The sequence below is a fragment of the Rhodoblastus acidophilus genome (assembly GCF_009720655.1).
Taxonomy (GTDB): domain Bacteria; phylum Pseudomonadota; class Alphaproteobacteria; order Rhizobiales; family Beijerinckiaceae; genus Rhodoblastus; species Rhodoblastus acidophilus_A.
Window position 1 is genome coordinate 169,231 of sequence record NZ_WNKS01000003.1, and the last position, 222,849, is coordinate 392,079.

Annotated in this window: 220 protein-coding genes, 3 tRNA genes and 1 pseudogene (1 of these 224 only partly in view); 108 read left to right on the forward strand and 116 right to left on the reverse strand. The window is 65.0% G+C overall.

Going from position 1 to position 222,849, the window contains the following annotated elements:
* Together gltA and gltX are read right to left on the reverse strand one after the other, a co-directional pair.
* Positions 1–450 carry the 5' portion of a citrate synthase gene (gene gltA / locus GJ654_RS05110; protein ID WP_155445030.1) on the reverse strand. It extends 840 nt beyond the left edge of the window, so 450 of the gene's 1,290 nt are visible here — the first part of the coding sequence; it begins with the start codon at positions 448–450; its stop codon lies off the left edge, out of view.
* 189 nt (positions 451–639) lie between these two features.
* Complete coding sequence (gene gltX, locus GJ654_RS05115) at positions 640–2,073, reverse strand: glutamate--tRNA ligase (protein ID WP_155445031.1); 1,434 nt, start codon at positions 2,071–2,073, stop codon at positions 640–642.
* An 89-nt stretch (positions 2,074–2,162) separates the two neighbouring features.
* On the opposite strand from gltX, the gene GJ654_RS05120 reads away from it, so the two are divergent.
* From GJ654_RS05120 to GJ654_RS05130, 3 genes are all read left to right on the forward strand, one after another.
* On the forward strand, positions 2,163–4,391 hold the full coding sequence (locus GJ654_RS05120) for a ComEC/Rec2 family competence protein (RefSeq protein WP_155445032.1): 2,229 nt from the start codon (positions 2,163–2,165) through the stop codon (positions 4,389–4,391).
* A gap of 66 nt (positions 4,392–4,457) precedes the next feature.
* The gene (locus GJ654_RS05125; RefSeq protein ID WP_155445033.1) at positions 4,458–4,871 is read left to right on the forward strand and encodes a hypothetical protein; all 414 of its coding nucleotides are present in this window, start codon (positions 4,458–4,460) and stop codon (positions 4,869–4,871) included.
* An 83-nt stretch (positions 4,872–4,954) separates the two neighbouring features.
* Entirely contained in the window at positions 4,955–5,251 is a 297-nt protein-coding gene (locus GJ654_RS05130) for a hypothetical protein (RefSeq protein WP_155445034.1), read from the forward strand.
* 189 nt (positions 5,252–5,440) lie between these two features.
* Here the strand turns inward: GJ654_RS05130 and lexA are convergent, their stop codons facing one another.
* On the reverse strand, positions 5,441–6,139 hold the full coding sequence (lexA, locus tag GJ654_RS05135) for a transcriptional repressor LexA (protein ID WP_155445035.1): 699 nt from the start codon (positions 6,137–6,139) through the stop codon (positions 5,441–5,443).
* 271 nt (positions 6,140–6,410) lie between these two features.
* Between lexA and GJ654_RS05140 the strand changes: the two genes are divergently transcribed.
* Entirely contained in the window at positions 6,411–6,737 is a 327-nt protein-coding gene (locus GJ654_RS05140) for a hypothetical protein (protein WP_155445036.1), read from the forward strand.
* A gap of 16 nt (positions 6,738–6,753) precedes the next feature.
* Here GJ654_RS05140 and GJ654_RS05145 read toward each other — a convergent pair whose 3' ends face one another.
* Positions 6,754–7,617 (reverse strand): ATP-binding protein, encoded by an 864-nt coding sequence (locus GJ654_RS05145; RefSeq protein WP_155445037.1) that lies wholly within the window; start codon positions 7,615–7,617, stop codon positions 6,754–6,756.
* 9 nt (positions 7,618–7,626) lie between these two features.
* Here GJ654_RS05145 and GJ654_RS05150 point away from each other — a divergent pair, with 9 nt between their 5' ends.
* Entirely contained in the window at positions 7,627–8,619 is a 993-nt protein-coding gene (locus tag GJ654_RS05150; RefSeq protein ID WP_155445038.1) for a hypothetical protein, read from the forward strand.
* 75 nt (positions 8,620–8,694) lie between these two features.
* Here GJ654_RS05150 and GJ654_RS05155 read toward each other — a convergent pair whose 3' ends face one another.
* Positions 8,695–9,804 carry an Mrp/NBP35 family ATP-binding protein gene (locus GJ654_RS05155; protein WP_155445039.1) on the reverse strand — a complete coding sequence of 370 codons (1,110 nt, stop codon included), beginning with the start codon at positions 9,802–9,804 and terminating at the stop codon, positions 8,695–8,697.
* Between the two features lie 214 nt (positions 9,805–10,018).
* On the opposite strand from GJ654_RS05155, the gene GJ654_RS05160 reads away from it, so the two are divergent.
* The gene (locus GJ654_RS05160) at positions 10,019–11,368 is read left to right on the forward strand and encodes a (Fe-S)-binding protein (RefSeq protein WP_155445040.1); all 1,350 of its coding nucleotides are present in this window, start codon (positions 10,019–10,021) and stop codon (positions 11,366–11,368) included.
* A gap of 94 nt (positions 11,369–11,462) precedes the next feature.
* Positions 11,463–11,648, forward strand: coding sequence for a hypothetical protein (locus GJ654_RS05165; RefSeq protein WP_155445041.1), 186 nt, complete (start codon positions 11,463–11,465; stop codon positions 11,646–11,648).
* Positions 11,649–11,663: 15 nt separating this feature from the next.
* On the opposite strand, the gene fabI is transcribed toward GJ654_RS05165, so the two are convergent.
* The 8 genes from fabI to GJ654_RS05205 all read right to left on the reverse strand — a co-directional run bounded on the left by fabI (position 11,664) and on the right by GJ654_RS05205 (position 16,943).
* Complete coding sequence (gene fabI / locus GJ654_RS05170; RefSeq protein ID WP_155445042.1) at positions 11,664–12,491, reverse strand: enoyl-ACP reductase FabI; 828 nt, start codon at positions 12,489–12,491, stop codon at positions 11,664–11,666.
* Positions 12,492–12,558: 67 nt separating this feature from the next.
* Positions 12,559–13,212, reverse strand: coding sequence for a 3-oxoacid CoA-transferase subunit B (locus GJ654_RS05175; protein WP_155445043.1), 654 nt, complete (start codon positions 13,210–13,212; stop codon positions 12,559–12,561).
* The gene (locus GJ654_RS05180) at positions 13,202–13,867 is read right to left on the reverse strand and encodes a CoA transferase subunit A (RefSeq protein WP_155445044.1); all 666 of its coding nucleotides are present in this window, start codon (positions 13,865–13,867) and stop codon (positions 13,202–13,204) included. Before GJ654_RS05180 ends, GJ654_RS05175 begins: the two co-directional genes overlap by 11 nt.
* Before the next feature lie 65 nt (positions 13,868–13,932).
* A complete protein-coding gene (chrA, locus tag GJ654_RS05185; protein ID WP_155445045.1) occupies positions 13,933–15,126 on the reverse strand; it encodes a chromate efflux transporter in 1,194 nt (397 codons plus the stop codon).
* A complete protein-coding gene (locus tag GJ654_RS05190; protein ID WP_155445046.1) occupies positions 15,069–15,707 on the reverse strand; it encodes a glutathione S-transferase family protein in 639 nt (212 codons plus the stop codon). Before GJ654_RS05190 ends, chrA begins: the two co-directional genes overlap by 58 nt.
* 229 nt (positions 15,708–15,936) lie before the next feature.
* A complete protein-coding gene (locus GJ654_RS05195) occupies positions 15,937–16,347 on the reverse strand; it encodes a rhodanese-like domain-containing protein (protein ID WP_155445047.1) in 411 nt (136 codons plus the stop codon).
* 57 nt (positions 16,348–16,404) lie between these two features.
* Positions 16,405–16,614 (reverse strand): hypothetical protein, encoded by a 210-nt coding sequence (locus GJ654_RS05200; RefSeq protein ID WP_155445048.1) that lies wholly within the window; start codon positions 16,612–16,614, stop codon positions 16,405–16,407.
* Positions 16,611–16,943, reverse strand: a complete 333-nt coding sequence (locus GJ654_RS05205) for a YbjQ family protein (protein WP_155445049.1) — start codon at positions 16,941–16,943, stop codon at positions 16,611–16,613. Before GJ654_RS05205 ends, GJ654_RS05200 begins: the two co-directional genes overlap by 4 nt.
* 108 nt (positions 16,944–17,051) lie before the next feature.
* On the opposite strand from GJ654_RS05205, the gene GJ654_RS05210 reads away from it, so the two are divergent.
* Positions 17,052–17,315 (forward strand): DUF3253 domain-containing protein, encoded by a 264-nt coding sequence (locus tag GJ654_RS05210; protein WP_155445050.1) that lies wholly within the window; start codon positions 17,052–17,054, stop codon positions 17,313–17,315.
* Positions 17,315–18,115 (forward strand): YdcF family protein, encoded by an 801-nt coding sequence (locus GJ654_RS05215; protein WP_155445051.1) that lies wholly within the window; start codon positions 17,315–17,317, stop codon positions 18,113–18,115. Before GJ654_RS05210 ends, GJ654_RS05215 begins: the two co-directional genes overlap by 1 nt.
* On the opposite strand, the gene GJ654_RS05220 is transcribed toward GJ654_RS05215, so the two are convergent.
* From GJ654_RS05220 to GJ654_RS05230, 3 genes are all read right to left on the reverse strand, one after another.
* The gene (locus GJ654_RS05220) at positions 18,100–18,531 is read right to left on the reverse strand and encodes a nitrogen fixation protein (RefSeq protein ID WP_155445052.1); all 432 of its coding nucleotides are present in this window, start codon (positions 18,529–18,531) and stop codon (positions 18,100–18,102) included. The genes GJ654_RS05215 and GJ654_RS05220 overlap by 16 nt on opposite strands.
* A 10-nt stretch (positions 18,532–18,541) precedes the next feature.
* Positions 18,542–18,802 carry a hypothetical protein gene (locus GJ654_RS05225; RefSeq protein WP_155445053.1) on the reverse strand — a complete coding sequence of 87 codons (261 nt, stop codon included), beginning with the start codon at positions 18,800–18,802 and terminating at the stop codon, positions 18,542–18,544.
* 114 nt (positions 18,803–18,916) lie between these two features.
* Positions 18,917–19,723 carry a glycoside hydrolase family 25 protein gene (locus GJ654_RS05230; RefSeq protein ID WP_246664609.1) on the reverse strand — a complete coding sequence of 269 codons (807 nt, stop codon included), beginning with the start codon at positions 19,721–19,723 and terminating at the stop codon, positions 18,917–18,919.
* Positions 19,724–19,905: 182 nt separating this feature from the next.
* On the opposite strand from GJ654_RS05230, the gene GJ654_RS05235 reads away from it, so the two are divergent.
* Positions 19,906–20,754: a polysaccharide deacetylase family protein gene (locus GJ654_RS05235; protein WP_246664610.1), complete on the forward strand. Its 849-nt coding sequence runs from the start codon at positions 19,906–19,908 to the stop codon at positions 20,752–20,754.
* Between the two features lie 237 nt (positions 20,755–20,991).
* Here GJ654_RS05235 and GJ654_RS05240 read toward each other — a convergent pair.
* A tRNA-Leu gene (locus tag GJ654_RS05240) sits at positions 20,992–21,078 on the reverse strand.
* A gap of 267 nt (positions 21,079–21,345) precedes the next feature.
* On the opposite strand from GJ654_RS05240, the gene lipB reads away from it, so the two are divergent.
* From lipB to GJ654_RS05260, 4 genes and pseudogenes are all read left to right on the forward strand, one after another.
* Positions 21,346–22,083 carry a lipoyl(octanoyl) transferase LipB gene (gene lipB / locus GJ654_RS05245; protein ID WP_155445056.1) on the forward strand — a complete coding sequence of 246 codons (738 nt, stop codon included), beginning with the start codon at positions 21,346–21,348 and terminating at the stop codon, positions 22,081–22,083.
* A gap of 44 nt (positions 22,084–22,127) precedes the next feature.
* Positions 22,128–22,469 (forward strand): hypothetical protein, encoded by a 342-nt coding sequence (locus tag GJ654_RS05250; RefSeq protein ID WP_155445057.1) that lies wholly within the window; start codon positions 22,128–22,130, stop codon positions 22,467–22,469.
* Positions 22,470–22,603: 134 nt separating this feature from the next.
* Positions 22,604–22,679: transfer RNA gene (locus GJ654_RS05255), tRNA-Lys, on the forward strand.
* Between the two features lie 499 nt (positions 22,680–23,178).
* Positions 23,179–24,344, forward strand: a pseudogene (locus GJ654_RS05260) (IS256 family transposase).
* Positions 24,345–24,814: 470 nt separating this feature from the next.
* Here the strand turns inward: GJ654_RS05260 and sohB are convergent.
* From sohB to GJ654_RS05275, 3 genes are all read right to left on the reverse strand, one after another.
* Complete coding sequence (sohB, locus tag GJ654_RS05265) at positions 24,815–25,831, reverse strand: protease SohB (RefSeq protein ID WP_155445058.1); 1,017 nt, start codon at positions 25,829–25,831, stop codon at positions 24,815–24,817.
* A 104-nt stretch (positions 25,832–25,935) separates the two neighbouring features.
* Entirely contained in the window at positions 25,936–26,100 is a 165-nt protein-coding gene (locus GJ654_RS05270) for a Flp family type IVb pilin (RefSeq protein WP_264586134.1), read from the reverse strand.
* An 11-nt stretch (positions 26,101–26,111) separates the two neighbouring features.
* Positions 26,112–26,753: a hypothetical protein gene (locus GJ654_RS05275; RefSeq protein WP_155445060.1), complete on the reverse strand. Its 642-nt coding sequence runs from the start codon at positions 26,751–26,753 to the stop codon at positions 26,112–26,114.
* Between the two features lie 70 nt (positions 26,754–26,823).
* Here GJ654_RS05275 and GJ654_RS05280 point away from each other — a divergent pair, with 70 nt between their 5' ends.
* Positions 26,824–27,354 carry a gamma carbonic anhydrase family protein gene (locus GJ654_RS05280; RefSeq protein WP_155445061.1) on the forward strand — a complete coding sequence of 177 codons (531 nt, stop codon included), beginning with the start codon at positions 26,824–26,826 and terminating at the stop codon, positions 27,352–27,354.
* Positions 27,355–27,407: 53 nt separating this feature from the next.
* Here the strand turns inward: GJ654_RS05280 and GJ654_RS05285 are convergent, their stop codons facing one another.
* Complete coding sequence (locus GJ654_RS05285) at positions 27,408–28,136, reverse strand: CpsD/CapB family tyrosine-protein kinase (RefSeq protein WP_155445062.1); 729 nt, start codon at positions 28,134–28,136, stop codon at positions 27,408–27,410.
* A 161-nt stretch (positions 28,137–28,297) separates the two neighbouring features.
* Here GJ654_RS05285 and GJ654_RS05290 point away from each other — a divergent pair, with 161 nt between their 5' ends.
* The 6 genes from GJ654_RS05290 (at position 28,298) to GJ654_RS05315 (ending at position 34,498) form a co-directional block, all read left to right on the forward strand.
* Positions 28,298–29,002, forward strand: a complete 705-nt coding sequence (locus tag GJ654_RS05290) for an exopolysaccharide biosynthesis polyprenyl glycosylphosphotransferase (protein ID WP_155445276.1) — start codon at positions 28,298–28,300, stop codon at positions 29,000–29,002.
* Positions 29,003–29,017: 15 nt separating this feature from the next.
* On the forward strand, positions 29,018–29,548 hold the full coding sequence (locus GJ654_RS21405; protein WP_319802121.1) for an acyltransferase: 531 nt from the start codon (positions 29,018–29,020) through the stop codon (positions 29,546–29,548).
* Entirely contained in the window at positions 29,545–30,966 is a 1,422-nt protein-coding gene (locus GJ654_RS05300) for a right-handed parallel beta-helix repeat-containing protein (protein WP_196305440.1), read from the forward strand. The genes GJ654_RS21405 and GJ654_RS05300 overlap by 4 nt, the downstream gene beginning before the upstream one ends.
* Complete coding sequence (locus GJ654_RS05305; RefSeq protein WP_155445064.1) at positions 30,963–32,345, forward strand: oligosaccharide flippase family protein; 1,383 nt, start codon at positions 30,963–30,965, stop codon at positions 32,343–32,345. The genes GJ654_RS05300 and GJ654_RS05305 overlap by 4 nt, the downstream gene beginning before the upstream one ends.
* Positions 32,342–33,835, forward strand: coding sequence for an O-antigen ligase family protein (locus GJ654_RS05310; protein ID WP_155445065.1), 1,494 nt, complete (start codon positions 32,342–32,344; stop codon positions 33,833–33,835). The genes GJ654_RS05305 and GJ654_RS05310 overlap by 4 nt, the downstream gene beginning before the upstream one ends.
* 189 nt (positions 33,836–34,024) lie before the next feature.
* Positions 34,025–34,498 carry a PadR family transcriptional regulator gene (locus tag GJ654_RS05315; RefSeq protein ID WP_155445066.1) on the forward strand — a complete coding sequence of 158 codons (474 nt, stop codon included), beginning with the start codon at positions 34,025–34,027 and terminating at the stop codon, positions 34,496–34,498.
* 321 nt (positions 34,499–34,819) lie between these two features.
* Here the strand turns inward: GJ654_RS05315 and GJ654_RS05320 are convergent, their stop codons facing one another.
* The 3 genes from GJ654_RS05320 to GJ654_RS05330 are packed head-to-tail and all read right to left on the reverse strand — an operon-like array spanning position 34,820 to position 37,148.
* Entirely contained in the window at positions 34,820–36,163 is a 1,344-nt protein-coding gene (locus GJ654_RS05320) for an ATP-binding protein (protein WP_155445067.1), read from the reverse strand.
* Positions 36,160–36,840, reverse strand: a complete 681-nt coding sequence (locus tag GJ654_RS05325; protein ID WP_155445068.1) for a response regulator transcription factor — start codon at positions 36,838–36,840, stop codon at positions 36,160–36,162. Before GJ654_RS05325 ends, GJ654_RS05320 begins: the two co-directional genes overlap by 4 nt.
* A gap of 11 nt (positions 36,841–36,851) precedes the next feature.
* Positions 36,852–37,148 (reverse strand): PepSY domain-containing protein, encoded by a 297-nt coding sequence (locus tag GJ654_RS05330; protein ID WP_155445069.1) that lies wholly within the window; start codon positions 37,146–37,148, stop codon positions 36,852–36,854.
* Between the two features lie 129 nt (positions 37,149–37,277).
* Here GJ654_RS05330 and GJ654_RS05335 point away from each other — a divergent pair, with 129 nt between their 5' ends.
* From GJ654_RS05335 to mazG, 4 genes are all read left to right on the forward strand, one after another.
* On the forward strand, positions 37,278–37,559 hold the full coding sequence (locus GJ654_RS05335; protein ID WP_155445070.1) for a hypothetical protein: 282 nt from the start codon (positions 37,278–37,280) through the stop codon (positions 37,557–37,559).
* Complete coding sequence (locus GJ654_RS05340; protein ID WP_155445071.1) at positions 37,534–37,800, forward strand: hypothetical protein; 267 nt, start codon at positions 37,534–37,536, stop codon at positions 37,798–37,800. Before GJ654_RS05335 ends, GJ654_RS05340 begins: the two co-directional genes overlap by 26 nt.
* A 437-nt stretch (positions 37,801–38,237) precedes the next feature.
* Complete coding sequence (locus tag GJ654_RS05345; protein WP_155445072.1) at positions 38,238–38,912, forward strand: cold-shock protein; 675 nt, start codon at positions 38,238–38,240, stop codon at positions 38,910–38,912.
* A 69-nt stretch (positions 38,913–38,981) separates the two neighbouring features.
* Entirely contained in the window at positions 38,982–39,803 is an 822-nt protein-coding gene (gene mazG / locus GJ654_RS05350) for a nucleoside triphosphate pyrophosphohydrolase (RefSeq protein ID WP_155445073.1), read from the forward strand.
* A gap of 289 nt (positions 39,804–40,092) precedes the next feature.
* Here mazG and GJ654_RS05355 read toward each other — a convergent pair whose 3' ends face one another.
* From GJ654_RS05355 to GJ654_RS05405, 11 genes are all read right to left on the reverse strand, one after another.
* Positions 40,093–40,806 (reverse strand): class I SAM-dependent methyltransferase, encoded by a 714-nt coding sequence (locus GJ654_RS05355; protein WP_246664612.1) that lies wholly within the window; start codon positions 40,804–40,806, stop codon positions 40,093–40,095.
* Complete coding sequence (locus GJ654_RS05360; protein ID WP_264586120.1) at positions 40,803–41,993, reverse strand: D-alanyl-D-alanine carboxypeptidase family protein; 1,191 nt, start codon at positions 41,991–41,993, stop codon at positions 40,803–40,805. The genes GJ654_RS05355 and GJ654_RS05360 overlap by 4 nt, the downstream gene beginning before the upstream one ends.
* Before the next feature lie 105 nt (positions 41,994–42,098).
* Entirely contained in the window at positions 42,099–43,040 is a 942-nt protein-coding gene (locus GJ654_RS05365; protein WP_155445074.1) for a septal ring lytic transglycosylase RlpA family protein, read from the reverse strand.
* 212 nt (positions 43,041–43,252) lie between these two features.
* On the reverse strand, positions 43,253–43,708 hold the full coding sequence (locus tag GJ654_RS05370; protein ID WP_155445075.1) for a DNA polymerase III subunit chi: 456 nt from the start codon (positions 43,706–43,708) through the stop codon (positions 43,253–43,255).
* Positions 43,709–43,809: 101 nt separating this feature from the next.
* Positions 43,810–45,336: a leucyl aminopeptidase gene (locus GJ654_RS05375; protein WP_155445076.1), complete on the reverse strand. Its 1,527-nt coding sequence runs from the start codon at positions 45,334–45,336 to the stop codon at positions 43,810–43,812.
* A gap of 120 nt (positions 45,337–45,456) precedes the next feature.
* Positions 45,457–45,687, reverse strand: coding sequence for a DUF6429 family protein (locus GJ654_RS05380; protein ID WP_155445077.1), 231 nt, complete (start codon positions 45,685–45,687; stop codon positions 45,457–45,459).
* A 15-nt stretch (positions 45,688–45,702) separates the two neighbouring features.
* Positions 45,703–47,325 (reverse strand): ABC-F family ATP-binding cassette domain-containing protein, encoded by a 1,623-nt coding sequence (locus GJ654_RS05385; protein ID WP_155445078.1) that lies wholly within the window; start codon positions 47,323–47,325, stop codon positions 45,703–45,705.
* 123 nt (positions 47,326–47,448) lie between these two features.
* A complete protein-coding gene (locus GJ654_RS05390) occupies positions 47,449–47,880 on the reverse strand; it encodes a hypothetical protein (RefSeq protein ID WP_196305441.1) in 432 nt (143 codons plus the stop codon).
* 233 nt (positions 47,881–48,113) lie between these two features.
* Positions 48,114–48,623, reverse strand: a complete 510-nt coding sequence (ssb, locus tag GJ654_RS05395; protein ID WP_155445079.1) for a single-stranded DNA-binding protein — start codon at positions 48,621–48,623, stop codon at positions 48,114–48,116.
* Positions 48,624–48,733: 110 nt separating this feature from the next.
* The gene (locus GJ654_RS05400; protein ID WP_155445080.1) at positions 48,734–49,552 is read right to left on the reverse strand and encodes an ATP12 family chaperone protein; all 819 of its coding nucleotides are present in this window, start codon (positions 49,550–49,552) and stop codon (positions 48,734–48,736) included.
* Positions 49,521–50,195, reverse strand: a complete 675-nt coding sequence (locus GJ654_RS05405; protein WP_155445081.1) for an HAD-IA family hydrolase — start codon at positions 50,193–50,195, stop codon at positions 49,521–49,523. Before GJ654_RS05405 ends, GJ654_RS05400 begins: the two co-directional genes overlap by 32 nt.
* A gap of 208 nt (positions 50,196–50,403) precedes the next feature.
* Here GJ654_RS05405 and GJ654_RS05410 point away from each other — a divergent pair, with 208 nt between their 5' ends.
* Positions 50,404–52,491 carry a carbon starvation CstA family protein gene (locus GJ654_RS05410; RefSeq protein ID WP_155445082.1) on the forward strand — a complete coding sequence of 696 codons (2,088 nt, stop codon included), beginning with the start codon at positions 50,404–50,406 and terminating at the stop codon, positions 52,489–52,491.
* Positions 52,463–52,678, forward strand: coding sequence for a YbdD/YjiX family protein (locus tag GJ654_RS05415; protein ID WP_155445083.1), 216 nt, complete (start codon positions 52,463–52,465; stop codon positions 52,676–52,678). The genes GJ654_RS05410 and GJ654_RS05415 overlap by 29 nt, the downstream gene beginning before the upstream one ends.
* Before the next feature lie 29 nt (positions 52,679–52,707).
* Here GJ654_RS05415 and GJ654_RS05420 read toward each other — a convergent pair whose 3' ends face one another.
* The gene (locus GJ654_RS05420) at positions 52,708–52,857 is read right to left on the reverse strand and encodes a hypothetical protein (RefSeq protein WP_155445084.1); all 150 of its coding nucleotides are present in this window, start codon (positions 52,855–52,857) and stop codon (positions 52,708–52,710) included.
* 456 nt (positions 52,858–53,313) lie between these two features.
* Between GJ654_RS05420 and trmFO the strand changes: the two genes are divergently transcribed.
* Both trmFO and GJ654_RS05430 read left to right on the forward strand, forming a co-directional pair.
* Positions 53,314–54,723: a methylenetetrahydrofolate--tRNA-(uracil(54)-C(5))-methyltransferase (FADH(2)-oxidizing) TrmFO gene (gene trmFO / locus GJ654_RS05425; RefSeq protein WP_155445085.1), complete on the forward strand. Its 1,410-nt coding sequence runs from the start codon at positions 53,314–53,316 to the stop codon at positions 54,721–54,723.
* Positions 54,724–55,119: 396 nt separating this feature from the next.
* Positions 55,120–55,359, forward strand: coding sequence for a hypothetical protein (locus tag GJ654_RS05430; RefSeq protein WP_246664613.1), 240 nt, complete (start codon positions 55,120–55,122; stop codon positions 55,357–55,359).
* A gap of 8 nt (positions 55,360–55,367) precedes the next feature.
* Here GJ654_RS05430 and GJ654_RS05435 read toward each other — a convergent pair whose 3' ends face one another.
* From GJ654_RS05435 to GJ654_RS05490, 12 genes are all read right to left on the reverse strand, one after another.
* On the reverse strand, positions 55,368–56,177 hold the full coding sequence (locus GJ654_RS05435; RefSeq protein ID WP_155445087.1) for a phytoene/squalene synthase family protein: 810 nt from the start codon (positions 56,175–56,177) through the stop codon (positions 55,368–55,370).
* Between the two features lie 204 nt (positions 56,178–56,381).
* A complete protein-coding gene (locus tag GJ654_RS21670) occupies positions 56,382–56,525 on the reverse strand; it encodes a DUF559 domain-containing protein (RefSeq protein WP_425540373.1) in 144 nt (47 codons plus the stop codon).
* A gap of 82 nt (positions 56,526–56,607) precedes the next feature.
* Positions 56,608–56,997 carry an Mth938-like domain-containing protein gene (locus GJ654_RS05445; RefSeq protein WP_155445089.1) on the reverse strand — a complete coding sequence of 130 codons (390 nt, stop codon included), beginning with the start codon at positions 56,995–56,997 and terminating at the stop codon, positions 56,608–56,610.
* The gene (gene secF / locus GJ654_RS05450) at positions 56,994–57,947 is read right to left on the reverse strand and encodes a protein translocase subunit SecF (RefSeq protein WP_155445090.1); all 954 of its coding nucleotides are present in this window, start codon (positions 57,945–57,947) and stop codon (positions 56,994–56,996) included. Before secF ends, GJ654_RS05445 begins: the two co-directional genes overlap by 4 nt.
* 12 nt (positions 57,948–57,959) lie before the next feature.
* Positions 57,960–59,537 carry a protein translocase subunit SecD gene (gene secD, locus GJ654_RS05455; protein WP_155445091.1) on the reverse strand — a complete coding sequence of 526 codons (1,578 nt, stop codon included), beginning with the start codon at positions 59,535–59,537 and terminating at the stop codon, positions 57,960–57,962.
* A gap of 15 nt (positions 59,538–59,552) precedes the next feature.
* Positions 59,553–60,014, reverse strand: a complete 462-nt coding sequence (gene yajC / locus GJ654_RS05460) for a preprotein translocase subunit YajC (protein ID WP_155445092.1) — start codon at positions 60,012–60,014, stop codon at positions 59,553–59,555.
* Positions 60,015–60,223: 209 nt separating this feature from the next.
* Entirely contained in the window at positions 60,224–60,928 is a 705-nt protein-coding gene (gene rpe / locus GJ654_RS05465; RefSeq protein ID WP_155445093.1) for a ribulose-phosphate 3-epimerase, read from the reverse strand.
* Between the two features lie 163 nt (positions 60,929–61,091).
* On the reverse strand, positions 61,092–62,477 hold the full coding sequence (locus GJ654_RS05470) for a ribulose-bisphosphate carboxylase (protein ID WP_155445094.1): 1,386 nt from the start codon (positions 62,475–62,477) through the stop codon (positions 61,092–61,094).
* A gap of 25 nt (positions 62,478–62,502) precedes the next feature.
* Positions 62,503–63,585: a class II fructose-bisphosphate aldolase gene (fba, locus tag GJ654_RS05475; protein ID WP_155445095.1), complete on the reverse strand. Its 1,083-nt coding sequence runs from the start codon at positions 63,583–63,585 to the stop codon at positions 62,503–62,505.
* Between the two features lie 359 nt (positions 63,586–63,944).
* Complete coding sequence (gene tkt / locus GJ654_RS05480) at positions 63,945–65,942, reverse strand: transketolase (protein ID WP_155445096.1); 1,998 nt, start codon at positions 65,940–65,942, stop codon at positions 63,945–63,947.
* Positions 65,943–65,985: 43 nt separating this feature from the next.
* On the reverse strand, positions 65,986–66,861 hold the full coding sequence (locus GJ654_RS05485; protein WP_155445097.1) for a phosphoribulokinase: 876 nt from the start codon (positions 66,859–66,861) through the stop codon (positions 65,986–65,988).
* Between the two features lie 15 nt (positions 66,862–66,876).
* Positions 66,877–67,941, reverse strand: a complete 1,065-nt coding sequence (locus tag GJ654_RS05490) for a class 1 fructose-bisphosphatase (protein ID WP_155445098.1) — start codon at positions 67,939–67,941, stop codon at positions 66,877–66,879.
* 162 nt (positions 67,942–68,103) lie between these two features.
* Between GJ654_RS05490 and GJ654_RS05495 the strand changes: the two genes are divergently transcribed.
* The gene (locus tag GJ654_RS05495) at positions 68,104–69,027 is read left to right on the forward strand and encodes a LysR family transcriptional regulator (RefSeq protein WP_155445099.1); all 924 of its coding nucleotides are present in this window, start codon (positions 68,104–68,106) and stop codon (positions 69,025–69,027) included.
* A gap of 563 nt (positions 69,028–69,590) precedes the next feature.
* On the opposite strand, the gene tsf is transcribed toward GJ654_RS05495, so the two are convergent.
* The 5 genes from tsf to GJ654_RS05520 form a co-directional block, all read right to left on the reverse strand.
* Entirely contained in the window at positions 69,591–70,517 is a 927-nt protein-coding gene (tsf, locus tag GJ654_RS05500) for a translation elongation factor Ts (RefSeq protein WP_155445100.1), read from the reverse strand.
* Between the two features lie 159 nt (positions 70,518–70,676).
* Positions 70,677–71,678 carry a 30S ribosomal protein S2 gene (locus GJ654_RS05505; RefSeq protein ID WP_155445101.1) on the reverse strand — a complete coding sequence of 334 codons (1,002 nt, stop codon included), beginning with the start codon at positions 71,676–71,678 and terminating at the stop codon, positions 70,677–70,679.
* A 271-nt stretch (positions 71,679–71,949) separates the two neighbouring features.
* Positions 71,950–75,414, reverse strand: coding sequence for a DNA polymerase III subunit alpha (gene dnaE, locus GJ654_RS05510; RefSeq protein WP_155445280.1), 3,465 nt, complete (start codon positions 75,412–75,414; stop codon positions 71,950–71,952).
* Between the two features lie 335 nt (positions 75,415–75,749).
* Positions 75,750–76,439, reverse strand: a complete 690-nt coding sequence (locus GJ654_RS05515; RefSeq protein WP_155445102.1) for an ABC transporter ATP-binding protein — start codon at positions 76,437–76,439, stop codon at positions 75,750–75,752.
* Positions 76,432–77,715, reverse strand: a complete 1,284-nt coding sequence (locus GJ654_RS05520) for a lipoprotein-releasing ABC transporter permease subunit (protein ID WP_155445103.1) — start codon at positions 77,713–77,715, stop codon at positions 76,432–76,434. Before GJ654_RS05520 ends, GJ654_RS05515 begins: the two co-directional genes overlap by 8 nt.
* A gap of 195 nt (positions 77,716–77,910) precedes the next feature.
* Between GJ654_RS05520 and GJ654_RS05525 the strand changes: the two genes are divergently transcribed.
* Positions 77,911–78,786, forward strand: a complete 876-nt coding sequence (locus GJ654_RS05525) for a hypothetical protein (protein ID WP_155445104.1) — start codon at positions 77,911–77,913, stop codon at positions 78,784–78,786.
* 144 nt (positions 78,787–78,930) lie between these two features.
* Here GJ654_RS05525 and GJ654_RS05530 read toward each other — a convergent pair whose 3' ends face one another.
* Positions 78,931–80,226 (reverse strand): RsmB/NOP family class I SAM-dependent RNA methyltransferase, encoded by a 1,296-nt coding sequence (locus GJ654_RS05530; RefSeq protein ID WP_155445105.1) that lies wholly within the window; start codon positions 80,224–80,226, stop codon positions 78,931–78,933.
* 216 nt (positions 80,227–80,442) lie between these two features.
* Here GJ654_RS05530 and GJ654_RS05535 point away from each other — a divergent pair, with 216 nt between their 5' ends.
* Complete coding sequence (locus tag GJ654_RS05535) at positions 80,443–80,751, forward strand: hypothetical protein (RefSeq protein ID WP_155445106.1); 309 nt, start codon at positions 80,443–80,445, stop codon at positions 80,749–80,751.
* A 74-nt stretch (positions 80,752–80,825) separates the two neighbouring features.
* Here the strand turns inward: GJ654_RS05535 and GJ654_RS05540 are convergent, their stop codons facing one another.
* Positions 80,826–81,818, reverse strand: coding sequence for a glycosyltransferase (locus tag GJ654_RS05540; protein ID WP_155445107.1), 993 nt, complete (start codon positions 81,816–81,818; stop codon positions 80,826–80,828).
* 244 nt (positions 81,819–82,062) lie between these two features.
* Positions 82,063–83,547: an IMP dehydrogenase gene (gene guaB, locus GJ654_RS05545; protein WP_264586119.1), complete on the reverse strand. Its 1,485-nt coding sequence runs from the start codon at positions 83,545–83,547 to the stop codon at positions 82,063–82,065.
* Between the two features lie 206 nt (positions 83,548–83,753).
* On the opposite strand from guaB, the gene GJ654_RS05550 reads away from it, so the two are divergent.
* From GJ654_RS05550 to GJ654_RS05570, 5 genes are all read left to right on the forward strand, one after another.
* Positions 83,754–84,011, forward strand: a complete 258-nt coding sequence (locus GJ654_RS05550; protein WP_210350807.1) for a CopG family ribbon-helix-helix protein — start codon at positions 83,754–83,756, stop codon at positions 84,009–84,011.
* Between the two features lie 6 nt (positions 84,012–84,017).
* A complete protein-coding gene (locus GJ654_RS05555; RefSeq protein WP_155445110.1) occupies positions 84,018–84,347 on the forward strand; it encodes a type II toxin-antitoxin system RelE/ParE family toxin in 330 nt (109 codons plus the stop codon).
* 139 nt (positions 84,348–84,486) lie between these two features.
* Positions 84,487–85,887: a DHA2 family efflux MFS transporter permease subunit gene (locus GJ654_RS05560; protein ID WP_155445111.1), complete on the forward strand. Its 1,401-nt coding sequence runs from the start codon at positions 84,487–84,489 to the stop codon at positions 85,885–85,887.
* A 139-nt stretch (positions 85,888–86,026) separates the two neighbouring features.
* Positions 86,027–86,773 (forward strand): outer membrane protein, encoded by a 747-nt coding sequence (locus GJ654_RS05565; RefSeq protein ID WP_196305442.1) that lies wholly within the window; start codon positions 86,027–86,029, stop codon positions 86,771–86,773.
* A 227-nt stretch (positions 86,774–87,000) separates the two neighbouring features.
* Positions 87,001–87,684 carry an outer membrane protein gene (locus GJ654_RS05570; RefSeq protein WP_155445113.1) on the forward strand — a complete coding sequence of 228 codons (684 nt, stop codon included), beginning with the start codon at positions 87,001–87,003 and terminating at the stop codon, positions 87,682–87,684.
* 156 nt (positions 87,685–87,840) lie between these two features.
* Here GJ654_RS05570 and GJ654_RS05575 read toward each other — a convergent pair whose 3' ends face one another.
* A complete protein-coding gene (locus GJ654_RS05575) occupies positions 87,841–88,545 on the reverse strand; it encodes an RlmE family RNA methyltransferase (protein ID WP_155445114.1) in 705 nt (234 codons plus the stop codon).
* A gap of 12 nt (positions 88,546–88,557) precedes the next feature.
* A complete protein-coding gene (locus GJ654_RS05580) occupies positions 88,558–89,586 on the reverse strand; it encodes a Ppx/GppA phosphatase family protein (RefSeq protein ID WP_264586132.1) in 1,029 nt (342 codons plus the stop codon).
* Between the two features lie 228 nt (positions 89,587–89,814).
* Between GJ654_RS05580 and GJ654_RS05585 the strand changes: the two genes are divergently transcribed.
* Positions 89,815–89,967, forward strand: a complete 153-nt coding sequence (locus tag GJ654_RS05585; RefSeq protein WP_155445115.1) for a DUF378 domain-containing protein — start codon at positions 89,815–89,817, stop codon at positions 89,965–89,967.
* Between the two features lie 101 nt (positions 89,968–90,068).
* Here the strand turns inward: GJ654_RS05585 and GJ654_RS05590 are convergent, their stop codons facing one another.
* The 3 genes from GJ654_RS05590 to GJ654_RS05600 form a co-directional block, all read right to left on the reverse strand.
* Positions 90,069–91,436, reverse strand: a complete 1,368-nt coding sequence (locus tag GJ654_RS05590; protein ID WP_155445116.1) for a sigma-54-dependent transcriptional regulator — start codon at positions 91,434–91,436, stop codon at positions 90,069–90,071.
* A complete protein-coding gene (locus GJ654_RS05595; RefSeq protein ID WP_155445117.1) occupies positions 91,426–93,633 on the reverse strand; it encodes a sensor histidine kinase NtrY-like in 2,208 nt (735 codons plus the stop codon). The genes GJ654_RS05590 and GJ654_RS05595 overlap by 11 nt, the downstream gene beginning before the upstream one ends.
* A gap of 105 nt (positions 93,634–93,738) precedes the next feature.
* The gene (locus tag GJ654_RS05600) at positions 93,739–94,950 is read right to left on the reverse strand and encodes an NAD(P)/FAD-dependent oxidoreductase (RefSeq protein WP_155445118.1); all 1,212 of its coding nucleotides are present in this window, start codon (positions 94,948–94,950) and stop codon (positions 93,739–93,741) included.
* Positions 94,951–95,221: 271 nt separating this feature from the next.
* Here GJ654_RS05600 and GJ654_RS05605 point away from each other — a divergent pair, with 271 nt between their 5' ends.
* Positions 95,222–96,175 carry a D-2-hydroxyacid dehydrogenase gene (locus GJ654_RS05605; RefSeq protein ID WP_155445119.1) on the forward strand — a complete coding sequence of 318 codons (954 nt, stop codon included), beginning with the start codon at positions 95,222–95,224 and terminating at the stop codon, positions 96,173–96,175.
* Positions 96,176–96,302: 127 nt separating this feature from the next.
* On the forward strand, positions 96,303–97,736 hold the full coding sequence (hpnJ, locus tag GJ654_RS05610; RefSeq protein ID WP_155445120.1) for a hopanoid biosynthesis associated radical SAM protein HpnJ: 1,434 nt from the start codon (positions 96,303–96,305) through the stop codon (positions 97,734–97,736).
* Positions 97,737–97,739: 3 nt separating this feature from the next.
* On the opposite strand, the gene GJ654_RS05615 is transcribed toward hpnJ, so the two are convergent.
* Together GJ654_RS05615 and GJ654_RS05620 are read right to left on the reverse strand one after the other, a co-directional pair.
* Positions 97,740–98,135, reverse strand: a complete 396-nt coding sequence (locus tag GJ654_RS05615; protein WP_155445121.1) for a hypothetical protein — start codon at positions 98,133–98,135, stop codon at positions 97,740–97,742.
* A gap of 35 nt (positions 98,136–98,170) precedes the next feature.
* Positions 98,171–98,890 carry a helix-turn-helix transcriptional regulator gene (locus GJ654_RS05620; RefSeq protein ID WP_155445122.1) on the reverse strand — a complete coding sequence of 240 codons (720 nt, stop codon included), beginning with the start codon at positions 98,888–98,890 and terminating at the stop codon, positions 98,171–98,173.
* Positions 98,891–98,996: 106 nt separating this feature from the next.
* On the opposite strand from GJ654_RS05620, the gene GJ654_RS05625 reads away from it, so the two are divergent.
* Positions 98,997–99,542, forward strand: coding sequence for an invasion associated locus B family protein (locus GJ654_RS05625; RefSeq protein WP_155445123.1), 546 nt, complete (start codon positions 98,997–98,999; stop codon positions 99,540–99,542).
* Positions 99,543–99,766: 224 nt separating this feature from the next.
* The gene (locus tag GJ654_RS05630) at positions 99,767–100,555 is read left to right on the forward strand and encodes a hypothetical protein (protein ID WP_155445124.1); all 789 of its coding nucleotides are present in this window, start codon (positions 99,767–99,769) and stop codon (positions 100,553–100,555) included.
* Positions 100,556–100,643: 88 nt separating this feature from the next.
* Here the strand turns inward: GJ654_RS05630 and GJ654_RS05635 are convergent, their stop codons facing one another.
* Positions 100,644–103,736, reverse strand: a complete 3,093-nt coding sequence (locus GJ654_RS05635; RefSeq protein ID WP_155445125.1) for an Rne/Rng family ribonuclease — start codon at positions 103,734–103,736, stop codon at positions 100,644–100,646.
* An 817-nt stretch (positions 103,737–104,553) separates the two neighbouring features.
* On the opposite strand from GJ654_RS05635, the gene GJ654_RS05640 reads away from it, so the two are divergent.
* The 5 genes from GJ654_RS05640 to GJ654_RS05660 all read left to right on the forward strand — a co-directional run bounded on the left by GJ654_RS05640 (position 104,554) and on the right by GJ654_RS05660 (position 111,895).
* Positions 104,554–105,879: an N-acetylmuramoyl-L-alanine amidase gene (locus GJ654_RS05640; RefSeq protein ID WP_155445126.1), complete on the forward strand. Its 1,326-nt coding sequence runs from the start codon at positions 104,554–104,556 to the stop codon at positions 105,877–105,879.
* A 198-nt stretch (positions 105,880–106,077) separates the two neighbouring features.
* On the forward strand, positions 106,078–108,474 hold the full coding sequence (locus GJ654_RS05645) for a penicillin-binding protein 1A (protein ID WP_155445127.1): 2,397 nt from the start codon (positions 106,078–106,080) through the stop codon (positions 108,472–108,474).
* Positions 108,475–108,633: 159 nt separating this feature from the next.
* Positions 108,634–109,890 carry a methyl-accepting chemotaxis protein gene (locus tag GJ654_RS05650; RefSeq protein WP_155445128.1) on the forward strand — a complete coding sequence of 419 codons (1,257 nt, stop codon included), beginning with the start codon at positions 108,634–108,636 and terminating at the stop codon, positions 109,888–109,890.
* A gap of 244 nt (positions 109,891–110,134) precedes the next feature.
* Positions 110,135–111,266, forward strand: a protein-coding gene (prfB, locus tag GJ654_RS05655; protein WP_155445129.1) for a peptide chain release factor 2 whose coding sequence is annotated in 2 segments (ribosomal slippage) — positions 110,135–110,203 and positions 110,205–111,266 — 1,131 coding nt in all. Because the reading frame shifts where the segments join, the coding sequence is not laid out codon by codon here.
* A 2-nt stretch (positions 111,267–111,268) separates the two neighbouring features.
* Positions 111,269–111,895, forward strand: coding sequence for a lysozyme inhibitor LprI family protein (locus GJ654_RS05660; protein WP_155445130.1), 627 nt, complete (start codon positions 111,269–111,271; stop codon positions 111,893–111,895).
* A 43-nt stretch (positions 111,896–111,938) separates the two neighbouring features.
* On the opposite strand, the gene bioD is transcribed toward GJ654_RS05660, so the two are convergent.
* Positions 111,939–112,583, reverse strand: coding sequence for a dethiobiotin synthase (gene bioD, locus GJ654_RS05665; RefSeq protein ID WP_342394931.1), 645 nt, complete (start codon positions 112,581–112,583; stop codon positions 111,939–111,941).
* Between the two features lie 26 nt (positions 112,584–112,609).
* On the opposite strand from bioD, the gene GJ654_RS05670 reads away from it, so the two are divergent.
* On the forward strand, positions 112,610–113,851 hold the full coding sequence (locus tag GJ654_RS05670; RefSeq protein WP_155445132.1) for an adenosylmethionine--8-amino-7-oxononanoate transaminase: 1,242 nt from the start codon (positions 112,610–112,612) through the stop codon (positions 113,849–113,851).
* On the opposite strand, the gene bioB is transcribed toward GJ654_RS05670, so the two are convergent.
* A complete protein-coding gene (bioB, locus tag GJ654_RS05675; protein ID WP_155445133.1) occupies positions 113,800–114,849 on the reverse strand; it encodes a biotin synthase BioB in 1,050 nt (349 codons plus the stop codon). The genes GJ654_RS05670 and bioB overlap by 52 nt on opposite strands.
* Before the next feature lie 77 nt (positions 114,850–114,926).
* On the opposite strand from bioB, the gene GJ654_RS05680 reads away from it, so the two are divergent.
* From GJ654_RS05680 to GJ654_RS05690, 3 genes are read left to right on the forward strand one after another with little or no spacing between them, the layout of a single operon-like run.
* Positions 114,927–116,099 (forward strand): aminotransferase class I/II-fold pyridoxal phosphate-dependent enzyme, encoded by a 1,173-nt coding sequence (locus GJ654_RS05680; protein ID WP_155445134.1) that lies wholly within the window; start codon positions 114,927–114,929, stop codon positions 116,097–116,099.
* Positions 116,096–116,818 (forward strand): alpha/beta fold hydrolase, encoded by a 723-nt coding sequence (locus GJ654_RS05685; RefSeq protein ID WP_155445135.1) that lies wholly within the window; start codon positions 116,096–116,098, stop codon positions 116,816–116,818. Before GJ654_RS05680 ends, GJ654_RS05685 begins: the two co-directional genes overlap by 4 nt.
* Positions 116,808–117,518 (forward strand): methyltransferase domain-containing protein, encoded by a 711-nt coding sequence (locus GJ654_RS05690; RefSeq protein ID WP_155445136.1) that lies wholly within the window; start codon positions 116,808–116,810, stop codon positions 117,516–117,518. Before GJ654_RS05685 ends, GJ654_RS05690 begins: the two co-directional genes overlap by 11 nt.
* Here GJ654_RS05690 and GJ654_RS05695 read toward each other — a convergent pair.
* From GJ654_RS05695 to GJ654_RS05715, 5 genes are all read right to left on the reverse strand, one after another.
* Positions 117,508–118,719: a molybdopterin molybdotransferase MoeA gene (locus tag GJ654_RS05695; protein WP_155445137.1), complete on the reverse strand. Its 1,212-nt coding sequence runs from the start codon at positions 118,717–118,719 to the stop codon at positions 117,508–117,510. The two genes, GJ654_RS05690 and GJ654_RS05695, sit on opposite strands and share 11 nt — an antisense overlap.
* A 141-nt stretch (positions 118,720–118,860) precedes the next feature.
* Positions 118,861–119,343: a cyclic pyranopterin monophosphate synthase MoaC gene (gene moaC / locus GJ654_RS05700; RefSeq protein ID WP_155445138.1), complete on the reverse strand. Its 483-nt coding sequence runs from the start codon at positions 119,341–119,343 to the stop codon at positions 118,861–118,863.
* Positions 119,340–120,149, reverse strand: coding sequence for an indole-3-glycerol phosphate synthase TrpC (trpC, locus tag GJ654_RS05705; RefSeq protein ID WP_155445139.1), 810 nt, complete (start codon positions 120,147–120,149; stop codon positions 119,340–119,342). Before trpC ends, moaC begins: the two co-directional genes overlap by 4 nt.
* A 26-nt stretch (positions 120,150–120,175) precedes the next feature.
* A complete protein-coding gene (gene trpD / locus GJ654_RS05710) occupies positions 120,176–121,210 on the reverse strand; it encodes an anthranilate phosphoribosyltransferase (RefSeq protein ID WP_155445140.1) in 1,035 nt (344 codons plus the stop codon).
* Entirely contained in the window at positions 121,210–121,818 is a 609-nt protein-coding gene (locus GJ654_RS05715) for an anthranilate synthase component II (protein WP_155445141.1), read from the reverse strand. The genes trpD and GJ654_RS05715 overlap by 1 nt, the downstream gene beginning before the upstream one ends.
* A 168-nt stretch (positions 121,819–121,986) precedes the next feature.
* On the opposite strand from GJ654_RS05715, the gene GJ654_RS05720 reads away from it, so the two are divergent.
* Positions 121,987–122,358, forward strand: coding sequence for a HesB/IscA family protein (locus GJ654_RS05720; RefSeq protein WP_155445143.1), 372 nt, complete (start codon positions 121,987–121,989; stop codon positions 122,356–122,358).
* 10 nt (positions 122,359–122,368) lie between these two features.
* On the opposite strand, the gene GJ654_RS05725 is transcribed toward GJ654_RS05720, so the two are convergent.
* On the reverse strand, positions 122,369–122,560 hold the full coding sequence (locus GJ654_RS05725; RefSeq protein ID WP_155445145.1) for a hypothetical protein: 192 nt from the start codon (positions 122,558–122,560) through the stop codon (positions 122,369–122,371).
* 194 nt (positions 122,561–122,754) lie between these two features.
* Between GJ654_RS05725 and GJ654_RS05730 the strand changes: the two genes are divergently transcribed.
* Positions 122,755–123,078 (forward strand): hypothetical protein, encoded by a 324-nt coding sequence (locus GJ654_RS05730; protein ID WP_155445146.1) that lies wholly within the window; start codon positions 122,755–122,757, stop codon positions 123,076–123,078.
* A gap of 173 nt (positions 123,079–123,251) precedes the next feature.
* Here GJ654_RS05730 and GJ654_RS05735 read toward each other — a convergent pair whose 3' ends face one another.
* Both GJ654_RS05735 and GJ654_RS05740 read right to left on the reverse strand, forming a co-directional pair.
* Positions 123,252–123,668: a response regulator gene (locus tag GJ654_RS05735; RefSeq protein WP_155445148.1), complete on the reverse strand. Its 417-nt coding sequence runs from the start codon at positions 123,666–123,668 to the stop codon at positions 123,252–123,254.
* 98 nt (positions 123,669–123,766) lie between these two features.
* Positions 123,767–124,675, reverse strand: coding sequence for a LysR family transcriptional regulator (locus GJ654_RS05740; RefSeq protein ID WP_155445149.1), 909 nt, complete (start codon positions 124,673–124,675; stop codon positions 123,767–123,769).
* Positions 124,676–124,773: 98 nt separating this feature from the next.
* Here GJ654_RS05740 and GJ654_RS05745 point away from each other — a divergent pair, with 98 nt between their 5' ends.
* The 3 genes from GJ654_RS05745 (at position 124,774) to cbbX (ending at position 127,821) form a co-directional block, all read left to right on the forward strand.
* A complete protein-coding gene (locus GJ654_RS05745; RefSeq protein ID WP_155445151.1) occupies positions 124,774–126,234 on the forward strand; it encodes a form I ribulose bisphosphate carboxylase large subunit in 1,461 nt (486 codons plus the stop codon).
* A 211-nt stretch (positions 126,235–126,445) separates the two neighbouring features.
* Positions 126,446–126,838, forward strand: a complete 393-nt coding sequence (locus tag GJ654_RS05750; protein ID WP_155445153.1) for a ribulose bisphosphate carboxylase small subunit — start codon at positions 126,446–126,448, stop codon at positions 126,836–126,838.
* Between the two features lie 56 nt (positions 126,839–126,894).
* On the forward strand, positions 126,895–127,821 hold the full coding sequence (gene cbbX / locus GJ654_RS05755) for a CbbX protein (protein WP_155445155.1): 927 nt from the start codon (positions 126,895–126,897) through the stop codon (positions 127,819–127,821).
* A 45-nt stretch (positions 127,822–127,866) separates the two neighbouring features.
* Here the strand turns inward: cbbX and GJ654_RS05760 are convergent, their stop codons facing one another.
* Positions 127,867–128,259: a hypothetical protein gene (locus GJ654_RS05760; protein ID WP_155445157.1), complete on the reverse strand. Its 393-nt coding sequence runs from the start codon at positions 128,257–128,259 to the stop codon at positions 127,867–127,869.
* Positions 128,260–128,706: 447 nt separating this feature from the next.
* Between GJ654_RS05760 and GJ654_RS05765 the strand changes: the two genes are divergently transcribed.
* The 3 genes from GJ654_RS05765 to GJ654_RS05775 all read left to right on the forward strand — a co-directional run bounded on the left by GJ654_RS05765 (position 128,707) and on the right by GJ654_RS05775 (position 130,681).
* Positions 128,707–129,948, forward strand: a complete 1,242-nt coding sequence (locus GJ654_RS05765) for a NupC/NupG family nucleoside CNT transporter (RefSeq protein ID WP_155445159.1) — start codon at positions 128,707–128,709, stop codon at positions 129,946–129,948.
* Between the two features lie 57 nt (positions 129,949–130,005).
* Entirely contained in the window at positions 130,006–130,221 is a 216-nt protein-coding gene (locus GJ654_RS05770) for a hypothetical protein (protein ID WP_155445161.1), read from the forward strand.
* 145 nt (positions 130,222–130,366) lie between these two features.
* Entirely contained in the window at positions 130,367–130,681 is a 315-nt protein-coding gene (locus GJ654_RS05775; protein WP_155445162.1) for a GCG_CRPN prefix-to-repeats domain-containing protein, read from the forward strand.
* An 8-nt stretch (positions 130,682–130,689) separates the two neighbouring features.
* Here GJ654_RS05775 and GJ654_RS05780 read toward each other — a convergent pair whose 3' ends face one another.
* Complete coding sequence (locus tag GJ654_RS05780; protein WP_155445164.1) at positions 130,690–131,931, reverse strand: NAD(P)/FAD-dependent oxidoreductase; 1,242 nt, start codon at positions 131,929–131,931, stop codon at positions 130,690–130,692.
* A 98-nt stretch (positions 131,932–132,029) separates the two neighbouring features.
* Between GJ654_RS05780 and rpe (GJ654_RS05785) the strand changes: the two genes are divergently transcribed.
* The 3 genes from rpe (GJ654_RS05785) (at position 132,030) to GJ654_RS05795 (ending at position 133,245) form a co-directional block, all read left to right on the forward strand.
* Positions 132,030–132,710 carry a ribulose-phosphate 3-epimerase gene (rpe, locus tag GJ654_RS05785; RefSeq protein ID WP_155445166.1) on the forward strand — a complete coding sequence of 227 codons (681 nt, stop codon included), beginning with the start codon at positions 132,030–132,032 and terminating at the stop codon, positions 132,708–132,710.
* Positions 132,711–132,797: 87 nt separating this feature from the next.
* Positions 132,798–133,040 carry a BrnT family toxin gene (locus GJ654_RS05790; RefSeq protein ID WP_246664632.1) on the forward strand — a complete coding sequence of 81 codons (243 nt, stop codon included), beginning with the start codon at positions 132,798–132,800 and terminating at the stop codon, positions 133,038–133,040.
* The gene (locus GJ654_RS05795; RefSeq protein WP_155445170.1) at positions 132,997–133,245 is read left to right on the forward strand and encodes a BrnA antitoxin family protein; all 249 of its coding nucleotides are present in this window, start codon (positions 132,997–132,999) and stop codon (positions 133,243–133,245) included. Before GJ654_RS05790 ends, GJ654_RS05795 begins: the two co-directional genes overlap by 44 nt.
* Before the next feature lie 12 nt (positions 133,246–133,257).
* On the opposite strand, the gene GJ654_RS05800 is transcribed toward GJ654_RS05795, so the two are convergent.
* A complete protein-coding gene (locus GJ654_RS05800; RefSeq protein ID WP_155445171.1) occupies positions 133,258–134,259 on the reverse strand; it encodes a cysteine synthase A in 1,002 nt (333 codons plus the stop codon).
* 245 nt (positions 134,260–134,504) lie between these two features.
* On the opposite strand from GJ654_RS05800, the gene gyrA reads away from it, so the two are divergent.
* Positions 134,505–137,231, forward strand: coding sequence for a DNA gyrase subunit A (gyrA, locus tag GJ654_RS05805; protein WP_264586117.1), 2,727 nt, complete (start codon positions 134,505–134,507; stop codon positions 137,229–137,231).
* 510 nt (positions 137,232–137,741) lie between these two features.
* Positions 137,742–140,192 (forward strand): tetratricopeptide repeat protein, encoded by a 2,451-nt coding sequence (locus tag GJ654_RS05810; protein ID WP_246664615.1) that lies wholly within the window; start codon positions 137,742–137,744, stop codon positions 140,190–140,192.
* A gap of 88 nt (positions 140,193–140,280) precedes the next feature.
* On the opposite strand, the gene queA is transcribed toward GJ654_RS05810, so the two are convergent.
* From queA to GJ654_RS05825, 3 genes are all read right to left on the reverse strand, one after another.
* The gene (gene queA, locus GJ654_RS05815) at positions 140,281–141,315 is read right to left on the reverse strand and encodes a tRNA preQ1(34) S-adenosylmethionine ribosyltransferase-isomerase QueA (protein WP_155445173.1); all 1,035 of its coding nucleotides are present in this window, start codon (positions 141,313–141,315) and stop codon (positions 140,281–140,283) included.
* A gap of 87 nt (positions 141,316–141,402) precedes the next feature.
* Entirely contained in the window at positions 141,403–141,984 is a 582-nt protein-coding gene (locus GJ654_RS05820; RefSeq protein ID WP_155445174.1) for a hypothetical protein, read from the reverse strand.
* Positions 141,985–142,140: 156 nt separating this feature from the next.
* Positions 142,141–142,761, reverse strand: a complete 621-nt coding sequence (locus GJ654_RS05825; protein WP_155445175.1) for a transglutaminase-like cysteine peptidase — start codon at positions 142,759–142,761, stop codon at positions 142,141–142,143.
* A gap of 373 nt (positions 142,762–143,134) precedes the next feature.
* Between GJ654_RS05825 and GJ654_RS05830 the strand changes: the two genes are divergently transcribed.
* Positions 143,135–143,971, forward strand: a complete 837-nt coding sequence (locus GJ654_RS05830; RefSeq protein WP_155445176.1) for an EcsC family protein — start codon at positions 143,135–143,137, stop codon at positions 143,969–143,971.
* A 59-nt stretch (positions 143,972–144,030) separates the two neighbouring features.
* Here GJ654_RS05830 and GJ654_RS05835 read toward each other — a convergent pair whose 3' ends face one another.
* The 3 genes from GJ654_RS05835 to GJ654_RS20975 form a co-directional block, all read right to left on the reverse strand.
* Positions 144,031–144,237, reverse strand: coding sequence for a TOBE domain-containing protein (locus GJ654_RS05835; RefSeq protein ID WP_184428028.1), 207 nt, complete (start codon positions 144,235–144,237; stop codon positions 144,031–144,033).
* Between the two features lie 141 nt (positions 144,238–144,378).
* Positions 144,379–145,107: a YkgJ family cysteine cluster protein gene (locus GJ654_RS05840; RefSeq protein ID WP_155445177.1), complete on the reverse strand. Its 729-nt coding sequence runs from the start codon at positions 145,105–145,107 to the stop codon at positions 144,379–144,381.
* Complete coding sequence (locus tag GJ654_RS20975) at positions 145,104–145,883, reverse strand: group III truncated hemoglobin (protein ID WP_210350808.1); 780 nt, start codon at positions 145,881–145,883, stop codon at positions 145,104–145,106. The genes GJ654_RS05840 and GJ654_RS20975 overlap by 4 nt, the downstream gene beginning before the upstream one ends.
* Before the next feature lie 356 nt (positions 145,884–146,239).
* On the opposite strand from GJ654_RS20975, the gene GJ654_RS05850 reads away from it, so the two are divergent.
* Together GJ654_RS05850 and GJ654_RS05855 are read left to right on the forward strand one after the other, a co-directional pair.
* Positions 146,240–146,614, forward strand: coding sequence for a hypothetical protein (locus GJ654_RS05850; protein WP_155445178.1), 375 nt, complete (start codon positions 146,240–146,242; stop codon positions 146,612–146,614).
* Positions 146,615–146,735: 121 nt separating this feature from the next.
* A complete protein-coding gene (locus tag GJ654_RS05855; protein ID WP_155445179.1) occupies positions 146,736–147,125 on the forward strand; it encodes a hypothetical protein in 390 nt (129 codons plus the stop codon).
* On the opposite strand, the gene GJ654_RS05860 is transcribed toward GJ654_RS05855, so the two are convergent.
* Positions 147,119–147,415, reverse strand: coding sequence for a hypothetical protein (locus GJ654_RS05860; RefSeq protein ID WP_155445180.1), 297 nt, complete (start codon positions 147,413–147,415; stop codon positions 147,119–147,121). The two genes, GJ654_RS05855 and GJ654_RS05860, sit on opposite strands and share 7 nt — an antisense overlap.
* A 275-nt stretch (positions 147,416–147,690) precedes the next feature.
* On the opposite strand from GJ654_RS05860, the gene GJ654_RS05865 reads away from it, so the two are divergent.
* The 3 genes from GJ654_RS05865 (at position 147,691) to GJ654_RS05875 (ending at position 150,421) form a co-directional block, all read left to right on the forward strand.
* Positions 147,691–148,677, forward strand: a complete 987-nt coding sequence (locus tag GJ654_RS05865) for an MBL fold metallo-hydrolase (protein WP_246664616.1) — start codon at positions 147,691–147,693, stop codon at positions 148,675–148,677.
* Between the two features lie 53 nt (positions 148,678–148,730).
* Entirely contained in the window at positions 148,731–149,543 is an 813-nt protein-coding gene (locus GJ654_RS05870) for an AraC family transcriptional regulator (RefSeq protein WP_155445182.1), read from the forward strand.
* 68 nt (positions 149,544–149,611) lie between these two features.
* Positions 149,612–150,421, forward strand: coding sequence for a class I SAM-dependent methyltransferase (locus GJ654_RS05875; RefSeq protein WP_155445184.1), 810 nt, complete (start codon positions 149,612–149,614; stop codon positions 150,419–150,421).
* A 152-nt stretch (positions 150,422–150,573) separates the two neighbouring features.
* On the opposite strand, the gene GJ654_RS05880 is transcribed toward GJ654_RS05875, so the two are convergent.
* The 3 genes from GJ654_RS05880 to tgt form a co-directional block, all read right to left on the reverse strand.
* Positions 150,574–150,765, reverse strand: coding sequence for a YqaE/Pmp3 family membrane protein (locus GJ654_RS05880; protein WP_155445186.1), 192 nt, complete (start codon positions 150,763–150,765; stop codon positions 150,574–150,576).
* Between the two features lie 94 nt (positions 150,766–150,859).
* On the reverse strand, positions 150,860–152,452 hold the full coding sequence (gene guaA / locus GJ654_RS05885; protein WP_155445188.1) for a glutamine-hydrolyzing GMP synthase: 1,593 nt from the start codon (positions 152,450–152,452) through the stop codon (positions 150,860–150,862).
* 499 nt (positions 152,453–152,951) lie between these two features.
* Positions 152,952–154,079, reverse strand: a complete 1,128-nt coding sequence (gene tgt, locus GJ654_RS05890) for a tRNA guanosine(34) transglycosylase Tgt (protein ID WP_155445189.1) — start codon at positions 154,077–154,079, stop codon at positions 152,952–152,954.
* Between the two features lie 558 nt (positions 154,080–154,637).
* Here tgt and GJ654_RS05895 point away from each other — a divergent pair.
* Together GJ654_RS05895 and GJ654_RS05900 are read left to right on the forward strand one after the other, a co-directional pair.
* The gene (locus GJ654_RS05895) at positions 154,638–155,138 is read left to right on the forward strand and encodes a hypothetical protein (RefSeq protein WP_155445191.1); all 501 of its coding nucleotides are present in this window, start codon (positions 154,638–154,640) and stop codon (positions 155,136–155,138) included.
* Between the two features lie 77 nt (positions 155,139–155,215).
* Positions 155,216–155,488 carry a hypothetical protein gene (locus GJ654_RS05900; RefSeq protein ID WP_246664617.1) on the forward strand — a complete coding sequence of 91 codons (273 nt, stop codon included), beginning with the start codon at positions 155,216–155,218 and terminating at the stop codon, positions 155,486–155,488.
* Between the two features lies 1 nt (position 155,489).
* On the opposite strand, the gene der is transcribed toward GJ654_RS05900, so the two are convergent.
* The 5 genes from der to GJ654_RS05925 form a co-directional block, all read right to left on the reverse strand.
* Positions 155,490–156,896, reverse strand: coding sequence for a ribosome biogenesis GTPase Der (der, locus tag GJ654_RS05905; RefSeq protein ID WP_155445193.1), 1,407 nt, complete (start codon positions 156,894–156,896; stop codon positions 155,490–155,492).
* Between the two features lie 153 nt (positions 156,897–157,049).
* On the reverse strand, positions 157,050–157,712 hold the full coding sequence (locus GJ654_RS05910; protein ID WP_155445195.1) for a hypothetical protein: 663 nt from the start codon (positions 157,710–157,712) through the stop codon (positions 157,050–157,052).
* Between the two features lie 332 nt (positions 157,713–158,044).
* Positions 158,045–158,425, reverse strand: a complete 381-nt coding sequence (locus GJ654_RS05915) for a hypothetical protein (protein ID WP_155445196.1) — start codon at positions 158,423–158,425, stop codon at positions 158,045–158,047.
* 60 nt (positions 158,426–158,485) lie between these two features.
* The gene (locus GJ654_RS05920; protein ID WP_155445199.1) at positions 158,486–159,094 is read right to left on the reverse strand and encodes a response regulator transcription factor; all 609 of its coding nucleotides are present in this window, start codon (positions 159,092–159,094) and stop codon (positions 158,486–158,488) included.
* Between the two features lie 13 nt (positions 159,095–159,107).
* A complete protein-coding gene (locus GJ654_RS05925) occupies positions 159,108–160,097 on the reverse strand; it encodes a P1 family peptidase (protein WP_155445200.1) in 990 nt (329 codons plus the stop codon).
* A 76-nt stretch (positions 160,098–160,173) separates the two neighbouring features.
* Between GJ654_RS05925 and GJ654_RS05930 the strand changes: the two genes are divergently transcribed.
* Both GJ654_RS05930 and GJ654_RS05935 read left to right on the forward strand, forming a co-directional pair.
* Complete coding sequence (locus GJ654_RS05930; RefSeq protein WP_155445202.1) at positions 160,174–160,905, forward strand: cytochrome c biogenesis CcdA family protein; 732 nt, start codon at positions 160,174–160,176, stop codon at positions 160,903–160,905.
* 253 nt (positions 160,906–161,158) lie between these two features.
* A complete protein-coding gene (locus tag GJ654_RS05935) occupies positions 161,159–161,599 on the forward strand; it encodes a low molecular weight phosphatase family protein (RefSeq protein ID WP_155445204.1) in 441 nt (146 codons plus the stop codon).
* A 2-nt stretch (positions 161,600–161,601) separates the two neighbouring features.
* On the opposite strand, the gene GJ654_RS05940 is transcribed toward GJ654_RS05935, so the two are convergent.
* On the reverse strand, positions 161,602–161,916 hold the full coding sequence (locus tag GJ654_RS05940; RefSeq protein WP_155445205.1) for a rhodanese-like domain-containing protein: 315 nt from the start codon (positions 161,914–161,916) through the stop codon (positions 161,602–161,604).
* Positions 161,917–162,125: 209 nt separating this feature from the next.
* Here GJ654_RS05940 and GJ654_RS05945 point away from each other — a divergent pair, with 209 nt between their 5' ends.
* The 4 genes from GJ654_RS05945 to GJ654_RS05960 all read left to right on the forward strand — a co-directional run bounded on the left by GJ654_RS05945 (position 162,126) and on the right by GJ654_RS05960 (position 168,325).
* A complete protein-coding gene (locus tag GJ654_RS05945; RefSeq protein ID WP_155445207.1) occupies positions 162,126–164,423 on the forward strand; it encodes an NADP-dependent malic enzyme in 2,298 nt (765 codons plus the stop codon).
* 127 nt (positions 164,424–164,550) lie between these two features.
* Positions 164,551–165,942, forward strand: a complete 1,392-nt coding sequence (locus tag GJ654_RS05950; protein WP_196305443.1) for a porin — start codon at positions 164,551–164,553, stop codon at positions 165,940–165,942.
* 92 nt (positions 165,943–166,034) lie between these two features.
* The gene (locus GJ654_RS05955) at positions 166,035–167,429 is read left to right on the forward strand and encodes a PAS domain-containing sensor histidine kinase (protein WP_196305444.1); all 1,395 of its coding nucleotides are present in this window, start codon (positions 166,035–166,037) and stop codon (positions 167,427–167,429) included.
* 230 nt (positions 167,430–167,659) lie between these two features.
* Complete coding sequence (locus GJ654_RS05960; protein ID WP_155445212.1) at positions 167,660–168,325, forward strand: response regulator; 666 nt, start codon at positions 167,660–167,662, stop codon at positions 168,323–168,325.
* A gap of 4 nt (positions 168,326–168,329) precedes the next feature.
* On the opposite strand, the gene GJ654_RS05965 is transcribed toward GJ654_RS05960, so the two are convergent.
* Both GJ654_RS05965 and GJ654_RS05970 read right to left on the reverse strand, forming a co-directional pair.
* Entirely contained in the window at positions 168,330–169,211 is an 882-nt protein-coding gene (locus GJ654_RS05965; RefSeq protein WP_155445213.1) for an ion channel, read from the reverse strand.
* 31 nt (positions 169,212–169,242) lie between these two features.
* Positions 169,243–169,644 carry a hypothetical protein gene (locus GJ654_RS05970; RefSeq protein ID WP_155445214.1) on the reverse strand — a complete coding sequence of 134 codons (402 nt, stop codon included), beginning with the start codon at positions 169,642–169,644 and terminating at the stop codon, positions 169,243–169,245.
* A 122-nt stretch (positions 169,645–169,766) separates the two neighbouring features.
* On the opposite strand from GJ654_RS05970, the gene GJ654_RS05975 reads away from it, so the two are divergent.
* A complete protein-coding gene (locus GJ654_RS05975) occupies positions 169,767–169,997 on the forward strand; it encodes a hypothetical protein (protein ID WP_155445215.1) in 231 nt (76 codons plus the stop codon).
* 180 nt (positions 169,998–170,177) lie between these two features.
* A complete protein-coding gene (locus tag GJ654_RS05980) occupies positions 170,178–171,110 on the forward strand; it encodes a glycosyltransferase family 2 protein (protein WP_264586130.1) in 933 nt (310 codons plus the stop codon).
* 132 nt (positions 171,111–171,242) lie between these two features.
* Here GJ654_RS05980 and GJ654_RS05985 read toward each other — a convergent pair whose 3' ends face one another.
* Positions 171,243–172,319: a helix-turn-helix domain-containing protein gene (locus tag GJ654_RS05985; protein ID WP_196305445.1), complete on the reverse strand. Its 1,077-nt coding sequence runs from the start codon at positions 172,317–172,319 to the stop codon at positions 171,243–171,245.
* A 341-nt stretch (positions 172,320–172,660) separates the two neighbouring features.
* On the opposite strand from GJ654_RS05985, the gene GJ654_RS05990 reads away from it, so the two are divergent.
* The 4 genes from GJ654_RS05990 (at position 172,661) to GJ654_RS06005 (ending at position 175,461) form a co-directional block, all read left to right on the forward strand.
* Entirely contained in the window at positions 172,661–172,846 is a 186-nt protein-coding gene (locus GJ654_RS05990) for a hypothetical protein (protein WP_155445218.1), read from the forward strand.
* A 248-nt stretch (positions 172,847–173,094) separates the two neighbouring features.
* A complete protein-coding gene (locus GJ654_RS05995; RefSeq protein WP_264586116.1) occupies positions 173,095–174,519 on the forward strand; it encodes a DUF1254 domain-containing protein in 1,425 nt (474 codons plus the stop codon).
* Between the two features lie 31 nt (positions 174,520–174,550).
* Complete coding sequence (locus tag GJ654_RS06000) at positions 174,551–174,904, forward strand: HdeA/HdeB family chaperone (RefSeq protein ID WP_155445219.1); 354 nt, start codon at positions 174,551–174,553, stop codon at positions 174,902–174,904.
* Between the two features lie 131 nt (positions 174,905–175,035).
* Positions 175,036–175,461: a DUF2721 domain-containing protein gene (locus GJ654_RS06005; protein ID WP_196305446.1), complete on the forward strand. Its 426-nt coding sequence runs from the start codon at positions 175,036–175,038 to the stop codon at positions 175,459–175,461.
* A 538-nt stretch (positions 175,462–175,999) separates the two neighbouring features.
* On the opposite strand, the gene GJ654_RS06010 is transcribed toward GJ654_RS06005, so the two are convergent.
* The 3 genes from GJ654_RS06010 to GJ654_RS06020 form a co-directional block, all read right to left on the reverse strand.
* On the reverse strand, positions 176,000–178,663 hold the full coding sequence (locus GJ654_RS06010; RefSeq protein WP_155445288.1) for an arylsulfatase: 2,664 nt from the start codon (positions 178,661–178,663) through the stop codon (positions 176,000–176,002).
* A 607-nt stretch (positions 178,664–179,270) separates the two neighbouring features.
* On the reverse strand, positions 179,271–180,599 hold the full coding sequence (locus tag GJ654_RS06015; protein ID WP_155445221.1) for a DEAD/DEAH box helicase: 1,329 nt from the start codon (positions 180,597–180,599) through the stop codon (positions 179,271–179,273).
* 218 nt (positions 180,600–180,817) lie between these two features.
* Positions 180,818–181,027 carry a cold-shock protein gene (locus GJ654_RS06020; RefSeq protein ID WP_155445222.1) on the reverse strand — a complete coding sequence of 70 codons (210 nt, stop codon included), beginning with the start codon at positions 181,025–181,027 and terminating at the stop codon, positions 180,818–180,820.
* A gap of 281 nt (positions 181,028–181,308) precedes the next feature.
* Here GJ654_RS06020 and GJ654_RS06025 point away from each other — a divergent pair, with 281 nt between their 5' ends.
* The 5 genes from GJ654_RS06025 to GJ654_RS06045 all read left to right on the forward strand — a co-directional run bounded on the left by GJ654_RS06025 (position 181,309) and on the right by GJ654_RS06045 (position 186,441).
* Entirely contained in the window at positions 181,309–181,887 is a 579-nt protein-coding gene (locus GJ654_RS06025; RefSeq protein ID WP_264586115.1) for a 2-oxoacid:acceptor oxidoreductase family protein, read from the forward strand.
* Positions 181,888–181,900: 13 nt separating this feature from the next.
* A complete protein-coding gene (locus tag GJ654_RS06030; protein WP_155445223.1) occupies positions 181,901–183,163 on the forward strand; it encodes a transketolase C-terminal domain-containing protein in 1,263 nt (420 codons plus the stop codon).
* Between the two features lie 6 nt (positions 183,164–183,169).
* Positions 183,170–184,189 (forward strand): thiamine pyrophosphate-dependent enzyme, encoded by a 1,020-nt coding sequence (locus tag GJ654_RS06035; protein WP_155445224.1) that lies wholly within the window; start codon positions 183,170–183,172, stop codon positions 184,187–184,189.
* Positions 184,190–184,198: 9 nt separating this feature from the next.
* The gene (locus GJ654_RS06040; RefSeq protein ID WP_155445225.1) at positions 184,199–185,824 is read left to right on the forward strand and encodes an NAD(P)-binding protein; all 1,626 of its coding nucleotides are present in this window, start codon (positions 184,199–184,201) and stop codon (positions 185,822–185,824) included.
* 140 nt (positions 185,825–185,964) lie between these two features.
* On the forward strand, positions 185,965–186,441 hold the full coding sequence (locus GJ654_RS06045; RefSeq protein WP_155445226.1) for a cache domain-containing protein: 477 nt from the start codon (positions 185,965–185,967) through the stop codon (positions 186,439–186,441).
* A 264-nt stretch (positions 186,442–186,705) separates the two neighbouring features.
* Here the strand turns inward: GJ654_RS06045 and GJ654_RS06050 are convergent, their stop codons facing one another.
* Positions 186,706–187,101, reverse strand: a complete 396-nt coding sequence (locus tag GJ654_RS06050) for a hypothetical protein (RefSeq protein ID WP_155445227.1) — start codon at positions 187,099–187,101, stop codon at positions 186,706–186,708.
* Positions 187,102–187,571: 470 nt separating this feature from the next.
* On the opposite strand from GJ654_RS06050, the gene purB reads away from it, so the two are divergent.
* Positions 187,572–188,879 (forward strand): adenylosuccinate lyase, encoded by a 1,308-nt coding sequence (gene purB, locus GJ654_RS06055; protein ID WP_155445228.1) that lies wholly within the window; start codon positions 187,572–187,574, stop codon positions 188,877–188,879.
* A 586-nt stretch (positions 188,880–189,465) separates the two neighbouring features.
* Complete coding sequence (locus tag GJ654_RS06060; protein WP_155445229.1) at positions 189,466–190,035, forward strand: hypothetical protein; 570 nt, start codon at positions 189,466–189,468, stop codon at positions 190,033–190,035.
* Positions 190,036–190,044: 9 nt separating this feature from the next.
* On the opposite strand, the gene GJ654_RS06065 is transcribed toward GJ654_RS06060, so the two are convergent.
* Positions 190,045–191,256 (reverse strand): alpha/beta hydrolase, encoded by a 1,212-nt coding sequence (locus tag GJ654_RS06065; protein ID WP_246664619.1) that lies wholly within the window; start codon positions 191,254–191,256, stop codon positions 190,045–190,047.
* Positions 191,257–191,381: 125 nt separating this feature from the next.
* On the opposite strand from GJ654_RS06065, the gene GJ654_RS06070 reads away from it, so the two are divergent.
* Positions 191,382–192,131 (forward strand): carbonic anhydrase, encoded by a 750-nt coding sequence (locus GJ654_RS06070; protein WP_155445231.1) that lies wholly within the window; start codon positions 191,382–191,384, stop codon positions 192,129–192,131.
* Between the two features lie 102 nt (positions 192,132–192,233).
* Here the strand turns inward: GJ654_RS06070 and kdsA are convergent, their stop codons facing one another.
* Together kdsA and GJ654_RS06080 are read right to left on the reverse strand one after the other, a co-directional pair.
* The gene (gene kdsA / locus GJ654_RS06075) at positions 192,234–193,079 is read right to left on the reverse strand and encodes a 3-deoxy-8-phosphooctulonate synthase (protein WP_155445232.1); all 846 of its coding nucleotides are present in this window, start codon (positions 193,077–193,079) and stop codon (positions 192,234–192,236) included.
* Positions 193,080–193,087: 8 nt separating this feature from the next.
* A complete protein-coding gene (locus tag GJ654_RS06080) occupies positions 193,088–193,651 on the reverse strand; it encodes a hypothetical protein (protein WP_155445233.1) in 564 nt (187 codons plus the stop codon).
* A gap of 363 nt (positions 193,652–194,014) precedes the next feature.
* On the opposite strand from GJ654_RS06080, the gene GJ654_RS06085 reads away from it, so the two are divergent.
* Both GJ654_RS06085 and GJ654_RS06090 read left to right on the forward strand, forming a co-directional pair.
* Complete coding sequence (locus tag GJ654_RS06085; protein ID WP_155445234.1) at positions 194,015–194,680, forward strand: L,D-transpeptidase; 666 nt, start codon at positions 194,015–194,017, stop codon at positions 194,678–194,680.
* 353 nt (positions 194,681–195,033) lie between these two features.
* On the forward strand, positions 195,034–195,567 hold the full coding sequence (locus GJ654_RS06090; RefSeq protein WP_155445235.1) for a hypothetical protein: 534 nt from the start codon (positions 195,034–195,036) through the stop codon (positions 195,565–195,567).
* Between the two features lie 31 nt (positions 195,568–195,598).
* On the opposite strand, the gene GJ654_RS06095 is transcribed toward GJ654_RS06090, so the two are convergent.
* From GJ654_RS06095 to tpiA, 3 genes are all read right to left on the reverse strand, one after another.
* Positions 195,599–197,227, reverse strand: a complete 1,629-nt coding sequence (locus GJ654_RS06095; protein ID WP_155445236.1) for a CTP synthase — start codon at positions 197,225–197,227, stop codon at positions 195,599–195,601.
* Positions 197,228–197,373: 146 nt separating this feature from the next.
* A complete protein-coding gene (gene secG / locus GJ654_RS06100) occupies positions 197,374–197,751 on the reverse strand; it encodes a preprotein translocase subunit SecG (RefSeq protein WP_155445237.1) in 378 nt (125 codons plus the stop codon).
* Between the two features lie 92 nt (positions 197,752–197,843).
* Positions 197,844–198,593 (reverse strand): triose-phosphate isomerase, encoded by a 750-nt coding sequence (tpiA, locus tag GJ654_RS06105; RefSeq protein WP_155445238.1) that lies wholly within the window; start codon positions 198,591–198,593, stop codon positions 197,844–197,846.
* 328 nt (positions 198,594–198,921) lie between these two features.
* On the opposite strand from tpiA, the gene GJ654_RS06110 reads away from it, so the two are divergent.
* The 4 genes from GJ654_RS06110 to GJ654_RS06125 all read left to right on the forward strand — a co-directional run bounded on the left by GJ654_RS06110 (position 198,922) and on the right by GJ654_RS06125 (position 204,881).
* The gene (locus tag GJ654_RS06110) at positions 198,922–199,443 is read left to right on the forward strand and encodes a hypothetical protein (RefSeq protein WP_155445239.1); all 522 of its coding nucleotides are present in this window, start codon (positions 198,922–198,924) and stop codon (positions 199,441–199,443) included.
* Between the two features lie 123 nt (positions 199,444–199,566).
* Positions 199,567–201,456 (forward strand): SurA N-terminal domain-containing protein, encoded by a 1,890-nt coding sequence (locus GJ654_RS06115; RefSeq protein WP_155445240.1) that lies wholly within the window; start codon positions 199,567–199,569, stop codon positions 201,454–201,456.
* Positions 201,457–201,458: 2 nt separating this feature from the next.
* Positions 201,459–202,979, forward strand: coding sequence for an anthranilate synthase component I (trpE, locus tag GJ654_RS06120; protein WP_155445241.1), 1,521 nt, complete (start codon positions 201,459–201,461; stop codon positions 202,977–202,979).
* Between the two features lie 210 nt (positions 202,980–203,189).
* Complete coding sequence (locus GJ654_RS06125; RefSeq protein WP_264586114.1) at positions 203,190–204,881, forward strand: DEAD/DEAH box helicase; 1,692 nt, start codon at positions 203,190–203,192, stop codon at positions 204,879–204,881.
* Positions 204,882–205,012: 131 nt separating this feature from the next.
* Here GJ654_RS06125 and GJ654_RS06130 read toward each other — a convergent pair whose 3' ends face one another.
* The 3 genes from GJ654_RS06130 to GJ654_RS06140 all read right to left on the reverse strand — a co-directional run bounded on the left by GJ654_RS06130 (position 205,013) and on the right by GJ654_RS06140 (position 208,678).
* Positions 205,013–206,776, reverse strand: a complete 1,764-nt coding sequence (locus GJ654_RS06130) for a methyl-accepting chemotaxis protein (protein WP_155445242.1) — start codon at positions 206,774–206,776, stop codon at positions 205,013–205,015.
* Positions 206,777–207,065: 289 nt separating this feature from the next.
* Complete coding sequence (gene scpB, locus GJ654_RS06135; protein ID WP_155445243.1) at positions 207,066–207,788, reverse strand: SMC-Scp complex subunit ScpB; 723 nt, start codon at positions 207,786–207,788, stop codon at positions 207,066–207,068.
* A gap of 86 nt (positions 207,789–207,874) precedes the next feature.
* Entirely contained in the window at positions 207,875–208,678 is an 804-nt protein-coding gene (locus tag GJ654_RS06140) for a segregation and condensation protein A (protein ID WP_155445244.1), read from the reverse strand.
* A 78-nt stretch (positions 208,679–208,756) separates the two neighbouring features.
* On the opposite strand from GJ654_RS06140, the gene GJ654_RS06145 reads away from it, so the two are divergent.
* The 5 genes from GJ654_RS06145 to GJ654_RS06165 all read left to right on the forward strand — a co-directional run bounded on the left by GJ654_RS06145 (position 208,757) and on the right by GJ654_RS06165 (position 213,336).
* Positions 208,757–209,530, forward strand: coding sequence for an NUDIX hydrolase (locus tag GJ654_RS06145; protein ID WP_196305447.1), 774 nt, complete (start codon positions 208,757–208,759; stop codon positions 209,528–209,530).
* A gap of 27 nt (positions 209,531–209,557) precedes the next feature.
* The gene (locus GJ654_RS06150; RefSeq protein ID WP_155445246.1) at positions 209,558–210,712 is read left to right on the forward strand and encodes an MFS transporter; all 1,155 of its coding nucleotides are present in this window, start codon (positions 209,558–209,560) and stop codon (positions 210,710–210,712) included.
* Between the two features lie 135 nt (positions 210,713–210,847).
* Positions 210,848–211,015, forward strand: coding sequence for a 50S ribosomal protein L33 (gene rpmG, locus GJ654_RS06155; protein WP_104506871.1), 168 nt, complete (start codon positions 210,848–210,850; stop codon positions 211,013–211,015).
* 503 nt (positions 211,016–211,518) lie between these two features.
* Positions 211,519–212,448, forward strand: coding sequence for a transglutaminase family protein (locus GJ654_RS06160; protein ID WP_155445247.1), 930 nt, complete (start codon positions 211,519–211,521; stop codon positions 212,446–212,448).
* 54 nt (positions 212,449–212,502) lie between these two features.
* Positions 212,503–213,336: a transglutaminase-like domain-containing protein gene (locus GJ654_RS06165; RefSeq protein WP_155445248.1), complete on the forward strand. Its 834-nt coding sequence runs from the start codon at positions 212,503–212,505 to the stop codon at positions 213,334–213,336.
* Here GJ654_RS06165 and GJ654_RS06170 read toward each other — a convergent pair.
* On the reverse strand, positions 213,320–213,508 hold the full coding sequence (locus GJ654_RS06170) for a hypothetical protein (protein WP_155445249.1): 189 nt from the start codon (positions 213,506–213,508) through the stop codon (positions 213,320–213,322). The genes GJ654_RS06165 and GJ654_RS06170 overlap by 17 nt on opposite strands.
* A gap of 82 nt (positions 213,509–213,590) precedes the next feature.
* Between GJ654_RS06170 and GJ654_RS06175 the strand changes: the two genes are divergently transcribed.
* The 4 genes from GJ654_RS06175 to GJ654_RS06190 all read left to right on the forward strand — a co-directional run bounded on the left by GJ654_RS06175 (position 213,591) and on the right by GJ654_RS06190 (position 217,896).
* Positions 213,591–214,342 (forward strand): IS5 family transposase gene (locus tag GJ654_RS06175; protein WP_425540372.1). Its coding sequence is split into 2 segments (ribosomal slippage): positions 213,591–213,924 and positions 213,924–214,342, totalling 753 coding nucleotides; the frame shifts between segments, so codons are not numbered across the junction.
* Positions 214,343–214,427: 85 nt separating this feature from the next.
* Positions 214,428–216,302, forward strand: a complete 1,875-nt coding sequence (locus GJ654_RS06180) for an ABC-F family ATP-binding cassette domain-containing protein (protein ID WP_155445251.1) — start codon at positions 214,428–214,430, stop codon at positions 216,300–216,302.
* Between the two features lie 111 nt (positions 216,303–216,413).
* Complete coding sequence (locus GJ654_RS06185; RefSeq protein WP_155445252.1) at positions 216,414–217,100, forward strand: cation transporter; 687 nt, start codon at positions 216,414–216,416, stop codon at positions 217,098–217,100.
* Positions 217,101–217,131: 31 nt separating this feature from the next.
* Positions 217,132–217,896, forward strand: coding sequence for a phosphatase PAP2 family protein (locus tag GJ654_RS06190; protein WP_196305448.1), 765 nt, complete (start codon positions 217,132–217,134; stop codon positions 217,894–217,896).
* Here the strand turns inward: GJ654_RS06190 and GJ654_RS06195 are convergent.
* From GJ654_RS06195 to GJ654_RS06220, 6 genes are all read right to left on the reverse strand, one after another.
* Positions 217,785–218,075: a TIGR02300 family protein gene (locus GJ654_RS06195; protein WP_155445254.1), complete on the reverse strand. Its 291-nt coding sequence runs from the start codon at positions 218,073–218,075 to the stop codon at positions 217,785–217,787. The genes GJ654_RS06190 and GJ654_RS06195 overlap by 112 nt on opposite strands.
* A gap of 104 nt (positions 218,076–218,179) precedes the next feature.
* On the reverse strand, positions 218,180–219,544 hold the full coding sequence (gene hflX, locus GJ654_RS06200; protein WP_155445255.1) for a GTPase HflX: 1,365 nt from the start codon (positions 219,542–219,544) through the stop codon (positions 218,180–218,182).
* Between the two features lie 9 nt (positions 219,545–219,553).
* Positions 219,554–219,805, reverse strand: coding sequence for an RNA chaperone Hfq (gene hfq / locus GJ654_RS06205; protein WP_155445256.1), 252 nt, complete (start codon positions 219,803–219,805; stop codon positions 219,554–219,556).
* A 155-nt stretch (positions 219,806–219,960) separates the two neighbouring features.
* Positions 219,961–220,821, reverse strand: coding sequence for a D-amino-acid transaminase (locus GJ654_RS06210; protein ID WP_155445257.1), 861 nt, complete (start codon positions 220,819–220,821; stop codon positions 219,961–219,963).
* A 10-nt stretch (positions 220,822–220,831) separates the two neighbouring features.
* Positions 220,832–221,368 (reverse strand): chromate transporter, encoded by a 537-nt coding sequence (locus GJ654_RS06215; RefSeq protein WP_155445258.1) that lies wholly within the window; start codon positions 221,366–221,368, stop codon positions 220,832–220,834.
* A complete protein-coding gene (locus GJ654_RS06220) occupies positions 221,365–221,886 on the reverse strand; it encodes a chromate transporter (RefSeq protein ID WP_264586113.1) in 522 nt (173 codons plus the stop codon). The genes GJ654_RS06215 and GJ654_RS06220 overlap by 4 nt, the downstream gene beginning before the upstream one ends.
* A 236-nt stretch (positions 221,887–222,122) precedes the next feature.
* Here GJ654_RS06220 and GJ654_RS06225 point away from each other — a divergent pair.
* Positions 222,123–222,196: transfer RNA gene (locus GJ654_RS06225), tRNA-Gln, on the forward strand.
* Positions 222,197–222,849: the final 653 nt, after the last annotated feature.

Here is a 222,849-nt window from a genome sequence, read left to right on the forward strand (position 1 = left end):
GTCGATGGAGTCGTGATAGAAGGCCGAGAGCGCGCCGATACACGCGACCATGACCGCCATAGGGTGCGCGTCGCGGCGGAAACCCTGGTAGAACCGGGCCATCTGCTCGTGCACCATGGTGTGGCGCGAGATGCGGTAGTCGAACTCGGCCTTTTGCGCGGCGTTCGGCAGCTCGCCGTTCAGCAGCAGGTAGCAGGTCTCCAGGAAGTCGCCGCCTTCGGCGAGCTGTTCGATCGGATAGCCGCGATAGAGCAAAACGCCGGCGTCGCCGTCGATATAGGTGATCTTCGACTCGCAGGACGCGGTCGAGGTGAAGCCCGGATCATAGGTGAACATTCCGGTCTGCGCGTAAAGCTTGCCGATATCGGCCACGGCCGGTCCGACCGACCCGTGCGAGACCGGCATGTCTACAACTTTTTCGCCGATCGTGAATTTTGCTGATTCGCCCATGACATCGCCCCTTTGCAGTCATCCAAGTCGCGTCTGCCGTTCGGGGAGCGCCCCGGGCGAGCCTTGTTCCCCATCATCGGGAGGGCTGGACGGTAGAGCCGCGTCAATTGTGCGCCGCTCTGACTAGCTTAGTTGCGGGCCTGGGGCAAGATGACGCGCCTTAGACCAATGGGCGCCGCGAGGCGGCGCTCAGGCCGCCGCGTCCGCGATCCGGCCGAGCGCCTCGTCGCGGCCCAGCACTTCGATGACGTCGAAAATGCCCGGCGAAGTCCCGCGCCCGGTGAGCGCCGCCCGCAGCGGCTGGGCGACCTGTCCGAGCTTTGCCCCCGTTTCCGCGACATAGGCGCGCACGACGTCTTCCGTGGCCGCCGCCGTCCAGTCCGCCAGCGCCGCGAATCGTGGAGCCAGCGCGGCGAGATGCGCCTTGGCCTCCGGTTTCAGAATTTCCGTCGCCTTGGCGTCATAGGTCAAGGGGCGCTGCGCGAACAGAAACTGCGCCCCGTCCGCCAATTCGACCAGGGTTTTCGCGCGCTCCTTGAGCCCGGCCATCGAGCGCAGCAGCTGCGCCGTCTTGGTCTCGTCGACCTGCGCCGAAAGGGTTTCGCCGTTCGGCAGATAGGGCAGGGTCTCCAAAAAGACCGCCAGCAGCGCCTCGTCCGGGGTCGCGCGCATGTAGTGGCCGTTCATGTTTTCGAGCTTGGCGTAGTCGAACCGCGCCGGCGAGCGGTGCACCTGGTCGAGCGAAAACGCCTCGATGAGGTCGGGGGTCGAAAAGAATTCGCGGTCGCCCTGGCTCCAGCCGAGCCGCGCCAGATAGTTTCGCAGCGCTTCCGGCAGATAGCCCATGGCGCGATAGGCGTCGACGCCCAGCGCTCCGTGCCGCTTGGACAGTTTGGCCCCGTCCGCCCCGTGGATCAGCGGGATATGGGCGAAGGCCGGAACATCCCACCCCATCGCCTGATAGATGTGGGTCTGCCGCGCGGCGTTGGTGAGGTGATCGTCGCCGCGGATGATCTGCGTCACGCCCATGTCATGGTCGTCCACCACCACGGCCAGCATATAGGTCGGGGTTCCGTCCGAGCGCAGCAAAATCAGGTCGTCGAGGTCCTTGTTGGGGAAGCGGACCTCGCCCTGCACCTTGTCCTGGATCACGGTCTCGCCCTCGCGCGGCGCCTTCAGCCGCACCACCGGCTTGCGCCCCTCGGCGATGGCGTCGGCCTCCGCCTGCGTCCCGCCAAGCTCGCGCCAGCGGCCGTCATAGCGCGGCGGACGCCCTTCCTTGCGCGCGAGATCGCGCATCGCCTCCAGTTCCTGGGCGCTGGCGTAGCATTTGTAGGCCGCGCCCTTGGCGAGCATGGCCTCGGCGACCTCGCGGTGGCGGTCGGCGCGGGCGAACTGGTAGATGGTGTCGCCGTCCCAGGTCAGGCCCAGCCATTGCATGCCGTCGATGATCGCGGCGATCGCCGCGTCGGTCGAGCGTTCCCGATCGGTGTCCTCGATGCGCAGAAGCATCTTGCCGCCCTGCTGGCGCGCCAGCAGCCAATTGAACAGGGCGGTGCGCGCGCCGCCGATGTGCAGATAGCCGGTGGGCGAGGGGGCGAAGCGCGTGATCATCTCGGACATTTCGAAAACCTTCAGTTTCGCGCGGCCGGTTGGTGTCGCTCCGCGCGCGCCCCTCCTAGCATGGCGCAAACGCGCAAAAAAAGGGGCTGATGACGAGCGTATCGGGAGACTTTTCCGCGCGCACGCCTCCCGGCCGCGCGCCAGTGTTTTCCGCGCCGGCATTCGCCGCGCGTTTTGGGGCGCGGATCGTTGCGGCCTTCGAGGAGGAATGGAGCGAGCGGCGCTTTTTCCTCTGGCTGCCGGTCTGCGCCGGCGCGGGGGCGATCACCCATATTCTCGCGCCGACCGAGCCTCGCCTTTGGCTTATCGCGACGCTCGCCGCCGCTTTCGGTCTTTTTGCGGCGCTCGCTCGCGCCCACCGCGCCTTGCTGTTGCCCCTGGTCGCGCTGGCCGCCTTTTTCGCCGGCCAGCTTTCTGCAGGCTGGCGCGTGGCGCGGGTGGACGCGCCGGTCCTGCAGAGAACGTTTATCGGCGAGGTCGCCGGCTTCGTCGAGGAAGTGGACGCTAGACCGCAAAGGGCGTCGAAAGACGCCCGTCTCCCCCCGGGCTATGGCGCGCGAATCCTGCTGCGCGTCGCCGAAATGGAGGGGGTGAGCCCCGGCGCGACCCCGTTCCGCCTGCGCCTGAGCACACGCGGCCCGCCCGGCTTCGCTGCGGGCGATTTCGTCGCCGCCAAAATCCGGGCGCTGCCGCCCCCAAAAGCTTCGCTGCCGGGCGGCTACGATTTCGCCCGCGACGCCTTTTTCGCGCGCATCGGCGGCGTCGGCAATATGTTGGGCGCGCCGGAAAAAATCGACCCGCCGCCCGCTCCGGCGCCGCGGAGCCTACGCTTCTTCGCCGCCATAGATCGCGCGCGCAACGTGCTGGCCCAGCGGGTGTTTCAGGCGGTCGGCGGCGACAACGGCGCCATCGCCGTCGCGATGGTGACGGGCAAGCGCGATCTTTTGTCCGAAGAGGCGCGCGAAACCATCCGCCGCGCCGGCATTTTTCATATCATCACCATTTCCGGTGTGCAGATGACGCTTGTCGCCGGCATTTTCTTTGTCGGATTTCGCGCGCTGCTCGCCCGGATTCCCCACCTCGCCTTGAACTATCCCATAAAAAAATGGGCGGCGGCGCTCGCCATGGTTTCAGCCTGCGGCTACGCGCTGTTCACGGGCTCGCGGGTCGGCTCGGAGCGCGCGCTCTACATGACGCTGATCCTGCTCGGCGCCGTGCTCGCCGACCGGCCGGCGTTGACCATGCGCAACCTCGCGCTCGCCGCCCTTCTTGTGGTGATCACCGAGCCCGAAGCCCTGCTCGGCGCGAGTTTTCAACTGTCCTTCGCGGCTGTGGCGGCGCTGGTCGCCGTTTATGAAGCGCGCATGCGCTCCCGGCCACCGCCGGGCGAGGCGGAAGGCTGGCGCGCGGCGCTGAACTCGGGCGCGGGCGGCGCGCTGGTCGCCACTTTTTGCGCCACCTCCGCCACGGCCTCGTTCATGGCCTATGATTTCCACGAACTCAGCCCCTACGTGCTGATCGGCAACCCGCTGACGCTGGCGGTCATAGAATTTTTTGCCGTGCCGGCGGCGCTGCTGGGCTCGGCCCTCTACCTCGTCGGATTGGATGGCCCAGTCTGGGCTTGGCTGAGCCTGGGCATCGAGGCGATCATGCGCGTCGCCCGCTGGATCGGCTCATCGCCGGCGTCGAATGTGGCGCTGCCGGCTTTCGCGCCCTGGTCCATCGTATTCTTGGCCCTGGCCGTGCTCTCCGCGCTGCTCTGGCGCAGCCGCCTGCTGCGGTTGACGGCGGTCCCCTTGCTGGGCGTCGGCCTCGTCGGCGCCGCGAGTTCCGAAAAATTCGACATCGCCGTTCCTCCGACGGGCGACACCGCCGCCCTGCGCGACGCCAGCGGCGCCTTGAGAACGCTCGGGCGCCAAAACCCGTTCGCGTCCGAGCAATGGCTGCGCGCTGACGGCGACGACAGACAAAAGCCAGAGGCGGCGGGCCGCTGCGACAAGCTCGGCTGCGCGGCGCTTGCGCGCAACGGCGCGGCGGTGGCCTTGGTGCTGGAGGCCGAAGCGTTTCACGAGGACTGCGCCCGGGCGAAAATCGTTATTTCGCCGCTCTTCGCACCGGATTATTGCGTCGCGCCCATTGTGCTCGACCGCGCAAGGCTCGCGCAAACCGGGGCGGTCACACTGCGATTGGACGGCGAGACCATCGCGTGGCGCACGGCCCGAGCGCCGGGCGAGGACCGGCCGTGGTCGCGAGCGCCGAAACCGCGCTGGAGCGCGCGGCGCAGTCTTTCGCACGGCGCTCCGGAAGAGGCGTTTTGAAGCCAAGCTTGCCGGGGCGATCACATTTCTGTTATCACTGCTGTGGAACTCAAACAAAGGACGCCAATGCCGGGCCGAAACGGAATCGTTCACCTCGCCGATTACATCCTCGACGACATCAGGATGATTCCGCGAGCCTGCGACCTGCTCGACCGCATCAGCGCCAACGCCGACGCCTTCTTCGTCGAGAGGGAAACGCTGCCGCCGGCTCTCGGCTGCGCCTGGGAGCCGCTGGTCCGCGCGGCTGTCGATTTCTGCGAGCGTCTGGCCGCGCGCTACGACGGCGTCGTGCTCGAAGACGATTTCCAGGATCTCGACCTGCTCGATGTCGTCTTCGACGACGAGGACATCGCGGTTCTAAAAATTTTCGCGCGAGATCCCGCCTGCGTCCGCGTCGCCCCGGAGGCGCTGGACATCGTGCGCCAGTGCCGCCACATCCAGGCGTTGCTGCACGCGGAAAACGCCCGCGCCGCCGCCTAACGACTTATTTTTGCGCGATTTCGGCGATCGCGGATTGACGGGCGCGCTTCGCCATGGCCTCATGGCGCAATGAGGGCTTTTCGATGACGAGCAGCAGGCAGTTGCGGGAACGTGTGCGAAAGGTCGAGGCGCTTCGGCGCGGGGCCGTCACCGATGGCGAGCGCGAGGCGGCGGAAGCGGCGCTGGCGCGGCTGAAAGCCAAGCTCGCCGAACCGCGCCACCCGGATCGGCCCGGAGCGACCCTGCATTTCAGCATGTCGAGCCACATGCCCGTGGGCTTCCCCGGCTCCTGGCCGGTTCAGATTTTCATGTCGCTGTGTGTCGTCGCCATGGCGTCCGGGCTCGCAGTCATGCGCGCTAGCGCGTCCCGCCGCCCCTGACGGCCGGTTAGGGGAATAATAGCCACACGTGCGTGAGCATCCCGCAGGCAAAATAAGCTCGTGTCGTCATGGCCGGGCGTGTTCAGGCCCTCCAAGCGGCGCCTCTGCGGGAAGCGTCGCGGAATATCCTCGCGGCGGAAGGCCCGCCGCGTCTGGCGCCGACCTTGGCCGCGCCGACCCGCCGCAGCCTCAATATTTCCGCACCAGTGAAACCAACCTGCCCTGGATAGCGACGCGATCCGGCCCGAAAATGCGCGTTTCGTAGGCCGGATTTGCGGCCTCGAGCGCAATGGACGCCCCGCGCTTGCGCAGGCGCTTCAGCGTGGCCTCCTCTTCGTCGATCAGGGCGACGACGATGTCGCCGGATTCCGCAGTATCCTGCCGCTTGATGACGACGGTGTCGCCATCGAGAATGCCGGCCTCGATCATCGAATCGCCGCGCACCTCCAGGGCGTAATGTTCGCCATTGCCGAGCAGGTCAGGCGGCAGCGAAATCGAATGCGAACGCGTCTGCAATGCGGAAATCGGCGTCCCCGCCGCGATGCGGCCCATCACGGGAATGGCGACATTGTTCCGCTCAGCCTCCTCACCGGCTTGGATCGGCCGCACTTTCCCCAGATTGCCGGGGATGACGCTCGGCTCGAATTTCGCGCGGGGCGTCGAGGGCGTCGAGGATTCCGGCAGGCGCAGCACCTCCAGCGCGCGCGCCCGGTTGGGCAAGCGGCGAATGAAGCCGCGCTCCTCCAGCGCCATGATCAGCCTGTGAATTCCGGATTTGGAGCGCAGGTCGAGCGCGTCCTTCATTTCGTCGAAGGACGGCGGCACGCCGCTTTCCTTGAGGCGCTGGTTGATGAAGCGCAACAACTCGCTTTGTTTCTTGGTGAGCATGAACGACCTCAAGCAGCGACTACGCGAACCTTCCCGTCGACTTCCTATTCTGTCAGCGGTGGGAATCGCTTAAACAAATCATGAACGAACATTATATGTTCCCTCTTAGTTCCGCAAGAAGAATATTGATCTCAGGTAAAAGCCGACTCGTCTTTCGTCAATCTTGGTAACGCATCCCTAACAATGGTTACGTAACGTTATTGCCGAAAGGGCGCGATTGACATTTTCCCGATTCGAGTTCGCGTATGGGTACCGGGTACAGATGCGGAGATTGGGCGAAACGCCGCTCACTGGCGCGCAGAAGCAGAAACGCCACCGCGAGAAGGTCAAGGCGCGGCTGGCGGAGGCCGATTCACTGAAGGCGCGGGAAAAAACCTCCCCGGGCGATATTCCGGGCCTGACGGGCTTCTATCGGGACTTGCTGCGGGAACTCGGCGCGAGCCCGGAAGAGGCGGAGCAAATTGCTGGAGGCGCCGGTTTCCAGGACGACATCGTCGCCTTGCTGCGCAAGCGCGGGAAGGCGGCGCTTGCGGCGCTGCGCCGGCCGAGGAAACCAGCGGGGGCGAGCCTGTTGGAGCGGTTGCAGGGCGCCCGGTGAATCCCCGCCCCGCCGTTCAGTCCAGCGTCTTGCCCAGGCGACCCGCAAGATCCTGAATATACTGGAAGGCGGCGCGGCCCGAGCGTGAGGCGCGGGTGATCGCCCATTCCAGCGCCTCCGCGCGGATTTGTTCGGCCGGCGCCTCCAGGCCGTAACGCGCGACATAGCCGAACACCATCTCCAAAAATTCGTCCTGGTTGCACTTGTGGAAGCCGAGCCACAGGCCGAACCGGTCCGACAGCGACACTTTTTCTTCGGTCGCCTCACCCGGATTGATGGCGGTGGAGCGCTCGTTCTCCATCATCTCTCGCGGCAGCAGGTGGCGCCGGTTGGAGGTGGCGTAGAACAACACATTGTCCGGACGTCCCTCGATGCCGCCCTCCAGCGCCGCCTTCAGCGATTTATAGGAGGCGTCGCCGCTGTCGAACGACAGGTCGTCGCAAAACACGATGAAACGATGCGCGTCCTCGCGCAGCAAACCCATCAGCAGGGGCAGCGATTCGATGTCCTCGCGGTGAATTTCGATCAGCTTCAGGCCGCGACAGTTCTTCGTCCCTGCCAGCCGCGCGTCCACCTCGGCGTGCGCCGCCTTGACCAGCGAAGATTTGCCCATGCCGCGCGCGCCCCACAACAAAACGTTGTTCGCTGGAAGTCCGCGCGCAAAACGCTCGGTGTTGCCCAGGAGCTGGTCGCGGGCGAGATCGACGCCGCGCAGCAGCGACAGTTCGACCCGGCTGACCTTTTTCACCGGCGACAGGGTTTGGCTCTCGGCGCGCCAGACAAAGGCCTGCGCGGCGTCGAAAGAGGGTTTTTTCGGCGGCGGCGGCGACAGCCGTTCAAGGGCCTCGGCGATGCGCTGGAGCAAATAGGTGTCGGTCATGACGGTTCTATGCCCGCTTTGCCGCGCGATCTCAACATTTTCGCGAGTCTGGCTTATCATGGCGCCATGAGCGCTCCGTCGATCGATCGCCGCCTCCTGCTGCTGCTGCTCGGGGGGCTTGCCGCCCCGGCCTTTGCAGCCCCGTCCCCGAAAAAGGCGGAAATCGCCTTTCAGGTGGACGACGCGCGCTTGCGCGCCCTGTTCGCCCGCCGTCTCCGCGAGGGTTTGGAGCGCATTCTCGGCGGGACGTTTTTCACGGAGGTTTCCGCCGACACGGCGGGGGTGAGGGTGAAATTGCGCCGCCCCGAGGATTTCGAAAAACTCGAGGCCGCATTGCCTCGCCTCGCCGGTGAGCAGAAGCTGGGCGAACTCAAGGGCGATACAACCCGGATCGACTGGAGCCCGGCCGCGCTCGACGCGCAGGCGCGGATTTGGCGCGACCGGGCGAAAAAAATGCTGGAAAAGGCGCTCAGTCTCCGAAAACCCAGTTTCGCCGACAAGGATGACCGGAATTTCGTTCTGTCCGTCGAGGGCATGGACCGCGCGCAATGGCTGGCCTGGATCGGCGGGCGAATCGACCTGTTCTTCCCCGCGCCGTTTTCGATGGCGCCGGTCGTCCCCGCAGGTCCGACGACTTTTTCGCCGCGCCCGTTTCCGCGCGCCAATCTGAGCGCGGCGGTTGCGGTGGACCCCGCCAAATCGCTTGGCAACGAGGACGACATTTTTGTCGCGCGCGCCGAGGGCGACAAACTCGTGCTTGAGCTGACGCGTTCGGGGGCAGAACTCTTCGCGTCAAAAAACTTGCCCGCCGCCGACAAGACGGCCTACGCACTGATGTTTGACAAAGCTCTGGCAGCGCTCTGCGTGTTCGATGGTCCCGCGCACGACGGCCAGATGAAGTTTAGGATCGAGCGTGGGCTTGGCGCGGCGGAGCTGGCCGAGTTGATCTTGATCGGCGGCTCCGCGCCGATGGTGAAGCAGGTCGACGCCCGCTTCGGTTAGCATTGATCAAAAAAGCAGCCCTCACCCTGAGGAGGTGCGTCAGCGCCGTCTCGAAGGGCGAGGGCGGTCCAGGCATCACCCGATGGTGATTTTCGGTCCCTTCGGCGCTTCGGCGGCGACGGCGTCGCGCACTTTTTCCGCCAGCGCCATATAGGGCGCCGCCTGCGGCGAGTCCGGCGCCGTCGCCACAACCGGGCGACCGTCATCGGAGCCTTCACGGATCGCCATGTCCAGCGGCGCCTCGCCGAGGAAGGGCACGCCGGCTTTTTCGGCTGCCGCCCGCGCCCCGCCATGGGCGAAGATTTCCGAGCGCCCGCCGCAATGCGGGCACAGGAAATAGGACATGTTTTCGAACACCCCGAGAATCGGCACGTTCACCTGGTTGAACATGGAAATGCCGCGCCGCGCGTCGATCAGCGCGAGGTCCTGGGGGGTCGAGACAACAATGGCCCCCGACAGTTGCGCGTTCTGGGCGAGGCTGAGCTGCACGTCGCCGGTGCCGGGCGGCATGTCCACGACGAGAATGTCCAGTTCCCCCCAGGCGACGTCGCGCAGCAGTTGTGAAATCGCCGACATCACCATGGGACCGCGCCACACCACCGCCTGATCCTGCGCGATGAGGAAGCCGATTGACATTAATTGCACGCCGTATTTTTCCAGGGGTATCATGCCCTTGCCGTCCGGTGTGGTCTCGGGCCGCTGGTCGAGCGCGAACAGTTTTGGCACGGAGGGCCCGAACACGTCGGCGTCGAGCAGGCCGACCTTCAGCCCGAGCCGCGCCAGACCAACGGCGAGATTCGCCGCCGTGGTCGATTTTCCCACGCCGCCTTTGCCGGAGGACACGGCGATCACCCGCTTCACCCCCTCCTGTCCCGAACCTTTCGAAGCGGGATGCGCGGGCTGGCGGGGGGCTGGGGCTGAACCAGATGCGCTTCCCGGCGCGCGTTCGGCGGTGAGCACGACACTGGCGCCGGCGACGCCGGGCAGGCGCCGCAGCGCGGCCTCGGCGGCGGCCCGCATCGGCTCGGCGCCGCGCGCCTGGGCCGGCTCCACCGCGATCGACACGAACACCTTGCCGTCGCGGATTGAAATGCCGGAAATTGCTCCGGTTTCCGGCAAGGGCGTACGCCCGTCCGGTCCCGCCACGCCCCTCAAAACCGCAATCACATCGTCATTGTTGAACATTTCGCCGCCCTGCCGTCGCCAATCCTGTCTGCATCTGAGGAGGACGCGCGTCCCTGTCAACCCGTACTCCAGAAGCGCGGCCGCCGCATGCTCGCGATTTTGCGGGCCTGGACCGGGTAGCCGTGCGGAGGTGTGCGCGCAAAAGGAGCGTGGGGTGCGCGCAAATGGGTCGGCGCGCAAAGCTTGGCGGGTTTCTTGCTTGGCCGGGAGCGCAATGAAAACGCATCTGGACTGGTCGGGCTACGACACCTACGGCATTGGCGACGCCTATTCGGGCATACCCACACGCGGCGGCAATTACGCCAAGGCGGTGGCGGTATGCATGCACAGTCGCGAATGCCAGCGCGAGGGCAGGGGGGTGATGTGCCCCTCCTACCGGATCACCCACGACGCCGCGCATTCGACGGAAGCCCGCGTCGCCGCCTTCAAGGCCGCGCTCAACGGAGACTACGGCGAAAACGCTTTTGCGGCTCCGGAGCTCAGCCTCGCCATGGATCTGTGCGTGTCCTGCAAGGCCTGCAAGAAGGAATGTCCCAGCGCCGTGGACATGGTCCTGATCAAGACCGAATTTTTGGCGCAGCGCAACGAGATCGCCGGCATTCCCTTTCGCAATCGTCTGATGGGCGGTTTGCCGGAATGGCTGGCCCGCTGGCGCGGCGCGCTAAGGGTTTTGGCGCTGGCGCGCAACGCTTTCCCGCCGCTCGCCTGGGCCGGGGAAAAGCTCTTGGGGCTCACCGCCAAGAGGCCGCTGCCGCCGCCGTCAAAAAAGCCTTTTGAAGACCCCGGCCCCCAGGGCTCGGGCGAGCGCGGCGAGGTCGTGCTGCTGGTCGACACTTTTGCCCGACATTTCGATCCGCTGGTCGCGGAAAGCGCCATAAAAGTGCTGACGGCCGGCGGCTATCGTGTGTCCATTGCAAAGCCCGCGCCCGACGATCCCGAGCCGAATCGCGGCCTGTGCTGCGGGCGCACCTATCTGTCGATGGGCATGGTTTCGAAAGCGCGGTTCGAGGCTGAGCGCATCCTGAAAGCGCTGGCGCCGGCCATGGACAGGGGGCTGCCGGTGATCGGACTCGAGCCGTCCTGCCTGCTTTCGATGCGCGACGAGTTTTTCAGCCTGGGCCTGGGCGCGGATGTCAGCCGGCTCAACAAGAATCTTTATCTGTTCGAGGAATTTCTGGCGCGCGAGGCGCAGCGCAAGGGACTCAAGCTGCCGCTGAGAAAGCGTGACGGCAGAATTGTCGTTCACGGCCATTGCCACCAAAAGGCGTTTGGCGTGATGAAGACGCTGAAAAAAACCCTTGCCCTGATCGAGGGCCAGGAGGTCGAAATTTTGGAGACCGGATGCTGCGGCGGCGCCGGCGCCTTCGGTTACGAAGCCGAACATTTCGAGCCCGCGCGCAAAATGGCGGAGCTCGCCCTGCTGCCGGCGGTGCGCGCGGCGGCGCCCGAGGACGAAGTCGTGGCCGATGGTTTTTCGTGCCGCCACCAGATCGCCGACGGCGCCGGAAGGAAGCCGGTCCACATGGCGGTGCTGCTCGCTTCCCTGCTTGTGGAAAACACCTAGAGAAAATTCATTCCCTTGCCTGCACGCGCGTGCTTCCCTGAGCTTGGCCGAAAGAGCCGATTTTCAATAACAACAAAAATCCGGGGAGGCGCACATGATTGACGCCGAATTCGCGTTGCGGGAAATCGCGGCGATCAATCTTCGTTTTGCGCTTGCCGACATCATGATCGGAGGCGGCAAGCAGGCCGTCGTTCGAGCGCTCGAACACGTGCGGGAGGCCGAGACCTTCCTGCAAATCCTCCTCATGGCGATGGGCGATCTCGCCAGGGAGCCGACCTGAGGGGTCGCCACGCCTTTACGCCATGATATGCAAGCCGGCGTCGACATAGATGGTGTCGCCGGTCATGCCGGAAGATGCGCCGCCGACCAGGAAAGCCGCCACCCGGCCGATTTCCGCTATATCCACCAAACGCTTGCCGGGGCTGCGCGATTCCGCCATGTCGACGAGATCGTCGAACCCCGCGATGCCGCTCGCGGCGCGGGTGCGGATCGGTCCGGGCGACAGGGCGAAGACCCGAATGTCCTTGGGCGCGAGTTCCGCCGCGAGATAGCGGGTGGAGGATTCCAGCGCCGCCTTGACCGGGCCCATCATGTTGTAATGGTGGACGACTTTTTCCGCGCCGTAATAGCTCATGGTCAGGAGCACGCCGCCGTCCGTCATCAGCGGCTCGGCGAGGCGGGCCATTTCGATGAACGAATGGACCGAAATGCGCATGGCCTGCTCGAATCCCTCGCGCGAGGAATCGACCAGTCGGCCGTGCAGGTCGCCTTTCGGCGCGAAAGCGATGGAATGCAGCACGAAGTCGAGCTTGCCCCACTCCCTCTCAATCGTCTCGAACACCCTTTCGAGCTGGCCCGGCTGTTCAACGTCAAGCGGGAGCAGCATCTTCGCCTCGATCTGCTCCGCGAGCGGCAGCACGTGATGCTTGCCCTTCTCGTGGGCGAAGGTCAGCGCCAGTTCGGCGCCGAAGCCCCTGAACTTCGCCGCGCAGCCATAGGCGATGGAGTTTTCGTTGGCGACTCCGACAACCAGCCCGCGCTTGCCCTTGAGCATGTCGCCGATGCGGTCTTCGGGGTCCCACACCTTGTGCAGCGGATCGATCTTGCGCTGATGTGCGTCCATGCCTGCCTCGCCGGAGATGAAAGCGAACGCGGCAAATTCTGGCGCCGAATTGTGACCGCCGTAAAACTCAGCCCAAATCCATTTCCGGAACATGGTCCGGAACGGTCAGCTTCGCGGATGTCGCCGCGACAATGTCGGCAACCGCCACGCCCGGCGCGCGCTCGCGCAGGACAAGTCCCGTCTCTGTCGGTTCAATCACCGCGAGATCGGTGACGATGAGCGTGACTCGGCGGTTTGCGGTCAAAGGAAGCGTGCACTCCGGCACGATCTTGGGCCGCCCCTTGGCGGTGTGCTGCATGGCGATGATCACGCGTCGGGCGCCGGCCACCAAGTCCATCGCGCCGCCCATGCCCGGCACCATTTTTCCCGGCACCACCCAATTGGCGAGATGGCCCTTTTCGTCCACCTCAAGCCCGCCGAGCACGGTGACGTCCAGATGGCCGCCGCGGATCAGCCCGAAGGACAGGGTCGAGTCCACGGTGGCAGCGCCGGGAACGGCGGTGATGAAGGCTCCGCCGGCGTCGGTCAGCTCCTCGTCCTCCATGCCTTCCGGCGGGCGCGAGCCCATGCCGACGATGCCGTTTTCCGACTGAAAGAGGATGCCGCGTTCGGGCTGGATAAATTTGGCGACGCCGGTCGGCAGGCCTATGCCGAGATTGACCAGCGTGCCCGGCCGCAGTTCGCTCGCGACGCGGCGCTGGATGATTTCCTCAGGCGACATGATGAGCCTCCCGACGGATGAGAAAATTGACGAGAACGCCGGGCGTGTTGACGTTGTCGGGGGAAATGAGACCGACGGGGACGATTTCGCGCGGTTCCGCGATGACGGTCGCGCCCGCCGTGGCCATCACCGGATTGAAATTGGTCGCCGTCAGCTCATAGACGAGATTGCCGACGAAATCGGCGCGGTCGGCGTGGAGCAGAGCGAAATCCGCCTTGAGCGGCGACGCCAGCAGCCAGTCCTCACCGTCGATCTCGATCACCCTCTGGCTCTTGGCGGCGATGGTGTTCAAGCCTGTCCTGGTCAGCACGCCGCCCAGCCCGTAACCGCCGGCGCGGATGCGCTCGGCGAGCGTGCCCTGGGGAACGAGGTCCACCTCTATGCGTCCCTCGATCATGCCCTTCTGGGTTTCCGGATTGGTGCCGATATGCGAGGCGATGACCTTCCTCAGCGCATTCGCGCGCACGAGGCGCCCGATGCCGTAATCCGGGCGGCCCGTATCATTGGCGATGACGGTCAGATCTTTTCGGCCGGCGTCCACCAAAGCGTCGATGATGCGATGAGGGCTTCCCACGCCCATGAAACCGCCGATCATCAGGACGGCGCCGTCCGGAATCATTTCCGCCGCCTGTTGCGGCGAAATAGCCTGTTTCATGCCGCGCTCCTCCCTTTTTTGTGTAGCGGGCAATCCTGAGGCGCGAGTGTATCGGGCGGATGTCGTCAGGGCAACGCCTGAGCCATTAGCGCGCCCAAGAGCACGACCAGCCAGGGAGGCGCCTTGGCGAAAACGAGCAAGGCGAAGGCGCACGCGGCCAACAGCGCGTCGCGCAACGAAAAAATCGCCGAGGTCCAAATCGGCGCGCAAAAGGTGGCGAACAGCAGCCCGACCACGGCGGCGTTGACCCCCGCGAGCGCGGCGGACGCTCCCGGAAGGGCGCGGACCTGCGCCCAGAACGGCAGCACCGCGAACAACAGCAGCACGCCAGGCAGGTAAATCGCGGCAAGCGCCAGCAGGCCGCCGCCGAAACCATCCATGACCGCGCCGAGATAGGCGGCGAAAGCAAACAGCGGCCCCGGTAAAGCCTGCGCCGCGCCATAGCCGTCGATGAAGGCGGAATCGTCGATGAAACCGGGGACGACCAGCCCCTCGCGCAACAGCGGCAGCACCACATGGCCGCCGCCGAACACCAGCGCGCCGGCCCGGTAGATGGCGGCGAGTTTTTCGCCCCCCGCCGGCAGATTCAGCGCCAATGGACTCAGCAACAGCAGGAGATAGACGGCGCCGGCAAGAAAACCGACGCGGCGGCCAACGAAAATATCGAGGGCGGCGGGCGCGGCTTGGGGCGGCAGCGCGGCCCATCCAATCGCCGCCGCCGCAACGAGCGCGCCGATCTGTCCGGGCGCGTCGGGCAGGGCCAGCGCCAGCGTGGCGGAGGCCAGCGCCAAGGCGAGGCGCAAAAAATCGGGGCAGAATTGGCGCGCCATGGCCCAGACCGCCTGCGCCACCACGGCGACGGCGACGATTTTCAGCCCATGCAAAAACGGTCTTGAGTCCAGCAGGTTGAGGCCAAGGCCAAAACCGATCATCAGCGCCGCCGAGGGCGCCGTAAAACCGGTCCAGGCCGCAAGAGCGCCCCAATAACCGGCGCGGCGCAGGCCGAGGCAGACGCCGACCTGGCTCGACGCCGGTCCCGGAAGGAACTGGCACAGGGCGACAATGTCGCCAAAAGTCTTTTCGTCAAGCCAGCGCCGCCGCGCGACGCATTCGGAATGAAAATAGCCGAGATGCGCGACCGGGCCGCCGAAGGATGTGAGCCCGAGGCGCAAAAACGTGAAAAAAACCTCGCGGACGTCGTTCAGAGGTTCTCCCAGCGCTCGATCACCCAGTCTTCCGCCCGCGCGCCCTCCCGCCATCCCTCATACGCGGGATGCGCCAGCAATTCTTGCGCATAGGCCTGCGCCCCGGCCGAGATCGGCAGACGGTAGATGTGCAGCCGCGTCGCGACCGGCGTGAAAAAGGCGTCGGCTGCGCTGTAGTCCCCGAACAGGAAGGGCCCCTCGGCCTGCGAAAAAATCGCGTCAATGCGCGAAAGATTTTCGCGCGCGGCCTCGTCGAGTTCGAGCGGTTTTTCGCGCGGGTCGCGGCGAAAGTTCGTCGGGCAGGCCTGCCGCAGCGCCTGAAACCCGGAATGCATTTCCGCACAGAGCGAGCGGGCGCGGGCGCGTTTTTGCGCATCGGCCGGCCACACGTTTTTTTCCGGAAAACGTTCATGCAGGAATTCGACGATGGCGAGCGAATCCCAGGCCGCAAAACCATCGTTGATGAGCACCGGAACCTTTCCGGTCGGCGCGACGGCAAGCGCCTTTTCGCGCGATCCCTCCGCATAGAGCGGGATGACTTTTTCGGCGAAGGGAATGTCGAGCGCGGTCATCAGCAGCCAGGGCCGCGCCGACCAGGAGGAGTATGCCTTGTTGCCGATGAGAAGGGTTGTCATGCGCGCCCTCCGGTCATCGCTCTCACCAAGCCAATGACGTCATGCCCGGGCTTGTCCCGGGCATCCACGCCGCGCCGCGACGGACACTTCTGCGACGGTTCGCATTGCGACGCCGCGTGGATGGCCGGGACGACGCCCTGCCATGACGACATAGCGTTGCGTGGTCCGTTGGATTTTCTCGTCATTGTGGAATCCTTGCATTCCCCCGGGAGCTTCGGCTTCGGCGTCCTCAAACCTTCTCGCTCTTCCCGCCCTCGACCGGCGCCCCGGATTTCTTCCACGAGGAGAACCCGCCGTCGATATGTGCCACCGGATCAAGCCCCATGCGTTGCGCCAAATAGGTCGACAGAGCGGAGCGCCAGCCGGCGGCGCAGAAGAACACAAAGGTCTTGTCCTCCTGGAACTGCGGCTTGGCATAGGGGCTCGCGGGGTCGATCCAGAATTCCAGCATGCCGCGCGGACAATGGAAGGCGCCGGGAATGCGGCCCTCGCGCTCGAGTTCGCGCGGGTCGCGCAGATCGACGAACAGCACGTCCTCGCGTCCGAAAAGCGCGCGCGCTTCATCGACGCTCAGGGTCTTGATCGCCGCAAGCGCCTCGTCGAGCATCTGCTGATAGCCAAGAGTGATTTGCGACGCCATTTGAGCCCCTCCGCTCCAATGGAAGCGCAGGCGCGCGCCTTGGTCAACCTGAGCAATTCATTCCCGTCGTTCGGGATCGCGCAATTTGGCGCTCTCGCGGTTTTCGCGCTGAACAAAACCCCAGATCAGCACCAGGGCGAGCACAATCCCGAGCGTCACCAGGGTCTTGGCAAAAATCTCGGGCCGCAGGATCTCGAACCAGATTTGCGCGATGAAAACGCCTGCGCCGAGCACGAGCAGGCCGAAAGCCGCGCGGGAAAAACTCACGGCAGGGCCTCCGCGATCACCGCTGTTCCATAGCAAATCACCTCGGTGACGCCGCCCATCACCTCGGTGGCGTCATAGCGCATGCCCAGGATGGCGTTGGCGCCGAGCGCGTCGGCCTGTTCGCACATCATGCGATAGGCCTCGGTGCGGGTGTGTTCGCACAGGTTGGTGTAGACGGAAATCTGCCCGCCGAACAGAATCTGGAACGCGCCCGCGACATTGCCCAGCACGGAACGCGAGCGCACGGTGATGCCGCGCACGAGGCCGAGGCCGCGCACAATGCGATGGCCGGGCAGATCGAAGGCGGTGGTGACCATTTCGGGCTTCATGAGCTTTCTCCGCGCGCGGATCATAGACGCCGCGCATTGACCAAACGTTATGTGATTGCCTCGAATGCGGGCGCTTGACCGTGGCGCTCCGCATGATCCAATGCCCGGATGAGCGACTTGTCCGAAACGATTCTCGATCTATGCCGCGCCGTCGGCCCGGAAAAAACCATCTGCCCGACTGACGCGGCGAAAAGCTTCGCGGAAAAGCGCGGCGAGGATGACCTCGGCTGGCGCAACCATCTTGTTCAGGTGCGTCGCGCGGCGGTGGCGCTGGCGCTGGAGGGGCGGCTGGTGATTTATCGCAAGGGCAAACCCGTCGACCCCGAGGATTTTAGAGGCGTCTATCGCCTCGGCGTCCCGCGCGCCGACTGATGTTTTTCGCCGCCTCCAAAATCTTCTGGTTCGTGGCGTCGCCGCTGCATTTGGGCCTGTTCGCCATCGCCTTCGGGCTGTGGCGGGTGGTGAGAAAACGGGGCGGCGCCGGTTTCATCGGCTTCGGCCTCGCCCTGATCGCCGCCATGACTTTCCTACCGGTCGGCGCCGCGCTGCTGCGGCCGCTCGAAGACCGCTTCCCCGTCCAGACCCTCGACATGCCCGCGCCGGTTGGCGTCATCGTCCTGGGCGGCGCCGTGGACGAGCGCGTCGGCGCGGCGCGCAGGCAGCCGCAACTCAACGATTCCGGCGAGCGCATGACGGCGGGCGTCGCGCTCGCCCGCGCTTTCCCCAAGGCGAAGCTGGTGTTTTCCGGCGGCTCGGGCTCGCTGTTGCCCCAGGATGAAACCGAGGCGGACGCCGCGCGAAAATTCTGGCGCGAACTCGGCGTCCCCGACAGCCAGATGATGTTCGAGGACAAGTCGCGCAACACGTGGGAAAACGCGCTGTTCACTCAAAAACTGGTCCATCCCGGAGCGGGGGAGCGCTGGCTGCTGGTGACCTCGGCCTGGCACATGCCGCGCGCCATGGGGGTTTTTCGCGCGCTGGGGATGAACCCGGTCGCCTTTCCCGTTGATTTCCGCACGTTCGGGACCGACGAGGACGCAAAACCGCCCGGCGACGGCGCGACGGCCGTGCGCAACGCCGAAATGGCGATCCGCGAATGGATCGGCCTCATCGCCTATTGGCTCACCGGCAAGACGGACGCGCTGCTGCCGGGAGATCACTCGCGCGCGTAAGGACGCGCCGCTTCCCGCAGGCTGGCCTCGGGATGGTCCTCATAGGTGGCGATCTGCGAACAGCGTTCGCAGGCCCGCAGGCCTTCCTGCCAGAACCAGCGGCAATCCCCGCGAATGGCGCAGGGAAACTGTTCATGGGCGACCGGGGGCAGGGCGGCGACCAGCCGTCCCACCAACCGGCAATCGACGCCGTCGAAATGGGCGCAGAAGGACTCCTGGCATTTCGCGGCGAACCTGAGCACCTGCGCCGGCGGCGTGTCGCCGGTCAGCGCCAGGATTTCGGGCGTCACAGGGGTGGGAGCTTCCAGCCAGTCCACCTTCGGTCGTCCGGCGACGCGCGAAACCACGCCGAACAAGACGGCGCCTTCGGTCTCGGGCGTCACACTGGGGCAGAGGAGGTCGCCATCGCCTGACATGACCTGCTCCTCAAGCGTTGCCGCGCCAACCCTCGAACGATGATGTCGCCTTGGGCGCCGCCTTGGACAGGCTCGCTCTGGGCGCGGTCACGCCGTCGCGCCATTTCGGCGGCACTGTCGGACGCGCCCCGGCGAAGGTCGCCGCCGCTTGCGGCCAAGGTCGCGCTGGCGGCGCCAATCCGATGACGACCGGTTCCGGCCTCTGTTTGGCGGAGGCGACGGCCGCTGACACGGCGGCCGCGAGATCGGCGAGGCCGATCGTCTTGGGCATAGGTTTCTCCCCGTTAACTATTTGTTATCGTTTAATAATTTTCAAAGCGCTTTCCTTGGGCGAAGCGCCTTTTAAAACAGTAACATCAATGATCGCTTGCGCAAGTTGCGGCTACTACCGAGCGGCGGCGAAAGTGTTGTTTTGCAGCCAGTTCCGCCAATCCTTCTCATCGCCGTAGAAAGCGTTGCGGTCGACTCGGGTGGGGATGCCGTGCACCCAGGCGTCCGACTGGTACTGCCAGAAATGCCAGGGACGGTTGCCATATCTCACGGCGGGATGATGTTTTGTCGAGCGGATCCACATCGGGTATTCCGACATCTCGCCGTCCGAGAACATGGCCTCGTAGAAATCGACCGTGGTGTAGATGATCGGCTTCTTGCCGTAAAAGCGCTCCATCTCGACCAGCATGGCCTTGATCTCGCGCAGCGTCGGCTCCTTTTCCAGCCGGCGGGGGCAGGTGGTCGAGGTGGGCGTGGCCTCGACATCGAGCACGGGGGGCAGGGCGTCCGGCTCGCGCGGCACGTGCTGCTCGAACCAGGACATGTTTTCGTGCCAGGGCCGGCACCAATAGACGAAATGGTAGGCCCCGCGCGGCAGGCCCGCGGCCTTGGCGCCGTGCCAGTTTCGGAAGAATTTCGGGTCGAGCCGATCGCCGCCCTCGGTGGCCTTGATATAGGCGAAATTCACGCCGCCATTGGCGACCGCCATCCAGTCGACATCGCCCTGGTATTTGGAGACGTCGACGCCGTGCACCGGGAGATCCTTGGCGATCTTGATCGCCTCGGACTCCTTGAAGTGACCGGGCCGCTGCCCCGAGAGCCGGCCGGAGTCCGGCATGATGGAGGGGCCGGGGCCACCGCAGCCCGCGAGGAGGAGCGCGGCGAGCCCGAGAAATCCAAGAGTTTTCGACCGATTGTTCATGCGGGCAGAATATCCCTGGAAGAGCAAAAAGTCGTTAAAGGGCATTAACCATGCAGGCCCGCAATAGAAACCAGATTTTCACCCTTGTCCAGCGCAACGCTTGATTTCGCGGGCCATTTGCGCCATTTGCGACAGGCGATCCCCCGCGTCAGGCGCCGATGAGACCGTACGGAATTTCATCTATGACGGTCAACAAATGGTTAATCTTCGGCCTGTTGCTGGCGAGCATGCCGGCGCCCGCCCAAGCCTGCGGTCCGGACGCGCTCGGGGTCTCGCGCGAGATCGCGGTCGGCGGCGCGCCGCAGATCGGCCTCAAAACCTACCCGCGAACGCTCTCCCTTGCCGACCATGAGGTTGTGCTGACCTTTGACGACGGTCCCTCGCCGGCGACGCGAAAGGTGTTGGACGCGCTCGCCGCCCAATGCGCCAAGGCCACCTTCTTCCTCATCGGCCGCAATGCGCAGGCCATGCCGGAGCTGGTGCGGCGCGAGATCGCGGAAGGGCACACGGTGGGCAGCCATTCCTGGTCGCATCCGTCGAAAAGCCTGCGCGCGCTGGACCTCGCCGACGGGATCGCGGAGATCGAGCGCGGCGACAAGGCCGTGGCGGCGGCCTCCGGCGGCACGGCCTCGCACTTTTTTCGCTTCCCCGGTTTCGGCGATTCGCCAGCGCTGCTGGAGGCGGCGGCGATGCGAAAAATGCCGGTGTTCGGAACCGACCTGTGGGCCTCCGACTGGAACCCGATGACGTCGGAGCGCGAGCTGAACCTGCTGATGACGCGGCTGCGCAAGGCGGGTAGGGGCATGATCCTGCTGCACGACATTCACCGGCAAACCGCCGACATGATTCCGTCGCTGCTGCGCACGTTACATGCGGAAGGTTTTAAGCTCGTCCACCTCGTCCCCGGCCCGGACGCCCCCGAGTTGCGCGCCGCGCCGGACGGCTGGACCTCCGAGACCGAAGCTTTTTACAGAAAAATGTTTGGCGAACTCGCGCGTCCGACGCCGCGGCCGCAGCAGTCGACGAATTGACCCTCCAGGGCGGCTGCTCGAAAGGAGGTCATACCGACGTCAGCGCCATGGTCATGGAGATTTTCGCCGCGCTCGCATCCAGGCGGGTGATGAGACGACTCACACGAGCGTCATCACCTTAAGTTCGGGGGACAACATCACACCGTCCACAGGCTGTCCGCGCGGCGTCCGCAGGGCTTCATTCAAGATGACAGACTCGCGTTTGGCGACGCGAGTTTTTCCAATCGTCTTGTCGATTGGTGCGGCCAAGAGGACTCGAACCTCCACCCCGGTTAAAGGACTAGCACCTCAAGCTAGCGCGTCTACCAATTCCGCCATGGCCGCGAAATCATTGCGTTGCAGGAGCGACGCAATCGGTAGCGGTCGTCTAACAAATCGGTTCCGCGCTGGCAAGCGTTCCTGAGCGAAAATTTCATCGAGGCGATTGTTCTGGACCGAAAGACGCGATTTCAGGCAAGAAGGCCGCGACCCTCTCCCTCTGCCCGCGTGCGGGGAGAGGGTTGGGGTGAGGGGCAGGGGCGTTGGCTTCAGAGTCCTCTGAAAATTTTCGGAATCGCCCGAGCCTTCCACTCCAGCCGAAACGCGGCCCCGATGTCCGAATCTCGCGAAACCCTTTCGAAAAATTTTCTGCCGACCCCCGCTTCGCCACCGGTTGACTGGATCGTGGCGGAGGGGCTGACCGACTACGCCTTGGCCTGCAAGCGCATGGAGGACTGGGCCGGACGAATCGCCGACGGAAGCGAATCGGAAAAGGTCTGGCTGGTGGAGCACCCGCCGCTTTACACGGCGGGAACCTCCGCCAAGCCGCAAGATCTGCTCACCAAAGACCTCCCGGTGTTCGACGCGGGGCGGGGCGGCCAGTACACCTATCACGGGCCGGGCCAGCGGGTGGCTTACGTCCTTCTCGACCTGTCGCGCCGCCGCCGCGACGTGCGCGCCTTTGTCGGCGCATTGGAGGCCTGGCTGATCGCCGCGCTCGCCCTGTTCAACATCAAGGGTTTTACGCGCGAGGACCGCGTCGGCGTGTGGACGGCGCGCCCGGACAAGCCGCCGGGTCCGAACGGCGAACCGGCGGAGGACAAGATCGCGGCGATCGGCGTGCGGCTGCGCCGTTGGGTGTCGTTCCACGGCATATCGATCAACGTCGAGCCGGACTTGCGTCATTTCGCCGGCATCGTTCCCTGCGGCATTTTCGAAAGCCATCTGGGCGTGACCAGCCTGGTCGATCTCGGCCTGCCCGTGACCATGCCGGAGGTCGATATGGCGCTACGTCAAGCGTTTGAGCCGATTTTCGGCGCGACCCGGTCGGCGTCGGGCGCCGATTCTTAACCATTCGCACGCAAGTTTTGCCGAGCTTCCGCAGGACTTGATCGATGATCCGCCGCGCCGCCCTTTTCGCGATTCTGTTGGCCACTCCCGCCACGGCGCAGGAATGGCGGTTCTGCGTCGGCGTGGCGCCCGCGAGCCATGAGTCGGTGATATCCGACATTTTCACCAGCGGCGCCGAACCTGCTCGACTGGAGCAGCGGCTTCAGGCCTGGTACCGCGCCCATCGCGGTCGCACCCTCACCTTTCAATGCCCGCGGGGCGGCGACCGCTTGGCGGCGCTCAACGGCCAGACGGCGGCGCTGCAATACAACCGCACCATGGGCTATGCGGTGAACGGCCTGCCCTCGAACGAGGTGATCACGGCGCTGGGAGAAGACGTGTTTTAGCAAAAAGTGCAAAAAGCGGTTTCGGGGGCTGGACAGGGCGGAAAGGCTTTGCTACATCCCCACTCGTTCGGCGGCGAGCACAACTGGCCGCTGAATTTTCGTCTCAGAAACAATGTTCTGCGACAAATTTCGATGGGCGCATAGCTCAGTTGGTAGAGCAGCTGACTCTTAATCAGCGGGTCCAAGGTTCGAGCCCTTGTGCGCCCACCATCGAAATCAGGGACTTAGCGAGAATTTCGCTCGTCGTTGCTTCCATCAATTCCGAAAATGGAAGCACCCTGGGAGCACCGTCGCAAAAATCGCGCTGGTTCGCTGCTTCAATGCGCTCGCATGTCATGAGCCTGGCGCGTCACACCTGCCATATCTCCTGTCGCCTAATCTCGAGGCGTAATTCGGCGCTGACGTCGTTCAGCTTTCCCACACGCTGCCGCCCAACGAATGCGACGCCAGCGGCTGCCCCGCCCCGCCAATCCGCCCCGTCCGGATTGCTCGGAAGGAACTCCTAGGCCCCGCCGCCCCGGGGGGAGAGGGGGGATTGAGAATGAGCGGGTGGATCGTGTCCCAGGCCGTGGTGTAGGACGACGGGAGCAAGCCGCTTGCGAAGCGCGCTCCCCATAGCGCCGTAGCGAGCGAGCGGCTTTCGGCGGCCACCGGCGATTCTCCGGTTAAGTTCAGGTTGCGACACACCAACGCAACCGAGGAACCATCGATGACCGATGAGATGATGAACCTTCGCGCGCTCGTGGAAAAGGTCCCCGACGCCGATATCCTGCGGGAGATGATCGGCTTTGCCGCCAAGCGGCTGATGGAGATGGAGGTCGCCGGGCTGACCGGCGCCGACTATGGCGAGAAGAGCGCCGAGCGTCTCGCCCAAAGCGCGCCGGATGGCCGAGAAGGCGCTGACCGCCGTCATCCAGGAAGCCTATATCCAGGGCGTTTCGACGCGCAAGGTCGACGATCTCGTGCAGGCGATGGGCATGTCCGGCATCTCGAAAAGCCAAGTCTCGAAGCTCTGCGAGGACATCGACGCGCGGGTGAACTCGTTCCTCGACCGCAAGCTCGAAGGCGAGTGGCCGTATCTCTGGCTCGACGCGACCTATCTGAAAGCGCACGAGAACGGACGGATCGTCTCGGTCGCCGCAATAATCGCCACGGCGGTAAACGGCGAAGGGCGGCGTGAGATCATTGGGCTCGGGCTGGGACCGTCCGAGGCGGCGGTGTCCTGGCTCGGCTTCCTTCGTTCTCTGGAAAGCCGCGGCCTCAAGGGCGTCAAGCTCGTCATCTCCGACGCGCACGAAGGTCTGAAGGCGGCGATCGCCCAGGTCTTCAAGGCGAGTTGGCAGAGATGCCGGGTCCAATTCGCTTCGTTTCACTTCGCGGCCCCTTCGGGTCATGCGCAATGCGCTCGCCCATGTCCACAAAACGCATCACGCCATGGTGTCGGCGGCAATCCGCTCGGCCTTCGCCCAGGAGGACCAAGCCGCCGCATCGCGGACCTGGCGCCAGGTCGCCGACCAATTGAGGGCGCGATTTGCGAGGCTGGCCGACGTGCTGGACGCCGCTGAGGCCGAAGTGCTGGCCTACATGGCCTTTCCCAAGGAGCATTGGGCCAAGTTGCACTCCACAAATCCAATCGAGCGTCTCAACAAGGAGGTGAAACGGCGCGCCGACGTGGTCGGCATTTTCCCCAACGAAGTTTCGATCAGGCGGCTCGTCGGCGCCATCCTGCTCGAACAGAACGACGAATGGCAATTACAGCACCGCTACATGAGCTTGGAGACGATGGCCGGTCTTGCCGACGAAGCCGCCGCGCCGCCAAAAATCGCAGCCCGAAGTAGAGGCGCTACGATCGCCCCACAATTTCCACCACCTTGACGGACGCGATCTTGGATTCGCATAATCAACATTATGGAACTCTTCAAGTTGCCGTTTCCAGCGTAATCGCAGTTGCGCACGTCACGGTAAAGGCGCGAGAGCATTCGGCGGCATGCTCACATCATCCACAAGTTCACCATGCGCGTCATTGAAGTGACCGCCATCCCTTTGGCCTTAAATTGTGCAAACGCCGCTTCCGCGGCCCTTACCGCGTACGCATCCGGAGACAAAACGCACCAATTTTGCACAACCGTCCCCGGAGCTGACGGCGAGTGTGTTCATTCGCAACTCTTGCCGGTCACACGCTTCTCGAACGACGCGGGGCAGGGACGCAGCGACGCTGGTTGAAGCTCCCCTACCCTCGGCTTCAACGCCGCGCTTCGCCGCTCCTCGAAATCACCCCGGCGCCTCGAGCGCCAACTCTGGGCGATCATGGGATTCACAGCGGCAACGCTATTGGTCCGCGTTCCTCAGATCAACGAACTTGCTCTGATCGCCCCGAGCGGGCCAAACGCCGATGCGCCCTCGAACCCCAAGCGGCCGAGCACTTGTTGCAAGAGAGTTCTGCGCGCTGCGGTCTTGACCTCAAACAAACGGGCCTCGTCCTTCAAGCGGAACAGAAGTTCGTCGCTCGTCGACAAGGCGTCGACAAGACCCAAGCCGAGCGCCTCGGTCGCGAGCCAGACGTCGCCGTTTGCGACCTTGGCGAGGTCGACGCCCGTGCGGCGCTCGGCGACAAAGGTCTTGAAGACCGCATGGGTGTCTTCGATCTTGCCGAGAAAATGCTCGCGGCCGGCCGGCGTGATCTCGCCGAGCATCGAAACGGAGCGCTTGAATTCGCCGGCCGTCAATTCCTCGTAATCGATGTCGTTTTTCTTGAGCAGCCGGTGGAGATTGGGGACCTGCGCCACGACGCCGATCGAGCCGATGAGGGCGAAAGGCGCGGCGACGATGGCGTCGCCCGCGCAAGCCATCATGTAGCCGCCGCTCGCCGCCACCTGGTCGACGGAAACCGTGACCTTGATCTTGCGATCGAGAAGCCGCGAGAGTTCAGCCGCCCCGAGTCCGTAGCCGGTGACCGTGCCTCCGGGGCTGTGAAGCCGCAACACCACCTCGTCCTGCTCCGGACGAGCGACGGTAAGCACGGCGTCGATCTCGCGCGCCAGGTTCTTGACGGTCGACGCCATGACATCGCCCTTGAAGCCGAGGACGAAGATGCGTTTGCCGGGTTCGCCGCCCGTCCGCGCCTTGGCCTCACGTTTGCGCGCCTTGGCGAGCGCCCGGCGCTGTTTCTTGTCGAGGATTTCTGCGTCGAGTTCGTCGCGCATCTGTTCGTAGCGCTCATTGAGCGAGCGCACCTCGATTTCGCGCGCACTGCCGCTGTCGCGACGGGTGAGGCGCGCCATGAGCGCCGCCAGGGCGCCGACCGCCACCACGATGAGCGTGGCCTTCAGAGCGAAGGCGGCGATATCCAACCAGAATCCCATGCTGAGACATTCCTCCGCCCGCGTCTTTTCACGCCTGCGGGCGCAACGCAAGTGAGGGAGTCACGCGATGAGGCAAGGCGTCAATTGATGGCGTTGCTGATGAACTAGAAATGGGAGTTAACCTTCGAGCCGAGCGTGTGGACGCTGGCGATCGCCGCCACCGAGAGTAAGGCGGCGATTTGCGCGTATTCGATCGCGGTCATGCCTGCGCGCGCCTGGAGGAAGTCAAGCGAGCTGTGCTGAGATTCGCTTGACTTGAGATTGTCTATTCACGTCGATCTCACGGCGCCAGCGCGCCGCGGGTCAGCAGCAGCGCATTGGCGCGCAGGCTGGCCCAGTGTGGCAGCCAGCGCGGATCAAATCGCAGCGCGACATCGAGCCCTTCAACCGCGAAATGGGCGAGACAGACTTCAGGCAGCCCGTCGGCCGGGATCTTCGGGCGCTGGCAGCGGGCTGCGAAATCCTGTCCGTCAGGGGCGGCGTAATAAAAATCTTCACCCGCGAACGGCGACTTGTCGTCGAAGCGGCGCATCAGCAGCCCGCCGTCGCTGACCAGAACCTCGGGCGCCAGATAGGGAGCGCGCTGGTCGGCCGGCGCGGTTCGGTTCGATCCGCCTGCGTCAGGGGTCAAGGTGATGAAAATCTGGGCGGCCCCGGCCTTTTCGTTTTCGCCGGCGCCCGGAAGTCGGCGCGGCTCGGCGGCCGCCGGCGCGAAATCGGGCGCGAGCACCACCAGATCCACACGATTGGCTTCCAGCGGCCCCTCGCGCAGATAGGCCGAGGTGAAATGCAGCCGCTTCGACCCGATGGCGACTTCGACGGTTTGCGGCGGCTGCGGCGACGGCCAGAACCGCCATGCCGCGGCCCCGCCAAGCACCAGCAGGATGGGAGCGAAGCCGAGAAGGAGAAGCAGGCGGCGCATGGGACCCGAAAGGACGAAATGGCGGAATGGCTTTGAGCCGATTATTGTGGCGTCCGCAAGGGAGAAAAGCATGAGTCTCTATTCGCTCGACGGCGTGTCGCCGGAGCTGCCCGAACACGGAAAATATTTCGTCGCGCCCGACGCCAATCTGATCGGCCGGGTGCGGCTGCGCGAGGACGCCAATGTCTGGTTCGGCGCGACGCTGCGCGGCGACAACGAATGGATCGAGGTCGGCGCGCGCACGAATATCCAGGACGGCTCCGTCCTGCACACCGACATGGGCTGTCCTCTGACCATCGGCGCCGACGTCACCGTCGGCCATTGCGTGATCCTGCACGGCTGCACAATCGGCGAAGGCAGTCTGATCGGCATGGGCGCGACGATCATGAACAATGCGAAAATCGGCAAGTTCTGCATCGTCGGCGCCAACGCGCTCGTCACCGAGGGCGCTGAGTTCCCCGACTATTCCTTGATCGTCGGCGCGCCGGCCAAGCTGAGGAAGACGCTCGATCCGTCGTCGGCGGAGGGGTTGCTCGGCAGCGCCCGCCACTATGTCGAAAACGCTCACCGCTATCTGTCCGGCCTCAAGCGGATCGATTGAGGCGAAGCAGAGGCGGGGCCGGGCCTGAGTTCGTGGTGGGAGAGCGAACGAACTCAGGCCCGCGCCCAGCGCACGCCGACCACGCCGGCGATGGCGCAGCCATGGGCGCGCAAGCCCGCGCTGACGCGGCGCACGTCGTCGAAGCGCGCTTCGTCGAGACGCGCCGCGATCACCGCCGAACCCGCGCGGGCCGCGATCACCGCGGCGTCCGCGCTGTCGAGCGCCGCGGGCGCGTCATAGATCACAAGATCGAAGTCCCGCGCCCATTTCGCCGCCAGGCGCACAAACATTTTGGATGCGACGAGATCCTGGGGATTGGACGGCGCCGCGCCGGCGGGCGCGATCGCGAGATGCGGGGCGACCTCTCGGACGATGGGCGCGTCGCCCTGTCCGCGCGTCAGCGATTCGGCCAGCCCGCCCGGCCGCGTCGGCAGGCCAAACAGGTGAGCAAGGCCGGGGCGGCGCAGATTGGCGTCGACCAGCAGCGTCTTCAGTTCCAGCTGCGCAAAGGCGAGGGCAAGATTGCCCGCCAGCACGCTCGCCCCCTGCCCGTTCCGCGCCGCGACCAGCGCGAAACTCCCGCCGCGCGCGAAACCGGCGGCCATCAGCGACGCGCGAATGGAGCGAATCGATTCGGCGGCTTCCCCCGCTGGCGCGCGCGCGACGCCGAGCAGAGGCGACAGGCGGTTGTCCTCCGCGCGAACGCGGCGGGCGTCGACAGACGCCTTCCTGATGCCGGGACGCGCTCTGGCGCGCGGCCCCAAATCGAGAACTTCGGTCATCTCCGGCCCCTTCGACGCAACGGCAAGATGAATTTATCGGCTCACCCTGCTCCAGAATGGAACAATTGCGACAATCCGCAACGGAAGGTTGAATTAATTTAATCTTAACAACCTGAGCATGCCCAACAACCCGAGGACGCCGGGAGCCAGCCGTGGAAAACATGTCCGGGACCGCCGCAAGCGCATACGATGAAGAATCGTTCGACGTGCTGGGGGACGCGGAACCCGCACGGGCCCGCCGCGAGCCTCAAGGAGAGGCGGAAGCGCTCAGCCGCGAGGCGCGCGCGGCCAAGAGAACCTTCGACATTCTCGTGGCCGGCGCGGCTCTTGTGACGCTCGCTCCGCTGATGGCGGCGATCGCATTGGCGATCCGACTGGACAGTCCTGGCCCCCCGCTGTTCCGGCAGACGCGCGGCGGGCGGCGCGGCCGTCCCTTCCGCATGTTCAAGTTCCGCACGATGTATCGGACCGAGGACGGGGTGGAGGTCGAACAGGCCCGTCCCGGAGATCGCCGCATCACCCGCGTCGGCGCGTTCCTGCGCCGGACCAGCCTGGACGAGTTGCCGCAACTGCTCAATGTCCTGCGCGGAGACATGTCCTTGGTCGGCCCGCGTCCCCACGCTCTGAAGCACGACCGCGACTTCGCCGCGCAGGTCGAGGATTACGCCCTTCGCCAGCAGGTCGCGGCGGGTGTGACCGGCTGGGCGCAGGTCCATGGCGCGCGCGGGCCGACGCAAACCGAGGACCAGATCCGCCGCAGGGTCGAGCTTGACCTTTGGTACGTGCGCAACTGGAGCCTGGGACTCGACATTACCATCCTGCTGCGCACGACGGCGGTGGTGATCCAGGGCCATAACGCCATTTGAAACGGGACGGGGCCGGTGAGCCTGAACACAGAAATCGCGGCGGGCCCGAGATCAGCGCGCAGGAACGGCGCCCCGCCCTCTCCCTTCAAGCGGCTGATGCTGGCGTTTCGCCGGATCGTGATCGCGGCTCGGCTCGGCCTGCTGCGCCGCGCCGGCATGGAGATCGGACGCGATTGCCTGATCTCGCTGCGCGCACGGCTCGATCCGACCAACCCGCGCGGCATCCACATCGGCGACGGCGTCTTGATCGCCTTCGACGCCGTGATCTTCTCTCATGACCTTTCGCGCCATTTCCACGCGGACACCCATATCGGCGACAATTGCTTCATCGGCGCGCGCGCCATCGTCATGGCAGGGGTGCGGATCGGCGACAATTGCATTGTCGGCGCCGGAGCGGTGGTCACGCGGGACGCGCCCGCCGGCAGCGTCCTCGCCGGCAATCCCGCGCGCATCCTGCGCTCCGGCGTGATCACGCGCAAATGGGGCATCTTGGCCGAGGCCTACGAAGAGGCGCTGGCCCGCGAAAATTTTGGGGCGGCGCCATGAAGCGAATGGCTATGTTCGTGGCTCTGGCGCTCGCCGTCCTCCCGGGCGTCGTCGTCGCGTGCGACGCGCCAAAGGATCTTGGCGGACGGGTGTTCCATGTCGATCCCTCACGCGGATCGCCCGAGGGCGACGGATCGTTTCGAAAACCTTGGCGCAGCCTCGCGGAGGTCCTCGATCCCGCGCGAGGGCTGATCGCCTCCCCGCGCCTGCGCCGCCAGCCGGACGGCGGTTTTGCCACCGAACCGGCGGAGGGCGGCCTGATCCGCGCCGGCGACGCGATCGAACTCGCCGATGGCGACTACGGCGACATCACGCTCATCGGCTACGCCAATGCAGATTTCATCACGATCGCAGCGGCGCCGGGGGCCAAGCCTGTCGCGCACGGCCTGTTCATCGCCGGCGCCTCGCACTGGCTGCTGCGCGGGCTGACCTTTACGGCCGCATCCGGCGAGAGCGGGCCCGCGGGCGCCATCGTCGAGGCCGGCTCTCCCGCGCTCGGCCCCAGCGACCACATCGCCTTCGTCCAAAACCGTTATTTCACGGCTGCGACCGTCGCCGACTGGCGCGAGGACGACTGGGTGAACAGGCCGAAAATGTATGGTCTGGTGACGCGGGCGCGCTGCGCGCTGGTGCGCGGCAATGAATTTTTTCATCTGCGCAACGCGCTCGACATCGGCGGCGACGACTCCCTTGTCGAGGACAATTTTTTCCACGATTTCGGCAATGACGCCATGGATTTCCACGCCAGCGGCGTAACGATCCGGCGCAATCAGGTCTCGGCAAGCCGGCACCCGCCCGCGGAAAAGCTGCATCCCGACGGGGCGCAAGGCTGGGCGCTCGACGGCGCCGTCCACCGCGACATCCTCATCGACGGCAACATCATCGCCAACCTCAATCCGTCTGAAGACAATTACATGCAGGGCATTTCGATCTTCACCGGCCGCTTCGAAAACGTCACCATTCAAAACAATGTCGTGGCCACCAACACCTGGCATGGAATCACGCTCTACGGCGTGAAGAACGCCAAAGTTCTCAACAATACCGTGGTCGCGACCCGCCCAGGTCAAAAGGACAGCTGGATTCTGATCCACGATTCGACCGACCACGCCACGCGCAGTGACGCGCTGGTGCGCAACAACATCGCCACCGCCATCGTGGTCGAGAACGCCGACGTCACCCTCGACCACAATCTGACCGCGCTCCCGATCCGCGCGCAAAAGCAGGCGCGGATCGTCGAAGGCGGCGGCAACCGCGTCGCGCCGCTCGCGCCGCTGTTTCGCGCTTTGTCGCCTCAAACCGGCGTGCTCGACCTGCATCTCGTCGCGCCTGTCGCCGGCGCGGCCGATGGCGCGCCGGAAAGCGACGCCGAGGGTCGCAAGCGCAGCGCCGGCGCCGACCTTGGCGCCTATGCGCGATGAGAACGCCGCGCGCTTGGCGGAACGGCGCCGCGCTCTCCGGAAGCGCGGCGCTGGAGATCGCCCTGCCCTTCACGCGGATGCTGCTGCTCAGCCGTGCGCTGTCCCTGAGCGAACTCGGCTTCGCCTCGGCTCTGGCGACGGCCTACGCCCTCTATGATCAGATCACTGACATGGCTCTGCACCGCTCGGTCTACGCGGAACGCCGGGAAGATTTCGCCGCCGCACTGGCCGGGGCCCATGGTCTGCTGGCCTTGCGCGGGGTTTTGCTGGCGGCGCTGGCGCTGGCGCTCGCGCCCTTCGCCGCAGCGCTGTTCGGCCTTTCCGGCGACGTCGGCGCGTTCGGCGCGCTTGCCGGGCCGCTGTTCATACGAGGTTTCGAGCATCTGGCGCCTAAAGTGGCGGAGCGGGACTCCAATTACGGCGCGCAATTGCGCGTCGCCATCAGCGGCGCAACGTTTTCCCTGCTCGCCCTCGCCGCGACCCTGGCGCTGGGGGGCGGTCACAATGCCCTGACCGCCTCGCTGTACGGGCTGGCGCTGGGGCAGACGATCGCGAGCCACGCCTTCGCCGCCATCCCGTACCGGCTGTCGTTCGGCGCGGAGTTTCGCAAGGCGCTGCGGTTCGGCGCGCCGCTGATGGCGAACGGATTGGGCCTCGCCGTCGCCGCGCAGGGGGATCGGCTGCTGGTCGGCGCGCTGCTCGGCCCCGAGGCGCTTGGGCTTTACGTCGTCGCCATGCTGGCGGTGCTGGTTCCGGTCACGTTGGCGCAGCGGATGATGGGCGCGCTGGCCGGCGCCACGCTCTACAATTCCGGCGCCGAGCGCGCCGAAACGATCCGCCGCATCGCCCGCGCTGCGCCAGCGGCCGGCGCCTTTTACGCCTGCGGTGCGCTCGCTTGCGCCAACATTCTGGTGTCGCTGGTGTTCGGCCCGCGCTTTGTCCTGCCGCCGCTCGGTCTCGCCCTGCTTTGCGCCGCCGCCCTGCTCCGCATCGCCCGCGCCGAACCGTTCACGTCCCTGCTGTTGCTCGACCGGCGCACCAAGGAGGCGGCGCTCGGCAATCTTTCGGCGATGGGGGCTTTGCTTGTGTCCGCCGGGTTGATGCTGGCGACTCCAAGCGTTGGATCGGCGCTGGTCGGCCGGGCGCTGGGCGAAGCGATCGCGCTGGTCGTCACCTTTTCGCTGACGCGCCGGATGCTCGGCACGGCTGCCGCCGATTATTTGAAAGCGCTCGCCTTCGCCTGCGCACTGACGCTTGTCGCAAGCCTGCCCATGTTCGGCGGACCGACCGCGCTTGTCTGCGCGGCGCTGGCCGCCGCGGCTCTGACGCGCATCCTTTTGCGGGGCGACGGCGCCGTTCGCGCCGGAGCCGCGCCATGATCGCCGCCGCCGGGCGTCTCCCCCTGCTGGGGCTGCTGGCCTATGCGCTGGCGGCGGGCGGGGTCGCCGCGCTCGGCTCGCCGCTTGCAAGCGTCGCCATGCTACTCCCCCTGGGCGGACTGCTCCTGTTGCTGTTGCCCGACCAGGAGCTGGTTTCGCCGCGCCTCGTCGCCGCCGCCTTCGTCGGCATGGTCGCGGCGCACCTTTGCCTGCCCACCTATTACATGGTCCAGACGCAGGGGCTGCCGTGGATTTCGCTGCGCCGGCTGACCTTGCTGATCCTGCTCGCGCTGGCGCTGCCGCATCTGGCCACCTCGGCTCGGTCTCGCAAGCAAATGCTTTCGGCGCTGAGCGCCGCCCCGGCGCTGCTGGCGCTGAACATCGGCTTTGACCTGATGGCCGGGCTCTCCGTGGTTTTTTCGGTCGATCCCGCCGCTTCGGCTCAGGCTTATGCCGAAGCGGCCTTCTCCTGGCGCCTGCCCTTTCTCGCTTGCCTGATTGTCGTTGCGGACGAGGCCGCCGGGGTCCGGCTGGTTCGGCTGATCGGCGTGCTGTGCCTGCCGGTCGCGGCGCTGGGGATCTCCGACTTTGTCGCCGAGCACAATTTTGCCCTGGACATCCTGCCGAAAGGGCTGCTCGCCCGCATGACGGAGAGTAATCCCGGCATCAGACTGCTGATGGAGTTCAATCCTTGGCGAAACGGGTTTTTCCGCGCGGTGTCGATCTACAACACGCCGCTTTCCCTGGGCGAATTCGCGGCCATGTGCGCGCCGCTTGGCCTCTTTCTACTGTTGCACGGAGGCGCGCGCAACGACCGGGCGCTCGGGCTTTCGGTGATCGTCGCCGCGCTGGCCTGCCTGTTCGTCAGCGGGTCGCGCGGCGGTTCGGTCGCTTTCCTGGTCGCCATGCCACTGCTCGGGCTGTGCTGGGCTGTCCGCCTCTGGCGCACGCGCGAAAGTCTCGCTGGTCCCATCGCGTCCATCGCCGTCGCCATGACCGGCGCGGCCGCGCTCGCCGTCGTTCTCACCTGGAAACGCCTGTTCAACATCGTGTTCGGCGGCGGCGATTCCGTCGGCAGCACCGCCTCGCGCGCCGAACAGGCGGCGGCGGCCTGGCCGTTCGTTCTGGACGAGCCGGTCTTTGGTCATGGAATGGGGTTGGCCGCGACCGTGCTGGACTGGCGGTCCGCGCCCGGGGCGCCGACCAGCGTCGATTCCTACCTGATTTCGGCTCTGATCGAGACCGGTTTTCCCGGGGCCTTTTGCTATTTCGGCGCCATCGCGCTCGCCGCGTGCGCTTGTCTTACGATATATCTGCGTGATCGCGACGCGCGGGCGGCGCTGGCGGGACCGCTGGGGTGTTCGCTGATCGCCTACGGCATCTATCGGCTGGCGCTGTCGCAGAAAGAGAATCAAACTCTGCTGTTCATCCTGCTGGCGCTGGCTTTCGTCTGCATCCGCGAGGCGAAGAGCCGCCGGCTCGCCCGATAGGGATATATCTTGTGCGATTGCATCGAAAGAGCTATCCAAAGTTATATCTAACCAGGAGCGCGGGCTTTGGAACAGAATTGCGCATCGGGCGGCCCAGGCTGCGGGGGCAAAGGGCGCGGCTTCGGCTGGAGGGGTGGACGCGGCCCCGGTCGAGGCGGCGGCGGCGGCGGCGAATTCCGGATCGGACGCATGCTCGCTCAAGGCGATCTGAAGCTGATCGCACTGGCGCTGATCGAACAGCAACCGCGCCACGGCTACGACATCATCAAGGCGCTCGAAGAGAGAACCGCCGGTCTCTACGCACCGAGCCCCGGCGTGGTTTATCCGACCCTCACCTATCTCGAGGAGGTCGGCCATGTGACCTCGCAAGCTGAGGGCGTGAAGAGACTTTACACGATTACGCCGGAAGGCGGCGTCTTCCTCGATGAAAACCGCGCCTTCGCCGAGGCCGTTCTGGACCGCCTCTCCGCCCTGGGGGCGCGCGCGGCAATGATGGAAGCGCAGCGGAGCGAAGCCCCCTTCCCTGGCCTGCCGCCCCTGGTCGAAGCGGCGCTGGTCAATCTGCGCGCCGTCGCCGCGAAAAAGTTGGAGGGCGACGCCGACGCCGAGGCCGAAGTGGTCGCGCTTCTCGCGCGCGCCGCCGGCGACATCCGAAAGGCTTGATGCCGCCGCGGGAAGTGAAGCGGATCGAGTTGCCGGACAGGCTGGCGAGAAGCAGGCCGCAACCGGCCCATCCCAGCGTCGGCGCAATCGCCGAACGACCGGATTTTCGCCTGATGCTCAATCCTCTCCTTGGGCGACATGAGCATCCAGCCGCGCGTGTCGCCCTCGTCCGCGCGCCAGGGGCCGCCGGGCCTCCGCGGCGGCGCCAAGCGTGAAAAGGACAGCCAGTCCCGCTGCTCCTGCTTGCACCTGAGCCCAGCTCCCTTTCATCGTCGCCACCGCGAACGCCAAGGTCATCACATCAAGGAACGCCGCCGGCCGTCACAGCCGGACTTCGGCGCGCAAGCCTCCGAATTCGCTCTTCCCGATCACAAACTGGCCTTGGTGAAGCTGGGCCAGGTCCGTGACGATCCCCAGGCCTATGCCCGTCCCCGGCGCATCCTCGGCCAGACGCGCGCCCCTGGTCATGACGTCATCGATCCGGTCGTCGGGAACGCCAGGACCATCGTCGTCCACGGCGACGACGATCCTGCCGTTCTCGCGCCGGGCCGACGCCCTGACGCGGCTGCGCGCCCATTTCCGCGCGTTGTCCAGCAGGTTGCCGGCGAGTTCCTCCATGTCGCGCTGGTCGATCGACAGTTCGAGGTTTTCCGGAGCGACCTCGACCTCCCAGCTCAGTTCGTCGCCGCGCGGCAGTCGCGTCATCACGCCGACCACACGTGTCAGCAGCGGCTGCGCCAGCGTGTGCGAGGCGACGGGGCTCCTGGGCCCCACGGCGCGTGCAGCAGCGAGCGTGCGGGTCACATGCGCGTTCATCAGGCCGATTTCGCCATCGAGGCTGTCGGCCACGCCGGTCTCGCCGCGCGCGCGCAAGGCGCGGGCCTCCGTCGAGAGCACGGCGAGCGGGGTCTTCAGCCCATGCGCCAGTTTCGCCGCATTGGCGCGCGACCGCTCGATCGCCTGCGCCTGCGCTTCCATGAGCGCGTTGAGATCGCCCACCAAACCCTCGAGTTCGCGCGGAAACGGTCCGTTCAGTCGTTCGCTCTCTCCGGCGCGGAAAGCCTCAAGCTGGCGCCGCAAGCCGCCAAGCGGCGCCAGCCCCATGCGCACTTGCCCCCATGACGCCAGGATCAGCAGGCCAGCCAATATCGCCAGCGAAGGCGCCACCACACGAACAAAATCCTTGCGCGCCTCGTTGACGACGCATTGCTCCCCCGCGACGGCGACCTGAAAGCGGCGGTCCCCGTCGGGTCCGGGCAGGACGACCGTGCGCTCGACCACGATGAGCCATTTGTTTCTCGGGCCGCGCAATTCGCGCACCTGGGGCGTTCCCACGCCGACCTCGTCCCGGGCGGAAGGGATGGACTCGTCCCAGAGAGACCGCGACCGCAGGAGGATGGCGCCCCTTTCCGACACCTGCCAATAGAGGCCCGACAGTGGGCGTTGGAACAGGGGGTCGGAGAGTTCGCCCGAGAGCGACGCCTTTCCCTCCGCCTGCGGCGTCAGGAGGGAGACGGCTTGAAGCAGGTGGTCGTCCAGCTCCTTGATGAAGCGCCCGCGCACATGGCTGTCAAAGGCGGAAACGATGACGAAGCCGGCGATCGCCAGGGCGGCGGCGATGCCGAGCGTGGCCGCGGCGAGGAGACGCAGACGCAGCGACGTCATGGCTTGCCCTCGCCCTCGTCCAGTTCGCCGACGTAATAGCCGTAGCCGCGTCGGGTTTTGATGAAATCGTCGCCGAGCTTGCGCCTGATCCGCGCCACCAGCACTTCGATGGCGTTGGCGTTGCGTTCGAAATCCTGAGCGTAGATGTGCTCCGTGAGTTCGATCTGCGGGGCGGCGCGGCCGACATGGTGCATGAGGTAGTGGACAAGCCGATATTCCATCGGCGAAAGATCCACGGGCATGCCGCCCATCAGCACGCGTGAAATCCGCGTGTCGACGACGACATCTCCGAGCGAGAGCTTCGCGCTGACGTGTCCGGTCGCCCGCCGCAGCAGCGCCCGCACGCGCGCCATGAATTCCTCGATGCGGAAGGGTTTGACCAGATAGTCGTCAGCGCCGGCGTCGATGCATTCGACCTTCTCCGACCAGCCGTCGCGCGCGGTGAGGATGAGAACGGGCATGGTCCGGCCGTTGGCGCGCCAGCGTTTCAGCACCTGGACCCCGTCGAGCCTGGGCAGGCCGAGATCGAGCACCGCGAGGTCAAAATCCTCGGTGTCGCCAAGAAACCAGGCGGTCTCGCCGTCGCGGGCCTGCTCCACCACATGGCCCGCCGATTCCAGAGCGCGACGCAACTCCTCGCCGACCTTCCTTTCGTCTTCGACCACCAGGATTCGCATCGCGCCCATCCTCATGGACCGTCGCCGGAGGCGCTGGCCTTCGCATTCGCGCGATGGTCACGATAGCGCCCGTCCCTCCCCAGAACCTTGATCCTGTACAAATATCCATCCTTCTCGCGTTCCAGGAAAGCCTCGACGATTTCCCCGTCTGGGACCGGCCGGAGGCGGCTCAGGGCGTCTCGAAGCGGCAGGATGTCGCCTCGGCGAACGAGGTCCCGGGCGCTTTCGAGCGACACGGGCTCCGCCGGCGCCGGCGACGCGCCGATGATCGCGCCGGCGGCGACAACGACGAGCAGCGATCTGGTCATGCTCCGCCCTTTCGCGTTGCGAGCAACATGCGCGTTTCAAGCTTGCAAATCGCTGTCGGCGGTCGTCAGCCAATTGTCATGCGCGCTGTGTCAGGGTCCGCGACAGTCGTTTTCGACAAGGAGCGTGTCATGAAAATCAAGATACTGGCTCTGATCGCCGCCGCAATTCTCGCATCGCCTCCGCTGGCGTTCGCCCAGCGCGGCCCCGTCGCCAGCGCCTGCGCCAGCGACATCGAGACCTATTGCAAGGGCCTGCCGCATGTGAACCGGGCGGTGCGCAAATGCCTCGAGCAGAACAAGGACAAGGTCGGAACCTCCTGCCGCGAGGCGCTGAACGCCACGGGCTGGGGCTATCGGCATGGATACGGCTGCGGAGGCGGGGCATGTGGACGCGGAAACCAGCCCCAGTAGACGGGGCGTTGGCGACCTGACGTTCATCATGAAGGCTCGCGTCATTCCGGGCGGCGCCGGTCGCGCCTCGCAGCGCCGGCCAAAGCCGCGGCAACGTCTCGGCGAATTCGGCCGGCGCTCCGGCGGCGCCGGCCGCATCGGCAAATCCATCCATGTTCATGACCTTGAAGGGCAAGGGCGGCTGAGCTTTCGGGAAAATCGCGCAGGCGGCGCTTGGCGCGCACAGCCGTTCGGAATGTGAGTCGTTTTCGAGAATCAGGTCGCCCGGAGTCGGGGTCGGAAGCGCGCGCCGAATCCATTCGCTTGGCCATCAAGCCGGTTCATGGCCTCGCAACCGCCTTCGGTCGAGGTCCCACAATCATCCCTCGCGCCGACAGGCTTGGCCGCTTTTTCCTGCTATTTCCGACGCCAAAACGGCAGCGTCACGGATTGGCAGGGTTTCCGTAACGGTAATTCCGAACGGGCGAAATTTCGCCATGAAACGGTGCGATTCCGCGAAATTACCCATAGCCAGAACTGGCCATTTGCTGCTAAATAATGAACGCGCGGGCTTTGGACTTGAAAATAATCACAGAACCATCTGCTGGCGGTTCCCTGGGCCTGTGCGCTGCGGGGCCAATAGGCGTAGGCGAGCGTCCCGCGCCATTTTGAAATGAGGCGGAGTTAAATAGAGCGGACATGAGCAAAGGTAAAGATTTCCGGGGCCCCAGGAAGCGCGGTTTCGATGACGATGGGCCCTCATTCGACAGCCCGCGGCAGTTTCGCCAACCCCGCCAGACCTTCGACCGTCAGCCCATGGGCGGCGGTTTCGGCGATTTCGCTCCTCCGCCTTCGCCCGCCCCCGTCGGCAATTCCGTCGACGCCGTGGTGAAGTGGTTCAAGGGCGACAAGGGCTTCGGCTTCGTCGAACTCTCGAACGGCGCAGGCGACGCCTTCCTCCACATCGGCGCGCTGCAGCAGGCCGGATATGAAAACGTCCCCCCGGGCGCAAAGCTCAAGGTGCTCGTCGCCAATGGCGTCAAGGGCCAGCAGGTCACCCGCGTGATCGAGGTGGACACCGCCGGCGCCGCCGAGCGCGCGCCGCAGCGTCCGTCCTTCGGCGATTCGCCGCGCCCGCCGCGCCGCCAGCCCGACATGTCCAACGCCGTGGAAGTCCAGGGCGCGGTCAAGTGGTTCGACGGCGCCAAGGGTTTTGGCTTCGTCCAGGCCAGCGATGGCGGCAAGGACGTGTTCGTCCATATCTCCATCCTCGGATCCGCCGGCATTTCCGGCCTCGCCGAGGGACAGCCGGTCACCATGAAGGTGGTGGACACGCAGAAGGGCCGCGAAGCGGTCGCCATCTCGCTCTCCTGAGCCTGACGGTTCCAACATTTTCCCAGAGCAGGGCGGTCGACCGCCCTGCTCTTTTCGTTTGAGGCCAGCATGGAACCGACCCGCGATATCTCCCGCCTGCTCGAAATCATGGCGCGCCTGCGCACGCCGGAAATCGGCTGCGCCTGGGACCTCGCGCAGGATTTCCACTCTCTCGCCCCCTATGCGATCGAGGAGGCCTGCGAAGTCGCCGACGCCATCGCGCGCGAGGATTTTGTCGACCTCTGCGATGAACTTGGCGACCTGCTGTTGCAGGTCGTGTTCCAGGCCCGGCTGGCCGAGGAGCGCGGCCTGTTCGACTTCGGCGCTGTCGTGCAGGCGATCAATGAAAAGATGATTCGCCGTCACCCCCATGTGTTCGGCTCGCCGCAAGCGCGCACGCCGGAGGCGGTGGAAGGGGTCTGGGCCGAAATCAAGGCGCGCGAGAAGGCGGAAAAGGCGGAAAGACGTCGCGCCGCCGGCCTGCCCGATCAGGCGCGAAGCGGGTTGCTCGCCGATGTGCCGGCCGTCCTGCCCGCGCTCGCCCGCGCCGTCAAATTGCAGGACAAGGCGTCGAAGGTCGGTTTCGATTGGAACGACGCGCGGCTGGTGCTGGCGAAGATTCGCGAGGAATGCGACGAGGTCGAGGAGGCGCTTGCCCGCGGCGACAAGGCCCATGTGGCGGAAGAGATCGGCGACGTGCTGTTCGCCGTGGCGAATCTCGCCCGTCACCTCAGGGCCGATCCCGACGCCGCCCTGCGCGCCACCAACCAAAAATTCGAGCGGCGTTTTGGATATATAGAACAAGCCATCGAAAAGCAGGGGCGGAAGCTTGGTGAAGTCGATCTGGAGGCGATGGACGCGCTTTGGAACGAGGCTAAGGCGACGGAATAATCCTTGCCGCCCCGACCCCGAAACATTCAACGAAATGGCCAAGGGGTTCCTTCCGGACCATCTCGGTTTGACCGTCACGGATGTGGCGCCGGGCGCGGACGCGCCCCAGAGCTTTTTCACGCGAACCGGCATCCACTTCGCTTGAATACTCTAGCCCTGGTCGGTTGTACGCAGATGATTCTCTATCCCCGCTGACGAATCCCCACGAAAAGATCGGCGATGCCATGAATTGCACTGCGCGTCTTGCAATGAATTGCATTGCGCCGCCAGCCGCTCGCCGGCAAAATCTTCAGGCCTTGCGAAAGTGCGCCCGCCAGTGACGATTTGGAGTTGCGCCCGGGGGAATGTCCTCAAGCGTCTCCAACAGCAGTCCGCACGATTCGAACGCCAGCAGATCGGCGCGGGTCAGCGGCCAGGGTGGGCCGTCGATCGCCTGGTCCTCGTCGCGGGCGCGCGCGATGACCAGTAGCTGTCCGCCCGGCTTGAGGAAACCGGCGAGCGCCGCGCGCGCCTGCGGCAGGAGTTCGGCCGGCAGCGCCTGCAAAGTATAGATCTCGTTGACGAAATCAAATCTTTCGGCCCATTCGGGCGGCGCGGCGAACAGGTCGGCCGTGTGAAAGGCGATGTGGGGAAAGCGCTGTCTCGCCCAGTCCACAGCGGCGGCGACAAGGTCGAAGCCGGTGACCTCAGCCCCCTGCCCCGCCAGCGCGGCGGCGTTGTCGCCAAGACCACTGGCTATGTCCAATGCGCGCATGCCGTCCAGTCGCGTGTTCGCCAGCCAGCCGGCGAGATGCGGATGGGGGCTGAGATTGCCCCAGGGCACTTTGGCGGCGTCGCCTTCAGCCAGCGCATAGACCGCGTGAAACCAGTCCCGACGAAACCGATCGTCGCCATGCCCCTGTCTGGCGGGATCGATCGCGTCGAGTTTTTCGCGCGCTTCCGCCCGGCGCCGGGCGAAATCCTCATCCGCGATGACCTCATGAATGGGTTTTTCGGCCATCATTGCGTTGCGTTCGTTGCGGCCTTCTTGGCGCTCTTGAATCCGGACGAAAGGGTTTTGTGGAAAATTTGCAAACCGAGTTCGAACGCGGCGTCCTTGGCGCGCTGGCTGAGGTCGCCAAGCTCCACCGCCTCGCCGGTCTTCAGCGGAACGTCCATCGCCAGGGTGGAGCCGCTGAAAATCTTCAGGCGGGCCACCACGGTTCCCGCCGCCACCGGCGCAAGCAGCGGGCCCGTATAGACGATCCGGCCGGTGATCTTGTCGGTCGAACCGCGCGACGCCATCAGCCGCACCGGCGCCGTGGTGAGCAGCGGCGCTTCCGACTTGGCTCCGCCATAGACCTTGGCGACGCCCACCTGTTCATCCGAAGCGAGCAGCTCCTTCACCTCAAAGCCGCGAAACCCCCAATTGAACAGTTTCCGCGCTTCCTCGGCGCGGTCCTTGGCGGTCTTGGCGTCGAGCACGACAACGATCAACCGCCGGTCGCCATTGACCGCGGAGCCTACGAGATTGAAACCGCCGTCGGGCAGATTGCCGACCTTCAGCCCGTCGCCATTCACCTCATTGAACAGGATGGGATTGCGATTGACCTGGCGAATCTTGCTCCAGGTGAACTCCTTCTCGCCGAAGAAATGATAATATTCCGGATAGGTCTTGATGACGTGCTCGGCCAGCCGGGCGAGGTCGCGCGCGCTGACCGTTTGGGCGGGGTTGGCCGCGCCCCAGGAATCGACGAAATGCGAGCGGCTCATGCCCAGTTCGGCCGCCCGCTTGTTCATCATGCCCGCAAAGCTTTCCTCGGAGCCGCCGAGGCCTTCCGCAAGCGCCACCGCCGCATCGGCGCCCGACTGCACGATCATGCCGCGCAACAAATCCTCGACGCGGATGTTCGCGCCGAGCCGCGCGAACATGGAGGCGCCGCCCCGCGCCGTTTTCCAGGCGTGTTCGGAGATGGGGAATTGGGTGTCGAGCGTGATCTTGCCGCTCTTGAGATCGCGAAAAACCAGCTCCGCCGTCATCAGCTTGACCACGGAGGCCGGCGCGGTCGGCTCGTCCGCCGCCTTGTCGAACAGCACGGCGCCCGTACCCACGTCCATCACCAGCGCGCGGGGCGCCGTGGTCGTAACTGTTTGAGCCCATGCGCCCGAAGCGGCGCCCAGGATAATGAACAGGACGGCGAAACGTCTCACACGACCCTCGATTCCGGCAATGCTTGGACCCTCGGCAATAGGACGCGCGGAGGCCGAGCCAGTTTCTATGCGATTACCGGGGGGATGCCAAGGCGCGGAAAATCCTCAGCGTCGGGAAACCCGGATCGGCGTGTCCGCGCCGGGGATCGTGCCGAGATCGAACGGCCGTTGTGGTGGCGCGGGGGGATGTTCCGGAAGTTGCGCGACGGGCCCGGTCGCCGGCGCGAGCTCCTCCGGCTTCAGCGGCGGCGCGGGCGCCGGGCGTTTCGGCGGCGGCGGCTGGTTCACCGCCACGTAATCCGTGCGGGGCGGGGCTTGCGGCGCGCTCTCCGGCTGGATCATGGCGACGCGCTCGATGTCGCGCACGGCCTGGGTGGGCGCCGGCCGCTCCTCGGGAAGTTCGCGGCGCTCCGCCACCATGGTCGGCGACAACGAGAAATCGTCGAGTTGCGCCGGCCTGCCGTCGACGCGCAGCGTCGCCAGCAACTTGTTGTCGTCGGAGCCGCCGAGCGAGGCGTTTCCGACATATTCGACCTTGACCCTGGCGGTGCCGATGTGGCGATAGCCCAGCGCCTCGGCGGCGCGGGAGGACAGGTCCATGATGCGGCCGTCGTGATAGGGGCCGCGATCGTTGACGCGCACGATGATCGAATGATGATTGCGCAGGTTGGTGACGCGCGCATAACTCGGCAGCGGCATGGTCGGATGCGCGCCGCTGACGGAGTCCTTGTCATAGACTTCGCCGTTCGCGGTGCGCCGGCCGTGGAAGGCGTCGCCATACCAGGACGCGAGGCCGGTTCCGGCAAACTTGCGCTCGCTCGGCACATAGGTATGTCCCGCGACCGAATAGGGTTTTCCCACCAGATACTGGCCGCCGCCCTTCGGCACTTCCTCGCCTTCGGCGACGACGCGCGGGCTGGCGCGGCCATATTTCGACTCGGGGAAATATTCCTTGCCGTGGGAGCGCATGGAGGTTTGCTGCCGCTGGGCGCAGCCGCCGAGGCCAAGAGCGGCGATCAACAGGCCGAGAGTGACGAGACGTTTCATCAGAGATCTGACATCCTCGTTGCGCCGCGCCGCCCATAGCGCGGGATTTTATTCAAATCTTTCAGGCCCGACCATGCGTCCCGAAAGTTGCCAAATGGTTACCGACCCTCAGGCTTGCGCCGCGCGCCAAAGATCACGGTTTCGTGATGGTGAAGGGTGGTCAAGGAATGGGGCGGAAATACGGCATGATCCTGGCGACTGAAATCGCGCGGTCACGCCTGCTTTTGCCAACCTCCCTCGTCCGTCTCAGCCCAATAGGCGAGCGTCGCGTTGATTTGGCGCAGTTTTTTCCACTGCACGCGCGCCGCCGTGAGAAAATCCTCGTCGCGGCCGTCGAACAGGACAATGAGTCGCTGGTAACTATGATCGACGAAATGTGTAGCCTCGACCCCTTCGAGCAGGAACCGGGTCTGGGCGCCATTGGCGTTATCGTCGCCCAGCGTCAGCCAGACCGGCTGCATGTCTGGATCGCCGTCCTTGCCCCCGCCATGCGGCAGAAACGAGTCCTCGGCGTAGGTCCACAGCAAGTCATCGAGCGTCGCGAGCCGCTCCGGCGTCGCCGCATGGATCACGGCGCGCCAGCCGCGCTGCAACACGCGTTCGACCAGACTTGGCAAGACCTGCTCCAGCCTGCGGCGCTGAAGCTGATAGAACCAGACTTCCGTCATCGGGGGAGGCGGCCCTTCCTGACGACGCCGAGGCTTATGCCCCGGCCCCTCACCCCTGCCCTCTCCCCGCATGCCGGGAGAGGAGGCGATTTCATCACCTGCTATTCCTCATAAAAGTCGCGGACGAGTCGGTCGAGCAGGCGCACGCCCCAGCCCGAACCCCAGCTCTGGTTGAGATCGCTCGCCGGCGAACCCATCGCCGTGCCGGCGATGTCGAGATGCGCCCAGGGAACGTCGTTGACGAAATGCTGGAGGAAATGCGCGGCGGTGATCGAGCCGGCGAAGCGCCCGCCGGTGTTCTTGATGTCGGCGAACTTGGACTCGATCATCTTTTCATAGGGCGCGCCCATGGGCATGCGCCAGACCTTTTCGCCGCTGGCCTCGCCGGCCTTTTTCAGATTCTCCGAGAGGTCGTCATTGTTGGAGAACAGCCCGGCGTATTCCTGACCGAGCGACACCAGAATGGCCCCGGTCAGCGTCGCCAGATCGATCATGAACGCCGGCTTGTAGGCGTCTTGCACGTACCAGAGCACGTCGGCGAGCACCAGGCGTCCCTCGGCGTCGGTGTTGATGATTTCGATTGTCGCTCCCGACATGGCGGTGACGATGTCGGACGGGCGCTGCGCTCCGCCGTCGGGCATGTTTTCGACGAGACCGATGGCGCCGACCACATTCGCCTTCGCTTTTCGGATCGCCAGCGCGCGCAAAAGGCCGGTGACGGCGGCGGCGCCGCCCATATCGCCCTTCATGTCCTCCATGCCGGCGCCCGGCTTGATCGACACGCCGCCGGAATCGAAACAGACCCCCTTGCCGATGAAGGCGAGCGGGGCTTCGCCTTCCTTGCCGCCGTTCCAGCGCATGATCACCACGCGGCTCGGACGCGCCGAGCCCTGGCCGACGCCGAGCAGCGCCCGCATGCCGAGCTTTTCCATGGCCGGCACGTCAAGGATTTCGACCTCGACGCCGAGTTTTTCCAGCTCCTTGGCTTCCGCGGCAAAGCTCTCGGGATAGAGCAGGTTCGGCGGCAGGTTGACGAGTCGGCGCGCCAGATCAACGGAGTCGGCGAGGCCCGACGTGTCGGCGATCGCTTGGCCAATCACGCCCGCGTCGGTTCCGGCGAGGGAAATCTCGACGGGATCGTCGTTGTCCTTTTCCGCCTCGTCCTTCTTGGCCTTTTTCGTCTTGAACTGATCGAATTTGTAAGCGCGCAACCGCAGGCCCAGGGCGAAATCCCCGGCTGCCGCGACAAAATCCTCCGGCGCGGCGGCAAAATCGAAAAGGACGCGGGCGAGCTTGGATTTTCCCAGTTTCGCGGCGGCGACGCCGCCCAGGCGCAGGTAGTCGAGCTTTTCGCCGTCCTTGTCCGGCGTGGTTCCCAGCACGATCAGTTTCTGCGCGGCGAGGCCGGCGGGCGCCAGAAACTCAAGCGCCGAGCCGATCTTGCCTTTGAACCCCGCGAATTCGGCCGATGAGCCGATCAAACCGACGGCATCACCGAGGATTTTCGTCGTCTCGGCGCCGAGCGCCAGATCCTTGCCGGCGAAGGCGATCACGGTCAGGGCGCCCTTTTCCGGCGCGGTCAAAACCTCGGACAGGGGCAAGGCGCCGATCGAGACGGTCGCGGACATGGTAACCTCTTGGCTGGCCGGCCAGGGAGCCGGAATCGGACAACGCGCCGAAGCGCCTGACGGCACTATGCGACGGCGCCGCGAAGAGGGTCAATCCGCAACCTCAATGGCCTCCCGGCGTCAAGAGGGCTGCGTGAACAACTCCTTGAACAGCGCCTCGGCGCGATGCAGGCCTTCGTCGGTGAGGACCACCGCCTTGGCCTTGTTCTGGGGATCGTCGATCAATCCCTTCTTGTGCAGGCGGTCGAGCGCATTCCAATCAAAACCCTTCCAGGCGCGGCGCTCGTCGTGCAGCGTCAACCAAAGCAGCGCGAGGACCGCGTCGTCGATCTTATCGGGAATGACCTTCATGGTTGCTCCTCGGGTTCAGTGGCGCAGCCCCGGCGCCTCCTGTCCGGTGGACGCCACATATTCGCTGTAGCCGCCGGGATATTGATGCACCCCCTCCGGGGTCAGCTCGAACACCCGGTTCGATAGCGCCGCCAAAAAATGTCGGTCGTGCGAGACGAACAGCATCGCGCCCTCAAACGCTGACAGGGCCTTGATCAGCATTTCCTTGGTGGCGATATCCAAATGGTTGGTCGGCTCGTCGAGCACCAGAAAATTCGGCGGGTCGAACAGCATTTTCGCCATCACCAGCCGCGCCTTTTCGCCTCCCGACAGCACGCGGCATTTCTTCTCGACATCGTCGCCGGAAAAGCCGAAGCAGCCGGCGAGCGTCATCAGCGCCCCCCTGCCCGCCTGCGGAAACGTCGCCTCGAGGTCCTCGAAAATCGTCGCCTCGCCGTCGAGCAACTCCATGGCGTGCTGGGCGAAATAGCCCATTTTTGTGGCGGAGCCGATGGTCACAGCGCCCGCATCCGGCTCGGCCGCGCCCGCCACCAGTTTCAGCAGGGTCGATTTGCCCGCGCCGTTCACCCCCATCACCGCCCAGCGCTCGCGCCGGCGCACCTGGAAGTCGAGGCCCTCATAGATGCGCTTGGAGCCATAGGCTTTTTCCACGCCTTTCAGCGTCGCCACGTCCTCGCCGGAGCGCGGCGCCGGCGGGAAGTCGAACAGCACGGTCTGACGGCGGCGCGGCGGCTCGATCTTCTCGATCTTGTCGAGTTTTTTCACGCGGCTCTGCACCTGCGCGGCATGGGAGGCGCGCGCCTTGAACCGCTCGATGAACTTGATTTCCTTGGCGAGCATGGCCTGCTGGCGCTCAAACTGCGCCTGCTGCTGCTTTTCGTTAAGCGCGCGCTGCTGCTCGTAAAACTCGTAATCGCCGGAATAGGAGTTCAGCGATCCCCCGTCGATCTCGACGATCTTGTTGACGATCCGGTTCATGAAGGCGCGGTCGTGCGAGGTCATCAGCAGCGCGCCCTCGTAGCCCTTCAAAAAATCCTCCAGCCAGATCAGGCTTTCCAGGTCGAGATGGTTGCTCGGTTCGTCCAGGAGCATGGCGTCGGGGCGCATGAGCAGGATGCGGGCGAGCGCCACGCGCATCTTCCAGCCGCCGGACAATTTGCCGACATCGCCGTCCATCATTTCTTCCGAAAAATTCAGGCCGGCCAAGACCTCTCTCGCGCGGCCCTCCAGCGCATAGCCGTCGAGTTCCTCGAATCGCGCCTGGACCTCGCCATAGCGGTGGACGATCTCGTCCATGCGATCCATGGCGTCGGGGTCGGCCATTTCGGCCTCAAGGGCCTTCAGCTCTTCGGCGACCTCGCTCACGGGTCCGGCGCCGTTCATCGTCTCGACGACGGCGCTGTGGCCGGACATTTCGCCGACATCTTGGTTGAAATAGCCGATGGTGACGCCGCGATCGGTCGAGACTTGCCCCTCGTCCGGGTTTTCCCGGCCTGCGATAAGACGGAACAGGGTTGTTTTGCCCGCGCCGTTAGGGCCGACCAGTCCGACCTTTTCCCCGCGCAAAAGGGCGGCGGAGGCCTCGATGAAGATGAGGTGGGTGCCGTTCTGCTTGCTGATATTATCGAGTCGGATCATGTCTCGCCCTTTCGTCGCGCCTTGTACGGCGCCGTCTCGGGCGAGGGAAGTTCTAAGCGCTTATCCAACGAAACGGAGCGGCCTCTTGCGACGCCGCCCCAAAAGTCTCGCGGGTTCAGCCAATCACATCGACAGGCTCAAGCCGCTCAGGCCGGCGGCGGCCTGGAAGCCGATCTGATTGCCGTGCAACTCAAGAATCACGCCGTTCTGGTTCTGCATGCGCACCACGCGCGCGCCGGCCGCCACGGCGACGCCGGCGCCAATGGCAGTATAGGTGCCGACAATGTCGGTCGGCTGGCGCAGGTTAAGCGCGCGGCCGACCAGGGTGCCGCCGGCGGCGCCGATCACGCCGATGCTGAGACCGCCAATGCTCAGCGGATAGGTCCGGCCACGGAAGGTCAAGGTGCCCGAGCCGCCGCCGACGCCGATGATGAAGCCGCCGCTGGCGAATCTCAGGCGGACCTTGCCGGAATCCGCAAACGCCGGAGCGGCCGCGATGCAGAGAGCCGCCGCCGCGGCGGCGGCGGTCTTAAAGATATGACGACGATTGATCACTCAAACCTCCGTTTTATTGCGCGACGCCGAAAAAAATGCGGCGTGATGCACCTGTCGATCAAGTTCAGACAAAGTACGGCTACCGACATTGCTGTATTCCGTTGTCATGCGCAAACCAATCCTGTTCGTGGCAAATGGTTTATGGACATGACCCGCCGCAACGTCCTGCCGCTGCTCTCGGACCCGGCGGCGACCGTTGCAGTCGCGGCAAGCGGGGCGATGGCGCGGGACGTTCAGAACGGAATGTCGTCGTCGAGCGCGTCCGAGGACCGGCCGCCACCCGAGGCGCCGCCGCCAAAACCGCCGCCCTGCCCGCCGGAGGGGCCGCGCTGCATCGGCGACGAGCGGCCAAAGCTTTCTCCGCCGTATGAGCCCTCTTCGCCGCCGCGTCCCCGGCTGTCGAGCAGGGTCAGTTCGCCGCGGAAGCGCTGCAGCACCACTTCCGTGGTCTTGCGCTGGGCGCCTTCCTTGTCGGTGAATTCGCGGGTCTGCAACTGGCCCTCGATGTAGATCTTCGCGCCCTTCTTGCAGTACTGCTCGGCGATCTTGCCCAGGTTCTCATTGAAGATCACGACATTGTGCCATTCGGTGCGGTCGCGGCGCTCACCCGTCGCCTTGTCGCGCCAGCTCTCCGTGGTGGCGAGCGAAAAGGTCACCACGGGATCGCCATTGGCGGTGCGGCGCACCTCGGGATCGCGGCCAAGATTGCCGATGAGAATGACCTTGTTGACGCTACCCGACATGTTGTTCCCCTCATTCGCGAGCCGCGCATCTTATAAGGTTTGCGCCGTTGACGCGCGTCCGCCGTCGCATTGTCCACAAGGGTTTCGCGTCCCCGCGGCCGGGAAAGCGGTCACCCCAGCGCCGCATACATTTCGTAGGCCGCGCGCATGTCGCGCAGTCGGACTTCGCGTCGCGCCTGCGCCTCCGCGTCGGCGCCCCAGACGCGAATCTGGTGGTCCTCGTCCACATGCGCAGCCGCCCAGCCCTGCTCGAATTTCTTCGCGCCTTGCGCCAGGGCCAGCGCGATCAGCACCGAGCCGGTCAGCGCCGTCATCTCGTACAGCGCGGTGAGCCGAAACGCGCCGTCAGGCCTGGTCGCCTCCGTCTCGATCGCCCGCGCCACCGCCGCAACCGATTCCTCCGGCTGCGCCACGAACATCACGCCCTCCGCCAGATTGAAGCGCGCCCCGAGAAAATCGCGGGCGAAATCGAGCACGGGCGTCCACGCGGCGTTCTGCGCGGCGACCAGGGCGTCAGGCTCGCCGGCGCGATAGCAAACCAGGTCCGAGCCGGCGAATTTGGCGATCTCCCCCGCCACTTGCTCCATCTGCGCGGCGACGCCGTCGAGCGCGGTGTTCGCCATGCGCGTCAGCGGCATGGTCGCGGGATTGATGTGTTCCCCCTGCCCCCGCCATTCCGAGGCGACCGCTTCGGCGAGCGCCACGGTCGGCAGGGCCAGTTTTTGTCGCGCGGGCGTGCGAACGGGCTTGCCGTCCAGCGCCAAGCCGAACGCGTCCTCGACCGGAACGACCGCCACATCCGCATAAAACCGCTTCGGCAGCGGACGCTTCATCTCGCGCTGCGCCGCCTTGACGGGATCGCGCTCCTCGTCGGCGACGAACAGCGCGGAAAGGTCGTCACGGATTGACGGATTGTCGGAAGAACTCATCCAGCCTCGTCTCCAGTTCGTCCACGCTGTGGACGAGCACATTTGCGCCCGCGACTTTCAGCTTGTCGTGGCAGTGATAGCCCCAGCACACGCCGATGCAATAGGCGCCGGCGCGGTGGCCCATGGTGATATCGAACGTGGTGTCGCCGACCATGCAGGCGTCTTTCACGTCAATGCCGGTCTCGCGCAGGCCGCGCTCGAACATTTCGGTCGCGGGTTTTGAAATGGCGTCATCCGCCGTCTGCACCGTGGCGAACAGCTCGCCCCAGTTCTGCCGCGCGAACAGTTTGGTCACGCCCACCCGGCTCTTGCCCGTGGCGATGCCGAGCTTGCAATCGGGCCGCGCCGCGAGACGCCGCAGCAACGCGTCGATTCCCGGATAGATCCTGTCCTCGTCGGGCGTGGCGTGGGCGCGCAATTCGCTGTAGGCGGCCTTGTAGGAGGCGGCGAGCGTCTCCACCGGCCCCTGGCCGTCGGTCAGCTCGACAAAGGCCTCGCGCAGCGACAGGCCGACCACGGACAGCGCGCGTTCGCGGCTCGGCGCAGGCTGATTGTGGGCGGCGAACGCGCGCCGCTGCGCTTCGACGATGAAATTCTGGCTGTCCAACAGCGTGCCGTCGATATCGAACATGACGAGCTTCATCGCGTCCTCCCAAACGATTCCGGCCGGACTATAGACCTGCTGCAACGGTCCGCCAATTCGAACATAAGCGCAGAAACGCGCGGGCGCGCTCAGGCGTTGTACCGGGAGAACCTTGACGGACCCTTCTTGACGGACCCTTGGGGACGAGTCATCCCTACAGGTCTGGACCGCCATAAAAAAGCCGCCCTCGAGCGGCGGAGGAAACGGAATGACGAGCCTAGCGGAGCCCCGCAAGACGGGGGTTGTGTCGTATCTTGCCTGGATCGCCGTCGCGGCGCTCGGCGCCTTCGCGCTGGGATGGATCGCCCTGCACCGCGGCGAAACCATCAACGCGCTTTGGGTGGTGACCGCCGCCATCTGCGTCTATCTGATCGCCTACCGTTTCTACAGCCTGGTGATCGCGCGCCGCGCCCTGCGCCTCGACGATTCGCGAAGAACCCCCGCCGTGCGCCGCAATGACGGGCTCGATTACGTCCCGACCGACAAATACGTGCTGTTTGGCCACCATTTCGCCGCCATCGCCGGCGCCGGCCCGCTGGTCGGTCCGGTGCTCGCGGCGCAGATGGGCTATCTGCCCGGCACGCTCTGGCTTCTGGTCGGCGTCGTCTTCGCCGGCGCGGTCCAGGACTTCACCGTCCTCTTCCTCTCCACCCGCCGCGACGGGCGCTCGCTCGGCGACATGATCAAGACGGAAATGGGGGTCACGGCCGGCCTGATCGCCCAGTTCGGCGTGCTCGCCATCATGGTGATCCTGCTCGCCGTGCTGGCGCTGGTGGTGGTCAAGGCGCTTCAGGGCAGCCCCTGGGGCACGTTCACGGTGTTCTCCACCCTGCCCACCGCCATTCTCATGGGCGTTTACAACCGCTTCATCCGCCCCGGCCGCATCATGGAAATGTCGATCCTCGGCTTCGTTCTGCTGATGGCCGGCATCGTCTTCGGCCAGACCGTGTCCGAGAGCCCGACGCTCGCGCCGCTGTTCACCTTCAAGGGCGAGCACCTGGCGCTGATGCTGATCGGCTATGGCTTTGTGGCGTCCGTGCTTCCGGTCTGGCTGCTGCTGGCGCCGCGCGACTATCTGTCGACCTTCCTCAAGATCGGCACGATTTTTGGCTTGGCGATCGGCATCGCCGTCGTCATGCCGGCGATGAAAATGCCGGCGGTGACCCAGTTCATCGACGGCACGGGCCCGGTGTTCAAGGGGGCGCTGTTCCCCTTCCTGTTCATCACCATCGCCTGCGGCGCCGTCTCCGGTTTTCACGCGCTCATTTCCTCCGGCACCACGCCGAAAATGGTCAGCTCCGAATCGGAGCTGCGCTTCATCGGCTATGGCGCCATGCTCATGGAAAGTTTTGTGGGCATCATGGCGCTGATCGCCGCTTCGGCGCTGGAGCCGGGCGTCTATTTCGCCATGAACGCGCCGGCGGGCGTGATCGGAACCGACGCCGTGAAGGCGGCTTCGGTCATCTCCGGCTGGGGCTTTGCGGTCACGCCTGACATGCTGACGCAAGCCGCGGCCGACGTCGGCGAAAAGACCATCCTGTCGCGCGCCGGCGGCGCGCCGACGCTCGCCGTCGGCATGGCCGAAATTTTGTCCGGCTTCCTGGGCGGCCCTACCATGAAGGCGTTCTGGTACCATTTCGCCATCCTGTTCGAGGCGCTGTTCATCCTGACCACGGTCGACGCCGGCACCCGCGTCGCCCGCTTCATGATCCAGGACCTCACCGGCCATTTCGTCCCGGTCATGGGGCGCACCCGCAACTGGGCGGCCAATCTGGTCGCCACCGCGCTGGCGGTGTCGATGTGGGGCTATTTCCTCTATCAGGGCGTGGTCGATCCGCTGGGCGGCATCAACACCTTGTGGCCGCTGTTCGGCATCGCCAACCAGATGCTGGCGGCGATCGCGCTGATCCTGTGCACGGCGGCCTTGTTCAAGATGAAGCGCGACCGCTACGCCTGGGTGACCATCGTGCCGATGGTGTGGCTGCTGGTGTGCACGCTGACCGCCGGCTGGCAAAAGCTGTTCGACGCCAACCCGGCGATCGGCTTCCTGGCTCAGGCCAACAAATACGCGGCGGCCGCCGCCGAGGGCAAGATGCTCGCCCCCGCCAAGACCGCCGAGGACATGGCGCGCGTGGTGCAAAACGCCTATGTCGACGCCGGCCTGACCGCCATCTTCATGGCGGTGGTCGTGACCATGGTCGGGTTCGGCCTGGCGACGATCCTGAAAGCGCGGCGCAATCCCAATGTGTCCACCAGGGAGATCGGCGATGCCGGTGTGCTGCCCTCAGGGGCTTAAGAATTTTGGCCGGACTTTAAGTCAGACGGCCGCGCTGATGTGCGGCCAGCCCGACTACGAGGCCTATGTCGCCCATGTGGCCCGGACACATCCGGGCCAGCCTCCGATGACGCGCACGGAATTTTTCCGCAACCGCGAGGATCGTCGGTTTGGGGTGGGCAACAACGCCGGATTCAGGTGCTGCTGAAAAACAGCGGACAGGATCGAATTGCGACGTCAGGCGCAATTCTCCTGTCCTCGCCCCGCCGTCATGCCGTTCATGCCGTTCATGCCGGGGCCTTTCGCGGCATCCACGCCGACCCGCAAGACCGAAGCGCTGGGCGTTTCCAAACCGCCCACGCCGTCATTGCGAGCGAAGCGAAGCAATCCATGGCTCTTGCGAGCGGCGAGCCCCGCGTCCTTGCGGCCAACAGCAAGCCAAAACCGCCAATTTGTAAAAAGTGAAAACGATTTTCCCGCGCTTGACAAACGCGCGAAATTTGTTCCCGTTATGTTCCACGTGAAACCTTTTCTCGCAAGCCGCTGAAATTCTACACTTTTATTTACTCCGCCCGAGGCAGGCCCGAGCGTCGCCCGCGCAACAACCTCGGAGTTGCACATACGAAAATAAACGGTTTTTGCGCGGTTTTTTGCACAAAATGCATGAAAACGCGCGATTTGTGATCACATTTCGCGAATCGTTTTCAACCCAAGATTGAAATTTCGCAAATTCGCAGCCTCACCGCCAGGGTCAACCGTGCCAAAAAGGCGCCAAGTCCATGGCCCGCCCCGCTTCCCTCCCCCGCCCGTCCGCGCTAAAAGCGCGCTCCCGACGGAGCACCCATGGCCAATCCCGCATTCGACATCGATCCCATCCACGTCATTGGCGGCGGTCTCGCCGGGGCCGAAGCCGCGTGGCAGATCGCCCGCGCCGGCGTGCCGGTGATCCTGCATGAAATGCGCCCGACCCGCCCGACCGACGCCCACAAGACGGATTCGCTCGCCGAACTGGTCTGCTCCAACTCGTTCCGCTCCGACGAGGCCTCCACCAATGCGGTCGGCGTGCTGCACCGGGAAATGCGGGCGATGAACTCGCTGATCATGGGCTGCGCCGACGCCCATCAGGTGCCCGCCGGCGGCGCCCTGGCCGTCGACCGCGACGGGTTCGCCGCCGCCGTCACCCATGCGCTGGAAAGCGACCGCACCATCTGGGTGCGCCGCGAGGAAATTGACGAGCTGCCCTCGGAAAAGTGGGACAATGTCATCATCGCCACGGGGCCGCTGACCTCGCCCACCCTCGCCGAAGCCATCAAACAAAAAACCGGCGAGCAGGAGCTGGCCTTTTTCGACGCCATCGCCCCCATCGTCCATAAAGATTCGATCGACATGGACAAGGCGTGGTTCCAGTCGCGCTATGACAAGACGGGACCGGGCGGCACGGGCGCCGACTACATCAATTGCCCGCTCGACCGCGAGCAATACGAGGCGTTCATCGACGCCCTGCTGGAAGGCGAAAAGGTCGCGTTCAAGGAGTGGGAAAAAACGCCCTATTTCGATGCCTGCCTGCCCATCGAGGTGATGGCGGAGCGCGGCCGCGAGACCCTTCGCCACGGTCCCCTCAAACCCGTCGGACTCACCAATCCGCACAATCCCACGCAAAAGCCTTGCGCGATCATCCAGTTGCGCCAGGACAACGCGCTGGGCACGCTCTACAACATGGTGGGTTTTCAAACCAAGCTCACCTATGGCGCGCAACAAAAGATTTTCCGCACCATTCCCGGGCTGGAAAACGCCGAGTTTGCGCGTCTGGGCGGTCTGCACCGCAACACGTTTTTGAACTCCCCGCGCGTGCTCGACGCGCGCCTGCGGCTGAAGGCCGATCCGCGCCTGCGGTTCGCGGGCCAGATCACAGGGTGCGAAGGCTATGTCGAGAGCGCGGCGGTGGGGCTGATCGCGGGACGCATGGCCGCCGCCGAGCGCCTGGGCTTGATCCTGCAGCCGCCGCCGCCGACCACGGCGATCGGGGCGCTGCTCAACCACATCACCGGCGGCCATATCGACACGATCGACAACGGCCCGCAAAGCTTTCAGCCGATGAACGTCAATTTCGGCCTGTTCCCCCCGCTCGCCGAGACGCCGAAAGCGCCCGACGGCAAGAAACTTCGCGGCCCGGAAAAAGCGCTCGCGAGAAAACGCGCCCTGTCCGCCCGCGCCGAGGCCGATCTGAAGGCGTGGCTGACGACTGCGGCTTAAACGCAGTCATCACGCCTTCATGCGCCTGGCCTAAAGAAACCAACCGAAATACCTGCAGCAAATCCGGCGCCGGATAAGCGCCACGATACTCTGGCGCGGCGCCTCCCTTCTCCCCATCGCCCGTCTTCAGACGGGCGTTCTGACGAACGCCCTGCGGCGGGAGAAGGTGTCGAGCGCAAGCGCGACGGATGAGGGGTTCGTCCCTTGTGTTGCGGACGATTCATACGGTTTCCGCAAGATCGCTTCGCGATCCGCGAAAACGAAATCGCGCGGAAATCTTCCAGGCGAAGGGCGAATTTCCGCGCGAGTGGAATACGATTTCCGAACTGATCGTTCGGAAATCGTATCATTCATTTCGCCGCGTCGCCTAAGCGTGATGAAGTCAGGAGGATGACCATGAGCGACGTCCAGGACTATCCCGAACTCGACACGCTGCAGACCGCCTACAAGGCGGCGCTGGAGCAGTGGATCTCCGCCATTCGGACGGAAGAGGCGCTGGTCTGCGTCAATCACACCCTCGCCGAAGTCGACCGCTGGGAGCAGGCGCATTTCGACGAGGAGGACGCGCGCGAAAGGGCCAAGGAAGCCAAGCAGGACTACGAGAACGCGCTGCGCGAAAAATTCTTCGATTTCTAAATTCAACTCTAAACTTTTGCGCGCAGCAGCGCCCATTGCCGGCGCCATTGCGGGATTTCCGGCAGCGGGTGCAGGGGATCGCCGGCTTCGTCCATCTGGGCGAGGTAGAGTTTCGGCAGCGCCAGCGGCCGATAGGCCGGGCGCTCCTGAGCCGGCGTCCGCTCCAGCGCCGCGCGGGTCTGCGCCAGATTTTCGCGGGCGTGGGCGCGCAACGCCTCCAGCGCGGCGCGCAAGGCCGGCGCGTTCTGCATGGCCCTGACCCCATGGCGCGCCGCGATGTCGGCGGGAACGAGCGATTTATGCTCCGCCGCCAGCCAAGGCAGCGCGCGCAACAGGCCGGTGAGGGCGTAGGCGCGGCCTGCGGGCGCGGCGGCGAGTCCCGTGGCGGATGGATCGACAATCTGGCCGGCGAGGCGGAACAGGGCGCCGCATGTGAGATCGCAATAGTGATCGAAGGCGTCGAGGTCAGGATGCGGCTCATTGTAAAGATCGAACAGCCGCGCCTCCAGCAACTCCAGCAGCGGCTCGCGGTGCAGGCGGCAGGCGTCGAGTGTGGCGAGAAGGGCGTCGGCGACGGGATTGCGGACGTCGCCCGCCGAGCCCCCGCCGAGGAGATCGGTCCAGAACTGCAGGCGCATTTCGCCGAGCAGCGGCTGCGTCACCTGCGCGGCGATGCGCGACACCTCCAGATTGAAGGCGTAGAGCGCGTGCAGATGCGGGCGCTTGTCGGCGGGCGCGAACATGCAGGCGAGCCAACGGTCCTTGTCGCCCTCGCGCAAGACGGCTTCGCAATGGGCGTAGCAGTCGGGGAAGCTCATGCGAAAAACCCCTCATCCAAAAGTGCACGCTCGTCGTTGCGGAAGACATGAAGCGCCGCAGCATCGCAGAATGGGCTCGGCCTTCTCCCCTTGCGGGAGAAGGTGGCTCGCGCCAAAGGGCGTCGAAAGACGCCCGTCTTTCGACGGGCTTTGGCGCGAGACGGATGAGGGGGCGACTTCCACGAATCTAGACATGCCAACTCCTCACCACGGCAACCCGCAACGCGCAAGTATGGTATTTTCCACAGCCTCGCGCGCATGCAAGATTTCGTGATTCCAGAACCGCAGTATCGTGAATCCCGGCGTCCCAGACAGGCGCCCCGCGGAATTTCCGCATACTCGAAACATATGCAATCAACAAGATCGGGCGGAAGGGGCGCTTGCCGCCGGACCGTCAACCCTCTGAGACGCCGTCCGCGCCGGCCTCGCTCTAAGCCACCGCGATCAACAGCGCGCCGACGCGGCGTTTTTCGCCGAGCAAAATGCTGTAGGTCTGCGCGGCATTGCCGGTGCTCATGGGATCGCAGCGCACCCCGGCGTCGAGCAGGCGCCGGCGCAAAGCCGCCGAAACCGGCTGCAGCGACGGTCCGCAGCCAAACAGCAGCAGGTCCACGTCGCCGCGCGGCAGGGCGAACAGCGGCGCCAGCACGGCTTCGTCCACGTCGGAAAAACGCGTCGCCGCGATGGCGCGCACGCCATCGGGAAGCAGCAGCAGCGAGCCGACATGCGACACGCCGCCGAACGCGAAAGCGCCCTGCCCGATCGCCTCGATCCGATGGGCGCCGGGCAGAAAACCGTCGTATTTCCGGCCTTCGCTCAAAGCTTCCCGCTCGACAGAGGCTTGGCGCCGGCCGTCGTCTCATCCCGCGCGCTGCGCTCGTTGCGCAGGCCGAGATAGATCAGCGTCGGCGAGCAGATGAAGATCGACGAATAGGTGGCGACAAAAATGCCCCACATCATCGCGAGCGAGAACGAGCGGATCACGTTGCCGCCGAACACCACCAGCGACAGCAACGCCAGAAACACCGTGGTCGCGGTCATCAAGGTGCGCGGCAAAACCGCGTTGACCGACATGTCGATCAGCTGGTCCGTCGGCATCCTCTTGTATTTGCGCATCATTTCGCGGATGCGGTCCAGCACCACCACGGTTTCGTTGAGCGAATAGCCGACAATGGTCAGAATCGCCGCAATGGACGTGGTGTTGAACTCAAGCTGGGTGATCGAGAAGAAACCGACGGTGAGCAACAGGTCGTGCATGGTGGCGATGATCGCGCCGATGGCGAACTGCCATTCAAACCGGAACCACAGATAGGCGAGCACGGCGAAGATCGAGATGACCACGCCGAGCGTGCCCTGCTGCACCAGTTCGCCGGAGACGCGCGGCCCCACCGTCTCGACGCGACGGAACTCGTAGGCGTCGCCGAGCGCCTTCCTGACCTTCTCGACCGCCACCTGCTGGGCGGCGTCGCCCCCGGGCTGCATGCCGAAGCGGATCGAGGCGTCGGCGGGCGTGCCAAAACCCTGCACTTCGAGGTCGCCGAGGTTCAGGTGCTCGGAGAGATCGCGAATGTAGGACAGGTCGGCCTTGCCCGACTTCGCCTGGACTTCCAGCAGCGTGCCGCCGGAAAAGTCGATGCCGAAATTCATCCCGACGAACAGGAACAGCAGCACCGACACGATGGAGAGCACGGCCGAGAACGGATAGGACACGCGCCGGAAGCGCATGAACGGGAATTTGGTGTTTTCGGGCGCAAGCCGCAGCAGTTTCATCTTCGGAACCCGTTAAATCGGCAGCTTGGTCGGACGGCGGTACTTGTACCACAGCGCGATCATCATGCGCGTCATGGTCACGGCGGTGACGATGGTCGTCAAAATGCCGAGCGCCAGCGAGACGGCGAATCCGCGCACCGGACCGGAGCCGAGGAAGTAGAGGATCGCCGCGACCACGAACATGGTGACGTTGGAATCGACAATGGTTGCGAAGGCGCGATTAAAACCGGCGTCGAGCGCCGAAATGATCGAGCGGCCCGCATGCGATTCCTCGCGGATGCGTTCGTAGATCAGCACGTTGGAATCCACCGCCATGCCGATCGTCAGCACGATGCCGGCGATGCCGGGCAGCGTGAGCGTCGCCCGCAGCAGCACCAGCATGGCGAAGATCATGGAAATATGGATCAGCAGGGCGAGATTGGCGAACACGCCGAACGTGCCATAGGTGATCAGCATATAGGTGACGACCAGCCCGGCGGCCCAATAGGCGGCGCGCTTGCCGGCGTCGATCGAATCCTGGCCCAGACCCGGACCAACGGTGCGCTCTTCGACAATGGTGAGCTTGGCCGGCAGCGCGCCGGCGCGCAGCAGGATCGAAAGATTGTTGGCCTGTTCGACGGTGAACCGGCCGGAAATCTGGCCGGAGCCGCCGGTGATCGGCCCCAGGATGCGGGGCGCGGAAATCACCTTGTTGTCGAGCACGATGGCGAAGGGGCGCCCGACATTGGCGGAGGTCACCTGGCCAAACTTCTGGCCGCCCCGGATGTTGAAGCGAAAATTGACGACGGGCTCATTGGTGCGCGAGTCAAACCCGGGCTGGGCGTCGGTGAGGTCCTCGCCCTCCACCATCACCTGCTTTTCCACCGGCAGTTTGCCCGGCTGATCCGTCTGGTCGAGCTGTTCGACATCGCCGGGAGGGGCGCCGGGCTCGCCGACAAGGCGGAATTCCAGCTTGGCGGTGGTGCCGACGATTTCCTTGAGGCGGTTGGTGTCCTGCAAGCCCGGCACTTCGACCAGCACGCGGTCGGCGCCCTGGCGCTGGATGTTCGGCTCGGTGGTGCCCAAACCGTTGACGCGGCGGTTCAGCACCTCGATGGTCTGCTCCACCGCGCGCTTCACCTTGTTATCGATGGCGGCGTCGGTGATGGTCAGCCGCACCAGCCCGTCGTCATTGCTGACGTCCAGCCCCGAGCCCGGCGCATTGGCGGCGAGCGGCACGAGCTGCGACAGTTTTGTCTGGATGCGGGCGAAATCCTTGGGGTCGGCGAGACGAACCTGCACGCCGCGCGCGGTGACGCCGACGCCGCCGGACACCCCGACCTTTTCTTCGCGCAGCAACCGGCGCAGGTCGTCGCGCAGGTTCTGCGTCATGGTTTTCACGACATCGGCGCGATCCACCTCATAGAGGAGATGCGCGCCGCCCTGCAGGTCGAGGCCGAGCACGATGCTTTGCGGCTGCAACCACGACGGCAGGACCGCGGCGAGTTTCGCCCGGTTTTCCGGCCCGATCATGCTGGGAACGCAGATCGCAATGGCGATCAGCGTCGCGGCGAGGGTGAGGATGGTTTTCCAGAGGGGGAACCGCAGCATGATCGGCTAGAACTTTCAGGCTTGGTCCTTGGGCGCATCCTTGGCGGGCTCATCGTTGGCCGGCTCCACCTTGGGCGGCTCGGCCTTGGCGGGCCCCTTGCCCTTTTGCAGCTGCTTGGCGGGCAGCTCCTTCTTCGCGGGCTCGTCCTTCACCGGCTCGCCCTTGGAGCGCACTTCGGCGACGCCGGCGCGTAGCTGGCGAATGCGCACGTTCGGCGCGATTTCGATCTCGATTTCCGAATCGTCGGCGACGCGCGACACGCGACCGATCAGGCCGCTGTTGGTGACGACGGTGTCGCCGCGGCGAATGTTCTTCACCATGGTCTCGTGTTCCTTGGCGCGCTTCTGCTGCGGCCTGAGGATGAGCACGTACATGATGAGCAGGATGATGCCGAACGGCGCCATCTGGACGAGAATGTCGGTCCCGCTCGCGGCGGCGCCGGCGGCCTGGGCATAGGCGGGCGTGACAAAGAACATGGAAAGCCTCTTCACCTTGGGATTTTCGGCGCGGACTATAACGCGCGGCAAAACGAAAGCAAGGTGATGCGGCGCCGCGACGGCAGTCATGTTCCCGTTGGTTCGAGACGCGCGCCGACGCGCCCTCACACATAGTAGCCCTCATGGTGAGGAGGAGGCGAAGCCTCCGTCTCGAACCACGAGGGCGGTCCATGACTGTATCGGCGGTGTTACGCCGCCGACTTGACGCGCGCCGCCTCGGCCGCCGCGCGGATGGCGGCGATGTTGCGGCCATAGACTTCGGGGTTATCCACGGAACCGCCCTTGAACACGGCGGAGCCGGCGACCAGCGCGTCGGCGCCGGCGGCCACCACCAGCGGCGCGGTTTCCGGCGTAATGCCGCCGTCGATCTCGATATGGATGGGCCGCTCGCCGATCATGGCGCGGATTTGCCGCACCTTTTCGACCTGCGATTCGATAAAGCTCTGGCCGCCGAAGCCGGGGTTGACCGTCATCACCAGCACGAGGTCGATGCGGTCGAGCACGAATTCAATCGCGCTCGCAGGGGTCGAGGGATTGAGCGACACGCCGGCCTTCTTGCCGCAGGCGCGGATCAATTGCAGCGAGCGGTCGAGATGCGGTCCGGCCTCAGCGTGGACGGTGAGGAAATCGGCGCCCGCGTTACAAAACGCCTCGATGTAGGGATCGACCGGGGCGATCATCAGGTGGACGTCCATCACGCCCTTGATGTGCTTGCGAATCGCCGCGCAGGTGGCGGGCCCGAAGGTGATGTTGGGGACGAAATGACCGTCCATCACATCGACATGGACCCAGTCGCAGCCTTGCGCCTCGATGGCGCGGCATTCGGCGCCGAAATTGGCGAAATCGGCGGAAAGGATGGAGGGCGCGATCTTGATGCTGCGATCGAAGGACATGGGCGACTCTCTCTGACCTTCCCTCCGTCATTGCGAGGAGCCGAAGGCGACGAAGCAATCCAGCTTGCGTGCAAGACGCAGCGTGGATTGCTTCGCTGCGCTCGCAATGACGGTTGAAGAGCTGGCGGCCAACCGGAACCCGCGTTCCGGTTGGCCCTTTTCATTACGCCGCGGCGTGGCCGAGCTTCTCGCGCCAGCCTGGATAGAGCTTGTCGGCGTCGCCCGGGAAGCTGTGGAAGGCGCGGGCGAGTTCGATGTGGTCCTTGGCGTAGTCCACGGGATCGGCGCCGGCGCGCCAGCACTGCTCCGCCTGGCGCAGCGAGACCGCGCCCTTGGCGCCGCCGTCGATGTGGCCGAAGGCGCCGCCGCCGGCCGTCATGATCAGGTTGGAATGGCCGAGGTTGTCGAAGAAGCCCGGCATGCGTAGCGCGTTCATGCCGCCGGAGATGATCGGCGTGGTCGGGTTCATACCGAGCCATTCCTGATGGTAGAACGGGCCGTCGGCTGAGTCCTGCACCAGCATGAACGCCTGGTTCTTGTCGGAGGCGTCGCCTTCCATCTTGCCATAGCCCATCGTGCCCGTGTGGATGCCGGACGCGCCGATCAGGCGGGCCATTTTCGACAGCACGAAGGCGGTGTAGCCGCGATCGGACTGCGGCGAGGTCACGGCGCCGTGGCCGGCGCGGTGATAGTGCAGGTATTGCTTCGGGAACCTGCGGCGCGCGGTGGTCACGGCGGCGGGGCCGGCGACATAGCCGTCGACCAGGAAGGCGACATGGTCGGCGTTGGGACCGAAGGTCTCGAGGATGTATTCGCCGCGCGCGACCATCTCGTGATGGTCGTCGGCGGTGATGTTGAACGAGAACAGTTTGGCCTGGCCGGTCTTGTCCTGGGCGCGGATCATGGCGTCATTGACGAGGCGCACCGATTCCTTGAACGGCGCGAACACCTGGTTGCCCTGGGGCTCGTCGTTCTTGATGAAGTCGCCGCCCAGCCAGAAGTCATAGCAGGCCTTGGCGAAGGGCTCGGGACGCAGGCCGAGCTTCGGCTTGATGATGGTGCCAACAATGAAACCGCCGTCGACCACGGGACGGCCGAGCACGCGCCACAGATCCTTGATGCCGGTCGACGGGCCGTCGAACAGGCGCAAATAGGCCGGCGGCACGTAAAAATCGTGCATCTTGCCGTATTCGATGTCGCCCATGCCCTGATTGTTGCCGATGGTCAGGGTGAGGAAGGACGCGATCATGGCGCGGCCGTCGATGATGTTGCGGTCGAACAGGTCGACAGGATAGGCGATCTTCATGATCTCCTTGGCTTCGTCGATCTCATAGACCAGCGCATCGACGCCGCGGGTGAAATCGTCGGTGGTGGAAACCTCGACATTGGTGCCGGTCGAGGATTCCGCGGCGAAGTGGGCGGCGGCCTGGAGATAGCTGCCGTGGCCGGGCTTGGGCTTCATCGTGTAGGCGACCAGCACGTGCTTGCCCGCGGCGATGAGGTCGGCTTCCTTCAAGTTCAGATTGGCGTAACGGTCTGACTGGTCCATTTTGATCTCCCTAATGCAATTAACTTCACTCGGCGGCGGCTTGGGCCGGGATCACGGGATCGAGCTTGCCGCTGGCATAGGCCTTGGCCATTTCCGCCATCGGTTTCACCTTGATATGGTGCGCCTGTCCCGCGCAGCCGAACGCTTCAAAACGGTCACGGCAGACCTTGCTCATGGCGTCCATGGCGGGTTTCAGGAATTTTCGGGGGTCGAACTCGGACTTGTTCTTGGTCGCGACGCGGCGAAACTCCGCGGCGGCGGCAAGCCGCAGGTCGGTGTCGATGTTCACCTTTCGCACGCCAAACTTGATGCCGCGCACGATTTCCTCGACCGGCACGCCATAGGTCTCGCGCATCTCGCCGCCGTTCTCGTTGAACAGGTTGCGATATTCTTCGGGCACCGAGGACGAGCCGTGCATCACCAGATGGGTGTTGGGGATCTTCGCATGGATTTCGGCGATGCGGTCGATGGCGAGCACGTCGCTGGTCGGTTTTTTCGTGAACTTGTAGGCGCCGTGCGAGGTGCCGATGGCGACCGCGAGGGCGTCCACCTTGGTGGCGGCGACAAAACGCTGGGCCTCCTCGGGATCGGTGAGCAGGTCTTTCTTGTCGAGCTTGCCCTCGAAACCATGGCCGTCCTCGGCCTCGCCATGGCCGGTTTCGAGCGAGCCGAGGCAGCCGAGTTCGCCTTCGACGGAGGCGCCGACCATATGGGCGAGCCGGGCGACTTCCGAGGTGATGGCGACGTTATAGTCGTAATCGGCCGGCGATTTGCCGTCCTCCTTGAGCGAGCCGTCCATCATCACGGAGGTAAAGCCGTTCTGAATCGCGGAAAGACAGGTGGCGACGCGCTCGCCGTGATCCTGGTGGATGCACAGCGGAATTTCCGGATACATCAGCTCCAGCGCTTCCATCATCTTGGCGAACATGATGTCGCCGGCATAGGCGCGGGCGCCGCGGCTGGCCTGGATGATGACGGGGGCGTTGGTCGCCCGCGCCGCCTCCATGATGGCGAGCGCCTGCTCCATATTGTTGACGTTGAACGCGGGGACGCCATAGGACCGCTCGGCGGCGGCGTCGAGAAGCTGTCTGAGCGTAATGCGGGCCATGGTTCCTCCGGTTGTCGATGCGCGCACGGGCGCCTTCCTTCTCCCCTTGCGGGAGAAGGTGGCTCGCGGCCTAAGGCCGCGAGACGGATGAGGGGTTCTTAACTTGCGTCGGGAGTGAGGGCGGAACCCCTCATCCGGCGCGAAAAGTTCGTCGTTTCCACGATCTGGCTCCTTCTCCCCGCGAGCGGGGAGAAGGCGGGGGATGAGGGGAACTCTGGGATTAGCTTCGCTCTCGCCAGCGGCGTTCCTTATGGCCGGAAGCTAACGCCGGAGTCCCCCTCACCCTAACCCTCTCCCCTGCATAGGGCGTCCGCTAGGACGCCCGTCTTTCGACGGGCTATGCGGGGAGAGGGGACTAATTAGCCGATCAGCTTTTTCGCCGCCTCAGCCACGGCTTCGGCCGTGATGCCAAAGTGCTTGTAGAGTTCCGGCGCGGGCGCGGAGGCGCCAAAGCCGGCCATGCCGACAAAGGCCCCATTGTCGCCGATCCAGCGGTCCCAGCCGAAGCGCAGCGCCGCTTCCACGCCGACTCGCGGCGCCGAACCCAGCACGGACTTGCGGTATTCCGGGCTCTGCGCCTCAAAAAGCTCCCAGCAGGGCATGGAGACGACAGCCGCCTTCTTGCCTTGCGCCGCGAGCAGATCGGCGGCGGCCAGGGCGATTTCGACTTCCGAGCCGGTCGCCAGCAGGGTCACGTCGCGTCCGCCTTCCGGCTCGCGCAAAACATAAGCCCCCTTGGCGGTCAGATTCTCGCTCGGAGTCACCCGCAGCGGCTGCAGCGCCTGACGGGTCAGGGCCATAACCGAGGGGGTGTGGAGGCTGTCGAGCGCCACCGCCCAGGCTTCCGCCGTCTCCACCGCATCGGCGGGACGGAACACCAGCAGGTTCGGGATGGCGCGCAACGACGCGACGGTCTCCACCGGCTGGTGGGTCGGGCCGTCCTCGCCGAGGCCGATGGAATCATGGGTGAGCACGTAGATCACCCGCACGCCCATCAGCGCGGACAGGCGAATGGCGCCGCGCATATAGTCGGAGAACACCAAAAAGGTGCCGCCGTAGGGAACAAAGCCGCCATGCAGCGCCACGCCGTTCATGGCCGCAGCCATGCCGTGCTCGCGGATGCCGTAGTGCATGTAGCGGCCGCCGAACGAACCGGGCTTCACCGACTCCATCCCCTTGGTGATGGTCAGGTTGGAGTGGGTCAGGTCGGCGGAGCCGCCGAGCGTCAGCTCCGTCGCGCCATTGATGGCGGCGAGCGCCACTTCCGACGCTTTTCGCGTCGCAAGCTTGGGCTTTTCGGCGACATGCTGCGCGATCAGCGCCTTCAGCGCCTCCTGCGCCTCCGGCACAGCGCCCGACATCTGCTTGTCGAATTTTTTGGCCAAAGCCGAGGCGTCGTGACGTTTGCTCCATTCGGCATGGGCGCTGGCCCCTTTTCGCGAGACCTCACGCCATTGCGACAGAATCGGCTCGGGGATAACAAAAGGTTCATGCGCCCAGCCGAGCTTTTGCCGCGCGCCGGCGATTTCTTCGGCGCCGAGCGCCTCGCCATGCGCCTTGGCGGTGCCGGCGCGGGTCGGGGCGCCAAAACCGATCACGGTCTTGCAGGCGATCAGCCACGGCTTGTCCGAATGCGCGCGAGCCTTTTCGATGGCGGCGGTCAGTTCGGCCTCGTTGTGGCCGTCGACCCGAGCGACATTCCAGCCGGCGGCTTCAAAGCGCTTGAGCTGGTCCATCGAGGTCGAGAGGCTGGTGGCGCCGTCGATCGAGATGGAATTGTCGTCCCACAAAACGATCAGCTTGCCCAGCTTGAGATGCCCGGCGAGATCGATGGCCTCATGCGAAATACCTTCCTGGAGGCAGCCGTCGCCGGCGATCACATAGGTGTAGTGGTCGACGAGATCGTCGCCAAAGCGGGCGTTGAGCAGGCGCTCGGCCAGCGCCATGCCGACGGCGGTGGAAATGCCCTGCCCCAGCGGTCCCGTGGTGGTCTCGATGCCCTTGGCGTGGCCATATTCCGGGTGGCCGGCGGTGCGCGAGCCGAGCTGGCGGAAATTCTTGAGCTGCTCGATGGGCATGTCGTCATAGCCGAGCAAATAATGCAGGGCGTAGATCAGCATGGAGCCATGGCCGGCCGACAGCACGAAGCGGTCGCGATCGGGCCAGGCCGGGTCGGCCGGGTCGATCCTCATGAATTTGGTGAACAGCACGGCGGCTGCGTCGGCCATGCCCATGGGCATGCCGGGATGGCCCGATTTGGCTTTTTCCACCCCATCCATCGCCAGGGCGCGGATGGCGTTGGCCATGTCCTTGAAGGGAACGGCGGTCGCCTTTTCGGCAGTAACGGCCTGGTTCATGAATTTGTCCTTTCGATCCGTCGCTTGGCTCGGCGTTTCGCGCTCAATTGGCTCTGCGGCCACGTTCGACCAGCCGGGTGATCAGTGGGGTTAGGATGAGTTGCAGGGCGAGATCAAGCTTGTCCGCCGGTATAACGATGGAATTCGCCCGGCTCATCCAGGAATCGTGGATCATGGCGGTGAGATAGGGGAAATCGATTCCGCGCGGATTGCGGAAGCGGATCACCACCAAGGACTCGCCGGCGGTCGGGATCCAGCGCGCGATGAACGGGTTGGACGTATCCACCACCGGCACGCGCTGAAAATTGATGTCGGTCTGGGTGAACTGCGGGCAGATGACATGCACATAGGCGTGCATGCGGCGCAGGATCGTGTCGGTGACGGCTTCGGTGGTGTAGCCGCGATGCGAGCGGTCGCGGTGGATCTTTTGAATCCACTCGAGATTGATCACCGGGACCACGCCGATCTTCAGGTCGGCGTGCTTGGCGATATCCACCCCGTCCGCCTTCACCGCGCCATGCAGGCCCTCGTAGAACAGCAGGTCGGAGCCGTCGCCGATATCGCGCCAGTCGGTGAAATGGCCCGGCTGCACGCCATGCAACTCGGCCTCGCGGTCATCATGCACATAGGTGCGCGACTTGCATTTGCCGGTTTCGCCATAGGTCTTCAGCGAACCCTCGAGTTCGGCGAGCAGGTTGGCCTCGACGGAGAAATGGCTGAAGGTGGCGTCGCCCGCCGCCTTGCGATTGGCCATTTCGGCCTTCATGTCGGCGCGGTTGAAGCGGTGGAAGGCGTCGCCCTCGATGGAGGCGGCGGCGTAGCCCTCGCGGCGGAAGATGCCGTCGAACGTGTGCTTGACGGTGGAGGTGCCCGCGCCCGAGGAGCCGACGACGGAAATGATGGGGTGCTGGATCGACATTTGTTATTCCGATTCTCAGGCGTGAAACAGGCCGCGCTGGCCGAACAGGGGTGAAGGCGTGCTCTCGAAGTGGACGTTGGTGTAATAGGAGGTGATGCGGTTGACCTTCTCCAGCGAGCCGAAGATCAGCGGCGTGCGCTGGTGCAGGGTGGACGCCTGCTTGTCGAGGATGCGATTGAAGCCGTCGGTGGCGCCGCCGCCGGCCTGCTCGACCAGGAAGGCGATCGGGTTGGCCTCGTAGAGCAGCCGCAGGCGGCCCTGCTCATAACCCCGGCGCTGGTCGGCCGGGTAAAGGAACACGCCGCCGCGGACAAAAATGCGGTGGGTTTCGGCGACCAGAGACGCCACCCAGCGCATATTGAAATCCTTGCCATGCGGCCCCTGGGCGCCTTCGACGCAATCGTCAATAAAAGTGCGGATCGGCGGAATCCAGTGGCGGTAGTTCGAGGCGTTGATGGCGTATTCGCGGGTGCTCGGCGTGATCTTGACGCCATCGGCGACCAGCTTGAAGGTCTCGTCGATGGGATCGAAGACGAAATGGGCGACACCCTCGCCCAGCGTGAACACCAAAGCCACATGCGGGCCATAGACGACGTATCCGCCGGCAAGCTGCTCATGGCCGGGACGAAAGAAGCTGGCGGTCGCGCCGGCCGGGCTCGCCGGGAACACGGAGAAAATCGTGCCGACCGAAATGTTGGCGTCGATGTTGGAGGAGCCGTCGAGCGGATCGACCGCCACCGCCAGCGCGCCGCGCGGGTTGAGCGTCAGGATCGCTTCTTCTTCCTCGGAGGCGTAATAGGCGACATCCGCCGTCTTCAGCCCCGCGACGATCTTCTGGTCGGCGAGCACGTCGAGCGCGCGCTGCTTGTCGCCATCGGCGTTGGCGGCGCCGATCTCGACGCCCAGGCTGCCCTCGAGCGGGCCGCGCACCACGGCTTCGGTGATGGCCGCGCCGGCGTCGGCCAGCGCCGCGATGCATTTGGCCAGCGTGGCGCGGCTTGCGTCGCCGCCCGCCCAGGCTGTCAGATAGGCGTCGAGGCTCTCGCCCACGTGGTGCGCCGGCGCATGATGTGCGGTCATTGTCGTCTCCGCCCGGCTCCTGGCCGGTCTATGGTCCCCTTGGCGGGGGTTCGCGCCCCCCGTTTCGTTGGGCGACGGGCCCTAGTAACGCCCTCGGCGTAGAAAAATAAATTTTAAAAAATGGAAATCTGATTTAGATTATCTAAAACGAGGGGGAGAGAGATGCCGGATTTTCGCGGACTGACCCGCCGGCAATTGCGCGCATTCTCGGCGACGGTGGAGCGCGGTTCGGTCAGCGGCGCCGCGCTGACCCTCGGCGTCACCCCGCCCGCCATTTCCACGCAGTTGAAACTTTTGGAGGATATGGTCGGGGCGCCCTTGTTCCACCGCGACAGCTCCAAACCCTTTTCGCCCACCGAAATCGGCGCCGAAGTGCTCAACCTCGCCCTGGATTTCGAGCGGCTGGCGGCGCGCACCGCCGAACGGGTCGATGCGCTGATTTCCGGCGCCACGGGCTCCGTGGCGTTCGGCGTGGTCTCCACCGGCAAATATCTCGCCCCCTATTTCGTCGCCGCCTTCAACCGCGCCTTCCCCGACATCCGCGTGACCCTGGAAATCGGCAACCGCGAGGAAATCATCGCCGGGCTGGAGCGCGACGAATTCGACGTGGCCTTGATGGGCCGCCCGCCCGCGCATCTGCGCGTCGAAACGTTTACGCTGGGCGATCACCCGCACATCCTGATCGCGCCGCCGGGCCACCGGCTCGAAACCGACAACGAGATTCTCGCGGAAGATCTGGTCGAGGAGCGTTTTTTGGCGCGTGAGCCCGGCTCCGGCACCCGCCTGCTGATGGAGCGCTTTCTGGCCCGCCTCGGCGGGGGGCGCCCGTTCAACGTGGTGGAAATGGGCACCAACGAAACCATCAAGCAATCGGTGATGGCGGGGCTCGGCCTGGCGATCATTTCGGCGCACACCTGCCGCATGGAGCTGGCCGACCGTCACCTGATCGCCCTGCCGGTGACGGGCCTGCCCCTGGTGCGGCAATGGTTTTTGTTGACCCGAATCGCGCCCGCCCCGAGCCGCGCCGGGCTGAAATTCCGCGATTTCTTCATCGCCAACCGCGCGCGCCTCTGGCCGAAGGTTTGAGCGCGGCGACACGGCTCAGAATCGCTCACCCGACCATAGACACAAGCTTAACGCGCTGGATCATACGCGCCTTGCGACCAATGCGTCGCAGCCGCTCCGGGAGTTGTCACGACTCGACGGAGCGCCTCCCTTCTCCCCATCGCCCGTCTTTAGACGGGCGATCTGACGAACGCCCTGCGGCGGGAGAAGGTGTCGCGCGCAAGCGCGACGGATGAGGGGTTCGTCCCTCGCGGCGCGGTTGATTCACCTCTTTCGCCGCATCGCCTATTCGCGCGCCGAAGTCATGCGAACCCATCACGACGGATGCGCTGGATGATCCGCCAAAGCTCACGCCGCAACGGCCCGAGACCACAAGTAAAGATCAAGCGACTTGATTTAATTGAAAAAAGTTTCCGCCAAGCGGCGGGGACGGGTGTCGCGCCCCAGCAAAATCCGCTAACATGCCACTGCTGTCGCGGGCGCGGCGGCGTTCAGGACCCGTCCCAGCGCCGCTACACGCTGGGGCGGGTTTTCTCTTGCCGGGCCAGGCCCAGCGCAAGGCCGGGCGTGGCGCACGGAAAAAATTATGCGCCCGAGGCGGCCGCCGCGACTTCCGCCGCGAAATCGGCTTCCTGCTTCTCGATGCCCTCGCCGAGGCCGTAACGGACAAAACCCTTCAGCGCGACGGGCGCGCCGACGACCTTCGCCGCTTCTGCGACGGCCTGGGCCACCGTCTTGGCGCCGTCGTGGATGTACGCCTGCTCGACCAGCGTCACTTCCTTGAAATAGGTCTTCAGGCCGGACTCGACGATCTTTTCCAGCACATGGGCCGGCTTGCCGGCGTTCTTCTCGCGCAGCACGTTCTTCTCGCGCTCCAGCGTGGCCGGATCGACGCCGGTCGCATCCAGCGCCACCGGATTGGTCGCGGCGACATGCATGGCGATCTTGCGGCCGAGATCCGCAAGCGCGGACTTGTCGCCGGTCGATTCCAGCGCCACGAGCACGCCGATCTTGCCGAGGCCCTCGCCGATGGCGTTGTGCAGGTAATGGCCGACCACGCCGTCGCTCACCGACAGCATGGCGGCGCGGCGCAGCGTCATGTTCTCGCCGATGGTGGCGATGGCATTCGAAATGGCGTCGGCCACCGTGCCAGCGGCGCCCGGATAGTGCTGGCCCTTCAGCGTCTCGACGTCGACTTCGCCCTTCTCGGCGGCGACCAGCGCAATCGTCTTCACCAGCGCCTGGAACTCTTCGTTGCGGGCGACGAAGTCGGTTTCCGAGTTCACCTCCACCACCACGCCGGTCGTCCCGGACACGGCGATGCCGACCAGACCCTCGGCGGCGACGCGGTCGGATTTCTTCGCGGCCTTGGACAGGCCCTTCTTGCGCAGCCAGTCGATGGCGGCTTCGATGTCGCCGTCGACTTCATTGAGCGCCTGCTTGCAGTCCATCATGCCGGCGCCGGTCTTCTCGCGGAGATCCTTCACCAGGGCGGCGGTGATCGTGGCCATGAACGTCATCCTCTTGGGCTTGGCCTGCGAATCGCTCAAGCGTTCGCGGCCTATGGAAACGGGAGTTCGCAACAGTTCGGCGACAGAGCGCCTATCAAACAGACGGCGCGCCAGTTCGGGCGCGCCGCGAAAAACTTCGTCAGGGACGATCAGGAGGCCTCAGGCGGCGACCAGTTCGCGCGCCTGCTGCACCCAACCGGCGACGCGGCCGTTGAGCTTGAGGTCGGCGTCAACCTTGGCGGCGTCGGCTTCCGTCATGGCCGCGAACTGCCAATAGTGGTAGAGGCCGGCGTCGGCGAGCTTCTTCTCGACCTGCGGGCCGACGCCCGCGAGCTTCGACAGATCGTCCGGGGCGCCGCGCGGGGCGGACAGCAGCTCGAACACGTCGGCGGTTGACGCGATTTCGGCGTCGGCCGGCAGCTCCACGGCGACCGGGGCCTCGGCGGCGCCGATATCAAAACCGAGCGAGCCCTGGCTGCGGGAAATGCCGTCGAGCGCGGCGCGGGCGATCAGGTCGCAATAGAGCGCGATGGCGCGGCCGGCGTCGTCATTGCCCGGGATCGGATAGGTGATGCCGTCCGGATCGCAATTGGTGTCGAGGATGGCCGCGACCGGGATGTTGAGGCGCGCCGCTTCCTTGATCGCCAGCTGCTCCTTGTTGGTGTCGATGACGAAGATCAGGTCCGGGACGCCGCCCATGTCCTTGATGCCGCCGAGAGCCTTTTCCAGCTTGTCGCGCTCGCGCGACATCATCAGGCGCTCTTTCTTGGTGAGGCCGGAGGCGCCGGAGTTGAGCTGGTCGTCGATTTTCCGCAGACGCGCAATGGAAGCCGAGATGGTTTTCCAGTTGGTCAGCATGCCGCCGAGCCAGCGGGCGTTGATGTAGTACTGGGCGGAGCGCTTGGCGGCGTCGGCGATCTGCTCCTGGGCCTGGCGCTTGGTGCCGACGAACAGCACGCGGCCGCCCTTGGCGACGGTGTCGGAGACCGCCTTCAGCGCCTGGTGCAGCAGCGGCACGGTCTGGGCGAGGTCGATGACGTGGATGTTGTTACGCACGCCGAAAATGAAGGGGGCCATTTTCGGGTTCCAGCGGTGAGCCTGGTGGCCGAAATGAGCGCCGGACTCGAGCAGGCCGCGCATGGTGAAATCGGGAAGCGCCATGACAAAATTCTCCGGTTGAGCCGCCGCGAAGTTTTGGCTTCAGTTTTTGTTGAAGCCACCGGAGCGAACCTTGGAACAGGCCGCCGTCCTTCGCGTGTGGATTGGAGGGGCCGCTTTATATCAGGGCGGAAGACTTGGCAAGCCCGTCGCGCAAGCGGCCGGCCTGCCCGGCGCGAGCGACCGCGCCATTTGGTCCATGCGCGCTGCGCCAAGGCGACGATCGACGCCGGCGCGAAACGCATCGGTCCGCCAGCCGGAGGCCGCCTGAAAGCTAAACCAGCTCCACCTCGGCCACGCCGGGCAAGCTCTTGATCGCGTTGGAAACCGCCGGGTTGATCGGATATTTGCCCGGCAGCTTGACCTCCACCTCCCGCTCATCCTCGTCGAGCCGCAGCAGCAACGTAACTTCGCCTTCCGGCTTGCCCTTCAGCCGCTCCGCCAGAATCGGCAGCGCCGCGCCGTCGCGCAAAGCGATTCGCAACCCCTTCTGAATCCGCGCCGCCGCCTCGTCGAGTTTTTCCACCAGGGTGATGCGCGCGCGCACATCCTCGCCTTCAAGCCGCGCATCCAGCGTCACCAGCACACACGCCCCTTTTTCCAAGAGTTCGCGGAACTGGTTCAAACCCTCCTGGAACATGATGGCCTCGTACTGGCCGGAGGCGTCGGACAGGGTGACGATGCCCATCTTGTTGCCGGATTTTGTCCTGCGCTCGGTGCGGTCGAGCACGGTGGCGGCGAGTCGGTCCGCCGACGCCCCCTGCTTCACCGCGCGGGCAAAACTCGCCCAGTTGCGCACCCGCAGTTTTTGCAACACCGCCTGATAGGAATCGAGCGGGTGGCCCGAGAGAAAAAAGCCGATCGAATCGAACTCGCGTTTCAGCCGTTCTTCCGCCGACCAATTGTCCCACTTGCCCAGACGCAGCGGCTCCGGCTCGCCGCCGCCGAACAGAGCGTTCTGCCCTGCCCGCGCCTCGTCCTGCGCCAGATTGGCGTGCGCAAGCACCTTTTCCATCGACACGAACGCCTTTGAGCGGTCGCGCTCCAGCTCATCGTAAGCCCCCGCCGCCGCCAGGCTCTCCAAGACTTTCTTGTTGACCTCGCGCGGGTTCAGCCGCTGCGCCATTTCCGCGAGGCTGACGAATCGTTTCGCTCCCCGCGCGGCGACAAGCGCCCCCGCCTGCCCCTCGCCCACGCCTTTCACGGCGGACAAGGCATAGCGAATCGTCAGCGCCCCCTCCGAATCGGCATGAACCTCGAAATCGACCCCGGAGTCGTTGATCGACGGCGGCTCGACCTTGACGCCAAGCCTCAGACACTCATTGCGAAATTCCGCGAGCTTGTCGGTGTTGCTCTTGTCGAGCGTCATCGACGCCGCCATGAATTCGACGGGGTAATTGGCCTTGCACCAAGCGGTCTGGTAGGCGACCAGCGCATAAGCCGCCGCATGGCTCTTGTTGAACCCGTAGTCGGCGAATTTCGCCAGCAAATCAAAAATCTCGTCGGCCTTGGCCTTGTCCAGCCCGCCCGCGACCGCGCCGTCGACAAAACGTTCGCGCTGCTTGTCCATCTCCGCCTTGATCTTCTTGCCCATGGCGCGGCGGAGCATGTCGGCCTCGCCGAGCGAATAGCCGGACAGGATCTGCGCGATCTGCATCACCTGTTCCTGGTAGATGATGACCCCAAACGTCTCCTTCAGCACGCATTCGATCTTGGGGTGGATGTAGTCGGCGTCTTCTTCCCCCAGTTTCACCGCGCAATAGGTGGGGATGTTGGCCATGGGACCGGGACGATACAGCGCGACCAGCGCGATAATGTCTTCAAAACGGTCGGCGCGCATTTCGGTCAGGGCCTTGCGCATGCCCACGCTTTCCAGCTGGAACACGCCGACCGTCTCGCCGCGCCCGAGCATTTCGAACGTTTTCGTATCGTCGAGCGGGATTTTGGAAAGATCGACCTCGATACCGCGCAGCTTCAGCAGGTTCACGCAGGTCGACAGCGTGGTCAGCGTCTTCAGTCCCAAAAAGTCGAATTTCACCAGCCCCGCCGGCTCCACCCATTTCATGTTGAACTGGGTGGCCGGCATTTCGGATTTCGGGTCCTGGTAGAGCGGCACCAACTGGTCGAGCGGCCGGTCGCCGATGACGATGCCCGCCGCATGGGTCGAGGCGTTGGAGTAAAGGCCCTCAAGCTTTTCGGCGATCTCCAAAAGCTTGGCGACCTTGGAATCGCGCTCCGCCTCCTCCTGCAGGCGCGGCTCCGAGTCGATCGCCTGTTTCAGCGACACCGGCGCCGCCGGATTTTGCGGCACCATTTTGGCGAGCTTGTCCACCTGTCCCAGCGGCATTTCGAGCACGCGACCAACGTTGCGCAGCACGCCGCGCGCCAAAAACGAGCCAAACGTGATGATCTGCGCCACGCGATCCGCGCCATAGCGGCGGCGGACATAGGCGATCACCTCGTCGCGGCGGGTCTGACAAAAGTCGATGTCGAAATCCGGCATGGACACGCGTTCGGGATTCAAAAACCGCTCGAACAGCAAGGAAAAACGCATCGGATCGAGGTCGGTGATGGTCAGCGCATAGGCGACCAGCGAGCCCGCGCCCGAGCCGCGCCCGGGCCCCACGGGAATCCCCTGCGATTTCGCCCATTTGATGAAGTCCGAGACGATGAGAAAATATCCGGGAAACTTCATCTTCTCGATGATCGACAGCTCGAATTCGAGCCGCTTGTCATAATCTTCGAGCGTCTGGCCCGGCGCGGGGCCGTGGGCGTCGAGTCGCGCCCTCAAACCCGCCATGGCCTGCGCGCGCAGTTCGGCGGCCTCATCCGTCCCTTCGGTGAAATTCGGCAGGATCGGCGCGCGGGTTTTCGGCCGAAAGGCGCAGCGCAGCGCGATTTCCACCGTGTTGCGGGTCGCCTCGGGAATGTCGGCGAATTTTTCCAGCATTTCGGCGCGGGTGGTGAAGCGATGCTCGGGTGTCAGTTTTCGGCGGTTGTCATCGGAAACCATCGCGCCCTCGGCGATGCACAGCAGCGCGTCATGGGCGTCATGGTCGGATTTTGCGGCAAAATAGGGCTCGTTGGTCGCGACCAGCGGCAGATGGCGGCGATAGGCGATGTCGAGCAGCAGCGGCTCGACCTGCTTTTCCAGCTCCGTCCCGTGGCGCTGAAGCTCGACATAGAGGCGCTGCGGAAAAATTTCGACGAGGGCGTCGAGCCGGGTCTCGGCGCCGGCATCCTTGTGCAGGGCGAGCGCGCGGTCCAGCGGGCCGGAGGGGCCGCCGGTGAGCGCAATCAAACCGTTGTTCGAACAGCGCAATTGCGCGAGCGTCACATGGGCGGCGTCACCGGGGTCCACCCCGGTCCAGGCGGCGGACACCAGTTTCATCAGGTTGAGATAGCCGGCCTCGTCCATGGCCAGCAGCACCAGATTGCCCAGCGAGGCGTCGCCCGCCAGCGGCTCGCCGGGGACGCGAAGCGATTCGGCGTCGGCGAAATCCACCGCGAGTTGCACGCCGGCGATCGGCTGAAGCCCGTCCTTGGACGCCTTTTCCGAAAACTCCAGAGCGCCGAACAGATTGTTGGTGTCGGTCACCGCCAGCGCCGGCTGGCCGTCGGCGGCGGCCAGTTTCAGCAACTTGGCCAGCGGCAGCGCCCCCTCGCGCAGCGAGAACGAGGTGTGGACGTGGAGATGGACGAAGCCAACCTGGTCGATCAAATCAGGGATTTGAAGCATCATGGCTTGTCCTTCTCGCGAAGCTTCAGGTTGTGCCCCGCCCCGCCGCGCGGCGCGGAAAACGGCTCGGGACGCGGCAGGTGATCAAAGTTTTTTGTTCTCGTTCCATTGCGCTTGCGTTCCATGAAATATTGCGCGCGAAGTATTTTTTTTTTCAAAGACCAGGACAAGCCGCAAATTCATGCGCTTGTGATGAATCGGCCCTGTGGATAAATGCCCGTTTTCTGTGGACGGACGCATGGCAAAGCTTGGGGTAGGGTTACTGAAAATCCAGTCCCTTGGCGGCGCATTTTCTCGGAATGAAACACTCCGCGGTTTGGGCATAAGTTGCGCCTTTACTCAAGCTCAACCAGCAGTCCATTGCGCAAGGTCCAGCGCCTGTCCATCCGCGCGGCCAGATCGAGATTGTGCGTTGCGATCACGGCGGCGAGTCCGGTCGCGCGCACCAGCGTCATCAAGGCCGAAAACACTTTTTCGGCGGTCTGCGGATCGAGATTGCCGGTCGGCTCGTCCGCCAGCAGCAGCGCCGGCGCATTGGCCACCGCGCGCGCGATGGCGACTCGCTGCTGCTCGCCGCCGGACAGTTCGGAGGGGCGATGATTGGCGCGCGCGCCGAGGCCCAGATAGTCCAGCAGTTCATAGGCCCGCTCGCGCGCCTCGCGCTTGGTCAAACCGGCGATCAACTGCGGCGTCATCACGTTTTCCAGCGCGGTGAATTCCGGCAGCAGGTGATGAAACTGGTAAACAAAACCGATCTTGTCGCGCCGCAGCGCGGTGCGGGCGCGATCGTCGAGTTCCGACGCGGCCTCTCCGTCGATGGCGACAACGCCGCCGTCGGGCCGCTCCAGCAATCCGGCGATGTGCAGCAGGGTGGATTTTCCGGCGCCGGAGGGGGCGACCAGCGCGACCGCCTGCCCCGCCCACAGCATGCCGTCGACGCCGCGCAAGATTTCGAGGAAACCGTCGCCCTCGGGATAGCGGCGGGTGACGCCGGTGAGGGCGAGGACCGGAAGGGACTCATTCATTGCGCAGGGCCTCAACGGGATCGAGCCGCGCCGCCCGCCACGCGGGATAGATGGTGGCGACGAAGGACAGGCCGAGCGTGAGCAGGGCGACGCCGACCACTTCCTTCTTCTCCACCACGGTCGGCAATTGCGACAGGCCGAAATAATACTGCGCCGGGAACAGGTTCAAGCTGAAAGCGCGGTTGAGGAACTGGCGGACGTCGTCGAGATGCAGGGCGAGCGGCACGCCAATGGCCACGCCGAGGGTCACGCCGACCAGGCCGATGGCGACGCCGGTGAGAATGAAGATGCGCAGCACCGCGCCGCGCGACGCCCCCATGGTGCGCAGGATGGCGATCTCGCGGGTCTTGTCCTTCACCAGCAGCACCAGCCCCTGCACGATCAGCAGCGAGGCCACGGCGACGATGATGCTGAGAATGAGGAAAATGGCGTCGCTCTCGACCTTGAGCACGTCGAAAAAGCCCTTGTTGCGCTGGCGCCAGTCGGTGAGGATGTTGGGGCGCTCGATGGTTTGTTCGATCTTCATGCGCACTTCGTCCATATGCGCGGGATCGTCGACAAACCCCTGGATGACGCTGACCTCGCCGGGCTTGTTGAAGAAAGCCTGCGCCTCCTCCAACGGCAGGTAAACAAACAGCTGGTCGAAGTCGGACAGGCCGAACTGGAAGATGGCCTTGACCGGATAGGCCTTCATGCGCGGCGTGACGCCGAACGGCGTTTGCGCGCCCTTGGCGGTGAGGATGGACACGGTGTCGCCGACGCGCACGCCGAGATTGTCGGCCATGCGCTGGCCGATGGCGATACCGACGGCCGAATCGAAATTCTCAAGCGTGCCCTGGCGCACATTGCCGGCCATGCCGGGCAGGCGCTTCAGGTCGTCGCCGGAGACGCCGCGCACCAGCGCGCCGGTCTGCTGGGTCGGCGAGGAAATGCCGGCCGGGCTCTCGACCATGGGGATGGCGCGCTTGACGCCCGGAATTTTTTCAAGTTGCGCCGCCACCTCCTTGTAGTCGGTCATCGGCGTGTCGATCGGTTGCAGGAAGAAATGGCCGTTGCCGCCGATGATCTTGCTCATCAGCTCGACGCGCATGCCGTTCATCACCGCCATGACGACGATCAGCGCCATCACGCCGACGGTGATGCCGGTGACGGACAGGCCGGCGATGGCGGACGGCAGGAAACGATGCTTGCGCGCCCGCATGTAGCGCAAGGCGAGCATGCGCTCATAGGCGCCGAAAGGCTTGGCCCCGTGGTGTCTGTTCAGCAGCGAGATCATCGCGCTCCGGTTTCTTCAGCTTTGCGCGAGTTAGGCGTGAATTGCGGGCAAAAGAAGACCTTTTGTGCGCGATTCGGCTGTTCGCCACAATGCCGGAAAACCTTTAGCGTTTTATACGGGCTTTTTAGGCTTTTCCCCAAGCGGGCGGCAACTTGACCTTGCGACAATGGCTTACGACCGAAACGGAGCCAGAGCATGTCCAACGTCCGCCTGCAGGAAATCGCGCTGCTGCCGCTCGACCAGCGCGCCGCGCATATCGCGCGGCTGTTCGCGGAAGGCGGCGAGCCGCCCGCCCCGCGCGCGCCGGCGAAGCGCGGGCGTGTCGAAAGGCTTACGCGCGCTCTCGCTGAATGGGCGCATCCAAGCCGGCTGCCTCTCGCCGTCACCGCCCTCGCCGTCCTCGCGGGCAAAACCCTGTTCGGCGCCGAGCCCCGCGGCCGCGCGCCTCAACGGGCCGACGGATTTTGCGGCCTCACGCCGATTCCGGACGCGGAGGCGGCGCTCGACCTTTATGCCCAGGGTCTCTATTTCGAGGCTGTTCCGGGCCTCGCCTCGCTGTGGTCGCCGCCCCGGCGCGCCATCGTGCGGGCGCTTCGCCTGTCCGGATGCGCTGATCCGCGCGAGGGGGAAGTGCGGCTCGACTGCGATTTCGAGCGCCTGCTCGACCTTTGCGACGCTCAAGGCGCCAGCGCCGGCCGCCGTCCGCCGGGCCGGACCCATTTGAGCGAGCTGTTCGGCCGCGGTCTCGCCCATGCGTTGGAAATGCGCGACGGCGAGGAGACGCGCGCTGCGATCATCGGCGTCGCCGTGGGCGGCGTCTTCACCGTGGAGTGCTTTTTCGCCGCAAATCGCGAAGCCTTCGCCAGCGCGGTGGCGGAACTGGGCCGGCGCCTGGAGGACCTGCATTTTCTGGCGATGGATTTTCGCGCGCCGTCGCCGCATCTCGACGGCCTGCCGATTGAATCGATGGAACAACAGGATTTTGTCGCCCTGCTGGCGGAGCCGGGCGGCGCGCGCCCGGGCCGCTGGCGCGCCGGGGACTCCGCGCGCTCGGCGCAACAAGCGGCGTGACGGGCGCCCTCCTTCTCCCCATAGCCCGTCTTGAGACGGGCGTTCTGACGAACGCCCTACGGCGGGAGAAGGTGTCGCGCGAAGCGCGACGGATGAGGGGTTCATCCCTCACCCACACAGCGACGCGCAACGGCCAGCGCCCCTTCACGCCCTTCTGAGCAGCGCCGCGACATAAAACCCGTCGACATCGTGGCGCGCCGGGGTCAGCCGCAGGCCGGGACCATGGGGCGACGCCGCGTCGTCCAGCCCTTCGAGTCCGGCCAGCCGCAGGCTGTCGGCGGCGCTTTCGCAGGAAAAATCCGGGTTGTTCGACAGGAAGGCCGCGACCCTGTCCTCGTTTTCCTCGCACAGCAGCGAGCAGGTGACATAGACGAGCCGCCCTCCGGGCCCGACAAACCGCGACCCTTTCGCCAAAACCTCGTCCTGCGCCGCCTGGCGCTGCTCCAGCGCGCCGGGGCGCATCCGCCATTTGGCGTCGGGATTGCGCCGCCAGGTGCCGACCCCGGTGCAAGGCGCGTCCACGACGACCAGATCGCAGGCGCCTGCGAGGTCGGCGACCGGATCGTTTTTTCCGCGCGGCGCCCGAACGACCACGTTTCTCGCGCCCGACCGCTCCAGGCGCGGAAAGATCGGGGTCAGGCGGCGGCCGTCGGAATCGGTCGCAAAAACCTCGCCGCGATTGTCCATCGTCGCCGCGAGCGCCAGGGCCTTGCCACCCCCGCCCGCGCACAGGTCCAGAACTTTTTCGCCGGGGGCGGCGCGGCACAGGGCGGCGGCGAGTTGCGAGCCCTCGTCCTGAATCTCGATCATGCCGCGCGCATAGGCCGGCTCGGCGTCGAGCGCGGCGCCGCGTCCGGCCGCCCCCTGCGGGATGCGCAGGCCGAAGGGGGCATAGCGGCAGGTCTGCGCGCCCAAATGTTCGAGTTCGACCAGCATTTCGGGCCGCGTCGCCTTGAGCGCGTTGACGCGCAGGTCGAGCGGCGCGCGCGTGGCCAGCGCCGCGCCCTGCGCGACCGCGTCGTCGCCGAAGGCGCGGCAAAAATGCGGCCCGAGCCATTCGGGATAATCGCCCAGAACCCAGTCGGGCGCGCCCTCGAGGTTTTGTGCGGCGAGATTTTGGCGTTCCTCCGCGCTCAGCGGCGCGGGCGCGTGGCCGATTCCGGAAAAATGGCCTTCGATCTCTTCGGCGCTCATGTCTCGCGCGTAAACCAGCGCGCCGATCATGTCGCCACGAGGGCTTTCGGATTTCATCAGAAAGCGGGCGGAGGCGCGGCGGCGCAGCGCGTCATAGACCAGCGAGGCGATGGCGGCGCGATCCTTGGAGCCGGCGAACCGGTGCGACAGCCCCCAGTCCTTCAGCGCGTCGGAGGCCGGACGACGGCGGCTTTCCAGATCGGCCAGAACTTCGATGGCGGCGGATATGCGGGCGGAAGGATGCATGCGGAATTTCACTCTCGCGGTTTGGCAGCGCTCGTCTTTTCACGAAGCCGGGAGTCGCGCAACGCCCGTCCGCCGCCCATTAAACAACGTGTTGATCATGTTAGGTTTGTTCAGCCGGCCTCCGTAACAATACGCCTTGCCTAGAGCGCGGCGGGGACGCAGACTGAACATTGGAGGGCTTACCTCCGCTTTTCGCGCTTCGAAGGGAGTTGCCCGATGCGTCTCATTCGTTTTTTGCTGCTCGCCGTGATGATCGGCGTGGCGGCGCCAACACTCACATCGGAGCCAGCCAAGGCCGCCCCGGTCGCCGGCTCGATTCTCGGCAAGCAGACCCTCGCGCCCGATCTGACCGAAAAAGCCCGTGTCTATTGTTACAATCGCTACACCGGCCGTTTCCTGCACTGGGGCCCCTGCCACCGCCGGCACTATCGGCCGCACCATTATTATTACCGGCCTTATTATCGGCCCTACCGCCATTACTATCGGCCGCATCGTCACTACTATCACCGCCATTATTATTGGTGAGCGGCTGAGCAGCGAGACGGCCCGAATTTTCGAGCGCCGCCGGACCTCCGGCGGCGTTTGCATTGGAAGTGGAGTCACGCGTTCCAGGGCAGCAGGTCGACGCTCTTGTCGGTCAGCCAGGGCGGGCTCGCGTTCAGCTTGCCGCCGTTGAGGATGATCTCGTATTTTTCGACATAGCCGCGCGCCATATTCATCGCATTATAGGTGTCGCGCGCATATTCGTGGCAGCGGCGGGGTTCGAAGGCGTTTTCGGCCACGGCGCGGGCCAGTTCCGACGCGGAAGCCGAGAGGAAGCCGAATTCGCCGCCGACCAATTCCTTCAGCGAGCCATAGGGCGTTCCGAACACCGGGCAGCCGAAATACAGGCTTTCGGTGATCGCCAGGCCAAACGGTTCGGGAAAGCGCACCGGGTGGATGAGCCCGCGCGACCCGTTCATCAACGCGAATTTTTTCGCGCCGCCCACCTGGCCATTGAACCCAATGCTCGGCCACGGCGTGAAGCGAAAGCCGCGCTTAAAATTCAGCCGGTGGCCGCCGAGCACCTCAAGGCGCACGTTTGCAGCGCGGGCGACGTCGATGGCGCCGCGCACGTTCTTGTCGGGGCCGGAGGCCTTGCCGAGGAAGTGGTAATAGGTGCGGGGGCGTTTGAGGTCGATCGGCCCGTAATCGTCCCAATCGAGGCCATTGTGGACGAATTGGTCGGAATTGTGCCGCGCCGCCTGGTCCCGTGTGATGAAGCAGGTGTTGAGATAGCGGTGCGTCGGCGCCGTGGTGGCGTTGCCGTGCTCCGTCATGATGTAGGGCATGTCGAAATCGTTGTCGGCGTCGAAATCCGGCAAGGTCTGGACGTGAACAATGTCGACGCCGCGCGGAATCTGCTCCTTCAGCGATTTATTGCGGTCGAGCGGCAGCACCTCGGCGAAATCGCATTTCGAGCCGCATTTCAGCAGGAACGTGACCTTGTGGCCGAGTCGGGTCAGCGCCTTGCCGAGGCTCCACACCATCCGCTCCGTGCCCCCGGCCGTGAAGACGGGAAGGCGGGCCTTGTGAACGAGAAGCACGTGCATGGCGAAATCCGGATGCTGAAAAAGTGAGGGCTTTGCGCTTTCCCCAGTCCGTCATGCCCGGGCTTGTCCCGGGCATCCACGCCGACCCGCGAGGTCAAGTCCTACCGCGGCTGCGGCGCCGCGGGAATGGCCGGGACAAGCCCGGCGCCCGCAGGGGACGGGATTGAATTGCGCGGACGCCGCCGCCGGGAATGGCGACGCGCCCAAGGCGCAATTCGTTCCTGTCCCCGATTCCTTTCACTCCTCACAGCCCCGTGGGATAATTCGGGCTCTCGCGGGTGATGGCGACGTCGTGGACATGGCTTTCGCGCAGGCCCGCGCCGGTGATCCGGACAAACCGGGCTTTTTGCTGGAATTCCGCAATGCTGGGCGCGCCGACATAGCCCATGGCCGCGCGCAGACCGCCCGCGAGCTGGTGCAGGATCGGCCCGACCGGACCGCGATAGGGCACCTGCCCCTCGATGCCCTCGGGCACAAGTTTCAGCGCATCGCGCACGTCCTGCTGGAAATAGCGGTCGGCAGAGCCGCGCGCCATCGCGCCGACGGAGCCCATGCCGCGATAGCTCTTGAAGGAGCGGCCCTGGTACAAAAACACTTCGCCGGGCGCCTCCTCGGTGCCGGCGAGCAGCGAACCGATCATGACGACATCGGCGCCGGCGGCGATGGCTTTTGCCAGATCGCCGGAATATTTGATGCCGCCGTCGGCGATCACCGGAACGCCCGCCTTTTTCGCTTCGCTGGCGGCCTCCATCACGGCGGTGAGCTGCGGCACGCCGACACCCGCGACAATGCGGGTGGTGCAGATCGAGCCCGGGCCGATGCCGACCTTGATGGCGTCGGCGCCGGCGTCGATCAGGGCCTTGGCCCCCTCGGCGGTGGCGATGTTGCCGGCGATCACGCCCACGCTGTTGGAAATCTTCTTGATGCGCGTGACCTGGTCGAGCACGCTTTGCGAATGGCCGTGCGCGGTGTCGATGACGACGCAGTCCACGCCCGCGTCGATGAGCATTTCGGCCCGCTCAAAACCCTTGTCGCCGACGGTGGAGGCGGCGGCGACGCGCAGGCGTCCGGCCTCGTCCTTGGCGGCCTCGGGGTGCTGGGTGGCCTTTTCCATGTCTTTCACGGTGACGAGGCCGACGCAGCGATAGTCATCGTCGACCACCAGCAGTTTTTCGATGCGGTGCTGGTGCAGGAGGCGGCGCGCCTCGTCCTTGGATGACCCTTCGCGCGTGGTGATGAGCTGCTTGGTCATCAACTCGTAAACCGGCTGCGCCGGATTTTCGGCGAAGCGCACGTCGCGGTTGGTGAGAATGCCGACCAGTTTGCCCGGCCGCCCTTCCGGCCCGCGCTCGACCACGGGAATGCCGGAGATGGAATGACGGCTCATCAGGGCGAGCGCGTCGGCCAGGGTTTCGTCCGGGAAAATGGTGATGGGATTGACCACCATGCCGCTTTCATAGCGCTTCACCTTGCGCACTTCCTCGGCCTGCAATTCGGGATCGAGGTTGCGGTGGATGACGCCGAGGCCGCCGGCCTGCGCCATGGCGATGGCGAGCCGCGCTTCGGTGACCGTGTCCATGGCGGAGGAAATGATCGGCAGGTTGAGCAGAACCCCGCGCGTCAGCCGGGTCTGGATGGTCACGCCCGACGGCATGACTTCCGAATGCCCCGGACGCAGCAGCACGTCATCAAAAGTCAGGGCTTCGGTCAGAACGGGGATTTGGGTCAAGGCCAGCTCCGGAATTGGACGCCAAACGCGGAAAAGCGCGGCGGCGGCGGTTGAGGTGAGTTGGCGGGTGCTCTTAGCATCTCATCCCGCGCAAACCAATAGAATTTGGCGCGGACGCCGCGGCTTTAATCGCAAGGCCCACGAATTTGACACCATTCAAGGGCTGATGACATTGTAAGACACGCGCTCACAGTCGGACCATGCCGATGCCCACGACCTCGCTCACGACCCGCCTCGATCAGGAATTGAAGACCGAACTCGAACAGATCGCTCGTTTCGACAAGAGGTCGGTCTCGTTCATGACCAACCAGGCGATTCGCAATCTGGTGGAGGAGCGCCGGGCAAGCCGCGACCTGATCAGGACCGGGCTGGCGCTCATGGAAAACAATATCGAGGGCGTTTCCAGCGACGCCGTTCACGATTGGCTTCTGTCCGACGAAGACGCTCCGTTTCCAAAAGTTTGATGGCGGATGGCGCTCAAATATCTTCCGACCGCGGCGCATGGCCTCAAGTGGATGCGCCGGTATTATCGGGAAAATCCGCAGCTCGATATCAAGGCCGCATCCGCCGCCTTGAAGCGCGCGGAGCAAACTCTGGCCGAATTCCCGTTTTCCGGCGAGCGCTACGAGGATTTCGAGACCGTGCGCGAACACCGGATTTCTGGAACGTCGTTTTCGCTTCTGTACACAGTGTCGGCGGAAACGATAATGATCATCGACCTACGCGATGTGCGGGGCAACCGCAGCGCGGAAGCGCTGCGTGAATTCAACAAGACCGTGCGCCGCGAGAACAGCCTTTAATCCGAGGTCGCCCTGCGATCTCAAGCGCTTTCACGTTTCATGAAAACAGGAAAGCGCTTCCAGGTTTTTGTTTTCACGCGTTGTCTTCACGCGAATCGGCATTTGCCTCGCTTGAAAACGCTCTCGCCAACGGACTCCCTTGCGCCCTTTCGTCACGCCGCTGATCGTCGCCTGCGCCCTGTTCATGGAGAATCTGGACTCGACCATCGTGTCCACCTCCCTGCCCGCCATCGCCGCCGACCTGCACCAGGACCCGATCGCGCTCAAACTGTCGATGACCTCCTACCTGCTGGCGCAGGCGGTGTTGATTCCCGCGTCGGGCTGGGCGGCGGACCGGTTCGGCGCCCGCACGGTTTTTCGCGCGGCGATTCTCGTCTTCACCATCGGCTCGATTCTCTGCGGCCTGTCGAGCACCCTGTCGCAGTTCGTCGCGGCGCGAATCGTCCAGGGCTGCGGCGGCGCGATGATGGCCCCGGTCGGGCGACTCGCCCTGATGCGCTCGGTCGAGCGCAGCGAACTGGTGCGCGCGCTCGCCTGGCTCACCATTCCCGCCCTGATCGGCCCCATGCTCGGCCCCCCGGTCGGCGGCTTCATCTCCACCTATTTTCATTGGCGCTGGAATTTCTGGATCAACGTTCCCATCGGCCTCGCCGGCATGGTGCTGGTCAGCCTGTACATCGGCGAGTTTCGCGAGAAGAACCCCGCCCCGTTCGATGCGCGCGGCTTCATGCTGTCCGCCGTGAGCCTGTCCAGCCTGATCTTCGGCCTCACCGTCCTGGGGCGCGGCTTCGTTCCGCTTCCCGGCGCCGGCGCGCTGATCCTGTTCGGTCTTGTCGGACTCCTCTTCTATGTCCGCCACGCCCGCACGGCGACGAATCCGATTCTCGACCTGAACCTGTTCAGGGTTCCCACCTACCGCGCCAGCGTGATCGGCGGCTCGCTGTTCCGAATCGGCGTCGGCGCCACACCTTTCCTGCTGCCGCTGATGCTGCAACTGGGATTCGGGATGACGCCGTTCGAATCGGGGCTGACCACGTTCGTCGCCACGGCGGGAGCGCTGATCATGAAGGCGACGGCCGCGAGCGTGCTGCAAAAATTCGGATTTCGCGACGTGCTGCTGGTCAATGGCGTGCTGTCGAGCCTGTCGCTCGCGGCGATAGGCCTGTTTGGGCCGGACTCGCCGCACGCGCTGTTGATGGCGGCGCTGTTCGTCGGCGGATTTTTCCGCTCTCTGCAATTCACCGCGATGAACGCCCTCGCCTACGCGGACATCGCGCCGGCGCAACTGAGCAAGGCCACCAGTTTCTACGCCGTGGCGCAGCAACTCGCCCTTTCGGCTGGCGTCACCGTCGCGGCGGCGGCGCTGGAAATCGCGCGCGACTTATCGGGCGGAGCCTTGGGCGCGGAGCAGTTTCCGCCCGCCTTTTTCGCCGTGGCGCTGGTATCGGCGGCGGCGCTGCTGGCGTTTCTGCCGCTGCGTGGAGACGCCGGCGCAGATATGTCCGGCCACGCAGAGAATATTAAGGATGATGCGACATGATCGTGTGGCGTTCGCGCAACACCACCCCGAAATCAACGGGGGCGCTCGAGACTCCGCTAGGCATGCGCATCAGCAGAGCGTAGTTTCAGGCAAGTTCAATGGACTGACGCTGTCAGCCTCAATAAGTGGAAACCTTGTCATGTTGAAAAAGATCGTTCCTGCGTTCGCCGCGATCATGATCGCCGCTCCCGCGCTCGCCGCTGACCTGCCTTCGCGCAAGGAAGCTCCCGTCTACATCGCCCCGGTTCCCATGTTCTCCTGGACCGGCTTCTACATCGGCGCCGACATCGGCGGCGGCTGGAGCGAACTGAACGCCAAGCCTTATGATGTGTTCGGCAACAACCTCGGCTCTTTCAACACCAGCTCCGCTGGCGTGGTTGGCGGCGGCCGCATCGGCTATAACTACCAGTTCAACCAGTTCATCATCGGCGTCGAAGGCGACTTCTACGGCACCGGCATCGGCAAGACCGTTTATTATCCGGCGATCGACTCGTCGGTGAAGACCAACCAGGATTGGCTGGCCTCGGTCAACGGCGTCGCCGGCTTCGCCATCGACCGCACCATGCTCTATGTCATCGGCGGTGTGGCTTGGGCCGGCACCTCGGCGACCTGGACGCCGGGCGCGACTTGGGCCGTCAACACCCCGAGCTACAGCGTCAATCACACCTACACCGGCTACGACATCGGCGGCGGCGTGCAGTATGCCTTCACCCCGAACTGGATCGGTCGCGTCGAATATCGCCACTACGGCTTCGGCTCCTGGAACTATCCGTCCAACTACCTGGCTCAGCGCACCGGCGCGACCCTCAACAACAACATCTTCACCGTCGGCGCGAGCTACAAGTTCGGCGGCCCGGTGGCGGCTCCGGTCGTCGCCAAGTACTGAGTTCGTCTCAGTCTGACAGACAGACACAATCGTCCGCGACCCTCCGGGGTCGCGGACTTTTTTTGCGCCCGCGAAAGCTGATTCACCCCTCAGATTTTGTGTCACCAAATGGTCACACCTCCAGGGAATCCGTGAAACCGCACACGACCACGTCTAGGTCTTGGTCAGACTCAAGTGTATGTTAAGCGTAAGTAGAGTATCGCAACGCTATTCACGGAACCTTCGTTATGCTGAAACGTCTCGCTCCCGCCCTCGCCGCTTTGGCCATGGCCGCTCCGGCTATCGCCGGCGACCTTCCCAGCGTGAAGGACGCCCCGCTTCCTCCGCCGGTCGTGTTCCCCTATGATTGGACCGGCGTCTACGTCGGTGCGGATCTCGGCGGCGCTTGGTCGCAGAGCCAGTATAGCGTCGGCGGCCTCAACACCAATCTCTACGGCGCGTCGGTGATGGGCGGCGGTTTCGCCGGCTTCAACCGCCAGATCGGCAGCTTCGTGCTCGGCATCGAAGGCGACGTGCAAGGCCTGGGCATCGACAAGAGCCAAGGCCTCGTGAACGTTAAGCAGAACCTGCTCGCCGCGGTCAACGGCCGTCTCGGCTTCGCCTTCGACCACTTCCTGGTCTACGCCATCGGCGGCGTCGCCTTCTCCGACACGCGCTACACGGACTACCGTGGCGTCGGCAACTTCACCAACGCCAACGTTGGCTACGACGTCGGCGGCGGTCTCGAGTACGCCTTCATGCCGAACTGGACCGTTCGCGGCGAATATCGCTACTACAACTTCGGCACGGCGGACTCGACCACCCTTCGCTCCGTGAACTTCGGCTTCCAGCAGTCCAACAACACGGCCCGCGTCGGCGTCGCCTACAAGTTCAGCCCGCCGGCTCCGGCGGCGGTCGTCGCCAAGTACTGAGCCAAGCTCAGTCAAGCGAAACGCATCGACTTCGTCCGCGACCCCCCGGGGTCGCGGATTTTTTGTTGAAGTGTTGGCCTGATACGGTTTCCGCAAGATCGCTCCGCGATCCGCGAAAACGTTTGATGAGGTTTTCAGCGAAGCTCGGACATGCGCTCAACGCGCGCCGCGAAAGCCGGTGGCGAGCACGTAGAGTTCGGACGAATCGGCCCGGCTCGCCTGCGGCTTGACGTGGCGGACGAGGGCGAAATCGCGCTTGAGCTGGGTGACCAACTCGCCGGTTTCCCCGCCCTGGAACAGCTTGCAGAGAAAATACCCGCCGGGCGCCAAAACGTCGCCGGCGAAAGCCACCGCGAGTTCGGCGAGATGGACGATTCGCAGGTGGTCGGTGCGCTTGTGCCCGGTGGTGTTGGCGGCCATGTCCGAAATCACGCCATCGGCCTCGCCGCCGAGCATGGTTTTCAGGAGGTCCGGCGTCTCATCGGCCAGAAAATCCTGCACGGCGAATTCAACGCCGGGAATCGGCTCGATGTCGAGCAGGTCGATGCCGACGACCTTGCCCTTGCCGTCCGCCGATTTCACCTTTTTCGCCGCCACCTGCGACCATCCGCCCGGCGCCGCGCCGAGATCGACGATTTTTTGCCCCGGCTTGAGCAAATGGTATTTTTCGTCGATCTCGATCAGCTTGAAGGCCGCGCGGGATCTCAAACCCTCGCGCTTGGCGCGGGCGACATAGGGATCGTTGAGCTGGCGCTGCAACCAAAGTGTTGACGCCAAAGTGCGCTTGCGCGCGGTTTTCACGCGGATTTTCAGGCCCCGGCCGCCCTCGCCGCCCGAACCGCCGCCGGATGATTTTGTCAAAGTGAGATTCCGTCAGGCAAAACTCTTGTCCGCCCGCATCAACTCCAGAAGCATGCCTTCGCGCAACCCCCTGTCGGCGATGCGGATTCGTTCGGAGGGGAAACAGCGGCGGATGCCCTCGAGAATCGCGCAACCGGCCAGCACCAGATCGGCGCGATCCGGCCCGATGCAGGCGTTCCGCGCCCGTTCTGAATAGGACATGCCGCGCAACCTGTTCATCACCGTGTCGATCTCGGCATGGGACATCCAGAGGCCGTCGACGCGGCGCCGGTCATAGCGCGCGAGATTGAGGTGGACGCCGGCCAGCGTGGTGACGGTGCCGGAGGTGCCGAGCAGATGGAATCGGCCGCAGCGCTCCTCTTTGGATGAGCGCGCGTGAAAATGCTGCAATTCCGAAACGACCAGCTCGGTCATCGCCGTGAACTGCTTGAAACTGACTTCGGCGCCGCCGAATTTCTCCGCCAGCGTGACCACGCCGAGTTGGAGCGAGGTCCAGTGCCGCACCTGGCCGTCCGATTGTCCATCCTTTGCGGCGCGCCCGGGCGAAAGCCAGACGATTTCCGAGGAGCCGCCGCCGATATCGAACAGCAGCACGCTCTTGGCGGCGGTATCGGCCAGCGCCGCGCATCCGGCCGCGGCGAGGCGGGCCTCGGTCTCCCGGCTGATGATCTCCAGCTCAAGCCCGGTCTGCGCGCGCACGCGCGCGACGAATTCCGCGCCGTTTTCGGCGGCGCGGCAGGCCTCGGTGGCGATCAGCCGGGCGCGCGCGACATCGCGCGCCGCCATCTTGTCGCGGCACACCAGCAGCGCGTCGATGGTGCGGATGATCGCGGCTTCCGACAGCCGCCCGCTCTGCGCAAGACCTTCGCCAAGCCGGACGATTCGGGAAAAGGCGTCGACGATGCGGAAGGATTCGGCGCCCGTGTCGCGGATCGGCCGGGCGACCAGCAGGCGGCAATTGTTGGTGCCGAGGTCGAGCGCGGCATAAACCCCTTTCCGCGCCTCGTTGGAAGCGGCGTCGCCGCGGCGGGTCAGGCGCACCGCCGTCCCGCCAACGAAGCTTTCCGCTTCTGTCGCGCCCAAGGATGTCAAACCTCTCTCCCCCCACGCGCCCTTGCAATGAGCGCAATCTTTAACTTCATACCATATGCCGCGAACTCCGCGCCCGACAAGATTTTTTCGCGGCGCTCCCGGCCGGCCCGTCGAACAAAGTCCGGGCACGTCCCGCTGTCTGTGCGCCGCGGCGCAGCGGAGCCCCCTCTTAAAGCATTGAACCAGATCACCATCGTGGGCGGCCTGAACCGGGCGCTGGAAGCCCTGGCCGATGCCAATTTCGTGACGGGAATCGCGTCGTTTTTCGAACGCGCGCAAAACGCGGTCTCCAGGCTGATCGATGCGATCGTCGTCCTGTCGGCGGTCTAAGCGATCGCGCCGCTGTCGCAGGCTTTTTCGGTCGGCGAAGTTCCCGCCGAGCGCGGCCGGTACTGACTCCGTCCCGCCCGAGCACAGCCGCGCCGGGCCACTCAGTCGATCGCCAGCGACTTCAACTTGCGATGCAACGCCGACCGCTCCATGCCGATAAATTCGGCCGTGCGCGAAATATTGCCGCCGAACCGGTTGATCTGCGCCACCAGATATTCGCGTTCGAAGACTTCGCGGGCCTCGCGCAACGGCAGGCCCATCAACTTTTCGCCGCCGGTTCCGGCGGGCGTGGACGGCACCAGCGCGCCGATCTCCTGCGGCAGCATTTCCGCCGTGATTTCGGCCTCCGGCTCGCCGCCGGTGAGAATCATCAGCCGCTCCACATTGTTGCGCAGCTGGCGAATATTGCCCGGCCAGTCGTGGGATTGCAGCACCGCCATGGCGTCCTCGGCGATGCGGCGCTTGGGCAGACCGGAATTGGCGGCGAGCTGGTCCATGAAGAAGGTGATCAGTTCGGGAATGTCCTCGCGCCGTTCGGACAGCGAGGGCACGCGGATCGGCACCACCGACAGGCGATGAAAAAGGTCCTCGCGAAAAGCCCCTTCCGCGATCAGGCGCGGCAGGTCGCGCGCGGAGGACGAGATCACGCGCACATCGACATGGACCCGGGTCGTCCCCTCGACGCGGGTAAAATTCTGGTCCACGAGCACGCGCAAGATCTTGGCCTGGGTGTCGCGCGGCATGTCGGCGACCTCGTCGATGTAGAGCGTGCCGCCGTGCGCCTCCTCCAGCGCGCCCGTCTTGCGCGGGCGGCCGTCGCGGGCCTCGACGCCGAACAGCTCGGTCTCCATGGTCTCGGCGGCGATGGCGGCGGCGTTGATGACGACGAAGGGTCCGTTGGCCCGCCCCGAAGCCGCGTGAATGGCGCGGGCGGCCAGCTCCTTGCCCACGCCCGGCGCGCCGGCGATGAGGATGCGGGAATTGGCCGGCGCCACCTTTTCGATGAGCTGGCGCAGGTGCTGCAAGGCCGCCGAATGGCCCGACAGCGTGGTCACCGCCGCGCTGCGGGCCTTGAGTTCATTGACCTCCCGCTTCAGCCGCGAATTTTCCAGCGCCCGTTCCGCCACCAGCACGAGCCGGTCGGCCTTGAACGGCTTTTCGATGAAATCATAGGCGCCCTGGCGGATCGCCGTGACCGCCGTCTCGATATTGCCGTGGCCCGAGATCATGACGATGGGCAGGGTTTCGTGGTGGCGCTTGACGTTCTCCAGCAATTGCAGCCCGTCGAGTTTCGACCCCTGCATCCAGATGTCCAAAAAGATCATCGAGGGGCGGCGCGCCTCGATGGCGGACAGGGCCTCGTCCGAATTGCGCGCCGTGCGCGTCGAATAGCCCTCGTCCTGCAGGATTCCGGAGACGAGTTCGCGAATGTCCGCTTCGTCGTCAACGATCAGAATGTCATGCGCCATGGTTCACCTGGCTGGGCTTGTGTACGGGGAAGTGCAGGCGCACCAGCGCGCCCTGCCCCGAGGTCGCGTCGAGCAGCTCGATGCCGCCGCCGTGGTCCTCGAAAATTTTTTGCACGATGGGCAGGCCGAGGCCGGTGCCCTCCTTGCGCGTGGTCATGTAAGGCTCAAGCAGGCGCGCCCGGTTTTCGCGTGGAAAACCTTTGCCGTTGTCCTCGACGTCGATGATCGCCTGTCCCTCCTCCAAACGCAGGCTGACGATGATTCTTGGCGGGCGATCCTCCATCTCCGTGGCGGCTATGCCCTCGGTGGCGTTCTTCACCACATTGGTCAGCGCCTGCGAGATCAGCCGCCGGTCGAAGCGCATCCTCTGCGATCCCTCGGGCAAATCGTCGACGATCTCGATGTCCGGGTGCCCCACCCGCATCAGGAACAGCACCTGTTCGATGCAGGCGCGCAAATCGTCGTCCTGCAATTGCGCCTTGGGCATGCGCGAGAACGACGAGAATTCGTCCACCATGCGCTTGATGTCGTCGACCTGGCGGATGATCGTGTCGGTGCACTGATCGAAAATATCCTTGTCGTTGACGATCACCCGTCCGTATTTGCGCTTGAGCCGCTCGGCCGAAAGCTGGATGGGGGTCAGCGGGTTCTTGATTTCGTGGGCGATGCGCCGGGCGACATCGGCCCAGGCGGAGGTGCGCTGCGCCGTGACCAGATCGGTCATGTCGTCGAGCGTGGCGACAAATGTGCGTTCGCCGCGATTGAGCGGCCCCGGCGCGACGCGGACATTGTAGATGCGCTCGCGACCGGCGCGGGTCATCTGCATCTGTTTTTGCGTGAGCCGGGCGTGGCCGCCGCGCGCTTCATCGAGAATCGGCTCCAGCTCCGGCATGATCTCAGCCACCGGTTTGCCAACCCCCTCCTCGTCGCCGATCAGATCGCGCGCGGAGGGATTGGCCACGGTGAGATCGCCGCGCGCGCCCACGCCGAGCACCGCCACCGGCACGCCGGACAGCACGGCCTCGGTGAACAGCCGGCGCTCGTCCAGCATATGGTTGGCGGCGATCAGACGATTTTGCTGCAACCGCAGCTCGGTGGTCATCTTATTAAAAGTTTCGCCGAGATGGGCGAGGTCGCCCTCCGCCGCGCGCACCGGCACCTGCACGTAGAAATTGCCTGCGGTCACCTGGTCGGTCGCGGCGATCAGGCGGCGGATCGGCGCGACCAGAAGGTTTGTAAAGGCGAGGCCCAGCCACACCGCCGACAGCAGCAATATGGCGGCGAGCAGGCCGAACATGATGGCGAAGGTGAGCTGCAAATTGTGGCGGTGCGCCTCGAAGACGCCGAACAGGTCGACCAGAGCCTTGGCCTGCTTGGGGAACTCGATGGTGAACGGATTGATGGGACGGCTGGCGTAGAGGAACACGTCGGAAAAGGCCGGCAGCGGCCGCAGGGCGACGAAATTGCGGCCCTCGTTGGGAATCAGGCACAGCGGCTCGTTCTTGGCGGCGTCGTCGAAATCGGCGGGCTGCGGTTTGACGATCGGGTCGGGGCGCCCGCTCGCCACATCGGCCTGCTCGACGATGGTTCCGTCGCGTTTGATCAGCGCGGCGGCGGTGAACCCCAAAAATTTCGCGCGGGAGGAGAAGAACTCTTTGAACAGGCCCCGGTCGGCGTCGAACATCGGCTTGCCACGGTCGAGGTCGCCGGCGGTCAGCTGCGCCTCCTGCAACAGCGACCGGCACTGGTCCTCCTTGAACAGGTCGGCGGCTTCGGTCGCGCCGCCAATGAAACCGCGCACATCGCGCATGAAGGCGGGATTCAGCGTCCTGTCGAGCGTCACCGAGCCGACGATGGCCATGGACAAAGCGGGGACTGCGGCGATCACCGCGAACAGCGCGACGATGCGGATGTGCAGGCCGGCGGCGGCGGTTTTCGCCCGCCAGGCGCGCACCAGAATCGCGGTCTCGAAGGCGACCAGCAGCACCAGCAGCAGCAGGACGGCGAAATCGACCAGAAAGAGAATTGTGACCTTCTCGTCGGTCGGCGTGATCGGAGTCAGGCCGGCGAAGATCAGGAAGGACGCGACCGCGCAGAAGATGGCGAAGGCGACGATGAAGGGCCCAAGTCGCGGCAGCAGGCGGCGCTCGCGCCGGCGCTGCTTGCGCATCTCCTCCCTGTCGCCCTTCCCGATCATTCCGCCCGCGAATCCTCTTCGTCACAAGCAATAGCCGAGGCTCCGATACGTGGCAATAATGCAACGCTGTTGCTTGATTGCGACAGGATCAGGGCAAAAAAAAGATCAACGCAACAAGGATTTCAACTCGACGGTGGCGTCGGCGATCTGGTCGGGCGCCGGCGACAGGCCGGCGTCGAGCAACCGGCGCGCAAGGAGGTGGTCGCCCGGGCGGTTGACCGATTCGACCGACACCAGCGTTTCGCCGCAATAGTTGAACAGCGAAAAGGCGTGCTCGCCCTGGGACCGGGCGATCTGGCGATCCATGCCCCCGGAGAGGCCCGCCATCTGCAATTTCACGTCATGCTGGTCCGACCAGAACCACGGCGTGGCGACAAAAGGTTTTGAGCGCCCCATCAGGGCGGCGGCGGCGGCCTTGCCCTGCTCCACGGCGTTCTGCACGCTTTCGAGCCGCAGCATCACCCCGTCCTCGCGCCTGAACACCGTGCAATCGCCGGCCGCGACCACATTTCGAACGGACGTGCGGGCGCAGGCGTCGACGATAATCCCCCGGTCGCAGGCGACGCCCGCAGCAGCGGCTGTGGCGTCATTGGCGCTGGCGCCGATGCCGAACACCACCAGATCCGCTTTGAACACGCCGCCATCGGCGAGCGTCACGGCGCTGACCGCGTCGGACCCCTCAAGTCCGGCGACTTGCGCGCCAAAATGCAGCTCCACGCCTTTGGCGCGGTGCATGTCGGCGAAATATTCCGAAATTCTTGGCGTCACGGCGCGGGCCATGAGGCGGTCCTGCGCCTCCAGCACCACGGCCTCCACGCCTTTTTTTCGCGCGGCGGCGGCGACTTCCAGGCCGATGAACCCGCCGCCGACCACGACCACCCGCTTGGCCATGCCGAGCCGGGCGGAAATCTCGCGGGCGTCCTTCAGCCCGCGCAGCACGCAGACGCCGGGCAGATCGGCGCCTTTGAGTTTCGGCAGACGGGCGCTGGCGCCGGTGGCGAAGGCGAGGCCGGTCCACTCCAGCGTTTCGCCCTCCGCCAGGGTCACTTGCCGCGCGCCGAGATCCACCTGGGCGACGTGCGCGCCGAGCCGCAGGTCGATCCCCTTGGCGGCGAAGAAATCCGGGCCGCGCAGGGTGAGTTTGTCGGTGGCGGTCTCGCCGGCGAGCCAGGCTTTTGACAGGGGCGGCCGCTGGTAGGGCGCGACCCCTTCCTCGCCGAGCAGCAGGATTTCGCCTTCAAACTGTTCCGCCCGCAGGCTTTCCGCGATTTGCAGCCCCGCCTGCCCCGCGCCGATGATGATGATCCGCTCGCCCATGCGCAAAACCCTTGTTCAACACCACGAACGTCATGACCGGGCTTGTCCCGGGCATCCACGCCGCCATGGAGAGCTCGATTCGGCTGGGCTTCGGAGACGATTCGTCCCGTTCGGCGCCGCCGAGGCGATGTCCTGGCGTGGATGCCCGGGACAAGCCCGGGCATGACGGGGCGCGGGGCTCAGATTTCTCCTACCGTATCGCGGGCTTAAGCGCAAAATCGGCTAGGCGCGGCGCGGCGCCGGCGCTAGCCTGCCCCTCCCCGGAGGATTCATGCACACAATCGTCTTTCTCGACGCGAAAACCCTGGCGCCGGGCGTCAAACTGCCGGTCCCAAAATTTCCGCATCGCTGGATCAACCACGACGCCACCGCGCCGGATGAGGTCGCCGCGCATGTCGGCGACGCCGAGATCATCGTCGTCAACAAGGTGAAAATCGGCGCGCGCGAGCTGGACGCCCTGCCCGGACTGAAACTGGTGGCCATCTCCGCCACCGGCCACGACAATGTCGATATCGCCGCCGCGCGCGCCAAAAAAATCGCGGTCACCAACATTCGCGGCTATTCCGTCGGCGCGGTGCCCGACCACGTGTTCGCGCTGATCCTGGCGCTCAGCCGCAACATTCTGGCCTACGCCGAATCCGTGCGCGCCGGCCGCTGGCAGAACGCCGGCCAGTTCTGCTTCCACGATCACCGCATCTTTGATCTGTCGGGCAAAAGGCTGGGCCTGATCGGCTCGGGCTCGCTCGGCTCGCGGGTCGCCGAGATCGGCCGCGCCTTCGGCATGGACGTGGTTTTCGCGGCGAGAAGGGGCGCGCCGCCCAGTGAGGGCCGGATCGACTTCCACGACCTGCTGGCGACGTCGGACGTGATCTCGCTGCACTGCCCGCTCAACGCCGAGACGGAAAACCTGCTTTCCGATCGCGAATTCGCGCTGATGACGAAAAAGCCGCTGCTGATCAATACGGCCCGGGGCGGCATTGTCGATGAGGCGGCGCTGGAGCGCGCCCTCGACGCGGGCCATGTCGCGGGCGCGGGCATAGACGTGACCCGTCCCGAGCCCCCGCCGGCGGACAGCGCGATCATGCGGCTGGCCCAGCGCCCCAACGTGCTGGTGACGCCGCATGTCGGCTGGGCCAGCCTGGAGGCGCAACAGACACTTCTGGACCAACTGGGAAAAGTGCTGGAGTCGTTTGTAGCCGGGGAGCGGATGAACCGGCTGGATTGACGCCGCCTCCCCCTCTCCCCGCAAGCGGGGAGAGGGGACGCGCGGCGTCCGCCATCAACTAAATCTGGACGGCGCCGCGAAAATTGGCGACAAGGCCGGCTCTCCCTTCGGTTTGGATCGGCAGCTCATGCGCACCCTGTTCCTGCAAGCCCCGTCCTTCGACGGCTTCGATGGCGGCGCCGGCTCGCGTTATCAGGCGCGCCGCGAAATCGCTTCGTTCTGGTATCCGACCTGGCTGGCGCAGCCCGCCGCGCTGGTCGAAAACTCGAAACTGATCGACGCGCCGCCGCACAAGACCAGCCTCGCCGAAGTGGTCGCGCAGGCAAAAGACTTCGACCTCGTGGTCGTCCACACTTCCGTGCCGTCCTTCGCTTCGGACGTGAAATGCATCGAGGCGCTGAAGGCCGAAAATCCGTCGCTCAAGGCCGGTCTGATCGGCGCCAAGGTGGCGGTGGACGCCGACGGCTCGCTGCGCAACGCCCCGGTGGTCGATTTCGTCGCCCGCAACGAATTCGATTTCACCATCAAGGACGTCGCCGACGGAGTCGATTTCAAGGCGATCAAGGGCCTGAGCTGGCGCGACGCCAACGGCGACATCCAGCACAACGACAACAGGCCGATCCTCGAAAACATGGACGACCTGCCGTTCGTCTCGCCGATCTACAAACGCGACCTGACCATTGAAAACTATTTTATTGGCTATTTGAAACACCCGTATCTGTCGATTTACACGGGACGCGGCTGCAAATCGCGCTGCACATTTTGCCTGTGGCCGCAGACGGTGGGCGGCCACCGCTACCGCACCCGCAGCGTCGGCCATGTGATCGAGGAGATCAAATGGGCGCAAAAGGCGTTCCCGCAAGTCAAAGAATTCTTCTTCGACGACGACACCTTTACCGATGATCTTCCGCGCGCCGAGGCGATTGCAAAAGAGCTGGGCAAGCTCGGGATCACCTGGAGCTGCAACGCCAAAGCCAACGTCCCCTATGAATCCCTGAAGAAACTGAAGGACGGCGGCCTGCGCCTGCTGCTGGTCGGCTATGAATCCGGCAACCAGCAAATTCTCTTCAACATCAAAAAAGGCATGCGCATCGAGGTCGCGGAAAAATTCTCGAAGGATTGCAGAAAACTCGGCATCGGCATCCACGGCACTTTTGTTATGGGCCTGCCCGGCGAAACCCGCGATTCCATCCGCGAGACGATCAAATTCGCGAAAAAGGTCAATCCGCACACGTTGCAGGTGTCGCTGGCCGCGCCCTACCCCGGCACCCATCTCTATGCCCAGGCGCTGGCGCATGGCTGGCTCGACAGCGACAATGCCGAGCTGGTGGACGAGAACGGCGTGCAGATCGCGCCGCTGCACTACCCGAACCTCAGCCACAAGGAAATTTTCGACTCGGTCGAGACGTTTTATCGCGAGTTCTACTTCCGCCCGAGCAAGATCGGCGCGATCGTCTGGGAAATGGCGCGCGACAAGGACATGCTGAAGCGCCGCCTGCGCGAGGGCGCCGAATTCTTCCAGTTCCTCAAAGAGCGCAAGCAGGGCGCGGCCAACTGTTGAGTTTCAACCGTTGCATCCAATTTCGGCGGCGCGGCCCATGGCCGCCGCCATGATCGGGATCAGCAGATAGCGCAGGCCGATGTCCTCGACATAGAGGGACAGAGTCATCCCGGCCATGGGGACCAGGATCGCCAGATCCAGAGCCAGGTTGAGCGCCAGCCAGAACAGACCGAGCGCAAGGCCGGCGCGAAAAGTCGGGCGCATGCGCCGGAAGGCGCGGAGCAGAAGGAAAGCCCCGCAGGCGCCGCCGATCAGGATCATCAGCGATTTGAACAGGGGCTGGGGGATCAGCAAGGCGCCGTGCGGACCAAAGAACAGAAACGAAGCGGCGAATGGCGCCGCCCAGCTTGCGAAGCCAAGCAGCAGGGTGCGCGCGTTCAAAAAATCTTTGCGGGTCATGGCTTGAACCTCGGCCTTGGGAATGCCTGCCTTTGCTAGCGCGCGCCAGCGTCAGTTTCCGTCAGCAGCGTCGGCCCCATGGCCGGCGAAATGCCCTCGCGCGCCCGCCATTCCCGCATCAACACGCGGCGGCGGCGCGGATAGCGCTCCTCCAGCGTCCGCCAGCCCCGCAGCCGGTCGAGGCGGAAATGGCGGAAATCGCCGCGTAATTCGCACCAGGCGGCGAGCACGCGGCGATGGTCGAAGAAGGCGAGCGCGATCGGCCAAATGCGTCTCTCAGTGGCGACGCCCTCGGCGTCGACATAAGAGATCAGCGCCACCCGCTCCTCCCTCATGGCGCGGCGCAGGTCGGAAAGATCGTCGCGGTGACGGGTGGGCGGGGCGAGCAGGCCCGAATCATCGGTCAGTTCGGCCAGACGCTCCGGCAGCACCGCGCTGATCTTCGCCAAGGCTTCGCGCGCGGCCCGCGCCAACGCCGGATCGCCTTGGGCCGCAACCCATCGCAGGCCGAGCGTCAGCGCCTCGGCTTCGCCATGGTCAAGCATCAGCGGCGGCAACAGGAAGCCGGGACGCAGGATGAAGCCAAGCCCCGCCTCGCCCTCGATCGGCGCGCCCTGCGCGCATAGCGCCTGGATGTCGCGGTAGAGCGTGCGCAAGGATACGCCGGTTTCGTCCGCAAGCGCGCGGCCGCTCACGGGGTGGCGATAGCCGCGGAGAATTTGCAGCAGGCGCAGCAGGCGGGCGGAGCGGGACATGGCGCAAGCTTAGACGAGGCGCGGGACCAGGAGAAGTCAGCGGGGCTGACCCACGTCATTGAACTGTTGCGCGCCCCCGGCTATAGCTGAAACATAGGAGGCGCTTATGTCTCGTCTTTCCATTGCGCTGGCGTTGATTTTTCTGGCCATGCCGGCCTTCGCCGAGGACAAGAAACCGCCGCTCGGCGCGGAGCCGGCCACGACGACCGCCGCCTATGGCGACTGGCTGTTGCGCTGCCAGCGGCTCGGGGAGCCCGACAAGGCGCGGAAAATCTGCGAAATCGTCCAGACCGTCCAGGCGTCGCGGCAGGGACAGCCGCAGAAGCCGATCGCACAACTGGCGTTTGGCCGCATCAAACCTTCTGAACCGATGCGCGTCACCGCGCATCTGCCCGTGAACATCCTGCTGCCGAGCGTGGCGAAATTTTCGACCAGCGACAAGGACGCCAAGCCCGTGGACCTGCCCTGGCGGCGCTGCATCCAGTCGGGCTGCTTCGCTGACGGCGTATTGGACGACGCGCTGTGGAAGGCGCTCCATGAGCAGACCGAGAACGGCTCGCTGGAATTCACCGACGCCGGCTCCCGCCCGATCAAACTCCCCATATCCTTCCATGGCTTCGCCCAGGCGGCGGACGCGCTGGCGAAGGAGTGATACGATTTCCGAACGATCGGTTCGGAAATCGTATTCCGTTCGCGCGGAAATCCGCCCTTCGCTTGGAGGATTTTCGCGCGATTTCGTTTTCGCGGATCGCGAAGCGATCTTGCGGAAACCGTATGATCCAGAAAGCGACCTTAAACGTTTATTAACCAGAAAAGCTCCGGGCAAGGCTGACGCGCTGCAATGCGCCTGCACGTTTCGCCCGGAGCTTTTCCTTCATGACTGAACCCCATCTTTTCATCGCCACGCCCTGCTATGGCGGCATGGTCACCCAGCGCTACATGCATTCGACGGTCGGCCTGCTCAATCTCGGCCGGGACCTGGGCTTTCAGGCCTCTCTCAATCTGCTGGGCAACGAATCCCTCATCACCCGCGCGCGAAACCTGCTCGTCAGCCAATTCCTTGACGACGCCAGCGCCACCCACCTTCTCTTCATCGACGCCGACATCGGCTTCGATCCCCGCCAAGTCGCGCGCATGCTGGCCTTCGACGCCGACGTGGTCGCCGGCATGTATCCGCTCAAACTGCTCGACTGGAACAGTGGGCTGCAACGCGCCGTCGACGGCGAGCCGGTGGAGACCGCGCCGCTGCGCTATGTCGGCTCGCCCTGCGAAGGCGCGGAGGCGGAGGCGCGCGACGATTTCGTCACAGGGACTTACGCCGGAACCGGGTTCATGATGATCAGTCGCGAAGCCCTGGTGAAAATGGCCGCCGCCTATCCGCAGTTGCGCTACAGCGCCAGCCATGCGGGACCGGCGCGCTCGGGCGGGCCAAGCGTCAGCCCCAACCAGTACGCCTTCTTCGACTGCATGATCGAACCCGAAACGGGCGTCTATCTCTCGGAGGACTACACGTTCTGCCGGCTGTGGCGGAACATCGGCGGAAAAGTCTGGCTCGACACGCAGGGCGCGCTGATTCATGTCGGGGCGCATGAATTCCACGGCGCTCCGGCGGCGCGGTCTTTCTCCCTGCCCGCGCAGGCGACAAATTTTGCGCACGCGGCGTGACTTATTCCCCGCTTGCGGGGAGAGGGGCGGCAGCCGCCCCATCATGGTTTCGAAACGAAACGGGCCGCTTTCGCGGCCCGTTGCTAGTTCACTTGCCGGTCAGGCTGGCCTTGGCGCGCGACCACCAGCCGGAACGCTTCGGCGCCGACGGGTCCGCCTCCGTGATCACGGGCAGCTCCGGCTGAACCGGCAAGGGCGCGCGATCGGCCTTGGGGGCAGGCTCAACGGGCGCGGCCTCCAGCTCTGGGACGTCCGGCGCGGATTCGACGACAGCCGCTGGCGCGTCGTCGTTCGCAGCCGCTTGCGGCGCCTCGGCGACGACCGGAGCGTTTTCGAAGCTGGGCGCGCTTTCGAAATGGGGCGCGCTTTCCACGCTCGGGGCGCTTTCGACGACCGCTTCAACCGGACCGGCCTCAAACGGGGCCGCAATCGGTTCGGAGGCGACTTCGCCTGGTCCCTCGCCTTCGCCCGATTCTTCGCCTGATCCCTCACCCGACGCTTCGCCCGCTTCGCCCGCGCTCGGACGCCAGTCGCCGTTGAAATCGCTGAATTCGCCGCCACGGCCCCGGCCGCGCCGGCGCCAGCGGCCCCGGCCGCGCCGCCCGTTCTCGTCACGGGCGCCTTCGTCCTCGCCCTCTGCCGGGCTCTCGGCCCTTTCGGCCGGCGCCATGAGGTCGCCGCCGATCGCGGCCATCATGCTCAGGCCCTCATCCGAAGGCTGCGGCGCGCCGGCCTCTATATTGCTGGATTCGCGCTCAAAACCCCGGCCGCGGCCGCGGCGGCGACGACGGCGGCGCCGGCCATCGGCCTCGTCGCGGTCTTCGCCCTCGGCGCCTTCGGCCTCGGTCGTCTCAACCTGCTCCTCGTCGAATTCCGCTTCGGTCTCCGCCTCGCCGATGGGCTCCGGGTCCTCCAGGGGACGACGCGGATCGAAGCGGCGCAAGGGATCGGCGGGCTCGCCGCGCTCCAGCGCGTGCCAGGCGCCGCCGGCGAGGCTGTCGTCGGCCTCCACCGTCACCGACACGCCGAACCGCTCCTCGATCAGCCGCAGCAGGGCGCGCTTCTGGTTGAGGATGTAGAGCGCGATGTCGGTGCGGGTGCGCAGGATGACATTGTGGGTCGCGCTCTTGATCAGCGCGTCCTCGAGCACGCGCATCACATGGACCGCGACCGACGACGTGCTGCGCACGGTGCCGGCGCCGGCGCAATGCGGGCAGATCACGGAGGAGCCTTCGAGCACGCCGGTGCGGATGCGCTGGCGCGACATTTCCAGAAGGCCGAAATGCGAGATGCGGCCGACCTGGATGCGGGCGCGATCGTCCTTCAGCGCCTCCTTGAGCCGGCGCTCGACGGCGCGGTTGTTGCGGCTCTCCTCCATGTCGATGAAATCGACGACGATCAGGCCGGCGAGATCGCGCAGGCGCAACTGGCGGGCCACCTCGTCGGCGGCCTCCAGATTGGTGCGCAGCGCGGTGTCCTCGATGTTGTGCTCGCGGGTGGAGCGGCCCGAGTTCACGTCGATGGCGACGAGGGCCTCGGTCTGGTTGATGACGATATAGCCGCCGGAGCGCAGCGTGACCTGGTTGTGGAACAAGGCGTCGAGCTGCGATTCCGCGCCCCATTTGGCGAAAATGGGCTGCGGGTCGCGGTAGGCGACGACGTTCTTCACATGGCTCGGCATCAGCAGGCGCATGAAATCGCGCGCCTCGCGATAGCCGGTGTCGCCCGCGACCATCACCTCGTCGATCTCCTTGTTATAGAGATCGCGGATGGCCCGCTTGATCAGCGAGCCCTCCTCATAGACCAGCGCCGGGGCGCTGGAGGTGAGGGTGAGTTCGCGCACCTGCTCCCACATGCGCATCAGATATTCGAAGTCGCGCTGGATTTCCTGCTTGGTCCGCGCGGCGCCCGCCGTGCGCAGGATGACGCCCATGCCTTCGGGCACCTCCAGCTCGCCGGCGATTTCCTTGAGCCGCTTGCGGTCACTGGCGTCGGTGATCTTGCGCGAAATGCCGCCGCCCCGCGCCGTGTTGGGCATGAGGACGGAATAACGGCCGGCCAGCGACAGATAGGTGGTGAGCGCCGCGCCCTTGTTGCCGCGCTCTTCCTTGACGACCTGAATCAGCAGCACCTGACGGCGCTTGATCACTTCCTGAATCTTGTACTGGCGGCGCAGGCGGGGGGCGCGATAGGGCGTCTCGTCCATGGCGTCGCCGCCAAGCTGCTCGACGACTTCCTCTTCCTCGTGGTCGCCCTCGTCGGAATGCTCCTCGGCGTCGTGCGCGGGACGCTTGGCCCGAAGCTCATCGCTGGCCTCGTCGCCATTGTCGTGGCTGACGTCGGACACATCGCGATCTTCGTCGCGAATTTCGTCCCGAACTTCGTCCGCGACGGTTTCGGCGGCTGAATCCTCGTGGCCTTCCTCGATCACCGCGAAACCTTCGGGATCTCGGAAAACGTGCTGGTGGCCCTCGGCCGCCTGAGCCTCCTCGACCGGCTGAGCTTCAGCGGGCGCCGCTTCGACGGGCTGAGCCTCGGCGGCAGGTTCGGGCGCGGGTTCGACAGGCTCGGCGGTTTGGGCGGCCGGTTCAGCGGCCGGTTCGAAGGCTGCGGCTTCAGCGGCGACCTCGACAGGCGCGCTTTCGGCGGGCGCTTCGATCTCGGGCGCGGAGTCGACCGGCTCGCCTTCGCCGGCGGCGGCTTCGAGGGGAGCGGAGTCGCCCAAAACTTCGTCGGCCGGCTGTTCAACCGCGCCGTCTTGCGCCAACAAAACCTCGTCGGACTCCTCCGCCTCGCCGGTGATGCGGTCATCGCCGCCCCGACGTTTTTCCGCGCCGCGACGGCTGCGACGGCTGCGACGACGCGGGCTTTCCTCCTCGTCCTCCTCGCGATGGGCGCGCGATTCCTCTTCGAGCAGGGCGATCCGGTCGGAGTGGGGAATCTGGTAGTAATCCGGATGGATTTCGCTGAAAGCGAGAAAACCGTGGCGATTGCCGCCATATTCGACGAAGGCGGCCTGCAACGAGGGTTCGACCCGCGTGACTTTCGCCAGATAGATGTTTCCGCGCAGTTGCTTTTTCGAGGCGGACTCGAAATCGAATTCCTCGACTCTATTTCCCCTGAGCACCACCACCCGCGTCTCTTCGGGGTGGGATGCGTCGATCAGCATTTTGTTGGCCATTGCGAACTCTTGAATCCATGGCGCTGCACAGGAGAGCCGCTAGCCTTGCGCGGGGGAGTCCGGCTGGAAGCCTGACAGGTCCCGCCGCGCGCGCGGCGCCGCGCCAATACTGGCGCGCCATGATAGGAGATGGAAAGGAAGGGGTAAGCGGAATCGTCGCCACAAGGACCGTCGCGGTCAGCGAAGGCCGGGTCGTGTGGGACGGGGAAGGCGGGGTGCAAGCCCGTGGGCCGCCGAATCGCAGACAAGCCCCTCGCGTCGAAGCGCGCTGGCCTTTTCCCGATTCTGTCTTCGTGCGGAGCATGTCTCCGCCCCGAAGGTTTGGCGTCGCCACGTGCAAACCTTTACAGTCATCCGCGCGCTCAACCTCAAGAGGCGGGCGGCGGAGCATAATCTTGAAATCCGCGTCTCACTCTCGTGTGGAGGGGTGGGCGGCGGAGGATTGAACGCATTGGGGGCCTACGACGCGTGCGACGCTTCCGTCGCATCCGCGCACATCGCCCCGCCGTCTCACAGGAACCTTTGCCGCCTTCATCGCGGAAAGAACGGTCGCCTGCCAGACGGGAAACCCGTTCGGCCCCGGCGCTGCGACTCTTTGTCTCGCGCCGCCGAACAGTTCTTTGTAACCGCCGCATGTGGTTTTGGCAAGTTTTTCGCTCCACCGTGTTTTTGCCGCAACTCTGTGGCGTCGGCGCCACAAGCCTGTCTTTTGCGCCCGGCGCCAGGGTTAAATATTGTTAACAATTTCATGGTCTGACTTGAGGTTGATGCGTTTCCAGACGAATCGTCGGAAACTGCGCCAACGCCCGAGCCGCGCATGCAAAAGATCTCGCCCGTTTCCTGGAAGTCCGGCCTGAGGCGCGCCGCGCTCGCCGTTGTCGCGCTGGTCGCGGCGAGTCCGGCGCGGGCGGAGCCGCCGGCCGCCTACGACGTGCGCATCGAAAGCGCGGACGGCGCGGGCGGTCGCGAGACCCGGCTCATCTTCAGCCTCAACGCCTGCGTCGCCCATCAGGCCTATGTGCTCGACCAGCCGCCGCGCGCCGTGCTCGACCTGCCCGAAGTCAAGTTCCTGATCGATCCCAGCCATGGCGATCCCGCGAGCGCCAAACGAAAAAGCCGCCGCGCCGCCAAGCCCGCCACACATCCCGCCCCGCCCCACGAATTGTCCTACCGCTTCGGCCGGCTGTCGCCGGGAAAATCGCGCATCATCGTCGACCTGCCGGGTCCCGCGCAATTTTCAGCCGCCTGCGCGCCGAAGAAGGACGGCGGCGAACTGACGCTCGTCATCAAGCCGGCGGAAACAGCGGCCTTCGGCGCCGCCGCGCGCGCCGGCGCCGAAAGTCAGGAGCAGGCGCGGCGCGACGCCACCGCCGCCATTCCGGCGCGCGCGCCGGACGCGCAAAGGGATTTTTCGAAACCGCTGATCGTGCTCGACCCCGGCCATGGCGGCGTCGACGCCGGCACCATCGGCCAGGGCGACGCGGTCGAAAAGGACGTGGTGCTCGATTTCGCCAAGGCGCTGGCCGGCCCGCTGCGCGCCAGCGGGCGCTATCGCGTCGCCTTCACCCGCGAGGACGACGCCTTCGTCCCCTTGCAGGAGCGCGTGCGCATCGCGCGCAAGCTCGGGGCGGCGCTGTTCGTCTCGCTCCACGCCGATTCGCTGAGCGGCGGTTCGCAGACGGTGCGCGGCGCCACGGTCTACACCGTCTCCGACCGCGCTTCGGACGCGGAAGCCGCGCGGGTCGCCGCGAGCGAAAACCAGGCTGATTCGCTCGCCGGGCTGGAGCAGCAGGAACAGGCTGGCGAGGTCAACGACATCCTGTTCGATCTCACAAGGCGGGAAACCCGCGCCTACTCGAACATTTTCGCCAGATATCTGCGCGAGCGCTGGAAGATCGCCGCCACGCTCAACAAGAATCCCCAGCGCCACGCCGGCTTCGTCGTGCTCAAGGCGCCCGACGTGCCCTCGGTGCTGCTGGAATTGGGCTATCTCTCCAGCAACGAGGACGCCGTCGACCTCACCTCGCCGCAATGGCGGGAAAAGGCGGCGGCCCAGGCCGCGCTGGCGATCGACGATTTTTTCCGCGGCCGTCCGACGGTGGCGACGCCCGCCGCGCTCACTGAGGCGCCGCGCACGCCCTGAGCGGCGCCGCGAACCCGGCGCGCCGCGTAAACGCCCTGCCGCCCTCAAACGGACACAAAGCCGGGCGATTGCTGGCCCCTGTAGAGCGGCGCGCTTGAGGAATCGTGATTTTTCAAATGACCGTGACCATAGGGCGATGCTATAGGCGCTGCCAAACGGCATGAATTCGCCGAAGATATTCCACAGGGGATGATTTATATGCGCATGTTCGCCCGCTTTTTCGCCTTTCTATTCGCGGCGGGCGCGATCGTCTTCGTCGTCGGCGCGGTCGGCGCGGGCGCGCTGGTTTACACCTTCTCCAAGGATCTCCCCGACCACACCCAGCTGAAAAATTACGAGCCCCCGGTGATGACGCGCGTGCACGCCGCCGACGGCTCGCTGGTCGCGGAATACGCCCATGAGCGGCGCCTCTACATCCCCTCGAACGCCATTCCGAAGCTGGTGAAGGAAGCCTTCCTCTCGGCCGAGGACAAGAATTTCTACAGCCACAACGGCATCGACCCCGAAGGCATGCTGCGCGCCGTCAAAGTGCTGATCGAGGGCAACAAGCGCATGCAGGGCGCTTCGACCATCACCCAGCAGGTGGCGAAGAACTTTTTGCTCACCCCGGAGCGCTCGTTCGAGCGCAAGATCCAGGAAGCCCTGCTCGCCCTGCGCATCGAGCAGACCTACAGCAAGGACCGGATTCTCGAGCTTTATCTGAACAAGATCAATCTTGGCCTGGGCTCCTATGGCATCGCCGCGGCGGCGCTGAACTATTACGACAAGTCGGTGCAGGAGCTGACCCTGGCCGAAACGGCCTATCTCGCCGGCCTGCCGAAGGCGCCCAACAATTACAATCCGTTCCGCAACCGCGACGCCGCCTTGGAGCGCCGCAACTACGTGATCAACCGCATGGTCGAGAACGGCTATGTGTCGCGCGCCGACGGCGAGGCGGCCAAGGCCGAGCCGCTGGTGGTCACGCCCCGAAACGTCTCCGCCAACAGTTTCGCCGCCGGCTATTTCGCCGAAGAGGTGCGCCGCGAGCTGAACGACCGCTACGGCGACAGAAAGCTCTACGAGGGCGGTCTGTCGGTGCGCACCACGCTCGACCCCAAAATGCAGCTGATGGCGCGCCGCGCGCTCGTCGACGGTCTCGTGCGCTACGACGAGGCCCACGGCTATCGCGGCCCCTACAAGCAGATCGAGATCGGCGCCGACTGGGGCGTGGCGCTGGCGGAGGTGTCGCCGCTCGGCGATGTCGCGCCCTGGCGGCTCGCCGTCGTGCTCGACGTCAATGATTCCGCCCTGCGCGTCGGCCTGCAGCCGGTCAAGGAAAAGGGCGGCGAAGTCGCGCGCAACCGCGAAACCGCCACGCTCTCGGCCGACAACGCCCGCTTTGTGCGCAAAAAAATGCGGCAGGCATTCGCGGTCGGCGACGTGATCTTCGTCGAGCCGATCGAGAGCAAGCCCGGTCAGGTGCGGCTGCGGCAGATTCCCGAACTTTCCGGCGCCATCGTCGCCATGGACCCGTTCACGGGACGCGTGTTCGCCATGGTCGGCGGCTTCTCCTTCGACCAGTCGTCGTTCAACCGCGCCACCCAGGCGCAGCGCCAGCCGGGATCGTCGTTCAAGCCCTTCGTCTACGCCACCGCGCTCGACAACGGCTACACGCCCTCCTCCGTCCTTCAGGACGAGCCGATCACGATCACCACGCCGGGCGGCGAAACCTGGAGCCCGGAAAATTTCGAAAAGGGCAATTACGGCTCGCACACGCTGCGCTACGGCATCGAGCATTCGAAAAACCTGATGACCGTGCGTCTCGCCCGCGACGTCGGCATGCCGCTGATCGTCGAGACCTCCCGGCGCTTTGGCATTTACGACAATCTGGCGCCCTATCTCCCGATGGCGCTCGGCGCCGGCGAGACCACGGTGATGCGCATGGTCGCCGGCTATTCCATGCTCGCCAACGGCGGCAAGCAGATCAAGCCGACGCTGATCGACCGCATCCAGGACCGCTGGGGCCACACCATCTACCGCCATGACGAGCGCGAATGCCTCGGCTGCGACGCCGACAAATTCTCGCCGGACAACGAACCGAAGCTGGTGGACAAGAGCGAGCAGGTGATCGACCCGCTCACCGCCTACCAGATGACCTCGATCATGGAGGGCGTGATCCAGCGCGGCACCGGCGTCGGCGTCAGGGAGGTGGGCAAACATCTCGCCGGCAAGACCGGCACCACCAACGACGCCAAGGATCTGTGGTTCATCGGCTATTCGCCCGACCTCGCGGTGGGCGTCTACATCGGCTACGACAAGCCGCGCTCGCTCGGCGATTCCGCGCAGGCCGCGCAATATGCCGCGCCCATCTTCCGCGATTTCATGAAAATGGCGCTGGCCGGCAAGCCCGACACCCCGTTTCGCGTGCCGCCGGGCATCAAGCTGATTTCGGTGGATGTGAGGAGCGGACTGCGCGCCTCCGGCGCGGGTTCGATCCTCGAGGCCTTCAAGCCCGGCACGGCCCCGCCGGATTCCTACAGCGGCGGTCACACGGCCAGTCCCAGCGCGCCCGGCGACGACAACCAGGTCGGCGGGGGCACCGGCGGGCTGTATTGAGGATTCCACTTACGTATTAACCGCAATTTCTCGTCGGCCCGGCCCGCGCTCAATGTCCCGTTAACTATTCTCGCTCAGGTTGCATGCGTTTTATTCCGATCGCATTGCGCGACCCACGCCGGGGCGCCCGATCGGCGCGCATATTGGGTGGGAGACAACATGGCCGGGCTGTTTCGAAAGAAAAATGATCGGGGCGCGAAGGTCCAGTGCGACTATTTCGAGGTGACGCCCAATGCAATCCTGATGCTGGAGGGCGACCACTTCATTGATTGCAACGACGCGGCCGTCCGCATCTTCGGCTACTCCAGCAAGGCCGCCTTCTCCGCGACCTCGCCGGCCGATCTTTCGCCGTCCACGCAACCCGACGGCGAACCCTCCACGGTCAAGGCCCAGCGCATCATCGCCGAAGCGCGGCAAAAGGGCTGGTGTCAGTTCGATTGGACGCACAAGCGCGCCAATGGCGAAAGCTTTCCCGCCCAGGTCACGCTGGTGCGTTCGCGCGTCAATCCCGGAGTGATGTATTCCGGGATCGTCGATCTGTCCGAGCATGAAAGCCGCAGGCAGGCGCGCGAAAAAAATCTGGCCGTGATCACCGACCGGTTCGACGGCGACATGGCGCGCATCCTCGGCGTCGTCCGCCAGGTCGCCGGCGGCATTGGCGAGACCGCGCAAAAGCTCGCCGCCGAGGCCGAGCGCACCCGCGACCGCGCCGCAGCCGTCTCCGGGACCACGGCGGACACCGCCAACAATGTCAGCAGCGTCGCCCAGGCGGCCGACGAACTCACCTCCTCGATTCGCGAGATCGCCATGCAGGTGGATCAGTCGCGCAAATTCGCGGATCTCGCCACCGGCGACGCCAACGGCGCCAGCGCCAAGGTGCGCGGCCTCGCCGAAAGCTCGGCGCGCATTGGCGAAATTGTCAACATGATCAACGCCATCGCCAGCCAGACGAACCTTCTGGCGCTCAACGCCACCATCGAGGCGGCGCGCGCCGGCGAGGCCGGGCGCGGTTTTGCCGTGGTGGCCAGCGAAGTCAAGCATCTCGCCAGCCAGACGGCGAAGGCGACGGAAGAGATCGGCGCGCAGATCAGCGCCGTGCAGACCGCGACGCGTGAGGCGGTGCACGCCATGGACCTGATCAACGGCCGCATTTCCGAAATGAGCCACATCGCCGGGGCCATCGCCGCCGCGGTGGAGGAGCAGTCGGCCTCGACCGCCAACATCGCCCAGAGCGTCCAGCAGGCGTCGGAAGGCGCGGGCTCGGTGTCGCGCACCATCGAGGGGGTTTCGAACTCCGCCGACGAAACGGTCGCGGCGGCGCGGCAGGCGCGCGACGCCATCGCGCGCATGGACGAGGAAGCGGGCCGCGTCTCCGGCGTGGTCGGGGAATTTTTGGCGGCGGTGCGGAAAATTTAACGCGCTGGCGTGGACCGCCCTCGTCCTTCGAGACGCCCGCCCGGAAGGCGGGCTCCTCAGGATGAGGGCCACTCGAAAATCCTTTTAGAACCAAATCAGTAGCCCTCATGCTGAGGAAGCCGCGAAGCGGCTGTCTCGAAGCGTGAGGGCGGTCCACGCATGTGTCGGCCGGCGGAGCCCGCTTTACACCGCGCCCTGCCGCGCCTATGTACGGCCTCCAATCATTGAGAATGGGAATCGCCACATGCGCGCGGAAGCCGTGTCGCTTATCGAAGAGATCAAGCAGTCAGTCGGGCTGCTGAGGAGGCATCTTTGACGTCGAACAATCGACTCGCCGCCTCGCCGAACTGAACGCCAAATCCGAACACCCCGATTTCTGGAACGACGCCGAAGCCGCGCAAAAGCTGATGCGCGAGCGCACGGATCTGGAAACGCGGCTCGATTCCCTCAAGAAATTTGACGCCGAACTCGACGACGCCGTCACGCTGATCGAACTCGGCGAGATGGAAGGCGACGAGTCCGCGCAGGACGAGGGCGTCGAACTGTTGCGGGCGCTCAACAAGGAAGCCCAACGCCGCCAGGTCGAGGCCCTGCTCTCGGGCGAGGCCGACGCCAACGACACCTATATCGAAGTCCATTCCGGCGCCGGCGGCACCGAAAGCTGCGACTGGGCGCGCATGCTGCTGCGCATGTACACGCGCTGGGCGGAACGGCGCGGCTTTAAGGTCGAGCTGATGGAAGAGACGTCGGGCGACGAGGCCGGCATCAAATCGGCGACCCTGCTGGTCAAGGGCCACAACGCCCATGGCTGGGCCAAGACCGAATCGGGCGTGCATCGTCTCGTGCGCATCTCGCCCTTCGACTCGAACGCGCGGCGGCATACGTCCTTCGCCTCGGCCTGGGTCTATCCGGTGGTCGACGACCGCATCGACATCCAGATCAATGAAAGCGACTGCCGCATCGACACCTATCGCGCGTCCGGCTCGGGCGGCCAGCATATCAACAAGACCGATTCAGCCGTCCGCATCACCCATATCCCCACCGGCATCGCCGTCGCTTGCCAGATGGAGCGCTCGCAGCACAAGAATCGCGCCACCGCGTGGAACATGCTGCGCGCCCGTCTCTATGAGCAGGAGCTGGAAAGGCGCCAGGCCGAGACCGACAAGCTCAACGCGTCGAAAACCGACGTGGGCTGGGGCCACCAGATCCGCTCCTACGTGCTGCAACCCTACCAGATGGTCAAGGATTTGCGCACCGGCGTCGTCTCGGGAACCCCGGACGAGGTGCTGGACGGCGATATCGACGCTTTCATGGAGGCGGCGCTGGCGCAGCGGGTCCATGGCGGCGGACCCGAAAATGTCGAGGACGTGGACTGACGATGAAGACGGCCGCCCTGCTGATTTTGCTGGCGGCCGCGCTCGCCCCGTCCGCGCGCGCCGCCAGCTTCGATTGCGGCAAGGCGCGCACGCCCCTGGAGCGCCGGATTTGCGCTGACCCCGCGCTGGGCCAGGCCGACGAGGACCTTTCGAAAGCCTATGCCGAGACCTTGCGGACCTTCGTTGTTCCCGAGTTCATCAAGGATTCGCAGCGGGCCTGGCTTTTCGAGGCGCCGCAATGCCTTGAGAACAAAACCTGCGCCGAGCTGTTCAAGGAACGCGCCGAAACCCTGCGCCTTTATCGCTCGGCCAAGGTCTATACCGACTACGGCAAGGATTTCGATCGCGAGAAGACCACGCTCGTGGTCTATGAGCGCAACGGCAAGCCGTGGCTCGACTGGTATGGCGACTGGATGCCGGACGCCTATCGTCCAAAGCCGTTTCCCGACGGTTTTTTGGCGAGGGATGGCGGCGAACTGATCCCGGCGAAAGGCAAGTTCACGCTCGCCGACCATGACGACGCCATCATTTCGCTCTCGGACGACAAGATCACGTTCGGCGGCGAATACGGGATGAGCCTCACGGCGCGCCAGGGTTTTATTCACGGCGATTTTCTGCGCGTGCGCTGACGCGGCCGGATCCGCGTCATAATAATCCGGCAACGCCATCGGCTCACGACACCAGCAGGGATTTCAGTTCGCCGCCATCGGCGTTGCGACGCAGCGGCAGAACCGGAACCGGCAGACGCGCGGAAAGATCGGCGCAAGTGGCGGCGAACGGAACCTCCCCGCCCTCGCCCTCGCTCACCACGACGGCGGCGAGCGCAACGCCCTTGGCGCGTAAAACTTCGGCGGCGGTGAGCGTGTGGCTGATCGTTCCCAGATAATCCCCGACCACCAGAATCGCCGGACAGCCGCAGGCGACGATCCAGTCGAGCACGGTTTTCGCATCATCCAGCGGGACCATCACCCCGCCCACCCCCTCGATCAGCGCGACATCGACCCTCTCCGCCAGAAACGCCCGGCTATGGGCGAACAGCGCGTCGCAGTTCACGGACAAACCCTCGGCCGCCGCAGCCATGTTGGGGGCCAGCGGCGCAGCGAAACGCCAGGGCGACACGCGGGCGACCGCCTCAGGCGTCGCCGGTTCGCCCAGCGCCTGCAAAATGGCGCCGGTGTCGCTCTGCAAAATTTTACTCTTGTCGAAACCGGAAATAAGCGGTTTGGTCGCCGCCACCGTCCGGCCAAGCGCCCGCGCCTGCCGGATCAGCGCGCAGGTGACAAAAGTCTTGCCGATGCCGGTGCCGGTCGACGTCACGAAATAACTCTTCACAGCCGCCCTTCATGGAAAATCTGCTCGAACACGTCTGGCTTCCCTACACCCAGATGAAGACCGCCCGCCAGCCTTTGCAGGCGGTTTCCACCCTTGGCTCGGTGATCACCCTCGACGACGGGCGCGAACTGATCGACGGCATCGCCTCCTGGTGGACCGCCTGCCACGGCTACAACCACCCGCACATTTCGAAAGCCATGCAGGCGCAGCTCGAAACAATGCCGCATGTGATGTTCGGCGGCCTCGTGCATGAACCGGCGCTGCGGCTGGCGAAAAGACTGGCGGAGAAGGCGCCGGGCGATCTGTCAAGAGTGTTTTTTGTCGACAGCGGCTCCGTCGCGGTCGAGGTCGCGATGAAAATGGCGGTGCAATATTGGCTGAACCGAGGTTTTGACCGCCGCAGCCGCATGGTGTCGTTCCGCTACGGCTATCACGGCGACACCATGGCCTGCATGGCCGTCTGCGACCCCGACGAGAGCATGCACGCCCTGTTCAAGGATTATCTGCCAAAACAGATTTTGGCGGAACTCCCCGTGGACGAGGCGAGCGCGAAAGGATTCGACGCCCTTCTGGCGCGCGAGAAGCACAATGTGGCGGCCGTGCTGATCGAACCCCTGGTGCAAGGCGCCGGCGGCATGAAGATGCACGACCCCGCCACCCTGCGCCGGGTGGCGGAGATGTGCCGCAAGCACGAGATTCTGCTGATCGCCGACGAGATTTTTGTCGGTTTCGGGCGCACCGGCACATTTTTCGCCTGCGAACAGGCTGGCGTCATCCCCGACATCTTGTGCGTCGGCAAGGGGCTGACCGGCGGCGCCCTGACGCTGGCCGCGACAATCGCCCGCCCGCATGTGTTCGACGCCTTCTTGTCCGACGATCCCACCCGAGCCCTGATGCACGGCCCGACCTATATGGCCAATCCCCTCGCCTGCGCCGCCGCCAACGCCTCGCTCGACTTGTTCGAAACCGAGCCGCGCCTGGAGCAGGTCGCGGCCATCGAAGCTTTGTTGCGCGAGGGATTGGAGCCGTGCCGGAAAATGCCGGGCGTGCTGGATGTGCGGGTGAAGGGCGCGATCGGCGCGGTTCAGCTTGAAAAGCTCGACGCGCCGGGGCTGCGCCAAAAATTCGCCGAAAGGGGGTTTTGGATCCGCCCCTTCGGCGACATTGTCTATCTCACACCAGCCTTCACGATCTCCAAAGATCAGTTGGCGGCGTTGACCTCGGTCGTGTGCTCGGTGTTGTCGAGATCGTAGTGGGCTGAACGCTCCTCGATCTCTTCCGGCCGCAATCCCAGCTTCTCGATCAGCTCGCGATCGGCCGCGGCATCGTTGTTTTCGGTGGTGAGCAGCTTTTCGCCATAAAAGATCGAGTTGGCCCCGGCCATGAAGCACAGGGCCTGTCCCTCCGCGCTCATTTCCGAGCGACCCGCCGAGAGCCGCACGCGTGACTTGGGCATGGTGATGCGGGCGACGGCGATCATGCGCACCATATCAAAGGCGTCGACGGGCGGGCGTCCCTCCAGCGGCGTGCCGCGCACGGCCACCAGCGCGTTGATCGGCACGCTGTCCGGGTGTGGATTCATTTTCGACAACTCGCGGATCAGCGAGGCGCGGTCCAGCTCTTTTTCGCCCATGCCGATAATGCCGCCGCAGCAGATGCCGATGCCCTCCGCGCGAACCAAATTCAGCGTGTCCAGGCGGTCCTGATAGGTGCGGGTCGAAATGATCTCGCCGTAAAATTCCGGCGAGGTGTCGAGATTGTGATTGTAGCTGGTCAGCCCGGCTTCCGCGAGGCGCTTGGCCTGATGCGGCTTGAGCATGCCGAGGGTGACGCAGGCCTCCATATTCATGGCGCGCACGCCGCGCACCATGTCGAGCACCGCGTCGAATTCCGCGCCGTCGCGCACCGAGCGCCAGGCGGCGCCCATACAGAAGCGGGTGGCGCCGGCCTCCTTCGCCATTTGGGCGCGGCTCAGGACGTAATCGACGTCGAGTTGCGTTTCCTTGACCAGCCCGGTGGCTTTGGAAAAATGCGCGCTCTGCGGGCAGTAATGGCAATCTTCCGCGCAGCCGCCGGTCTTGATCGACAAGAGGCTCGCCAGTTGCACGGTCTGATCGTGATATTGACGATGGACCATTTGCGCGCGATGCACCAGATCGAGCAAGGGCATGGCGAACAGGGCCTCGATCTCCTCGAGGGTCCAGTCGTGGCGGACGGAGGCTTTGGCGTCAAATATCGGCTGCGCGTTCATGATGGTCTCGTCTCGGCCCGGCCGTTTCAAGGACGGCTGGCGTTTTGCGATGCGCTCTCTTATCAGACTGCGGGATAATGGCAAAAGTTGATCCCTATGAGACTTATTGCGCACAAAGGGCGGCGCAGGACCGGCTGCGGACGCTGAAGAGCGCCACGCTCACGCCGGGCGGCCGCATTGTGCGAGACGGCAAGACGCTGATCAATTTCGCCGGCAACGATTATCTGGGCCTGAGCCTGCATCCCGCGCTGATCGCCGCCAGCCGCGATTTCGCCGAAAAATACGGCGCGGGCGTCGCCGCCTCGCGTCTGGTGACCGGCGACCACCCGGTTTTTTCGGACCTCGAAGCGAAGATCGCCGCCGCCAAGCGGCAGGAGAGCGCGCTGGTGCTGGCGTCGGGCTACCAGACCAACCTCACCGTGCTCGCGGCGCTGGCGGACGCGGAGGTCATCGGACGGCCCGTGACCGTGCTCGCCGACCGGCTGGCGCATCACTCGCTGCTCCAGGGCGCACAGCTTTCGGGCGCGCGTCTGATGCGCTTCCAGCACAACGATTGCGACCATCTCGAAAAACTTTTGCGCACGCGGACGACCAAGGGCGAATTCTGCGTGATCGTCACCGAGAGCGTTTTTGGCATGGACGGCGACCTCGCCGACCTCGCGCGCATCGGCGACTTGGCAAAGAAATTCGACGCCCTGCTCTACGTGGACGAGGCCCACGCCACCGGGGTGTTCGGCGCGCGTGGTTTTGGTCTGTGCGAGGATTTCGGCGAAAAAATCGATGTCGCGATGGGCACGTTCGGCAAGGCGCTGGGCGGGTTCGGCTCCTATCTCGGCCTGCCCAAAATCTTGCGCGAATTTCTGGTCAACCGCTGCGGCGGGCTGATCTACAGCACCGGGCTGCCGCCCGCCGTGCTCGGCGCCATGGGCGCGGCGCTCGATCTCGTTCCGACGCTCGGCCCCGAGCGCGCCGCGCTGCTCGCGATGGCGGAGAGCTTGCGCGAAAAACTGCGCGGCGCCGGGTTCGATTGCGGCGCCAGCGCGTCCCAAATCATCCCGGTGATCATCGGCGGCGAGGCGGAAACGCTGGAGCTCGCGAAAAAACTGGAGGCGCGCGGGTTTCTGGTCGCCGCCATCCGCCCGCCCACCGTCCCGCCGGGCACCAGCCGGCTGCGCATCTCCCTTTCCGCCGCCCACAGCGCCGAGGACGCGGCGGCTTTGGCGGACGCCCTTTTGGAACTCGCGCGGTGAGGCTCTATTTCGTCCATGGCTGGGCGTTTGGGCCGGACTGCTTTGACGCCCTAGCAACTCTGCTTACCGACTGGCCGCAGGTCCGCGCGGATTTGGGGTTTTTCGGCGCCAAAGAAATCCCGGATTTCGCACCCGGCGATGTGCTGGTGGGCCATTCCATGGGTTTTGGCTGGGGCTTTTCGCAACGCGCCGACTGGGCGGGCGTGGTGGCGATCAACGCCTTTTCCCGCTTCGTGAAGACCGAGGACGGGCGCGGCTGCGTGCGCGCGGCGGAACTGCGCGCCCTTCGCAAAGCTTTGGCGCGCGATCCCAAGGCCTGCGTTGACGCGTTCCGCGCGCAGCACGGCGGCGGGGCCGGCGGCGCGGCAAACGTCGAGTCTCTCACCGGAGGGCTGGCGTTCCTGGAGGCCTGGGACACACTCACCCCCCGTCATTGCGAGGAGCCGCAGGCGACGACTCCATCCGGCCCGCGTGCAAGCCGCAGCGTGGATGGCTTCGCTCCGCTCGCAATGACGGCGCAGAGCTTGGCGGCGAACCCGCCTGCGCTCGTTCTCGCGGCTGAAGACGATCCTCTCGTTCCGCTGGACGCGGCGCGCGAATTGGCGCAAAGCGGCGGCGAGCTTTTTGTGAGCGCGACGGGCGGGCATGGCCTGCCCTGGACAGCGCCGGCCTTCTGCGCCGAAAAATTGAGGGATTTCTTGCGCCGTCATGGCTGGTGACGACATTATCGCCGCGTTCGATGCGGCGGCGGAGAGCTATGACGCGTGGACGCAGGTCCAGAGCGAGGTCGCGCGCGCGCTGGTGGCCCGCGCCGGCGGCGCGCCGGCAAAAATTCTCGACATCGGCGCGGGCACCGGCCACGTCACCGGGTTCGCGCGCGAAAAATGGCCGGCCGCGCACATCGCCGCGCTCGACGCCGCGCCAAAAATGCTGGCGCGGCTCAAGGCCAAGTTTGCGGAGGTCGAGACGATCCGCGCCGACGCCGCCGCCTTCTCCAGCGCCGCGCGCTACGACCTGATCCTGTCGAGCATGGCGCTGCACTGGCTGCATGATCCGACACAGGTCTTGCAGAAATGGCGGCGCCTGCTGGCGCCCGGCGGCGTGCTGCATGTGGCGACGCCGGTCGAGGGCGCGCTGCAGGAATGGCGGGAGTTTTTGCGCGCATCCGACTTGCAGGATTCGCTGTGGCCGTTTCCGCCCAAAAATTTCGCCTGTGACTGCGAGATCGTCGATTTCCCAACGCGATTTGACAGCGCGCGCGCCTTCGCCAGCAGCCTGAAAAAATCCGGCGCCCACCGCGCCGCCCCCGGCAGCCGCCCCCTGCCCGCCCCCGCCTTGCGAAAAGCGCTGGCGGGCTGGCGCGGGCCGTTCACGGCGACGTTTCGCGTCGCCTTCCTGAGGATGGACGCTATTCCGTAAGCCGCAGCACGCGCACGTCGCCGCCGCGCGCAACGGCCGGGGCGTTTTCCTCGCGCAGGATCAGGGCGTGCGAGCGCGCCAGCACCGAATTCAGCGAGGAATCCTGATCCTTTTGCGGCGTGGCGACGAGGCGGCCTTCCCCCCCCCATGCAAGGGTCGCGCGTAAAAATTCGCGGCGCGGACCGTTGGCCTTCAGGTCGGCGCCCGCCACTGCGGGTTCGAGTTTATGGCCTGCGGGCTCGCCGCACAGCGCCCGAATCATCGGCTTCAAAAAAAGCTCGCCGCAGACCACCGCCGAGACCGGATTGCCCGGCAGGCCCAGCACTCTTGTTTGGCCGATATGGCCGTGGATCAGCGGCTTGCCCGGCTTCATGTTGATCTTCCAGAACTCCAGCGCCATGCCTTCCGCCGCCAGGGCGCCACGGACAAAATCGCGGTCGCCGACTGACGCGCCGCCGATGGTGACGAGGACGTCGATGGTCATCGCCAGGGCGTTGCGAATGGCGGCCTCGATGGCTTCGGGCTGGTCGGGGGTGACGCCGAGGTCGATCGCCTCGCCGCCGCAGGCCGCGATCAGGCCAAGAACCGCATAGGCGTTGGAGGCGACGATCTGGTCCGGGCCGCGTTTCTCGCCGGGCGGAACCAGTTCGTCGCCCGTGGACAGCACCGCGATCCTGGGCCGGCGCGCGACCGGAAGCGTCGGGTGGTCGGCGGAAGCGGCGAAGGCGACATCGGCGGGCGTGAGCCGCCGTCCCGCGGGCAAAATGGTCTCGCCCTCGCGGAAATCTACGCCGGCGACGCGCACATTCTTGCCAAGCGCCACACCGGCCCGCGCGGTGACGAGATCGCCGTCGCGCTCCGCGTCTTCCTGGATCAGCACGCTGTCAGCGCCCTGTGGAAGCGGCGCGCCGGTAAAGATCCTCACGGCCTCGCCAGGGCCGCAGACGCCCTCAAAACCGGCGCCAGCGGAGGATTCACCGATTACTGTCAGCGGTCTGCCAGTGTCCTGGGCACGCAGTGCGTAACCATCCATGGCGGACAGGTTTTTGGGTGGCTGGGTGCGCAGGGCGACCAGATCGCGCGCCAGCGTCCGACCAAAAGCCTCAGCGAGCGAAACGGCCTCAAAGCCAAGCGGCTTCGCGCCGGCTAAAATGGCGGCGAGCGCGTCTTCGACGGAGAGCAGAGGCTTTCTTTCGGTCATGATTGCACCCACGGACGTCATGCCCGGCCTCGCGCCGGGCATCCACGCCGGGCCGCGCGACCGAAGCGCCTGTTATTTCGCGCTTTAGGACCGCGTGGATGGCCGGGACACGCCCAGCCATGACGGCCAGAAAATGCGTGTTCATCTTTCCCGGTGGTAATCCCCAGACTTTCCACCGGTTTTCAACAGGAGTTGCACAGATTCGATGCGCATCGCCCGGTCGGCCGCCTTGAGCATGTCGTAGATGGTCAGGCAGGCGACGGAGACCGCCGTCAGCGCCTCCATCTCCACGCCGGTCTCGCCCAGGACTTTCGCCCGCGCCGTCACGCGCAGGCCCGGCAGCGCGGGCTCAGGCGCCACGTCCACCTCGACCTTCGACAGCAGCAGCGGATGGCAGAGCGGAATCAGTTCATGGGTCTTCTTGGCGGCGAAAATCCCGGCGATGCGGGCGGTCGCGAACACATCGCCCTTCGTCGCCTGCCCCGAAAGGCACAGATCCAGCGTCTCGGGCGCCATGACCACAAAACCTTCGGCCACCGCCTCTCTCGCGGTGCGCGCCTTGGCGGAGACATCGACCATGCGCGCCTCGCCCGCCTCATTGAGGTGGGTGAGTTTCGCCGTCATGCCGATTGCTTGACCGCGCCGTTCAAGAGGTCGCGGGTGGCGGCGCCGACATCGGCCTGCCGCATCAGCGTCTCGCCGACCAGGAACACGTTGATCCCGGCCTTGCGCAACCGCAAAATGTCCTCGTGCGCGCTGATGCCGCTTTCCGCCACCACCAGCTTTTCCTTGGGGATGCGCTGGCAGAGCTGCTCGCTCAGGTCGAGCGACACCGTAAAATCGCGCAGGTTGCGGTTGTTGATGCCGACCAGCGGGGTTTCCAACGCCAGCGCCCGGTCGAGTTCGGCCTCGTCATGGGCTTCCGCCAGCACGTCCATGTTCAGGTCGTGCGCGGCGGCGTTCAGGGCCTTGGCCTCGCGGTCGGCGACGCAGGCCATGATGATCAGGATGCAATCGGCGCCGGCGGCGCGGGCCTGATAGACCTGATAGGGGTCGAACATAAAATCTTTTCGCAGCACCGGCAGGCGCACGGCGGCGCGGGCGGCGGCGAGGTCTTCCAGCTTGCCCTGGAAGGACGGGCCATCCGTGAGCACCGACAAGCAGGCGGCGCCGTTGGCCTCATAGGCGCGGGCGAGGATTGGCGGATCGAAATCGGCGCGAATCAGGCCCTTGGACGGGCTCGCCTTCTTCACTTCGGCGATCAGGGCGGGCAGTCCGGCCGAAACCTTGTCGCGCAGCGCGCGCACAAAACCGCGCGGCGGATCGGCTTCGCGCAACTTCCGCTCCAGAGTGGCCATGGGCACACGCACCTTGGCCTCGGAAATCTCGGTGCGCTTGTAGGCTTCGATCTTGCGCAAAATATCGGACATGGAGCGCGTGTTTCCTCGATGGCTTGTCAACAAACGATGTGTTCTGTCGCCTCTTTGCTGGTTCTTATCAGATTTTCCAGCGTATCATGTGCTTTTCCGCTGTCCAGCGCCGCTTCCGCGCGGCGCGCGCCATCCTTCAACGCCTCGGCCTCGCCCGCCACCACCAAAGCGGCGGCGGCGTTGAGCACGGCGATGTCGCGATACGCATTCTTCGCGCCATTGAGAACGGCGCGCAGGGCCGCGGCGTTATGGGCGGGATCGCCGCCGCGCAAATCGGCCATTTGCGCACGCGCAAGACCGGCCTCCTCCGGGGTCACGATAAACCGGCGCATCCGGCCGCCATCCAGCTCCAGAATGTCCGTCGGCCCCGTGGTGGTGATCTCGTCGAGACCGTCGGCGCCATGGGCGACCCACAGCTTTTCGGCGCCGAGCGCATCCATGGTCTTGGCGATGTAATCCATCCATTTGGCGTCGGCGACGCCGATCAGCGCGCGCGTGACGCCGGCGGGGTTGGAGAGCGGCCCCAGCAGGTTGAACAGGGTGCGCACCCCCAGCTCCTTGCGGATCGGCGCCACCAGCGCCATGGCGGGATGATGCGCCTGCGCCGTCATGAAGCCGATGTTGCACGCATGCAGGCATTTTTCCACGACGTCGGGCGGGATGCCGATGCGCACGCCCAGACCCGTCAAGACGTCGGAGGCGCCGGAAAACGACGACGCGGCGCGATTGCCGTGCTTGGCCACGGGCACGCCGCAGGCGGCGACGATGATCGCGGCGAGCGTCGAAATGTTATAGGTCTGCGCGCCGTCGCCGCCGGTGCCGACCACGTCGATGGCGCCGGGCGGGGCCGTGACCCGCAACATGCGGGCGCGCATGGCCGAGACCGCGCCGGTCAGTTCGTCCAGCGACTCGCCGCGCACGCGCAAACCCATCAGGAAGGCGCCGACCTGCGCCGGCGTCGCCTCGCCCGAGAGGATCAGGCCGAACGCTTTTTCCGCTTCGGCGCGGCCAAGCGAGGAACTTTCCGAAACGCGCGCGAGAAAGGGCTTGAACGCCTCCATCACGTCCTCCGCTTGGCGGTGTTCCACTTGCGCGCGAGGTCCAGAAAATTCTTCAGCAGCGCATGGCCATGCTCGGAGGCGATGCTTTCGGGATGGAACTGCACGCCGTGAACGGGATGGGTGATGTGCGACAGGCCCATGATCAAGCCATCGGGCGTTTGCGCGGTCACCGCGAGCTCGGTCGGCAGGCTGTCGCGCCGCACGACCAGAGAATGGTAGCGCGTCGCCTTGTATGGAGTCGGCAGGCCATGAAAGACAGTTTCGCCGGTGTGATGAATTTCGGCGATTTTGCCATGGATCGGGCTCGGCGCGCGCACCACCTCACCGCCAAACACCTCGCCAATGGCCTGATGGCCGAGGCAGACGCCGAACAGCGGGATTTTTTCCTTTGCCGCGCGGATCAGGTCGCAGCAAATGCCGGCCTCGCGCGGCGTGCAGGGGCCTGGCGACAGCACAAGGCAATCCGGGTCTTCGCCCATCACCTGTTCGACCGTGGTCTGGTCGTTGCGCACCACCTTCACCTTGGCGCCGAGCGCGCCGAAGTAATGCACGAGATTGAAGGTGAAGGAATCGTAGTTGTCGATCAGCGTGACGGAAACGGAAGTCATGACAGCCTCGTTGGGACGGCTGTTTTGGGCGCGCGCGCAAGCGAAGTCAATGCGACGGAGGACTGGCTTGGTCGGGACCGCGCGTGATGGCGGACAGGCGCCGGCCTGCCTTTCCAAAGGCGGAGGCGCGCCCTATATCTCAGGGGCAAGCGAAATTTGGAGCAGGATATGGCCGGACGCCCCGTGATGACACTCACCGACGCAGCTGCGGCGCGCGTGAAGGCTCTGATGGACAAGGCCGGCGGCCTCGCCTTGCGCGTCGGCGTGAAGAACGGGGGATGCGCCGGCATGTCCTACACGGTGGAAATGGCGGAGGAGCAAAAACCCGGCGAACTGCTCGTGGAAGACAAGGGGGCGAAGGTTCTGATCGACCCCAAGGCCGTGCTGTTCCTGATCGGCGCGCAGATGGATTTCGAGACGACGAGAATGTCGTCCACCTTCACGTTCAAGAATCCCAACGAAACCTCGTCCTGCGGCTGCGGCGAATCCGTGGCGATCACGCCGGTGTCGGAAGAGGCGCTGGGTCAGTTCGCCGGCTGAGACGCCCGTCTCAGCGGTAGCGGCAGCCGTGGCGATAGTGGCAGCGGCGATGGTGGGGGTACAGAAAGCTTGGCCCCACACAATGGCGATACCAATGATAGCCGGTTTCGCCCATGCGATAGCATCCGGCATAGGCGGTGTCGGTCGCAAGGCTGACGCCAAAAAGCGTCGCCGCGAACACGGCGATTTTCACGATTTTCAATTCAATCTCCCTTGATGACACGGCATGTGACCGAGAATTAACCGCACAACCCCCGGAAAGTTGCGGGGCGGCGGCCGGCGCGCTCCCGAGATTTAACGAATTGACCGATTGCATTTGCGCGATTGACGTAACGTCATCTCAAATCGGCGTCGCTAGTGTTGCGAAATGATATTCGACGAAAATGGACTCTCGCCATGCCGCTGCATATCCCGACCGGACTGCTGATCTTCGCGTCCACCGCTCTCATCTTGGGCTTCATGATTTCGGCGGCGCACAGGGCCGATGACGCGCTTCCGCCGAGCCAGCGCGCCTCGCGCTCGCTGCTGCGAACCTCCGCCGACGCGCTGTTCTTCTGGATCAGCGACGATTTCCGCTATCTGATCGCCTATCCCTGGCTCATCTTCGCGCTCATCGTCGTGGTTGCTTATGCCGCGCCCTATTCCTGGCCGGCGCAGGTGTATCATTGCGACGGCGACGCGCTGCGCTGCCTGGGGTTCTATGATCTCAGGCGCGCGTGACGGGCCGGAGCCGCCTCGCCTTACGCCGAGTCCGACGCCCGTCTGTCCTGGAGTCTTGTTTTGACGCGTTGTCTTCACGCGCACCGGCATCCACTTCGCTCGAAAACGCTTTAGTCTTTTGTTTTGACGCGTTTTCTTCACGCGAACCGGCATCCACTTCGCTCGAAAACGCTTTAAGCAGCGTCGGCGTCGCCACGATCGAGCGGAGCGGCGGAGGTTTCGCCTTGCACGACGTCAAGCACGGCGGACAACAGCTCTCGGATGCCGACGGGCTTGCACAGCACGCGATCCGCGCCCGCCTGTTTCGCCTCTTCCAGAAGCAGCCCCCGCGGCAGACGGAGCCCGCCGCCGGTGATCGCGACGACCGGCAAGTCGGCATAAAGGGCGCGCACGAACTGGATCAGTTTCACGCCATCGGTTTGCGGCATGCAGAGCTCGGTGATCAGAACGTCCGGCCTCGATCGCGACAACGCCTCGATGACGTCGCTCGCGGAGGCGCACTCGGTCACCTCATGGCCGCCGCGCGCCAGAAACTTGCGCAACACCATGCGGACAGCGGCATTATCGTCGAGAAGCAAAATGGCCGACATGGGCGGAGCCGAATCCCACAAGACCGCGATATCCGCGAGAGTGGCGTCCGGCTCAAGTCCGCGGAAGGCTAAGGCCGTAAAACGCAACGATTAACATGTTAATCGGCGGGCGCGTTGTCGCGTTTTTCCTTCAACATTTCGAGGAACGCGCGCGCCGGCGGCGACAGTTTCTTCGCCCGGAGATGCGCCACATACCATTGCCGCGCGATGGGAAAACCCTGCACATCGAGTTCGCTCAAACGCCCCGAGGCGGCGTCCAGCGCCAGCACGTGACGCGACAGCGCGGTGAGCCCGAGGCCCGCCGCCACCACCTGCTTGATCGTCTCGTCCGAGCCCAGGCTCATGCGCACTGGCGGGCTCACCCCGTGCCGCTCGAAAAACCGCTCGATGGCCTGCCGCGTGCCCGAACCGGCCTCGCGCAGGATGAACGGCTCCTGCGCCAGCCGCTGCGGCGCGATGCGCTTTTCGCCGCACAGCGGATGATCCGACGGGGCGATGACGACAAGCGGGTTTTCGGCGACCGGAAAGGCGACGACATCCAGTTCTTCGGGCACGAGCCCCATAATGTAGAGGTCGTCGAGATTTTCGCGCATGCGATGCAGGATCTGGTCGCGGTTGACCACCTCCAGCTCGAAGGTGATGTTGGTGTGGGCGCGGCAGAAATCGCCGATCAGCCGTGTGGCGAAATAGCGCGCCGTGGTGATCATGGCGACGCGCAGGGTTCCGCGCTCCAGGCCCTGCATGTCCGCGATTTCCATGCCAAGCAGGTCGAGCCGCTCGACCATTTCGCGCGCGGCGACCGCTACCGCCCTGCCCGCCTCGGTCAAGAACAGTTTTTTTCCGACCTGCTCATGCAGCGCAACCCCAAAGCTGTCGGCGAGTTGCTTGATCTGAATGGAAAAGGCCGACGGGGTCATGTGCAGCTGCTCAGCCGCCCGCGTCATGTTCATCGTGCGCGCCAGCGCGGCGAACAGCCGTAGCTGGTGGAGCGTGATCCGTCGCAGCATCGTTTCACCCTAGTATGAAATGACGTTCAAAACAATGAACTTAAACAAAACGCGCTCCCGGCGTATCTTTGATCCAGATCAAGAAAGGGGACGCAAGGATGGAGACGAACAAGGAAATCAAGGGCAAGGAGCGCTACAAGGCCGGCGTGCTGAAATATGCGCAGATGGGCTACTGGAACGGCGAATACGAGCCCAAGCCCACCGACATCATCGCCCTGTTCCGCATCACCCCGCAGGAGGGCGTGGACCCCATCGAGGCGGCGGCCGCCGTCGCCGGCGAATCCTCCACCGCGACCTGGACGGTGGTGTGGACCGACCGCCTCACCGCCTGCGACAGCTATCGCGCCAAGGCCTATCGCGTGGACCCGGTTCCCGGACAGCCCGGCCAGTATTTCGTTTACGTCGCCTATGACTACATTCTGTTCGAGGAAGGCTCGATCGCCAACCTGACCGCCTCGATCATCGGCAACGTCTTCTCGTTCAAGCCGCTCAAGGCCGCGCGCCTCGAAGACATGTATTTCCCGCCGGCCTACGTCAAAACTTTTAGGGGCCCGCCGACCGGGATCGTCGTCGAGCGCGAGCGCCTGGACAAATTCGGCCGTCCCCTGCTCGGCGCCACCACCAAACCGAAGCTGGGGCTATCAGGCAAGAACTACGGCCGCGTGGTCTATGAAGGCCTCAAGGGCGGCCTCGACTTCATGAAGGACGACGAAAACATCAATTCGCAGCCGTTCATGCATTGGCGCGACCGTTTTCTCTACTGCATGGAGGCGGTCAACAAGGCGACCGCCGAGACCGGCGAGGTCAAGGGCCATTATCTCAACGTCACCGCCGGCACGATGGAGGAAATGTATCGCCGCGCCGAATTCGCCAAGCAACTCGGCTCGGTGATCGTGATGATCGACCTGGTGATCGGCTATACCGCGATCCAGTCCATGGCGGAATGGTGCCGGCAGAACGACATGGTGCTGCATCTGCACCGCGCCGGGCACGGGACTTACACGCGGCAGAAGAACCACGGCATTTCCTTCCGCGTGATCGCCAAATGGATGCGTCTCGCGGGCGTCGACCACATCCACGCCGGCACCGCCGTCGGCAAGCTCGAAGGCGACCCCAAGACCGTGCAGGGCTTTTACAACGTCTGCCGGGACTCGTTCACGCGCCAGGATTTTGAGCGCGGCGTGTTCTTCGACCAGGACTGGTGCGACATCCGAAAAGTCATGCCGGTGGCCTCGGGCGGCATCCACGCGGGGCAGATGCACCAGTTGCTGGACCTGTTCGGCGACGACGTGGTGTTGCAGTTCGGCGGCGGCACCATCGGCCATCCCATGGGCATTCAGGCTGGCGCGATCGCCAACCGCGTGGCGCTCGAAGCCATGGTGCTCGCCCGCAACGAGGGCCGCGACATCGCGACCGAAGGCCCGGAAATTCTCCGCGCAGCCGCCAAGTGGTGCAAACCCCTTGAGGCCGCCTTGGACACCTGGGGCAACATCACCTTCAACTACGCCTCGACGGACACGTCGGATTTCGTCCCGACCCCGGCGGTGGCGGCGGAATAAGAGCGCCCAGTGCGGAACCACAGAACTCCGCGCGCCACGCATCTCTATGCCGTCATGGCCGGGCTTGTCCCGGCCATCCACGCGGCGCCCCAACGCAGACGCCGCAGAATTTTCCCTTCGGTTCGGCGTGGATGCCCGGACAAGCCCGGGCATGACGCTCACCGGATGAATCGACGCCGCGAACGCACCATCCCCCTTTGGAGCCACCCCCATGCGCATCACCCAGGGCTGTTTCTCTTTCCTGCCCGACCTCACCGACGACCAAATCCGCGCGCAAATCGATTATTGCCTGCGCAACGACTGGGCCATCGGCATCGAATACACCGACGATCCTCATCCTCGGAACACCTACTGGGACATGTGGGGCAATCCCATGTTCGACCTGAAGGACGCCGCCGGCGTGATGATGGAGCTCGACGCCTGCCGCAAAGCCAATCCGGACGTCTATATAAAACTGATCGCCTTCGATTCCACGCGCGGTTTCGAGACCGTCCGCACCGCCTTCATCGTGCAACGGCCGAAGGTGGAGCCGCGTTTCTCCATGACCCGCACCGACGTGCGTGGCCGCTCGATGAACTACACGCTCTCGACCGTGCAGCCGTAACTCCCCGAGGGGGTCGGCGTCCTCCCCCGCCGGCCCCCCTTTTTTGGAACGAGCCCATGCCCCAAGCCGAAGTTCTGCCGGTCGAAACGCCCGAAAAAATCGATCTCGCCGAGGATTTCCAAGCCTCGGGGGTCGCCGACATCTTGCGCGAACTGGACGAGGAGCTGATCGGCCTCGCGCCCGTCAAACAGCGCATCCGCGAGACGGCGGCGCTGCTTCTCGTCGACCGCGCGCGCAAAAAACTCGGCCTGGCGCACGAGACCCCGACGCTGCATATGAGCTTTACCGGCAATCCCGGCGTGGGAAAAACCACGGTGGCGCTCAAAATGGCCGGCCTGCTCCACCGTCTCGGCTATGTCCGCAAAGGCCATCTGGTGTCGGTGACGCGCGACGACCTCGTCGGCCAATACATCGGCCACACCGCGCCGAAAACGCGCGAAGTCCTGAAAAAAGCCATGGGCGGCGTGCTGTTCATCGACGAGGCCTATTATCTCTACAAGCCCGACAACGAGCGCGACTACGGCCAGGAGGCGATCGAAATCCTGTTGCAGGTGATGGAGAACCATCGCGACGATCTCGTGGTGATCCTCGCCGGCTATGCCGACCGCATGGACAATTTCTTCAAGTCCAATCCCGGCTTTCGCTCGCGCATCGCCCACCACATCGAATTCCCCGACTACAGCGACGAGGAACTGCTGCGCATCTCGCAAGCCATGCTGGCGGCCAACGAATATCGCTTCGACCCCGCAGGCGTGGAGGCCATGCGCGCCTATATCGCTGCGCGCCGGGGGCAGCCGCATTTCGCTAACGCCCGCTCGATCCGCAATGCGCTCGACCGCGCGAGACTGCGGCAGGCCAATCGCCTGTTCGAATCGGGCGCGCCCGTGGACGCCGCGACGCTGTCGACCCTGACCGCCGCCGACATCAACGCCTCCAGGGTTTTTGCCGGCGGCCTCGCCCACGAGCGCAGCGCGGCGCAATAACGAAAAAAGCCGCCTTTCGGCGGCTTTAAATTTTGGAGTCGTCCGTCACTCCGCCGGTTCGACCGGAATCTTCTTCTCGGCCGGCGCCTCCTTGCGCTCCGGCAAAGCCGTGTCGCTCACCATACTGCCGAGCACGCCGACGCCGAGCCGATGCAGCAGGACGGTGCGGCCGTTGGCGAAGCGCACGCCGTCATGGTGCAGCCCCTCGTCGATGCGGGCGAACACGATGGTCTCGATCGGCCCGACGCCGAGTTCAAGCTGCAACTCGGGCGGCAGGTTCTCGAGGGTCAACTTCGTGCCATAGGTGACGCAGACGGCGGTGGTGCAGTCGCCGGGCGCGGCAAAACCCATGGAGCCGCTGGGGAAACGGGTGGTCACATAGACTTCGTTTTCCTGGGCCTGGCGGGTCGCATAGAATTCAAGCGAATAGTCGCACATTGTGAAGCTCCAAGCTTGGCGTTGCCCCGTCCGCCAAAAGCTCGCCCCCGAATGCGGGGCGGCGCGCGTCTTGCGCTTTTGGCCGGCTCGCCCGGACGAGGCTTGGGAGGCGGGGGCCTTTGCCACACCTAACCAGCGACAGCGCAAAAAGTTGCAGCCCCGGTTCCCCAGATCATGCGCGGCGGCGCCGGACTGCGGCGCAAAAAGAAAAGCCGCCTTGCGGCGGCTGCTGCGGGTTATGGCGGGGGCATCTTCCGTTGACCCGAAGTCCGGTCGAGCGAATTGTTCTTACCTTCTCTCCCCTGGTAACCTTCGCCCGATCCCCGGCTTTGCGCCGGAGTCCAGATGACCGTCCCCCAGATTGGTCTCAAGCTTGACCCGAGGCAATTGCGTACTATTACGCAATAGCGCCGCGTCGACGGCGGCCTCATACTCACGCGCCCCACCATGCATCTGCTTCACGGCTGCCTCGCCCTCATCGCCCTGCTCGGCCTCGCCGCCCTCCTCAGCGAGGACCGTCGCGCCATTTCCCCGCGCGTCGTCGTCGCCGGCGTCGCCCTGCAGGCGGCGCTCGCCGTGCTGCTGCTCAAAATTCCAGCGGCGTCGAGCGCGATGGCCTTCCTCGCGCAAGGGGTGGGCGCGCTCGACCGCGCCACCGAGGCGGGCACCAGCTTTGTCTTCGGCTATGTCGGCGGCGGCACCCTTCCCTTCGAGCTCAACGGCAAGGGCTCGCCCCTGTCGCTGGCCTTTCGGGTCTTTCCGATGATCCTCGTGGTCTGCGCGCTGGCGTCGCTGCTGTTCCATTGGGGTTTGTTGCAACGCGTGGTCGCCGGAATGGCCTTCGTCCTGCGCCGAACCATCGGCGTCGGCGGGGCGCTGGGAACCGGGGCCGCCGTCAATGTCTTCGTCGGCATGGTGGAAGCGCCGATCCTGGTGCGGCCCTATCTCGCCAACATGCATCGCGGCGAGATTTTCTGCCTGATGAGCGTGGGCATGGCGGGAATCGCCGGCACGGTGATGGCGATCTACGGCCACATTCTTCAGCCGATCCTGCCCGACGCCTTCGCCCATGTGCTCACCGCCGCGCTGATTTCGGCGCCCGCCGCCATCGCCGTGGCCGCCCTGATGATCCCTTTCCCGGCCAAAGCCGAGCCGGAAAAGCCGCTCGTCCTCGCCGACCCGCCGCGCAACGCGCTGGAGGCGATTTCGCGCGGGACCAGCGACGGCATCGTCATCCTCGCCAATGTGCTGGCCTCGATCATCGTGCTGCTGGCGCTGGTGGCGCTGGTCAATGCGGGGCTGGGCGCCCTGCCCGACGTGCTAGGCGAAAAGCTGTCGCTGCAACGGCTGTTTTCCCTGGGGTTCTGGCCGTTCGCCTGGCTGATCGGCATTGAAACCGCCGATCTCGCGACCGCGGCAAAACTGCTGGGCGAAAAAACCGTGCTGAACGAATTCGTCGCCTTCCTCGATCTGGCGCGCGAAACCTCCTTGAGCCCGCGCTCGCGGCTGATCCTCACCTATGCGCTGTGCGGCTTCGCCAATTTCGGCTCGCTGGGCATCATGGTCGGCGGCTTGAGCGTCATGGCGCCCGAGCGCAAGCACGACATCATCGCCATGAGTTTTCGCGCGCTGGTGGCGGGAACGCTCGCCTCGCTGATGGGCGGCGCGCTGATCGGCGCCTTGACCTGATCCATTTCCCGCCATTTTTTTGTGCGACTGAAACGCCTCCCCAGGGACTTGGACGCCATGAATTCCTATCCACGCATTGACGCTCCGCTGTTTGAGATCGGTCGCGATCCCGGCGGCCACTGGCTGGCGCGCAGCGCCGACGGGCGCGAAGGCGGCGTGTTCGTCAGCCGCGACGAGGCCGAAAAATTCGCCAGGAGTCGCGGCGGCGCCGTCGCCAACGCGCGCGAGCCCCTCACCCTCTGGCGCAAGACCTCGCGCGAGTCCGCGTTTTGAAACCGGGCGTTAACGAAATCGCAGCGTCGCCGCGACCCCGACGCGATTTTGCCCGTTTTGGTTCAGAGCGCGTTCAGCGGCAAAGCCTAACCTGAATGCGTTCCACGGCGGGCCAAGCAAAAGGCCGCCAACAAGGAGGAACCCGATGATCTCGAATTTCAGATCGCTCGTTGTCGCCGTCGCCCTGGCGGGCGCGGGGTTTGCCGGCGTGTCGCAGGCGAGCGCCCTGCCGCTGGCCGGCGCCCCGGCCGCCGCCGCGCCGGTCGAGCAGGTCCGCTGGGGCTGCGGCCCGGGATGGCATCCCAACCCCTGGGGCCGCTGCGTGCCGAACGGATATTGGCGGCCCAGGCCCTATTGGGGCCCCAGGCCGTATTGGGGCCCCAGGCCCTTTTATGGACCCAGGCCCTTTTATGGACCGCGTCCCTTCTATGGTCCGCGTCCCTATTACCGCGGTTGGTGATCGGACGCTCAGAACCGCTCGATTGAAAAGGGCGAGGGATCGGCGAACGGCTGTTCGCCGGTCATCATTTCCGCCAGCAACCGGCCACAGACCGCCGACAGGGTGAGGCCGTGGTGCTGGTGGCCGAAATTGAACCATAAGCCCTTGTGGCGCGGCGCGGGGCCGAGCACCGGCAGCATGTCCGGCAGGCAGGGCCGGCGTCCCATCCAGGGCGTTGGCTCGATGCGCGCGCCCAGCGGAAAAAGCTCGCGCGCAAAAATCTCGCTTTGCTCGACCTGGGTGTAATCCGGCGGCGCGTCGCGTCGCGCGAATTCCGCGCCGGTTGTGAGGCGTATGCCTTGCGCCATCGGCGCCAGCAGATAGCCGCGATCGGCGTCGAGCACCGGACGCGACAGGCTCGCCTGCGCCTGCGCGCGAAAATGGCGGTGGTAGCCGCGCTTCACCGCGAACGGAATTTTGTAGCCGAGCGGCGCCAGCGCCAGATCGGACCACGGCCCGAGACAAAGAACCATTTCGCGGGCGAGCAGCGGCCCCTGAACCGTCTCGACGCCAAACCCGCGTGTCGCGGGCCGCATCGTCACCGCGTCGCCCTGCAAGAACCGCCCGCCCCGCGCCTCGAACAATCTTAAATAGCCAAGCGTGAGCGCCTGCGGGTCGGAAACGGACGCAGGATCGAGGTAATGGACAGCGCCCGTAAAAACCTCGCGCAAAAAGGGCTCGACCTGCCTGAGCGCCGGGGCGTCGAGCACCGCCGCCTTGAGCCCGAACGGTTTCAGCGCTTCCGCCGCTCCACGGCCTTCAGCAAAGCTCGCCTCGTCGCGAAAAATCTTGAGCCAGCCGGTCTTGCGCAAGAGATGCTGAACGCCGGCGTCGGCCATCAGCTTCTCATGCTCGTCGAGGCAGGCCTCGATCAGCGGGCGGATCGACAGGGCGTGATCGAGCGCGCGACGCGGCGCGCTTTCGACGAAATAGCGGTAGAGAAAGGGGGCGAGGCCCGGCAGGTCGCGCAGGTTGTAGCGCGCCTCGTTCAGCCCGTTGACGGCATAGACCGCGAGTTTTCGAACATCCCTCGGGAACAGGTAGGGAAAAATGGTGGCGCGCTCGATGATGCCGGCATTGCCGAACGACGTCTCCTCGCCGGCGCCGCGCCGGTCGACCAGGACCACCTCGCGCCCGCGCCTCTGCAAGTGCAGCGCGGCGGCGACCCCGACAATGCCGGCTCCGAGCACGGCGACATCCGTTTTCATCATGGCGAAAACCTTGCAATGCGCGGGCCAACTGGACCGCATCAAGTGGACGCCGCCCGCGCCCTGATGTAGGACGCGTCAACGACAGCAGGGAGACTCTTATGCGCCCGTTGAAAATCGCGCCCTCCATTCTCGCCAGCGATTTCTCAAAACTCGGCGAGGAAATCCGCGCCATTTGCGACGCGGGCGCCGATGTCGTGCATGTCGACGTGATGGACGGACATTTCGTCCCCAACATCACCATCGGTCCGGATGTGGTGAAGGCATTGCGCCCCCACACCGAAAAACCCTTCGACGTGCATCTGATGATTTCGCCCTGCGACCCCTATCTGGAGGCGTTCGCCAAGGCCGGTTCGGACGTGATCACCGTCCACGCCGAGGCCGGACCGCACCTGCACCGCTCCTTGCAGGCCATTCGCGCGCTGGGGAAAAAAGCGGGCGTGTCGCTCAATCCGGCGACCCCCGAGGATGTCGTCGAATATGTGCTCGACGACCTGGACCTGATCCTGGTGATGACGGTCAACCCGGGCTTCGGCGGCCAGAAATTCATCCCGTCGGGCCTGGAAAAAATCCGCCGGCTCAAGGCGATGATCGGCGACCGTCCCATCGATCTGGAGGTCGATGGCGGCGTCACCGCCGACAACGCCATGGACGTGGTGGCGGCGGGCGCCAACTGGCTGGTGGCGGGCTCCGCCGTGTTCAAGGGCGGCCCGGAGGCCTACAAGGCGAACATTCACGCGATCCGGTTGGCCGGACAGTTGGCGCGCGGCGAAGTCGTGTGAGCCGACCCGGTTCACGGCATTGCTCTTTCTATTTTTTGCAGTAACAATAATTCATTGAAGATCGAATGCGATCCGGACAAGCGCGCGATGACCCTGGAACATCGGGGTCTCGATAGGGCGCAAACCGGAGAGATTTTCGACGGAGCGACGCTGACCATTGCCGATGAACGCAAGGACTACGGCGAGGAACGATTTATCACGATCGGGCGCCTTCGAGGGCGCATGGTCGTTGTGGTTTGGACCGCGCGCGGCGTCGCTCGCCGCATCATCAGCTTGAGGAAGGCCAATGACCGCGAACAAGCCCTCTATGGGCTCCGACTGGACGGATGAAGACGACGCGCCCGACCTGTCGGCGCCAGACTATCGGGCGAAATTCGCCGCCGTTCCCGTGCGGCGCGGGCGCCCCAGGGCGGCGACGCCAAAGATTTCGACGACCTTGCGGCTCGACGCCGACATCGTCGAACATTTTCGCGCCGGCGGCCCCGGCTGGCAGTCGAGGATCAATGCGGCGTTGCGAGCAGCGATGAAGCGCTGATCGCCTGCCGCCTCAAACCAGCCATGGCGGCGTCGGCAGGCCCTTTTCGCGCAAGAACGCGGGATTATACAGCTTCGAGGCATAGCGGGCGCCGGAATCGCAGAGCACGGTGACGACCGTCTTGCCCGGTCCCAAATCCCGGGCCAGCCGGATCGCGCCGGCGATGTTGATCGCCGAGGAGCCGCCGAGCAACAAACCTTCCCGCGCCGCGAGGTCGAACAGGATGGGCAGCGCCTCCTCGTCGGTGATCTGGTACGCCAGATCGACCGGCGCCTGCGCCACGTTCGCGGTGATCCGCCCCTGTCCGATGCCTTCGGTGATCGACGAGCCCGACGATTTCAGCTCGCCCCTGGTGTAATGCGCGTAAAGCGCCGCGCCCATCGGGTCGGCGAGCGCGATTTTAACATCGGGATTGCGGCGCTTAAGCGCCCGTCCCACGCCCGCCAGCGTGCCGCCGGTGCCGACCGCACAGACGAACCCATCGACGCGGCCGCCGAGCTGCTCGAAAATCTCCGGGCCGGTGGTCTCCTCGTGGCCGCGCAGATTGGCGACATTGTCGAACTGGTTGGCCCAGATCGCGCCGTTGGGCTCCTTCGCGTTCAATTCTTCCGCCAGCCGCCCGGAATATTTCACGTAATTGTCGGGATTGGAGTAAGGGACCGCGGGAACCTCGATCAATTCAGCGCCTTGCAGCCGCAGCATGGACTTCTTCTCGTCCGACTGGGTGTTCGGGATCACGATCACGGTGCGATAGCCCAGCGCATTGGCGACCATGGCGAGGCCAATGCCGGTATTGCCCGCCGTGCCCTCGACGATGGTTCCGCCCGGTTTCAGCGCGCCCAAAACCTCGGCGTCGCGGATGATGGCGAGCGCGGCCCGGTCCTTCACGGAGCCGCCGGGATTCATGAATTCCGCCTTGCCGTAGATCGCGCAGCCCGTGGCTTGCGAGGCCGCGCGCAGCTTGATCAGCGGCGTGTTTCCGATGGCGTCGAGAACCGAATCCGTGACTTTCATGATTAATCCCATAAACTTTCTACGCGCCAAGCTAGTCGCCGCGCGGAAGGCCTGCAAGCGCCGCGCCGGCCGCAATTTGTCGTTTTTATTTCATGATACGCGCGCGGCGGTGGCAAAGTTTGCGTAAGTCTCTGGGAAAGCACCAGCTTTTTCATGGCCCGGCGAGGCCCGCAAATTGGCCTTTCCCGTGAGAATCGCATAAGAAAAGCGGCAAATTCCAAAGCAACAAAAACCCAGAGCCGATCTTGCCCGATAACACCGATCCGCCGGTCCCGCAGCAGCCCTCCGACATCCGCCCGGTCTCGATCACCGACGAGATGAAGAGCTCCTATCTCGCTTACGCCATGAGCGTGATCGTGAGCCGCGCGCTGCCCGACGTCCGCGACGGTCTGAAACCCGTGCATCGGCGCATCCTGCATTCCACGCAGGAAAACAACTTTTTGCCCGATCGCCCCTACGTCAAGTCGGCGCGCATCGTCGGCGAGGTCATGGGTAAGTACCATCCCCATGGCGACGCGGCGATCTACGACGCCCTCGTGCGCATGGCGCAGCCGTTCTCGATGAGCCTGCCGCTGATCGACGGCCAGGGCAATTTCGGCTCGGTGGACGGCGACCGCGCGGCGGCGATGCGCTACACGGAATCCCGCCTCGCCCGGCCTTCGCTGGCCCTGATCGAGGACATCGATTCCGACACGGTGGACTTCCAGCCGAACTATGACGGCAAGGAGAGGGAGCCGACGGTGCTCCCGGCGCGGTTTCCGAACCTGCTGGTCAATGGCGCGGGCGGCATCGCGGTGGGCATGGCCACCAACATTCCGCCGCACAATCTCGGCGAGGTCATCGACGCCTGCGTCGCCATGATCGACAATCCCGAGATCACGCTGCCGGAATTGATGGAAATCGTGCCCGGCCCGGATTTCCCCACCGGCGGCACGATCATGGGCCGCGCCGGCATCCGCCAGGCCTACGAGACCTCGCGCGGCTCGGTGCTGGTGCGCGGCGTCGCGACCATCGAGCAGGCGAAAAAAGACCGCGAAGCCATCATCTTCACGGAAATTCCGTATCAGGTGAACAAGGCGACGCTGATCGAAAAGATCGCCGAACTGGTCCGCGACAAGAAGCTGGAAGGCATTTCCGACCTTCGCGACGAATCCGACCGCGACGGCATGCGCATCGTCATCGAACTGAAGCGCGACGCGGTGGCCGACGTCATCCTGAACCAGCTCTACCGCTTCACCGCGCTGCAAAGCTCGTTCGGCTGCAACATGATCGCGCTGAACGGCGGCCGGCCGGAAAGCCTGAACCTGATCGATTGCCTGCGCGCCTTCATCGATTTCCGCGAGGAGGTCGTCAGCCGCCGGACCAAATTCAAGCTCAACAAGGCGCGCGACGGCGCCCACATCCAAGTCGGCCTCGCCATAGCCGTGGCCAACATCGACGAGGTCATCCGCCTGATCCGCACCTCGGCGGACGCAGCCGAAGCCCGCGCGGCGCTGATGGGCCGCGTCTGGCCGGCGCGCGACATGGCCCCGCTGGTGGCGCTGATCGCCGACCCCCGCCACAGCCTCGACGAGGACGGCAATTGCCGGCTGTCGGAAGAGCAGGCCCGCGCCATTCTCGACCTGCGCCTGCAACGCCTGACCGCGCTGGGCCGCGACGAAATCGCGGAAAACCTCAACCGCCTCGCCGCCGAAATCGCCGAATATCTCGAAATTTTACGCTCGCGCGAAAAACTGTTCGGCATCGTCAAGGACGAGATGCTGGCGGTGAAAACCGCCCACGCCGTGCCGCGCCGCACGCAAATCCTCGATGTCGACGGCGACATGATGGATGAGGACCTCATCCAGCGCGAGGAGATGGTGGTCACGGTTTCGCACGCCGGCTACATCAAGCGCGTCCCGCTCTCGACTTATCGCGCGCAAAAGCGCGGCGGCAAGGGGCGGTCGGGCATGCAGACCAGGGACGAGGATTTCGTCCATCGGCTGTTCGTCGCCTCGACCCACGCGCCGGTTCTGTTCTTCTCCTCGCGCGGCCAGGTTTATAAGGAAAAGGTCTGGCGCCTCCCCTTGGCCGCCCCCCAGGCGCGCGGAAAAGCGCTGGTCAACATGCTGCCGCTCGAACAGGGCGAGCGCATCACCTCGATCATGGCGCTGCCCGAGGACGAGGCGAGCTGGGCGACGCTCGACGTGATGTTCGCCACCACCTCCGGTTCGGTGCGCCGCAACAAGCTCAGCGACTTCACCAGCGTCAACCGCGCCGGAAAAATCGCGATGAAGCTCGACGCCGGCGAGGGCATTTTGGATGTGCAGATCTGCACCGAAGCCGACGACGTGCTGCTGACCACGGCGCTCGGCCAATGCATCCGCTTCCCCGTCACTGACGTGCGCGTGTTCAAGGGCCGCGATTCCATGGGCGTGCGCGGCATTTCGCTGGCCGAGGGCGACCGCGTCATCGCGCTGTCGATCCTGCTGCACAGCGACGCCAGCGGCGAGGAGCGCGCGGCGTTCCTGAAGATGAGCCGGGCGCAGTCGGGCGACGAGGAGCCGGTCGAGACCGAGGAGGCGCCCGACGACGCCGCGATCTCCGCCGAACAATTCGTCGAGATGCAGCAGCGCGAACAGCTGATTCTGACCATTTCCGACAACGGATTCGGAAAACGCACCTCGTCCTACGAGTACCGGGTCACCGGGCGCGGCGGCAAGGGCATTGTCGCCATGGCGGTCAACGCCCGCAACGGCGAGTTGGTGGCCTCGATGCCGGTGGAGCCGACCGACCAGATCATGCTGGTGACCAACGGCGGCCAGCTGATTCGCTGCCCGGTGAGCGGCATCCGCATCATCGGGCGCGGCGCGCAAGGGGTGATTGTCTTCAACACGGCAGCCGACGAAAAAGTGGTGTCGGTGGAGCGCATCGGCGAAGTCGAGAACGGCGAGAACGGCGACGACACGGGCGAGATCGAACCGCTCCAGTAAGAGCCGAAACCATCATGCCGTCATGGCCGGGCGTCGTCCCGGCCATCCACGCCGACCCGCCTCGCCCCCCTTGGGATTGAGCCTGAGCGGCCGTACGGCCAAAAACTGAACGCCGCGCGCCGCCCGCGACAAAAGTGAAAACGCCAGGCCTACGCGATTTTGTTCCTGTTTTGTTTTCACGTGAAACATAATACTTCACTCACCCAAGCCAAACCGCTGTTCCAAAACAAAAAATACGGCCGTGACCCAAACCGCACCGTCCCCCTGCCCCGCAACATCTCGTACACAACCGCACGGTTGCACGCACAAAAATCGACGTTTTTTCGCAAGAATTCGCGCGATTTTCACAGGAATCGCGCGAATATTCACGATTCCCGCGCCAAGCCTCACAACCTGAGATAGAATCTTCCACATCCCCCACGCAGCGCCGCCCCTGCCTCCGCGCCCCGCCCAAGCCTTGCGCCGCTCCCAAAACCCGTCATGATGGCCCTACGTCATTGAACGCCGGCCATGTCGATCAAAATTTTTCTATCAACCGTTTCCGACGAATTCCGCGCCTACCGCGACCTCTTGCGCCGCGACCTCACGCGCCACAATGTCGAGGTGAAGGTCCAGGAGGATTTTGTCGATCTCGGCGGCGACACGCTCGACAAGCTCGACGTCTACATCGCCGAATGCGACGCGGTGGTACACCTCGTCGGCGACATGACGGGCGCGACGCCGGGCGCGCGCGAACAGGCGACGCTGCTGCGCAAGCACCCCGACCTGCCGAAAGACCTGCCGCCCCTGGCTGAGGCTTTCGCCGGCGCGCCGATCACCTACACGCAGTGGGAAGCCTGGCTGGCGCTGCATCGCCAGAAACTTCTCCTGATCGCCAAGCCCGACGCCAACGCCCCGCGCGACAAAGCCTACGCCCCCACCGAGCAAAGCCGCGCCGCGCAAAAAACCCATCTCGCACGGTTGGAGGCGGTGCGCCGCTATCCCGGCTGCGTCTTCGCCAATGCGGACCAACTGGCCACCTATGTGTTCCGCTCAGGAATTCTCGACCCGCTGGTGCAGGATTACGCCGCCCAAGAGGCGCAAGCGCGCCAACTCGCCGAAGGCTTTATTCGCGAAATGGCGCAAAGAGTCGCCGCGGACAAGACCCTCGACCTTGAAGGGATGCAACAGGCGGTCCGCAACGCCATCGACATCTACGAGAAGGAAATCGCCGGCGGCGTCCAGCAAAGCAACACCGACGACATCGTCACCCGCGCTCTGCAACAGGCGCGAAACCAATTCGACGCTGGCAAATCACGACTGGCGCAGGAAACGCTGCGCCGCGCCATGGAGGACATGCGCCAGGAGCGCGACCGCTGCGAGCAGGGCGTCAAAACCCTCGGCGAGCGCCGCCGCGACATGGCGCTGGCGGCCTACGACGGCGAAGCGGCGGCACAGGCCATCATCGAAATGGCCGAGGCGCTGCACGGCGACCATCACCAAGGCGTTTGGGAAGAACTGACACAGCAGGAAGATGCGCTCACCGCCTTCGGCAGCGACCAGGGCAGCAACGTCCACCTTGTCGCCGCCATCGGCGTCAACCGTCACCTTGAGCGCATCGCCCGCACGCCGGACGAAAAAGGCTACGCGCACAATTCGCACGGAATCGCGGCCGGCACGCTCGGCGAGCGGGAGAGCGGGGCGGCGCATCTGGAGCAGGCGGTCGTCGCCTATCGCGCCGCGCTGGATGAACGCAAGCGCGAGCGCGTCCCGCTCGACTGGGCGACGACGCAGAACAATCTCGGTAATGCGTTGAGAACGCTAGGCGAACGGGAGACCGGGACGGCGCGGCTGGAGCAGGCGGTCGCCGCCTTTCACGCCGCGCTGCAGGAACACACGCGCGAGCGCTTCCCTCTCGATTGGGCGATGACGCAGGTAAATCTCGGCAATGCACTTGCCACGCTTGGAGAACGGGAAAGCGGGACGGCACGGTTGGAGCAAGCGGTCGCCGCCTATCGCGCCGCGCTGGAAAAATGGACGCGCGAGCGCGTGCCATTGCAATGGGCGACGACGCAGAACAATCTCGGAAGTGCGCTAAATAAGCTTGGCGAGCGGGAGAGCGGCACGGCGCGACTGGAGCAAGCGGTCGCCGCCTATCGCGCTGCGCTGGAGGAATGGACGCGCAAGCGCGTTCCGCTTAATTGGGCGACTACGCAGAACAATCTCGGAAATGCGCTGACTAAGCTTGGCGAGAGGGAGAGCGGCACGGCGCGGCTGGAGCAAGCGGTCGCCGCCTATCGCGCTGCGCTGGAGGAACGCACACGCGAGCGCGTACCATTGCAATGGGCGACGACGCAGAACAATCTCGGAATTACGCTTAAAGCGCTTGGTGAGCGGGAGAGCGGCATGGCGCGACTGGAGCAAGCGGTCGCCGCCTTTCTCGCCGCGCTGGAGGAACGCACACGCGAGCGCGTCCCGCTCCAGTGGGCGATGACGCAGAACAATCTCGGCAATGCGCTGGCCAAGCTCGGCGAACGGGAGAGCGGAGCGACGCGGTTGGAGCAAGCGGTCGCCGCCTATTGCGCCGCCCTGGACGTATATACGCACGAGCGCGCTCGGATCGATTGGGCGATGACGCAAAACAATCTCGGCGTTGCGCTACAAACGCTTGGCGCGCGGGAGAACGGGACAGCGCGGTTGGAGCAAGCGGTCGCTGCCTATAGCGCCGCGTTGGCGGAATGCACGCGCGAGCGAGTCCCGCTTGACTGGGCAAATTCAATCGGCAACCAAGGCTCCGCCATGGCGTTGCTTGCGGAGCGGACCAGCGATGGCGCGCTGGCGTCGCGCGCACTGACGCAGCTTGAAACGGGCGAAAGAGTCCTGCGCGAAGGCGGACACGAGGCATGGTCCATCACCTTCCGCCGTCAACTCCCCAAAGCAAAAGCCCTGGTGGCCCGCCTGTCAGCCCCGCAGAGTTACTAACCCCCCGCCAAAGCGGAAAGTCGACTGAGGCAGTGACGCAACCGAAAAGAATCCTCCGCGTCGCGTAAGTACCTTCCTCACCTTATCCTCAGCGCGCGTTCAAAAAACAGGCGTCGCCATAGGAATAGAAGCGATAGCCCCCGGCGATGGCGTGGGCATACGCCTGCTTCATGGTTTCGAGCCCGGCGAACGCGCAGACCAGCATGAACAGGGTCGAGCGCGGCAGATGAAAATTCGTCATCAGCGCGTCCACCGCCAAAAAACGGTAGCCCGGCGTGATGAAAATCGAGGTGTCCCCCGAAAACGGCTGCACCCCCATCTCGTCAGCCGCGCTCTCCAGAATGCGCAAGCTGGTCGTGCCGACCGCGACGATCCGCCCGCCCGCCGCCCGCGCCGCATTGAGCCGCGCCGCCGTGTCGGCGTCGATCTCGCCCCATTCCGCATGCATGACGTGGTTTTCGGTGTCGTCCGCCTTGACCGGCAAAAACGTGCCGGCGCCGACCAGCAGCGTCACCCGTTCAACACTCGCCCCCACAGCCTTCGCGGCTTCCAGCAATTCCGGCGTAAAATGCAGGCCGGCGGTGGGCGCCGCGACCGCGCCGAGTTTTTCCGCAAAAACCGTTTGATAATCGCGCGCGTCCTGCGCGTCCTCCGCCCGCCGCGCGGCGATGTAAGGCGGCAACGGCATGTGGCCGATGGCCATGATCGCGTTGTCGAGCGCGGGCCCCGAAACATTGAAGCCGAGCAAGACCTCGCCCTCGTTCTTTTCCAAAACCTCGGCCCAAACCCCCTCGGCAAAATCCACCCTTTCGCCGATTTTCAGCTTTTTGGCCGGGCGAACAAAAGCGCGCCAATGGCCAGCGTCGACTTTTTTGTGCAGCGTCGCCTCGATCCGCGCCAAAAAATCGCCGCGCCGGCGCGTCCCGAACAGCTGGGCCGGAATCACCTTGGCGTCGTTGACCACCAGCACGTCGCCGGGCCGCAGCAGCGACGGCAAGTCCGCGACACGGGCATCGCGAAACCCCTCCCCCACCACGAGCAGGCGCGCGGATTCACGCGGCTCGGCCGGCCGCAGGGCGATCCGGTCTTCCGGAAGGTCGAAATCGAACAGGTCCACGCGCATGATGCGGCGTCATAACAGTTCGAGCCAGAAAGGAAAATGGAAACGGCAATCCGATGCGCCGACGCAAGAGCATTGGCGCGCCCGCCGCTATCCTTCGCGATTTCTCTTGCTGAACTCCTCGAACACGATGGTGTCGAACAGGATGATCGCCTCCTTGTCATGAATAGATTTCATGAGCGACGCTCTCATATCCGCAGCTTCCTTGATGGTGTGCAGATAATTATTGACGATATACGTCAAGCGCATCACCTCTCCTTTTCTGATTGCCCAGAAATGCCCGGCCCTCAGTCCAGCAATGGAAACAAAGGCGAAATAGGCGGAAGACGCCAGGAACAACGACGATGTCATGAAAAAAAGGACACTAAACCCCAAGCTCAAATACAACAATCCCACGGTGACAGCCGTCAACAGGACCAGCGCCGCAAGGCTTAACAGCGTCGTCTTGTCGTCATATTTGATTTTGCTCCTTGATACATGCGCCAATATGTCCCTGATTTCGGCTGCGGCGTCGGATTTGCCCGCGAGCGCGACAGCGGGATCGTCGCGGATCGTCTTGTCTTCCCGGGATTTTTCGGCGGCGACCATCGTCCTCGCCAGAACGAATGTGGCGATTGCGCCAACCGACGCCAGGATGGACGAGATGATGGTGAAATAATCCGCAGTCGACATGGAAACACGCTCTGGAGTTCAGAATCGGGCTCAAGTCTTAATCGCTTCAAGCAGCAAGGCAACGCGCGCGGCGAAGTTCAGGCGAGCGACAGCGGCGGAAACGTCACGCAAAAAACCCCGCGAAAACGCGCGGGGTTCCTGTCCAGTTCACGCCGATCAGCGCGCCGCGAATTTCTGTGCGGCGACCGGGCCGAGCGCGACCCACACATTCGGATCCTGTTGGCTCTGGCGCTTGACGAAGCGATAGGAGATGCGGCTCACCGGCTTCACCTCGTCGGTGAGATTGTCGAGGATGAACTCGCCTGCATTGGTCTTGACGGTGAGGATGGCGTGGCCCTCGTTCTGGGAGTCGCGCACCACGGTGACGAGCAGCGCCGCGCGGGGATAGCCGCGCTCGATCAGGATCTTGCGCTTCATCAGGGCGTAATCCTCGCAATCGCCCTTGCCGTCCACCGGCAGGTCCCAGCGATCCACCACGCCCCAATGCTCCATGTCCGAAACGGCTTCGACCGCATGGTTCACAAACGCGTTGACCTGGCGGATTTCGCGCATCGAGGCTTCGGTCAGGTTGACGTCGGCGACCTTGCCGGCTTCGCATTCGCTGGCGTAGCGCTGGCAAAAATCGATCCAGCCGAAGGGAATGGAGGTGTCGGAGCCGACCGAGGCATAGGCGACCTCCACACCGCTCGGCACGCTGGCCTTGGCGCCGGCGCCGGTCAAGGGCGCGGCGGCGAGGGCCAGAACCAGTCCGATCGTGGTGAAAGCTGCGATACGCATGTCATGCCCCTTTGATGGAGGCAGTATGACGTTGCGCTATTGGAGCCGATTTATTTGAAATCCTCGCATTTTATGCAAAGCCGTTCATTTTTTGCTGGAACGGGATTAAGTCTAACAAACCCTGATCTGAATGGTTAAAAGGCGACCAATCGCGCCTTTCCCCTTCATTTCCAGGCGCGACAGCCATGGTTTCCGCAAAGTGACCATTTCGGGTTAACGCGCGGCAAGACTGTTTCTTTACTTGGCGGGGACGAAAACAGTTAATTTGCGGCCTCGGAGCGCCATGGCCGCGCTCAAACCTTGATTCCGCCCGCGCCGGGACCATCTTTGGCTGAGAAAGCAAGGCGCGACGACAACGCCGGAGGCCGCCCGCATGAGCAAATCAGAATTGTCCCCGGCCGACCACGCCGCGTTGATGGATGCTGTGCGGCGGTTGGAGCGCACCACTTTGGTGATGCGGGTCGCTGCGGTCGTCGGCAAGAAGGTCAGCTTCGCCTCGCAGATGGTTCCCGCCCGCGCGGCGGAGGCGGTCAACAAGGCCACGGGCGCCGCGATCCGTTTCGCCCTGAATGCGGCGCTGGCGAGCCTGAACGGCAAGCCGCTGCGCCACGACAGCATGCGCCTGCACAGAGCCATGGTCGCCGCCTCCGGCGCCGCCGGCGGCGCGCTCGGCCTCGCCAGCCTGCCCGTGGAATTGCCGGTGAGCACGGGGCTGATGCTGCGCTCCATCGCCGACATCGCCCGCGCCGAGGGCGAGGACATCAAGAATGCCGACACGGCGCTGGCCTGCCTGCAAGTGTTCGCGCTCGACGGGCGCGGCGCCGTTCCGGGCGTGGACTATGCGGATTCCACCTATTTCGCCCTGCGCGGGCTGATGGCGCGCAGCATCAGCGAAGCCGCGCGCTATGTCGCCAGCCGGAGCCTGATCGACGAGACGGCGCCGGTGCTGGTGCGGTTCACGACGCAGATCGCCTCGCGGTTTGGCGTCGTGGTCAGCCAGAAATTTCTGGCGCAAGCGACGCCCGTGCTCGGCGCGCTCGGCGGCGCCGCCGTGAACCTGGCCTTCATCGATCACTTCCAGTCGCTGGCGAAGGGCCATTTCACCGTGCGGCGGCTGGAGCGTCATTATGGCGAGGACCTGGTGAAAGCCGAATATTCCCGCATGGCGGCGGCGCGCGATCCCGACGAGATTTTTTCGCCGGCGGCGTGAAGGGCCAACGGCTGCAAATGATAGGGCGGGTCGCCGCGCCGGCGACCCGCGCTGTGGCGTCAATCCGTGGCGAGCATGATGTCGTTCGGCTTGACCACGGCATAAACCTTGTCGCCGATCTTCAGATCCAGTTCTTCCACGGTCTCGTTGGGGACTTCGGCGGTCAGAATGGTGCCGACGATGGAAATGTCCACGTGGGACGTGTTGGCGCTGGTCCGGATGGCGACAACCTTCCCGGCGATGGAGTTGCGGGCTGAAATCTTCACGGCTGCTGCCTCCTCATCCCCGCCGACACATTGGGCGGGCTCGGGGGAATCTTGCGGCCAGACGCCTAAAATACAACCTAAGATTGCGATTTTCGCGCCGCGTTTCACCTTTGCCGTTAATCAATGGTAACGACGCCACGGTCAGCCGGATGACGCGCCGCCCGCCAAATCGGCGACAGACTCGCCGCCGTCGAGGCGCAAGTCGGCAAAAACCTCTTCGCCGCTGAGCCAGCGGGCCTCGGCGTCGGGATTTTGAAGCGCCCGGTCGAGGCCCGCCAAAAACTCGCTCGCGCCCCAGTCGAGGCCGCTGTCGCGCAAGGCCGCCTGCAAAGCCCCCTGCACCAGCGCCCGCACCGTCTTGTGCGCGCTGGAGATGGGGGTGTCCACGTCCTCGCCCCGGGCCGCCGCCTCGCAGGCGGCGCGGTCGAAGCCGACATGGCCCCGGCAGGCCAGCGTGCGCGCCGCGTAGATCGCGCAGGCGCCATTGATGATGAAGGGGCAGGCGAGCTGCGACGCGAAGCGCGCCTGCTGGTCCATGCCCTTGACCCGCGCGACGAAGGCGGCGACCTCGGGCGCGAAATCCACGCCATGCGCGGCGAAGGCCGGCGCGGTCAGCCGGATGAATCGCGCGGCGACAAAAATCTCGGGGGCGGTCGCGGAGACCTGCAAGGCGCAGCAGGTGGCGCAGCCGCGACAGCAGGCCGGCGCCGGCTGCCCCTCGCTCTGGATCTCCGCATTGCGTTCGAACAGCTCGATCGCCTGCGTCGCCAGAACGTCGATCAGGCGCGGATCGCCCCGCCCCGCCGCGATGATCGCGCCAAAGTTTTCGCGCACGGCGTTGAAGAAATCTTGGGCGCCATTCTCCGTCATGCCTGGGGCCTCCCCGCGTCGAACGGGAACAACCCCGCCTGGAACGCCGCGCTCATGTGCTCGACGCGCGCGATGGCGTCCCGCGCCGCCGCCGGCTTCAGTTCCGCTTCCGCCGTCTCCCGGAACAGGGCGACCCAGCGCGCAAAATGCTCCGGACGCAGTTTTAGCCCGAGATGCGGCGCGAACGGCCCTCCCGTGTAGCGTTGCGTGCGCAAAAACGCGCGCGACCAGAAATTCTGCACGATCTCGAAATGATGCTCCCAGTCGCTGACATGGCCGCGAAACACCGGACCGATCACATCGTCCTCCAGCGCCCGGCCATAGAACACGCGCACGAGGCGGTCGAGATCGGCCTCGCTGACCTCGACAGGCTCAGCGACGGTTCCGGGCAAATCGGCCTCGGCGCGGTCGGGGACCAGCGCGGCGATCTCCGGCGCCGCGCGCGCCGTGCGGTCGGCGACATTCAGCGGCGGGTTATATTTCTTGACGAGGTCGCGCAGAATGTGCGCGCGCTGCCGCGCATTGGCGCGAACCATGAAGAACACCCCGTCCGCGAGCCCGCGCGCCAATGCCGGGTCCGCGCGCAAACCGTCCAGCGCGGCAGAGACGGTTTCGCTCTCGCCGAACAGCAGCGGATGCAAGGTGTCGCCGATGCGGCGGGTGAGAACGAACAGGCCCGCGCCCTCCGGCGCGGGACCGGAGGCGAAGGCGAAACCGCCGAACGCCGCTGCTTCCGCGCCAGGCGGTGGATTTTCGATATCGCCCGGTTGGGGCATGGTTGTCCTCCCATTGCGTCCGCGACAAGGCATCTTCCATGCCAGTCGCGTGAGGGGACTGGATCGAATTGCGCGAGCGCGTTGTCGCGGCGTGATCGACGCCCAGCGGGCGCAATTCGTTCCTGTCCCCGACTCATACGGTTTCCGCGAAGAGCGCTTGCGCGTCCCGCGAAAACGAAATCGCGCGGAAACCCTATCCCGCGCCCCCGCCGTGACATTGCGCCGCACAATTTCTTGTTGCAGTGCACATTTCGATCGATCATGATGTCTATCAGCGCGCGTATCGAACGATAACCAGAAGACTGTTGACGTATCGCGAGCCGGGAGGGCGCCAGACCCTGAACGGAGCCTCATCCATGCGCCACACTCTTAAATTCGCGACCGGCGTTTTCGCCGCGGCCGCCCTGATCTCCGGCGCCGCATCCGCCGTCGAGCTCAAGGCCTATGCCGGCAAGTCCATCGAGCTGAAGGACGTGCACGGCCTCATCTACTACACCCCCAAGGGCGATGTGTTCGAGGTCGTCACCACCCTCGACACCGAGGGCCATGCGTTCCGCGTCGTCTCCTCGCTGAAGGACGGCCAGTCCACCACGCTGTCGGCGCCGGGCGCTCCGGGCGAGGAAGCCGCCACCGTCGAAATTCGCCGCGAGGGCGACAGCCTTTCGGTGATCGACCACACACGGCAGCATCGCGCCGAAGTGACCCTGCCCAACGGCCGCCGCGCCGATTGAGTCTTTGTTAAAGCGCGCCGACTCCGGGCTCCGGGTCGGCCGCGCCCCGATGAAAACAGGCACAGCCTCGCTTGGCGCGCGCCGTCCGCTTCCCCATCTGGGGATTTTGGAGCGTCGCGGCATGCCCCCTGTTCCTCACGAGAGCTGGTTCGCTTACCACATTCACGCCAGACACTGGCTGCGGTCGCAGTTTCCCGCCTTCGCGCGCCGTGAATGGCTGAGATGGCGGGCGCTCGCCGTGCTGCCGGCGGCCGCGCTCGCGGGGGCGTCCGCGATTTGGTTTGCGCACACGGCGCGGATCGCCGCCCCCGCCGCCCGGGAAAAACCAGCGTCGCTGCCGGCGCTATCGCCGATCGCCGACCTCACGCCGGCGCGCGAGCTTTCCCCGGGGTCTGCGGGCGTCCGGCCCGTGCCCGCGACCCTGACGCTCGCCACCCCGCCGGCGGCGCCGCCGCTCAAGCAGCCGCGCGCCAACGAAGGAGACGCGCGGCGGCAAGGCGCGGTTCAGTAATAGCCTCCCCCGCAGGCTTCGCGGTAGCGGCGGCAGGTTCCCGCGCCTTCGAGCCCAAGCTCGTCCTTGTGCTCGCAGGCGTAACGCAGCTTCGCGCACCTGTCCTGGCCACCGCGATGGCCGCACTGCTCCCGATAGCGGCGGCAGGTTCCCGCGCCCTCAAGCCCAAGCTCGTCCTTGTGCTCGCACGCATAACGCAATCCCGAGCAATTCTGCGCGAAACTCGCGGTCGGGATCAGACTGAGAGACAAACCGAGCGCCGCAAGCGCGGCCAGCGTAACTTTTCTCATATGTGCGCCCTCACTTTGCCCGGCTGATTCTCCCAGACGGGATGACCGCACTATATCGCCCGACAGGCGAAAATGAGGAGAATTTTCCACGGATGGCTGGGGCCGGGCCACGCCCGGCCGATTGTCACCTTGGGTTCCGCCATTTCGCCCTCCGATTGGCGTTCACGCAACGCGAATTGTCGGACATTTGGTCACGCCGACAGCCCGCGCCGCGCGGGCCTCAAGCTGGGCGCCAGATCATTGAAGGCGCGGGGGCGCGATGCTACATCCCGGACATGCTGAAAAACCGCTATTATTCCGGTCCACCCAGCGACCACTTCGACGGCCGATTCTTCAATCTGGCCCCGGCGACGCCGGACAAGGCGGTCGAGGAGGTCAAGCGCTGGCGCCGCAACGCCCGTCCGCAGCCCTGGCCCGAGTCGGTCGCCGTCGCGCCGGTCGCGCCGGCCCCGCGCCGCGAGGCCACACGCATCACCCTGGTCGGCCACGCCACCGTCCTGATCCAGACCCGCAACCTCAACCTGCTCACCGACCCGTTCTGGTCGAAGCGCGCGAGCCCCCTTCCCTTTTTCGGCCCGAAGCGGGTCTGTCCGCCGGCCGTGGATTTTGAGGCCCTGCCGAAAATCGACGCCGTACTGCTCAGCCACAACCATTATGACCATTGCGACAGGGCGACGCTGCGGCGGCTGGCGAAACGCGACTCGCCCCTGTTCGTCACCCCGCTCGGCAACGACAAGGTTTTGCGTCGTGTGGGCGCGAAGCGCGTGCAAACCCGCGACTGGTGGGAAAGCTGCGACGTCGGCGCCGATGTGACGGTGACCGTGGTTCCCGCGCAGCACTGGTCGTCGCGCGGCCTGCACGACCGGCGCATGGCGCTGTGGGGCGGTTTTGTCGTCCACGCGGGCGAAGAGAAAATTTATTTCGCCGGCGACACCGGCTATGGCGACGGAACCGTATTTCGCACGATCCGCGAACGCGTGGGCGCGCCGGACGTGGCGCTGCTGCCGATTGGCGCCTATGACCCGCGCTGGTTCATGGCCGACCAGCACATCAATCCCGAGGAAGCCGTGATGATTTTCGAAGATCTTTCGGCGAAGCAGGCCCTGGCGATCCACTGGGGGGTGATCCAACTCACCGACGAAGCCCGCGAAGCCCCGCGCGAGGATTTGGCCGCCGCCCTGGCGGTGCGAGGGATTGCGCCGGAACGGTTTTTGGCGCCCGAGCCGGGCTATGTTTGGCCGGCGGGCGCGCCAGAACTCTGACGCGGTCGCTTCTCGCGCGGGGCGGCGCATCTATCTGGGGCGGTGTGGATCTCATGACGGACGTTTCGCATCGCATTGTTCGCCACGACGCCCGCCATGAGGGCGTCGAAGCGATGTCCCTCGCCACAAATCACTGTTTTCCAAGGCATTCGCACGATGAATTCGGCCTGGGTCTGGTCACCTTCGGCGGCCAGCGCTCCTGGAGCGGACGCGGCTTTGTCGAAGCCCTTCCCGACGACCTGATTTCGGTCAATCCCGGCGAGATGCACGATGGCGCGCCTGTCGGGCGCGGCGCGCGCGGATGGCGCATGATCTATCTGCGCCCGGAAGTCCTTGGTTTCCTTGCGGAGGACCAGGGGACGGGTCCGTTTGAATTCGCCCGCCCGTCTTTCGCCGATGCGATCGCGAAGCGCCTGTTTTCCGAGCTGTTCGACGCGCTTGTCGCGCCGGAGGCGGAAGCGCTGGCGATCGACGAGCGAATGGTGGGTCTGTTCGGACATCTCGCGCGGAGTTGGAGCGCAAGCGCGCCGAGGCGCCGCGATCCGCCGCCCGCCGTCGCCCGTGCGGCGCGGAAAATCGACGACGATCCCACCGCCAAGGCCTCGCTGGCCGAACTGGCCGCGCTCGCCGGCGTCAGCCGCTACCAACTGCTGCGCGGCTTCGCGCGCCACATGGGCGCGACACCGCACGTCTATCTCATGCAGCGGCGGGCGCTGCTGGCGCGCAGCCTGCTGCTGTCGGGCCTGTCGCCGGCTTGCGTCGCGGCGCAGGCCGGCTTCGCCGACCAGAGCCATCTCACGCGCGTCTTCTTCCGGCATTTCTGCATGACGCCGGCCCGGTTTCAGGCGGCGCGCGGCGCCCGCTGACGGACCTGCAATTTCGTTCAAGACGCGCGCGCGCCGGTCGGGCCATCCTGCTTGCGGAAGGAGGCCCCATGACACGACCATATGTCCACGGCTACGACGCGGCGGAAATGCGCCGCCTGCTGGATCAGGCGGCGACGCTGGCCGATCTGCTGCATTTCGGCACCCATTATCCGCCCGGCGCCGAGGTGCTGGAGGCGGGATGCGGCGTCGGCGCGCAAACCGAGGCCCTGCTGCGGAACAGTCCCGGCGTGCGCCTGACCTGCATCGACGTTTCGCGGGACTCGCTCGAAAAGGCCCAGCAACGCGCGGAAGAGATGGGGTGCGCCGTCAATTTCCAGGTCGCGGACATTTTCGACCTTCCGTTCGCCGAAGCGTCCTTTGACCACGTCTTTCTGTGCTTTGTCCTGGAACATGGCGGCGATCCCGTCAAAGCCTTGCGCGCGCTCAAAAAAGTCCTGCGTCCGGGCGGGACGCTGACCGTGATCGAGGGCGATCACGGGTCGGCTCATTTTTGGCCGGACAGCGCCCATGCCCGCCGCGCGATCCAATGCCAGATCGCATTGCAGCGCCAAGCGGGCGGCGACGCCCGGATCGGGCGCAGGCTCTATCCGCTGCTCACGCAGGCCGGGTTTTCCGCGCCGGAGGTCACGCCGCGCATGGTCTATGTCGATGGTTCGAAGCCGCGTCTTGCCGATGGATTTACGCGCAACACCTTCGCGGCGATGATCGAGGGCGTGCGCGCGCGGGCGATCGCGACGGGTCTGGCGTCGGCTGCGGATTTCGACCAGGGCGTCGCCGACCTCCATCGCACGACAGAACGGGATGGCGTGTTCTGCTACACTTTCTTCAAGGCCGTGGGCGTCAACACCGCGGAATGAGCGCCCCCTACTCCCACGCACCCCCGGCGGTTTTGGGTCACGTCATACCCCCCCGGTTGCCCCGCTTGACCTCGTTGATGATCCGGGTCACGGCGCACGGACGTGGTCGGTCGCATCCAGGTGACAACGAGCGCGCCGCATCGGCGCGTCACTCACTTCTGCCCGAGCGCCTCTTCGATTTTCTTGTCGGTGTTATACTGGCTCAAGGCGTAAACAGCCCATATCGCCGCCGGCACCCAACCGATCAAGGTGAGTTGCAGGATCAGGCAGAGGAGGCCGGCAAAAGGCCTGCCAATGGTGAAGAATGTCAGCCAGGGCAGGATCAGGGCGATCAGCAAGCGCATATGTTTGCTCTTTGAGACGAAGTGAATCGGACGAGCGGGAGCCCGCAAAAACGCAATTTTGCACTTATCGCCGCCTGACGCCAGCGAGCGAAATTCACTCCCACTCAATCGTCCCCGGCGGTTTGGACGTCACATCATACACCACCCGGTTGACCCCCTTGACCTCATTGATGATCCGGGTCGCGGCGCGGCCCAGAAACGCCATGTCATAGGGATAAAAATCCGCCGTCATGCCATCCACGGAGGTCACGGCGCGCAGGGCGCAAACGTGATCATAGGTGCGGCCGTCGCCCATCACGCCCACGGTGCGCACCGGCAGCAGCACCGCAAACGCCTGCCAGATCACGTCATACAGCCCGGCCTTGCGGATTTCGTCGAGATAGATCGCATCCGCCTTGCGCAAAATGTCGAGCTTTTCGCGGGTCACGCCGCCGGGGCAGCGGATGGCGAGGCCGGGACCGGGGAACGGGTGCCGCCCGACAAACGCCTCAGGCAACCCAAGCTCGCGGCCCAAGGCGCGCACTTCGTCCTTAAAAAGTTCGCGAAGCGGCTCGACCAGCTTCATGTTCATGCGCGCGGGCAGACCGCCGACATTGTGGTGGCTCTTGATGGTCACCGAAGGGCCGCCGGTAAAGCTGACGCTCTCGATCACGTCGGGATAAAGCGTGCCCTGCGCCAAGAATTCCGGCGCGCCCTTGCCGTCCGCCGCGATCTTTTTCGCTTCGGCCTCAAAGGTCTCGATGAACAGCCGGCCGATGGTTTTCCGTTTGGTCTCGGGATCGGCCTCGCCTTCCAGCGCGCCGATAAAAAGGTCCTGGGCCTGAACATGGACCAGCGGAATGTTGTAATGGTCGCGGAACAAGCGCACCACCTCTTCCGCCTCGCCCATGCGCAACAGACCGTGGTCGACGAACACGCAGGTCACCCGCTCGCCGATGGCCTCGTGAATCAACACGGCGGCAACAGAGGAATCCACGCCGCCGGAGAGCCCGCACAGCACCCGGCCCTGCCCCACCTGCTCCCGGATCGCCTTGACCGCCTCGCCGCGAAACGCCGCCATGGTCCAGTCGGACTTCAGGCCCGCAACCTTGTGCACGAAATTCGCCAGCAATTTCGCCCCGTCGGGGGTGTGGGCGACCTCCGGATGGAACTGGGTGGTAAAAATTTTTCGAGACTCATCGGAGGCGATGGCGAAGGGGGCGTTTTCGCTGCGCGCCTTGACGGTGAAACCGTCCGGCAATTTGGTCACGCGGTCGCCATGGCTCATCCACACCTGATGGCGCTCGCCCTTTTGCCACAGACCGTCGAACAGCGCGCTGTCCTCGATCACCTCGACTTCGGCGCGGCCGAATTCGGCGTGATGACCGCCTTCCACCGCCCCACCCATCTGCGCGGCGATGGTCTGCTGGCCATAGCAAATGGCGAGAATCGGCAGACCCGACTCCAGAATTTTTTTCGGCGCGCGCGGCGAGCCCGCCTCGGTCACCGAAGCCGGGCCGCCCGAGAGAATGACGGCGCCGGGCTTGATGGCGTCGAAAACCTTTTCCGCCGACTGGAACGGCGCGATTTCACAGTAAACCCCGGCCTCGCGCACCCGCCGTGCAATCAATTGCGTCACCTGCGAACCGAAATCGACAATGAGCGCCTTGTCGTGGCGCCGGAGAATGTCTTCGTGCAGGTCGGTCATGATGATCCCTTGGCGGCGCCGGAAACGCGGCAGCAGGCCGGCCGGCGCGAGGTTTTCGCTGGTTGCGCTCGAATTAAGCGAAAGGGACGCGCCACGCAAGGTTTGGGGCCAAGGGACGAAGCGGCAGCGCGGCGCGAATCAAGCCGTGCGGGAGCATGGTCTTTGCTGTCACTGATACAAATCGATTTTTTTGTCAGAAATACCGTTGCGGCAGATGGACAAGCCAATTTTCTTCAACTAACGTGCGCTCACCGTCGAGATGACGGCCCGCAGCCGAAAAATCGGCGTGGTGCTCGAGTCCAAGTCGTGGGAGGACGTCAGGCAACCGGAATATGCGTCAGAATTCATCTCGGGGAGAGACCAGTTTCGGCATATTTCGGCCTTGGCAGGACAAGGCGAGGCAGAGCGGAAAAGCGGCAAGCTTTTCCGCTCTATCATTTTCGAACGTCCGTCATTTTGACATCTGGCGGTTGCCTGGACCTTGCCAAGGCGGCGCGGATCAGCCGGGGTCCCCGGCGCGATCCCAGTTCGCCCTCACCTCCGCCCGATAGTCGGCGTAGCGACCCGCCGCGATCGCCTCGCGCGCGCCGGCCATGAGGTCCTGGTAATAGGCCAGGTTGACCCAGGTCAGCAGCATCATCCCCAAAATTTCCTGGCAGCGCACGAGATGGTGCAAATAAGCGCGCGAAAAATCGCGCGCCGCCGGACATGAGCTGGTCGGATCGAGCGGACGCGGGTCGTCGGCGTGGCGCGCGTTTTTCAGATTGATCTTGCCCCAGCGCGTATAGGCGAGGCCGTGGCGGCCGGCGCGGGTCGGCATGACGCAATCGAACATGTCGATGCCGCGCGCCACGGATTCGAGCAGGTCGTCGGGCGTCCCCACGCCCATCAAATAATGCGGCTTGTGCTCGGGCAGATGCGCCATGACCGTCTCGATCATGGCGAGCATCACCTCCTGCGGTTCGCCGACGGCGAGGCCGCCGACCGCCAGCCCCTGGAAATCCATCTCCGCCAGGGCCTTGGCGCTTTCGATGCGCAGGTCGCGCTCGGCCCCGCCCTGAACGATGCCGAAACAGCCGCGCCCGGGTTGCGCGCCAAACGCTTTTCGCGAGCGCTCCGCCCAGCGCAGGCTGAGCCGCATGGCGCGCTCGGCCTCCTCGTGCGAACAGGGCAGTCTGACGCATTCGTCGAATTGCATCTGGATGTCGGAGCCGAGCAGCCGCTGAATCTCCATCGAGCGCTCGGGCGTCAACTGGTGGCGCGAACCGTCGATATGCGACTGGAAGGTGACCCCGGTTTCGTCGAGTTTTCGCAGCTTCGACAGCGACATCACCTGGAAGCCGCCGGAATCCGTCAAAATATTGTGCGGCCAGTTCATGAACCGGTGCAACCCGCCGAGTTCGGCGACGCGCTCCGCGCCGGGGCGCAGCATCAGGTGATAGACGTTGCCAAGCACCACATCGGCCCCGAGGTCGCGCACCTGGCCGGGATACATGGCCTTGACCGTCGCCGCCGTGCCCACCGGCATGAAGGCGGGGGTTCTGATCACGCCGCGCGGCGTCAAAATTTCGCCAAGGCGGGCGCCGCCGTCGCGGGCGCGCAGGGTGAAGCGGAAGGCGTCTGTCAATGGATGGCTCGACCAGGGAGGAGAAACGTCCCTTCTCCCCTTGCGGGAGAAGGTGGCTCGCGCCCGTCTTTCGACAGGCTATGGCCGCGAGACGGATGAGGGGTGAGACAAACCCCTGATCCGGCGCTGACGCGCCACCCTCTCCCGCAAGGAGAGAAGGCAGAAACGCCACAAGGCAGGCGTGGAGGCCGCTTGTCAAGGTGAAGGCAAGCGATGGGCCGCCAGCCCTGCATTTTTTCAACGCACGTGCAACGAATTGGCGCAAACGCCCACGACAGGCGCCCCCCGCCGCCGCCTGCGGGTCGCAGGGCCCGTCGCGTCCACAGCCCCCCTGTGCGCTCCCTCTCGCCTGTGTTTCTTGACCAATCCCGCGTCGCGCGATTCGCCGTAACCGTCGCGAAAGGCTTCATCTTCCGGCGTCAAGTCCGTAAAAACCACAATGCCCGTAGCGCGCAGTTTAAGCGAATGTTGGCACATCGGCCGTACGGTCACCGCGGTCCGGGCGGTGCGGTGAAGTCTTGCGTCCGAGCACAAGTCCGGAAGCAAGGAATATTCCTCATGACGACACTGATCACACGAGTTTACGCCTCCGAGAGCAGCGCCCGCGCCGCAGTGACCGCTCTCAAGGCCAAGTACGACGCCGACCGCATCGCCATGGACAGCAAGTCCGTGAAGGGCAAGACGGTCGTGACCTTCCGCGCCGAATTTGGAACCGCCGTCCCCGCCGCCAAGATTCTCGACGCCCACAAGCCGGTCTCCGGCTCCGAGGCCACCGAGTCCAACGGCGCGAAGGGGCGCGGCTCCGTCGGCCTCTCGCGCTTCCTCGACCTTCCCGAACTCTTCCGCCACGAGACCCGGACCGAGCTGATCAACGCCCCGACGGCATTTTCCGACGCTTTTGCCTTGCCGGTGCTGTCGAAAATGAAGCCCAAGGTCGAACTGATGAACGATCCCACGCCGCTGTCGCGGGCCTTCAACCTTCCGGTGATCAGCAACAAAAAGCCCGACGTCAAGCTTCTGGACTGGAAGCCCGACAACCACCTGCTGATTCGCAAGTAACGCCGCGCTCGCCGGCCGCCGCGCCGTTTCAGGAAACGGCGCGGCCGCTTGGGCTTCGATTCCCGAGGCCGCACCCGTTGCGACGCAAACCCTTTTCCCGCCTGTCAGCCGCCCTCGCCTTCGCCCCAGCCGCGCTCGCCCTCTTGGCGACGCAAATGGCGCATGCGGAAGTCCATTTCGGCCGAAACGTCTTCATCGGCGGCCACGACGTCTCCCACCAGACTTTTAACCGTCACCGCCGCGGCGAATACCATCGGTACAACAAGCAGCCGCGCCCCGCCGGCTGCGTCTGGCGACGCAACGGCGACGGTTCGCGGACAAAAGTCTGCCGCTTCAAAACCCTGCGCTGAACTACCGTTTCTTGCGGGCGTAAGGGTTCTCGCCCTGTTTCAGCGTCAGGCGGATGGGCGTTCCCGGCAGCGCAAACGTCTGCCGCAGCCCGTTCATCAGGAAGCGGCGATATGAGTCCGGCAGCTCGTCGAGCTGGTTGCCGAAAATGACGAAATGCGGCGGCCGCGCCTTGGGCTGGGTGATGTAGCGGATTTTGATGCGCCGCCCCGCCACGGCCGGCGGCGGGTTCTGGTCGATCACCCCTTCCAGCCAGCGGTTGAGCCGCCCCGTCGACAGGCGCTTGTTCCACACCTCATGCGCGGAGAGGATCGCGCCCATCAGCGCGTCGAGACCGCCGCCATTGGCGCCGGAGACCGGCATGACCGGCGCGCCGCGCACCTGAGGCAGCAGACGCGCGGCCTCCTCGCGCAGGGTGACGATATGCGCCTTGTCTTCGATCAGGTCCCATTTGTTCAGACCGATCACCAGCGCCCGCCCCTCGCGCGCCACCAGATCGACAATGGTCAAATCCTGCTTTTCGAAGGGAATGGTGGCGTCGAGCAGGACGACCACCACTTCGGCGAAGCGGATGGCCCGCAACGCGTCGGCGGCGGCGAGTTTTTCAAGCTTCTCCTCGACCTTGGCGCGCTTGCGCAGCCCGGCCGTGTCAAAAATCTTCAGCCGCCGCTCGGCGTTTTTTCCCTGCCAGAGGTAATCGACGCTGATGGAATCGCGGGTGATGCCGGCCTCGGGCCCGGTGAGCAGTCGCTCCTCGCCGAGCAGCCGGTTGATGAGCGTCGATTTGCCGGCATTGGGCCGCCCCACCACGGCGATGCGCAGCGGTTTTGTCGGGTCGAGTTCGCTGCCCTCCTCGTCGTCGGCGAGCACCAGCCTTTCGCGCACCTCGTCATCGTCGTCGGAAAGCTGCGTGGCTTCGGGCAGCGCCGTCAGCAGGCACGAAAAAAGCTCGGCAAAGCCATCGCCATGCTCGGCGGACAGCGCGACGGGATCGCCCAACCCCAGGTCGAACCCCTCGTAGGCCCCGGCCTCGCCGACGCGCCCCTCGGCCTTGTTGGCGATCAGGATCACCGGCTTTCCCGCGCGGCGGACGAGGGCGGCGAAATGGCGGTCTTCCGGCGTCACCCCGGCGCGGGCGTCCATGACGAAGAACACCGCGTCGGCGTCGTCGATGGCGGCTTCGGTCTGGGCGCGCATGCGGCCCGACAGCGAGGCCTGATCGCTCTCCTCCAGCCCCGCCGTGTCGATGACCGTGAAATTCAGGTCGCCGAGCTTGGCGTCTCCGGCGCGACGGTCGCGGGTCACCCCGGGCTGGTCGTCGACCAGCGCCAGCTTCTTGCCGACGAGACGGTTGAACAGGGTCGATTTGCCGACATTGGGCCGGCCGATGATGGCGACGGTGAAGGTCATTACGATACGAGCGATCCGGGACCGCCCTCTCCTTCGAGACGCCTGCTGCGCAGGCTCCTCAGGATGAGGGCTCATTGGATAGAGAGAAACCCCTCATGGTGAGGAGGCGCCGCAAGCGCCGTCTCGAACCATGGCTATCAAAACGAAGCTTTGTCACTTCTTTTCAGGCGCCGCCTTGCCGCCGCCGCGCGCCAGCGAAGCCAGGGCTTCCGCGCGCTGGCGCATGGAGGCCGGCGTCTGGGGATCGACGATGAGCTGGTCGAGCAGCCGGCCGGCCTCCTCGAACGCGCCGCGCTTGAGCGCCGCCAGCGCCAGAATTTCGCGCGCGGAATAGCGGAACGGGCCGTTGAGCAGCGGGCCCAGGCGGTTTTCCAGTTCGGCCTTGTCGGCGTCGTCGGCGCGCAGCAGGCCGGCGCGCAGCCGCGCCGCGTCCTGCAGCAGCGGCGGAACTTTGGCGTCGGTGGCGATGGTTTCGAACACCTTGACCGCGCCGGGACGGTCGATGAGGCTTTGCTCCTGCGCGGCGCGCAGCAAGGCGAGGGCGCGCACGCCGGGCGCGGAGTCCTTGGCCAGCGCCTCGAACGCGGCCTCGGCCTCGGCGGGTTTTTGCGCGCGGGCCAGCTCCTGGGCCGCCATGAATTTGGCGCCGGCGGCCTCGGCGGCGACGGTCTTCTGGTGCTGCAGATAAGTGTAGGCGGCCGTGCCGAGCACGATGGCCGCCGCCGCGCCATAGACGACGATGGAATATTTCGCCCAGCTCTTGTTCAGCTTCTCGTTGCGAACGTCTTCGTCGACTTCGCTGAAAATGTCGGCCATCGCCCTAAACCCCTGTTTGTGGCGTCAGCGATTAGCACGCCGGTCGGCAAGTTTCCAGCCGATCGGCCTGCGCCGCCTCCGGCGCGCTTTCGTCAGGAAATCTTCCCCGGATTTCCGGGAGCAAGAGCCGAAAAACTCGGGAGTCTTTGCAATTTCGGCGCATGTTCGCGCGTGCTACAAACTTCCTGCGGCGGGCGCTGATATCCCATTCCCCTTGACTTCCAAGGGTCGGCGTCCGCCGCATCGCCCCTGCGAGCGGGGAAGTTTCACTTGCAGAGCCTCCAAGTGCGCTGCTCGGTCTTCGGATCCTGCGCCGAAGACCGAGCCTTTTTTCACTTCAGCAGCTTTTTCAGCGCCTTGCCTTGCTTGCTGTTCAGCTCCTTGGCGTCGAGCGTGCCATCGTCGTCGGTGTTCGCGGCTTTGAACCTCTGCTCGACGACGGCCAGATATTCGTCGCGCGTCAGGGTCTTGTCCTTGTCCGGATCGGCGCCAGCGAAATCGACCTTGCTCAGGCGGCCCTGCAATTCCTTGATGTCGAGCGTGCCCTCGTGGTCCTTGTCGAGCTTGTCGAACAGGGCGCCGGCGGCGGCCTTGGCCTCGGCGAGATCGATCGTGCCGTCCTTGTCCGGGTCGAGCGCTTCGGGGATTTTCGCGGCATAGGCGGACGTGGCGAACGCCAGGGCGGACGCCAGGATCAGGCTACGGATTTTCATGAACGCCTCCATCGTGCAATGCGCGAATCTAGCCCCGCTGCAGCGCAACATCAAGCAGCGTCAATCCACCCGCAAAACGTCGATGGCCGCACGCATAAGGTCCATCGAGCTGCGCGCGCCGAGCTTGCCCTTCAGCGCCGTGCAATTGTTTGCAATGGTCTTGTAGGAGACGCCGAGCTTGTCGGCGATGCCGCCCATGTCCTCGCCCGCCGCCAGCAGGCGCAGGATTTCGATTTCCCGGGTCGAAAGGCTTTGCAACGGCGACGGGCGGGCGAACGCCATTTTCTGCGCCAGATCGGCGGGCAGCCAGGTTCCGCCCGCAAAAACCTGTTTCAAGGCGGGCAGGAACAGCATGGGGTCGTCGTTCTTGGCGATATAGCCGCGCGCCCCCGCCTGGATGGCGCGCGCGGCGAAGGCGGGATCGTCGTTCATGCTGAAGATGACCACTTTCGCCTCGGGATCCTGCCTGAGAATGCGCTGGGTGAGATCGAAGCCCGAGAGACCCGGCAGGTTGATGTCGATCACACAGACATCGGGGCTTTCGGCGCAAAAGACGGCGAACCCGGCCTCGGCGTCGGCGGCGTCGAACACCTCGACCGGCTCGGCGGACAGCAGGGCCTTGCAGCCGGAGACGACGACGGGATGGTCGTCGACGATCAGAACGCGCATTGTCACCTCGTGTTCAACCGCCAAATTTATCGCGCCAGCTCGGCAGCGCGCCCGGAAATTTGAGCGCCTTCGCCTCAAAAACCCCGCGCGCCACGGCCCGCGCCAGACAATCCGCCGCCGCCGCGCCGATCCGGGTCAGTTCCACCGGCCCCGCCTCGCGCCCGGACAGACCAGTGGCGCCGGCGAACACCGTGTCGCCGTCCATCGCCGCATGGACCGGCCGCAAGGCGCGCGCGAGGCCGTCCTGCGCCATGATCGCCACGCGCTTGGCCTGCGCCTTGGTGAGTTCGGCGTCGGTGGCGACAATGGCGAGGTTGGTGTTGCGCGGCTCGGCGCCCTTCATGCGGATCGCCAGCGCGGACGGGTCGAATTTGTCCGGCCAGCCGCGCCCGGCAAATTCGCCGTCGCGCTCATAGGGCGCCGCCCAAAAATGCGGTCCATCGCCAATCGTCGCCTGCCCCACCGCATTGACCGCGACCAGGGCGCCGACAACAAAACCGTCCGACGTGACGGCGGAGGCCGAGCCGAGTCCGCCCTTCAAATCGGCGACCGTCGCGCCAAAGCCGGCGCCATGCGACCCCAGCGCGAAATCGCCGGAAGCGGCGCGCGCGGCCTCCGCGCCGAGCCGCCAATAGACGGGCTCGCGCCAAAAATTCTTGTCGCCGCCATTGGCGAGGTCGAACAGGATGGCGCCGGGCGCGATGGGCGCGAGCTGTCCCACAACCTCCACCCCCCGGCCCCGCTGGCGCAGCACGGAAATAACCCCGCCCATGGCGTCGAGCCCGAACACCGAGCCGCCGGAGAGGACCAAAGCGTCCACCCGCTCCACGGTCATGTCGGCTTCCAGCAGATGCGCGTCGCGCAAGCCCGGCGCGCCGCCCGAGACCGAGACGGAGGCGGTCGCCGGCGCGTCGAACAATAGGGCCGTCACGCCGGTGGCGATCTCGACGTCCTGGGAATTGCCGACCATGAGGCCGCGCACGTCGGTGATGAGATTGCGCATGGACACACCCGTTCGAGAGTTGTTTCGCTATCCTGCGCGATGGCTTATGAGTGCGGCAAGACGAAAGAGTTTTGACATGACCGACAATGTGACCATTTCGGCGGCGCTGCTGGCGGGACTGCTGTCCTTTCTCTCGCCCTGCGTGCTGCCGCTGGTGCCTCCCTATCTGACCTTCATCGCCGGTTCGGGGCTGGAGGAACTGGCGGAGGGCGGCGAGCGCCGCGCCGCGCGCGACACGACTTTTGCGGCTTTGCTGTTCGTCGCGGGTTTTTCCACCGTTTTCGTCGCTTTGGGCGCCACGGCCTCGGCCGTCGGCCAGACGGTGCGCGAAAACCTGCCGCTGCTCTCGGCGGCCGCGGGCGTGGTCATCATCGGCATGGGCCTGCATTTTCTCGGCGTGTTCCGACTGACCCTGCTCTACCGGGAAAAACGCCTCGAAGTCGAAAAGCCGGTGGGCCTGTGGGGCGCCTATGTGATGGGCCTCGCCTTCGCCTTTGGCTGGACGCCGTGCATCGGTCCGATCCTCGCCGCCATTCTGGCGGTGGCCTCGTCGGAAGCGACGGTCGGCAAGGGCGCGTTTTTGCTCGGCGTCTATTCGCTGGGCCTGGGCATCCCCTTCATCGTGGCGGCGCTGGCGATGGAGCCGTTCATCCGCTTTCTGCGCCGCTTCAAGGCGCATTTCGGCAAGGTCGAGCGCGTGGTCGGCGCGCTGCTGGTGGTGACCGGCGTGGCGTTCCTGACCGGCGGGATACAAAACATGTCGTTCTGGCTGATCCAGACCTTTCCGGGCCTGGCGACGCTGGGGTGAGGACAGACGCGACGCCAAGGCCGCAGCCTCCCTTCTCCCCTTGCGGGAGAAGGGGGATCGCGCCAAAGGCGCGAGACGGATGAGGGGTTGCGGCGATGAGCGCCAAAGACGTTTCACCGTTGTTGCAAAGCCGCGCTCTGAAAAATTCTCCGAGGACGCCGCGCGCCCCCCTCCCGCAGGAGAACGAGCAGCCCTTTGGCGCAGGAATGACAAATTACCGTGGCACAATCCGGGCCAATCCCTGCGAGGCCCCATGAAAACCATGCTGTTCCTGTGCACCGGCAATTATTACCGCAGCCGGTTCGCCGAAGAACTTTTTAACGCCCTCTCGCCAAACAACTGGCGGGCGATCTCGCGCGGCGTCGCCGTCGACCTCGGCACAGGCAATATCGGCCCCATCGCGCACGCCACGGCGCAGGCGCTACGCGAGCGCGGCGTCGCCTTCGACCGCGATTCCGCCCGCCACCCCCTGCAAGTCTCCGTCGGCGAGCTCGACGCCGCCGATCACATCGTCGCGCTGAAACGGACGGAGCACCTGCCGCTGATCCGCGCGCGCTTCACCGCCTGGGCCGAGACCGCCCCGCCCGAGCGGATCGAATATTGGCACATCCACGACATCGACTTCGCCCCGCCCGAAATGGCCCTGCCGCTGATCGAGACGCATGTGCGCGATCTGATCGAGCGGCTGACGTAAACCTATCTCTCCACCGGCTCGCCCGCCGCCAGCCAATCGTTCATCGAACCGGCGTAATGGGTGTCGGCGTCCTTGCGCCCGCCAAGCCGCGCCATGTCGATGGCGCGCTGGGTGCGCTGTCCCGAGCGGCAGGAAAACACGATTCGTTTCCCCGCCTCGCGCGGCAGGTTTTGCGGGTCGAAGGTCGAAAGCGGGAAATTCACCGCTCCGGGAATATGCCCCTCGGCGAATTCATTGGGTTCGCGCACGTCCAGCAGCAGGATGTTTCCGTCCGCGAGTCCCTGCTTCAATTCGTCGCGCGTCACCGTCTCGACCATTTCGTCGAATCCTTCTCATGCACCGGGCGCAGCGCCCGCGGAAAAAATTCTTTTACGCCCCGGAGCGCCAAGGGAAAAGCGCAGAATGCGGGCGCCGTCTGGTCCATTCTGTCGATGGCGCGGCGGCGCGCGCTGGCCTATATCGTCTCCGACTAAAGTACCGAGTCGCGGCAAAACGCCGCGCGGGGAAGACATTCGAGGAAACGTCCATGAGCGAAGGCCTGTCGTCCGACCTGCAATCCGGCGCGCTGATCTATCATTCGCATCCGCGCCCCGGAAAGCTGGAGATCCGCGCGACGAAACCGCTCGGCAACCAGCGCGACCTCGCGCTCGCCTATTCGCCCGGCGTCGCCGCGCCCTGCCTCGAAATCGCCGCCGACCCCGACAAGGCCGGGCTCTACACCGCCCGCCAAAACCTCGTCGCCGTGGTGACGAACGGCACGGCCGTGCTGGGCCTGGGCGACATCGGCCCGCTCGCGGCAAAACCGGTGATGGAGGGCAAGGCGGTGCTCTTCAAAAAATTCGCCGGCATCGACGTGTTCGACATCGAGTTGAACGAAAGGGACGTCGACAAACTGGTGGACGCCATAGCCGCACTCGAACCCACCTTCGGCGGCATCAACCTGGAGGACATCAAGGCCCCGGAATGTTTTGAGGTCGAGCGCCGCCTGCGGGAAAAACTGTCGATCCCCGTCTTCCACGACGACCAGCACGGCACCGCCATCATCGTCGGCGCCGCCGTGACCAACGGCCTGAAACTCGCCGGAAAAAGCATCGAGGAGGCGAAAATCGTCTCGTCCGGCGCCGGCGCGGCGGCCCTCGCCTGCCTGAGCCTGCTGGTTTCCCTCGGCGCCAGGCGCGAAAACATTTGGGTCACCGACCTCGACGGCGTGGTCTTTAAGGGCCGCAACACGCTGATGGACCCGCTGAAGGAAACGTTTGCCCAGGACACCTCCGCCCGCACCCTGGCCGAAGTCATTCCCAATGCCGACGTGTTTTTGGGCCTGTCCGCCGGCGGCGTGCTCAAGCCCGACATGGTGGCGAAAATGGCGGCGACGCCGCTGATCCTGGCGCTCGCCAATCCGCATCCGGAAATCCTGCCGGAAGAGGCCCTGGCGGTGCGCCCCGACGCCGTGCTGTGCACGGGGCGCTCGGATTATCCCAACCAGGTCAACAATGTCCTGTGCTTCCCCTATATTTTCCGGGGCGCGCTCGATGTCGGCGCCACCACGATCAACGAGGCGATGAAGCTCGCCGCCGTCGAGGCCATCGCGGCGCTGGCCCAGGAGCCGCCCGCCGACGAGGTGGCCCGCGCCGCCGGCATCGCCCCCGCCTTCGGCAAGACCAGCCTGATCCCCTCGCCGTTCGATCCGCGCCTGATGCTGCGCATCGCCCCCGCCGTGGCCAAGGCCGCCGCGGCGAGCGGCGTCGCCCGCCATCCGATCACGGATTTCGACGCCTATCGCGCCAAGATGGAAAGCACGGTGTTCCGCTCCGGCTTCATCATGAAGCCGCTGATGCAGACGGCCAAATCAAATCCGCGCCGCGTGGTCTATTCGGAAGGCGAGGACGAGCGGGTTTTGCGCGCGGTGCAGTCGGTGGTGGAGGAAGGCATCGCCCGCCCCATCCTGATCGGCCGCCGCGCCGTGATCGAAAAAAACCTGAAAAAATTCGGTCTCGCCGTCACGCTCGACCGCGATTTCGACCTGATCGATCCGGAAAACGACCCCCGCTACAAGGATTATGTCGCCTCGCTCGTCTCGATCGCGGGGCGGCGCGGCGTCAATCCCGGCCTTGCCCGCACTTTGGTGCGCACCAACAACACGGTGATCGGGGCCCTCGCCCTGGCGCGCGGCGAGGCCGACGGCCTGCTGTGCGGCCTGGAGGGGCGCTACACCGAACGGCTCGGTTTTCTGCGCGACGTGATCGGCGTCGCGCCGGGCGTGTCGGATTTCGCCGCCATGAGCCTGATGATCACCAGCAAGGGCGCGTTTTTCATCGCCGACACCCATGTGCGCCGCGACCCCTCGGCGGCGGAGATCGCCGAGACCGCCGTGCTCTGCGCCGCCCACGCCCGCCGCTTCGGCCTGACGCCGAAAATCGCCTTCGTCTCCGATTCGGATTTCGGTTCGGACGATTCGCCCTCGGCCGCCAAAATGCGCGCCGCCGTGGACATTTTGCGCGAACTGGCGCCGGAGCTCGAAGCCGACGGCGAGATGAAGGCCGACAGCGCGCTTTCCGAGGTCAAGCGTCTGCGCGTCTTCCCGGACTCGCGGCTCAAGGGCGTGGCCAACATCCTGATCATGCCCAATCTTCCCGCCGCCAACATCGCCTACCAGATGACCAAGATGATGGCGGACGCGCTCCCCGTGGGGCCCATCCTGCTCGGCGCCGCGCGACCCGCCCACATCATCACCCCCTCGGTCACGGCGCGCGGCATCGTCAACATGACGGCGGTGGTTGTGGCGGAAGCGCAACACCACGCGGAAGAACCCGGCAGGACGTGATCCCCCGCCGGAAAAAAGGCCCAATCGATGCTATATGAGGGAGAAGGTTTCCGGATCGGTTCCGGAAGAAAGTGAATTCTGCTTCGATCCCCTGTTTCGCGGGGGATCGGGGCCGGAAAGGCGAAAAATGAACACCGCGTCGACTCGCAAGATCGCCGCTCTCGTCCTTCTGCCCCTCGCCGCGTTTCCGGCGCGGGCTGCGGAGCGTTCCCTCGCGCCCAGCGCCAGCGACGCCCCCAGCTATGCCCGCGCCTGCGACGCCTATGGCGCCTCCTATTTCGCTGTACCCGGCTCCGACATCTGCCTGTCGTTCGGCGGCGTCGCCGCGGCCCAGCTGGAGCCGCGCAACCTGACCAACTGGCTGCCGTCGCCGCCGCCCGGCGCCGCCCTGCCCTTTACGTCCACGTCGCGGCCCGCCCAGCAATTCGGCGGCGCCTTCGCCGTGGGGCTGAACGCCACGGCGCGGCTGCCCACCGAGGCGGGTCTGATTTCGGCCTATGTCAGCGGCATCGCCGGCTATGCCGGCGCCAGCAATCCCAGCACCTGGAGCAATCTCAGCCGACTCGACTTCGCCTATCTCACCTTCGCCGGCTGGACGGCGGGGCGCGCGCAATCGGCCTTCGACTTCTACGCCGACGCCTGGAATTTCACGCCGCTGCGCGGCTCCAACACCCGCACGGAACTGGTCTCCTACGCCTTCGCGCCGACGCCCGGCGTCACGGCCGTGGTGTCGGTGGAAAATCCCCGGGAGCGCTGGGGCGCCATCGGCCAGACCATCGTTCCGAACGCGACCGCCGCGAACACCGGCCCCGTCGCGCCCGATCTCGTCGGCGCTGTGCGCATCGAAAGCCCGTTCGGCCTGGCGCAAATCAGCGGCGCCGTCCATCAGCTGCAGACCGCCTACACCGCGCCGCCCTCGGTCAATCCGCCCGGCGCCTCGTCCTCGCAATGGGGGTTCGCGGCCCAGGGCGGCCTGAAAGTCAACCTGCCCGCCCTGTCCGACGCCGACGCCATGATCCTCCAGGCGACTTATGCGCGCGGCGCCTCGGCCTATGTCGCCGGCGACAACCAGAGCACGTTCGGCGACTTCGGCCGGCCCTCGCTGTCCGGCCCGAACCTCAGCGGCGTCGGCCCCGGCCTGTCGGCTTACGACTACGATTGCGTGGTCGGAGCGCAGCCGTTCGGGCGCTGCGACAAGTCGAGCGGCTACGCCATCGTCGCCGCATTGAAACATTTCTGGTCGCCCACCGTCTCCTCCTCGCTGTTCGCCAGCGTGTTCGGCATGAATTATCCAGACGCCGTGAACCAGAGCTCGGCGACGGTCGCCGGCGCCGGCGACTACCGCGAAACCATCGTCGGCGGCAATCTGGCGTGGACGCCGCTGAAAAACCTCATGATCGGCGGCGAGCTGTCCTACACGCTCAGCAAGACGCAGACGCCCCAGCCATCGACGAATTCCGACCATTGGACCGCCTCGCCCGAATGGTCCGGCCGCGTCCGCGTGCAGCAGAAATTTTGAGCACGGCCGGCGCGAGCCCTGACGGGCCGGCGCCAGATCTGGCGCCCCCTCGGGATTTGGCGCCCCTTCAGGATCTGGCGCCGGCTCTGGACATGAGCCTGTTCGCCTTCGCCCGCATCGGCCCCGACCTGAGGCTGCGCGCCGTGCAGGGGCGGCTGCTGGACTGGTTGCCGCCGGTCGGCGCGCCGCTCGCCGACAGTCCCGTGTTCTTCGGCCTCGAAACGCAATTGGCCGCGTTGCGCGACGGCGCGCGCGAGCGCATGGACCTTCCCGGCCTGAGACTGCCGCCGACGGTCGAAACACCCTTCGCGCTCACGCTGGTCCGGGAGCGAAAAAACGGCGGGCTGCTCCTCTACGCCGCCGCCGACGCCGGCGTGCTCGAATTCGAGCGCCAGCTCGCCCATGAACGCCGCCAGACCCAGATTCTCGCCGACCAGGCCGCCAGCGCCGGCCGCGTGTTGCGCGAACAGGCGGCGCTCTACCGCGACATCGTCGAGAACGACAGCGACCTCGTGCTGCGCCTGGGGCCCGACATGCGGGTCTCCTTCGTCAACACGGCGGTCTGCCGGCTGCTGGCGCTGTCCGAGGGCGAAATTCTGGGACGCCCGGTCGACGACCTGCTGGCGTCGTCGCCGGAGGAGTTTTGGCGCGCGCGTTTCTTCGCGAAATCGGCGAGCTATTTCGAGCAGGCGGCGTCCTTCGAACAGGCGGCCCGCGGAGCCGACGGCGGACTGGTGTGGATCTGGTGGCGCGTGCATTGGGTTGGCGGCGGCGCCGAATATCAGGCGATCGGCCGCGACATCACCGACCTGCTGCGGCTGCGCGCCGAGGCCGCCGCCCGCGCCGAGGAGGCGCGCGTCAACGCCGTGATGCGCGAGCGCCTGCGCATCGCCCACGCCCTGCACGACACGCTGGTGCATTCGCTGGTGGCGCTGAGCCCGCAAATCCGCCTGATCCGCAAGACCGCCGGGCTCGACGCCCCGACGCGTCTCATGGAGGAGCTGGCGTTCGCCGAACAGGCGGTGCGCGACGGCCTGTCGCGCGCGCGCGCCGCCATCGCCGATTTGCGCAGCCACCCGCTGGAGCCGGAGGGGCTGGGCGCGGCGCTCGAAGGACTGGCGCGGCGTTTTGCCGATCGCACCGGCGTGCATGTGCTGGTGGACCTCGACGCCCGCGTGAAGTCGCTGGGGCCGGAGGTGGCCGACACGTTCTACCGCATCGCCGAAGAGGGTTTGCGCAACGCCGAACTTCACGCGCAGCCGACCAGCGTCGGCGTCACCCTCGCCGTCGACGAGAACGGCGCGGCCACGCTGGTGATCGACGACAATGGACGCGGGTTCGATCCCAACCAGCCGCCCTCGGGACATTATGGCCTGATCGGCATTCGCGAGCGCGCCGAAATGATCGGCGCGCAGTTCAACCTCGCCTCAGCGCCGGGCGTGGGAACGCGCATTGTCGTGGTCGCCCAGGCCGCGCGGGGCGGCTGAGCCGGGATCGGACGCGCGCGACGGCGCGCGAGCGGACGGATTTGCCCTATCGAGACAGGCAATTGCATCTTGTCGGGAAAGCGGCTAGAGCTGGGCGGATAATCGCTCCCTTTCCGTATTCGGGCGGCGCCATTTTTCGCGGGCCCGGCAGCTTCCCGACGGCGGCAGAGAACAGTTGCGGTTTGTCGTGCGGCGGCGGACGCCGCCTTCCTCGTGACCGGAGAGACGGATTGGCGCCGGGTCAACGCATCCGCATTCTGATCGCGGAGGATCAACCGATGATCCGCCGCGCCTTCGCGTCCATGCTGGCGCTGGAGAGCGACCTGGAGATCGTCGCCCAGGCCGCCGACGGCGCGGAGGCGGTGCAGGAGGCGCGGCGCTGGCAGCCCGACATCGTGCTGATGGACATCCAGATGCCCCGGCTCAACGGCATCGCCGCGACGCGCCAGATCGTCCGCGACTGCCCGGACGCGCAGGTGATCATCCTCACCACCTTCGACACCGACGAGCTGATCTTCGACGCGATTTGCGCGGGCGCCCAGGCCTATCTGCTCAAGGACGCCGAGGAGGAGGAAATTCTGGAGACGATCCGCGCGGTGTCGCGCGGCCATTCGCGGCTCGCGCCCAATGTCGCGCGCAAGCTTCTCGACGAATTCCGCCGCGTGCGCCGCCCGGCGGCGCCGCTGGACGACGACCTGGACCAGGAAGCGCTCACCGACCGCGAAAACGATATTTTGCAGCTGATCGTCGCCGGCAAGGGCAACAAGGAGATCGCCGCGCAACTCAAGCTCGCGGAAGGCACGGTGAAGAACTATGTCAGCCGCATCCTGGAAAAGCACAACGCCCGCAGCCGCACCGAGCTGGCGGTGAAAACGCTGAACCGCCGCGCGGAGTGAGAAATCAATCCACCGCCTCGGTCTGGTGGATTTTCCGATAGTCGATTTCCTGCAGCGCGCCCTCCTCCGTGGGCTGCGCGCCGATGTCCGCGTACACATGATTGAAGCGCAACTCGTCGAAATGGTAGCCGCGGCGCACGACCAGCGTCTGGCCCGAGGCCTCGTCGTGGCCGTTGAAGACGAGCAGGATGCGCGCGTCCATCGCCTTGAGGTCGTCGCGGGTCAGGCCGTGCAGCGGGCTCGACTCGTCGATCGTATGGAACAGGGTCCAGGACAGGACGAAAATGGGATTGCGCCGATGCGCCAACGGCAGCGGACGGAAGCGAACGAAGCGGCGGCCCTCCAGAGTGGTTTCCGCATAGATGAGCCAGAGGTCGGCTTCGGCCTCGGTCACCACGCTGTGGCGGGCGTTGGCGAGCCGCGCCATCAGCGTCGTCTCACCCTGGTGCGGACCGATCACCAGCGCCTCCGCGAAAATGACGCGCGCCCGCGGCCTTGAGAAACGCGCGAAGATCAGGCCGGTGAACACGGCGAGGGTCGACAGGCCTGTAAAAATTTCGGCGGTGACGACGAGATGGGCGTAGGCGTTGGCGGGGTGCATATCGCCATAGCCGACCGTGGCGAGCGTCTCGACGGAGAAGAAGAACTTGTCCAGGAACGACCCCGGCCGCGCATTGGCGATGCAGTCGCCGCCGAGGTGGAACAGGCTGGCGAACAGCAGGTTCATCGTCAGGAAATAGACGGCGAACCCGGCAAAGAACGCCGGCCAGGACAGCCGCATGGAATTGTGGAAGAGGTCGCCGAACAGACTGGGCTTCAGCCCGCGCGCCAGAAATTCGCGGTCGGCGACCCGGATTTTCCTGGCCTTGTCGGGGTGGGCGATCATGGCCCGTGGATAGCAGCGTCAAGCTTGAGCGTCAAAAGCGATCAAGGTTGATCTTCTGGTCCGGGACCGTTCCGTGGAACAGCGGCCTCACGAGACCCGGCGCAAGGCTTCCATAGGGTCCGTAAAGGGCGAGGGCCCGGTCGCAGGCGGCAAAAAAACGGTGGCTTTCATTGGCGGCGGCGTGCTGGCGCGCATAGGCGAAGCCGTAAACTTTTATGTAATGGCCATCGACCCGGATGCGGTGGACATCGCGGAACAGGGCGAGCGCGGCGGGATCGACGGCGTAATTGACGCACATCTCGCTCCAGGCGGAGGCGTCGGCGATCAGCCGGATCAGCGCGTCGCGCTCCTGTGCGGCGCCGGCTTGGGCGGGCCCCGCTTGCGCGCCGGCGCAGGCCAGCGAAACGGCGAGGCCGAGGATCAAAGGCTTCATGGCGGCGCTCCCGGAATGTCGCCCCCATTCTGCCCGAAGCCGGCCGACGATCAAGTCCGCGCCGACGGAACTTTCAAGATCGCGGAACGTTTGGCGCGCAGGATTGAAGCGCGAGGACAGGCATGATTGGACGCTCGGCGACTCTTGCTGCGCTCGCAGCCGCGCTGATGTCCGGCGCCGCCCTCGCCCAGACCCCGCGCGCCGCCGATCCGCCGCCCGAAACCGTCAGCGCTCCGTCCGGGTCGCCAAGCGCCCAGCCCGCGAATCAGGGCGCGAGGCCAATCGACCCCGCCGTGAAGCGCGCGCCGGAGCGCGGCGAGCAGGAGCCGCCGGCGGGAGACGTCGGTTACTGAAAAGGCGGATCGTTCCCGCGCCCTCCGCCGCTCAATGTCATCAATCCCCCGCAAGACGCGGAGCAGGCGCAGCAGCCGCTTGAGCGAGGCGCCGCTTTCATTCTCGACATATCAAGAGCGGAATGTTACGCGCGTGAATTGCACGTTCAAGGAACCAATCTATTGCAACTGTCTGTCGTTGTGCCCTGCTACAATGAAGAGAATGGTCTCGACGCGTTGCGCCGGCGGATCGTCGCCGCCTGCCAGACCTGCGCGGCCGACGACTACGAAATCGTCCTGGTGAATGACGGTTCCTCGGACCGGACCTGGGATGTGATGGCGCGGTTTTCAGCCCAGGATCCGCGCGTCGTGGCGGTAAACCTTTCGCGCAACCATGGCCATCAGCTCGCACTGTCGGCGGGACTGTCCCTGGCGCGCGGCGACCGGGTGTTCATCATCGACGCCGATCTGCAGGATCCCCCCGAATTGCTCGGCGAAATGATGGCGCGCATGGACGCCGGGGCCGACGTTGTTTACGGGCAGCGCATTGAGCGCCAGGGGGAAACGCGGTTCAAGAAACTGTCCGCCTATCTCTTCTATCGCGTGCTCGACAGGCTGGTGGATGTTTCCATTCCCACCGACACCGGCGATTTCCGTCTCATGAGCCGTCGGGCGCTGGATGTTCTCAACGCCATGCCGGAACATCATCGCTTCATTCGCGGGATGGTCAGCTGGCTGGGGTTCCGCCAGGAAGCCGTGCCCTACGCCCGCGCCCCGCGTTTTGCCGACAGTTCCAAATATCCGCTGGCGAAAATGATCCGCTTCGCTTTGGACGCGATCACGGGGTTTTCCATACGGCCGCTGCGTCTCGCCTCTTACCTGGGCTTCGCCGTGAGTTTAATCGCCCTGGTGATGATGCTCTATGCGTTGATTTCTTATCTGCTGGGCAACACCGTCAGCGGCTGGACCTCCATGACGTTGATTATTCTGGCCGTCGCGAGCGTGCAGTTCATGCTCATGGGCGTTATTGGAGAGTACCTTGGCCGGCTCTACATGGAATCCAAGCGCCGGCCTCTCTATATCATTGATGAAATACGCACCTCTCCTTCGGCGTCCCGTTCGCAATCCATCTAACCCACACATTTTGATTGTGTAGCCAAGCCAATCAATTTTCCTGGCGCCGACGGTGGCGGAAACGCCTGACGCCTTGCGGGGACCGCGCCGCGCCGGAGGTTCGCGAAACGAGGCGGCGCCATCCTCGCGGCTTCAGGCGCGCGGGGCCGCTTTCCACGCCGACTTGAACGCCAAGGGGCTCAATCCCGTCGCCTTCTGAAACGCCCGACGAAAACTGCGCGCATCGGAATATCCGGTAAGTTCCGCCGCACGCTCCACCGTCTCGCCGTCGCGCAAAAAACCCTTGGCTTTGCGGATGCGCTGGAACGCCACCATCTCGGAGAACCGCACCCCCTCCCGCGCCAGGAGCCTGTCCAGCGACCTTTCGCTGATGCCGAGTTCCGAGGAAACTTCCCGCCGTCCCCTCAGCGTCCCGTCCCTCTCGACAATGCGCTCGACCAGACTGCGCGCGTCGATCCGACCCATGGACGCCAGCTCCCTTTCGGCCGCGCGGCGCAACATGTGAGCGGCGGCGGGATCGGGAAGGCGCAGGGGCGCGCGAAGGTCCCGGCTGCGATAGACGACGCGGGACCGGTCGGCGTCATCGACGATGCGCGCGGCGAGCCGTCTCGCCAAAACCCCTTTCAGACCGCGGCCGAGGCGCCCCTCGATCTCGAAGCGGACGGGCTCCGGCGCCTCGCCGGGAAGTTGCCTGAGGAGGTGGACGACGGTGAGAAGGTGATCGAGCCGCCAGAACTGCCCGAGTTCCTCGTCCGCATAGAGGTCGCGGGCGACGACCGCCGTTTCGTCGCCGTGCGTCTCCATGTCGAGCCGCAAGACCGAACCGGCGAGCGTCTGAAAGTCGAGCGCGAACCGCAGCGCGGCTTCGGCGCACGCCTGCACCATCATGCCAAGCCCGACGGTTCCAAAATTCGCGATGGATTTTCGAAACGCGTGATCGACGACGAACTCTTCGCCGACTTTTTCCCGGGCGCGAAGGTAGGCCTGCCGCGCCTCGAAATAGCTGAAGCGCCGTCCGCCGTCCGAGGGATGGTCCCCCTGGAACTCCAGAAAAGGAAAAATCTCGCGCGCATTCCAGCCGCGTTCGAAGGCATGGGCGATCAGCGGCGACATGACATGCAGCGGCACCACCCGGTCGTGCGCCGAGGCGAGCGGGATCTCCGCAGGCGCCGGCGCTCCAGCAACAAGTGTCCCCTTTTCTGGCGGCATCTGTCCTTGGCCCCCGTCCCGGCTTTCCCTAGCTTTTAATTCAAGCGTTAATTGACCTGCGCCAATGCGCATCATGCAGCGGATCGGACCCGTCGGCAATTCTGGACTGTCTCGATGACGGAAAAACCAAGGCGCGAACCAAGCTCCCCAGGAGGAGGCGCAGGCGCCTCGTGACTGCCTAAGCAGGATTTCCGAAAAGCGGCCCCCGGTTTTCGGATGAAAATCCTGCGAAAACAAAGGAACCTAAGCAAACATTCGTTGGGCGACCAACGAATGTTTGCTTAGGACACAGGTTTCACCGGGTCAGCCGTCCATCGGCGGCTAGAGCAGAGGAATGGGCCATGAAGAAATTTCTGTTTGCTTTCGGCGTCATCGCGCTTCTGGCGGAACCGGCGTCCGCGACCGGGGTCATCCGCATGTCGCCGGCCGACGCCGCCATCGGCGTCCAGCCGACGCAGACCGTGACCCGCGCCGGCGTCGCGCATCGCTCGACCCGCCGCACCACCCGTCGCGTCGACCGCCGCTAGAGCATTTTCAAGCGAAGCGGATACCGGTTCGCGTGAAGAAAATGCGTCAAAACAAGACTCTAGAGCTTTTTTCTGTTTCCATGAAACGTGAAAAAGCTCTAGGCCTATTGATCTTGCTCACATAAATTCGCGGCCGCCTCCGCCTGATCGCGAAGGCGGCCTGCTTTTGCGCCCGTGATCGCCCGGCCACATCCCCGGGCCGGGCTTTCGTTTTCAGCGACTTCGGTCGTCAACTCAATGGGGCTCACGTGGAATTTGACAGACGCGCCGCCATGATGGGCGGCATCGGCCTTCTCACCGGCGCCGCGGTCGCGCCGGGCGCGGCGCTCGCCTTCGACCATCCGCTCGCCGACCTCATCGAAGGCGCCGAAGATTTTCATATCGCCTCGGACGCCTACATCTACGGCTATCCGCTGGTCACCATGGAGATGACCCGGCGGGTCATGACCAACGTGGCCGAACCCGCCGGCACCCGCGCGCCGATGGGACAGCTCATCAAGGCGCGCGAGTACCCGACCGCCGCCTATCGCGACGTCACCGCGCCGAACGCCGACACGCTCTACACCATCGCCTTCCTCGACGTCGGGTCCGAGCCCTGGGTGGTCGACGCGCCCGACATGAAGGGCCGCTACTACCTGCTGCCGTTCCTCGACGGCTGGACCAATGTGTTCGCCTCCCCCGGCAGCCGCACGACCGGAACCGGCGCGCAAACTTTTGTCGTCACCGGTCCGGGCTGGAGCGGGACGATTCCCCCCGGCATGACCCAGCTCAAGTCGCCGACCGCCATCGTCTGGATGCTCGGCCGCATCTATTGCACGGGCACGCCCGAGGATTACGCGGCGGTCCATGCGCTGCAGGACGCCTTCAAGGTGCAGCCGCTGAACACCTGGGGCAAGGACTACAAGCCGCCGGCGGGAACCGCCGATCCGGCGATCGACATGAAGACGCCGGTCCGCGACCAGGTCAACAAGCTTTCCGCGCACGATTATTTCACCCTGCTCGCCGACCTGCTGAAGCGCAACCCGCCCGCCGCCGCTGACGCGCCCGCGCTGGAGCGTTTCAAGGAGATCGGGCTGGAGGCCGGCAAAAATTTCGACCCGGCGGCGCTCGACCGCCGCTATGACGCGCGCGTGCCGCGCTTGGCCTTCGATCGCATCCTCCTGCACATGACCTCGCTCAAGCGGGAGCACGGCTGGCTGTTCACGACCAAGACCGGCGCCTACGGGACCGACTATCTGCAACGCGCCTTCATCACGGCGATCGGGCTCGGCGCCAACCTGCCGCAGGACGCCGTCTATCCGATGTCGCAGCGCGCCTCGCTGCTGCGCGCCTACGACGGCGCGCAAAAGTACGAAATCCGGTTCGAAAAGGGCCAGCTGCCGCCGGTCAAGGGGTTCTGGTCGCTGACCATGTACGACGAAAACATGTTCTTCGTCGCCAATCCGATCAACCGCTATTCCATGAGCATGCGGACCAATCCGAAATTCGAGTCCGACGGCTCGCTGGTCATCACCATCCAGAACGAAAGCCCCGGCGCAGACAAGGAAGCCAATTGGCTGCCCGCGCCAAAAGGAAAATTCCACCTGATGCTGCGTCTGTACTGGCCCACCGAAAACGATCCGTCGATTCTCAACGGTTCCTGGGAGCCGCCGGCGGTCAAGCGCGCGCGTTAAAAACCCGATTTTTCATGATGGAGTGAATTGTATGAAACATGCGCTGGTCCTCGGATTTTTGGCTGCGGCTGCGTCAATGGGCGCCGCCGAAGCCGCTCCGGTCGAACTCTCGACCTATGCCGACGCCAAGGGATGGATCGACGTGCAGGAGCTGACCTGCGCGCAATTGGCGAACACTTTTCAGGAAGACGCCGATTATCTGACCGCCTGGTACAGCGGCTGGTACAATGGCCTGGCCAAAAAACACTTCGTCAAGCCCGATCGCGCCAAAACGCTCGAGCACAACATCATCATGTATTGCAAGGCGAACCCCGACAAGAAGATCATCCACGGGTTGGATGTGGTCTTCAAGGAATGGCGCGAGAAGAACGGCATCCGCGAGTAAGCCGCGCGCGCCGTCATCCGCGAGCGGTTTGGCGGCGCGACACCATGGCGTGAGCCAAATTCTTCATGTCTCCGCCGCAATGCTCCACCGGCTTTGAGCTGCGGCGCCGCAAGCCACACTTCAGGACGCGCATGCTCCCAAGCGGCCCCGACGCCGATCATATCCACTTGGCCATTTCGCACGCGACCGCGCCGGCCTTCCTGCTCGGAGCGGTTGCGGGCTTTCTCTCCGTGCTGGTGGGCAGGCTGGACCGGGTCGTGGACCGCAAGCGCACCCTTCTGGGCGGAGACGCCTACAGCGAGGAGGACGCGGCGAAACTCGCCCGCCTGTTCAAGCGGAGAATGATTCTCCTGCAACGCGCGATCTATTTCGCCGTGCTCAGCGCCCTGGTGACCGCGGGGCTGCTGACCCTGGCTTTCGTGACCGCGCTGATCGGCATCGATCATAACACGGGCTCCGCGCTTTTTTTCATTGTCGCCCTGGGGCTGCTCGTCGTCTCGCTGATCTACTTTTCCCGCGAGATCCGGGTTTACATGGGCTCATTCCATCTCGAATGAGCCGCGCCACAAGCGCCTTGGAAATCGGCCCAAAGCGTTCCAGACCGCCGGATGTCGGCCGCGATGCGCTCCACGGCCGGCAGCGCGCGCCTGAAGACTTTTCGAGGCCTGGAACAGAGTTCGTTCAGCCCCGGCTCGCGATCCGGCGTTCGGATCAGGCGGTTGCGCGGGCATTCGCCCCTGCAGTCGGTTTTTTTAAGCGACACGCGCGGCAAAGTCCCCGACTTGGCCCGGACAGCCGCGCCGTGCTCAGATAGAAGCCGCATGTGCAATCGAGAGTGCAGGTCGAACCCAACTGGCGCGGAATTCTGTCCTTATCGAACGTCGCAAGCTCGGTCGGCTGTCCGGGGCAGTTTTCGGTTCTACAGATACGCAAGCATCCGTTGACGCCACACACCTCAACGTCGTCATGGCCGCGCGTCGTCCCGGCCATCCACGCGGCGCCGAAACGCGACACGTGCGGCATGTTCTCTCGCCTGTCGGCGGGATGCCCGGCACAAGGCCGGGCATGATGTCCGTGGTTTAACCTGCCCGCGGGTTACTGCTGCAAGCACCCGCGCACGAATTTGATCCGGTCGACGACGTCAAGCTTTTCCGCCAGAGCCTTCTCGCGGCATTCCTTGAGCTTGTCGACCTTCTGCTCCATTTTCTGCACGAAGTCGATTTCGTCCGAAACCGGCCCGTCGGCGGCGGCCGCCTTCACACCTTCCAGCCTCTTGATGTCGTCGGGCGTCAACTGCGGCCGGTCGAGCTTGATCGTCAACTTGTCGAGTTTTGCGGTCAGCGGGAACGGCGGCTGATAGTCCGCGTCGTTCACCCCCGTCAGCGTGTCGGAGCCGATATCAAAACTCTCGTCCCATTGCAGGATCATCGGCAGGGTGCGCTCCATTTTTTGGGTGGCGACAACCTTGCCGTCGACCTTCAACTCGCCGACGCCGGAGCGGCCGACGCCGGAGAAGTTGTTGAAAGCCAGCGTGCCCGGGCCGAGGCCGTCATATTTGAAATCGAACTCGACCGTATGTTTGCCCGGCGCGAGCGCATCCGGGCCTTCCCATTTGAGGCGCTTGAGGTCGACGAGGTTCCACAGGAACACCGGCTTGCCCTTGAGCAGGTAGAAACCGTAACCGCCGAAGCGGCCGCCGGAGGTGAGGATCATGCCCTCGCCGCCCTGCTGCGGAACGTCGAGATCGGCCGTGACCGTATAGGACGTGTTCAGCAGCAGCGGCGAATCGCCCTGCGGCAGACCGACCATCGGCCGCGTGTAGACGAACTCGGTCCGCCCGGCGGTGATGTTGGGGCGTGGCGCCACCACGCGCGCCGCCACGGAGGCGTCGAGCGGGAAAACTTGATGCTTCTTCGCCTCCTGAACAAAGGCTTCGCGCAGCTCGGCGACCTTGAGCGGGTGTTTGTCGGCGATATCGTCGGTCTGGTTCCAATTCTTGCGCAAGTCGTAGAGCTGGAACACCTGATTGTTGAGCGGGTCCGGGTTCGCCGGACCGAACGCCTCCCAGGGCGCGCGGTTGACCTTGGTGCTGAGCAGCCAGCCCTCGTCATACAGCGCCCACTGGCCCATCATCTCGAAATACTGGAGCTTGTGGCGCGTGGGAGCCTTGGCGTTCTCGGCGTCGAACGTATAGGCGAAACTCGTTCCCTCGATGGGCGCCTGCTTGATGCCATCGACCATTTCGGGCGCCTTGATGCCGGCGGCTTCCAGGACTGTCGGCATGACGTCGATGACATGGGTGAACTGCTCACGCAGGCCGCCCTTGTCCTTGATCCGCGCCGGCCAGGACACCACCATGTTCTGGTTGACGCCGCCGAGCCGTGACGCATTCTGTTTGAACCAGTCGAACGGCGTGTCAAAAGCCCAGGACCAGCCGGCCGACATGTGGTTGTAGGTCTGCTCCGTGCCCCACACGTCATAAAACTTCATCTGCACTTCGGCCGGAATTTGGTTGAGGCCGTTGAAGAAGGCGACCTCGTTCGGCGTGCCCAGGGGGCCGCCCTCGGCGCTCGTCCCATTGTCGCCGTTGATGTAGATGACCAGCGTATTATCGGGATCGCCCAGGCTCTTCATGGCCTCGACGACGCGGCCGGTCTCATGGTCGCTGTAAGCGGCATAGGCCGCGAACACTTCGACCTGACGGATGAAAAGCTTCTTTTCAATATCCGTGAGCTGGTCCCAGGGCTTCAGCTTGTCGCTCGGCCAGGGCGTGAGCGTGGCGTCCTTGGGCACGATGCCGAGCCGCTTCTGGTTGTCAAAAATGCGTTCGCGCAGCTTTTCATAGCCGTCGTCGAACAGATGCTGCGCGTGGATCTTGTCGACCCAGTCCTGGGTCGGATGATGCGGCGCGTGGGTCGCGCCCGGCGCGTATTTGACGAACAGCGGCTTGGCAGGATCGATCTGATGCATCCGCGTCATCCAGTCGATGGCGTCGTCCGCCATCGCCGTAACGAGGTTCCAGCTTCCCGGAGGTTTTCCAAGGAACGGGTATATTTGCGTGGTGTTGCGGAACAGATTTGGTTGCCACTGATTGGCGTCGCCGCCAACAAAACCGTAGAAATATTCAAAGCCCATCCCGGTCGGCCACTGGTCGAACGGACCGGCTTGGCTCGCCGCGAAAGCCGGCGTGTTGTGGTCCTTGCCGAACCAGGAGGTGTGGTAGCCGTTTTCGAGCAGAACGCGCCCGATGGTCGCCTTGTCCTTGGCGATGATGCTGTTGTAGCCGGGATAACCGGTCGATTGCTCGGAAATGACGCCGAAGCCGGCGGAATGGTGGTTGCGCCCGGTGATCAGCGCGGCGCGGGTCGGCGAGCACAGCGCGGTGGAGAACATGCGGGTGTAGCGCAGGCCTTCCTGCGCGATCTCGTCCATCGTCGGGGTCGGAATGACGCCGCCGAACGTTCCGGGCACGCCGAAGCCGGCGTCGTCGGTGATGACCAGCAGCACGTTCGGCGCGCCCTTGGGCGGGACGACGCGCGGCGCCCACCAGGGCGTCGATTGCAGCGCGTCATGCTTGATGAGCCCGCCGAATTTCGGGTCGGGCGGCGGCAACTGCTTTCCGTCGATCGTCGTCGTGGCGCCGGGCGAGCCCAGCACGCCCGTGACCTCCTGCGCCGGGGCCGGAGCTGCGGCGCCAAAGGCGACCAGAGCGCCGAGCGCCCAGACGGATGCGCTTCTTGTCCAGGCGTTCGCGCGCATCGCCTTGTCCGACGGCGCGTTGGCGCGATTGAATGAGAGCGCGGCGAACGGGGCTTTCGCTAGATCCTTGATCATCGGATGTCCCATCGTAAGGCGGGTCGTGGCGAACCGCACGGCCTGGATGCAATCAGAGTTTCGCCGGTTGATCCTGTTCAAGCCGGAAAATAGGTCAAGGACGGATTTCGCCAGAAACGGGGACAGTTCTCGCCGTCGGCGTCACGCGGCGCGTGCAGGGTCAACCCACGACCAAGCAACTGATGTCACGGTCAAGTTTCGCCCGCGCATTCCACACGGTTTCGCCGGCGCGCGCCTTGCTGTGCTTCGGCGCGGTCGCAACTGTTCCAAAAAAATATAATTCCTGAAAGCGCGAGGCGGCCAGGCGTCCCGCTGGGGGCGCCTGGCCCTCACGTTATTTCCCGCCAGCGCTGGCGGAATTGCCCTCGCAAGCCTGCGCCGAGTTGGCGGAGACAGCCGGAATCCCGACCGCGAGCATCAGAGCGAGCACCACAAAACCCATTTTGCGCATCTTGAGGTTCCCTAGGTTTCGTCAACGTCCAGGCGATCACGCCGAGCCCTATGTGGGGGCTCGGCGGCCGGATGGAAGAGGTCAGCCGCGACGCGCCTGAGAGCGTCCGCCTTCCGCGTGCGACCGCGACGCCGGCCGGCCCTGGCCGTCCCGACGCGGAGCCGGCCTTGCGGCGGCGGGAGCGCCATTCGCGGGACGCGCACCATTGGCGGGACGCCCGCCGTTCTGGGGACGTCCGCCGCGCTTCTTCGGCGCCGGCGCGGCCTCGACGGGCGCGTTGGGATCGAGACGCAGATCGGTCGCCGGAATCGCCTGTTTCGTCAGTTTCTCGATCGCGCGCAAAAGGTCGCGCTCCTCGTGATCGCACAAGGAAATGGCCTCGCCCTCCGCTCCGGCGCGCGCCGTGCGGCCGATGCGATGCACATAGGCCTCCGGAACTTCCGGCAGCTCGAAATTGACGACATGGCTGACCGCGTCGATGTCGATGCCGCGCGCGGCGATATCGGTGGCGACGAGAACCGCCACCTTGCCGGCGCGAAATCCCTCCAGCGCGCGCAGACGCTGGTTCTGGCTCTTGTTGCCGTGAATCGCCTCCGCCGTCAGCCCGGCGTCGAGCAGGGCCGAGGCGACGCGGTCGGCGCCGCGCTTGGTGCGGGTGAAGACGATGGAGCGGCTGAAATCGGGCTTTTGCAGCAGCTCAACCAAGACCTCGCGCTTGCGCTTGGACTCGACATGGATCACCCGCTGCGCCACGCGGTCCGCCGTCTTGGCCACCGGGGTCACCGAGACTTTGACCGGATTGAAAAGCATTTCGCCGGCGAGCGTGGCGATTTCCGTCGGCATGGTCGCCGAGAAGAACAGGGTTTGCCGCGCCTTCGGCAGTTTCGAAAAGATCTTTCGAATCGGCACGAGGAAGCCGAGGTCGAGCATGTGGTCGGCCTCGTCCAGCACCACGGCGTGGGTGCCGTCGAGCCGCAGATTGCCCTGCTGCATGTGGTCGAGCAGGCGGCCGGGGGTGGCGACGAGCACGTCCAGGCCGCGCGAAAGCGCCTGCACCTGGGCGCCGAAGCCGACGCCGCCGAAAATGGTGGCGACGCGCAACCCGGCGAAGCGGCCATAGGCCCTGAAACTGTCGCCGATCTGGGCGGCCAGTTCGCGGGTCGGGGCGAGCACGAGAACGCGGGTCTGCTTGGGGCGGGGATGTTCGGGATAGGCGAGCAGCCGGGTGATCAGCGGCGTGGCGAAAGCGCAGGTCTTGCCGGTGCCGGTCTGGGCTATCCCCAGGAGGTCGCGCCCTTCGAGCAGGGGCGGAATGGCTTGCGCCTGAATGGGGGTGGGGGTTTCGTAACCTTCGGTCTTAAGAGCGCGCAAAATGGTCTCGGCGAGGCCGAGATCGGAAAAATTGGTCATTGTTGCTTTCGTGGGGCCGCGCCCGCGCCATGGGCGTCGGGACGGTCGCAGAAGGCCCCGCACGGAATGGGCCGACTGTCAAAGAAATCCGGGCGACGCATGAATTTCAAGAAATTCGCGTCCCATGCGCCGGCAGTTTTTTCCATCCCGCCCGTCCGTTCACCGGGTGGCGGAATGGAGAGTCGGCAAGACCAAGGTCTTGCCGCAAAAGTCGCTGTTCAGGAGACCTGCAGCTTGTCCGCCGAGGACTTGCCGGTGCGACGGTCGACCACGATCTCGTAGGTGACCTTCTGGCCCTCGTTGAGGCCGGCCAGGCCAGCCCGCTCAACGGCGGAGACATGGACGAAGACGTCGCCGCCGCCGGCGTCCGGCGCGATGAAGCCGTAGCCCTTGGTGGCGTTGAACCATTTTACGGTTCCAGTAGACATGGGAGTACTTTCCTGAAGGCGGTAATCATGCGGGGCGCTCTCCGCGCCCTGCCCGGTTCTATCGATGTTGTGGAGATCATTGACGCGCTTGAGCGCGAAATCGCCCCCGAAGCGCGAGCCCTGGGGCCAAAACTCGATTTTGTTCAGATAGCAGTCAATCGTGTCCGAAACAAGGCGCGATCTTTGCGAGATGTCAAGGCGAGGTCATGGAAACCGAGGCATGATGTGCTTAAGGTAAAAGGCCGGCGACAGACTGGCGACCCCATGGGCAGGAGACGCAGGTGTTTCAGATCCGGATTCATGGCCGGGGCGGCCAAGGCGTGGTCACCGGGGCGGAGATGCTCTCGGTCGCCGCCTTTATGGAGGGGCGTCACGCCCAGGCATTTCCCAGTTTCGGCTCCGAGCGCACCGGCGCGCCGGTGGTCGCCTTTTGCCGAATCGACGACAAGGAGATCCGCTTACGCGAACCGATCCAGGATCCGGATTGCCTGATCCTGCAAGACCCGACGCTGCCGCGCGTGGTCGACGTGTTTTCCGGCCTGCGTCCGGGCGGCTATCTGCTGGTCAACACCAACAAGACTTTTGACGACCTCCACCTGCGCGCGCTGGCGGACAAACTGCCGCCGGGCCACGCCAGGATCGTGCCGGCCACCGAACTGGCGCTCAAACACGTCAAGCGTCCCGCGCCCAACGCCGCCCTGCTCGGCGCCTTCGCCGCGCTCACCGGCCTCGTCCATTTCGACAGCGTCAAGCGCGCCATTCTCCAGGCGTTTCCGGGAAAAGTCGGCGAGGCCAACAGCGCCGCCGCCCAGGAAGCCTACGATCTCGTCATGGTTCAGGAACGCGCGGCAACCGCCTGAGGAGCGCCCAACAATGCTGAAGCAAATGGAAGGGTCCCACGCGGTCGCCGAGGCCATCGCGCTGTGCCGTCCCGAAGTCATCTGCGCCTATCCGATCACGCCGCAGACCCATATCGTCGAGGGCGTGGGCGAGCTGGTGAAATCCGGCGCGCTGGAAAATTGCGAATTCATCAACGTCGAAAGCGAATTCGCCGCTTTGTCGGTGGCGATTGGCGCCTCCGCCGCCGGCGCCCGCGCCTACACGGCGACAGCCTCGCAAGGCCTGCTGTTCATGGCGGAAGCGGTTTACAACGCCGCCGGCCTCGGCCTGCCCATCGTCATGACGCTCGGCAACCGGGCCATCGGCGCGCCCATCAACATCTGGAACGACCATTCCGACGCCATGTCGATGCGCGACGCCGGCTGGATGCAGCTGTTCGCCGAAAACAACCAGGAGGCGGTCGACCTTCACATCATCGCCTTCCGGCTGGCGGAAGAGCTGTCCATGCCGGTGATGGTCTGCGTCGACGGTTTTATCCTCACCCACGCCTTCGAACGCGTCGACATCCCCGAGCAGGCGCAGGTCGACGCCTTCCTGCCGCCCTATGATCCCGTGCAGGTGCTCGATCCCGACAATCCCGCCTCGATCGGCGCCATGGTCGGCCCCGAGGCCTTTACCGAAGTCCGCTTCCTCGCCCATTACAAGCAGCGTCAAGCGCTGCGGCTGATCCCCGCGCTCTCCGACGATTTTGCCAAAATTTTCGGGCGGGCGTCGGGCGGCCTGCTGCGCGCCTACCGCACCGAGGACGCCGAGACCATTGTCGTCGCCATGGGCTCCGTGGTCGGCACCATCAAGGACGTCGTCGACGAGTTGCGCGACGAGGGCCAAAAGATCGGCGTGGTCACTTTGGTGTCCTACCGCCCCTTCCCGGTCGAGGCTTTGCGCGACATCCTGAAAACCGCGAAGCATGTCGTGGTGGTCGAAAAGAGCATTTCGGTGGGCTTGGGCGGACCGCTCGCCGACAACACCGACGGCGTGCTGCGCAATCTCGAAAACCGGCCCCGGCTGCATTCGGCCATCGCCGGGCTCGGCGGGCGCCCGATCACCCGCGCCTCGCTGAAACGATTGTTCCACGACGCGGCCCACGCGCCCTGGGAGGGACCGTTCTTCCTCGACCTCAACGAGCGCGTGGTCGGGCGCGAAATCCACCGGGTTCGAAAAGTGCGCCGCTCCGGCTCGACGGCGGAAAACATTTTGCGACAGCTCGCGCTGGCCAGCCATCTTCCGCAGGAGTGAGACGCCATGGACGACAGCACGCTCACTCAGCAACAGAAGCTGAAATATTATCAAAAGGGCACGTTCACCGTCGGCAACCGCCTCGTCGCCGATGAAGAGCGGTCGGTGCAGGCGTCCGCCGAGCGCAGCAACGCTCTGACCTCGGGCCATCGCGCCTGCCAGGGGTGTGGCGAAGCGCTCGGCGCCCGCTACGCCATTGACGCCGCCATGCGCGCCACCGGCAACGACCTGATCGCGGTGAACGCCACCGGCTGCCTGGAGGTGTTCACCACCCCCTATCCCGAAACCTCCTGGCAATTGCCCTGGCTGCACTCCCTGTTCGGCAATGCGGCGGCGGTGGCGACCGGCGTCGCGGCGGCCATGCGGGTGAAGGGCAAGAAGACGCGGGTGGTCGCCCAGGGCGGCGACGGCGGCACCACCGACATCGGCTTCCAGTGCCTGTCCGGCATGTTTGAGCGCAACGACGACGTGCTCTACATCTGCTATGATAACGAAGGCTACATGAACACCGGCGTCCAGCGCTCTTCGGCGACTCCGCCGGCGGCGCGCACCGCCACCACGCCGGCGCTCGGGCCGGAGCCGGGCAATGTGTTTGGCACCGGCAAATTCGTGCCAAAGATCGCGGTCGCCCACGGCATTCCCTATGTCGCCACCGCCACGGTCGCCGACCTCCGCGATCTCGAAGCCAAGGTCATCAAGGCCATGGGCATCACGGGCGCGCGCTACATCCAGATCAACGTCCCCTGCCCGCTCGGCTGGGGCGCGCCCTCCTACGACACGATAAAACTGGCGCGTCTGGCGGTGGAATGCGGCCTCTATCCGATTTTCGAGGCGGAGCACGGCCGCATCACCCAATCGCGAAAGATCAGGCGGCAGGTTCCGGTGCGCGACTATCTGATCCTGCAAAAGCGCTACGCGCATCTCTTTCGCAACGGCGTCGACGACCCTCGGGTGCAAAGACTGCAAGCGATCTGCGACGCGCATATCGAGGAATACGGACTTCTGGGCGACGACGCTGAAGCGTGAGGCACGACCATGGAACATGATTTCGCAATCACGCTGGACGTCGGCACCTCGCTCGCCAACCACACGGGCACGTGGCGCACGTTCCGACCCGACTATGTCCACCGCCTGCCGCCCTGCAACGCCGCCTGCCCGGCCGGCGAGGACATCCAGGGCTGGCTGAGCTTTGCCGAAGCCGGCGAATACGAAGCGGCGTGGCGCGCGCTGACGAAAAACAATCCGCTGCCCGCCGTCATGGGCCGCGTCTGCTATCACCCCTGCGAAACCGCCTGCAACCGGTCCCAAATCGACGCCGCCGTGGGGGTCAACGCCGTCGAGCGTTTTCTGGGCGACATGGCGATCGCCAAGGGCTGGGCGTTCGCGCCGCCCACGCAAAAGAGCGGCAAAAAGGTTCTGGTGGTCGGCGCCGGACCCGCGGGCCTCTCCGCCGCCTATCATCTGGCGATGCTCGGCCACGAGGTCACGCTCAGGGAAGCCGGCCCCGCGCCGGGCGGCATGATGCGTTTCGGCATTCCCAAATATCGCCTGCCGCGCGACGTGCTCGACGCCGAAGTCGCCCGCATCGCCGATCTCGGCGTGCGCATCGAATACAACAGCAAGGTTTCCGACCTTCAGGCGACGATAAAGGAAGGCGGGTTCGACGCGGCCTTCCTCGCGGTCGGCGCCCATATCGCCAAGCGCGCCTACATTCCCGCCGGCGAGGCGACCAAGATTCTGGACGCCGTGCAGGTGCTGGCCTCGATGGAGGGAGCGGAAAAACCGCTGCTCGGGCGGCGCGTCGTCGTCTATGGCGGCGGCAACACCGCGCTCGACGTGGCGCGCACGGCCAAACGCCTCGGCGCGGAAGAGGCGATCATCGTCTATCGCCGCACCCGCGAAAAAATGCCGGCGCATGATTTCGAACTGGAGGAGGCGCTGGAAGAAGGCGTGATGATGAAGTGGCTGTCCACCATCAAGCACGTCGACGCCGGCGCGATCACGGTCGAAAAGATGAAGCTGGACGAGGCCGGCTTCCCACAGCCGACCGGCGAGTTCGAGACGCTTGAAGCCGATTCGGTCGTTCTCGCGCTCGGCCAGGACGTGGACCTCTCCCTGCTCGACGGCGTGCCCGGCCTGGAATTTTCCGACGGGCTCGTCAAAGTCGGCCCGGACATGATGACCGGCGCGAAAGGCATTTTCGCCGGCGGCGACATGGCGCCGTCCGAGCGCACGGTGACGGTCGCGGTCGGCCACGGCAAAAAAGCCGCGCGCCACATCGACGCTTTTTTGCGCGGCGAAACCTATGCGCCGCCGCCGAAGCACGAATTGGCGAGTTTTGAAAACCTCAACCCCTGGTATTACGGCGAGGCCCCGCAAACCCTGCGACCCACGCTGGAAATCGCCCGGCGCTCCTCGACTTTTGAGGAGGTTGTCAAAGGCCTCGACGAAAGCAACGCGCTCTATGAGGCGCGGCGCTGCCTGTCCTGCGGCAATTGTTTCGAGTGCGACAATTGCTATGGCGTCTGCCCGGACAATGCGGTGATCAAACTCGGGGCCGGCAAGGGGTTCAAGTTCAATTACGATTTCTGCAAGGGCTGCGGGGTCTGCGAAGCCGAATGCCCCTGCGGCGCAATCGCCATGGCGCCGGAAGAAATCTGAAGCGCGGCGCTCCTCCTGAGGGCCTATTTCGCAGGAGGCGCCCGTGATGTAGCCTCACGGTCCAGCTGCGGAGCGGCGACGCGGGCATAGAAACCCGCGCTTTCTCCGTGCGCAAGCAAAAGGCAACACGAGGAAACGACATGGCGCGCAAGATCATTTTTTTCGCGGCGGCGAGCGCGATGCTGGCGCTTTCGCAAGGCGCGGCCGCGGCTTCGAAGGGGACCAATGGCTCCGAGGCCCGGGAGATGCTGCTCAACGTCATCACCGAGGTGAAGGTGAACCGGCAGAACGCCTTCGACATGTTCAACCAGGGCGGCGGCCGCTTTGTCGATGGCGACCTTTACGTGTTCTGCACCGACGCGAAGACCGGGAAATTTGTCGCCGAGGGCAATGTCAACGCCAAGGACCTGCTCGGCACGGATGTGCGCGCGCTGAAAGACGTGAACGGCAAGCCCTTCGGTCTGGAGATCTACGCCGCCGGCCAAAAGCCGGAAGGCGAGATCACCGAGGTCGACTATCTCTTCGGCAAGCCGAGCGACCCGAAGCCCGTCCCCAAGACGAGCTTCGTCGCCAAGGTGGACGATGACTACGCCTGCGGCGTCGGCTATTACAAGTAACCCGCGCCCAAAATAGCTCTCATACGATTTCCGAAGCATCAGTTCGGAAATCGTATTCCGCTCGCGCGGACATCCGCCCTTCGCCTGAAGGATTTCCGCGCGATTTCGTTTTCGCGGATCGCGAAGCGATCTTGCGGAAACCGTATCACGCCGAGGAAGCGGCGAGAGCCGCCGTCTCGAACTGAGGCGGTTCACGGACCCCAAAACCGCTCGTCTCCCTCGACGGGCGGTTTCGCTTTCCTGGCGTGATGTGCGGAGGGCAGATCAGTGTTTTTGCAAGCGCGACGTCAGGAAGTAGGCGCTGCCGCCCGCGCCGAACAGATAGGCCGCCGCGATCGGCCACGACAGGGCGTTGATCACGCCGGAGCGAATACCAACAACCGTGACAACAAGACCGGCGGGGAAGCCGACCGCGCCGGCGATCAGAACGCCCCGCAGCAGCGGCGCGTCATGATCATCCCGGGCAAACCAGCCGATCAGCGCCCAAGCCAGCAGATGTGCGCCGAGAAAACGTTGCGCCAGCAAGACGTCTGGCGTGACGTTCCAGCCAAAGACAGGTGCGATTTGCGCGGGCGCCAGCAAGTATCCGAGACCAAAAACGATACCTATGACAGATATGATCGTAAAAAAGGTTTTGATTGACATGACGGAATACTCCAAATTTTACGTGGAGCTGCATTCCTAAGTTCATCAAAAATAGAGCACGGAGGGATTGCGAGCGCAAGCTATCCCCTGGCATGATCGGGACACCCGCGACACGAAAGATGGAATTCGTTAACTCTTTGTTAACTATTTGACGAGGCAGGAACAAATTCCCCCTGTTCGGCCGCGATTTGTCCCAAGTGTCAACTTGCCGAATATCTGTTTTTGTTCACCCGGGAATCTACTTACGAGGTCGCCGCAAGCGGATTCGCAGCGTGCGCTCCAGCGCATCTGACGGCTTATACGATTTCCGAAGGATCAGTTCGGAAATCGTATTCCGCGCGATTTCGTTTTCGCGGATCGCGAAGCGATCGTGCGGAAACCGTATTATAGGACGTGCGCCGCGAGGAGCGGCGGCGCGCCCTCTTGCGCCCGGGCGCGCCGCCGTCTAAGCGAAATCTCCTTTTTCGAGAACTCCAGGCGCCCCGATGATCCCCCGCTATTCCCGCCCCGAAATGGTCTCCATCTGGGAGCCGCAGACCCGGTTCAAGATCTGGTTCGAGATCGAGGCGCACGCCTGCGACGCGCTGGCGGAGATCGGGGTCATTCCGAAGGAGAGCGCGAAAAACATCTGGGACAAGGCCGGCAACGTCACTTTTGATGTCGACCGCATCGACGAGATCGAGCGGGTGACGAAACATGACGTGATCGCCTTCCTCACCCATCTCGGCGAGTTCATCGGGCCGGATTCCCGCTTCGTCCACCAGGGCATGACCTCGTCCGACGTGCTCGACACCTGCCTGAACGTGCAGCTCACCCGCGCCGCCGACATTTTGTTGGCCGACATCGACGGCTTGCTGGCCGCCATCGAGCGCCGCGCCTTCGAGCACAAGCTCACCCCCTGCATCGGCCGCTCCCACGGCATTCATGCGGAGCCGGTGACGTTCGGCCTGAAGATGGCCGAGGCCTACGCCGAATTTTCGCGCGCGCGCAAAAGGCTCGTCGCGGCGCGCGAGGAAGTGGCGACCTGCGCGATCTCGGGCGCCGTCGGCACCTTCGCCAACATCGACCCGCGCGTGGAGGAGCATGTCGCGGCGAAAATGGGCCTGACGCCCGAGCCGGTTTCCACGCAAGTGATCCCGCGCGACCGCCACGCCATGTATTTTGCCACGCTGGGCGTGATCGCCTCCTCCATCGAGCGCCTCGCCATCGAAATCCGCCATTTGCAGCGCACCGAAGTCTTGGAAGCCGAAGAATTCTTCTCCGAGGGCCAAAAGGGCTCGTCGGCCATGCCGCACAAGCGCAACCCCGTGCTCACCGAGAACCTCACCGGCCTCGCGCGTCTGGTGCGCGGCATGGCGATCCCGGCCATGGAGAATGTGGCGCTTTGGCACGAGCGCGACATTTCGCATTCGTCGGTCGAGCGCATGATCGGCCCGGACGCCACGGTGACGCTGGATTTCGCGCTGGCGCGCCTCACCAACGTGATCGACAAGCTGCTGGTTTACCCTGCGAACATGCAGAAGAATCTCGACCTGCTCGGCGGCCTCGTCCATTCGCAGCGCGTGCTGCTGGCGCTCACGCAAAAAGGCGCCTCGCGCGAGGACGCCTATAAATTCGTGCAGCGCAACGCCATGCCGGTCTGGCGCGGCGAAGGCGATTTCTTGACCCTGCTCAAGAAGGACCCGGACGTTTCGAAACTGATGAGCGACGCCGAACTCGAGGAAAAATTCGACCTCGGCTATCACCTCAAGCACGTGGACACGATTTTCAAGCGCGTGTTTGGCCGCGCCTGAGGACCCGCGCGACTCCCGTCGCGTGTCCTGGAGCCGCGCAAAGACGCGGCCCAGGAGGAAAGTCAGGCGACGCGTCGAACGAACGGAATCATTCGTGACGCGCGAACTGCGGATTCGACGCGCGCGCTCCCACGCGCGGGGAAAGGGCCGGGAAGAGGGGGAGTCCGGCATGAGCGCGACGCGTTCGTTTCGCAGCGTCGTCCCATGTTCGAGACCTTGTTCGCCGCCGCTCCACGCGCCGCATCCTTCAGCCGGGAGTTGAGCGCGGCGCAGGCTGGTCACGCCCACAGCCATTACAAGCGCCATCACGTGACCTCGCAGCGCCACCGTCACCACGGCATGCACATATGCGGAAGATGCACCGTCACGACATGCCCCGGATGGATCGGCGCGACATGCGCCGGATGCATGAGGGCATGTGAGCGTCGTTTGCTGTTGCGCCCGAAGAAGCCAAGCGCCGACGGGCGCCCACCGCCCGGGCCAGGCACGCAATTGTGATTGCAGTTAATTGCATTCCATGATTGCAATTAACTGCACCGCGAGACAGAGTCCGCCCGTTTGCGCGAGCGTTCTCTCAAGCGGGGGCATGGCGATGCAATTGTTCGAAGCTCTGAAGGAGCAGCTGAGATCGATCGGCGACAGGAAGCCTTACGACTTCATCGCCGCCGGCGTCATCTTCAACTATATCGCGGCCGAAAGCGGCGGGGCGGCGCTCGCCGAGGCCGCCGAATTCGCCGGGACGACCTCGCGAAAAGCCTATTACACCATCACAACCGCGAAGATTTTCTCGGACTATCCCGACCGCCCGCGCCTGCTGAAGATCGGATGGACCAAGATCGAGAAGATCGCCACCCACGTCGAAACTCAGCGTTCCCGAGGTCTCCCCGTGGACCTCGAGTCCCTCGTCAAGAGCGCCGAGACCCTATCGGCCGTCAATCTCGACGCGCGACTCAAAGGCCGGAAAGCAGTCAGCGCCGTTTTCAATCTGAATTTTACGGACTCGCAATGGACGACCGTTTGCGAAGCCCTGATCGCCATCGGCCGCCGCCATCCGGACGGCGCATGGCTGGGTGACAAGGAAACCGCATTCGTCGAGTTGGCGCAGCTTGCGATGAAAGATTTCAAAGAGCGGGAACGGCGCGCCGCACAGGCGTGACGCGACGGTTCAGTGCGTGCGGCCCATCGCCGAATCGAGGTTGTGGCCGACCTCCTCCAACCGGTCGCCCATTTCCTCGCGCGTGCGGCCGTCGACGACGGCGAGCGGGGCGGAAATGGCGAGGCCGGCCGCCGAACCGACCGTCGCCGCGGCGCCGGTCGCGGTCTGCGCCAGAACGCCGCCGAGTCCGGGCTTTTCCTCGAAACTCTGACCGCCGGCGAGACGCGCCCCGATGGACCGGACGACTTCCGGGCTCGTGGCGAACTTGGTGTGGTTGAGACTGTCCGGCGAGCTGATGTCGGTCAGGTCGATGGGCGTGATGCGCTCCTTGCGGAAAAAGGACGCGTAAGGCTCGGCATTGGGATCGACCGCGCCGATGCGCTGCCCGTCCCATACGACGCGCGAGGCTTGCAGGGCCTTGTCGTCGCGGGACACGAACATGGTGAAGGGCGGCCTGGGTTCGCCGATCTGCGAGATCTGGCGGCGGAACACGTCGACATCCACGTCCGGCGCGGCCATGATCACCTGTTTGATCTTGGGCGCGATCTTCCTGTCGCGGATCGCCATCTGCCGGAGGGCTTCCAGGGTCACCCAATTGCCCATGGAATGGGCGAGAATGTCGATCTCCGTGACGGCGGGGTCGCGCTGCAACCCGTTCAACAGGGCTTCCAGGGCGTCGCGGGAATAGTTCGCGCTTTCGCGGTCGTAGCCATAGCCAAGCAGGCTGCCGCGCGAAGGCCAGGTGAACAGGATGGGCGTCTCCTGCAAATGGGCGTCGTGGGCGAACTGGGCGAGTCGAAACACGGCCTCACTGAAGCGGGTGTTGTAGCCGTGGACGAAGACCAGCACATGGCCGTTGTGGGCCTCGACGAGGCGCCGGTTGAAGCGCTTGCGCGCCTCGTCCTTGTCGAGAATTTCGCTGCGCAGGGCGACGAATTGCCGGGACGGATCTCCGCTCGTGTCGTCCGGCGACTGAACCTCGCCAATCACGCGATTGGCGTCCGGGGGAATCGAGACGAGAATATCGGCGAAATTATACTTGATGTCGCGTTCGCCGCCGAACATGCGCTCCGGTTCGGGCGCGGGCTTGCGGGTGGTCGCCACCAGGACATTGACTTCGCTCGCGCCCGGGACCGTGCCGCTCACGGGCAAGAGTCCGCCATTGAGCCGGCCGGAGCAGCCGGCGAGCAGGAGACAAGACAGGAGGAGGGCGCGCATCATGACGCAAGCCATAGCATGGGCGCGGCCAGAGCCCAAGCGGCGCGGTCACGGCCCAAGCGCAAGCTTTATCGTTCCAAGGCTCCGCCGAGCGTGCTAGCCTGCCCAAAACACAACCGGGAGGACCCATGCTCAACCGCCGCTCCATTCTTGCCGGATTATTGGCTTGCCCCGTCTGCGCCGGCCTCGCCCGCGCCGAGGGCGCCGCGCCGCACTGGACCTATGATGGCCACGGAGGCGCCGACGAATGGGGCGCCCTCGATTCCCGCTTCAAGGCCTGCGCCGTGGGCGCGGAACAGTCGCCCGTCGACCTGAGGAAGGCGACAAAGGCTGACATCGGCGCGCTCAAGATCGACTGGAAGCCGGAGGCCAACAAAGTGGTCAACAACGGCCACACCATTCAGTGCAATGTGACCGGCGCCAGCTCCGCAACCCTCGATGGCGAAAATTACGCGCTCAAACAATATCATTTCCACACGCCGAGCGAACATGCGCTGGACGGCGCCCGCACCGACATGGAGGTCCATTTCGTCCACGCCAACGCGGCCGGCAAGCTGGCGGTCGTGGGCGTGCTGATGAAGGCGGGCGCCAGGCACGACGGTTTCGCCGCGATCATGGCGGCGGCGCCGAAGACGGAAGGCGAAGCGGCGCTCGCCAAAGCCGTGGACCCAAAAACATTTCTGCCCAAGAGCAAGGCGCGGTTCCGCTATGAGGGATCGCTGACCACCCCGCCCTGCTCGGAAATCGTCGACTGGAACGTTTTTGCACAGCCGATTCAGGTCGCGGAGAGCGACATCAACGCCTTCGTCAAACTGTTTCCGATGAACGCCCGGCCTTTGCAGGCGATCGGCCGGCGGTTTTTGCTTAAGGGAAGCTGAGCCCCCAGCGCCTCGGCCACCCGCGCGCCCCGACGACTCGCCATGCCCGATGCAACAGCGAACGCAAGGGCGGGTTCCCCGGGGCGTAACAATTCTTTGCCTTTACACCCCCTTGGCGAGCCGATCGAAGGCGATCAGCCGCTCCAGCAGCGCCGGCATTTCGCTCAACGGGACCATGTTCGGCCCGTCGGAAAACGCCTCGTCGGGGCGGTCGTGGGTCTCGATGAACAGGCCGGCGACCCCGACCGCGACCGCCGCGCGCGCGAGTACGGGAACGAACTCGCGCTGTCCGCCTGAAGACGTCCCCTGCCCGCCCGGCTGCTGCACGCTGTGGGTGGCGTCGAAAATCACGGGCGCGCCGATCTGCTGCGCCATGATCGGCAGGCCGCGAAAATCGGTCACAAGGGTGTTGTAGCCAAAGCTCGCGCCGCGTTCGGTGACCAGCACGTTGGGATTGCCGGCCTCGGTGATCTTGGCCGCGACATTCTTCATGTCCCAGGGCGCAAGGAACTGGCCCTTTTTCACATTCACCGGCTTGCCCGTGGCCGCCGCCGCGAGCAAAAGGTCGGTCTGGCGGCACAAAAACGCCGGGATTTGCAGGAGATCGACGACTTCGGCGACCGGCGCGCATTGCTCCTTTTCATGAACGTCGGTGACCACCGGCAGGCCGAACTGAGCCTTCACTTCGGCAAAAACCTTGAGCGCCTCATCAAGGCCAATGCCGCGCCGTCCCGAGGCCGAGGTGCGGTTGGCCTTGTCGAACGACGATTTGAACACCAGGCCGATGGTCAGGCGCTCGGCGATTTTTTGCAGCCTTTCGGCCATGAACAGCGCGTGATCGCGGCTCTCCATGGCGCAGGGGCCGGCGATCAGGGCGAGCGGCAAATCGTTGCCGAATTTTGCGGCGCGCGGGCCGGAGCCGATGGTGACGTGAGGGGCGGCGGACATTTTGGCTCCTAGGGCGCCTCGAAGGCGAGGATGAGGCCGGCGGCGCGCTCCGCGAGCACGAGGCGGTCGGATTTTTCCTCGAAGACGAGGCCGGCGGCGTTGAAAAAGGCGCGAACGGCCTTGAGCGAGGACGTGGCGAACACCAGCGCCTGTTCGCCGTCGCCGTAACGCTGGGCGAAGGCGGCGGGGGTCAGCGCCTCCAGCCGGGCGTTGGCGAGTTTGAGCTCCACCCCGGCGGAGGTGGCGCGCATCTCGCGTTGATTGGCGGCGCGGCCCAAAACCTCGGCATGGTCGGCGGGATTTTCCATGGTTTTGACAACGGCCGCCAGCGCCCGCGCCCCATTCGGATGCGGCGCGGCGGCGCCCGCGTCCGGATTCGGCTGCTCGGTCATGGTCAGGCTGAGCGGCCCAAAAGCCGGGGTCGGCTCAGCGGCGTCGCGCAGCACGATGATGGTCGAGCCCAGCGCGATCACGCCGCCCGGAAGCAAGGCGAATCCGAGGCGCGCCCAGCTTTTCTGCGCCTCTGCGGCGTTTTCGGCAACGATGGTGAGGTTATTCAGGTAATTCGGCATGCGGATCTGGATCGGTTTGCGGGCGAGGCTTTATGGGGCAAGCCCGGGTTGGCGTCCAGACCGGGCGCGCGCGGCGGCGCCCCCGGCGCGACGGCATGACGGTTTGGGGTCTGAACTTCCGCCGAAATCGAGCGTTTCCCGCGATGTCGTTGCTGATCATCGCCCGGCGTGGCGGGGTTCGAACTTCTGCGGACAGGCGCGCGGACGGGCGTTGTGGCGAACGCGGCTGGCGGCGGCGTCCTCTCGATCGTCGCCTCCCGACGCAAAAACGTCGCTACAGCCCTGACTGGAGATTTAGCTTGCCGAATTAACATGCTACGAAAAAGGTGAACCTGTGCCGATTTCCCCGCCTTGGAGGCGCACATGCGCGTATCCGTCGTTCCGCCCAATCGAATTGCCGTCTTGTTCACCGCCTTGGTCGCCATTGCGGTCCTCTTTCCGCATCTGGCTCATGCGCGACCCAGCGACCAGGAAGTGTTGGAGCAAGTCGGAACCGGAGGCGGCAAAATCGTCGTCAACATCGACAAGTCAACGCAAAAAATGACGGTTTCCGTGGAGGGAGGCCCAACCTACACTTGGCCGGTTTCGACGGGCATGCGGGGCTATTCGACGCCGTCCGGGAACTATACCGCCACATCCATGAACGAGATCTGGTACAGCAAGGAATTTGACAACGCCCCCATGCCCCACGCCGTGTTCTTCATGAGAGACGGCCACGCCATCCACGCCACCTATGAGGTCAAGCATCTCGGCAAGCCCGCCTCGCACGGCTGCGTGCGGCTCTCGCCCCAGAACGCGACGACGCTGTTCGAGCTGGTGAAAAAGAGCGGGCTGAACAATACGCAGGTGATCGTCAGCGGAAGCAGCCCCGGCGGCGATTATCTGGCCGGACGCAAGCTGGAGCCGCCAGCGCCAGCCAGCCAACCCGCCAGAGAGGCCACGAGGCAGCCCGCAAGACAGATTGTGAGACAGCCGCCGCCGCAGCAAAGCCAGGACATGTTCTTTCCGCGCATCTTTGGATTTCAGTAACGGACGGCGGGCGGGCGGCGCTTACTATTGTGGTCGAGCCAAGCGCGATCCGCGCCCGGCAGCAGGGCGAACCCCAACCGCGCCCAGCTTTCGTGAGCCTCTGCGACGTCCTCGGGGATAATGGTGACGCTCAGTTAATTGGGCATGCGGGTTTTGGTCGGTTTGCGGGCGAGGCTTTTGACCAGCGTTATGGGGCAAGGGGGGGCGCTACGTCCAGTTACAAACCCGTAGATGTAACCGAACTGAATTTTATCCGCGCCATTCGCGTCTACGCTGGAGCGGCATTGACATTTGAGTGCGGTGAGGTCAGCGTTAAGTTGTGTACAACTATGATAAATTGAAGAGATAGTGTTATGTCATCACCATTTCTGGAGCGCGCCCTCTTTGTAATCGGTCGGCAGGGAGACGGTAAAAGCTCACAAATAAGAGATATATTCAGAGACCGCCGCCTCCATAACAATGGTAAGTCCAGAATTGGCGAAAAAGGAAGTTTACGAGACTGGGTAGCGCTTTCTAATGAAAGGCACCTTCACATCCGAGTCACCTCGCCGCACGAATACGGGGATGACGTTGAAACGTTTTTTGACAAAATAGAACGTAAAAGTCATTCTGCATCGCGATATCGCTGGAATTTCTTATGCGCGCTACAGGCAAGCGCTTTCAATAAGATGCCGGATCCCGAAAATGTGGTGTCGCATTTCATGAAAAAATTTGAACCAGAACGCACCCGCGTTTTGCTGCTATATCGCAATTACAACGGGACTCTCATAGACTCGAGCGTTTTGACGCGCATTCAAGACGGTCTCGACCAGACTTGTGAATTTTACCTCATAGACGGCCGAAGAGACAACGGTTTGCTTATCGCCGATTTCTTCGATTTTACGTAGCACTAACGGCGCTATTCCCGTTATCATTTCGTCACACCAGCCGGCTCTGCGCCTTGGCGGCGGCGATAAAGCTGGCGAACAGCGGGTGCGGCTCGAACGGGCGCGATTTCAGCTCCGGATGGTACTGCACGCCGATGAACCAGGGGTGGTCCGCCAGTTCCACCGTCTCCGGCAGCAGTCCGTCTGGCGACGTGCCGGCGAAAATCAGGCCGCAGGCCTCCAGTTTTTCGCGATACGCCATGTTCACTTCGTAGCGGTGGCGGTGGCGCTCGGAAATTTCGGTCTTGCCATAAATTTCCGCGATCTTTGACCCCGCCTTCAGCCGCGCCGGATAGGCGCCGAGGCGCATGGTGCCGCCCAAATCGCCGCTCTGTTCGCGCTTTTGCAGCTCGTTGCCCTTGAGCCATTCGGTCATCAGACCCACAAGCGGCTCCTTGGTCGGGCCGAATTCGCTCGACGTGGCGTTTTCAAAACCCGCCAGCGAACGCGCCGCCTCGATCACCGCCATCTGCATGCCAAAGCAAATGCCGAAATACGGCAGTTTGCGTTCGCGCGCGAACCGCGCCGCCGCGATTTTTCCCTCCGCGCCGCGCTGGCCAAACCCGCCGGGCACCAGAATGCCGTGCACATGTTCGAGATAGGGCGCGGGGTCCTGATGCTCGAAAATCTCCGATTCGATCCAGTCGAGATGCACCTTGACCCTGTTCGCCATGCCGCCGTGGGTCAGCGCCTCGATCAGCGATTTATAGGCGTCGAGCATGCCGGTATATTTGCCGACCACCGCGATGGTCACCTGACCCTCGGGATTGTGGATCGAGCGCGACACCGCCTGCCAGCGCGTCATGTCCAGGCGCGGCGCCGGGTCGATGCCGAACGCGGCCAAAACCTCGCGGTCGAGACCGGCGGCGTGGTAGGCGAGCGGCACGTCATAGATGGACGCCGCGTCGCGCGCCTCCACCACCGCGGATTCGCGCACGTTGCAGAACAGGCCGAGTTTTCGGCGCTCCTCGACCGGAATTTCGCGGTCGCAGCGGCACAGCAAAATATGCGGCTGGATGCCGATCGAACGCAGCTCCTTGACAGAGTGCTGTGTGGGCTTTGTCTTCACCTCGCCCGCCGAGGGGATGAACGGCAGCAGCGTCAGGTGAATAAAGCAGGTGTGGTTGCGCGGCAGATCGTTGCCGAGCTGGCGGATCGCTTCCAGAAACGGCATGGCCTCGATGTCGCCGACCGTGCCGCCGATCTCGACCAGGACGAAGTCGTAGGCGTCATTGCCCTCGAGGACAAAATCCTTGATGGCGTTGGTGACGTGCGGGATGACCTGCACGGTGCCGCCGAGATAGTCGCCGCGCCGCTCTTTGGCGATGATGTCCTGATAGATGCGGCCGGTGGTGACATTGTCCTGCCGGTTGGCCGAGCGCCCCGTAAAACGCTCGTAATGGCCGAGGTCGAGGTCGGTTTCCGCTCCGTCGTCGGTGACAAAACATTCGCCGTGCTGGTAGGGCGACATGGTGCCGGGATCGACATTGAGATAGGGGTCGAGTTTCCGCAGCCGCACCGTATAGCCGCGCGCTTGCAGCAGCGCGCCGAGCGCGGCGGAGGCCAATCCCTTGCCGAGCGAGGACACCACGCCGCCGGTGATGAAAATATACCGCGCCATGACAAGTCCTCAAGGTTTTACGCACGCGAAGGACCGGCGTCCTTCGCTTGCCGCGTAGTCTGCGATGGGGAGATCCGCTGCGACCGAATCGCCGCGGAGTCTAGCCGGGGGCGGGGCTCATGTCACAAGCCCCGCGCAACAGGAGCTTACTGCGAGCGCGGCGGCGCCTGCGGCTCCGGCGCGGCCGGGGCCGGGTCCAGCTTCTTCAGCTGATCCATCAGGTTTCCGCCCTGCGGCGCGCCCTTGGTCTCACCGGCGGGGGCCGTCGAAGCCGGCTGCTCGAACACCGACGTGTTGGTCCGCGTGTAGCTGGCGAGGATGGTCAGCCCCAGGCTGGTGGTGAAGAACAGGAAGGCGAGGATGGCGGTGGCGCGGGTGAGCGCGCTGGCCTGTCCGCGCCCGGTGAAGAACGAGCCCGAACCGCCGCCGATGCCCAGCGCGCCGCCCTCGGAGCGCTGCAGCAGAATCGTGACGATCAGGGCCACGACGATCAGCATGTGAACAACGATCAAAACCGTCTGCATGGCGCTTTCCAACAAGGCAAGCCGCCGAAAACCTGTCCGGCGGCGGAATTTGTGGCGTCTTTAGACCAATTCGAGCCGCAAAGGAAGTGCGCTCACTTATAAACGCCGGCAATACCCAGAAAATCCTTCGCCGTGAGGCTGGCGCCGCCAACCAGCGCGCCATTGACGTTTTCCACGCCCATCAGCTCGACGGCATTGGCCGGCTTGACCGAGCCGCCGTAGAGAATGCGCACCTTCTCGCCTTCGCCCGGCATCAGGTCGATCAGTTCGTGGCGAATGAAGGCGTGGACTTCGGCGACATCGGCCGCCGTGGGGGTCAGTCCGGTGCCGATCGCCCAGACCGGCTCATAGGCGACCACGAGCGTCGCCGCCGTGGCGTCATGGGGCAGCGACCCCGCGATCTGCGATCCGACCACGGCGAGGGTCTGGCCGGACTCGCGCTGGTCGCGGGTCTCGCCAACGCAGACGATCGCGGTCAAACCCGCCCGCAGCGCGGCTTCCGCCTTGTCGCGCACCATCTGGTCGCTCTCGCCATGATCGGCGCGGCGCTCGGAATGACCGACGATGACATAAGTCGCCCCGGCGTCCCGCAACATTTGGGCTGAGATGTCGCCGGTATGGGCGCCCGACGCCGCGGCATGACAGTCCTGTCCGCCGATGGCCATCCCGCCACCGGCCTGCGCGGCGGCGGCGATCAGGGTCGCCGGCGGGCAGATCAGGACTTCCGCGCGACCGGTCTCGCCCGCCCGCACGGCGCTGGCGATGGCCTCGAGTTCCCCGAGCGAGGCGCGCAGGCCGTTCATCTTCCAGTTTCCGGCGGCGAGCGGACGAATGTCTGTCATGGCGGGGCTCCAATGGTGTGGTCGTTGCGATAGCAGAGCCGCAATCCCTTGCCCAGTGGCGTGGGCTTGCGCGACGCGACAAAAGGTCGCTGGCCCGAGACTTGCTTCGATATCGCCGGGAGTATCTCCGATGCCGAACCGGCCCGCCATTGTGGCGCGCCGCACGCCATCGACGGCCCCAGTGTCAGCTTTGTCGGAATGGCGACCCTCTTTCGCGCCCGTCCGCCCTCCCAACACAAAAAAACTCCGCCGCGACCGAACGCGCCGGCGTCTCTGCCGCTACGCTCCTGGATCGTTCAGGAAAGAGCGGTCCCCTGAAAGTCTCTCCATGACTGTCACCAACACTTCCGCGTTGCAAAACCTCGACGCGCGCCTGGTCAAGCCGACCCACAAGGGGCCGACCCATGTCGCGGGACGCGTGGCTTTTCGCGGCGACATCCTGTTGACCGACGCCGATTCGCCGCTGCTGACGGCGGCGATCGCGGCGGCCGACGCCGATGGCGCGGGGCTGTCGTTCCTGGCCGGGCAGCTGGAAAAGTTCTCGCAGCTGCCGATTCTGATCGCGGCGCTGGGCGGCGAGCTGAACGCGGGCGGCAAATATTTCATCTATGTCGCCGATGTGCAGCGCGGCGACCGCTACCAGATCGCCTTCGGCGAGGCTTCGGTCTATGTGCTGCCCTATGACGACGTTTCCGTCTATAATGAGCTGATTGACTTCTTCTATCTCGACAAGTCCAAGATGAAGAAGTTCGACACCGCCGCCAAGATCGACGCCCTGGCCGACGGCGCCGCCAAATACGCCGAGACTTTTCCCAATCTGACCTATGAAGAAGGGCTGGCGCGGGTCTGAGCCACGTCGGCGGGGCCGGGTTCGTCGTCGAATCCGGCCCGCCAAAATGGATTGCGCGGAACGCGACGCGTTTCTATAGTCCGGCGCCTTGCGCCACCCCCGGCGCCGAACAAGAGAGACTCCATGCTCGACGGCCTGCGGATCATGTCCAAAAACATCCTGGGACGCACGATCCTCGCCGCTTTCGCCGCCCTGATCGTGGTCGGCTTCGGCTTTTTCGGCATTCGCGACGTGTTCACCAATTTCCGCGCCGACCAGCTCGCGACCATCGGCGATACGACGATCGGCGTGGTCCAGTATCGCAGCGAATATCAGTCCGAACTGCAGCGCCTGCAGCGGCAGGCCCGGCGCGCCGTCACCAACGAGGAGGCCAAGGCCATTGGCCTCGACCGGCAGGTCCTCGCCCGCCTGCTCACCAGCGCCGCGCTCGACCAGGACGCCGCCCGGCTGGGCCTGAGCCTGTCCGACGCCGATGTCGCCAAGAGCATCAAGGCGGAAAAAATGTTCGCCGGCGCCGACGGCAAGTTCGACCAGGCGCGGTTCGACATGATCCTGCGCGACAACGGCCTCAACGAGACCACCTATCTGCGCGAGGAGCGCGCCAATTCGGTGCGTCAGGAGATCGCCAGCGCCATCATCGGCGCTTACAAGATTCCGCAGCTGATGCTGGAGGCGATCAACCGCTTCAACACCGAGACGCGCAAGGCCGATTATTTTGTTCTGCCGGCGCCCGACGCGAGCGCCCTGCCCGCGCCGACCGACGAGGCGGTGACGGCGTTTTACGAGCAGCGCAAGGACGGCTATCGCAAGCCTGAATATCGCAAGGTGACCGTGCTGGTCGTCTCGCCCGAGGCGCTGGCGAAGTCGGCGACCGTCTCCGACGAGGCGGCGAAAGCCGCCTACGACCGCGACCTCACGCAAAAATACGGCACGCCGGAAAAGCGCGTGCTGTCGCAGCTGACCTTCCAGAGCAAGGAGGCCGCGGACAAGGCCCGCGCCCGCATGGACAATGGCGTGCTGTTCAAGACCGTATCCGAGGAAAAGGATTCGGGCGGCGTGTTCGCCGATCTCGGCGAGGTCGCCAAGGCGGGCGTGTTCGACACCGCCGTGGCCGAGGCCGCGTTCAAGCCGACCGAGCCGGAAGTGGTCGGCCCGTTCCAGGGCAAGTTCGGCTTTGTCATCGTCAAGGTGGCCAAGATCATCCCGGGAACCACCCAGTCCTTCGCCTCGGTGAAGGACCAGATCAAGACCGAAATCGCCAAGACGCAAGTCAAGGGCGACCTGCAGACCAAGCACGACAAGATTGAGGACCTGCGCTCTCAGGGCAAGACTTTGGCGCAGGCCGCTCAGGACGTCGGGCTGTCCGTTGATACCCTGGTCACCGACGCCTCCGGCGCCAACAAGGATGGCGCCCCGGTCGGCGCCACGCCGGAACTGGTCAAGGCGATCTTCGCCTCCGACATCGGCGTCGACAACGATTCGGTGTCGCGCAAGGACGGCGGCTTCGCCTGGTTCGAGATCGCCGCCATCGACCCCTCGCGCCAGCAGCCGCTGGACGAGGTTAAGGCGCAGGTCGCCGAGGCGCTGAAAACCTCGGAGGCGCAAAAGGCGCTTGCAGCCAAAGCCAATGAACTGGTCAAAAAAATCGAGGGCGGCGCCGACATCGCCGATCTCGCCCGCGCCAATGACGCGAAGCTGAAGCAGGCGACCAATGTGCGCCGCGCCGGCGGCGAGGGTCTGAGCGAAGCGGCGGTGGCGCAGATCTTCGCCCTGCCTTTGGGCGCCTCCGGCGTGGCGCTGGCCGACAAGGGCGGGCGCTATGTGCTGAAAGTGACGGATTCGACGGTGCCGCCGCTCGACCCCAAGGACCCCAACCTCGCCCGCGCCCTGCCCCAGCTCGAAGGCGCCATGGCCGACGAACTGCTGGTCCAATATGTCGGCGGCCTTGAGACGCAGCTCGGCGTGAAGATCAACCAGACCTCGCTGCGCAGCGCGCTCGGCTCGGAGCAGTGAGCATGTTCAGCCCGGAATTCGACGCTTTCGCCCGCATTTTCGACGCTGGCGAACCGTCTCTGGTCAGCCTGAAGCTGGTGGCCGATCTGGAAACCCCGGTTTCGGCGTTCCTGAAACTGTCGGTCGGGCGAAAAGGCGACGTGTTCCTTTTGGAATCCGTCGAAGGCGGCGCCGCGCGCGGCCGCTATTCGATGATCGGCCTCGATCCCGACGTGATTTTCCGGGTGACCAACGGCAAGGCGGAAATCAACCGCGACGCGCTCCAGGACCGCGACGCCTTCGTCGCCTGCGCCGAAAAACCGCTCGACGCCCTGCGCGCTCTGCTCGACCAATCGGCGATTCCGGCCGTTCCCGGCCTGCCGCCGATGGCGGCGGGCGTGTTCGGCTATCTCGGCTATGACATGGTGCGCGAGATGGAGCGGCTGGCGGAGCCCAAGCCCGACCCGATCGGAACGCCCGACGCGCTGCTGGTGCGCCCGACGCTGATGGCGGTGTTCGATTCGGTGCGCGACGAAGTCTGGCTGGTGACGCCGGTGCGCCCCACCGAGGACGGCTCCGCCCGCGCCGCCTACGAAAGCGCGCTTGAGCGGCTTGAGGCGGCGGTCGCGGCGCTGGAAGGCCCCGTGCGCCACGAGGCGCCGGCGGATGACGCGGTGCTGCTGCAGGCCCACGCCCCCGTCTCCAACACGCCTGAATCCCGCTATCTCGCCATGGTCGAGCAGGCGAAAAGCTATATTCGCGCCGGCGACATTTTTCAGGTCGTGCTGTCGCAGCGTTTCACCTCGCCGCTGCAACTGCCGGCCTTCGCGCTCTATCGCGCGCTGCGCCGCGTCAACCCGGCGCCCTTCCTGTGCTATCTCGATTTCGCCGATTTCCAGATCGTCTGCTCCAGCCCGGAAATCCTGGTGCGCGCCCGCGAAGGCAAAGTCACGATTCGCCCGATCGCCGGCACCCGCCCGCGCGGCGCCACGCCGGAAGAAGACAAAAAACTCGCGGAAGAACTTTTGGCCGACCCCAAGGAGCGCGCCGAGCACCTGATGCTGCTAGACCTCGGCCGCAACGACGTCGGCCGCGTCGCCGCCACCGGCACGGTTCAGGTCACCGAACAATTCGTCATCGAGCGCTACAGCCACGTGATGCACATTGTCTCCAACGTGATCGGCGCGCTGGACGAGTCCAAGGATGTGATCGACGCTTTGTGCGGCGGTTTTCCCGCCGGCACGGTGTCGGGCGCCCCAAAAGTGCGGGCGATGGAGATCATCGACGAGCTGGAGACCGACAAGCGCGGCATTTACGCCGGCTGCATCGGCTATTTCGGCGCCGCCGGCGAGATGGACACCTGTATTGTGCTGCGCACCTCCGTCGTGAAGGACGGTTTCATGCACGTGCAGGCGGGCGCCGGCATCGTTTACGATTCCGACCCCAAGGCCGAGCAACAGGAATGCATCAACAAGTCCCGCGCTCTGTTCCGCGCCGCCGAAGAGGCGCTGCGATTTGCATCCAGCGTCAAGCGGGGGCAATAAAGACAGCAATGCCGGCCTCTCCCCCTCTCCCCGTTTACGGGGAGAGGGCCGGGGTGAGGGGCCGGGGCATGGAACCGCGCGGCTGATCGTTACGTTTCGATCGGCCCGGTCCTGCTTTCCTGACGTCTCGAGGCCAGCGCCCCGCCCCGCCCTAACCCTCTCCCCCCCAGGCGGAGAGAGGGAATCACAGATCACAGATCGGCCCATTTCGTGTCCCTATCCCAAATCCCCCCCGCCCTCGCCCACGCCCTTGAAGCGCGCGGCTACGCAACCCTCACCCCCGTCCAGCAGGCCATGCTGCGGCGCGACGCGGAGGGGCGCGATCTCGTGGTTTCCGCCCAGACCGGCTCCGGCAAGACCGTGGCTTTCGGCCTGTCGATGGCGGGCGACCTGCTCGGCGACAGCGAGACCCTGCCCGACCTCGGCGCCCCCGCCGCGCTGGTGATCGCGCCGACGCGCGAGCTGGCGCTTCAGGTCGCGGGCGAACTCAAATGGCTGTTCGCGCAGGCCGGTGGCCGAATCGTCACCTGCGTCGGCGGCATGAATCCTCAAATGGAACGTCGCGCGCTGGCGGCGGGCGCCCATATCGTCGTGGGCACGCCGGGCCGCCTGCGCGACCATATCGAGCGCCGCGCGCTCGACCTGTCGAAACTGGCGGCCGTCGCCCTGGACGAAGCCGACGAAATGCTCGACATGGGCTTTCGCGAGGATCTCGAATTCATCCTCGGCGCCGCGCCGGAGAGCCGGCGCACCCTGCTGTTTTCCGCCACCATGCCCAAGGGCGTCGCGGCGCTGGCGCAAAAATTCCAGCGCAACGCCTTGCGCATCGAAGTCGCGGGCGAGGCGCGAGCCCATGCCGACATCGAGTACCGAGCCGTTCGCGTCGATCCGCGCGAGATCGAAAAGGCCACGGTCAATCTGTTGCGCTACTTCGATCCGCCGACGACCATCGTGTTCTGCAATACGCGCGAGGCCTCGCGCCACTTGCAGTCCACGCTCCAGGAGCGCGGCTTTTCCGCCGTGCTGCTCTCCGGCGAACTCGGGCAGCACGAACGCAACCTGTCCATGCAGGCGCTGCGCGACGGCAGAGCGCGCGTTTGCGTCGCCACCGACGTCGCCGCGCGCGGCATCGATCTGCCCAGCGTCGGGCTGGTTGTTCACGCCGATTTCCCCCATGACGTCGAGGCGTTGAAGCACCGCTCGGGCCGCACGGGCCGTGCGGGACGAAAGGGCGTTTCCGTCCTGCTGATCCCGCCGAAAATGAACCGCCGCGCGGAAAGCCTGTTTTCCCAGGCGCAGGTGTTTCCGCTTTGGCAGCTCGCGCCAGGGCCGGAGGAGATTGCGAAACTCGACCGCGCCCGCATCGCCGAGGACCCCGTGTTTTTCGAAGCCGGCGGCGAGGAGGAGGCCGAATTGGCCAACAGCCTGCTCGAACAGCATGGCGCGGAGAAATGCGCGGCGGCGCTGGCGAAATTCCTGGCCGCGCGCTGGCCGGCGGCGGAAGAACTCAAGGACCCCGGTTTCGCCCCCCCGGCGAAGGGCGAGCGCAAGGAGCCGCGCAAGCGCGGCGAACCCACCGATACGGTCTGGGTGCGGCTCGCCGTCGGCCGCTCGCAGCGCGCCGAGCCCAAATGGATTCTGCCGATGCTGTGCAAGAAGGGCGGGCTGCACCGTGAGGACATCGGCGCCATCAGGATTTTCCAGGACGAAACCAAGGTGGAGATCGCCGGCGCCCGCGCCGAGGATTTTCTCAAGGCGATGCGCCGGCCAGGACCGGACAAGCTTCCCGCCGAAATGACCAGCGCGCCCACCGATCAGGAGCTGCGCGCGCGGCCAAAACCCCGGTTCGGCGACAAGCCCGACGGCGCTCCGCGCGACGGCAAGAAGAAGCCCAAGGCCTGATACGGTTTCCGCAAGATCGCTTCGCGATCCGCGAAAACGAAATCGCGCGGAAATCCTTCAGGCGAAGGGCGGATGTCCGCGCGAGCGGAATACGATTTCCGAACTGATCGTTCGGAAATCGTATGACGGCCCTACGCCGTCAGGCGTTCCCGCCCAGCGCCGCGCTCAGGCCCACCGGCTTGCCGCATCGCGGCGCGGCGCTCGGTCAGATCGGTCTGCACCATGGCGACAAAACTCTCCATCGCCGCGGCGATGCGCTCCGCCGCCGCCGCCACCGCCTCGGACGCGGCGGCGAGCTGGCCGGCCTCCGCGTCGGTCTTCTCCGCGATGACCGTCACCGCATGAACGTTCTGCGCCGCCTGCTGGCTGCGCCCCGCGGCGAGCGTGACGTTCCGGGCGATTTCGCGGGTCGCCTCGTCCTGTTGTGACACGGACCCGGCGATCCCCAGGGTCATGTCACGGATGTCGGCGACCTTTGCGTTGATCTCGCGGATGGCGTCCACCGCCGCGCCGGTGACGGCGTGCATCTGCCCGATCTGGGCGACGATGTCGTCCACCGCGCGCCCGGTCTGCTCCGACAGGCCCTTGACCTCGTTGGCGACCACGGCGAACCCGCGTCCGGCCTCGCCGGCGCGCGCCGCCTCGATGGTGGCGTTGAGGGCCAGCAGGTTGGTGCGTCCCGATATGGTGCGGATCAGGTCGAGAATGGCGTCGATCTGCCGCGAGGATTGGGCCAGCCCTTCCATGTTTCCGGTGGCGCCCTCGGCGGCGCTGGCGGCGGACTCGACGACAAGTCTGGCGCGCTCGGCTTGCCCCGCGATTTCGCGGATCGAGGCTTCGAGCTGCGCCGTGGCGGCGGCGACGGCCTGGGAATTCGCGGCGGCGCCGGTCGTCGCGGCGGCGGCGTTGTCGGCGTCGCCGCGCACGCTCGCCGCGCCCGCCGCCAGAGTGGCCGAAGCCGAGCGCATAGCGCCGGTCTGCCGGCCAAGTTCGGTCACCGAACCGGAGATGACGCTGGAAAACTCCTGAACCTTGGCTTGCAGCGCCTCCTGGCGCTGGATTTCCCGCTCGCGCGTCGCGCGCTCGGTCTGCGAGAGACGGCGGCGATCATGCTCGTTGGCGAGGAACACTTCGACGGAACGGGCCATTTCGCCGATTTCGTCCTTGCGGGTCCGGAACGGCGCGTGATCGATCAGGTCCCCCTTGGCCATGCGCGTCATGGCGTCGGCGAGGCCGGCGATGGGCCGCACGATGAGTCTCGACACGCCATAATAGGCGGCGAGGGTTCCGCAAATGGCGAAAAAGCCGAAAAGGGCCATCACCCCGGTGAACAAACGGTCGGCGCGCGCCGCCTGCGCCTCGACCTCGGCCGTCAGGCGGTTGGTCTCGGTCACCAGCCGGTCGATCGCGGCGCGATGTTCGCCATAGGCGGCCTTCAGCTGGCGGAAGGCGTCGTCCGCCTCCCCCTTGGCGCCGCGCGCCAGAGCGGGAAGAAACGCGTCGAAGGCGAGGCTCCAGAATCGCCGCGCCGGCGTGTCGGATTCGCGCAGCAAAAGGTCGCGCAGGGACGGAGCGAGGTCCTGCCCGTTCCAATAATCGTGGCGCTCGTCGTAGTCCTTGCGCAATTGCGTCAGGCGCCGCTTGTGGCCGTCGAGCCCGGCGACATCGTCGCGCGCCAGATTGACCTCGAGAAAGGCCTCGATGAGATATTCGGGCGGCGGCAGGATGTCGGCGACCAGATCCTTGCCCTGGATCACCTTCTGGTAGACGGGTCCGCCGACCTTCAGCGCGTTGAGACTGTAATGGGAGGCCAGGGCGTTCAAACCGCAGCCCACGAGCATCACGCCCATGACAATTTTGGCGGCGAGCGACAGGTTGATCGCAAATGTCTTCATATCAGGCTTTCGGGACCGGGCGCATGAAACAGTGACCCAGACCTGCTTAGGCGCGCTCACTTGCCCGAACCTGTTGGCTTTTGCTTAGCTTCTGCTGAAAAAATCCGTTCCGATGGCCATGGTTCGAGACGGCTGCTGCGCAGCCTCCTCACCATGAGGGATTTTTTATATACAACAATAGAGTAGCCCTCACCCTGAGGAGCCCGCCTTGGCGGGCGTCTCGGGCGCGCGCGCCAGGGCGGGGGCGGGCCACGGGTTTTTCAACAGCCTGCTGGACACAAGCTTCGCGCTACCCCTCCTCCGGCAGGTCCGAGGCGAAGGCGTCGCTCAGCGGCTCGTCGCCGAGCGGCTCCTCGTCCTCCATCAGGCCGGCGTCGTCGCGCGGCTGCGGCACGCCAAAGCCCTTTGGCAGACGCCCGTCGAACAGGCCGGCGGCCTTCAAATCGTCGAGGCCCGGCAGGTCGGAAATCTGCTCAAGGCCGAAATGCAGCAGGAATTTCTCCGTCGTGCCATAGGTGACGGGACGCCCCGGCGACTTGCGGCGGCCGCGCAGCCGCACCCAGCCGGTCTCCAGCAGCACGTCCATCGTGCCCTTTGACAAGGCGACGCCTCTGATGTCCTCGACCTCGGCGCGGGTGGCGGGCTGGTGATAGGCGATGATCGCCAGGGTCTCCATCGCCGCGCGCGACAGTTTTTTGGGATCGACCTGCTCGCGTTGCAGCGCCCAGGCGAGGTCCGGCGCGGTGCGGAAAAACCATTTTTTGCCGACGCGCACCAAATTCACCCCGCGGCCAAAATATTCGGCCTTGAGATAGGCGAGAACTTTCGGCAGGTCGGCGGCCTGCGGCAGGCGCTTGGCCATTTCCTCCTCGCCGAGCGGAACTTCCGCGGCGAAGATCAGCGCCTCGCACAGCCGCATGTGGGCGCGCTGCTCCTCGTTCGGCGCCTCGCGCACGAGATGCGAGGCGGCGTCGGCGGCGCGAAGGTCGAAGAGAGGTTCCTGATCTGCCATCGATTTGGATTTGTCAGTGGCCCTCACCCTGAGGAGCCCGCCTCAGCGGGCGTCTCGAAGGGCGGGGGCGGTCCACGAAACTGAAGTCATTCCGCCGCCATCGCGGGGGGCTGCTCGCCCTTGCGCCGCAGCCACAGCGGCCCAAAGGTGTGATCCTGGCGCAAGTCGATCCGCCCCTCCTTCACCAGCTCCAGTGTCGCCGAAAAGGTCGAGGCGCGCACGGTGCGAGCCTGCGCCGGGTTCGCCACCCATTGGATCAGATAATCGTCGAGCGCCGTCCATTCCAGCGCCATCCCCAAAATGCGCTCCAGCGCCTCGCGCGCCTCCGCCAGCGACCAGACGGTGCGGGTCTTGAGCAGCGAGACGTTTGACAGCGCCTGCTTCTGCCGCTGCCGCGCATAGGCCGCGAGCAGGTCATAGAGGCTGGCCTGATAGAGCGGCGCATTGACCACATCCACGCCTTCAGGGTTTCCGCGCGGAAAAATGTCGCGGCCCATATGCGGGCGTTCGCCCAACAGCTCGGCGGCGGCGCGAATTTTTTGCAGGCGTTGCAGCCGGTGGGCGAGGCTGGCGGCCAGCGCGGCGGCGTCGGGCTCGGCGGCTTTGGGCGGCGCCGGCAGCAGCAGCCGCGATTTCAGATAGGCGAGCCAGGCGGCCATCACCAGATAGTCGGCGGCCAGCTCCAGCCGCACCTTCCGCGCTTCCTCGACGAATTTGAGATATTGTTCGGCCAGCGCCAGCACGGAAATACGGGCGAGATCGACTTTTTGGCGGCGGGCGAGCTCCAGCAGCAGGTCGAGCGGACCTTCATAGCCGTCGAGATCGACGCGAAAAGCCTCTTCCGGCCCATCCCGCCTGTCCTCGAAACTGTCCTCCCGCCCGCCGTCCAACGTTTTTGCGCTCCTTGGCCCGAATCACTCAAGTCGAGGGTGGGCGAATCGCATGCAAGCCGCAAGCACGGAAAAGTTTTGCCAAGCAAAGTCCACAGCAAAGCTTTCGAATTGACGCAAGCGGCGCTGTCGCGGCGCGAAAAAGACCATTATGGTCGCGCCGTGACCACAAACCGCCCCCCCCGCCCCCATGACGCCGCCGCCCTCGTCCTGATCGAAGGCAAAGGCGCCAAAACCCGCGTGCTGCTTGGCAAGCGCCATCCCGCGCTGAAATTCATGCCGGGCAAATATGTCTTTCCCGGCGGCCGGCTGGAGCGCGGCGACCGCGCCATGACCGTCGCGGGCCCGCTCGATTCGCGCGACGAGGCCCGTCTGATGAAGGTTGCGGGCAAGGGCGACGATTTTGCCCGCGCGCTCGCCCTGGCCGCCATCCGCGAATGTTTTGAGGAGACCGGCCTCGCCCTGGGGGTCTCAGGCTACGGCGGCCCGGCGCGCGCACCGGCCTGCTGGCGCGCCTATGCGGCGCAAGACCTGCTGCCGGACCTGCAAGAGCTGCATTTCGCCGTGCGCGCGATCACCCCGCCGTTTCTGCCGCGCCGCTTTGACACCCGCTTCTTCATCGCCGACGCCAAACAGATTTCGGCCAGGGTCGACGGCGTGTGCCATGCGGATGCGGAGCTGACCGAAGTTTTGTGGGCGCCGCTCGACAAGGCCGACGCCTTTGACATGCCGGATGTGACGCGCATGGTGCTGAAGGAGGTGCGGGCGAGACTGGACTCGGGCCTGAGCCGGTTCACGCCGGTTCCGCATTACCATCACAGCCGGGGCGTGTGGCGGCGTGATTTGCTGTAGTCATCTCCACCGGGCATAAAGCCCGCCATGTCCGCCTTCGACGCCCCTACAAAAAAATCGCTCGCCGCCGCCATCGCCTGCATTTCCATTGTCGGCATCGGCCTGTCCCTGGTGATTCCCCTGCTGGCGCTGCGGCTGGAGGCCGCCGGATTCGCCGCCCATGACAATGGCGCGCAGATCGCCGTGTCCGGCCTCGCCACGCTGATCGGCGCGCCGCTGGCGCCGCCGCTCGCCCGCCGATTCGGGCTGCGCGTCCTGCTCGGGGCGGCCATCGCCCTCGCCGTCGCCTCGCTGGCCGCCTTCGCGCTCACCTTCGATTATCGCGCCTGGCTGGCGATCCGCTTCGCCTTCGGGCTCGCCCTGACCATCGTGTTCGTGCTCAGCGAATTCTGGATCAGCGCCGCCGCGCCGCGCGGCCAGCGCGGCCTGGTGCTGGGCATTTACGCCACCTTCCTGGCCCTTGGCTTTGCCGCCGGCCCCACCCTGCTGAGCCTCACAGGAACGGAAGGCGTGAGTCCCTTCGCCGTCGCCGCCGTCATCACGGCCGCCGCCGGCCTGCCGGTGGTCTGGGCGGGCGAACCCGAAACCGGTTTCGACCAGCCCGGCCGACCCAAACTCGGGCCGATTTTTAAAGCGGCGCCGGTCGCCGTGACCACTGCGCTGCTGTTCGGCTGCATCGAGACCGGGCTGAACGGGCTGCTGCCGGTGTTCGGCCTGCGCTCCGGCTTTTCGCAGGCGTGGGCGACGTTCCAGCTCACCTTGTTCGCCCTGGGCAATGTGGTGTTTCCCGTGCCGATCGGCATGCTCGCCGACCGCACCGGCAAAATCCGCCTGCTCGTCTGGTTCAGCCTGATCGGCCTGTTCGGCGCGCTGATCCTGCCGGGCCTCGCCGAAAATCGCGCGGTTTACGCCTTGGGCCTGTTCATCTGGGGCGGCGTCGTCGGCGGGCTCTACACGGTGGGGCTGGCCGCGCTCGCGGAGCGATTCCACGGCGAAAAGCTCGCCGCCGCCAACGCCGCCTATATCATGATGTATGCGCTCGGCATGATTTTGGGGCCTCCGCTGCTGGGACTGGGCCTCGATCTGGCGCCGCGCGGCCTGTTCGACGCGCTCGGCGTCTGTTTCGCCGCCTATCTTGGCCTCATCCTGTTTTTCCATGGGCCTTTCGCTCGAAAAACTTGACAAGATGAAGACGGCCGCTATGGTGCCGTCACGAATTCGGGCCGGAGCAATCCGGCCCCTTTGTTTCCAATGGCCTCGTCCGATCCTCTTCGCATTGAAGACTCGTATGCTGCGCCGGTTTGCAGGGTTAAAGACATGGCCAAGGCCGCCACGATCAAGATCAAGCTGCTGTCGACCGCCGACACCGGTTTCTTTTACGTCACCAAGAAGAACGCCCGCACCAAGACCGACAAGCTGGCGTTCAAGAAATACGACCCCGTCGCGCGCAAGCACGTGGAGTTCAAGGAAACCAAGATCAAGTAATCGGGTTTTCCGAACGCCAAAGCCGCCCACCCGGGCGGCTTTTTTGTTTTCGGGGTGTCCGATCGAGGCGGAAGCTCAGGCGGCGCGAAAAATAATGCTTCGGCGGAGATCGGTTCGAAGGCGTCATTCAAGCTTTTCCTGCAATGGCCGGAGCAACGTCGTCAGCGGCCTTTCCCAGCTTGTGTTGACGCGACAGAGTGATACGATTTCCGAAGGATCAGTTCGGACATCGTATTCCGCTCGCGCGGCAATCCGCCCTTCGCCTGAAGGATTTCCGCGCGATTTCGTTTTCGCGGATCGCGAAGCGATCTTGCGGAAACCGTATGAATGAAGCGAGCTGGGCTGACATCAAGCGCATGGAATAAGCCGCGCCATCGCGACCCTCAACGGCAGACCTGTTCTCATCAAACGCGACGCCGAAGGAAATCAGCGGTTGTCTTGCGTTTTCGCCAGCGCATTATGGACGTCGCCGCCGGATGGGGCGATTCCAGGGCTCGGGGTCCATGACCGTCTTCAGCGTGAATCACGTCACGACTTACGCCTATGCGGAGCCGGTTCGCCTGGGCGAACATCGCATGATGCTGCGTCCGCGTGACAGCAACGATCAACGGCTTCTCGAAGCCAGTCTCGACATCGATCCGCCGCCAAAAACCTTGCGGTGGATCCACGATGTCTTCGACAATTGCGTCGCCGTCGCCACCTTTTCGGGCGAGACCCGGAAACTGCGGGTGGAGAACAGGATCACGCTGGAGCATACGCCCTTTGAGGGCGACGAGTTCCTGCTGGATGACAGCGCGCGGTTTTATCCCTTCGCCTATGAGAGCGAGGAAATGCCGGACCTCGCCCGTTCGATCGAGCGGCATGTTCCCGATCCCCAGGGCGAGCTTGACCGCTGGGTGCGGCGTTTCCTGCATCCGGGGCGGCCGACCGAAACCGGCGAACTGCTGATGACGCTGACCTATGCCATCAAGGAAGGATTCTATTACGAGCGTCGAGTCGAGAAGGGAACGCAGAGCGCGCTTGAGACCTTGGCGCGCCGGCGCGGCTCCTGTCGCGACTTTGCCACCCTGATGATGGAAGCGGCGCGGGCGCTGGGCTTCGCAGCCCGGTTCGTCTCCGGTTACCTCTATGTGCCCGATTGCGACTCCGGGGACCGTTATCTGGGCGGCGGCTCCACCCATGCGTGGCTCCAGATCTATCTTCCGGGCTCCGGCTGGGTCGAATTCGATCCGACCAATGGCATCGTCGGCAATCGCGATCTCATTCGCGTGGCGGTCGCGCGCGAGGCCCGGCAGGCGATCCCGCTTTACGGAAGCTATTTCGCCGATAACGCGACCGAAAGTTCGATGGGCGTGGAGGTGCGCGTTCGCCAGTCGCCCGCTTGCGGATTGCCGGGTTCGCCACATCTGGACATCAAGCGATCGGGAACCTGAACGCCCGTCTCACGTTCAGCTCAAAGCTTGCCCTCTGGCGCGTGAGATCTCCGAATGTTGATTGAGGCTGGTTTTGACATTGCGTTCGACTGTCCGGCGCAGACGCCAATGCTCTTGCAATTGAATGTCCATCCGTCGCGCGAGCCCGACCTTTTGACCGCGGACCAGATTCGTTCCGATCCATCGGTTCCCCAGAGCGCCTATGTCGACCTGTTCGGCAACCGGGTCACGCGCCTGGACGTCCCGCCCGGACATGTAACCTTCAGCAACCGCTTTACCATAGCCGACAGCGGCGAGGCGGACCCGACGCCGCCCGACTCTCCCTTGACGCCGATCTCCGCCCTTCCCGACGCGACGCTGCTCTATCTCACGTCGAGCCGGTATTGCGACAGCGACAAGCTCTCGGATTTCGCCTGGGCCCATTTCGGCAAGATCGCGGGCGGCGCCGCGCGCGTGCAGGCGATCTGCGATTTCGTCCACGACACGATCCGCTTCAGCTATCCGGACGCCCGGCCCACGCGATGCGCGAGCGATTCTCTCGACGAAGGCGTGGGCGTCTGCCGCGACTTCGCCCATCTCGCGATTGCGCTCTGCCGCTGCATGAACGTTCCCGCGCGTTACGCAACGGGCTACCTCGGCGACATCGGCGTTCCCCCCGATCCCGCGCCGATGGATTTCAGCGCCTGGTTCGAAGCGTACCTTGAGGGACGATGGTATTCTTTTGACGCGCGCCACAATCGGCCGCGCATCGGCAGGGTGGTCATGGGCTATGGACGCGACGCCGCAGACGTGCCGCTCACGACCGCCTTCGGCGTCGCCACGCTCGCGCGTTTCGAAGTGGTGACCCGCGCGTTAAGCCAACAGGGAATGGTCAACCCGGCGGCTTGAGCCGCCTCCCGCTGTGCGGCGCGAGCGATCTCTCTTTCGCCAGAACCGCAGCAACCGAGGAGATCGTTTCCGCGCCGGCGCGCTCTCCATCGCCAACCGTCACCGCCTGTGCCGCCGCGCCGACTTTGCTGAAAACGTCTGCGGACGTCGTCTTTCCGTCGATCGCCGACACGGCGCCTTAGAGCGCGTTGACATTTGAGATTCCCACAGACTCGCAAATCTGATTCAAGCTCCTTTTCGGTCGGGAGCCATGAATGTCGGTTCGCTTGGTGTTGGGAGATTCTCAATGGGTTCGGATGGCGCCGCATTTGCCTGGAAAGGTGGGCGATCCAGGCCGGAGCGGAGCCGACAATCGGCTGTTTGTCGAAGCCGTTCTCTGGTTGGCGCGAACGGGTTCGCCGTGGCGTGATCTTCCAGAAATTTTCGGAAACTGGAACAGTGTGTTCGTTCGTTTTTCGCGCTGGTCGAAGGATGGCGTTTGGGACAGGCTGTTCGTGGCGATGGCCGACGACCCGGACTTCGAATACATCATGATCGACTCGACCATCGTCCGGTCGCACCAACATGCGGCTGGGAAAAAAGGGGGTCTGAAGCTCGCGCGATCGGCCGGTCACGCGGCGGTTTGACCACCAAAATCCACGCCGTCGTCGATGCTTTGGGCAATCCGCTTCGGTTTATTCTCTCGCCGGGTCAGGCCAGCGACTACACCCAAGCCGAGGCTCTCATCACCGATTTGCCCGCCGAGTCCGTTCTTGGCGACAAAGGCTACGACTCCAAGGCTTTCCGCGACGCCATCGCCCTGCAGGACGCCGTCGCCGTCATCCCGCCCAGAAAGACGTCACCGCAGGTCGCCTGCGACTTCGCCCTCTATTGCGAGCGCAACCTCGTCGAACGGTTCTTCCTGAAAATCAAGCACTTCAGGCGCATCGCAACACGCTACGAACAAACGCCCAGAGCCTTCATGTCCATGCTCGCCCTTGTCAGCGCGTTCATTTGGATAAAATGAATGTCAACGCGCTCTAGACCAAGCGTGCTGATCAGGCTAGGTCGATAAATCGGCAAAACTCCTCACCACCCGCCTTCATCTCCCCATGCTGCAAATCACCGATCTCACCTACCGCCTCGGCCCCCGCATCCTGTTCGACTCCGCCAGCGTCCTGCTGCCGGAGCGCGGCAAGGTTGGTTTTGTCGGCCGCAACGGCGCCGGCAAGACAACCCTGTTCCGCCTGATCCGCGGCGAGATCGCCGCCGAGAGCGGCACAACAAGCCTTCCGCGCGGCGCGCGCATCGGCAGCGTCGAGCAGGAGGCCCCCGGCGGCGACGGAAAGCTCATCGATTTCGTCCTGGCCGCCGACAAGGAGCGGGCGTCCCTGCTGGAGGAGGCGGAAACGGCGACCGATCCGCATCGCATCGCCGAAATCCATGTCCGCCTCGTGGACATCGACGCCCACGCGGCGCCGGCGCGGGCCGCCGAAATCTTGGCTGGCCTCGGTTTTGATGAAGCCGCGCAGCATCGCGCGCTCAAGGAGTTTTCGGGCGGGTGGCGGATGCGCGTGGCGCTGGCCGCCGTCCTGTTCGCGCGCCCCGACCTGCTGCTGCTCGACGAGCCCACCAACTATCTCGATCTCGAAGGCGCGCTCTGGCTCAACGATTATCTCAAAACCTATCCGGCGACGACGGTCATCATCAGCCATGACCGCGACATGCTCAACGAGGTCTGCGACCACATCGTCCATCTCGAACAGGCGAAACTGACCCTCTATCGCGGCAATTACGATTCGTTCGCGCGGCAGCGCGCGGAGGCCCGCATGTTGCAGGCCAAGTTCCTCAAAAAACAGGAGGACAAGCGCGCGCATCTCCAGGCTTTTGTCGACCGCTTCCGCGCCAAGGCCACCAAGGCGCGACAGGCCCAGAGCCGCCTCAAAATGCTGGAGAAGATGGAAGAGGTTTCGGCGGTCGTGGACGAGGAGGTCCTGCCGTTCAACTTCCCCTCGCCGGAAAAACCGCTGTCGCCACCGCTGATCGCGCTGGAGGGCGTGTCGGTCGGCTACGACGACCGCGTGATTCTCTCGAAACTCAATCTCACCCTGGCCGACGACGACCGCATCGGTCTGCTCGGCGCCAATGGCAACGGCAAATCCACCTTTGCCAAGCTGCTGGGCGGCCGCCTGCCGGCGATGTCGGGCGTGATGAAGCGCTCGTCCAAACTGGAGGCCGGCTTTTTCGCCCAGCATCAGGTCGACGACCTCAACGAGAGGGACACGCCCTATCTCGCGGTGCAGCGGCTGATGCCCGACCAGCCGGAATCCCGCGTGCGCGCCCGCGCCGCGCAATTCGGTTTTCCCGGCGGCAAGTCGGACACCCGCGTCGCCGAACTGTCCGGCGGCGAAAAGGCGCGGCTGCTGATGGGCCTCACCACCTTCGCCGGCCCGCACCTGCTGATTCTCGACGAACCGACCAACCATCTGGACATCGACAGCCGCGCGGCGCTGGCCGAGGCGATCAACGATTATGCCGGCGCCGTCATCCTGATCTCGCATGACCAATATCTGCTGGAGGCCTGCGCCGACCGGCTCTGGCTGGTCGCGGACGGTTCTGTAAAGCCGTTCGACGGCGACATGGCGGATTACCGCAAATTCGTCCTCGACTGCGCGCGAGGACCGAAGGAGAAATCCGGCAATGGCGGCAACGCCGCGCTGGAAGCCCGCCGCAACGCCGCGCAGGCGCGAAAAGAGGCGGCGCCGCTCTTGAAAAAGGTGAAGGCGGCGGAAGAGAAGATGGAGAAATTTTCGAACCTGATCGCCAAGGTCGACCTGATGCTCGCCGATCCCCGCGCCTTCGAGCGCAACCCGGCGGAAGCGACGAAGTTGTCGCAGCAGCGCGGCGAGCTGGAAAAAGCGCTCGCGGCGGCGGAGGAGGAATGGCTGGAGCTTTCCGCCGAATATGAGGCGCTGGTGAACGGGTAGAGCTTTTTCACGTTTCATGGAAACATGAATAAGCTCTGGCTTCTTGTTTTTACGCGTTTTCTTCACGCGAACCGACATCCACTTCGCTTGAAAACGCTCTAGGAGCGCGCGATGGCCGATCAATGCTGCGAAACCAAGACGTGCTGCGGCGCACAGGCGGCGCCTGAACCGGTCAAGGCGGCGTGTGGCTGCGCCGAGGGCGTGCCGGTCTTCGACGGGCTGGACCCGCGCTACAAACGCATCCTGTGGACGGTCATCGGCATCAATGGCGCCATGTTTCTGGGCGAGACGGCGGCGGGGCAATGGGCGGGCTCGCAGGCGCTCAAGGCCGACGCGCTGGATTTCCTGGCGGACACCGTGACCTACGGCCTGTCGCTGGCGGTGATCGGCGCGAGCCTGCGCACACGCGCCACGGCGGCGCTGTTCAAGGGCTTTTCCCTGTCGCTGATGGCGCTCTGGGTGTTCGGCTCAACGGTCTATCAGACGCTGATCCTGGGCCTGCCGAAGGCCGAGGTGATGGGCGCGGTCGGCGCGCTGGCGCTCGCGGCCAACCTGGCTTCGGTGTTGCTGCTGATGCCGTACAAGGACGGCGACGCCAATGTCCGCTCGGTCTGGCTCTGCTCGCGCAACGACGCCATCGGCAATGTCATCGTGATGGCGGCGGCGCTCGGGGTGTGGGGCACGGCGACCGCTTGGCCCGACCTTCTGGTGGCGGGACTCATGGCCGGCGTTTTCCTTACGTCATCGGCGCAAATCCTGCGTCACGCCTGGGCCGAATACCGCGAAGGCGCAGTTTGAATCGTCACGCTTTGGCGGCAGAATGGCGGGCATGAGAAAAACCGCCGTCACCATCGCCTTGCTCGCCGCGATCCCGCTGTCCATCGCCTATTTCGACCAACCGCTGACCCTGTGGGCGCACGCGCAGTTCCACGGGATACGCCAGACGTTTCACACTCTGACCCGAGTGGTCGAGCCAATCGAGTTGCTGGCGATGCTCGGCCTGATCTGGTGCGGCGCGCGCTTCGCCTTTGGCCGCCTCGCCCGGCCCGAGATCGCGCTGCTGCGGCTCAGCCTCGCGGTGCTCACCGCCATCGGCGTCAAGGATTTGCTAAAACTCGCGTTCGGCCGCACCTGGCCGGAAACCTGGACCAACGGCAATCCGAGTTTCATCGCCGACCACGCCTATTATTTCGCCCCATTCCACGGCGGTCTCGGCTGGTCGGCCTTCCCCTCCGGCCATCAGACGGTGACGGCGGCCTTTTGCGGCGCGCTCTGGATTCTGGCCCCCCGCCTGCGGCTGCTGTGCGCGGCGGTGATGCTGGTGGTCGCCATCGGCCTGATCGGCGCCGACGAACACTGGCTCAGCGACGTCATCGCGGGCGGGTTGGTCGGATGGTTGATTGGGGTGCTGATGACCAAGATTGAGCTGCCGAAAACCGACTCTCCCCGCTTGCGGGGAGAGTGCGCGCCGCGCGTCGGCCATCACGCTTCTTCGGCGGTCGCCGGCCTTTCATCGGCATCTTCATCATCTTCATCCTGCTCGCCGTCCGAGACTTTGACGTCTTCTTCGGTCTCTTCAACGACGGCGGCCTGAGTTTCAAAAGGCTTGTGAGCAAATGCGCCGCCAACCCGCCGCGGAGGCGAGCGCGGAAGCGGCACGGGTTCGAAGACAGCGCCGCATTTTGGGCATTTGATCGGATCCTTGGCGAGGTCGAAAAACTTGGCGGCGCAGTTCAGGCATAGCCTTTTCTCGCCCCTTAACGCTTCTGTCATGACTCATCTCCTCGCGGCGTCTGACGCCGCGCTCCGGTTGCAGCATGTGTTGAATTGCGCGATGCGCGCGACGAACCGAAGCGCGAGACCGGCGTAGGTATTGGTCAGTTCATATCCCGCAGTCTCTGGGGAAATCGCCGCTCAAGTCGGGCGCGCGTTTCCTCGGGCACGCGAACCTGGAACGCCGCGCCCTCCTCCAAAGCCTGCCGCTTCAGCACTTCGGTATGGGCGTAAAGCCACGCCTGCCCCTCGCCATCGGCGGCGTCGAGCAGGATTTCGAACAGCGCGCGGCCGCTGCCGACCCGCGCCTCGATTCCTTCAAGCAAGTCGTCGATCCCATCGCCCGTAACGGCCGAAACTACGCAGGGACGTTCCTCCGCCGGCTTCCGCGCCGCCGTTTCGCGCAGCCGGTCGCGTTCCTCCGGCGGCAGCAGGTCGATCTTGTTCCAGACCTCGATCAGCCGCGAATCATGCGGATCGATTCCCAGCTCGGCGAGAATCTTCTCGACGTCCTCGCCCTGCGCATCGGCGTCCTCATGCGAGATGTCGCGCACATGCAGGATGACGTCGGCCTCCAAAACCTCTTCCAGCGTGGCGCGGAAGGCCGACACCAGCATGTGCGGCAGGTCGGAAATAAAGCCCACCGTATCCGACAGGATGATCTTCCCGCCATGCGGCAGTTTCAGCCCGCGCAAGGTCGGATCGAGCGTGGCGAACAGCAAATCCTTGGCGAACACGTCCGCCTTGGTCAGCCGGTTGAACAGGCTGGATTTTCCGGCGTTGGTGTAGCCGACCAGCGCCACGATCGGAAAGGGAACCTCGCGCCGGCTTTTTCGGTGCAGCCCGCGCGTGCGCTTCACCTGTTCGAGGTCGCGCTCGATTCGGGTCATGCGCTCCTGAATCAGGCGCCTGTCGGTCTCGATCTGGGTTTCACCGGGACCACCCAAAAAACCGAAACCGCCGCGCTGGCGCTCGAGATGGGTCCAGCTGCGCACCAGACGCGACTTTTGGTAGGCCAGATGGGCAAGCTCCACCTGCAAGGCGCCCTCTTTCGTTCGGGCGCGCTCGCCGAAGATTTCGAGAATCAGCCCGGTGCGGTCGATAACCTTGGCGGCGAACGCCTTTTCGAGATTGCGCTGCTGGACCGGCGACAGCGCGCAATCCACCACCACCAGATCCGCCTCGCGCTCCTTCACCAGAGCGGCGATTTCGTCCACCTTGCCCTTGCCGAGATAGGTCGCCGGCCGAATCTGCGACAGCAACGCCAGCTCGCGGCCGACGATCTCCACATCAATGGCCAGCGCCAGCCCTTCAGCCTCGTCCAGCCTCGCTTCCGGCCCGCGCAACGGCTTTGCGCCTTCGGCGTAAATCGCAGCGCGTTCCGTAAGATAGGGGCCGAGCACAAGCGCCCGGGTCCGGTCGCTGTTCCGCGTCCAGACCCCGCCGCCAAAAACCTCGGTTTCGCTCAATGAGTGACCTTACTTGTCCTGTGCTTCCTCGGCCGGATCGAACATCTGGATCGGGTGACCGGGCATGATCGTAGATATGGCGTGCTTGTAGACCAATTGCGAGTGCCCGTCTCGCCGCAACAGCACGCAAAAATTGTCGAACCAGCTCACAACGCCTTGCAATTTCACGCCGTTCACCAGGAAGATGGTCAGCGGGACCTTGTTCTTGCGCACGAAATTAAGAAAAGTGTCCTGTAGATTTGGGGTTCGTTCGACCGCCATGTTTTTTTCCATTCACTTTTTGACGCCCGTGGGGAACGGTTTTGGCGACGTCTTGTTTGAGGCCGCGCTGCCCATGGCGCGGCAGCACATTAGATGCTCAAGCCCGACGTTTAGGCAAGATGTTCTTTCGAGCAGGCCATGTTTATGAAGCACATTTAACCTACACTCGTCATGGGATCATGGAACGCGCCCCGCAAAGCCAACGCCACCGGGCCGGGCGCGCCGTCGCCGATCGCGCGGCCGTCAACCCGGACCACGGGCATGACCAGCATGGTCGCGCCGGAAATGAACGCCTCCCGGGCGGCATAGGTTTCAGCGACGGTGAAGGCGCGCTCGATCACGCGAATAGCCTTCACCGCGGCGATCTCCAGAATTCTTGCGCGCGTGATTCCCGAAAGAATGGACGAATCGGCGGGATGGGTGATGAGCCTCCCTTCCCCGTCAACGATCCAGGCGTTGCTCGACGCCCCCTCGGTGACGAAACCGTCCGCGCCCACCAGCCAGGCCTCGGCCGCGCCCGCCTCCTTCGCCTGCTGCTTCGCCAGCGCGTTGGGCAACAGGCTCACGGTCTTGATATCAGGCCGCTTCCAGCGGATGTCAGGCAGCGTGATTACCGCGATGCCTTTGTGCGCCTTGGCGTCGCCGGCGACCGGATCGTGCGGCCGGGCGGTGACGACGAGATTCGGAGGCGTGTCGGCTGCGGGAAAATAATGCTCGCGCCGCGCCGCGCCCCGCGTCACCTGAAGATAGACATGGCCAAAGCGCACGCGGTTGCGGGCCACGACTTCGCGCAGAACGAATTTGAGTGCGGCTTCGCCCATCGGCGGTTTCAGGCGCAATTCCGCAGCCGAGCGCGCGAGCCGGTCGAGATGGCCGCGCTCGTCGAACAACACGCCGTCAAACACCTCGATGACCTCGTAAATCCCGTCGGAAAACAGGAAGGCGCGGTCATCGATCGATATGCCGGCTTCGGCATGGCGAACATAGCGCCCGTTGACATAAGCGACGCGGCTCATTTTCTTCCCTTCACATCCAGCCAAAACGCCCGGCGGCCACGGCCAAGAACGCGCCCGCGGCCATGGCCCAGAGCGGGCTGCGCGACGAATAGACGACAAAGCCGGCGGCGGCAAAGGTGATGGCGGCGGCGAGCGCGGTGGCGTCGGCGGCGCGGGCGAGCAGATAGCCGTTCGCCGCCATCAGCCCCACCGCGAGCGGAATCAGCGCCGCCTTCAACCGCTTCAGCCAGGGAGCCTGGGCGTTCCGGCGCAGCGTGCGCGCCAGAGCCAGCGCAAGGATCGAGGACGGGCCGAGGATACCGAGCGTCGCCGCCAAAAAGCCAGACCACCCCGCGAGCTCCCAGCCGAACAGGGGAAAGACGATCACATTGGGCCCCGGCGCGACCTGGGCGATTGCAAAAATTTCCGCGAAGCGTTGGGAGGTAGACCAGTGTTCGCCCTCCACGAGCTGCCGATTCGCCTCGGGCAACACGGCGGCCGCGCCGCCCACGGCCAGCAGCGACAAGCCGGCGAATCGCAGGAATATACGAGGCGCCAGTTCGTTCACGACCGCCCCCGTCCCAGCAGATAGCTCGCCGGCGCGAGCACGCCGAGCACAAGCGGCAAAGGCAGGCGCGCGAGAGCCACGGCGGCGAAGACGGCGGCCGCCAAGCCCAAGACCGCCGGCGTGCGCGAAACGTTTTTCAGCATTTTCAGCGCGGTCCCGAGCGCGAGCCCGGCGGCGGCGGAGGCGGCTCCGGCCAGGGCGGCGCGCACATCGGGATGATGCGCGAAGGCGGCGAAAAAGCTGGCGATGACAAGCAGAAAGACGAGCGGCGCGGCGAGCAGCCCCACGAGCGCGCAAAACCCGCCGCTCGGCCCGCAAAAGCGGTCGCCGAGCACGAGCGCGAAATTGCAGGTATTGGCGCCGGGCAGCGCCTGACACAGGCCGAGCAGCGCGGCGAATTCGGAGTCGTCGAGCCAGCGGCGCTCCTCGACGACGATTTGCCGCGTCAGGGGCCCGACGCCGCCAAAACCGATGGCGCCGAGTTTGAGAAAGCCGAGGAAGAGCTCGATTCGGGTCACGGGGCGGATCTTGGGCGCCCTTGCGACGGGCGGGCTTGTATCCAGGTCATGACGCGCCTCCTCTCGGTCTCATGCGCCAACTTTGGTCGGCAAGGTGGCGAGCGTGGCGCCCGGAGTCAAAGGGGTCAGCGGCGATTTTCCATGAGAGGTGGCGTTCGGCGAGTTTTTACACTTGCGCATCGTCGCTGTCTTGGCTATCTCAACCGGACTTCGACGCGGCCAACTGGCCGAGGCGATGGGGAATAGTTCAACGGTAGAACAGCGGACTCTGACTCCGTCAATCTTGGTTCGAATCCAGGTTCCCCAGCCAACAAATTCAGAGACTTGTGGTCAGTGGTAACAGGCGGCAGGCTGATCGGTAACAGATCGGCAACGAGCCGGCTGAAGCGGTACGGCTTGCGGAGCATGTGGTACGGCGCGGCGCTCAGCGCGAATCAGAGAGTGCCTGACCTCAGGCTGCTTCGGGTTTCCGAAAGTTGCCCTCAACCTCGGCGGCGGATAGTCTCGCTTTAGGTTCTTTTGTTGATTGGCAATTCGATGAAGTGGCTTCAGCGGCTCTTCCCCGGCGTGTTCAAAAAGTCGACAAGGCAAAACGTTTCCGTCGCGCTGACGTCCGAGGGGGCTGCCCCTGAGAAAAGGAAGCGCGCAAGGTCCCCAAAACGGAACCGTCCAGAGCCTTCAGCCGAAGAGATTGCCGCCGCTGAAGAGCGTTACGCTTGCCACCTGCGCGAGAAGTTCAGGGCGGCTTCGGAATCAGAGTTACCGGTACGACGACCGCACATGGCGCCCGCCGCGGTTATCGGCGAAACTGGCAAGGGTCTGAATCCGTTGCGAGGTCTCGCTTAAACCCATGCATCAACACAGGAATGAAGGCGCCTCTTATACCAAGTCTCGCTGATCAGAACCCATGCGCCCAATCGCGGAGTCCGATGGACATGATGCGCCACGGTTGGTCGACGAGCT

What these genes read in the sequence shown, in the direction of transcription:
- gltX (WP_155445031.1), bottom strand. Translation starts at nt 2,073, where the DNA reads ATGTCCGAGATGATCACGCGCTTCGCCCCCTCGCCCACCGGCTATCTG.
- GJ654_RS05120 (WP_155445032.1), top strand. Translation starts at nt 2,163, where the DNA reads ATGACGAGCGTATCGGGAGACTTTTCCGCGCGCACGCCTCCCGGCCGC.
- GJ654_RS05125 (WP_155445033.1), top strand. Translation starts at nt 4,458, where the DNA reads ATGCCGGGCCGAAACGGAATCGTTCACCTCGCCGATTACATCCTCGAC.
- GJ654_RS05130 (WP_155445034.1), top strand. Translation starts at nt 4,955, where the DNA reads ATGACGAGCAGCAGGCAGTTGCGGGAACGTGTGCGAAAGGTCGAGGCG.
- lexA (WP_155445035.1), bottom strand. Translation starts at nt 6,139, where the DNA reads ATGCTCACCAAGAAACAAAGCGAGTTGTTGCGCTTCATCAACCAGCGC.
- GJ654_RS05145 (WP_155445037.1), bottom strand. Translation starts at nt 7,617, where the DNA reads ATGACCGACACCTATTTGCTCCAGCGCATCGCCGAGGCCCTTGAACGG.
- GJ654_RS05150 (WP_155445038.1), top strand. Translation starts at nt 7,627, where the DNA reads ATGCCCGCTTTGCCGCGCGATCTCAACATTTTCGCGAGTCTGGCTTAT.
- GJ654_RS05155 (WP_155445039.1), bottom strand. Translation starts at nt 9,804, where the DNA reads ATGTTCAACAATGACGATGTGATTGCGGTTTTGAGGGGCGTGGCGGGA.
- GJ654_RS05160 (WP_155445040.1), top strand. Translation starts at nt 10,019, where the DNA reads ATGAAAACGCATCTGGACTGGTCGGGCTACGACACCTACGGCATTGGC.
- GJ654_RS05165 (WP_155445041.1), top strand. Translation starts at nt 11,463, where the DNA reads ATGATTGACGCCGAATTCGCGTTGCGGGAAATCGCGGCGATCAATCTT.
- fabI (WP_155445042.1), bottom strand. Translation starts at nt 12,491, where the DNA reads ATGGACGCACATCAGCGCAAGATCGATCCGCTGCACAAGGTGTGGGAC.
- GJ654_RS05175 (WP_155445043.1), bottom strand. Translation starts at nt 13,212, where the DNA reads ATGTCGCCTGAGGAAATCATCCAGCGCCGCGTCGCGAGCGAACTGCGG.
- GJ654_RS05180 (WP_155445044.1), bottom strand. Translation starts at nt 13,867, where the DNA reads ATGAAACAGGCTATTTCGCCGCAACAGGCGGCGGAAATGATTCCGGAC.
- chrA (WP_155445045.1), bottom strand. Translation starts at nt 15,126, where the DNA reads ATGGCGGGAGGGCGCGCGGGCGGAAGACTGGGTGATCGAGCGCTGGGA.
- GJ654_RS05190 (WP_155445046.1), bottom strand. Translation starts at nt 15,707, where the DNA reads ATGACAACCCTTCTCATCGGCAACAAGGCATACTCCTCCTGGTCGGCG.
- GJ654_RS05195 (WP_155445047.1), bottom strand. Translation starts at nt 16,347, where the DNA reads ATGGCGTCGCAAATCACTCTTGGCTATCAGCAGATGCTCGACGAGGCG.
- GJ654_RS05205 (WP_155445049.1), bottom strand. Translation starts at nt 16,943, where the DNA reads ATGAAGCCCGAAATGGTCACCACCGCCTTCGATCTGCCCGGCCATCGC.
- GJ654_RS05210 (WP_155445050.1), top strand. Translation starts at nt 17,052, where the DNA reads ATGAGCGACTTGTCCGAAACGATTCTCGATCTATGCCGCGCCGTCGGC.
- GJ654_RS05215 (WP_155445051.1), top strand. Translation starts at nt 17,315, where the DNA reads ATGTTTTTCGCCGCCTCCAAAATCTTCTGGTTCGTGGCGTCGCCGCTG.
- GJ654_RS05220 (WP_155445052.1), bottom strand. Translation starts at nt 18,531, where the DNA reads ATGTCAGGCGATGGCGACCTCCTCTGCCCCAGTGTGACGCCCGAGACC.
- GJ654_RS05225 (WP_155445053.1), bottom strand. Translation starts at nt 18,802, where the DNA reads ATGCCCAAGACGATCGGCCTCGCCGATCTCGCGGCCGCCGTGTCAGCG.
- GJ654_RS05230 (WP_246664609.1), bottom strand. Translation starts at nt 19,723, where the DNA reads ATGAACAATCGGTCGAAAACTCTTGGATTTCTCGGGCTCGCCGCGCTC.
- GJ654_RS05235 (WP_246664610.1), top strand. Translation starts at nt 19,906, where the DNA reads ATGACGGTCAACAAATGGTTAATCTTCGGCCTGTTGCTGGCGAGCATG.
- lipB (WP_155445056.1), top strand. Translation starts at nt 21,346, where the DNA reads ATGTCCGAATCTCGCGAAACCCTTTCGAAAAATTTTCTGCCGACCCCC.
- GJ654_RS05250 (WP_155445057.1), top strand. Translation starts at nt 22,128, where the DNA reads ATGATCCGCCGCGCCGCCCTTTTCGCGATTCTGTTGGCCACTCCCGCC.
- sohB (WP_155445058.1), bottom strand. Translation starts at nt 25,831, where the DNA reads ATGGGATTCTGGTTGGATATCGCCGCCTTCGCTCTGAAGGCCACGCTC.
- GJ654_RS05275 (WP_155445060.1), bottom strand. Translation starts at nt 26,753, where the DNA reads ATGCGCCGCCTGCTTCTCCTTCTCGGCTTCGCTCCCATCCTGCTGGTG.
- GJ654_RS05280 (WP_155445061.1), top strand. Translation starts at nt 26,824, where the DNA reads ATGAGTCTCTATTCGCTCGACGGCGTGTCGCCGGAGCTGCCCGAACAC.
- GJ654_RS05285 (WP_155445062.1), bottom strand. Translation starts at nt 28,136, where the DNA reads ATGACCGAAGTTCTCGATTTGGGGCCGCGCGCCAGAGCGCGTCCCGGC.
- GJ654_RS05290 (WP_155445276.1), top strand. Translation starts at nt 28,298, where the DNA reads ATGTCCGGGACCGCCGCAAGCGCATACGATGAAGAATCGTTCGACGTG.
- GJ654_RS05300 (WP_196305440.1), top strand. Translation starts at nt 29,545, where the DNA reads ATGAAGCGAATGGCTATGTTCGTGGCTCTGGCGCTCGCCGTCCTCCCG.
- GJ654_RS05305 (WP_155445064.1), top strand. Translation starts at nt 30,963, where the DNA reads ATGAGAACGCCGCGCGCTTGGCGGAACGGCGCCGCGCTCTCCGGAAGC.
- GJ654_RS05310 (WP_155445065.1), top strand. Translation starts at nt 32,342, where the DNA reads ATGATCGCCGCCGCCGGGCGTCTCCCCCTGCTGGGGCTGCTGGCCTAT.
- GJ654_RS05315 (WP_155445066.1), top strand. Translation starts at nt 34,025, where the DNA reads ATGCTCGCTCAAGGCGATCTGAAGCTGATCGCACTGGCGCTGATCGAA.
- GJ654_RS05320 (WP_155445067.1), bottom strand. Translation starts at nt 36,163, where the DNA reads ATGACGTCGCTGCGTCTGCGTCTCCTCGCCGCGGCCACGCTCGGCATC.
- GJ654_RS05325 (WP_155445068.1), bottom strand. Translation starts at nt 36,840, where the DNA reads ATGCGAATCCTGGTGGTCGAAGACGAAAGGAAGGTCGGCGAGGAGTTG.
- GJ654_RS05330 (WP_155445069.1), bottom strand. Translation starts at nt 37,148, where the DNA reads ATGACCAGATCGCTGCTCGTCGTTGTCGCCGCCGGCGCGATCATCGGC.
- GJ654_RS05335 (WP_155445070.1), top strand. Translation starts at nt 37,278, where the DNA reads ATGAAAATCAAGATACTGGCTCTGATCGCCGCCGCAATTCTCGCATCG.
- GJ654_RS05345 (WP_155445072.1), top strand. Translation starts at nt 38,238, where the DNA reads ATGAGCAAAGGTAAAGATTTCCGGGGCCCCAGGAAGCGCGGTTTCGAT.
- mazG (WP_155445073.1), top strand. Translation starts at nt 38,982, where the DNA reads ATGGAACCGACCCGCGATATCTCCCGCCTGCTCGAAATCATGGCGCGC.
- GJ654_RS05355 (WP_246664612.1), bottom strand. Translation starts at nt 40,806, where the DNA reads ATGATGGCCGAAAAACCCATTCATGAGGTCATCGCGGATGAGGATTTC.
- GJ654_RS05365 (WP_155445074.1), bottom strand. Translation starts at nt 43,040, where the DNA reads ATGAAACGTCTCGTCACTCTCGGCCTGTTGATCGCCGCTCTTGGCCTC.
- GJ654_RS05370 (WP_155445075.1), bottom strand. Translation starts at nt 43,708, where the DNA reads ATGACGGAAGTCTGGTTCTATCAGCTTCAGCGCCGCAGGCTGGAGCAG.
- GJ654_RS05375 (WP_155445076.1), bottom strand. Translation starts at nt 45,336, where the DNA reads ATGTCCGCGACCGTCTCGATCGGCGCCTTGCCCCTGTCCGAGGTTTTG.
- GJ654_RS05380 (WP_155445077.1), bottom strand. Translation starts at nt 45,687, where the DNA reads ATGAAGGTCATTCCCGATAAGATCGACGACGCGGTCCTCGCGCTGCTT.
- GJ654_RS05385 (WP_155445078.1), bottom strand. Translation starts at nt 47,325, where the DNA reads ATGATCCGACTCGATAATATCAGCAAGCAGAACGGCACCCACCTCATC.
- ssb (WP_155445079.1), bottom strand. Translation starts at nt 48,623, where the DNA reads ATGTCGGGTAGCGTCAACAAGGTCATTCTCATCGGCAATCTTGGCCGC.
- GJ654_RS05400 (WP_155445080.1), bottom strand. Translation starts at nt 49,552, where the DNA reads ATGAGTTCTTCCGACAATCCGTCAATCCGTGACGACCTTTCCGCGCTG.
- GJ654_RS05405 (WP_155445081.1), bottom strand. Translation starts at nt 50,195, where the DNA reads ATGAAGCTCGTCATGTTCGATATCGACGGCACGCTGTTGGACAGCCAG.
- GJ654_RS05410 (WP_155445082.1), top strand. Translation starts at nt 50,404, where the DNA reads ATGACGAGCCTAGCGGAGCCCCGCAAGACGGGGGTTGTGTCGTATCTT.
- GJ654_RS05415 (WP_155445083.1), top strand. Translation starts at nt 52,463, where the DNA reads ATGCCGGTGTGCTGCCCTCAGGGGCTTAAGAATTTTGGCCGGACTTTA.
- trmFO (WP_155445085.1), top strand. Translation starts at nt 53,314, where the DNA reads ATGGCCAATCCCGCATTCGACATCGATCCCATCCACGTCATTGGCGGC.
- GJ654_RS05430 (WP_246664613.1), top strand. Translation starts at nt 55,120, where the DNA reads ATGAGCGACGTCCAGGACTATCCCGAACTCGACACGCTGCAGACCGCC.
- GJ654_RS05435 (WP_155445087.1), bottom strand. Translation starts at nt 56,177, where the DNA reads ATGAGCTTCCCCGACTGCTACGCCCATTGCGAAGCCGTCTTGCGCGAG.
- GJ654_RS21670 (WP_425540373.1), bottom strand. Translation starts at nt 56,525, where the DNA reads ATGTTTCGAGTATGCGGAAATTCCGCGGGGCGCCTGTCTGGGACGCCG.
- secF (WP_155445090.1), bottom strand. Translation starts at nt 57,947, where the DNA reads ATGAAACTGCTGCGGCTTGCGCCCGAAAACACCAAATTCCCGTTCATG.
- secD (WP_155445091.1), bottom strand. Translation starts at nt 59,537, where the DNA reads ATGCTGCGGTTCCCCCTCTGGAAAACCATCCTCACCCTCGCCGCGACG.
- yajC (WP_155445092.1), bottom strand. Translation starts at nt 60,014, where the DNA reads ATGTTCTTTGTCACGCCCGCCTATGCCCAGGCCGCCGGCGCCGCCGCG.
- rpe (WP_155445093.1), bottom strand. Translation starts at nt 60,928, where the DNA reads ATGTCCTTCGATCGCAGCATCAAGATCGCGCCCTCCATCCTTTCCGCC.
- GJ654_RS05470 (WP_155445094.1), bottom strand. Translation starts at nt 62,477, where the DNA reads ATGGACCAGTCAGACCGTTACGCCAATCTGAACTTGAAGGAAGCCGAC.
- fba (WP_155445095.1), bottom strand. Translation starts at nt 63,585, where the DNA reads ATGGCCCGCATTACGCTCAGACAGCTTCTCGACGCCGCCGCCGAGCGG.
- tkt (WP_155445096.1), bottom strand. Translation starts at nt 65,942, where the DNA reads ATGAACCAGGCCGTTACTGCCGAAAAGGCGACCGCCGTTCCCTTCAAG.
- GJ654_RS05485 (WP_155445097.1), bottom strand. Translation starts at nt 66,861, where the DNA reads ATGTCGATCCAGCACCCCATCATTTCCGTCGTCGGCTCCTCGGGCGCG.
- GJ654_RS05490 (WP_155445098.1), bottom strand. Translation starts at nt 67,941, where the DNA reads ATGACCGCACATCATGCGCCGGCGCACCACGTGGGCGAGAGCCTCGAC.
- GJ654_RS05495 (WP_155445099.1), top strand. Translation starts at nt 68,104, where the DNA reads ATGCCGGATTTTCGCGGACTGACCCGCCGGCAATTGCGCGCATTCTCG.
- tsf (WP_155445100.1), bottom strand. Translation starts at nt 70,517, where the DNA reads ATGGCCACGATCACCGCCGCCCTGGTGAAGGATCTCCGCGAGAAGACC.
- GJ654_RS05505 (WP_155445101.1), bottom strand. Translation starts at nt 71,678, where the DNA reads ATGGCGCTTCCCGATTTCACCATGCGCGGCCTGCTCGAGTCCGGCGCT.
- dnaE (WP_155445280.1), bottom strand. Translation starts at nt 75,414, where the DNA reads ATGCTTCAAATCCCTGATTTGATCGACCAGGTTGGCTTCGTCCATCTC.
- GJ654_RS05515 (WP_155445102.1), bottom strand. Translation starts at nt 76,439, where the DNA reads ATGAATGAGTCCCTTCCGGTCCTCGCCCTCACCGGCGTCACCCGCCGC.
- GJ654_RS05520 (WP_155445103.1), bottom strand. Translation starts at nt 77,715, where the DNA reads ATGATCTCGCTGCTGAACAGACACCACGGGGCCAAGCCTTTCGGCGCC.
- GJ654_RS05525 (WP_155445104.1), top strand. Translation starts at nt 77,911, where the DNA reads ATGTCCAACGTCCGCCTGCAGGAAATCGCGCTGCTGCCGCTCGACCAG.
- GJ654_RS05530 (WP_155445105.1), bottom strand. Translation starts at nt 80,226, where the DNA reads ATGCATCCTTCCGCCCGCATATCCGCCGCCATCGAAGTTCTGGCCGAT.
- GJ654_RS05535 (WP_155445106.1), top strand. Translation starts at nt 80,443, where the DNA reads ATGCGTCTCATTCGTTTTTTGCTGCTCGCCGTGATGATCGGCGTGGCG.
- GJ654_RS05540 (WP_155445107.1), bottom strand. Translation starts at nt 81,818, where the DNA reads ATGCACGTGCTTCTCGTTCACAAGGCCCGCCTTCCCGTCTTCACGGCC.
- GJ654_RS05550 (WP_210350807.1), top strand. Translation starts at nt 83,754, where the DNA reads ATGCCCACGACCTCGCTCACGACCCGCCTCGATCAGGAATTGAAGACC.
- GJ654_RS05555 (WP_155445110.1), top strand. Translation starts at nt 84,018, where the DNA reads ATGGCGCTCAAATATCTTCCGACCGCGGCGCATGGCCTCAAGTGGATG.
- GJ654_RS05565 (WP_196305442.1), top strand. Translation starts at nt 86,027, where the DNA reads ATGTTGAAAAAGATCGTTCCTGCGTTCGCCGCGATCATGATCGCCGCT.
- GJ654_RS05570 (WP_155445113.1), top strand. Translation starts at nt 87,001, where the DNA reads ATGCTGAAACGTCTCGCTCCCGCCCTCGCCGCTTTGGCCATGGCCGCT.
- GJ654_RS05590 (WP_155445116.1), bottom strand. Translation starts at nt 91,436, where the DNA reads ATGGCGCATGACATTCTGATCGTTGACGACGAAGCGGACATTCGCGAA.
- GJ654_RS05595 (WP_155445117.1), bottom strand. Translation starts at nt 93,633, where the DNA reads ATGATCGGGAAGGGCGACAGGGAGGAGATGCGCAAGCAGCGCCGGCGC.
- GJ654_RS05600 (WP_155445118.1), bottom strand. Translation starts at nt 94,950, where the DNA reads ATGGGCGAGCGGATCATCATCATCGGCGCGGGGCAGGCGGGGCTGCAA.
- GJ654_RS05605 (WP_155445119.1), top strand. Translation starts at nt 95,222, where the DNA reads ATGCACACAATCGTCTTTCTCGACGCGAAAACCCTGGCGCCGGGCGTC.
- hpnJ (WP_155445120.1), top strand. Translation starts at nt 96,303, where the DNA reads ATGCGCACCCTGTTCCTGCAAGCCCCGTCCTTCGACGGCTTCGATGGC.
- GJ654_RS05615 (WP_155445121.1), bottom strand. Translation starts at nt 98,135, where the DNA reads ATGACCCGCAAAGATTTTTTGAACGCGCGCACCCTGCTGCTTGGCTTC.
- GJ654_RS05620 (WP_155445122.1), bottom strand. Translation starts at nt 98,890, where the DNA reads ATGTCCCGCTCCGCCCGCCTGCTGCGCCTGCTGCAAATTCTCCGCGGC.
- GJ654_RS05625 (WP_155445123.1), top strand. Translation starts at nt 98,997, where the DNA reads ATGTCTCGTCTTTCCATTGCGCTGGCGTTGATTTTTCTGGCCATGCCG.
- GJ654_RS05630 (WP_155445124.1), top strand. Translation starts at nt 99,767, where the DNA reads ATGACTGAACCCCATCTTTTCATCGCCACGCCCTGCTATGGCGGCATG.
- GJ654_RS05635 (WP_155445125.1), bottom strand. Translation starts at nt 103,736, where the DNA reads ATGGCCAACAAAATGCTGATCGACGCATCCCACCCCGAAGAGACGCGG.
- GJ654_RS05640 (WP_155445126.1), top strand. Translation starts at nt 104,554, where the DNA reads ATGCAAAAGATCTCGCCCGTTTCCTGGAAGTCCGGCCTGAGGCGCGCC.
- GJ654_RS05645 (WP_155445127.1), top strand. Translation starts at nt 106,078, where the DNA reads ATGCGCATGTTCGCCCGCTTTTTCGCCTTTCTATTCGCGGCGGGCGCG.
- GJ654_RS05650 (WP_155445128.1), top strand. Translation starts at nt 108,634, where the DNA reads ATGGCCGGGCTGTTTCGAAAGAAAAATGATCGGGGCGCGAAGGTCCAG.
- GJ654_RS05660 (WP_155445130.1), top strand. Translation starts at nt 111,269, where the DNA reads ATGAAGACGGCCGCCCTGCTGATTTTGCTGGCGGCCGCGCTCGCCCCG.
- GJ654_RS05670 (WP_155445132.1), top strand. Translation starts at nt 112,610, where the DNA reads ATGGAAAATCTGCTCGAACACGTCTGGCTTCCCTACACCCAGATGAAG.
- bioB (WP_155445133.1), bottom strand. Translation starts at nt 114,849, where the DNA reads ATGAACGCGCAGCCGATATTTGACGCCAAAGCCTCCGTCCGCCACGAC.
- GJ654_RS05680 (WP_155445134.1), top strand. Translation starts at nt 114,927, where the DNA reads ATGGCAAAAGTTGATCCCTATGAGACTTATTGCGCACAAAGGGCGGCG.
- GJ654_RS05690 (WP_155445136.1), top strand. Translation starts at nt 116,808, where the DNA reads ATGGCTGGTGACGACATTATCGCCGCGTTCGATGCGGCGGCGGAGAGC.
- GJ654_RS05695 (WP_155445137.1), bottom strand. Translation starts at nt 118,719, where the DNA reads ATGACCGAAAGAAAGCCTCTGCTCTCCGTCGAAGACGCGCTCGCCGCC.
- moaC (WP_155445138.1), bottom strand. Translation starts at nt 119,343, where the DNA reads ATGACGGCGAAACTCACCCACCTCAATGAGGCGGGCGAGGCGCGCATG.
- trpC (WP_155445139.1), bottom strand. Translation starts at nt 120,149, where the DNA reads ATGTCCGATATTTTGCGCAAGATCGAAGCCTACAAGCGCACCGAGATT.
- trpD (WP_155445140.1), bottom strand. Translation starts at nt 121,210, where the DNA reads ATGGAGGCGTTCAAGCCCTTTCTCGCGCGCGTTTCGGAAAGTTCCTCG.
- GJ654_RS05715 (WP_155445141.1), bottom strand. Translation starts at nt 121,818, where the DNA reads ATGACTTCCGTTTCCGTCACGCTGATCGACAACTACGATTCCTTCACC.
- GJ654_RS05720 (WP_155445143.1), top strand. Translation starts at nt 121,987, where the DNA reads ATGGCCGGACGCCCCGTGATGACACTCACCGACGCAGCTGCGGCGCGC.
- GJ654_RS05730 (WP_155445146.1), top strand. Translation starts at nt 122,755, where the DNA reads ATGCCGCTGCATATCCCGACCGGACTGCTGATCTTCGCGTCCACCGCT.
- GJ654_RS05735 (WP_155445148.1), bottom strand. Translation starts at nt 123,668, where the DNA reads ATGTCGGCCATTTTGCTTCTCGACGATAATGCCGCTGTCCGCATGGTG.
- GJ654_RS05740 (WP_155445149.1), bottom strand. Translation starts at nt 124,675, where the DNA reads ATGCTGCGACGGATCACGCTCCACCAGCTACGGCTGTTCGCCGCGCTG.
- GJ654_RS05745 (WP_155445151.1), top strand. Translation starts at nt 124,774, where the DNA reads ATGGAGACGAACAAGGAAATCAAGGGCAAGGAGCGCTACAAGGCCGGC.
- GJ654_RS05750 (WP_155445153.1), top strand. Translation starts at nt 126,446, where the DNA reads ATGCGCATCACCCAGGGCTGTTTCTCTTTCCTGCCCGACCTCACCGAC.
- cbbX (WP_155445155.1), top strand. Translation starts at nt 126,895, where the DNA reads ATGCCCCAAGCCGAAGTTCTGCCGGTCGAAACGCCCGAAAAAATCGAT.
- GJ654_RS05760 (WP_155445157.1), bottom strand. Translation starts at nt 128,259, where the DNA reads ATGTGCGACTATTCGCTTGAATTCTATGCGACCCGCCAGGCCCAGGAA.
- GJ654_RS05765 (WP_155445159.1), top strand. Translation starts at nt 128,707, where the DNA reads ATGCATCTGCTTCACGGCTGCCTCGCCCTCATCGCCCTGCTCGGCCTC.
- GJ654_RS05770 (WP_155445161.1), top strand. Translation starts at nt 130,006, where the DNA reads ATGAATTCCTATCCACGCATTGACGCTCCGCTGTTTGAGATCGGTCGC.
- GJ654_RS05775 (WP_155445162.1), top strand. Translation starts at nt 130,367, where the DNA reads ATGATCTCGAATTTCAGATCGCTCGTTGTCGCCGTCGCCCTGGCGGGC.
- GJ654_RS05780 (WP_155445164.1), bottom strand. Translation starts at nt 131,931, where the DNA reads ATGATGAAAACGGATGTCGCCGTGCTCGGAGCCGGCATTGTCGGGGTC.
- rpe (WP_155445166.1), top strand. Translation starts at nt 132,030, where the DNA reads ATGCGCCCGTTGAAAATCGCGCCCTCCATTCTCGCCAGCGATTTCTCA.
- GJ654_RS05790 (WP_246664632.1), top strand. Translation starts at nt 132,798, where the DNA reads ATGACCCTGGAACATCGGGGTCTCGATAGGGCGCAAACCGGAGAGATT.
- GJ654_RS05795 (WP_155445170.1), top strand. Translation starts at nt 132,997, where the DNA reads ATGACCGCGAACAAGCCCTCTATGGGCTCCGACTGGACGGATGAAGAC.
- GJ654_RS05800 (WP_155445171.1), bottom strand. Translation starts at nt 134,259, where the DNA reads ATGAAAGTCACGGATTCGGTTCTCGACGCCATCGGAAACACGCCGCTG.
- GJ654_RS05810 (WP_246664615.1), top strand. Translation starts at nt 137,742, where the DNA reads ATGTCGATCAAAATTTTTCTATCAACCGTTTCCGACGAATTCCGCGCC.
- queA (WP_155445173.1), bottom strand. Translation starts at nt 141,315, where the DNA reads ATGCGCGTGGACCTGTTCGATTTCGACCTTCCGGAAGACCGGATCGCC.
- GJ654_RS05820 (WP_155445174.1), bottom strand. Translation starts at nt 141,984, where the DNA reads ATGTCGACTGCGGATTATTTCACCATCATCTCGTCCATCCTGGCGTCG.
- GJ654_RS05825 (WP_155445175.1), bottom strand. Translation starts at nt 142,761, where the DNA reads ATGCGTATCGCAGCTTTCACCACGATCGGACTGGTTCTGGCCCTCGCC.
- GJ654_RS05830 (WP_155445176.1), top strand. Translation starts at nt 143,135, where the DNA reads ATGAGCAAATCAGAATTGTCCCCGGCCGACCACGCCGCGTTGATGGAT.
- GJ654_RS05840 (WP_155445177.1), bottom strand. Translation starts at nt 145,107, where the DNA reads ATGACGGAGAATGGCGCCCAAGATTTCTTCAACGCCGTGCGCGAAAAC.
- GJ654_RS20975 (WP_210350808.1), bottom strand. Translation starts at nt 145,883, where the DNA reads ATGCCCCAACCGGGCGATATCGAAAATCCACCGCCTGGCGCGGAAGCA.
- GJ654_RS05850 (WP_155445178.1), top strand. Translation starts at nt 146,240, where the DNA reads ATGCGCCACACTCTTAAATTCGCGACCGGCGTTTTCGCCGCGGCCGCC.
- GJ654_RS05855 (WP_155445179.1), top strand. Translation starts at nt 146,736, where the DNA reads ATGCCCCCTGTTCCTCACGAGAGCTGGTTCGCTTACCACATTCACGCC.
- GJ654_RS05860 (WP_155445180.1), bottom strand. Translation starts at nt 147,415, where the DNA reads ATGAGAAAAGTTACGCTGGCCGCGCTTGCGGCGCTCGGTTTGTCTCTC.
- GJ654_RS05865 (WP_246664616.1), top strand. Translation starts at nt 147,691, where the DNA reads ATGCTGAAAAACCGCTATTATTCCGGTCCACCCAGCGACCACTTCGAC.
- GJ654_RS05870 (WP_155445182.1), top strand. Translation starts at nt 148,731, where the DNA reads ATGACGGACGTTTCGCATCGCATTGTTCGCCACGACGCCCGCCATGAG.
- GJ654_RS05875 (WP_155445184.1), top strand. Translation starts at nt 149,612, where the DNA reads ATGACACGACCATATGTCCACGGCTACGACGCGGCGGAAATGCGCCGC.
- GJ654_RS05880 (WP_155445186.1), bottom strand. Translation starts at nt 150,765, where the DNA reads ATGCGCTTGCTGATCGCCCTGATCCTGCCCTGGCTGACATTCTTCACC.
- guaA (WP_155445188.1), bottom strand. Translation starts at nt 152,452, where the DNA reads ATGACCGACCTGCACGAAGACATTCTCCGGCGCCACGACAAGGCGCTC.
- GJ654_RS05895 (WP_155445191.1), top strand. Translation starts at nt 154,638, where the DNA reads ATGACGACACTGATCACACGAGTTTACGCCTCCGAGAGCAGCGCCCGC.
- der (WP_155445193.1), bottom strand. Translation starts at nt 156,896, where the DNA reads ATGACCTTCACCGTCGCCATCATCGGCCGGCCCAATGTCGGCAAATCG.
- GJ654_RS05910 (WP_155445195.1), bottom strand. Translation starts at nt 157,712, where the DNA reads ATGGCCGACATTTTCAGCGAAGTCGACGAAGACGTTCGCAACGAGAAG.
- GJ654_RS05915 (WP_155445196.1), bottom strand. Translation starts at nt 158,425, where the DNA reads ATGAAAATCCGTAGCCTGATCCTGGCGTCCGCCCTGGCGTTCGCCACG.
- GJ654_RS05920 (WP_155445199.1), bottom strand. Translation starts at nt 159,094, where the DNA reads ATGCGCGTTCTGATCGTCGACGACCATCCCGTCGTCGTCTCCGGCTGC.
- GJ654_RS05925 (WP_155445200.1), bottom strand. Translation starts at nt 160,097, where the DNA reads ATGCGCAATCTCATCACCGACGTGCGCGGCCTCATGGTCGGCAATTCC.
- GJ654_RS05930 (WP_155445202.1), top strand. Translation starts at nt 160,174, where the DNA reads ATGACCGACAATGTGACCATTTCGGCGGCGCTGCTGGCGGGACTGCTG.
- GJ654_RS05935 (WP_155445204.1), top strand. Translation starts at nt 161,159, where the DNA reads ATGAAAACCATGCTGTTCCTGTGCACCGGCAATTATTACCGCAGCCGG.
- GJ654_RS05940 (WP_155445205.1), bottom strand. Translation starts at nt 161,916, where the DNA reads ATGGTCGAGACGGTGACGCGCGACGAATTGAAGCAGGGACTCGCGGAC.
- GJ654_RS05945 (WP_155445207.1), top strand. Translation starts at nt 162,126, where the DNA reads ATGAGCGAAGGCCTGTCGTCCGACCTGCAATCCGGCGCGCTGATCTAT.
- GJ654_RS05950 (WP_196305443.1), top strand. Translation starts at nt 164,551, where the DNA reads ATGAACACCGCGTCGACTCGCAAGATCGCCGCTCTCGTCCTTCTGCCC.
- GJ654_RS05955 (WP_196305444.1), top strand. Translation starts at nt 166,035, where the DNA reads ATGAGCCTGTTCGCCTTCGCCCGCATCGGCCCCGACCTGAGGCTGCGC.
- GJ654_RS05965 (WP_155445213.1), bottom strand. Translation starts at nt 169,211, where the DNA reads ATGATCGCCCACCCCGACAAGGCCAGGAAAATCCGGGTCGCCGACCGC.
- GJ654_RS05970 (WP_155445214.1), bottom strand. Translation starts at nt 169,644, where the DNA reads ATGAAGCCTTTGATCCTCGGCCTCGCCGTTTCGCTGGCCTGCGCCGGC.
- GJ654_RS05975 (WP_155445215.1), top strand. Translation starts at nt 169,767, where the DNA reads ATGATTGGACGCTCGGCGACTCTTGCTGCGCTCGCAGCCGCGCTGATG.
- GJ654_RS05985 (WP_196305445.1), bottom strand. Translation starts at nt 172,319, where the DNA reads ATGCCGCCAGAAAAGGGGACACTTGTTGCTGGAGCGCCGGCGCCTGCG.
- GJ654_RS05990 (WP_155445218.1), top strand. Translation starts at nt 172,661, where the DNA reads ATGAAGAAATTTCTGTTTGCTTTCGGCGTCATCGCGCTTCTGGCGGAA.
- GJ654_RS06000 (WP_155445219.1), top strand. Translation starts at nt 174,551, where the DNA reads ATGAAACATGCGCTGGTCCTCGGATTTTTGGCTGCGGCTGCGTCAATG.
- GJ654_RS06005 (WP_196305446.1), top strand. Translation starts at nt 175,036, where the DNA reads ATGCTCCCAAGCGGCCCCGACGCCGATCATATCCACTTGGCCATTTCG.
- GJ654_RS06010 (WP_155445288.1), bottom strand. Translation starts at nt 178,663, where the DNA reads ATGCGCGCGAACGCCTGGACAAGAAGCGCATCCGTCTGGGCGCTCGGC.
- GJ654_RS06015 (WP_155445221.1), bottom strand. Translation starts at nt 180,599, where the DNA reads ATGACCAATTTTTCCGATCTCGGCCTCGCCGAGACCATTTTGCGCGCT.
- GJ654_RS06020 (WP_155445222.1), bottom strand. Translation starts at nt 181,027, where the DNA reads ATGTCTACTGGAACCGTAAAATGGTTCAACGCCACCAAGGGCTACGGC.
- GJ654_RS06030 (WP_155445223.1), top strand. Translation starts at nt 181,901, where the DNA reads ATGCTGAAGCAAATGGAAGGGTCCCACGCGGTCGCCGAGGCCATCGCG.
- GJ654_RS06035 (WP_155445224.1), top strand. Translation starts at nt 183,170, where the DNA reads ATGGACGACAGCACGCTCACTCAGCAACAGAAGCTGAAATATTATCAA.
- GJ654_RS06040 (WP_155445225.1), top strand. Translation starts at nt 184,199, where the DNA reads ATGGAACATGATTTCGCAATCACGCTGGACGTCGGCACCTCGCTCGCC.
- GJ654_RS06045 (WP_155445226.1), top strand. Translation starts at nt 185,965, where the DNA reads ATGGCGCGCAAGATCATTTTTTTCGCGGCGGCGAGCGCGATGCTGGCG.
- purB (WP_155445228.1), top strand. Translation starts at nt 187,572, where the DNA reads ATGATCCCCCGCTATTCCCGCCCCGAAATGGTCTCCATCTGGGAGCCG.
- GJ654_RS06060 (WP_155445229.1), top strand. Translation starts at nt 189,466, where the DNA reads ATGGCGATGCAATTGTTCGAAGCTCTGAAGGAGCAGCTGAGATCGATC.
- GJ654_RS06065 (WP_246664619.1), bottom strand. Translation starts at nt 191,256, where the DNA reads ATGATGCGCGCCCTCCTCCTGTCTTGTCTCCTGCTCGCCGGCTGCTCC.
- GJ654_RS06070 (WP_155445231.1), top strand. Translation starts at nt 191,382, where the DNA reads ATGCTCAACCGCCGCTCCATTCTTGCCGGATTATTGGCTTGCCCCGTC.
- kdsA (WP_155445232.1), bottom strand. Translation starts at nt 193,079, where the DNA reads ATGTCCGCCGCCCCTCACGTCACCATCGGCTCCGGCCCGCGCGCCGCA.
- GJ654_RS06080 (WP_155445233.1), bottom strand. Translation starts at nt 193,651, where the DNA reads ATGCCGAATTACCTGAATAACCTCACCATCGTTGCCGAAAACGCCGCA.
- GJ654_RS06085 (WP_155445234.1), top strand. Translation starts at nt 194,015, where the DNA reads ATGCGCGTATCCGTCGTTCCGCCCAATCGAATTGCCGTCTTGTTCACC.
- GJ654_RS06090 (WP_155445235.1), top strand. Translation starts at nt 195,034, where the DNA reads ATGTCATCACCATTTCTGGAGCGCGCCCTCTTTGTAATCGGTCGGCAG.
- GJ654_RS06095 (WP_155445236.1), bottom strand. Translation starts at nt 197,227, where the DNA reads ATGGCGCGGTATATTTTCATCACCGGCGGCGTGGTGTCCTCGCTCGGC.
- secG (WP_155445237.1), bottom strand. Translation starts at nt 197,751, where the DNA reads ATGCAGACGGTTTTGATCGTTGTTCACATGCTGATCGTCGTGGCCCTG.
- tpiA (WP_155445238.1), bottom strand. Translation starts at nt 198,593, where the DNA reads ATGACAGACATTCGTCCGCTCGCCGCCGGAAACTGGAAGATGAACGGC.
- GJ654_RS06110 (WP_155445239.1), top strand. Translation starts at nt 198,922, where the DNA reads ATGACTGTCACCAACACTTCCGCGTTGCAAAACCTCGACGCGCGCCTG.
- GJ654_RS06115 (WP_155445240.1), top strand. Translation starts at nt 199,567, where the DNA reads ATGCTCGACGGCCTGCGGATCATGTCCAAAAACATCCTGGGACGCACG.
- trpE (WP_155445241.1), top strand. Translation starts at nt 201,459, where the DNA reads ATGTTCAGCCCGGAATTCGACGCTTTCGCCCGCATTTTCGACGCTGGC.
- GJ654_RS06130 (WP_155445242.1), bottom strand. Translation starts at nt 206,776, where the DNA reads ATGAAGACATTTGCGATCAACCTGTCGCTCGCCGCCAAAATTGTCATG.
- scpB (WP_155445243.1), bottom strand. Translation starts at nt 207,788, where the DNA reads ATGGCAGATCAGGAACCTCTCTTCGACCTTCGCGCCGCCGACGCCGCC.
- GJ654_RS06150 (WP_155445246.1), top strand. Translation starts at nt 209,558, where the DNA reads ATGTCCGCCTTCGACGCCCCTACAAAAAAATCGCTCGCCGCCGCCATC.
- rpmG (WP_104506871.1), top strand. Translation starts at nt 210,848, where the DNA reads ATGGCCAAGGCCGCCACGATCAAGATCAAGCTGCTGTCGACCGCCGAC.
- GJ654_RS06160 (WP_155445247.1), top strand. Translation starts at nt 211,519, where the DNA reads ATGACCGTCTTCAGCGTGAATCACGTCACGACTTACGCCTATGCGGAG.
- GJ654_RS06165 (WP_155445248.1), top strand. Translation starts at nt 212,503, where the DNA reads ATGTTGATTGAGGCTGGTTTTGACATTGCGTTCGACTGTCCGGCGCAG.
- GJ654_RS06180 (WP_155445251.1), top strand. Translation starts at nt 214,428, where the DNA reads ATGCTGCAAATCACCGATCTCACCTACCGCCTCGGCCCCCGCATCCTG.
- GJ654_RS06185 (WP_155445252.1), top strand. Translation starts at nt 216,414, where the DNA reads ATGGCCGATCAATGCTGCGAAACCAAGACGTGCTGCGGCGCACAGGCG.
- GJ654_RS06190 (WP_196305448.1), top strand. Translation starts at nt 217,132, where the DNA reads ATGAGAAAAACCGCCGTCACCATCGCCTTGCTCGCCGCGATCCCGCTG.
- GJ654_RS06195 (WP_155445254.1), bottom strand. Translation starts at nt 218,075, where the DNA reads ATGACAGAAGCGTTAAGGGGCGAGAAAAGGCTATGCCTGAACTGCGCC.
- hfq (WP_155445256.1), bottom strand. Translation starts at nt 219,805, where the DNA reads ATGGCGGTCGAACGAACCCCAAATCTACAGGACACTTTTCTTAATTTC.
- GJ654_RS06210 (WP_155445257.1), bottom strand. Translation starts at nt 220,821, where the DNA reads ATGAGCCGCGTCGCTTATGTCAACGGGCGCTATGTTCGCCATGCCGAA.